The 192,610-nt window shown below is 50.7% G+C and carries 115 protein-coding genes; 88 read left to right on the top strand and 27 right to left on the bottom strand.

All coding sequences use genetic code 11. From position 1 onward, the window contains the following. Both GZZ87_RS19665 and GZZ87_RS19660 read right to left on the bottom strand, forming a co-directional pair. Positions 1 to 904 (bottom strand): CHAD domain-containing protein (locus tag GZZ87_RS19665; protein ID WP_162071491.1); only part of this gene is annotated, 904 nt, incomplete at its 3' end. Positions 905 to 1,459: 555 nt separating this feature from the next. After that, entirely contained in the window at positions 1,460 to 1,867 is a 408-nt protein-coding gene (locus GZZ87_RS19660) for a hypothetical protein (RefSeq protein WP_162028310.1), read from the bottom strand. Between the two features lie 206 nt (positions 1,868 to 2,073). On the opposite strand from GZZ87_RS19660, the gene GZZ87_RS19655 reads away from it, so the two are divergent. The 4 genes from GZZ87_RS19655 (at position 2,074) to GZZ87_RS19640 (ending at position 6,598) form a co-directional block, all read left to right on the top strand. Then, positions 2,074 to 2,952, top strand: coding sequence for a tyrosine-type recombinase/integrase (locus tag GZZ87_RS19655; RefSeq protein ID WP_162028309.1), 879 nt, complete (start codon positions 2,074 to 2,076; stop codon positions 2,950 to 2,952). A gap of 2 nt (positions 2,953 to 2,954) precedes the next feature. Further along, complete coding sequence (locus GZZ87_RS19650; RefSeq protein ID WP_162028308.1) at positions 2,955 to 4,106, top strand: transposase; 1,152 nt, start codon at positions 2,955 to 2,957, stop codon at positions 4,104 to 4,106. A gap of 459 nt (positions 4,107 to 4,565) precedes the next feature. Further along, positions 4,566 to 5,444, top strand: coding sequence for a tyrosine-type recombinase/integrase (locus GZZ87_RS19645; protein ID WP_162028309.1), 879 nt, complete (start codon positions 4,566 to 4,568; stop codon positions 5,442 to 5,444). Positions 5,445 to 5,446: 2 nt separating this feature from the next. Next, positions 5,447 to 6,598, top strand: coding sequence for a transposase (locus GZZ87_RS19640; RefSeq protein ID WP_162028308.1), 1,152 nt, complete (start codon positions 5,447 to 5,449; stop codon positions 6,596 to 6,598). A 1,382-nt stretch (positions 6,599 to 7,980) separates the two neighbouring features. Here GZZ87_RS19640 and GZZ87_RS19635 read toward each other — a convergent pair. From GZZ87_RS19635 to GZZ87_RS19620, 4 genes are all read right to left on the bottom strand, one after another. Continuing rightward, positions 7,981 to 8,430, bottom strand: a complete 450-nt coding sequence (locus GZZ87_RS19635) for a hypothetical protein (protein ID WP_162028307.1) — start codon at positions 8,428 to 8,430, stop codon at positions 7,981 to 7,983. 60 nt (positions 8,431 to 8,490) lie between these two features. Next, the gene (locus tag GZZ87_RS19630; protein ID WP_162028306.1) at positions 8,491 to 8,901 is read right to left on the bottom strand and encodes a hypothetical protein; all 411 of its coding nucleotides are present in this window, start codon (positions 8,899 to 8,901) and stop codon (positions 8,491 to 8,493) included. A gap of 59 nt (positions 8,902 to 8,960) precedes the next feature. Next, the gene (locus GZZ87_RS19625; protein WP_162051219.1) at positions 8,961 to 9,305 is read right to left on the bottom strand and encodes an energy transducer TonB; all 345 of its coding nucleotides are present in this window, start codon (positions 9,303 to 9,305) and stop codon (positions 8,961 to 8,963) included. A gap of 116 nt (positions 9,306 to 9,421) precedes the next feature. Then, complete coding sequence (locus GZZ87_RS19620) at positions 9,422 to 10,093, bottom strand: DUF2971 domain-containing protein (RefSeq protein WP_162028304.1); 672 nt, start codon at positions 10,091 to 10,093, stop codon at positions 9,422 to 9,424. Positions 10,094 to 11,424: 1,331 nt separating this feature from the next. Here GZZ87_RS19620 and GZZ87_RS19615 point away from each other — a divergent pair. From GZZ87_RS19615 to GZZ87_RS19440, 36 genes are all read left to right on the top strand, one after another. Next, positions 11,425 to 11,682, top strand: a complete 258-nt coding sequence (locus tag GZZ87_RS19615) for a hypothetical protein (protein WP_162025269.1) — start codon at positions 11,425 to 11,427, stop codon at positions 11,680 to 11,682. A gap of 565 nt (positions 11,683 to 12,247) precedes the next feature. After that, positions 12,248 to 13,156, top strand: a complete 909-nt coding sequence (locus GZZ87_RS19610; RefSeq protein ID WP_162025270.1) for a hypothetical protein — start codon at positions 12,248 to 12,250, stop codon at positions 13,154 to 13,156. Positions 13,157 to 13,520: 364 nt separating this feature from the next. Then, on the top strand, positions 13,521 to 14,810 hold the full coding sequence (locus tag GZZ87_RS19605; RefSeq protein WP_162025271.1) for a Gfo/Idh/MocA family oxidoreductase: 1,290 nt from the start codon (positions 13,521 to 13,523) through the stop codon (positions 14,808 to 14,810). Positions 14,811 to 15,004: 194 nt separating this feature from the next. Further along, entirely contained in the window at positions 15,005 to 17,674 is a 2,670-nt protein-coding gene (locus GZZ87_RS19600; RefSeq protein ID WP_162025272.1) for a glycoside hydrolase family 95 protein, read from the top strand. Positions 17,675 to 17,883: 209 nt separating this feature from the next. Continuing rightward, positions 17,884 to 19,548, top strand: coding sequence for an alpha-L-fucosidase (locus GZZ87_RS19595; protein WP_162025273.1), 1,665 nt, complete (start codon positions 17,884 to 17,886; stop codon positions 19,546 to 19,548). Then, entirely contained in the window at positions 19,545 to 21,083 is a 1,539-nt protein-coding gene (locus tag GZZ87_RS19590; protein WP_162025274.1) for an alpha-L-fucosidase, read from the top strand. The genes GZZ87_RS19595 and GZZ87_RS19590 overlap by 4 nt, the downstream gene beginning before the upstream one ends. A 906-nt stretch (positions 21,084 to 21,989) precedes the next feature. Continuing rightward, positions 21,990 to 23,993, top strand: coding sequence for a putative glycoside hydrolase (locus GZZ87_RS19585; RefSeq protein ID WP_162025275.1), 2,004 nt, complete (start codon positions 21,990 to 21,992; stop codon positions 23,991 to 23,993). Between the two features lie 39 nt (positions 23,994 to 24,032). Next, positions 24,033 to 25,268 carry a hypothetical protein gene (locus tag GZZ87_RS19580; RefSeq protein ID WP_162051173.1) on the top strand — a complete coding sequence of 412 codons (1,236 nt, stop codon included), beginning with the start codon at positions 24,033 to 24,035 and terminating at the stop codon, positions 25,266 to 25,268. 105 nt (positions 25,269 to 25,373) lie between these two features. Next, positions 25,374 to 27,563, top strand: coding sequence for an ATP-binding protein (locus GZZ87_RS19575; protein WP_162051272.1), 2,190 nt, complete (start codon positions 25,374 to 25,376; stop codon positions 27,561 to 27,563). Position 27,564: 1 nt separating this feature from the next. Beyond that, the gene (locus GZZ87_RS19570) at positions 27,565 to 28,203 is read left to right on the top strand and encodes a response regulator transcription factor (protein WP_162025278.1); all 639 of its coding nucleotides are present in this window, start codon (positions 27,565 to 27,567) and stop codon (positions 28,201 to 28,203) included. A 516-nt stretch (positions 28,204 to 28,719) separates the two neighbouring features. Beyond that, positions 28,720 to 29,454, top strand: coding sequence for a PEP-CTERM sorting domain-containing protein (locus GZZ87_RS19565; RefSeq protein ID WP_162025279.1), 735 nt, complete (start codon positions 28,720 to 28,722; stop codon positions 29,452 to 29,454). A gap of 183 nt (positions 29,455 to 29,637) precedes the next feature. After that, positions 29,638 to 30,441: a PEP-CTERM sorting domain-containing protein gene (locus tag GZZ87_RS19560; RefSeq protein WP_162025280.1), complete on the top strand. Its 804-nt coding sequence runs from the start codon at positions 29,638 to 29,640 to the stop codon at positions 30,439 to 30,441. 90 nt (positions 30,442 to 30,531) lie between these two features. Next, positions 30,532 to 33,375 carry a sulfatase-like hydrolase/transferase gene (locus tag GZZ87_RS19555; protein ID WP_162025281.1) on the top strand — a complete coding sequence of 948 codons (2,844 nt, stop codon included), beginning with the start codon at positions 30,532 to 30,534 and terminating at the stop codon, positions 33,373 to 33,375. 46 nt (positions 33,376 to 33,421) lie between these two features. Further along, positions 33,422 to 34,165 carry a PEP-CTERM sorting domain-containing protein gene (locus tag GZZ87_RS19550; protein ID WP_162025282.1) on the top strand — a complete coding sequence of 248 codons (744 nt, stop codon included), beginning with the start codon at positions 33,422 to 33,424 and terminating at the stop codon, positions 34,163 to 34,165. Positions 34,166 to 34,313: 148 nt separating this feature from the next. Further along, positions 34,314 to 37,865, top strand: coding sequence for a hypothetical protein (locus GZZ87_RS19545; protein ID WP_162025283.1), 3,552 nt, complete (start codon positions 34,314 to 34,316; stop codon positions 37,863 to 37,865). After that, on the top strand, positions 37,822 to 38,592 hold the full coding sequence (locus GZZ87_RS19540; RefSeq protein WP_162071490.1) for a hypothetical protein: 771 nt from the start codon (positions 37,822 to 37,824) through the stop codon (positions 38,590 to 38,592). Before GZZ87_RS19545 ends, GZZ87_RS19540 begins: the two co-directional genes overlap by 44 nt. A gap of 176 nt (positions 38,593 to 38,768) precedes the next feature. Beyond that, positions 38,769 to 40,178 carry a sulfatase gene (locus GZZ87_RS19535; protein ID WP_162025285.1) on the top strand — a complete coding sequence of 470 codons (1,410 nt, stop codon included), beginning with the start codon at positions 38,769 to 38,771 and terminating at the stop codon, positions 40,176 to 40,178. A gap of 176 nt (positions 40,179 to 40,354) precedes the next feature. After that, a complete protein-coding gene (locus GZZ87_RS19530; protein WP_162025286.1) occupies positions 40,355 to 42,424 on the top strand; it encodes a Sip1-related alpha-galactosidase in 2,070 nt (689 codons plus the stop codon). Between the two features lie 96 nt (positions 42,425 to 42,520). Further along, the gene (locus GZZ87_RS19525) at positions 42,521 to 44,707 is read left to right on the top strand and encodes an alpha-galactosidase (protein ID WP_162025287.1); all 2,187 of its coding nucleotides are present in this window, start codon (positions 42,521 to 42,523) and stop codon (positions 44,705 to 44,707) included. Positions 44,708 to 44,766: 59 nt separating this feature from the next. Then, entirely contained in the window at positions 44,767 to 46,809 is a 2,043-nt protein-coding gene (locus GZZ87_RS19520; RefSeq protein ID WP_162025288.1) for a Sip1-related alpha-galactosidase, read from the top strand. Between the two features lie 25 nt (positions 46,810 to 46,834). Next, positions 46,835 to 48,274 carry a sulfatase gene (locus tag GZZ87_RS19515; protein ID WP_162025289.1) on the top strand — a complete coding sequence of 480 codons (1,440 nt, stop codon included), beginning with the start codon at positions 46,835 to 46,837 and terminating at the stop codon, positions 48,272 to 48,274. 22 nt (positions 48,275 to 48,296) lie between these two features. Next, a complete protein-coding gene (locus GZZ87_RS19510; RefSeq protein ID WP_162025290.1) occupies positions 48,297 to 49,715 on the top strand; it encodes a sulfatase in 1,419 nt (472 codons plus the stop codon). A gap of 31 nt (positions 49,716 to 49,746) precedes the next feature. Further along, positions 49,747 to 51,138 (top strand): arylsulfatase, encoded by a 1,392-nt coding sequence (locus GZZ87_RS19505; RefSeq protein ID WP_162025291.1) that lies wholly within the window; start codon positions 49,747 to 49,749, stop codon positions 51,136 to 51,138. Positions 51,139 to 51,213: 75 nt separating this feature from the next. After that, positions 51,214 to 52,599 carry a sulfatase gene (locus tag GZZ87_RS19500; RefSeq protein WP_162025292.1) on the top strand — a complete coding sequence of 462 codons (1,386 nt, stop codon included), beginning with the start codon at positions 51,214 to 51,216 and terminating at the stop codon, positions 52,597 to 52,599. Between the two features lie 11 nt (positions 52,600 to 52,610). Then, positions 52,611 to 54,134, top strand: a complete 1,524-nt coding sequence (locus tag GZZ87_RS19495) for an arylsulfatase (protein WP_244648004.1) — start codon at positions 52,611 to 52,613, stop codon at positions 54,132 to 54,134. Between the two features lie 578 nt (positions 54,135 to 54,712). Beyond that, complete coding sequence (locus tag GZZ87_RS19490; protein WP_162025294.1) at positions 54,713 to 56,770, top strand: ATP-binding protein; 2,058 nt, start codon at positions 54,713 to 54,715, stop codon at positions 56,768 to 56,770. A gap of 10 nt (positions 56,771 to 56,780) precedes the next feature. Continuing rightward, positions 56,781 to 57,434, top strand: coding sequence for a response regulator transcription factor (locus GZZ87_RS19485; RefSeq protein ID WP_162025295.1), 654 nt, complete (start codon positions 56,781 to 56,783; stop codon positions 57,432 to 57,434). A 410-nt stretch (positions 57,435 to 57,844) separates the two neighbouring features. Next, entirely contained in the window at positions 57,845 to 58,600 is a 756-nt protein-coding gene (locus tag GZZ87_RS19480; protein WP_162025296.1) for a PEP-CTERM sorting domain-containing protein, read from the top strand. Positions 58,601 to 58,853: 253 nt separating this feature from the next. Further along, positions 58,854 to 59,627, top strand: a complete 774-nt coding sequence (locus tag GZZ87_RS19475; protein WP_162025297.1) for a hypothetical protein — start codon at positions 58,854 to 58,856, stop codon at positions 59,625 to 59,627. Positions 59,628 to 59,992: 365 nt separating this feature from the next. Further along, entirely contained in the window at positions 59,993 to 62,650 is a 2,658-nt protein-coding gene (locus GZZ87_RS19470; protein ID WP_162025298.1) for a sulfatase-like hydrolase/transferase, read from the top strand. 212 nt (positions 62,651 to 62,862) lie between these two features. Then, complete coding sequence (locus GZZ87_RS19465) at positions 62,863 to 63,786, top strand: PEP-CTERM sorting domain-containing protein (RefSeq protein WP_162025299.1); 924 nt, start codon at positions 62,863 to 62,865, stop codon at positions 63,784 to 63,786. 109 nt (positions 63,787 to 63,895) lie between these two features. Continuing rightward, positions 63,896 to 67,459 carry a sulfatase-like hydrolase/transferase gene (locus GZZ87_RS19460; protein ID WP_162025300.1) on the top strand — a complete coding sequence of 1,188 codons (3,564 nt, stop codon included), beginning with the start codon at positions 63,896 to 63,898 and terminating at the stop codon, positions 67,457 to 67,459. Between the two features lie 269 nt (positions 67,460 to 67,728). Next, positions 67,729 to 70,770: a sulfatase-like hydrolase/transferase gene (locus GZZ87_RS19455; RefSeq protein ID WP_162025301.1), complete on the top strand. Its 3,042-nt coding sequence runs from the start codon at positions 67,729 to 67,731 to the stop codon at positions 70,768 to 70,770. Between the two features lie 180 nt (positions 70,771 to 70,950). Beyond that, positions 70,951 to 72,825, top strand: coding sequence for a glycoside hydrolase family 97 protein (locus tag GZZ87_RS19450; RefSeq protein ID WP_162025302.1), 1,875 nt, complete (start codon positions 70,951 to 70,953; stop codon positions 72,823 to 72,825). Positions 72,826 to 72,834: 9 nt separating this feature from the next. Further along, a complete protein-coding gene (locus GZZ87_RS19445) occupies positions 72,835 to 74,385 on the top strand; it encodes an arylsulfatase (protein WP_162025303.1) in 1,551 nt (516 codons plus the stop codon). Between the two features lie 168 nt (positions 74,386 to 74,553). Next, positions 74,554 to 75,957 (top strand): sulfatase, encoded by a 1,404-nt coding sequence (locus tag GZZ87_RS19440; RefSeq protein WP_162025304.1) that lies wholly within the window; start codon positions 74,554 to 74,556, stop codon positions 75,955 to 75,957. Positions 75,958 to 76,623: 666 nt separating this feature from the next. Here GZZ87_RS19440 and GZZ87_RS19435 read toward each other — a convergent pair. Beyond that, complete coding sequence (locus GZZ87_RS19435) at positions 76,624 to 77,637, bottom strand: aldo/keto reductase (protein ID WP_162025305.1); 1,014 nt, start codon at positions 77,635 to 77,637, stop codon at positions 76,624 to 76,626. Between the two features lie 458 nt (positions 77,638 to 78,095). Between GZZ87_RS19435 and GZZ87_RS19430 the strand changes: the two genes are divergently transcribed. Further along, positions 78,096 to 78,698, top strand: a complete 603-nt coding sequence (locus GZZ87_RS19430) for a hypothetical protein (protein ID WP_162025306.1) — start codon at positions 78,096 to 78,098, stop codon at positions 78,696 to 78,698. A gap of 39 nt (positions 78,699 to 78,737) precedes the next feature. Here the strand turns inward: GZZ87_RS19430 and GZZ87_RS19425 are convergent, their stop codons facing one another. The 3 genes from GZZ87_RS19425 to GZZ87_RS19415 are packed head-to-tail and all read right to left on the bottom strand — an operon-like array spanning position 78,738 to position 83,063. Beyond that, positions 78,738 to 79,883: an exosortase/archaeosortase family protein gene (locus GZZ87_RS19425; RefSeq protein WP_162025307.1), complete on the bottom strand. Its 1,146-nt coding sequence runs from the start codon at positions 79,881 to 79,883 to the stop codon at positions 78,738 to 78,740. A gap of 3 nt (positions 79,884 to 79,886) precedes the next feature. Beyond that, entirely contained in the window at positions 79,887 to 80,795 is a 909-nt protein-coding gene (locus GZZ87_RS19420) for an exosortase/archaeosortase family protein (protein WP_162025308.1), read from the bottom strand. A gap of 9 nt (positions 80,796 to 80,804) precedes the next feature. Next, the gene (locus tag GZZ87_RS19415; RefSeq protein WP_162025309.1) at positions 80,805 to 83,063 is read right to left on the bottom strand and encodes a tetratricopeptide repeat protein; all 2,259 of its coding nucleotides are present in this window, start codon (positions 83,061 to 83,063) and stop codon (positions 80,805 to 80,807) included. Between the two features lie 359 nt (positions 83,064 to 83,422). On the opposite strand from GZZ87_RS19415, the gene GZZ87_RS19410 reads away from it, so the two are divergent. The 3 genes from GZZ87_RS19410 to GZZ87_RS19400 all read left to right on the top strand — a co-directional run bounded on the left by GZZ87_RS19410 (position 83,423) and on the right by GZZ87_RS19400 (position 90,291). Next, positions 83,423 to 86,836 (top strand): GH116 family glycosyl hydrolase, encoded by a 3,414-nt coding sequence (locus tag GZZ87_RS19410; protein ID WP_162025310.1) that lies wholly within the window; start codon positions 83,423 to 83,425, stop codon positions 86,834 to 86,836. A gap of 393 nt (positions 86,837 to 87,229) precedes the next feature. Then, positions 87,230 to 87,961, top strand: a complete 732-nt coding sequence (locus GZZ87_RS19405; protein ID WP_162025311.1) for a PEP-CTERM sorting domain-containing protein — start codon at positions 87,230 to 87,232, stop codon at positions 87,959 to 87,961. Positions 87,962 to 88,686: 725 nt separating this feature from the next. Beyond that, positions 88,687 to 90,291, top strand: coding sequence for an arylsulfatase (locus GZZ87_RS19400; protein WP_348534090.1), 1,605 nt, complete (start codon positions 88,687 to 88,689; stop codon positions 90,289 to 90,291). A gap of 24 nt (positions 90,292 to 90,315) precedes the next feature. On the opposite strand, the gene GZZ87_RS19395 is transcribed toward GZZ87_RS19400, so the two are convergent. The 3 genes from GZZ87_RS19395 to GZZ87_RS19385 form a co-directional block, all read right to left on the bottom strand. Next, positions 90,316 to 91,020 (bottom strand): hypothetical protein, encoded by a 705-nt coding sequence (locus GZZ87_RS19395; protein ID WP_162025312.1) that lies wholly within the window; start codon positions 91,018 to 91,020, stop codon positions 90,316 to 90,318. 169 nt (positions 91,021 to 91,189) lie between these two features. Then, positions 91,190 to 91,936, bottom strand: coding sequence for a hypothetical protein (locus GZZ87_RS19390; RefSeq protein ID WP_162025313.1), 747 nt, complete (start codon positions 91,934 to 91,936; stop codon positions 91,190 to 91,192). Between the two features lie 38 nt (positions 91,937 to 91,974). Continuing rightward, a complete protein-coding gene (locus GZZ87_RS19385) occupies positions 91,975 to 95,949 on the bottom strand; it encodes a hypothetical protein (protein WP_162025314.1) in 3,975 nt (1,324 codons plus the stop codon). A 647-nt stretch (positions 95,950 to 96,596) separates the two neighbouring features. Here GZZ87_RS19385 and GZZ87_RS19380 point away from each other — a divergent pair. Genes GZZ87_RS19380 through GZZ87_RS19350 form a run of 7 tightly spaced genes read left to right on the top strand, consistent with a single transcriptional unit; the run spans position 96,597 to position 107,267 of the window. After that, a complete protein-coding gene (locus GZZ87_RS19380; RefSeq protein WP_244648005.1) occupies positions 96,597 to 98,072 on the top strand; it encodes a sulfatase in 1,476 nt (491 codons plus the stop codon). Positions 98,073 to 98,085: 13 nt separating this feature from the next. Next, on the top strand, positions 98,086 to 99,075 hold the full coding sequence (locus GZZ87_RS19375) for a family 43 glycosylhydrolase (protein WP_162025316.1): 990 nt from the start codon (positions 98,086 to 98,088) through the stop codon (positions 99,073 to 99,075). Between the two features lie 28 nt (positions 99,076 to 99,103). Next, positions 99,104 to 100,939 (top strand): alpha-L-fucosidase, encoded by a 1,836-nt coding sequence (locus GZZ87_RS19370; RefSeq protein ID WP_162025317.1) that lies wholly within the window; start codon positions 99,104 to 99,106, stop codon positions 100,937 to 100,939. A 3-nt stretch (positions 100,940 to 100,942) separates the two neighbouring features. Then, positions 100,943 to 102,511, top strand: a complete 1,569-nt coding sequence (locus tag GZZ87_RS19365) for an arylsulfatase (protein ID WP_162025318.1) — start codon at positions 100,943 to 100,945, stop codon at positions 102,509 to 102,511. Between the two features lie 11 nt (positions 102,512 to 102,522). Next, positions 102,523 to 105,360 carry a GH116 family glycosyl-hydrolase gene (locus GZZ87_RS19360; RefSeq protein ID WP_162025319.1) on the top strand — a complete coding sequence of 946 codons (2,838 nt, stop codon included), beginning with the start codon at positions 102,523 to 102,525 and terminating at the stop codon, positions 105,358 to 105,360. A gap of 5 nt (positions 105,361 to 105,365) precedes the next feature. Beyond that, the gene (locus tag GZZ87_RS19355; protein ID WP_162025320.1) at positions 105,366 to 106,031 is read left to right on the top strand and encodes a GDSL-type esterase/lipase family protein; all 666 of its coding nucleotides are present in this window, start codon (positions 105,366 to 105,368) and stop codon (positions 106,029 to 106,031) included. A 6-nt stretch (positions 106,032 to 106,037) separates the two neighbouring features. Next, positions 106,038 to 107,267, top strand: coding sequence for a sulfatase-like hydrolase/transferase (locus GZZ87_RS19350; protein ID WP_162025321.1), 1,230 nt, complete (start codon positions 106,038 to 106,040; stop codon positions 107,265 to 107,267). A gap of 1,021 nt (positions 107,268 to 108,288) precedes the next feature. Here GZZ87_RS19350 and GZZ87_RS19345 read toward each other — a convergent pair. Beyond that, positions 108,289 to 108,540 carry a hypothetical protein gene (locus GZZ87_RS19345; RefSeq protein ID WP_162025322.1) on the bottom strand — a complete coding sequence of 84 codons (252 nt, stop codon included), beginning with the start codon at positions 108,538 to 108,540 and terminating at the stop codon, positions 108,289 to 108,291. Between the two features lie 689 nt (positions 108,541 to 109,229). On the opposite strand from GZZ87_RS19345, the gene GZZ87_RS19340 reads away from it, so the two are divergent. From GZZ87_RS19340 to GZZ87_RS19325, 4 genes are all read left to right on the top strand, one after another. Continuing rightward, entirely contained in the window at positions 109,230 to 110,666 is a 1,437-nt protein-coding gene (locus GZZ87_RS19340) for a sulfatase (RefSeq protein WP_162025323.1), read from the top strand. Positions 110,667 to 110,926: 260 nt separating this feature from the next. Then, a complete protein-coding gene (locus tag GZZ87_RS19335) occupies positions 110,927 to 112,471 on the top strand; it encodes an arylsulfatase (protein WP_244648006.1) in 1,545 nt (514 codons plus the stop codon). 112 nt (positions 112,472 to 112,583) lie between these two features. Then, the gene (locus tag GZZ87_RS19330; RefSeq protein ID WP_162025324.1) at positions 112,584 to 114,023 is read left to right on the top strand and encodes a sulfatase; all 1,440 of its coding nucleotides are present in this window, start codon (positions 112,584 to 112,586) and stop codon (positions 114,021 to 114,023) included. A 15-nt stretch (positions 114,024 to 114,038) separates the two neighbouring features. Continuing rightward, positions 114,039 to 115,103, top strand: coding sequence for a family 43 glycosylhydrolase (locus GZZ87_RS19325; RefSeq protein ID WP_162025325.1), 1,065 nt, complete (start codon positions 114,039 to 114,041; stop codon positions 115,101 to 115,103). A 343-nt stretch (positions 115,104 to 115,446) separates the two neighbouring features. On the opposite strand, the gene GZZ87_RS19320 is transcribed toward GZZ87_RS19325, so the two are convergent. Then, entirely contained in the window at positions 115,447 to 117,927 is a 2,481-nt protein-coding gene (locus GZZ87_RS19320) for a glycoside hydrolase N-terminal domain-containing protein (RefSeq protein WP_162025326.1), read from the bottom strand. Positions 117,928 to 118,128: 201 nt separating this feature from the next. Between GZZ87_RS19320 and GZZ87_RS19315 the strand changes: the two genes are divergently transcribed. From GZZ87_RS19315 to GZZ87_RS19295, 5 genes are all read left to right on the top strand, one after another. Next, the gene (locus tag GZZ87_RS19315) at positions 118,129 to 119,778 is read left to right on the top strand and encodes a hypothetical protein (protein ID WP_162025327.1); all 1,650 of its coding nucleotides are present in this window, start codon (positions 118,129 to 118,131) and stop codon (positions 119,776 to 119,778) included. A 950-nt stretch (positions 119,779 to 120,728) separates the two neighbouring features. Further along, on the top strand, positions 120,729 to 121,826 hold the full coding sequence (locus tag GZZ87_RS19310; RefSeq protein ID WP_244648007.1) for a family 43 glycosylhydrolase: 1,098 nt from the start codon (positions 120,729 to 120,731) through the stop codon (positions 121,824 to 121,826). Positions 121,827 to 121,850: 24 nt separating this feature from the next. Next, the gene (locus GZZ87_RS19305; protein ID WP_162025328.1) at positions 121,851 to 122,822 is read left to right on the top strand and encodes a family 43 glycosylhydrolase; all 972 of its coding nucleotides are present in this window, start codon (positions 121,851 to 121,853) and stop codon (positions 122,820 to 122,822) included. Between the two features lie 622 nt (positions 122,823 to 123,444). After that, positions 123,445 to 124,182: a hypothetical protein gene (locus tag GZZ87_RS19300; protein WP_162025329.1), complete on the top strand. Its 738-nt coding sequence runs from the start codon at positions 123,445 to 123,447 to the stop codon at positions 124,180 to 124,182. Positions 124,183 to 124,501: 319 nt separating this feature from the next. Next, positions 124,502 to 125,320, top strand: coding sequence for a PEP-CTERM sorting domain-containing protein (locus GZZ87_RS19295; protein ID WP_162025330.1), 819 nt, complete (start codon positions 124,502 to 124,504; stop codon positions 125,318 to 125,320). 340 nt (positions 125,321 to 125,660) lie between these two features. Here GZZ87_RS19295 and GZZ87_RS19290 read toward each other — a convergent pair whose 3' ends face one another. Continuing rightward, the gene (locus GZZ87_RS19290; protein ID WP_162025331.1) at positions 125,661 to 126,407 is read right to left on the bottom strand and encodes a helix-turn-helix domain-containing protein; all 747 of its coding nucleotides are present in this window, start codon (positions 126,405 to 126,407) and stop codon (positions 125,661 to 125,663) included. A gap of 150 nt (positions 126,408 to 126,557) precedes the next feature. Between GZZ87_RS19290 and GZZ87_RS19285 the strand changes: the two genes are divergently transcribed. Beyond that, entirely contained in the window at positions 126,558 to 128,213 is a 1,656-nt protein-coding gene (locus tag GZZ87_RS19285; RefSeq protein WP_162025332.1) for a ThuA domain-containing protein, read from the top strand. Between the two features lie 370 nt (positions 128,214 to 128,583). Here GZZ87_RS19285 and GZZ87_RS19280 read toward each other — a convergent pair whose 3' ends face one another. Together GZZ87_RS19280 and GZZ87_RS19275 are read right to left on the bottom strand one after the other, a co-directional pair. Beyond that, complete coding sequence (locus tag GZZ87_RS19280; protein ID WP_162025333.1) at positions 128,584 to 129,246, bottom strand: response regulator transcription factor; 663 nt, start codon at positions 129,244 to 129,246, stop codon at positions 128,584 to 128,586. A 72-nt stretch (positions 129,247 to 129,318) separates the two neighbouring features. Continuing rightward, a complete protein-coding gene (locus GZZ87_RS19275) occupies positions 129,319 to 131,415 on the bottom strand; it encodes an ATP-binding protein (RefSeq protein WP_162025334.1) in 2,097 nt (698 codons plus the stop codon). Positions 131,416 to 131,801: 386 nt separating this feature from the next. On the opposite strand from GZZ87_RS19275, the gene GZZ87_RS19270 reads away from it, so the two are divergent. The 7 genes from GZZ87_RS19270 (at position 131,802) to GZZ87_RS19855 (ending at position 150,369) form a co-directional block, all read left to right on the top strand. Further along, a complete protein-coding gene (locus tag GZZ87_RS19270) occupies positions 131,802 to 136,937 on the top strand; it encodes a LamG-like jellyroll fold domain-containing protein (protein WP_162025335.1) in 5,136 nt (1,711 codons plus the stop codon). Between the two features lie 338 nt (positions 136,938 to 137,275). Next, positions 137,276 to 137,977 (top strand): hypothetical protein, encoded by a 702-nt coding sequence (locus tag GZZ87_RS19265; protein WP_162025336.1) that lies wholly within the window; start codon positions 137,276 to 137,278, stop codon positions 137,975 to 137,977. A 202-nt stretch (positions 137,978 to 138,179) separates the two neighbouring features. Then, complete coding sequence (locus GZZ87_RS19260) at positions 138,180 to 139,931, top strand: alpha-L-fucosidase (RefSeq protein ID WP_162025337.1); 1,752 nt, start codon at positions 138,180 to 138,182, stop codon at positions 139,929 to 139,931. A gap of 243 nt (positions 139,932 to 140,174) precedes the next feature. Then, positions 140,175 to 141,659: an arylsulfatase gene (locus tag GZZ87_RS19255; protein ID WP_162025338.1), complete on the top strand. Its 1,485-nt coding sequence runs from the start codon at positions 140,175 to 140,177 to the stop codon at positions 141,657 to 141,659. Positions 141,660 to 141,836: 177 nt separating this feature from the next. Continuing rightward, entirely contained in the window at positions 141,837 to 144,050 is a 2,214-nt protein-coding gene (locus GZZ87_RS19250) for a right-handed parallel beta-helix repeat-containing protein (protein ID WP_162025339.1), read from the top strand. A gap of 360 nt (positions 144,051 to 144,410) precedes the next feature. Then, the gene (locus GZZ87_RS19245) at positions 144,411 to 147,074 is read left to right on the top strand and encodes a GH116 family glycosyl-hydrolase (RefSeq protein ID WP_162025340.1); all 2,664 of its coding nucleotides are present in this window, start codon (positions 144,411 to 144,413) and stop codon (positions 147,072 to 147,074) included. A 94-nt stretch (positions 147,075 to 147,168) separates the two neighbouring features. Further along, positions 147,169 to 150,369, top strand: a complete 3,201-nt coding sequence (locus GZZ87_RS19855) for a GH116 family glycosyl-hydrolase (protein ID WP_244648210.1) — start codon at positions 147,169 to 147,171, stop codon at positions 150,367 to 150,369. Positions 150,370 to 150,982: 613 nt separating this feature from the next. Here GZZ87_RS19855 and GZZ87_RS19230 read toward each other — a convergent pair. Beyond that, positions 150,983 to 151,717, bottom strand: a complete 735-nt coding sequence (locus GZZ87_RS19230; protein WP_162025341.1) for a PEP-CTERM sorting domain-containing protein — start codon at positions 151,715 to 151,717, stop codon at positions 150,983 to 150,985. Between the two features lie 702 nt (positions 151,718 to 152,419). Here GZZ87_RS19230 and GZZ87_RS19225 point away from each other — a divergent pair. Further along, positions 152,420 to 153,919, top strand: a complete 1,500-nt coding sequence (locus GZZ87_RS19225; protein ID WP_162025342.1) for a sulfatase — start codon at positions 152,420 to 152,422, stop codon at positions 153,917 to 153,919. A 901-nt stretch (positions 153,920 to 154,820) separates the two neighbouring features. Here the strand turns inward: GZZ87_RS19225 and GZZ87_RS19220 are convergent. From GZZ87_RS19220 to GZZ87_RS19205, 4 genes are all read right to left on the bottom strand, one after another. Further along, a complete protein-coding gene (locus GZZ87_RS19220) occupies positions 154,821 to 155,405 on the bottom strand; it encodes a hypothetical protein (protein ID WP_162025343.1) in 585 nt (194 codons plus the stop codon). 32 nt (positions 155,406 to 155,437) lie between these two features. Beyond that, positions 155,438 to 156,001: a hypothetical protein gene (locus tag GZZ87_RS19215; protein ID WP_162025344.1), complete on the bottom strand. Its 564-nt coding sequence runs from the start codon at positions 155,999 to 156,001 to the stop codon at positions 155,438 to 155,440. 62 nt (positions 156,002 to 156,063) lie between these two features. Then, positions 156,064 to 157,461: a DUF1501 domain-containing protein gene (locus tag GZZ87_RS19210; RefSeq protein WP_162025345.1), complete on the bottom strand. Its 1,398-nt coding sequence runs from the start codon at positions 157,459 to 157,461 to the stop codon at positions 156,064 to 156,066. A 31-nt stretch (positions 157,462 to 157,492) separates the two neighbouring features. After that, positions 157,493 to 161,203 (bottom strand): DUF1800 family protein, encoded by a 3,711-nt coding sequence (locus GZZ87_RS19205; protein WP_162025346.1) that lies wholly within the window; start codon positions 161,201 to 161,203, stop codon positions 157,493 to 157,495. A 458-nt stretch (positions 161,204 to 161,661) separates the two neighbouring features. On the opposite strand from GZZ87_RS19205, the gene GZZ87_RS19200 reads away from it, so the two are divergent. From GZZ87_RS19200 to GZZ87_RS19165, 8 genes are all read left to right on the top strand, one after another. Continuing rightward, on the top strand, positions 161,662 to 163,158 hold the full coding sequence (locus GZZ87_RS19200; RefSeq protein WP_244648201.1) for an arylsulfatase: 1,497 nt from the start codon (positions 161,662 to 161,664) through the stop codon (positions 163,156 to 163,158). Positions 163,159 to 163,169: 11 nt separating this feature from the next. Next, positions 163,170 to 164,645: a sulfatase gene (locus GZZ87_RS19195; protein ID WP_244648203.1), complete on the top strand. Its 1,476-nt coding sequence runs from the start codon at positions 163,170 to 163,172 to the stop codon at positions 164,643 to 164,645. Between the two features lie 551 nt (positions 164,646 to 165,196). Then, positions 165,197 to 166,702 carry a sulfatase gene (locus GZZ87_RS19190; RefSeq protein ID WP_244648205.1) on the top strand — a complete coding sequence of 502 codons (1,506 nt, stop codon included), beginning with the start codon at positions 165,197 to 165,199 and terminating at the stop codon, positions 166,700 to 166,702. Positions 166,703 to 166,714: 12 nt separating this feature from the next. Continuing rightward, the gene (locus GZZ87_RS19185) at positions 166,715 to 168,283 is read left to right on the top strand and encodes a sulfatase-like hydrolase/transferase (RefSeq protein WP_162025347.1); all 1,569 of its coding nucleotides are present in this window, start codon (positions 166,715 to 166,717) and stop codon (positions 168,281 to 168,283) included. A gap of 25 nt (positions 168,284 to 168,308) precedes the next feature. Next, positions 168,309 to 169,751, top strand: coding sequence for a sulfatase (locus GZZ87_RS19180; RefSeq protein WP_162025348.1), 1,443 nt, complete (start codon positions 168,309 to 168,311; stop codon positions 169,749 to 169,751). Between the two features lie 537 nt (positions 169,752 to 170,288). Beyond that, positions 170,289 to 170,942, top strand: coding sequence for a phosphatase PAP2 family protein (locus GZZ87_RS19175; RefSeq protein WP_162025349.1), 654 nt, complete (start codon positions 170,289 to 170,291; stop codon positions 170,940 to 170,942). 10 nt (positions 170,943 to 170,952) lie between these two features. After that, entirely contained in the window at positions 170,953 to 171,738 is a 786-nt protein-coding gene (locus tag GZZ87_RS19170) for a polysaccharide deacetylase family protein (RefSeq protein WP_162025350.1), read from the top strand. 82 nt (positions 171,739 to 171,820) lie between these two features. Beyond that, a complete protein-coding gene (locus GZZ87_RS19165; RefSeq protein WP_162025351.1) occupies positions 171,821 to 172,459 on the top strand; it encodes a DUF2959 domain-containing protein in 639 nt (212 codons plus the stop codon). A gap of 126 nt (positions 172,460 to 172,585) precedes the next feature. Here the strand turns inward: GZZ87_RS19165 and GZZ87_RS19160 are convergent, their stop codons facing one another. Continuing rightward, positions 172,586 to 172,945, bottom strand: coding sequence for a hypothetical protein (locus GZZ87_RS19160; RefSeq protein ID WP_162025352.1), 360 nt, complete (start codon positions 172,943 to 172,945; stop codon positions 172,586 to 172,588). Positions 172,946 to 175,040: 2,095 nt separating this feature from the next. Between GZZ87_RS19160 and GZZ87_RS19155 the strand changes: the two genes are divergently transcribed. From GZZ87_RS19155 to GZZ87_RS19140, 4 genes are all read left to right on the top strand, one after another. Then, positions 175,041 to 175,220 (top strand): hypothetical protein, encoded by a 180-nt coding sequence (locus GZZ87_RS19155; protein WP_162071488.1) that lies wholly within the window; start codon positions 175,041 to 175,043, stop codon positions 175,218 to 175,220. 423 nt (positions 175,221 to 175,643) lie between these two features. Further along, complete coding sequence (locus GZZ87_RS19150; RefSeq protein ID WP_162071487.1) at positions 175,644 to 176,033, top strand: hypothetical protein; 390 nt, start codon at positions 175,644 to 175,646, stop codon at positions 176,031 to 176,033. Then, complete coding sequence (locus GZZ87_RS19145) at positions 176,020 to 176,298, top strand: hypothetical protein (RefSeq protein ID WP_162071486.1); 279 nt, start codon at positions 176,020 to 176,022, stop codon at positions 176,296 to 176,298. Before GZZ87_RS19150 ends, GZZ87_RS19145 begins: the two co-directional genes overlap by 14 nt. Before the next feature lie 248 nt (positions 176,299 to 176,546). After that, a complete protein-coding gene (locus GZZ87_RS19140) occupies positions 176,547 to 176,903 on the top strand; it encodes a hypothetical protein (RefSeq protein ID WP_162071485.1) in 357 nt (118 codons plus the stop codon). Here the strand turns inward: GZZ87_RS19140 and GZZ87_RS19135 are convergent. Beyond that, on the bottom strand, positions 176,881 to 177,765 hold the full coding sequence (locus GZZ87_RS19135; protein WP_162024439.1) for an AraC family transcriptional regulator: 885 nt from the start codon (positions 177,763 to 177,765) through the stop codon (positions 176,881 to 176,883). The genes GZZ87_RS19140 and GZZ87_RS19135 overlap by 23 nt on opposite strands. Before the next feature lie 250 nt (positions 177,766 to 178,015). Between GZZ87_RS19135 and GZZ87_RS19130 the strand changes: the two genes are divergently transcribed. Genes GZZ87_RS19130 through GZZ87_RS19105 form a run of 6 tightly spaced genes read left to right on the top strand, consistent with a single transcriptional unit; the run spans position 178,016 to position 187,135 of the window. Further along, on the top strand, positions 178,016 to 181,303 hold the full coding sequence (locus tag GZZ87_RS19130) for a PSD1 and planctomycete cytochrome C domain-containing protein (RefSeq protein ID WP_162024440.1): 3,288 nt from the start codon (positions 178,016 to 178,018) through the stop codon (positions 181,301 to 181,303). 4 nt (positions 181,304 to 181,307) lie between these two features. After that, entirely contained in the window at positions 181,308 to 182,717 is a 1,410-nt protein-coding gene (locus GZZ87_RS19125) for a DUF1501 domain-containing protein (protein WP_162024441.1), read from the top strand. Between the two features lie 26 nt (positions 182,718 to 182,743). Continuing rightward, on the top strand, positions 182,744 to 184,237 hold the full coding sequence (locus GZZ87_RS19120; RefSeq protein WP_162024442.1) for a c-type cytochrome domain-containing protein: 1,494 nt from the start codon (positions 182,744 to 182,746) through the stop codon (positions 184,235 to 184,237). A gap of 1 nt (position 184,238) precedes the next feature. Next, positions 184,239 to 185,219: a hypothetical protein gene (locus tag GZZ87_RS19115; protein ID WP_162024443.1), complete on the top strand. Its 981-nt coding sequence runs from the start codon at positions 184,239 to 184,241 to the stop codon at positions 185,217 to 185,219. A gap of 5 nt (positions 185,220 to 185,224) precedes the next feature. After that, positions 185,225 to 185,998 carry an SDR family oxidoreductase gene (locus tag GZZ87_RS19110; protein WP_162024444.1) on the top strand — a complete coding sequence of 258 codons (774 nt, stop codon included), beginning with the start codon at positions 185,225 to 185,227 and terminating at the stop codon, positions 185,996 to 185,998. A gap of 12 nt (positions 185,999 to 186,010) precedes the next feature. Then, positions 186,011 to 187,135, top strand: coding sequence for an aldose epimerase family protein (locus GZZ87_RS19105; protein ID WP_244648166.1), 1,125 nt, complete (start codon positions 186,011 to 186,013; stop codon positions 187,133 to 187,135). Positions 187,136 to 187,147: 12 nt separating this feature from the next. Here the strand turns inward: GZZ87_RS19105 and GZZ87_RS19100 are convergent, their stop codons facing one another. Then, a complete protein-coding gene (locus tag GZZ87_RS19100; RefSeq protein WP_162024445.1) occupies positions 187,148 to 189,928 on the bottom strand; it encodes a histidine kinase in 2,781 nt (926 codons plus the stop codon). A gap of 16 nt (positions 189,929 to 189,944) precedes the next feature. Continuing rightward, on the bottom strand, positions 189,945 to 190,724 hold the full coding sequence (locus GZZ87_RS19095; protein ID WP_162024446.1) for a response regulator transcription factor: 780 nt from the start codon (positions 190,722 to 190,724) through the stop codon (positions 189,945 to 189,947). A gap of 221 nt (positions 190,725 to 190,945) precedes the next feature. Between GZZ87_RS19095 and GZZ87_RS19090 the strand changes: the two genes are divergently transcribed. Beyond that, positions 190,946 to 192,118, top strand: coding sequence for a DUF6786 family protein (locus GZZ87_RS19090; protein WP_244648171.1), 1,173 nt, complete (start codon positions 190,946 to 190,948; stop codon positions 192,116 to 192,118). Positions 192,119 to 192,610: the final 492 nt, after the last annotated feature.

Raw genomic sequence — 192,610 nt, 5'->3', positions numbered from 1 at the left:
AAACCGCTTCGTTGAGCAGGTAGACGTCAAGATCCCGTAAGCGATTGGTTGCGCGGGCGAGTTGACCGAACACATCTTTGAGTTGTTTGGTGTCCTCTTTGCTGTAAGCGCCTTTGACCAATGTCACTACGGAGCGCAGCTTACGCAGTGCGACGCGATAGTCATGTAGATACTCACTGTCGATATCGTCGATGATGCCTGCTTCGTTCTGCCGTGCCACTTGCACCATACCACTTGCGATCTGTGTGACCGCCGATTGCACGCTCTGCTCTGGTGAGAGGCGGATCATGTCTTTGGGCGAGAGTGGCACATCGGCTTGGCCTGAAAGCTCTAAGAGTCGCTCCGCGAATGAGATGTGCGGCACAATAAATTCCGGTGCTTGTGTCAGCTTCTTCGCAATGCTAGCCGCTTCAGCCTCGTAGCCGAGGAGGGGCGCTGCGGTGATTGAAGTGACCGCGTCGACCCCATTGATCTTTGCGGTTTCGGTGAGCAGTCGTAGCACAATCTTACCATCTACATTGCGCACGCAAAACTCGCGTATCTCTAGTTGAGTGAGTGCTAACTGCTGCGCGGCTCGGTATTTAAGATGTGAACGCAGCACTTGTCTGAAATGACCTTCTGCAAAATCCCATTCAAATACTGGACGGTGGTGACGCACAATCTCATCGCAGGAGATCGCATCCGTATATAGATCCTCGGCATTAACGATACTGAAGCGCCCTGCCACACGGATGAGTGCCCGCCCGTTTCTTGAAAAACTATGATCGAAACTGTCATAGAGCCAGACCTGCTTCGTGGCTTGCCGGCTAGACTCCATTGTTAAATCCAGAGGGAGCGTTTGTTTGAGTAGCAGTGGGTCAAATTCGACGCATTGCCATTTGTTATTTAGTAGAGGCTGACTCATCGACGATTCTTACTGCTGGTTCTACTGCTGGTTCTACTGCTGTGGCTGATTTTTGAGTTTTTGGCGGTTTTAAACGGAATTAAACAATATAATTAAATGGCAGCAAGGTCGGGTGCTGTCAAATTGAGTAATGTTACATTATCTTAGCAGGCTCGTTTTTCATTTTGTAAGCCTAGAATTAGTCCTTCGTGCGCATGACACTCAACCAAAGGGCGAAGCCAATGCATAGGATGGTTTCTGCTCTAATTGGGTTGCACCATATCGATCCGCGGAGTCTGCAATTATACCAAAAACGAACTAAACTGGTAAAAAGCTTAACCGCAGAGTTCGCCGAGTGCGCAGTGAGTTAGAGGAGGGTTCAGTGGCATGCTCAGGGGCATTTCTCAGTGTCCTCAGCGACGGAGGTCTGCCGTAGATGGCGTAGAACTCTAGCGCAAGCGGCGTTTTAAAATACGTCTGATAAGCGTTCATGAGTGCTTATAAAAATACGCTGAATCGGTTATCCGATTGATGCCTCCGAACGCCGCGCGAAGCGAGCCGATGTAACCTGACTTCTTAGCTTCGGTTGAATCGCTTGTCTAATTCCTTGAATATTTGCTTAGCCCAATTGGGCGCAAATACATTGGTTTTCATCGATTTCTTTGATATGACTTCAACGCTTGTTGTATCGCCTTCAGTTACGACCTCTACAAATATGGCAACGTTCTCGCCATAGCTTAAAGCTGTGATGCCTCTTTGGGCTAATATGGAATGATCGCTTGGATTTGCAGCGATGAACTCTAATCCCGCTTCAGTAACAACTTCGGGCATTACACCCCAAATCTTATCGAAAGACGCTTTATAAACTACTTTTTGACCAGTGCCTTTGGCATTCTTCGCGTCTGCCATAGTTGTGCAGCCGGTCGATGCGATGGAAGTCCCTAGCAGTAATGCCAGTGTAATGATTTTGATTATACTATTCATAACTTATTTAGCTAATTGTGGATCAGTGAGCTATGTCGCTGTCGCGTCATTGCTCACTGCGCTTGGTTGAACGAAGCCGCTTCGCGGCAATTGCTTAGGTTATAAAAAGTGGTGATTGCACAAGTGGGGCGCCAACGGTCACGCTGACGCCCCTATGTCTAGTAAAAAAAACATCACCAGTAGAGTATTCTCACGACTATAAGTCAATGCGCCGTTTTGCGGAGCATTTAGAGTTGCAGGACTTCCGTCTTCGCACGCAGCAGGGATACTATCGTCACATGGGTCTAATTGGGACTCATTTTAAGTCGGACCCTCGACTCGTAAACGAGGAGCAGTTGCGCGAATACTACGTGTATAAGCGCTCTAAGGGCGGTTGGGCTCCCAAAAGTTGTCGTCAGTCCTTAGCCGCAGCGAAGCATTTTTATCGCGGCATGCTGGGCAAGAAGTATGCCTCGTTGGATCTGATCAAGGCGCGCGATCGTGAGACTTTGCCCGAGGTCTTAACTGTGGATGAGTTGCGGCGACTCTTCGCGCATGTGAAGTTTAACCGCTATCGTGTGCCCTTGCTGTTGATCTATGCCTGTGGCCTTCGTGTGAATGAGTGCACTCATTTGACTGTGAACGATATTGATGGGCCGGGGAACCGTCTGTTCATTCGTGATGGCAAGGGCGGTAAGGATCGTTACACGATTTTAAGCACTGTGGTCTACCGGTTGCTACAAGACTACTGGAAGCAACACAGGAACCCAAAGTGGTTGTTTCCTTCGGTGGGTCGTGGTCGTTGTGTCAACGCAGGAGCTCGTATGGGTGCTTCTGCCGAGCCGATGCAGTCGCATGGGCTCGGGCTTCGGTTGCTGGAAGCCGCTCGCGCGGCAGGCATCACCAAGAAGGTAACCTGTCACGTCCTGCGCCATAGCTTTGCCACTCATTTAGCCTCGGCCGGTGTGCCGCTACACCAACTTCAGGCCTATCTGGGGCATGCTCATATCGAGACGACGACGGTTTATACGCACCTGATGCCGATCAATCATATCGAAGCCATCGGCCACATCGAAGGGCTGATTGAGCCGATCTTACGCCGCTGAGCGTGTCAGCGTGCGGGCAGACGATTTGCCTGCATCCTCCTGTTAAGCGCTCATTGAGCGTGATGGATGTGATCGAGCGCTTCATCGAGCTGTATTGGGCTCGGTATGGCGACTCGATCACCGTGGAGCAGCGCAAGGCCTTACAGGCGATCCTCCTATGCCGCACTGCGGCGATGGGCGGGCATCGCTATGCCTGCAGTTGCGGACAGAGCCACCATGCCTTCCATAGTTGTAATCATCGGCTGTGCCCGCAATGCGGGGCAGCCGATACTGCGCAGTGGGTGCGTAAGCAGATGGGCAAGCTACTGCCAGTGCCTTACTTCATGGTGACCTTCACGCTGCCTGAGCAGCTTCGCGCGGTAATGCTGGGCAACCGCTTGGCCATGGAGTTGTTCTTCAAGTGCAGCTCGCAGGCATTACGTGAGTTGCTGGCCGATCCGAAACGCACAGGCTTTGAGAGAAATGGTTTCTTTGGTGTGTTTCAGAGCTGGACGCAGGAGATGCATTACCATCCGCACATCCATTACATCGTGCCTGGCGTGGGCTTGACCGAGAATGATCGCCTCAAGCATCTGAAGCGGCCCGACTTCTTGATTTACGCTCAAGCTTTGGCAACACGCCTTCGCACTTTGTTCGTTAACGAGTTATTCGATCACGGCTTGATCAACCGGAGCCTGTTCTGGCAACTGTTGAAGATGGATTGGAACGCCTCCGTCGATCCTGCTGGATCGGGCGAGAACGCGGTCAAGTATCTCGGCCAATACGTCCAGCACAGTGTCATCAGTGACAATCGTGTGTTGGCAATCGAAGGCGACCAGGTCCGCATCCGTATCAAGAATCGTGATACAAATGAATATGAGCAACGCACGGTGAGCGGGGTGGAGTTTATTCGTCGCTTCTTGTTGCACGCGTTGCCGTCGCGTTTTCATCGCATCCGCTATCGAGGTTTCCTGCATGCACGGGGAAAACCTAAGCTGCAATGGTTGCAATTGCTGCTAGACGCACGCATCCCCAAGCCAGAGGAACCATCCGCACCTATGCATGGCGGCTACCTGTGTCCACGTTGTGGCAATACGATGCAGCGCACGAAGCGCCACGCACGCGCGCCGCCTCAAGAGCGCAACGAACGCTTCTTCAACGCTGTTGCCGCATGACGGAGCGTTGCCTCCAGTCGATCCAAAGGAATCCTTTTGCTCAATGCCAGAGCGAGCTGCATCCGCTTGTGCGACTGATCGAGATCCGACTCAAAACGCTCGTTCAGTCGACTAGCTTCGCGGCTCGATTGCGTCCGATTGACTTGAAATGCGTGAAACAATATCCGTTTCGATCAGTTCGAGGTCACTTGCAGTTTAGACCTCAACTAAAGCGAAAAAAAGAAATCGCATAAGGTCGATAGCAACAGGCGCGCAGCGGCTTGTTCAACCATGGTTCTAGTTCGAGGCTCGTTCCTCGCTTCGACAAGAACCTTTATTGATGAACGAAGCCGCTTCGCGGCAATTGCTTAGGTTATAAAAAGTGGTGATTGCACAAGTGGGGCGCCAACGGTCACGCTGACGCCCCTATGTCTAGTAAAAAAAACATCACCAGTAGAGTATTCTCACGACTATAAGTCAATGCGCCGTTTTGCGGAGCATTTAGAGTTGCAGGACTTCCGTCTTCGCACGCAGCAGGGATACTATCGTCACATGGGTCTAATTGGGACTCATTTTAAGTCGGACCCTCGACTCGTAAACGAGGAGCAGTTGCGCGAATACTACGTGTATAAGCGCTCTAAGGGCGGTTGGGCTCCCAAAAGTTGTCGTCAGTCCTTAGCCGCAGCGAAGCATTTTTATCGCGGCATGCTGGGCAAGAAGTATGCCTCGTTGGATCTGATCAAGGCGCGCGATCGTGAGACTTTGCCCGAGGTCTTAACTGTGGATGAGTTGCGGCGACTCTTCGCGCATGTGAAGTTTAACCGCTATCGTGTGCCCTTGCTGTTGATCTATGCCTGTGGCCTTCGTGTGAATGAGTGCACTCATTTGACTGTGAACGATATTGATGGGCCGGGGAACCGTCTGTTCATTCGTGATGGCAAGGGCGGTAAGGATCGTTACACGATTTTAAGCACTGTGGTCTACCGGTTGCTACAAGACTACTGGAAGCAACACAGGAACCCAAAGTGGTTGTTTCCTTCGGTGGGTCGTGGTCGTTGTGTCAACGCAGGAGCTCGTATGGGTGCTTCTGCCGAGCCGATGCAGTCGCATGGGCTCGGGCTTCGGTTGCTGGAAGCCGCTCGCGCGGCAGGCATCACCAAGAAGGTAACCTGTCACGTCCTGCGCCATAGCTTTGCCACTCATTTAGCCTCGGCCGGTGTGCCGCTACACCAACTTCAGGCCTATCTGGGGCATGCTCATATCGAGACGACGACGGTTTATACGCACCTGATGCCGATCAATCATATCGAAGCCATCGGCCACATCGAAGGGCTGATTGAGCCGATCTTACGCCGCTGAGCGTGTCAGCGTGCGGGCAGACGATTTGCCTGCATCCTCCTGTTAAGCGCTCATTGAGCGTGATGGATGTGATCGAGCGCTTCATCGAGCTGTATTGGGCTCGGTATGGCGACTCGATCACCGTGGAGCAGCGCAAGGCCTTACAGGCGATCCTCCTATGCCGCACTGCGGCGATGGGCGGGCATCGCTATGCCTGCAGTTGCGGACAGAGCCACCATGCCTTCCATAGTTGTAATCATCGGCTGTGCCCGCAATGCGGGGCAGCCGATACTGCGCAGTGGGTGCGTAAGCAGATGGGCAAGCTACTGCCAGTGCCTTACTTCATGGTGACCTTCACGCTGCCTGAGCAGCTTCGCGCGGTAATGCTGGGCAACCGCTTGGCCATGGAGTTGTTCTTCAAGTGCAGCTCGCAGGCATTACGTGAGTTGCTGGCCGATCCGAAACGCACAGGCTTTGAGAGAAATGGTTTCTTTGGTGTGTTTCAGAGCTGGACGCAGGAGATGCATTACCATCCGCACATCCATTACATCGTGCCTGGCGTGGGCTTGACCGAGAATGATCGCCTCAAGCATCTGAAGCGGCCCGACTTCTTGATTTACGCTCAAGCTTTGGCAACACGCCTTCGCACTTTGTTCGTTAACGAGTTATTCGATCACGGCTTGATCAACCGGAGCCTGTTCTGGCAACTGTTGAAGATGGATTGGAACGCCTCCGTCGATCCTGCTGGATCGGGCGAGAACGCGGTCAAGTATCTCGGCCAATACGTCCAGCACAGTGTCATCAGTGACAATCGTGTGTTGGCAATCGAAGGCGACCAGGTCCGCATCCGTATCAAGAATCGTGATACAAATGAATATGAGCAACGCACGGTGAGCGGGGTGGAGTTTATTCGTCGCTTCTTGTTGCACGCGTTGCCGTCGCGTTTTCATCGCATCCGCTATCGAGGTTTCCTGCATGCACGGGGAAAACCTAAGCTGCAATGGTTGCAATTGCTGCTAGACGCACGCATCCCCAAGCCAGAGGAACCATCCGCACCTATGCATGGCGGCTACCTGTGTCCACGTTGTGGCAATACGATGCAGCGCACGAAGCGCCACGCACGCGCGCCGCCTCAAGAGCGCAACGAACGCTTCTTCAACGCTGTTGCCGCATGACGGAGCGTTGCCTCCAGTCGATCCAAAGGAATCCTTTTGCTCAATGCCAGAGCGAGCTGCATCCGCTTGTGCGACTGATCGAGATCCGACTCAAAACGCTCGTTCAGTCGACTAGCTTCGCGGCTCGATTGCGTCCGATTGACTTGAAATGCGTGAAACAATATCCGTTTCGATCAGTTCGAGGTCACTTGCAGTTTAGACCTCAACTAAAGCGAAAAAAAGAAATCGCATAAGGTCGATAGCAACAGGCGCGCAGCGGCTTGTTCAACCATGGTTCTAGTTCGAGGCTCGTTCCTCGCTTCGACAAGAACCTTTATTGATCTACGCTTCAGTTTGTCGGATAGAACGAAAGGGTCAAACGCAAAGGATAGAACGAAGGGGGCAAACGCAAAATATAAAGATTCTATGCGTTTTGATTGTATGCACTCATCGATAGGGGGGGCGCTGGAAATTATAATAAATGGGTGAATCGGTTGCGGGTGAATTTTACTGGATCTTTATATTTTGCGTTTGATCCCTTTTTTTCTCGCAATCTAAAAAAACATGGAAAATTGGACTGGTGCTTTTCTGCATTATTATCTCACCGCGATTGGTTGGAGCACACGCGTATACTCTGACACGCCGTCTGTGAGGTGGTGAAAGCTGAATCCGTGTGTTCCTTCTCTCCCGAGGTATGAAGAAACTGGGATGTGAACATACAATCCAGTTTCAACCTCATCACTTCTTTTCAATGCAATTACCACGTTAGTGACATCAAGATAGACTTCAATCGGTGACATCGAGGAGATGTAGTCACCCCATATCTCATTCGGAATGATTTCTGTAAACTGATCAGGACTTCCTTTTCTGAGTTCCTGATAACGCGAAAAACATACACTGGAGGCGTCACGTAGCTTTACGCAATCGTCCTCCTTTAGTCGTAGGATAGCAGCAAATGAAACAATACCTGCTATGATGATTATCAAGGAGATGCTTCGTTTATTCATTTCTTTCCCATCGTAGAGGCCACTCGATAGATGAGCGGGAGCGAAATCTATTGAGTGCGCCGTCTGGATATACCAGTGGGCGGTGCAATCGGGTGCGAGGCTTCGGAGTGGTTGAGGTTCATTTTAGTGGGACTTTTAGATTCGTTCAGAGTGGTTAGAATGTGGATTCCTTCAATTCAATTATTCCCAGAGGCCAGCAGAGCTGGATCCGCTTAACTTCGCTTAATTTGCGCTTAAAATTAAACCTCACGTCGTGCTAGTTAAGCGTTCATTAAGCGTGATTAAGCGGTTAAAAAATCTGGGTTCTTTCTTTTGGATATCGTGGAGGCTATGCATAGATGAGCGCAGCGAAATCTATTGTCATATGCCGACTGGTTGGGCCATAGGTTTTTTGATTTATTGAATAGTTAAGATCGCACTTCCGCTAACTTTGATTCCTTCATCTGGTTCTGTCCCTGTTGGGTCACTAGGACTAATTCCTGAGAATGTAATAGGTATTGTGCCTTCTTTCAGTTCTCCAAAGCTGAGATTGCATTCGTCAAAATCTAAATGTTCAGAGAGGTAAAGAGTGGAAACGTGATCTTCAATTTCGGGGTCGTATGATTCTGGAATGAACACCTTCGTTTTAGAAAGCGCTTCAAAGCTATCAGAGCTGAATTTCCAAGTGGCATTAATCATAGGTGCTCCGTATGCGCTATCTATATTATTTCCGTCAAACTTGATATCTTCCCCTTCAATCTCAATGCATACGGAACTGTCACTATTTCTCCAGATGACTGCTGAAGAGATTTTAAAAGACGTTTCTCGGTTGCTATAGGTCAGCGTGATTTTGTGCTCTGAATCCATTTTTTATTTCTGCCCAACGTCGAGGATGAGCATAGATGAGCACCAGCGAAATCTATTGTCTCACTCCGTCTTGATCGATTTTTGATTTTCCAGATAGGCTGGTAGCATTTCGTTGAATTTCTGGATGTCCTTCCAATCTAAATGCCCAATGACGTGCTCAGGCATCCAGATTGTCTGATCGTCTCGCAATTGAAAGTCTTCCTTATTCTCCATTACGATTTCATATGCATCGACTTCAATCTGCCGTGCTCCTTTTTCTGTTATGTCCTTTATTTTGCAGCATGCAGGGCATCCACCAGGGACAACGCCTCCTGACTGATAAATGAGATCTACAATGCCAGTTCCTTTCGGTATTTCCTTCACACCAGGTTCGGCAACTCTTCCAAATAAACGAACAGTTATCATCTCTTCAGAAAATGAAAGCTGAGGTAGTAATGCGAAGAGCAATGAGGCTATGAGGAATTCTTTCATCGATCGTCGAGAGGACTCATGAGTGAGCGGTAGCGAAACTCATTGAGTCGCTCGAATGGTTAGATTTTGGGTGCAATACTGAATGGGATGCGGATTTGGGTCCTGACCTGCACTGCTTTCCCATTTTTGGTCCCTGGTTTGAATTTCCACTTTTTGATAGCATCCTGTGCAGCTTTCCCGAATTCAGGGTGAGTTGTTTTGATCACCGTTGTTGCGATTACATCACCATTTTTGCTTATGATTAATTCAATAGATGCTTCTCCTTCGATTCCTTTTTCTAATAGTTTTTTTGGGTATGCTAATTTAGATTGATATGTCTGGATCGGCATCTCATCCACTTGCTGAAGGCTAAATGCATCTTTAATCGCAGCTTTTGTTGATTTTGAGGTGTCAGATGCGCTCAAGCTGCATGTCAGGGATAGAAGCAGTAGGAATGTGATTAGTTTTCTCATCTATTTATCTAACGTAGAGTGTGAGCATAGATGAGCGCCAGCGAAATCTATTGTCTCACCACGACTTGTTAGCACTTTATTTTGTATGACAGTTGGTCTCTTTCTGCCCGAACGACTTCAACATCTTCATGTCCAGCACTGTCTAATGCTTTTCGAATATACTGGACGCTATATGGGCATCTGATGCCCAAAATCACTTTCTTCAGGAAATCGCTTTTGATTTTCGTAAAATACATGCCTTGAGAAGTATAACACTTGGCTAATTCAATAAATAATCTCCATTCAGATTCGTAGGACCAACTTGGTGATTTATGGATGATCGAGTCTTTGATCGCCTCAAGGATTTCATGTTTTCTTTCTGAATTTTGAAGTAAGGACCGATCAAATGTGGGTCTTTCTTCCTTATAGATTACTTTCTCCAATGAGCCATCGAGAAAGTAATCTACTTGAAGTGCCATGCCGCGATGCGAATCGGCATAGTGGCTCCAAAACAATGGATCGGACATTTTTTCTGTGAAACAGAGAAGCCCGTATTTGTCGTGTAGTTGGTTTGTATATCGCTCCAGGCACCATTCGTTGAATTCTTTCTCTTCGTTGGTTCCTGATTGGTTAACTATTGCTGGAAGCCATTCGAAAGGATCGTTCAATTCCTTCAGTCGACCGATCCGTAGGCTATTTCCTTCGATCGTCTTTAGGCCGCTTTCGGCGCCTAGAAATCGATATATTGTGATGAATTCCATTTAAATGCTAACAGTATTATAAGTCTTTGTAGCTAATCTTTTGCTACAGGTTTTGTGCGGTGGATAGGATGATGAATAACTCGTTGGTGCAAGATATTTTAAGAACTTTTTGGTGGGCGAATGCGTTGCCGCTTGGCATTGAACGTTTTGGGGGATGAATGGCTTAAAATAGGAGGTTTGAGCTGAATTCTAAAAACTCTGACTAACGGATATTTTGCAGGGGGTATAAATGGCACAGTCGATAGGGTCTAAGGCTCATTTCGGGGCTATGCGTTTTACGCATCGCTTATGTGGGATTCAAACCCCTTATTTCAATAGGGTGGCTGTCTGAAACCCCCTATTTTAATAGGGCTCAGAGGGTTGTTGTCAGCGCGCGTATAAGACTACGTCTAACGCGTCTACGCTCCACGCGGCTTTGAAGTGAGAGTGGGGAGTGTTAGTGCGAACGAAACGGTTGGTGAATCTTCACGCTACGGCTGGGGCTCGGCGGACAGACAGGACGGAGGTCTGCGGCACGACTGAGCTCGCCGAAGTCCGTAGATGGCGTCGCGTAAAAGACGATGTCTCACGCGATGGCAGCAATGTCTGTGTCACGGCGGTCTCGCGCGGATGGCTTATTGGGCTCTGTGCTGGGCATTCTTTTTGACTACTAAAGGCACGAAATATGCGAAACTCCTCTCTCTCTCTCTCTTCGTGCTCTGTTGCGTCGTTCAGGCTCCGTGCCTCTGTGCCCTCCAGTGACCATCGGGAACGGGTGGTTAAAAGATGCCTTGGAGGTGCACGGTTGGTGAATCTTCACGCTACGGCTGGGGCTCGGTGGACAGACAGGACGGAGGTCTGCCGTAGATGGCGTCGCGTAAAAGACGATGTCTCACGCGATGGCAGCAATGTCTGTGTCACGGCTTTGGGCAAAACGAATGAGGCCTCTCACGGAGTCACGAAGCGCGCAAAGCCAGAGGATTCGGATGGGCTTTTTACTTATTTATTTTTGGTTTGTTAGGGGCCCATAGCACGGTGCGGTCTTCCTCATTCGACAAGCTCATAATCTAGGACGAGGCAAGCCCCGACGGAGGGAGACTTGAGGGCTGAGAGTTGAGACTTGAGAATGAATCTTCACGCTACGATGTTGTCTGAGCTTGGCGTATACTTGGCGTGTCTTAGCGGGCAGATTCTTTGCTTGTGCAACAGGCCGAAACTGGTTCAGGCTTCGAAGAAGCTATGCCCAGACTAGTCTTGGTTCCGCTAGCTGGGACTCTGTTAGGTCGATTGATATGTTGTAATAATCTGCGTCCATCTGCGAAATCTGCGGTTAGACAATACAGATCCTGAGTTTGGAATACGTTGGTTCGGTTGAGATGTTCGATGAATCTTCGCGCTACGGCTTTGGCTCGGAGGCTTTGGCTCGGTGGACAGACAGGACGGAGGTCTGCCGTAGATGGCGTCGCGTAAAAGACGATGTCTCACGCGATGGCAGCAATGTCTGTGTCACGGCTTTGGGCAAAACGAATGAGGTCCCTCACGAAGGCTCGTGGCACGCGGAGTCTGATGCGTATTTCGTCTTGGTGTTCACTGCGGTTCAGCCTGCGTAGGATGGTCTTTGGGCCTGGGCAACTCTTCTTTATCAATATGTCGGAGATGACAGTGCTCAGCGATGTGAGGGACAAAAGCTAATCACCTGGCCACAAACGACCGAAATAATTGAACAGCCGAGAGAGGGGACAGAGAGTTACATGCTCAAGCTGGATTCATTTAATGGTGATCTCTCTACTCGACGAAAATGTGTTCAGCAAAGATGCCAGTATCGCCCCGACGAGCGCATTGGTATCCTTGGTTGTGCGACTACCGTCACCGCGTATGATAAAAGTCCATTCAGCATGGGTTCCAGCATCTTGATGGAGTGAGTGCGGAAGCTGCCGACTACAACATGTTGTAGCGTAAACTACAATTTACATAGTTTGCCAACGAGAGCGCTAATTTGATTATCTAAACGGTCATGAGGGCGCACTGGTTGAGCGGTTGTCAGTGTGAGTGCTATCATCAATTAGATTAATTTCCAGTTTTTCATAGAGACGCTATGTATAAACATCGGTCTAGTTTTTATTGCTAGTCGCTTTCTCCCTCGTAGCCTAATTACAAGGTGTTTGCTTAGTATCTATGATTAAAATATTTCAAAATAGTGTATTACTCGGAGTAGTCACGATCGGTTGCAGTGGTGGTCTTTTTGCAAATTCGATCAGTGTTAATTTTCACGTAGGGGATGACCAGCAGATGGACAGGCATCAGATTTCTGCAGGCGAGTTTGCCGGATCTGAAGCGTATGGTATCATTTCGAGTAAATGGAACAATATTGATATAGGAGCGGGAGGGCTACATCGCAAACCCGAGCAAATATTTCCACCAACGAAATTAATAGATCAAGCAGGCAAACGGACGGGCGTGGTGCTGAGCGCACCTGAAGATAGCACCTATTTTGTAGGCTACGCTGCCAGTGCGGAAACGGTCGGAGCGGAACTCGGACTTCCGGGGAATCAGGATAATTTGTATAATTCCTATCTCAGTTTAGGCACAGACGACTCGGCAGTGCTAAAGATTTCGAACTTGGGTCGTAATTTTACTGCAGGTGGCTACTCGGCGGTCATTTATTCGGATACAGATGAAGGGAAAAAGAAGAAGGGATCTGCTGGCCCCCGCCAAAGTCTATTTAAGCTCACTCCTAGCAATGGCGCTATGATTCAAAAATTCACAGAGGATGATCCGGACATCCCGAACCATGACTCGACCTTTGATGGCAGCTTTGTGCTTTCGGATGGCATTGAGAGTGGTTTGGACTATTCCAATGTGGTGGTTTTCAACGGCTTGACCGCCGATAGTTTTACACTCGAACTGACTTCTCCGGATAGTAAGCGTGGAGGTATCAGTGGCTTTCAAATCATTTCCAATGCAGCCCTGGCTGCAGGCAAAGGTAAGAAGGTCGATATTCCAGAGCCTGCGACCACAGTCGCGCTCACTGGACTGATCATGTTTCTTGCAGTGACACTGAGGCGGCGACCACGGGTCGCCTGATTGTCCTAGGCACCATCTCTGTTTCAGTGTAGTGAGGATGCCATTTACTTTGAAGGAACTTCAATTAAGTAAATGGCCAAAGCGTCCTTAAGCAGAAATTAGGACACAGTCGATCAGCGCGTTTAAACTGCCAATCCTCTCGGATAAGACCGAGCGATGCGTGTGAACCTAGATCAATGCTTTAAAAATACGGATAGGCAGCGATCGGCATAGATTGGTATTTTAGTAAATATGGAATTGTGGCTCTAAATCACGCATATTCGCGATTGTGCCAACTGTTCCTGCTTTGTATACTAGACAGTCATAATCCCCAGCCAGATGTGCTTGAATCGTCGTAAGCGCCAAAACAAAGGAAATACAAAATATGTCTAGTTACTCAAAAAATACCTCACGCAGAACTTTCATTAAAAACTCAGCTTTCGCAGCGGGTGCACTGATCGCCGCCCCTCAGATTATAAAGGCTCAGACGCTTGGAAACGCAGATAAAAATGCGGCCAACTCTCGCATTGGACTTGGGTTTATAGGCACTGGCCTGATTGCCAAAGGACACCTCGCATCCTTCCCGGGGATGAAGGAGATACAACCGATAGCGGTCTGTGATGTCCGCACCTCTCAGATGAGTAGAGCGCAGGGGCTCCTTCGTAAAAAGGGTTTCAAAGACGTCGCGACGCATGCGAATTATGAAGACGTTTTATCGAATCCTGACGTCGATATCGTTTGCATTGCGACACCGGATCACTGGCACGCTGCGCTCACGATCGCAGCGATGAAAGCAGGTAAGGATGTTTATGTTGAAAAGCCTATGACTTTAACCATCGAAGAAGGCAAAGCGGTGGTCAAAGCGCAGGAGAAATACCAGCGCGTGCTACAAGTCGGCTCTCAGCAGCGCTCAAGTGTGTATTTCCGTATCGCTGCAAACCTTGTGAGTAATGGTATGATTGGTGAAGTGCAAGAAGTGCACTGTCAGTTGGGGGGCTTTCCGCAACCGCCCGCTAATGAGAAAATTGTGCCCGTGCCGGACGGCTTCGACTATGACCGCTGGCTCGGAGCGACACCGTTTTACGAATATTCAAAGAACCGAGCCTTAGGTAGCTTCAGGGGAGGCTGGCGCTGCTATTGGGACTACGGCAATCGCAAATATGGAGATATTGGCGCGCACCATTACGACATCGTCCAGTGGGCACTTGGTCACGACAACGGCGGCCCTGTTGAGTTTACTCCGAAAGGCTTTAACGGTGCTACTCACGATCACTATAAGTATGCAGATGGTATTACTGTTTGGCGTGATAAGAACTCCAAAGGGCATAACATTCGCTTCATCGGCACAGAGGGAGAGGTGCTTGTCAGTCGAGGTAAGATCGAGACGACGCCTAAAGAACTGGTTCGTCACCGGTTTACGGATGCTGACACTCTAGTTTACGAGTCAAAGGACCATCGCCGTAACTTTATCGACTGTGTGCAATCGCGCGAGGCTACGGTCTGCCCAGCAACTGTGGGCAATCGCACTGGGGCTGTTTGTCAACTCTCTGCAATTGCGGAGCGTTTAGGACGAACCATCGAATGGGACCCTCAGGCCGAGCAAATCATAGGAGACAAGGAAGCACAATCGATGCAAGGCCGTCCACGCCGTGCTGGTTACGAATTGCCTGCCTAAGGTGGTGTCGGTCGCGATTGGCCATTACTTCAAATATTATTCAGCCAAAGCCTAGCAGACCAAAGAGTCTGCTAGGCTTTGTTGTTTGAAGGGGTGGACTCCTTCATTTTAGTGGAAAAACCACGTTTATACGTGGTGTTCAACCTGCCGAATCTGCGTTATAGTCCATAAAACTCTGAAAATTGAAAATTGATATGAAGATAGTAAAACATATTTTGTGCGCTGGTTTATGCCTCACAGGCTTGGCTGGTAATTTGGCTGCGGAGCAGAACTCTGAACTGATTGCGGAGCAGCCGGGTAAGGCGCTCCGGCTTTGGTATGACGCACCAGCCCCAGACAGCGACTTGGGCTGGGCCAACGCTTCGATCCCAATGGGCAATGGCTACATGGGCGTCAACATTTTCGGCGGCACTGCGACCGATCGTATCCAAATCACTGAAAATAGTCTCTATGATTGGGCGGACAAAAATAGTGGATTGAAACGGCGTGGTGTGAACAACTTTGCCGAGGTTTACATTGATTTCGAGCATGATCAGGCCAGCAATTACGTCCGGGACTTGAACTTAAATGAAGGTGTCTCTTCGGTGCAGTATGAGCACGGTGGTGTGTCTTATTCACGGGAATATTTCACTAGCTACCCCGACAAGGTCATGGTGGTTCGCTTGAAAGCTTCGGAGCCGGGCAAACTTTCCTTCACATTGCGTCCGACGATTCCATTCATCGGCGATGGCAAGACTGGCTCCGTTTCGGCAGAGGGGGATACAGTTACGCTCTCTGGTGTGATGACTTACTACGACATCAAGTTTGAGGGGCAGTTTAAGGTCATTCCGCAGGGCGGAACGGTTGAAGCATCCAAAGCAACTGTCACAGTATCGGATGCTGACAGTGCGGTGATAGTCATCGCAGTAGGAACGAATTATGAAGTGGACCCTAAGGTTTTTCTGACCGCGCAGCCGACTGAGAAACTTGCTGGATTTCCACATCCACATGAAAAGGTCAGCCAATATATTGCGGACGCAGCAGCGTTATCTTATGAAGAGTTACTGGCGAATCACCAGGCCGATTACAAAGAACTCTATGACCGTGTGAGTCTCGACCTAGGAGCGACTCAGCCGTCGATTCCTACCGACGAAATGGTCGATGCCTATCCAAATGGTGCTTCAGATCTCTATCTCGAGGAGCTCGCGTTCCAATTCGGACGCTACATGTTGATTTGTTCCTCGAGGGCAGGCACACTTCCACCGCACCTTCAGGGAATCTGGAATGTCTATGCGAGACCACCGTGGTCTTCTCAGTATCTGCACGACACGAATGTGCAGATGGCCTATGCGCCAGTCTTCAGTGCGAACTTGCCTGAGCTTTTTGAGTCCTACGCGGGATATTTCAATGCCTTCGTGCATCGTCAGCGCGAGTATGCCGATCAATACATCAAGCAATATAATCCCTCCCAACTCGACCCTGATGGGGATAACGGCTGGTCGGGCCCGTTTTGGTCCAATCCGTATAATGTTCCTGGCAAGACTCCGATCGCTGGCTTCGGCACTGGGGGCTGGATTTGTCATATGTTCTGGGACTACTACGACTTCACTCGCGACGAGGCTCTGCTAGACGAAACCGTCTATCCCGTGTTGTATGAACAGTCCAATTTCATTTCCCGCTTTGTTCAGGAAATCGATGGTAAGCTACTGGCCAAGCCGTCCTCATCCCCAGAGCAATACTTGGAAGGAAAAAAGAAGCGCGAGACAATCGGCACGACCTTCGACCAGCAGATGTTCTATGAAACCCATTATCATACACTGAAGGCTGCCAAAATACTCGGTAACACTGATGAGCGTTTAGCGCTTTACGAAGAACAACTCCCTCTGCTGGATCCGATTCAAATTGGAAAGTCTGGACAAATTAAGGAGTTCCGCGAAGAAGAATTCTACGCCGACGCAGGCAAATCGATCGACCCTCACCATCGACACACGTCCATGCTGCTGGGATCGTATCCGGGGCAGTTAATCAACGGCTCAACTCCAGCATGGCTCGATGCCGTTAAGGAAACCCTAACGCTACGCACCCGAAAATCAAACATTGGGTGGGCACGCGCTGAGCGTGTTGCATTCTGGGCTCGCGTGTATGATGGCGATGAGGCGTATCTTTTCTATCGGGATTTACTGGAAGGGAACTTCATGCACAATTTGTTCAACGATCACCGGGGCGGCCCGCTGTTCCAGGCTGACGGCAACTACGGTGCCACCGCCGGAGTTGCGGAGTTACTCCTCCAGAGCCAAGACTATGTGCTATCACCCTTGGCAGCATTACCGAGTGCTTGGCCGGACGGTAGCTACCGTGGTCTCTTAGCGCGCGGCAACTTCGAGGTCTCCGCACAATGGTCGAACGGTCAGGCCAGCCAGTTGGAAGTATTGTCCAACGCCGGCGGAACGCTTAAGTTGAGGTATCCAAATATCGCGAAGGCTGCCATCAAGACTAGTGAAGGTCAGGCAGTGACGTTCGCAGCCAAGGGCACGGATCAAGTCAGTATCGAGTCTACCAAAGGTGAGACCTATGTGGTGAGTGAAATTCCGGCTTACGTTCCAGTGGCTGCGCCTTCGAACCTAAAGATCGAGCAAGGAAATAGGTTCAACCGCATCAAGCTCTCTTGGGCTGAAAGCGCCGACGCGGCGTCCTACAACCTCTACCGAGCTGTTGGCAACGCACCGGACTATGAGCTCATCGCTTCAGACATCAAAGGCACGGTCTTTAACTACAAAGTGACTGATATAAAAGAGATTGAGCAGATGACTCTCAAGGTCGCTGCAGTAGGTGCAAATGGACGCGAGAGCGTTCACGGTGCTACCGTGATCTGGTTGGCGGAGTAGGATACTGCCACACACCAAGAACTGCGATTTTTGATTCAACACATTTGGGAGGGACGAACTCCGCCTCGTCCGCCGAGCCTTAGAACAGGGCTCACACGCTGCGGACGGCGCGTCGTTTCGACAAGCTCAAGACCCTGAGCCTGTCGAAGGGGAGGCCGTCCCTCCCGAAACACCCAATAAAGATACCCCTCAAAAGATACCCCCACATCATGATTTCTGAAAAGAATCTTCGAAGTCGTTTGCGACTCCTACGTAGGGGCTTTGCTTGCGAAGACCGCGCAAAGGCCACAAGCACACATAGTGGTGTAACGCCTCCTGCCCACGCGGGTGCCGCAACTGTCCGCCGTAACAGTCGATGGATCGCCTTAGCGGCGATTGTATCGATGGTGAGCGCGGTTGCGCCTGTGTGCGCTCAATCGAAGGACTCACCTCCGGTTGTCGCCTTTGAATTGAGCCCAGATGACGTCACCGCAATGGTCGCTTCGCGCGGTGTAATCGGTGGAAATGCGGAGCCGCATTTCCGGAGTGGTAATGTCGTCTATAAGTTTGAGTCGCCTGAGGATACGGTGACTTGGAAAGTCGTCGTGCCCGAGGATGGTCACTATGACGTGAATGTGCTGTTCAGCACTCAGAATCCTACACAAATCGAAGTGAGCTCGGGCGACTCAGTGCTCAACGCGCCTGCGATGCTTCGGACTTGGAAAGGGAAGCCATATTTCTGGCGTCAGGCGATGCCCGGAACATTGGCTCTGAAAGCGGGTGAGAATGAAGTGACGTTTCGTCTCCCCGAGGCAAAGCCGATACCAGGCAGAAATGATGACGCTCCACGCTTCGGGCAGGGGGTGACCGAGAATTTTCATCTATTCTCAATCGAGCTGGGGACGGCCGAGGCGCGTGCAGGAGAGGTCGAACGGGCGAAGGAGATCCGAGGTGACGCTTCTTGGATGGTGGATGAAAAATACGGAATCTTCGTTCATTGGTCGGCGCGGAGTCGGTCTTTCCACGGCGACAAACAACGAGCGGATTGGTTTCAGGAATCTGTAAAGCTGTTTGATGTCGATGTTTTCGCGGATGCAGTTGAGCGCACGGGAGCCGCATGGGTGACGTTTACCGCGACGCACCAAGGATTCTATTGGCCAGCGCCGAATGAGGCGGTTGATCAGGTCGCGCCTGGACGCACTTCCGAGCGTGACCTGTTGGGCGAGATTATTGATGCGCTTGATCAGCGGGGCATCCGCACACTGTTTTACCTGCATACCGGTTACAACGGCTACGATCCAGAAGTGTGGCGTGAGGCTTTAGGAGCCAATGAGCTGGGCTCGACAGCTTTCAGTGATCATATTGAGGCGATCCTACGTGAGTGTAGCCTGCGCTATGGGGACAAGCTAATGGGCTTTGGATACATGGATGGCGCACTGGCTTGGGACTATCCGCTGAATCCCGACTGGGAAGCGTGGGCACGTGCGATCAAGGCTGGTAACCCCAAGGCGGTGGTCGGACTGAGCACCAATCGTGGGCCGATGGTCAGTCCCTTCAGTGAACTAGGTGTGACTGATAGCGCGTCGACTATTTCCCGCCATGATCCTCAGCTATTCGGTCCCGGGAAGCAGTATGGCGATGTGCTTCCAGCTTGGTGGTGTTTGATGGATAAGAACGGCTGGTATCCGGCCAAGCCTTTGAATGGCAAAATCAGTGACGGGCCGACCCATTCCACCGAAGAGTATGTCGCATTTTTCAAAAGCATGGCGGAGGAAGGTATCCCTGTGACGATGAATCTGATCATGCCAGCGGATGTGACTGCAGAGCATCCGGTGTTCGATCCGGAGATCATGGCAGTGATGGAGGCAGTCAGGAAGGCGATTCGGGGGGAATGAAACGATACGTTCTCCTTTGTATTCTCTGGCTGATTCCAATAACGACTTGGAGCCAAGAGGCAGAGATGCATCCCTACTGGGCACCGAGGACGTGGGAACTCCGGCCGGATGACATTACCACGATCATGGGATTTCGGGCAGAGCTGTCTGGGAATCTAAACGTTGCAGATCGTCCCACGCCGACGGTGGTGAATAATGCGTTTATTCGCGGCTTTGAAAGTGAAGAGGATGTCATGACGTGGGAAGTGGATGCGCCATATGAAGCGGTATATAGCGTCGCACTGGTATATACAGGACTGGATGAAATTCTGGCTCAATCCACCTTGGAGCTTAGTTCAGGAACGTCCAGCATCACCGAGACAGCCAATGTGCCGAATTGGGATACGCGGCCACTAGTGCAACGCCACTGGCTGAAAGAGAACCTGCTGTTGCAGAAAGGGATCAACCAAATCTGTTTACGGTTAGTCAATTTTAAAGGGACGCAGGCAGAGCGCGATGCGTTGAATGCGATGAAGAACGCTAAAGGAAAGAGCACACCGTTTGCCCTGTGGTCGATTGAACTGGTGCGTCCAGAAGCGCTGGTTGCCATCAACGAGCGTGCACAAGCGATGAAAGCTGATGTGCAATGGATGGTGGATGGCAAGTATGGTTGGTTTGTGCATTTTTCATCGACGGGGCAGTCGAGCAATGGGGAATACCAGAAGCGGGTGGACCGTTTTGATGTGGATGCCTTTGTCGCAACGGCTGTAGAAATCGGCGCATCGTGGGTCTGTTTTACCTGTGCCCACGGCGACCATTATTGGCCTGGCCCCAGCGAGACCATTGATGCAATCAAACCTGGGTTTACTTGCGAACGTGATTTGATTCGGGAGCTCATCGATGCGTTGGCCAAACATGATATTCGCCTCATGCTTTACTATAACCCCAACAGCGGCATTGAGCAGTTGTATGGCAACACCTATGGCAGTGGTGACGAACCGGATCCGACGGGTTACTTCAATTTCCTGGAATCCCATTTCCGTGAAGTGAGCCTTCGCTATGGCGAGGATCTGGCAACGACCGCTGGTTATGTCGATGACTGTGGCTGGAAACTGTATCAGGTGGATCCTCCGTGGGAGAAATTTGCGAATGCGATTAAAGCAGGCAATCCGAATGCGCCGGTTGGATTTAGTCAGAATCTGTTTCCGAATTTATCGCCGTTCAGTGATCTCGTGGTTTCAGACGGCAGCGGTCGAGCGCCAGAGCATCAGCCTGCCTTTTTGTTTGAAGACGGGGGCCAACTTGAGGGGCAAACTTCGGCTGCTTGGTTTTATATGGATGCGTGGTCGGCCCGCTTGCGCAACGGAGCGTTTGTCGCGAAACCTAAGTTTTCCGCAGAGAAATACATCGAAATTTTCAAACAGGCCGATGCTGCGAATCTACCCATCACCATTAACCTATCAACGACTCCATATATTACGGCGGATGCCCCGTTTGTGAATCCCGAGTGCATTGAGATCATGCAGCAAGTGCGCAAAGCAGTGAAGGGAGATTGATTGTAAATCATCAGTTGATCTGAGGCTAACCACTGACTACTAGCGTTTTCGTAAACGCCCCTTCATTCGTAGCGGACTGGCAAAGCCATTTCGGCCACATCAACCTCAGTCACTGCAAAGATCGAAACCGCTTCGCGGATCCGCGACACTAAAACTAGAAAACAGGATCTAAGCACAACACGTCCTCTTCATTCGTAGCGGATTGGCGAAGCCATTTCGGCCACATTAACCTCAGTCACTGCTCAGATCGAAACCGCTTCGCGGATCCGCGACACTAAAGCTAGAAAACAGACTCAAAGCACAACACGCCCCCTTCATTCGTAGCGGATTGGCGAAGCCATTTCGGCCACATTAACCTCAGTCACAGCTCAGATCGAAACCGCTTCGCGGATCCGCGACACTAAAGCTAGAAAACAGGATCTAAGCACATCACGCCCCCTTCATTCGTAGCGGACTGGCGAAGCCATTTCGGCCACATCAACCTCAGTCACTGCAAAGATCGAAACCGCTTCGCGGATCCGCTACACTAAAGCGAGAAAACAGACTCAAAGATTTTAACGACTCTTTTAGTATAACACAAAGAACCAGCATCGGTGAGGATGCTAGTTCTGGTGGAACAAATGGCGTTACGCGCCGATACGTCGTTTGATCACTATCAGTAGCAGCTTTGGGGATCAATTATCCCCAATTCACGTGATAGACAGTATGATGCATTTTAGGTAGTATTAAAAACTAGCAGATAGCAGCTGCATTTCAGCTGCTAATTGATCAACGCCATCTCCCTATTTTAAAGTGTATTCTACGTGTCACTACATTATTCTATTGTTCTGCCTGCTTTCTCTTAGCGCACAATCTGTAGTTGCCGCCGATTCGTCCGGTCGGAACAGTCATTTTTGGATAACCTTATTGCCAACTGCTGGAACTGTGACTGGAGCCGATACGGATTTGGTGTTGGCAAATGGCTACCGCAGTGTGGACCTGAGCTCGCCCTTGCTTTCCTGTGAACGAATTGAGGATGGGGAGCGGTGGGTGTATACAATCACTTGGAACGGAAATAATCTGCTAGGTAGTGCAGATGCGGATACATTGCAGTTTGCTATCGCGCTGGAAGCGAAAGCGTTTGCGGAACCAGCGCTTCAAACCGTTCAGGTGAATGGTGTTGATACGACTGTGAAGGGCTTCGTGCTCGAAAGTGACTTCGAGCGATTCGTTCCGCGACGACTGAATGGGCGTCGACCACCGAAGGGGTATGCGGAAATGCATGCTTCAATCGTCTTGAGAAACCCCGCCTTGCAGCATGAAGATCCCAAATATCCCTTCTCCGATTTAAAGAACGGACATACGATGGAGGCGACCCCGTATGCGCCCACGACCCCTGAGAAACTGAAGTCCTTTCCGAAGTTTTCATGGGATAAAATCCCGCGCTGTATGCTTATCCGCAAACGGACTGCTTATACCGATGAGGACATTCGAGCGATCGCAGAGAACTATGATTTGGTGGTGCTCGAAAAGGCCAATGGAGCAGGGATGGCAAATACCAGCTTAGGGATGTTAGATACCGGCGCACGACTGAAAGCGATCAATCCAGATATCAAAGTGCTGTTCTACTGGAATTCCCGAATCTACTTCGGGCACTACGGTATCGATACGACAATTGATCAGCATAAGGATGAATGGATCGCAAAAGACTTTATAATTCGCGGCCGACTGCCGACCTACGTGCGGGAGAATCCTGATTTTCTGAAGTGGTGGGTGGGTTGCTGCGAAAAAATGATGGGTGACGACGCGATTGACGGCACCTTTGTAGATAAGTCAGGCGTGCCGATCTATATGCTCGATGCCCTTTATAAAGCGACGCCGGTGAATCAGCTGCTGATGAATAATAATGCATCCGCGCGACAGCGCATCGGCTATGTGGATGGCACTTACCGTGAGGGGTGGAGCGGCGGTGGCAATGATGACACCATTGCGGAGACGATCGCGATCGCTTATGAAACCGGACAGAATCAGAAGATGCAAATTCTTCGCAACCCGATCAAAGGTGTCAGCAATGAGCGCGAGCTGGAAGACGCAGCTGATGTCGTCCTAGCGATTTATTTGCTCTATGTTCAGGAGTATTCCTATTTCTATGTGCAGGCTTCCGTGGATGGCACACAGCCGCGCTGGCAATGGGAAGCTAGTTATATGGACCAGCTAAACCGCCCGCTGGGCAAGCCATTGGGGCCTTACGTTCGTGATAATAAGGTCTATACACGCAGTTTTGAGCATTGCGATGTCTTTATGGATTTGAGGCCAGCGAGAGGTGAGCATGCGGCTCAGATCCTATGGAAAAATAACATCGGAAATCCAACCCTAACAGGCCGCGGGATGTCTAGCACCGCAGGTATCTATCAGCTTTTTGGCAGTGGTGCGATCTCTGGCAATTCGGATCAGTTTTTCTATCTCTCGGACGCTCATTATGGAGATGGAGGCGTGAAGGCTGCAGTGGACATTCAGGCGGGAGCATTGCCCAATGCCAAAGCGGGCGTCATGTTTCGTGAGTCTTTGGCGGCCGATGCGGCGATGGTTGCCGTGCTACGCGATCCGTCTGGGCGCATGCAGATGGTTTATAGGCCAGAGCAGGGTGCTGCTCTAGTCAGCGCCGGTTCATTGGCTGCTGCTAAGAGTCCCTATGCGATGCTGGTTCGAAAGGGAGATGACTTTGTCGGATACTGTTCCTCGGACCAGAAGAACTGGAAGCAAATCGCGCAAGTAACGGTGCCGATGCCTGAGAAAATTGAAACGGGCATGGCTGTGTCTTCGGACGATCCAAATGCACTGGCCGAGGCACGCTGCAGTGGGTTTGCTCGCATTGAAACGTCGAAGAAGGTCAATAACGAGATGGATTCTGAGGAAGACTACGAGGACTAACCTTTAGCGCCAAAATACAATAGTGCAGGGAGAAATAAAATGAATATGAAAAAGTATAGTTTATGGGGATGGATACTCGCTGCGCTCTTGTTAGGGCATACTGCGATCGCTGCAGGGAGTAGCTATGTGCTCTCAGGTAAGGTGATGGACACCGATGATAATTGGCTCAATGACGCCAAGTTGACTTTGTCTCCGCTGAGAGTGGATGCGTATACCGATGCCAATGGCGAGTTTTCGTTGGAATTCGAAATTAACGAACCACTCAAGCCAAACAAGCGTAAGAATATCGCAACGTTGGTGGTGGCGCGCAGCGGTCACATCACGAAGAAAATACCAATCAAATCAATGGACTTCTTCACCGCGTCCAAATCGATCGAGGTCAAACTGAGCCCCGAACCAGTGGATAGCAGCCTAACTGGCTTCACCGTGCAGATGGATCCCAAGAATTCGATTATAGGAAGGAGCAGTGGCACGGACGCTAGCTTCTATGTCTATATACCTGAGTCCGTTAAAACGGTAAAAGCTGCCTTTTATATCTCCATGCACGGGATCGGAAATATCAAGACGCCGATTCTTCAAAAGTTTGCCGAAGACGAGCAATTGGCTCTAGTCGGCATGAATGGCGATCCGATTAAACGCGGAATTAGCTCGGTCGCTCTGATTGAAGAACATATCCAAAAGCTAGCGGAGCTGTCTGGTCATCCAGAACTCGCGGATGTGCCCATTATGACTTTTGGGCATTCGAATGGAACTGGGTTTTCCGCTAGTTTCCCTCGTGACTGGCCAGAGCGAACCATCGCATGGGTCGCATTCCACCCGGGATTCAGTGGCTACATACAATTTCCAAACACGGAAAAAGTTCCAGCGATGGTGATGTGTGGATCCATCGACAAATATTTCCTTAACGCGCGTCAGGATGAAGTGGTTGCCACCATGCGCAAAGATCGCAATGCGGCGATGAACGTTATGGTCGAAGGTGGTGTTGGGCACGGGCCAGCGGATGCGGAATCCACATGGGCCTTTATCATCGACTTCCTTAAAGCCTCGATGCGCATCCGACTGAATGAAGACGGCAGCTTGAAGCCCGTTGAAATCGAAAAAGGCTGGCTGGGGGCCCACTATAATTTGGAAGCCGGCGGACGACAACTCATCGAGGTCGCACCTTATCATGACTTTAAGGGCGATCAATCGACCGCCAACTGGTTGCCTGATGCTAAGTTTGCGGAAATATGGCAGAGCTACGGTCAGACGCAGCCTGCTAAAAAAGGGCGCTAATTGTAGTTAAGGTGCATGAGGCATCCGTAACACGCATGATTTATTCGCGATGCTTTCGGTGCCGCTGGTGTGTAAGCTTGCGCGCCATGCTACCACAGGATACGGATGGTTGATTTCTGGATCTTAATGAAGTTCGCAGCTCAGTTTAGTCATTTTATATTAATGGATGCGCAGCACTATCACTTGGTTCGGTTATATAGGTTGTGTGGTGTGCTGCGTGTTGCTGCCGTGCTTGTATTTCTGAGCAATAGTGTGCAAGCCTTTGAGGGCTATTCTGATCCCTTGCAGCCTGCTGACATAGATGTGGTTCCAGTGCTTCCGGATGTTTCGATCTTTCAAATTGCGTCACGCTTGCAACAGGTTGAAGCGTTGATCGATCAGGAAACTCAGACACTGAAGGCGTTGGCACCGCATGAACCTGCCAAGCAGTTTAATGCCTTCGGCTACCACAGCGATTACATCCCAACGGTGACTGGTGTGCCGGAGGAGCCATTATGGACACTGGATTTTGATCGCAACATGCACAATCGTAGGATTCTCGGAGTGGTGATGGTGCCTGCAATCGATCAGCGCTCATCTAAATTAGAGGGCTATGCCTTTCCAAAGCGTTTTCGTATTACTTCGGTGAATCCAGGCGGAAAGTCTGGCGAGGTCTATGTGGATTGGACGACGCAGGATTTCCCTAACCCCGGCATGCGTCCAGTTGTGTTCAAGTTTCCCTCCCAATACGCTCAAGGTGTCTCACAGGTTTCAAAGAAAGGCCTGCGCTTAGAAGTGTTTGCTGGGAACGAGGAGGAAGGGTTGGAGTTTTTTTCCTTAGCTCGGGTGCATTTAATTCGAACTTATGAGTTGCATTGGCCGAGGCTTGTCTCGGTTTCCTCCAGTTTTGAGTCTGCGCCCTATTGGGGGGCAGCGTATTTAGCCACGTCGCAACATACATTGGGCATGCCGCTTTCTGCCAAGAACGGGAGTTGGGGGGATTTGGTCATGGAGGTGCCTGCTTCGAAGCTAGAGAAGCCTTTGGTGATACGGATTGATTTGGAGGAGGCGGATCAGTTGGGTAAGTTGAACCTTTTTCCTGGGCATAATCCTGATGGAATTGATGTCCCTGGATATGGGTTTCCAAGGACGATCCGCATGTATCGAATCGCGATGGATGCTAAGTCCGGAAAGCTTCAGCGTTATCCCCTCGAGACAGAAGGGATACTCCAGAACCCTGGCAATAACATGCTACGTATCAATGGCCTAGGGCTCGACCTGTCTGCTCTGGAGATCGAGTGTAATGATTTTCCAGTGTATCAAGGCCAGGCGATATTTGCCCTTGGAGAAATTGAATTATTCATGCGTGGCCGGAACTTTTCGTTGGGTCAATCCGTGGAGATACGCGGCGTCGATTTTGAGACACCGCCTGATTTAAGTCTGCTAGTCGATGGGCGAGTGGACGGACGCACAATTTTGCCGCTATTTCAATGGGTGGAGCAGATGGCAGCGGGCAAGCCGTATGAGGCACGACTTCAGCAGCTTGAAGCCGAGCATGCGCACTTGGCCAAACGTTGGCAGCTCATCCGCCAGTGGGGTTTGATCATCTTGGGAGTTGTGGTGACGCTAGGCATGTTGGCCTTCGTCATATTTATGCTACGCAGCCGAAAGCACGCGCAGGCTCGATTGCGGCGGCAGATCAATTCCGATTTACACGACGATGTCGGCAGTAGTCTTGGTAGTATTTCGCTGATCGCCGAACAGTTACAGCACGCTGATGTGGATGAGACGGTCCGGGAAGATCTGTGCGATCTCACCCTGATTGCTCGCGAGGCCTGGGCATCCCTACGCGAAGTGGTATGGGTGATCGATGAGGACTCGATTCGCCTGCCACTGCTGATTCAAAAACTGACGGATCGCGCGAACCGCGTGTTGGCGGGTGTGGAAATATCAGTCGAAGTGCCGGAGAATTGCCCGGATCAAGTGGTGTCGCTGCCCTTTAAGCGGCACATGATCATGTATTTTAAGGAAGTGGTGCATAACTGCGCGCGCCATGCACACGCCACGAAGGTCTGTTTGGAATTCCGAGTTGCTGAGCAAGGCCTTGAGGTGTCCGTTCGCGATAATGGCTGCGGTTTTGATGTGACTCAGGCTTCGACGGGCTTAGGCTTGGAGAGCCTGCAGAATCGTGCCCATGAGATGGGGGGCGAACTGGAGCTTGGGTCGCGGATCGGGGAGGGCACTTGGGTGATTCTTCGTGTTCCACTAAAAGCATTGTTGAATAAATCCGATCACGCCTACAAAACATCGAACTGATATGATGACAATCAATGTATGGGTAGTCGAAGACGACGCAGGCTATCGCCGCACGTTGCAGCGTTTATTAAATCGCGATGAGGGCATTACCTGTGCTCAGGTCTTTGCATCCTGTGACAAGCTCTTTGAGGCACTTGGCTCAGAACCACACCCCGACTTGATCCTAATGGATCTCGGACTGCCAGGGATGGGCGGGGTCGAAGGCATTCAAAAACTGGCCGAATATGCGCCGGATGTCGCCGTCGTGGTGTTGACTGTTTTTTCTGGCAAGGAAAAGGTGCTCGAAGCACTGGATGCCGGCGCGGCGGGTTATCTATTGAAGTCGGCCACGCCAGAACAAATCATCCGCGGCTTGAAACAGGTCTTTGACGGAGGCGCAGTCCTCAGTCCCGCGGTTGCCAAGACGGTGCTCGGTGAGTTGCAGAAATCCAAGCCGACGGAGCGCTTTGGCTTGTCGGATCGAGAGATGGATGTGCTAAAGCTTTTGGCCGACGGACTGGCAACCAAACAAATCGCAGATGAGCTAGGTGTGAGTTATTTTACCGTCAATTTCCACGTAAAGAATCTGTATAAAAAATTAGAAGTGCAGTCCCAGTCAGGCGCGGTGGCAAAGGCCTTCCGTTCGGGCTTGCTGGAGTGAGGTTTTATTTAACTGGGATGGGCTGCTTTAGCTGCCCGCAGGTTAGGTCTTAATATATCTGTGTGACTCCGCGTGCATCTGCGGTTAATGTTTTACTAGGTTTAGTCGCGGGATGGTATGATACTGACATGCATCATGATTATTGATTCTGAATACAGCACAATTAGAACCACCCGCTTTGCTAGAGAACACGAAGACACGGAGCTAGCACGCTGTATTTGAGCGAATGTCCTGCTCTGATTCACACGATTCTAAGGCTCCGTGTCTCTGTGACCTCCGTGGTGAAAATACTAGTCTAATAGTAAATATTCATTCTGCCAAAAATAGTTAAAGAATGATGCTGACTCGGGGCGCAGACCAAATGCCGCAAGTTCGCTTCGCCGGATGGCATCCTACGCGAACCTACTAGATTTAGTAGGTAGACGAAAATGCGAGTTCGTTATATGATGCAAACGATTCCCAGCAGTTCCATTGCTGGAGTTGGCTCTATTCGAATCGAACACCCTAACGGAAAATATGAAAAAAATCATCTCTACATTATTTATCAGCTCGCTGGTCGCTGGGTCGGCTTCGGCCAGCGTGATTTTGAACAACAGCTTTGAGTCCAGCTTTGATGACTGGACAGTTGTTGATACTTCCGCGAATTTGAGCAGAAACGCGACTGACCTTGGTGGCGCGACTTACCATGGAGACGCGACTGCGGGTGGTGGTAGCGCTTTGGGAGCCAACCGTGCGTTTGCCAATTTGAATGGGGCTGGTCAATCTTCCTCTCTAACGGCATTTGTTTATGTTGATGGCACTCTCGATAACACGGGAACCAAGGAGACAATTGCTGCGGGGCAGTATGCGTTTACAATGGCGATCGGCAACAAGGATGGGGGCAATTCTTATGACGACAATGGCGACATCGAGTTGACACTTGGCTATCTTACGACTGCGGATGACATCTCTAGTTTCACAAGCTTTGAGTCTCTGAGTATGACAGCTGTCGCAGTCAAGACGGCGATTACTGAAAATACATGGGCGGATATCACTGTGATTGGAACGGTCCTAGACACGGATGTTGCCATTATTGGGAGTCAACTGGCTGTTCAGTTTACTACGACTCGCACAACTGTTGGTGTGAATAACAACAACCAGACCAGCTTCGACTACGCACGCGTAGCATCCGTTCCTGAGCCATCCACCTACGCACTGCTTGCAGGCTTGTTTGGGCTTGGTCACGTGATGGTTCGTCGCCGTCGTAGCTAGTTGCATAAATTTTCATAATAAGTGACCACTTCTGGCTCACTTTTTATAGGTTAAATAGGGGGAGGGGCGCATTCTTAGGAGTGCGCCTCTTTTCCTACAGCCGCATAGTGGGCTCGCATGACATGCTGACCTACTAGTTTTAGCAGGTAGACGATACCGCTGCTCAATGCTATTTTACATGCCATGTCCCTTAACTCAAAATCCCTCATCGGAGGCTCGTGCCTTCTCGTATCGTTCTTAGCAACCCTCGGCAGTGCCCATGCCAATGTAATTGAGTGGGGCTTTGAAGGGCCTGATGTTTTGACAAACCAAAATACGCTGGCTACTGGGCAAGCTGTCTCAGGTTTAGGAGCAACGTCTGTGGACTTTGCTACATATGGTGGTAGCAATACATTTAGCGGTGTCACGGTTGGTGATTTTATATTAAGCGCGACACCACGCGGCACTGATATTTCCGGAGGTTCCCACTCAAATGCGGTTTCTCCGAATGTTGTCGATTATGGCAGTCAAATGGCAACGATCGGACAGGACAATTCGGCGGTCACCTCTGCATCTTTTACTGTAACGATTGATGATACCGTGTTGGTCGACTTCACCTCTCTCGAATTTGATTACGGCTTCGCTGATTTCTCAGGTTCCGCCAATGCCCTGACACCTGACTATACCCTTACTGTTACTGGCGGAGGTAGTTTCACCAGCAACGGAAGTAACTCGCTTCCTACAGTCGCTGCAGCTGATAACGATGATTATTTGGATATAGATCCATTTGTTGCATTGATGGCTGATTTGATCGGCGTGACCGATACCACGCTGACCTTTACGTGGACATTTTCGGACGCAGACGGACGAAGCCACGGCGAGCGCCGCCACCTACTGGACAATATTGCATTGAATGGCACATTTACAGCGGTCCCCGAGCCAGGGAGCTATGCATTGCTCGCCGGCCTGACTGGGATTGCTTTCGTCGCACTACGCCGCCGTATGTAGTTGATGTTTCTTTAGGTCGTCAGATCAATTCAATCACCTTCTTTAGAGTCCGGCGTTTGTTATGAACGTCGGACTTTTGTCCTTAATCATATGAAGACATTATTACATTCTGGCTTAGTCGCTACAGCCTGCTTGCTTAGCGCCTTAGGAGGGCTCTCTGCCGCACCACTGAGTGTTATCGTGGGGAGCGAGGACTTAGTAACCGATACCACGGGAACCAGCACTGCGAACATCACAGCAGCCAATGCTGGAAGTCTAAGCGCACTGATTCTGGCTGCAGGTTCTGCGGGTGGCACAGACCCGTATGCGGCGGTTCGCTATAATCCGCAATATAAGGGTCAAGGGGACGGGGGCAGCTTCACTAGCAATGGAGTCACTGTAGAGTTTGCCTCGTCAGGCACCTCAGACAGTGCGTCCACCTTGGATTTTACTTTCACCTACCCGGCTTTTACGCAGGACATTTACTCGGCGACTTTTTATATCGACCTGTCGGATGATGATGGCAACACGCTGTCTTTTGTTACAGATAGTGGGCAAAGTCTCGGGCCGACTGCGACACTGAATGATTCCGGAAATCCATCCACTTTCTGGGCCGCAATCGACGCTCAAGCCAATGGCAATGTCGATAGTGCGCTGGCGATTGTGCTGGATGCAGCCGAAATCGCGGATTTGCAGGACGGGAGTTACACACTGTCCGGCACATGGGATGCCTCTGCCTCACCCAATGGTCTATTTGCCAGTAACCGTGCAAAGCTGGTCATTGAGTTCGATCCTCCTGCGTCGGTCGATGCGTTTACAATCGATGATTTTTACGCGCAGCCGGGACAGAGTGTGACTTTGAGTTGGACGACTTCGGCGGCCGACTCCGTGCAGATCGAGCCTGGGATTGGCGATGTGACAGGTCTGACGCTCGATGGCGCTGGTTCGACGAGCGTCATCGTTTCTACGGACACGACCTTTACTTTGACGGCGTCCAATGCCGAGAGCGAAGCGAGTGCCGAAGTGACGATTCAAGTCGGGGCAGATCGTCCCAATGTGGTTCTCTTTCTTGTCGATGATATGGGGCCGATGGACACTTCGGTGCCTTTCGTCTTCGACGGCAATGGTGATCCGGTGACGTATCAGTTTAACCAGCTGTATGTGACTCCCAATATGGAAAGTCTGGCTGCCAATGGGATGCGCTTTACCGATTTTTATGCGCAGCCGACTTGTAGCCCGACTCGCTCCAGCCTGATGACTGGCCTCAATACGACTGGGCATGCGGTAACCTCATGGATCAAATCGACTGGTGCTCGCCAAGGACAGTATGCTCCATTGAACTATCGAAACCGTGGGTTCGAAGACGAAGACGAGCCCACGCTGCCGAAATGGTTGGGCGCCGCAGGGTATCGCACCATCCATTGCGGTAAGGGACACTTTACCGATCAGCATGATTCAAGCGAATATGAGTGGGTCGAAGATCCACGTTTTATCGGTTTTGACATCAACATCGGAGGCAGTTGGATGGGGCAGCCCGGCAGTTATTTTGGCGCCGCAGATTACGCCAGCGGAGGACGACCCTCTTGGCTCATCCCAGGGTTGGAAGATTTTCACGGCACGGATGTTTTCCTGACGGATGCTTTAACCCGTAAAGCGAGCGAGGCGATCACGGAGTCAATCGACCGTGGGCAACCGTTCTTTCTCTATATGTCACACTACGCGGTGCATGCGCCGTTTCAGCCAGACCCGAGAGCAACGGGTAACTATGACGCCTTGAGTGGAGATAACCAAGACTTTGCCACGATGATTGAAGGCATGGATCTATCGCTAGGAGATTTGATTAATTATTTAAAGGACCCCAATGGTGACGAGGATCAGTCGGATTCGATTGCCGAGAATACATTGATTTTGTTCATGGGAGACAACGGATCGGATAACCGATTACTCAATGATAATGCGCTTCCCGATTCACCCTATCATGATTATCCGCTTCGTGGTATGAAGGGGAACCGGTCCGAAGGCGGCATTCGCACACCCTTTATCGCCGCTTGGGCACAGCCAGATGCGTCGAATGCCTTTCAGCAGCAACTCTCAATTCCTGCGAATACAGTCGAACATACGATTGCTGCTTGCTGGGATATTCCAATGACCATCATGAGTGTGGCTGGTGTGAATGTGCCGGAGGGCGTCCATACGCACGGCACTGACTTAAGCCCCTATTTGAGAGGCGAGCAGGGCGAGCATCGTGCGCAGGAAGTCTTGATTTACTATCCACATGGTCGCGACGGCAACGATCACTTCGCAAATTTCCGTCGAGACAATTGGAAGTTGATTTATCTGTGGGAAGAAGACCGCTTTGCGCTCTATGACCTTGCAACTGATCCGACGGAGAGCACGGACCTGTCATCCACCAATCCCGACAAGCTTCTGGAGCTGGCACGCGGCATGGCTCAACAGTTTGATGAGGAGTGGGGCGGCCGCTTCGGCACGATCTGGCCACAGGATACTACGAATGCTGCCGGAGTGCTTTCGATCATTGATACTATGGAAGCCAGCCTCGATCTAGACAATGATGGGCTACCTGATCTAAATGAGGATCTCGACGGCAATGGCCTAGTGGGCGATGGCGAGACTGATCCCGATTCTTCGGATACGGACAATGATCGCACAGACGACTACACGGAAATACGCTTGGGACTGGATCCTTTAGATGCAAATTCGAGCTTTGTATTGCAGGCATCTGCTGCGAACGCAAACAGTCTGAACCTAACGTGGCCATCGGCTCCTGGCTTATCGTTTAACATTTTGTCGAGTGATGATCTCTCTACTCCAACCGAAAACTGGGACGTGCTATTTCCTGGGGTAAGTGCCGACGACACGTTGCCTGAAACCGTTCAAACGGTTCCGGTGGACACAGGCACGCAGTTCTTCTCAGTGGAACTACTGCCAGAGTGATTTACTGATTGAATCGACCAGCAATAGAAATTTTCGATATATTTTTATGAAACAGATAACCTTGATCTTGATTACCAGTTTGTTAGCCAGTGCAAATGCTTTCGGAGCACTTGTTTTGAACCCTGGATTTGAACGCAGTGCGACTGCTGACTGGGATGTCGTGACGAGTGGCGCTGGCGCTCCGAATAAAACGGGGGTGCATCGAGTTGCAGGCCTTAACAACTATTTAAGCGGTGATTATTCTGAGCTTGGTAAAAAGCGTTTGTTACTAAATACAACACCTGGCCGTAGTCATATTTATACTGCACAAGTTTACGAGGACAATAAGGTAACCCCTCAGCGTGCGACCGCAGCAACCTGGACCTTTATTGCTGCCTTAGGGCAACGCATCGATGAAGGGAACCCCAGTTTTGATGATACTAGTAGCGTGGATCTACGGATTGGTTATCTTGCAGTCGATGGCGACATCAGCTCGTTTGTCCTGATCGAAGAAGGAAAATTTCCGGTAACAGAAATCGCCAAGATCGGAAAGGGAAACTATCAAGACTTCTTCGTCAGCACGACGCTGACGAAGTCTGCTCCTGCCTATGGTAAACAACTAGCGATCCAATTGGTCGCGTATTCGCCTGAGGAGGGCTTCGATGGCCAGAATGAGCTACAAGCCAGTGTGGATCATATCCGAATTGAATCGGGGGCCAAGTATGTCTCGATCCCTGAGCCGTCCAGTATGCCTGAACTACTGGGATTGGTGGCACTGGGATATGTGCTACAACGTCGTCAGCGTTTATGAGAATTAAACCGCATCCTCTTGCAGTCGTCACTTCCCGAACAATCAACTGCCCGCCAAACCCTGTCTATACCTGATTCCAGCGATAGACGATGCATCGTATTTAAGGTAAAATCAGAACGATTAGTCTACCATCAACCCCTAAATTCTAATGCCTCAGCCCTATCGGCTTCACCCTAAAGTTGGAACCCTATCCGCTTATTCTAGATCAAATGGCTTTGCGCTCGCCATCGCGTTAAGCTTGATGGCCTTTGTGTTGCTGTTGCTTCTGTCGATTACGACGCTGGTTCACGTCGAACAACAGAGCGCAGAAACTAGTAAACACAAATTAGAATCCAAACAAGCAGCACTGCTCTCACTTAATCTGGCGATCGGCAGTTTGCAGGAGACTGCTGGTCTCGATCAGCGGGTGACCGCGCCCGCGCAATCCGTAGCAGGTATACCTGATGCCGAAAGGTCAAAGAAGCTTACTGGTGTATGGAGGGCATGGGAAGGGCTGGATCATGACAAAACGACGGGGTTACCGGAAGCGCCAGTTTATGACCTAAAGTTGGATAACGGTAAATTGGACATCGGCAGTGCAGATCAAGGCCGCTTTTTGTCTTGGTTGACGTCCTCTTTTCAAGAATCGAAAAACTCTGGCACTGCGCTTACAGTCACAGATGTGCCACCGGTTGCTGAGAGCGCAGGCACCGTTCAACTCTTGGCCAAAGGGACTCTAGGGAGCACTGCGGTGGCGAATGACGAGGTGCATATTCGGCCAACTGAGATGCCCGATGGTAGCGGAGCCTATGCGTGGTGGGTGCAGGGGGAGAATATCAAAGTGCGGCTTAAAGTCGCCGAGGATCCTGGCTCCAGTAAACTTTCGGTTTCCGAGCAAATGTTGGTTTCTCCAGCGCCAAGCGGAATCGATTTCAATATTGATGATACCACCGGCGTTGACCGTGCGGGATCTTTGGAATCTTTAGATCTCCTCGTTAGCTCCGCTCCTTTAAGTAGTGATTTACCTTCAGAATTTTTTCATGATTTGACAATCTATTCTAAGGGCTTGTTGACCAATACTTCTAATGGTGGTTGGCGAAGAGATCTGTCTCTATTATCCGAGAGTTGGGCTAGTATCGATGAGGGATTCTCTTCTTTTACGCTAAGTCCTGGAAAGGTAGTTTTGTCGGGTAAGTCTAGTAGTTCCGCATCATCTTCAGCGCACCCGGTTATCTATCCTTGGACGAATTGGGATGAGACTATAACTGCGAATCAGAATTCTTCGAATTGGGCGGCACTCGCTGATTTTGCAACGCAATATAAGCAGCTCACAAGCTCAGGCAATGAGATTGCTGAAATCTTTGAGGCGACGAATCGTCAACATGCGACATGGTCCGATACCGTGCAGCGTATGCCGGTCATCGCGCGAGTGCATTATGTCTTTTCACTTAGTTCGAGATTGGATGGCACAGATTACCTTCCCTGCATCGTGGTGAATCCAGTGTTTACTCTATGGAATCCATATAATGTCGCTTTGGATATGGGCTCAGGCAATTACACCGTGGAGCTGCGGCAGATTAGTCCGTTTAATTTCACCTTTGAGGCTGGCACCGACACACGAACAACGAACCTAGGCACGATTGTCGCTAGTCGCTCTACAAGTTCTTTCAAAGCGACTATCCCCGTCGCCTCTCCATCGCTTTGGCTGCCCGGTGAAGTGCGGGTATACTCGGCAAGTGGTGAAGCTGTTGTCGACCGAAATAGAAGCTCGGCATCTTCCAACATTCCGACTTCAGCAGGTTATCGACCTGGCAGTGGGCTTCGCTATCCAGTGCATGGAATGACTGCACAAGCTGGAGACACTCCTTTTTCTGTGACGGCCGCAACGGTTACGGATGGGTTTAAAGGGGGAAGTGCTGGTGTTCAAGGACTAGGGCTCTACTTTACAGTCGTTCGAAATGGAGCGCCTGGTAGTAATGCCACGAATAATATTCAGTCTCTTTTGACAGATCCCATTGCGGTAGACAGTAGTTTAGGAACCGAATTAGTTCTACCGGTATCCGCGACACTCAGCACTCTTTCCGCTCTAGAAGGCTCTCCTCTGCCGTTTTCAACAGTTGTCATGGGCTTACGCTATGGTCGCGATATCAATCCAGATGATCCAGCTCAACCCGCTTCTCAAAACATATTAGTGAACGGTATTCACCATGCAAATCCGGTGGTTGGGTATATGTCTGAAGCGACAGGTTCAGTATTAGGAGGTCGGCTGGATTCATTTACTTATGACCTTCAATATTTTGCAGTGAATTCTACTGCCGACCCTGGTATGCCCAGTGGCCTTGAGGATGAAATGGAAGGCTACATTGGCAGTGGCTTGGGCTCTGGAGATGGCCTCTCCAACATGATCGCACTGGAGATCCCTACAAGGCCTTTGCGTTCGATCGGTGATCTGCAGCACTTTAATGTGAACGCGCCCAATCGTTTTGGTCCATATACACTGAATGCCTTGGGTAATAGCCGTGCGAGCCCATTCATTAAAAGTGATAAGGTTCAAGTGGATTGGCTAGATGGGACAACTTCTGACACCGTTGGACATGACCACAGTTACGCGATGAATCATCTGTTTTTTGATGATTGGTTTGTTTCCACGATTTCGAATCAACCGGATGATTGGTCGGCTTCAGGGGGAAGCTCATTTGACGACGTTTATCTGAAGCATCTGAGTGGGGATGAGCTGTTGTCGAATCACTATTATAAGCCTTCTGCGGCCGCAACAGATGGAACCAGCGCATTCGATGTCAATGACGACGATGCTTGGCAAAAGGTCGCGGCCGAGCTTGAGGTAGAGGGAATGTTCAATATTAACTCAAGCTCTGAGCGTGCTTGGGCGATGCTGTTAAAGCGCCACTTTAATTCGGGGGATGGAGCTGTGCTAGCGTTAGAAGATACGGCGCGTGCTCCTATCTCCGGAGACGTGTCTCCATCCGTGGTATTAGAGGACGATACCGGCAGCCCATTTTCGAGAAGTATTCTGGTTTCAGACCAAAATGCGGCAGGTCTCGGAGGAGGGGATTTGCTCTCCAGGTATACGCGCTTTTCCGAGTCGCAGATTAATGCCCTAGCACGTGAAATCGTTGCTGAGATTGAGAAGCGTGGCCCCTTTCTTTCGTTGTCAGAGTTTTTTAATCGGCAACTCTTAGAGAATGCGGATGCAACTGCGGCTGATTCCGAACTCGCGCGAGCGGGGGCAGTGGAAACGGCACTTCTGCGTCTAGCGACACTAGCTGACGAAGAGAATCCATACGCGGATCTTCAGGATGATTTCTCTGACACAGCTTCGACTTATGACATGGTAGATGACCCACTAACATGGCCATTCGAAGCGGCCGCTGAAGGGAACCCCGCCTATGGCTTTCCAGGTTGGACGCGCCAAGCAGATGTGCTTCGTTCTGTGAGCGGCATTCTCTCGGCACGCGATGATACTTTTACGATCCGCGCTTACGGCGATGTTCGTAATCCGGCCACGAACGAGGTCGTGAGTCAATCCTGGTGTGAAGCTGTCGTTCAGCGAAAGGCAGAATACATCGATAACTCGATTGCTACTGGCGATAAAAAATACACACTTCCTTCGGAGAGCACTCTGAACTCGGAAGTTAATAAACGCTTTGGCCGTCGCTTTGAAATCATTCATTTTCGTTGGCTGGATGCTGATGAGGTTTAACTCAGCACTTTATATCACTCGGGTAGTTCAAAAAAATATGTCTATTTACCACACTGTAAAAAATGGGCTGATTTTCAGCATGTTCAGCCTGCTCTCGATGCTTTGTTATGGGCAGCGTCCGGTTCAAGTGCTCTACTTTCAATCGGATGCTGATGCACCGACTGAGGCTTATGTTTACGACAATGAACGTATGGTTGCCAAAACCGATCTGCCGCGCTCAAACTTCTCCAAGACTTTTAAAATCCCTAGGGGCAAACGACGATTGCATTTCCTCGACAAGCAATTGGCCGAAGGGGAGCAGGCCCCCGAGGAAATGCCTTTTGTAGATATACCCAAAAAATGGAAAAGAGTGCTCCTTATGGTCTTTGAAGATGAGACGAATTCCGTGATGCCGATTCAGGTGAAAGCTATCGACGCGAGTGATAATGTTTTTGGTCCTGGTAGTATTTGCGCAATTAATTTTTCAGAAATAGGCGTCATTGGAACGATAGGTGACAAGGAACTAAAATTGAAACCAAAGTCGTTTAAAATCATAGAAGATCCGATTGCTGAAAACGGCTATTATCCAGCGAAGCTTTACGGTGTAATTAAGGAAGGTGCAAAACCACGACGTTTTATCAAGCAGATGTGGCAACATGACAAGGATACCAGGGAAGTTCTATTTATTCTTCCGAAGCCAGCGCCACGCTACGCGACGTATTACTGCGCACCGATACGAGACTTTTAGTCGTTAAGAGAGTGCTTGTTTGTAAACCACGGATGGACGAGCTGCATAGATCAAAGATACTCGCCATGCTGACAATCACTAACCATTCTTTCGATGATATACAAAACTACTAATATTGGTAGGTAGACAATAGCGCGAGGAAGGTGTATGATTGTTGTTTTCTATTGTTAGATCTTATGTATCGACCTCTTAAAAACCTACTCACGCTCAGCGCCTTCGTGTTGTCCACTATTGTATCTGCGCAAACGACGCGCCCAAACGTGCTCATCTTCTTCATTGATGACCTTGGTTGGACGGATCTTGGAGTCAACGGTTCTACCTTTCATGAAACGCCACATATCGACGCGCTCGCAGCGAGTGGTGTAAATTTCAAGCGTTCCTATTCGGCCAATCCAGTGTGTTCGCCGACGCGCGCAGCGTTGATGACGGGCAAAGCTCCACAACGCGTGGGCATCACTCAGTGGATTCCAACAAGAAGCAAGATCGCGCTACCGCTATCTGAAGTGACGATTGGCGAAGCCTTCCAGGAAGCAGGCTACCGCACTGGCTATATCGGCAAGTGGCACTTGGGCAAAGAAGACTCGAAGCAACCGCAGTATCAGGGCTTCGAATACACCAAAGCGGTGAATCGAGCGGGGCAACCCGCTTCGTTCTTTTACCCTTTCGGGAAGCGCAAGGGCGGCAGCAGTGTGCCGGATTTACAGAACTACAAGCCTGGGGACTATTTGACGGATGCGCTCACAGATTTAGCGATCGAGTTTATCGATCAAGGCAGCCCTGCGACAGACTCAGGGCAGGCGAACGAACCTTTCTTTCTTTGCCTCGCTCACTACGCGGTGCACACGCCGATCCAGGCACCGAAGCCTTTGATTCAGAAATATGAAGCCAAGAAGCGCGAGCTTCTGGGTGAGGGGAAGCTCAAGTTGACCGAGGAGAAATACAATACGCGCTCCACCGCAGTGCAGGGCGATCCAGCCTATGCTGCCATGATGGAGAATTTGGACAACAACATCGGCCGCGTGATGGATCACTTGAAGGCAAAGGGACTGTTGGAAGATACGATTATCGTCTTTAGCTCTGACAACGGAGGCCTCGCGCACCGCAAGCAAACAGGCGGCCCGACCAGTAATGCACCGCTACGTTCAGGCAAGGCCTTTACCTATGAAGGCGGTGTTCGTATTCCGACCATGATCAGCTGGGTCGGCAACATTCAGCCAGCAACCACGGAGGCTCCGATCATTACTATGGATCTGTATCCGACGCTACTGGACTTGGCGGGTTTGCCGCTCAAGCCAGAGCAGCACCTAGATGGGCAATCTTTGAAGCCGATACTCGGTGGCACTGACAGCAACACCAGCCGTGTGCTCGCCTGGACTTATCCGCACGAGCATGGCAACGGCCATAAACCATCGGATTCGATTCTAAACAAGGACTGGAAGCTGATCCGCTTTGAGGGTAATGAGCCATCGGAACTCTACAATCTCTCCACCGATATCGGTGAGCAGACAAACTTAGCCAAGCAGAACCCTGAAAAAGTTAAAGATCTAGAGAAACAGCTAGATGCTTGGTTAGAGACTACGAAGTAACTTAAATAAGGTATCCACTCGCGCATGGATGCTTAAAATATACACAAATATGCTTAGATTTTGCAAGCGCGATAGGCATATAATGTAGTATATTATTGGCCCTTAATGGAGAGGTCTCGCAGTCGAAGATGCGAAAGATCCATACACAGATACAATTTAACGGAAATAGAATCATTATGAAGTATATCCCAATCGCATTAATGCTCTCGATTGCATGTCTGAGTTCGACTCTGACAGCAGAACCGATTGTCGTCTCAGGCAACCCGACTGGCTTGATCGTCGAAAATCTAAACGCGGCCAAGTCGGATAACGCGGGCATCGTGCTCAGCCGTGAGGTGACGTTGCCAGCGTTTAAGCATGGAGTGTATTACCGTCCATATTCGGGTGGTGTTGCGCGTGGTAATCGTGTGGAAGGTGTCGCCTTTGACTCCATTGCCGACCTCCAAGCGTATAAGCCTTCTAAGACCCGCAAGGGACACAACAGCGTGCAGCAGGGGCAGTATGTGTTACTGGAATTAACAGATGGGCGCTACTTAGGTCTGTTGCCAATGACTTCGCCAAAAGTGTATGGTCAGTTCTATGTCGAGGGCGGAAAGCTCTTACTAAAAACTGGAAATTACGGAACCGATACGATCGACGGAGAGATTCCGCTCGTGATTTGGGCTTACGGCAACTCGCCTTATGAAGCGACTGATAAGGTCTGGGATCAAGTGTTTGAATCTGGTTATGTTTCTGCCCATCCACGTGCCGATAAGACCTTCCCAGAAGAACCTTACGGTTATCTGGGATGGTGCTCTTGGGAGCACTATAAGCGGAATATTTCCGAGAAAATCATAAAGGATGCCATTGGAATTTTGGAGGATTCAGAAGCACCTTTCCGCTGGGCGATGGTGGACGATGGATATTTCACAGAGTCAGGTCGTAAACTCGTCAGCATGGAGCCTAATGCTAAGAAATTTCCGAATGGTTGGGGGCCAGTGACCTCTTTGAAGAATGAGGACGGCATCAAGTGGATTGGCATCTGGCGTAACATGCTAGGCTATATGGAAGGCATCCATCCCGATAATACGCTGCCGGAAATGAAGGGGCAGTTGGTAAAGGGCAAAGTGACCAAGCCGAGAAGTCTGGTTAAGGGCGCTTACATGGTGCCAGCGGAAACACCGGAAGGTGCCAAGGCGCTGCATGATATGATGGCGCGCGATGCCGTCGAGAGTGGTTTTGATTTTACCAAGGTTGATTTCCAGACCAAGTGCTTCGACCTGTATGGTGGTTTGGGTAATGCCGTTCGTTCTTCGCAATATAACAATGCGGCTCTGGAAGCTGCCTGCCATGAGAATGGCCTGCCACTGCTGAATTGTATTTCGCAACCGAATATCAATTCGCTGCAATTCAGCTATAGTGCAGTATCCCGCTCCAGCCCGGACTACAATCAGAAGGATAAGGACAAGAACAAGTGCAACACCTACCAGAGCTTCGCCAATCACCTCTGGATGGGGCAGGCCGTCTGGGGCGACCTCGACATGTTCCACTCACATGATGAGCGTGATGTGAAGCCAATGATCATTGCCCGCGCGATTTCTGGTGGACCCGTCTACATCTCTGATGAGCCCTCGAAGATTAATCCAGACGTGTTGATTCCTTTTGCTTACGAAGATGGTAAGCTCCTGCGCACGTCGGCACCAGCAACACTGCTACCTGAGAGTTTCTTCATCCATCCTTTCCGTGATGATCACGTTTTCCGTGTCGTTGCACCGATGGAAGAGGGCGTCGCAGCAATCGCGCTGTTCAATTTCACCGAAAGTGGTAAAACGCTGAAGAGTGGATTCACCGCAGCGGACTACGGTTATGCTGGCGAATTACTACCGGACGGCTCTAATTGGACGGCTCCAGCTGAAGGGCTTGTTGTGTATGATCGTGAGACAAAGAGTGCGGTTGAGCTTGGTAATGGTTTCTCGACTGAAGTTTCGAAGTTCGACGCGAAATTGTTCCTGATCTATCCGAAAACGAAGGGTTGGGTAGTGATCGGACGTGCGGATAAATATCTGCCTGCAGCTGCCGTGGATGTGAAGTCTGCTTCTCAGAGTCAGATCAGCTTTACACTTGAAGAATCTGGCCCGCTGCTCATCTGGAGCGAACAGGGCACACCGAAAATGAACGGTGCTTCCTTCAAGTCTGTCGGTGACAATCTGTATCTTGCGGACCTGCCGATCGAAGCAGGTGCCCGCGACATAACCGTGACTCGATAGTGTTCATTTTTCTGACCCAGCGGCTCCACTAGCCGTTGGGTCTTTTTTTAGGTATGCGGGAAAATTTACCCCTCAAAAAAACAGGAAGTGATTGTAATGAAAAAACACTTATTATTAGGAGTTTGGACCTTGGGTTTAGCAGTGGCATCCGCATGGGGTGCGGGTGAGTCAATTAAATTGGAGACTGCGAATCTGCAGGTTGAATATGCAGTGGCGAAGGGGGATGTCCTAGAGCTGAAAAAACTCGCTTCGCGCGATGGTTCGTGGAGTGCTCCGCTCGGCGGACGACTGTTTCCTTTTGAGCCACCAGCTGAGCCAGCAGGTAATAATAATGGACCGCGCTATGCGGGGCCGATTGAATGGCTGCTTCCAAACGGCGACCGCGCGATCGAGCTGCGCTATCAGTCCCACGAGATCAAAGAGGAGGAGCCTGGTGTTCAGCATCTAGTGATCCGTTTGAAGGAGCGTGTGTATCCTCTGGGCGTTGAGCTGCACCTGCGAGCCTACGCTGATGTGGATGTGTTTGAGCAGTGGCTAGTAGTTGAGAATGGTATGGAAACACCCATCTATTTGCCGCGCCTTGATTCCATGTATTGGCACGCCAATGCGAAGCAGCCGATTTTTCTGGAGTGGTATGCGAGCGAACAATGGAACACGGCAGGAATTCCTTTTCGAGAGCAACTGAGCCGAGGCACACGCCTCCTTGAAAGTCGTGATGGCAATCGACACAAGCATGGGCCAGTGCCCGCGTTTATTTTGGGCTTTGGTGAACAGCCGAGCGAAAGCGAGGGGGTTTGCATGATTGCCTCGTTGGATTGGACAGGTAGCAGTCGCCTCAGTTTTGAAATCAACTCGGATCAGGTGCTAGAAACCAGTGTCGGGGTCAACCAACCAGGATTACCAGTAGTCGAAGCCGGAGACACTGCAACGTCGCCCATGTGTGTGTTTACGTTGAGCGGTGAGGGCAAAGGCCCTGCCAGTCGTCAATTACATGACTGGGCGCGCAATCACTTTCTTCAGAATGGCACACGACTTCGCCTCGTAGATAATAATTCCTGGGAAGGGTGTAAGTTAAAAGTGTCTGAGAAGGCCATTATCGAGATGATGGAAGACAGCGCAGAACTTGGCATCGAGCTCTATGTGCTGGACGACGGCTGGTTTGGAAATGGCAAAGAAGCCCGTGTGAATACCCGTGCTGGATTGGGTGATTGGCAGTTTAATACCAAGCGCTTTCCCAATGAGCTGGATAAGGTGATGCAGGCGGCCGATGAATTGGATATCGAATTCGGCATTTGGTTCGAGCCGGAGATGATCAACGAAAACAGCAAGCTGTTTCAACAGCACCCAGAGTGGGTGATGCGCTATCCTGACCGTTCATTCTCAAAGCAACGCACGCAGATGGCACTCGATGTCGCCAACCCTGATGTGCAACGCCACATGTTCGAATCAGTCAATCGCGTGTTGACCAAATATCCGCGCATCCGATTTGTGAAATGGGACGCTAACTCGAATATCAATAATGGCTATTCGCCATATTTAGGTGAGGGCCGTCAGGGTGACCTTCTGAATGCGTATATGGATGGCTACTTGAAGGTGATGAAGGAGCTGACAAAGCGTCATCCCAATGTCGACTTCCAAGCCTGTGCGGCGGGAGGCGGTCGCGCTGATCTCGGTGCGATGCGTTACAGCCACACCTTTTGGCCGAGTGACGACACCGATCCACTCTATCGGCTTGGCGCACAGTGGAACTTCTCTGGATTTATGCCAGTGAACACGATTACGTCGCACGTGACGCACAAAGGAAAGGGCTTCAGCCCCAAGTTTCGCGTGGATGTATCCATGATGACGCAATTCGGCATGGAGGTGGATACGCGCAAATGCACGCCAGACTATTTGACCGCGTGCCGAGTCGGCATTGCTGCCTACAAGCAGGTGCGCGAGATCGTGCAACTCGGCGATCAATACCGCCATGCACATCCTTACGATTCGCCGACACCGTCGATGAACTATGTGTCGAAAGACCAACAGCGCTCGTTGGTATTGGCTTATCAAACAGGGGAAGCGCAGCAGCCTGTCGCGTTTTCCGCGCCAGTTTCTGGGTTGGATCCGGCACGCACCTACCAGTTGACAGAAATGAACCTGCCAGACGGTGATGAACAGCCACGTTTAGATGCGAGTGTTCAAAGCAGTCAAAGTGGGCAAGCATGGATGGAGCGCGGTATTCCCTTACAGTTTACCCACCAATATGATAGTGCTGCGTTGCTCCTAGAGGTAATTGATTAACCAACACATCCACCGGCTGATGGTGCAGCCATATGAAATTTTAAATAGGAATATATCGAATGAAAATACAAAGCGTAGTGTGCCTGTGTCTCGCAGGTGTTTTATCTGCAGGAAGTTTGCTTGCAGAAGAAATCGTAGTGACTGCTGAAACGCAGAAGTTGATTGTTGCCGAAGGGGTGAATGTCACACCCGGCAAGTCGGGCGTCGTCCTCACGCGCGAGGTGCAGTTGCCCGAATTCAGGCAAGGTGCCTATTATCGCCCTTGGGGAGGTGGCCCAGCAGTGGGTAACCGAGTCGAAGCAGTCGCGTTTACATCTTTGGCTGACTTAGAGGCCTACAAGCCTTCCAAAACTCGAAACGAACATAGCTATCTCGCAGAAGGTCAGTTCATACTTCTGGAACTCGTGGATGGCCGCTACCTGTCGTTGTTGCCAATGACCTCAGATCTCGTAAACGGTCAATTCTTCCTCGAAAACGGTAAGTTACTCATTAAGAGCCGTAGCCTAGGAACTGAAGCGATTGTCGGCGATATACCACTCTTGATCTGGGCGTATGGTAGTTCTCCTTACGCAGCGACTGAAGCGGTGTGGGCGCAGGTCTTCGAGTCCGGTTATGTCGCCGCTAGGCCACGCGCAGAAAAAGCATTTCCCGAAGAGCCATACGGCTATCTCGGTTGGTGCTCATGGGAGTTTTATAAGACGAAGATCTCGGAAAAAATCCTGACCGATGCGGTCCATACCATCGAAAACTGTGGTGCACCGATCCGCTGGTTCATGGTGGACAATGGCTATTTGAATCAAAAGAAGAGTATGCTCATCGACTTTACCCCAGACGTGAAAAAATTCCCCAACGGTTGGGAGGCGATCACATCGTTAAAGCGTCCCGATAAGATCAAGTGGATGGGTGTATGGCGTAACATGGCGGGCTTTATGCAAGGCATCTCACCGCAGCACCAGATGACAGACATCAAAGATCAGTTGATGGTGCGTGGTCGACGAGCGCTACCGAAAGACACCCCTGAAGGGGCGCAGGCGTTTTACGAAAAGATGGTGCTCGATTCCAAGGATGCCGGTTTTGATTTTACCAAGGTCGATTTTCAGTCGCGCTTGCCTGATTTCTATAAAGGAACAGCCAATGCCGTGCGAGCCACACGCAACAATAATGAAGCGCTGGAAGCTGCCACGAAGAAATATGACATTCCACTGCTCAACTGCATTGCACAGCCCAACATCAATTCGCTGCAGACCAAATACAGTGCATTGACCCGTTCCAGTCCGGATTACAATCAAGCCGATAAAGACAAGAATAAGTGCAATACCTACCAGAGCTTTGCGAACCACCTGTGGATGACACAAACCGTCTGGGGCGACCTCGATATGTTCCATTCGCATGACGAGCGTGATGTCCACCCGATGGCGATCGCCCGTGCGATTTCTGGAGGCCCTGTCTATATCTCTGACGAGCCCTCCAAAATCGTGGCAGAGGTGCTCATTCCGTTCGCATACGAAGATGGCAAGCTGCTGCGCACAGCAGCGCCTGCGACATTGCTGCCAGAGAGTTTCTTCATCCATCCGTTCCGTGATGACAACGTCTTCCGCGTGCTATCACCAATGGAGGATGGCGTCGCCGCGATCGCACTATTCAATTTCACCGAGAGCGGTAAGACACTGAAGAGTGGGTTCACTGCGAAGGATTACAGCTATGCAGGTGAACTGCTGTCGAACGGCGCTGCATGGACGACACCAACTGAAGGTCTGCTGGTGTATGATCGCGAGGCAAAGTCGGTCGTCGAACTCGGGCAGGGCTTCTCCACGGAAGTGTCCAACTTCGACGCAAAACTATTCTTACTCTATCCGAAGACTAAAGGTTGGGTCGTCATCGGTCGCAGCGACAAATATTTACCAGCCGCTGCGGTAGAGGTGACATCCGTTTCGGACAGTCAGATTACTTTCACTCTGCAAGAATCCGGCCCGCTATTGATCTGGAGTGAACAAGGTGCGCCGAAAATGAAGGGCGCTTCGTTTCAATCAGTTGGTGCGAATCTCTACCTCGCTGATTTGCCAGTGAAGTCCGGCGCTCTGGATATCACTGCAAGTCGCTAATATAATTTTTTTTTAAGGATACGATATGAAATCACTATTTAAGTGCCTGTTGATTCTGGGGCTAGCTTCGCCGTTTTTTGCAACGGCCAAGCAGCCGAATGTTGTCTTTTTTCTAGTGGATGACCTCGGTTGGAAGGACCTCGGTTGCTTCGGTGCCGAGCTGTATGAAACGCCGAATATCGACAAACTATGCGCGCAGGGCATGCGTTTTCCGCAGGCCTATAGCTCCGCTGCCATCTGCTCGCCTGCGCGTGCCACGGCGTTGACTGGGCGTCATTGCCTGAATCTAAAAATGTGGAGTCACCTGCACTATCTTCCCAAAGGTCAGAAGATTTTGCCAAGCTATTTGAAAGACGCAGGCTATCAGACCTGGCACATCGGCAAATGGCATATTGGGAATAAGCAGAAGAAGACTCTCCCCGAAAATCTTGGCTTCGATGTGAATGTTGGCGGCTGGACGGCATGGGGACCTGGTTCCTATTTTTGGCCCTACAATTGGAAGCCCAATGGTAAAAGCGATAAGCGCACCAGTGTGCCAATGTTGAAAGAAGGCGGCGAAGCAGGGGAGCAACTAACCGATCGTTTGACAGATGAGGCCTTGAAGCTCATCGACCAACGCGATCCAGACAGCCCGTTTTATTTGAACTTTTGGTATTATTCCGTGCACAACAAAAAGGAAGCTAAGCCGGAGTTGATCAAGAAATACGAGCAGAAGATCGCAGCGCTAGGGCTGGAGCGCACGGTGCGCCACGACCCGAAAACGGGTTCGGATTTATTGACGAGCGAAACCAACGCGACCTATGCCGCGATGTTGGAGACACTCGATGATTCTGTAGGCCGTGTCGTTGAAAAGCTCAAAGCCATCGGCGAATACGATAACACGCTCATCGTATTCTTTTCCGACAACGGATCGACGACCGATGATGTGCCTTGTGCGCCACTCAATGGCGGCAAGAATTCCACCTACGAAGCAGGAGTGCGCGTGCCAGCCTTCATGGTTTGGAATGGGGAAATTCAACCAGGTTCTGAATACGATCATGCGATCTTTATCGGTGATGTGTTCAACACCATCATGGCAGCCACAGGGCAGCCAATTCCGAGCGATCACCCGACCGATAGCGAATCGCTGCTCCCTGTCTTTGCAGGCGAAACACTCGCACCACGACGCTTCCACTGGTATTTCCCAGAAAGTCGACCGCACTGGGGACAACGCTCCAATGCTGCCGTGTTCGACGAAACGAGTGGCATGAAATATATCATGTTTTTCAATGGTGATGAGGATGAACTCTACAACATTGATACGGATATTGGCGAAACGACGAATTTGCTAGACCAACAACCCGAAGTTGCGCAACGCCTGCAAAAGGAGCTCTCAAGCTTTATGCGAGAGGTGTATCCTACCTTGCCGCCTCCCAAAAAGAATATGCGCTCGGTCGTCACGAACCGGATACAGCTTTCCAATTAATCCGTAAAAAAGTCACTTAGATATGAATCAAAAAAGAATAGTCGCGTGCCTTGCGGGCTTGCTGACTGTGATGGTCACAGTCTCGGCTAGCGTTTCGTCACGACCGAACATTCTTTGGATTTATGCCGAAGACCAAAGCCCGTTGATGAGTTGTTATGGGGTTCAAAATAATCCGACGCCTGTGATCGATCAATTGGCCACAGATGGAGTCATGTTCTCTCAGGCATTCATGCCTGCACCGGTTTGCTCCGCGACACGTTCGGCACTCATCACTGGTGCGATGCCGACCACGTTTGGCTTGCACAACCACCGCAGCTCGCGCACCCCAGACTCCATGATCGCCTTGCCTGTGGGCGTGAAGACCGTTCCGGAGATTTTTAAAGAGGCTGGTTACTTCACCTTCAACGTCGGTAAAGATGACTATAATTTTCAATACGACCGGAAGAATCTATATGACGGAGGTTCTTCTGGTGGATTTGCCAATGGACTAAAGGGTCAGAAGGTCGACTGGAAAGCTCGCAAGGGAGATCAACCTTTTTTCGGTCAAATTCAGATACAGGGCGGGAAGAGTAAGGCGAAGATCGCCCCGATCAATCGTGCTCTGGTTACAATCCCACCGTATTATCCTGACCACCCAGAGATCCGAAAAATTTGGGCACGGCACCACGATACCGCACGCATCATGGATCGCGAGACCGGCTCAATTATTAAACGCCTGAAGGCGGATGGCTTATTGGAAAATACCATCGTCTTTGTCTTTTCTGATCATGGATGGAACAACGGCCTCAGAGATAAGCAGTTTTGCTATGACGGTGGCTTGCATGTGCCCTTAGTCATTACTTGGTATGGGAATCCTGATGCGATTCAGGCAGGCAAGCCACGCACGGATATGGTGAACGGGATAGATATCCCAGTCACTTCGTTGGCGTTGGCAGGTCTGCCAATTCCAGATTATATGGAAGGGCTGAACCTATTCGCGCCGGAATACAAACGTGACTATATTATTGGTGTGCGTGACCGTTGTGATTTCACGATCGACCGTATTCGCACGGTGCGGACAGAGGACTTTCGCTATGTCCGTAACTTCATGACGGATCGTCCCTACATGCAGTCGCAATACCGCGATGGTAGACCTTATACCAAATTGCTGAAGCAATTGTATGCCGATGGAGCCATGAACGAGCAACAGGCATGGTTCTTTGCAGATACGCGTCCTGCTGAAGAGTTATACGATCTGCAGACTGATCCACATCAAACGATCAATGTCGCAGCACGCCCGGAATATGCAGACGCGTTGAAAGCACATCGCACGATTCTGAAGGATTGGATTGAAGCCACGGACGATCAAGGGCAATACCCCGAAAGTATTGCAGGACTTACGGCGACGAAAGCGCGCTGGAAAGACAAATGTGTAAACCCCGAGTATCGCGCGATTCCTTAGCCTGTTCACTCTAAGCAGAAATAATACCTCTATGAACTTTATCTTTCAAAAAATAATAATTGCTAGTGCCGTATGCTTGAGCGCGGTTTCGTATGCTGCCGCCCCCCATCAGCCGAACATCATCTTCGTCATTTCAGATGATCTCGGCTATGGTGACATCTCCTGCTACGGGCAGGAGAACTTTACGACACCACATATCGACAAGCTCGCCGAGACGGGCCTGCGGTTTACGCGTCACTATTCGGGTGCGACAGTATGTTCGCCTTCGCGTTGCTCGTTGATGACCGGCCGTGATGGTGGGCATGCCACGGTGCGTGGCAATGGCGCCCATACGATTGGCGACGACGAAACGACTGTGGCTGAAGTTGCGAAAGCCGCGGGCTACAACACTGCGATGATCGGAAAGTCCTGTGTGACGGGTAATACGCAGACGCCAGAAACGGTGCTCAGTAGTGGCTTTGATTATTTCTATGGCACGACCGACCACCGCGATGGTCATTATCGTTATCCTAAGTTTGTTTACAGAAATACCGAGCGTATCGAATTTCCTGACAACGACCTGCACTCCGGCACACACTATGATGGGAATCTTTATACAGAGGAAGCACTCGGCTATATCGCTCAGCAAACCGAAGACACACCGTTCTTCATGATTCTGTCCTATCCGATACCACATGCCTCAGTGATTGCCCCAGAAGCAGATCGAGCCGCCGCTCGCCAGTTTGTGAAGCAGGAAGTGGCTTACACCAGAAAGGGGCACTACAGTTCGACACCCGAGGTGCTCGCTAACTACATTGCGATGATCACAATTATGGATAATGCCGTCGGTTCGATCGTGAGCCAGTTGGAAGCACAGAATTTACTCGAAGATACGTTGATCATTTTCACCAGTGATAACGGCGCTGCATTCGAAGGCGGTAAGAAGCCTGAGATGTTAAACTCGTGCGGGCCATTGCGCGGCGGGAAACGCGATCTCTATGAAGGTGGCATTCGTATTCCGTTTGTTGCTTCGTGGCCGGCAGTCATGACGCCGGGTCAAGTCACTGATCATGCGTCGGCCTTCTGGGATTTCTTGCCGACTGTGTGCGAGCTCACGGGGCAACCCGTGCCAACGGATATTCAAGGCGTCTCCTATGCCGCAACGCTCACTGGGCAAGGGGAGCAAGTGAAACATAATACGCTTTACTGGGAATTTCATGGAAATGGCGGTCGTCGAGCGCTGCAGCAGGGCGATTGGAAACTCGTGCAATACAATATTAAAACGCCCAAGAAACTTCAGACGCAGCTTTTCAATCTCGCGGATGACATCGGAGAAACCAACGATCTTTCAAAGTCACACCCCGAGAAGCTTTCTGAGCTTCTCAAGCTGATCGATGAGGCTCGCGTTCCGAGTCAGAAGTTCCCGATGCCTGCACTCGACTGATGGTCGCTTTCTAAATCCAGTCCTTACGTAGATACGTGATTTCCAAAGGTGTATTGATCGCTTATACTCATCTCAATGAAACCCCCATTGCTCTCACTGTTAGTTCTGACTACCCTTGCGCTTCGCGCCGCGCCGCAAGCGCCGAACATCATTTATATCAATGCCGATGATTTGGGTGTGATGGATGTCGGGTTTAATAACCCGATCTTTGAGACGCCGAACATTGATCGACTGCGCTCGGAAGGTATGTTGTTTACCGACGCCTATGCGCCCGCCGCGAACTGTGCGCCGAGTCGTGCCTGTGTGCTGAGCGGTCAGACCGGACCACGACACGGTGTCTATACGGTCAACAGTTCCGAACGCGGGAAGGCGAGTCAGCGCAAGCTGGTTCCGACCAAGAATACGCTGGATTTGGAGCCCGACAACCTGACCATGGCGAGTGCCTTACAGGCGGGAGGCTACAAAACGATTCACCTCGGCAAATGGCATGTTGGCAAAGATCCTTTGAAGCAAGGGATCGATATCAATATCGGTGGGGATCAAACAGGTAGCCCTGCGGGTGGGTATTTTGCTCCGTTTAAGAACGGTTCGATGAAACGCTTCAGCCGCGAGTATCCCAAAGGCACGCATCGCGTCGATATCTATGCGGATCAGGCAATCCGGTTTATGCGCGGACACAAGGATCAGCCGTTCTTCATGCATATGGCCTTTTATTCGGTCCACACCCCCTTGCAGCCAGTGCCGGAACTGGTTGATAAGTATAAAGGAAAAGGAATCAATGCGACCTATGCCTCCATGGTCGAGAAAATGGATCAGGGCATTGGCAAAATATGCGACGAAGTGGATGCGCTCGGATTGAAGGAGCGCACGCTGATCGTCTTTAGCTCGGACAATGGCGGGATTCGTAAGTTCTCAAAGCAAGATCCCTATCGTTCTGGAAAGGGCTCGTATTTCGAAGGTGGCCTGCGTGTGCCTTTAGTGGTCGCTTGGAAAGGTCAGATTGAGGCGGGATCTATTTGCGCGACGCCTGTCAGCGGGATCGATTTTTACCCGACCTTTCTGCAGGTCGCTGGGTTGCCAGCGCCAGAGGGCAAAGAACTCGATGGCCAAAGTTTGATGCCCTTAGTTGAGCAGAAAGATGGGTTTACTGAGCGTGCACTCTTTTGGCACTTTCCGATCTACCTACAATCTTATGCCAAAGAGATAGATGACGCGCATGATACGCACTTCCGCACACGACCAGGCTCGGTGGTTCGCGTGGGAAAGTGGAAGCTACATGAATATTTCGAAGATGGCCGTCTGGAGCTTTACAATCTGGATGCCGATATCGGCGAACGCACGAACGTGGCAGCGAGTCAGCCTGAAAAAGCGGCCGAGCTCCATCGTTTGTTAAAACAGTGGCGAGCCAATATGAATGCGCCAGTGCCGACGGAGCTGAACCCTAAATTTGTTTCAGAATAGGGAATATGATAATGAAGAATCTCTTAGTTATATGTATATCCATGGTGGTGTCTGTGGCCTACGCCGCTGACCGACCGAATGTGGTCATTATTTACGGTGATGATGTGGGGCTCGGTGATGTGGGTGTCTATGGCTCCGAAATGATTCCAACGCCGAACATTGATCAACTTGCCAATGGTGGCTTGGTATTTACAGACGGACATTGCGCAGCGTCCACCTGCACGCCATCGCGCTATTCGATGCTAACGGGCGTCCACGGCTTTCGTGACGGCGTGCGTATCCTTCCTCCGAATGCGCCGTTGAGTATATCAACGAACATTCTGACGCTGCCTAAGCTCTTTCAACAGGCCGGGTATACGACAGGCGTCATTGGAAAATGGCATTTAGGTATCGGTGCTAAAGACCAACCAGTCGATTGGAATGGCGAGGTAAAACCAGGGCCGCTTGAGATCGGGTTTGATTCTTCTTTTCTACTGCCTTCAACCAACGACCGTGTGCCGTGCGTTTATCTGGATGGTCACCGAGTTGCCAATCTGGATCCTTCTGACCCGATTTATGTCAGTGCGAAAAAACCAATCGTGCGCCCAGGCAGCACGGAATATCCCGATGCGAGAAAGAACCCGAAGGCGATGACGTATTACAAAAGCACGCACGGCCATAACAACAGCGTCATCAATGGCATCGGGCGCATTGGCTATATGGCTGGAGGGAAATCCGCTCTGTGGGACGATGAAACCATGGCCGATGTCTTTGTAGAACAGGCGAAGCAGTATATCGCTGAGCATAAGGATCAGCCATTCTTTCTCTACTTTGCCTCTCAGGATATCCATGTGCCCCGTGCACCGCATCCACGTTTTCAAGGCGCTACAAAACTGGGCTATCGCGGTGACGCGATGGTGCAGTTCGACTGGTCAACTGGTCAAATCTTACAGGCCTTGGAAGCACATGGGTTAACGGAAAATACCATTGTAATTTTCTCCAGCGACAATGGCCCCGTGTATGACGACGGCTATGCTGATGGCACTAAAGTGAAGCGCTCTAACGGCGAGGTCGATCGCGGCCATGACGGATCTGGAATCTACCGAGGGGGCAAATATCAGATTTACGAGGGTGGCACGCGCGTGCCATTCATTGTGCGCTGGCCCGCCAAGATAGAGCCCGGCACCTCGGCCGCATTGGTCAATCAGATCGACTTTATCGCCTCATTTGCAGCGCTGCTCGGACTAGATCTGCCTGCAGATGAAGCGCGCGACAGCCGCGATACGCTGGCCGCCTTCATGGGCACAGATCCCAAGGGGCAGGAATCTATGATTGAGGAGTCCGCAAACTTGGCGCTCCGACAGGGCGATTGGAAATTTATTGAATATTCAAAGCCGGGCTTTGGAAAACGTGCTCCGATTCCTAAGTCCTTGTATAATTTGAAAGAGGATCCCAGCGAAACGACCAACATCATTGCGGACTATCCTGAAAAGGCAGCGGCGATGGAGCAGCAGTTGGAAGCCATGAAGCAGTCCGCTGGGATTCGGAATCTTTAGGCCAGAGGAGCCTGGGAATGATTCGTCTAGTGTAGCGGATCCGCGAAGCGGTTTCGATCTGTGCAGTGACTGAGGTTAATGTGCCGAAATGGCTTCGCCAGTCCGCTACGGATGAAGAGGCGTATTGTGCTTTGATTCCGTTTTCTAGCATTGGTGTCGCGGATCCGCGAAGCGGTTTCGATCTGTGCAGTGACTGAGGTTGATGTGCCGAAATGGCTTCGCCAGTCCGCTACGGATGAAGAGGGCGTGTTGTGCTATGATTCCGTTTTCTAGCATTGGTGTCGCGGATCCGCGAAGCGGTTTCGATCTGTGAAGTGACTGAGGTTAATGTGGCCGAAATGGCTTCGCCAGTCCGCTACGGATGAAGAGGGCGTGTTGTGCTTTGATTCTGTTTTCTAGCATTGGTGTCGCGGATCCGCGAAGCGGTTTCGATCTGTGTAGTGACTTTATCCTAATAATCGGCAGTTGACGCTGTAGGATATTTCCAAGCACGGATGTTCAGCTCCTAACTGCTGCCTTCTAGCTTCTAACTACTCTTTTAAGGTTTATTCGCTCTGCATTTCTGTTAGCGATACACTGTGAGTCGTAGAATCCGTATTAGATGGCGTATTTCTGTAGGCGTTTTAGGCGCTATCGCTTTGTTGGCGGTGCTGATATGGGTCGTGTTTTTAGACCGGCAGCCGATCCTGCCAAATATTGATCAAAGTATCAGTCTCTACCAAATCCCGAATGAAATAGATTTGTTGGAGGCAGAAGCGCAGAGGATTCGCGAAGAGATGGCTCTATTACCAGAGCTGAAGGAGACCCTTCAAAATGATCGGTATGGCTATCACGGCGGCTATTTACCCGCGTTGGAAGAGTTGCCCGAGGAACCGCGTTGGACGGTTGATGTGCGATTTATTGTTGGTGCGAAAATGAAGCAGGTGATTCTGGTGCCAGCGATGGATCGCCGCTTTGATCAACGCAACAGCTATGGGTTTCCTCGTCGTTTTCGAATCTCGAAGCTATCGCCGGGGCGGACGCCTGAGGTAATTCAGGAGTGGATCGACGAGGATTGTCCGAATCCTGGGCGTATACCGCTGATCATTGATGTGGATCCCGACTATCCGCGCGGCTTTCGCATTGAAGTCTTTCGTGGCGCACTGGAAAGCAATCGCGAGCTATTTGCCTTGGATGAAGTCTACGGAATTACGATCAATAATGAAATTATCTATGCCCGCACAGGCGTGAAAGTCAGCTCAAGTTTCGAATCATCGCCATACTGGCATGAGGATTTCTTAATTGATCACCAGACGAGCTTAGGCTTGCCGCTTGAAGCGCAGCAGACATCGACCGTCGAATCGACAGACGTTTTTCTCGAATTTGACTCGGACGAGGCCTCCTACGTCACAGTCGAGTTTGATTTGGGTGAGGTGTATGATTTGTCGGGAATACTGTTTTATCCGGCATCGAATCGAACTGGTAACTGGATACCTGCCTTTGGCTTTCCCGGTAATATCGAACTTTTCTATGGAGCACCGGGGAGCCGTAGGACGGCAAAAATTAAGAGGCCTAGCAGTGTTGAGTCAGATGTCTCGATGCAGCCGGGGCACAATGTGCTCCGGTTGCCGCTGTGGGGAGTGGATGTGAATCGACTACGGGTCAAGTTTAGTGATTTTCCGACTTCAGCAGGTAAGAGTTATTTTGCAATGGGAGAAGTGGTCCTTTTGGCAAACAAGGAGCGGCATAAGCTTGAAGCAATCCGTCTTGTAAATGGCTACGAGCTTTCTCAGGAAGATCAGCACCGTCTCATTGACGGGAAGGCCGACGGTCGTGTCGCGATGGGGCACTTAGAGTGGATTCGCCAGGTTCAGGAACGAGATGCATTGTCACTTCGACTCACTCAGGTGGAGGAGTTGATCGGTTTATTGCGAGAGCGCTTGCATCGTTTTTATTGGATCTTCGGAGTGCTGTTGATCGCAGTCACCTTGGTGTGTGCGATCAGTCTGTCCTTGTATCTATTTCTCAATCGCCGTGAGAGTAGTCGCCAACTACGGGAGCAGATTACTTTAGACCTGCACGATGATATTGGCAGTTCCTTGAGCGCAATTTCTTTAGGCCTCAGGCGCTTGAGGCGCTACTCATCGAGTGGGGTGATGAACGCGAGCTGTGACCGTTTAGATTCGATCATACAGCGGGTGCAGGCATCGTTTCAGGATGTCCTATGGTTTACTAATAGCGATACGGACACGCTCAGTGAGTTGATTGCGAAACTGGTGCAGACCGCTGAACTGCGCGTGCCCAAGGAAAAGTTGTTCATTGATTTGCCAGTGGCCGAGAAAGACATGGATCGAAAGTTGAAAGTGATGTTTAAGCGGGATCTCTTATTGATCTTTAGCGAAGCGGTGAATAATGCGGTGAAGCACTCTAATGCCACTGAAATTCACGTTGCGTTTCAGTGGCAGAAGCCCCATTTTACGATGACGATCTATGACAATGGAGAGGGATTCGACCTGTCTGCTGTCCAGGAGCAGGGCGGACGCCCACAGATAGGCTTGCTGAGCTTGCAGCGTCGGGCAAAAAGACTTGGTGGTAATTATGAATTGCAGTCTCAGCACGGACAAGGCACCCATGTCTCTATTACCCTGAAATTATAGCCGAAAGACGATGACTGACTTAAAAAAAATAGATGTTTGGATTGTTGAAGATAATGCGGATTATCGGGAACAATTGGCCGAGGAATTGAATCTGGATGATTCAGTTTATTGCTCCAATGCGCTCGGCAGTTTTGAAGAGACGCGGGAGTTGCTGAAGCGTCTGCCTCCCCCCGATGCGCTACTGATCGACTTGAATTTACCAGGCACGCATGGCTTGGAAGCGATCGCCGAACTCAAGAAAGATTACCCCTTGGTGCTCACCATGGTGCTCACGATCTCAGGTCAGCGTAAGACAGTCTTCGATGCCTTACGTGCCGGCGCTTCGGGGTATTTGCTGAAGAGCGAGCCCCCTGAGACGATCATCAAAGACATAAGCGAACTCTGCGAGGGGGGGGCACCGTTGAGTAGTTCGCTGGTGCCCTATGTGCTCGATTCGATCCGAAAGACTACCCAAAACACCGATTCGTCTGCAAATCTGAGCGGGCGTGAGTTCGAAATTTTAAAGCTACTGGCCGACGGCTGCAGCCGTAGTGAGATTGGAGTGAAATTATCAGTCGCGACCGTGACGGTGGACTACCATCTACGTGGCTTATACGGCAAACTGGGCGTCCGCTCCACCACGGCCGCCGTGGCCAAAGCGTTCCGCTCGGGGATCTTGAGTTAAGTGATACCTACACGCATCATGATTCGTGAAAAGTGACACACTTCATACGAACCTGTTGCATGTGTGGGTTACTCGGGGAGGGACGGCCTCCGCGCCGTCCGCCGAGCCTCAGCACAGAACCACAGCACCAGCACACCGCAAGACGAGGCGGAGCTCGTCCCTCCCCAATGCGTTGAGCTAGAAATCACAATTCTTGATGCGCGGCAGTATCGCGGGTGACGCCGGCGGTTGGCTACAAGATGTTGTAGTGAAAACTACAACTTACATAGTTTGCGTGGGCGGGTGACTTCTGCAAAAGTTCTTAACTTTAAATACCAGAGACTATTCATTCTAGGCGATTGGCTGATTCTAGTATTTGAATAGAGTTGGACTCAGTTAACAGAACCCCCAAAAACACCCATATATAATATATGAAAATCCCCACACTTATTCTACTTTCGTCAATGACGGCATTAATTGCTTCGGCTCAAACGCTTCTTGTTGATTTCACCTCTGCGGGTGATGAAAGCGCTGTTAATAATAGCGGCTTTACTTTCTCATCTCAAGATCTAGGCACGACAGGCGTTTCATTTGATATCACCGCTTCAGCGGTTATCCCTGTAGGGGGAGGCGCAAATGGCGGAGACATCGTTCGGTTAAACGGAGGTTTAGGTTCTTTGGTTGAAAACACTGGATCCTTCCTCAATACTGAAGCAGGTGTCTCAGAGGTGCTTCGATTTACAATCAGCAATGTGAGCGGACTAACAGCAGGCCAGTCGATCGAGCTATCTGCTTTACTGTCCCAAAACACCAGATCTACCTCATTAAACCAGACTGGTGGATTCGGGGGAACATTTGGAAATCAAGCTGATGACAGTGTCACACTCACTTCAGATACCTCTACAGTAGCTGTTATCAATCAATCAGACGCTGGAAGTTTAGGTTCAATTCTTCTACTTGGAAATGACAGTAATGATACTAACACTGGAAACACTTTCAGTCACACCTCGGCTATTGGTAATGTAGATTTCACTACTTATTTCGATCTGGCACTGACTGACCTTGGGGCTAACGAAGCTGTTGTGATTCAAGGTTTTGATTTTGTTGTTGTTCCAGAGCCTAGCACCTATGCATTACTCGCAGGTCTCCTTGGCCTTGGTTCAGTCATGCTCCGTCGCCGCCGATAACGCACCGACTCATCGATCTTTGATCGGTCACAGTTTTATCATTTACACTCAGTCCGGCGTTCCTTCGCGAGCGCCGGACTTTTTTAGGTTCAGTGCCAATCAGGACAAGAGAAGTAGTGAACTCTTGCGACTTTGACTACAATAGGTCATAGTGAGAACTACAACTTACATAGTTTGCGGGGGAAGGACCCTTTATCCTATATTTTGGTTTTTCTAACTCAATGAAAACCCAAAAATCGTATAGTTCATACTGATGAAATCAATCCTCCTAAAACAAACAATCTGCCGTAGTGCACTCCTTGGTGCACTAGTCTTAGCATCTACTAGTTTTGCCACTGCGCAATCCACAAATATTGTTATCGACGGCGATACTGATACTGACGGTGCTCCTGCTGGTTGGATCCAGCAAGGCGGGGGTGCAGGTAACTTCTCCAAGGATAATCTGGATGCGGAAGCGAATAAACTTTGGGGAGTCAGCAACTCAGGTGATGCTTCTGGTTTACTATATAATAGCTATTCGTCAATTGCAGGTAGCCTGCCGTCGACCATTCAAGCAGGCACTTATACGCTTGATCTTCGGATTGGTAATGGCAATTCATACGACTTCAGTGGTTTGAACGACATTTCATCGGGCACAAATACAGACCAAGGTGCTGTTGCGGGATTTTTCAAAACTGTCGGTGGTAGCGCAGAGACCACCAAGAACAATATGTATTCTGAGTTCAATGGCATTGCAGGTGTGACTTATTCAGTTTCAAATCCAACTTCTCCTGCGAATGGACTTTCAAATGCTCTTGCCGCTGACAATTGGGTGACCTGGAGCTTCACTTGGGAGGTCGCAATCGGAAGTGCTGTAATCGGTGAAGATTTTAACTTCGGCGTGTATGAAAAAACTGGAGCGCCTGGCGCGGCTTTCTTCGATGACTCAGTATTGACCTTCACCGCAGTCCCAGAAGCTAGCACTTACGCGCTACTTGGCGGTTTGTTTGCGCTTTCCGCTGTGATGGTTCGTCGCCGCCGCGCGTAGTCAACCGAGCCTGAACAGGCATACATTTACAAAGCCCGACTCGCTGCTTGCAGTGCGTCGGGCTTTTTAGTTTCTCATTGATGCACCCTAAGAGCGTCTCCTAGTTTTTAACGATTCCTCTGGTATCAAATTAACTGTAGCGATGCGACGCGAGTCGCGTCTGTTTTCGACGAGAGGCCAAGTAGCGATCGACCTCGCTAGCGCGAGTTCGCTACGATTTCTCCGATTCATTGCACTACCTTCCCCTCTCTTCGACGATGCCCCAAAACAATAGGGCCGATACAGCCCGCGCGGTTGGCCGTTCCCTTTAGAGTCGCACCGCTTCGACACCTCTATAAAAGTAAATCCCCCGCAATAAAAACAAAATGAACCCCATTCAAATCGTCCTCTGCCTGCTGTGCTCGGTGGTAGCCTCGCAGGCGCAGATCAAGGTGGCTATCCATGACAGCGCCACGACAGCGGCTGGCATGGCCTCGCGATCGGATGGAGTGGCAGTGACGACTTCGTCGGAGACCTGGAACAACGCAGTCGGTCAGACGGTTTCAGGCATGGCGCTCGCCGATATGTCCGGAGCTGCGACCACTGCGACACTGTCCTATGCGGCTGGTTTTTTGAAGGGAAATGAGATTGGCTGGGAGTCGCAATCTCAGGATTGGGTCATGATGGAGGCTTGGATCGGATTCAAGACCACTGAATCTTTGACTGTGAGTGATCTGCCTGCAAGCTACGCGGCAGGGTATTCCGTAGTGATCTATGGCGATTCGAACGATGGCGGCACCCGCACGATGGAGTATCTCGTAGATGATGGCTCTGGTGTGACGAGCGAGACGATCCTCGATGCGGGGTATTTCAGCGGTAGTTTCTCCAGTGACAAGACGGTCGTCATCACGGGGTTGACTGGCACTTCGTTCACACTCACTGGCAATGCGAGTAGTTCGGACTCACGCTCGGCGCTGAGTGGGTTTGAAATCATCCCTGGAGTGGTTCCCGCAATTGACTCGTTCACGGCCGATGATCACTATGTGGCGCTGGGCGAGGGGGTCACGCTTTCTTGGTCTACTAGCAATGTGACCACGCTCACCCTCGATCCGGGGAATATCGATGTCACAGGCACGACGTCTCGGCTGGTCACTCCTAACACTAGCACGAGCTACACTCTGACCGCAACTGGCGACGATCAAAGCACCACGGCTCAAGTCGAGGTGACAGTCGGTCCCGAGCGCCCGAATATCTTGCTCATCCTAGTGGATGATTTTGGATCAATGGATACTTCCGTTCCGTTTGCCTATGATTCGTATGACGATTCCGGGGCAGAACTGGACACCGCGTTCAACAATTTTTACCACACCCTCAATATGGAAACGCTGGCGGCCAATGGGATGAAATTCTCCCAGGCCTACGCCATGCCGATGTGTAGCCCGACGCGGGTCAGTCTGATGACCGGCCAGAACAGCCCGCGGCACGGTGTGACCGTGCATCTCAATGTCTATGAAACCGTCGACAACGCCTCCTTTGCCGTCAAAACACACCGCGGCCCGAACAACTGGCGCTGGATGGGAATGGACGGCACGGACATCGCGTTGCCACAGCTCTTGAAGGACATCGGCTACCACACCTTCTTCGTGGGCAAGGACCACATGAGCCACACACAAGATCCGAGCTCCATCGGGTTCGATGTGGTCGACGACGGATTATACAAGGCGACAGCCCTAACCCCCAAGGCGACCACCATGCTCGAAGATGCGGTGGCAGCGGGAAATCCTTTCTTCGGCTACATCTCTTACCGGGATGTGCATACCTCGTTCTACTACGCCTCGGACGTGGACGCCGATGATTACACCGAGTCATACAACGACGAACACCAAAAATTCGCGACCATGGTGGAAAGTGTTGATAATTCGCTCGGAGCGGTTCTGGCCAAACTCACCGAACTGGGAGTCGAGGACGACACCCTGATCATCTTCTTGGGCGATAACGGCAGCGATTCGCCCGCGTTGTCGGATGAGGATTGGGCCAAGGGCACTGCGTTTGACGACTTCCCGATGCGCGGCAAGAAGGGCTCCACCTATGAAGGCGGCATCCGTGTGCCTCTGATCGTCGCATGGGCGTCGCCCAACGGCAGCAACTCCTTCCAGCAAACCCTGCCGATTCCTGCAGCCAGCGTAGAGCACGACATGGTCACGGTCGAGGACATCGCACCGACGATTCTGGCGATGGTCGATCGATCATCCCCCACGATGGACGGTTACGACCTAACTCCCTACCTGCGTGCCGAATCCGGGACGCACCGCCCACAGAAGATTCTGCGCCACATGCCACATGAGCACCGCAGTGATTACTTTACCTGCTTCCGTGAGGGCGATTGGAAAATTATTTACCGTTACCACACCAACCTGTTCGAACTCTACAATCTGGCGACCGATCCGGATGAATCCGAAAACCTCGCCTCTGCCCAACAGGGAAAGCTGTTGACCATGGCGCGCGCCATGGCCCGCGAACTCGACACATCATGGGGAGCGTATGGCACGCTGTGGCCCACCCATAACCCGACCGAGTTGGCGAAGCCCGCCCGTCCGCTTGAAGACGATCCGTTTTTCATCGATTTTTCCATCGATAGCCGCGACGTCGTTGACAGCGATAGTGACGGACTGGCCGATGCGCTGGAAGATGCCGATGGAGATGGCTTGCTCGGCGCGACCGAGACGGATTCAGACAATTCGGACACGGATGGTGATCGCACCGATGACTACAGCGAGGTGCGCTTGGGCTTAGATCCTTTAGACGCGAATTCGGCCTTTGCATTGCAGGCCAGAGCGGTGGACTCGGAAAGCCTGACCTTAACTTGGCCATCGACTGCTGGGGCATTCTTTAACGTGCGCTCCAGCGATGACCTATCGACGCCAGTTGAAGGTTGGGATGTTTTGATCCCCGATGTTGAGGCCACCGCGGGTGTGTCCGAAACGGTGCAGGATGTGCCAATCAATGGAGATAAAGCGTTTTTCTCGGTGGAGTTGCTTCCTTAGGAAAGCCTTGAGGCGTAACTTATACCTGAAAAGGAAACTACAAGATGCTGTAGTGCAAACTACAACTTACATAGTTTGTAAGAGTGAGGCACTCCTGCTGATCTACTTAACTTTAAATACCAGAGACTATTCAATCTAAGCGATTGGCTGATTCTGGTGTTTGAAATAGTTAAACTCAGTTAACAGAAATCCCCAACTCCTATAGATAATATATGAAATCAACCAATTACACTCGATTCGCTGCTGTGGCGATTTCGTTACTCGCTTCCTCTGCGGTCTCCCAAGCCGTGAATAGAACTTGGGATTACGGAGCTAGCACCACAGACTGGCATACTGCTATTAATTGGAACGCTAATGTAGTGCCGGACTCTGGCAACGGTTTCATCATGGATGGTGCTGGCACCGGCGTGACCGTTCTTGCTGACGCCGCGGGCTTTGCAAGTGCGGCTAATGTTCGAGGTGGCCACCAGTTCACAATTAGCACCGACTTAACAGTGGGATCTAACCTCAATTTGGGTCGAGGTAACGATGCGAACGGGTCTGCGGTTTTCCAAACTGCTGGCACTGTGAGTCTCGGCGGCATGGATATGAGCGGTAATGCCACCGCCGGTGGTGATTCAGCTTACACCATCTCGGGAGGTTCACTGACTATTGGTAGTGCTGATACTTTTGATGTTGGTGGAGATGGTGGCACTGGAACCCTCGGCGGAGGTAGCGACGTGGCGACTTTTTCGATCGTAGGGAATTCTGCTACAGTGAGTGCCACATCGAACATTTTGGCACGCGCAAGTTCGGTTTTTAACTTCACGCTCGGCGCGACGGGGATCGATGCGATCGATACGACGGGTAGCTTGAACATTTCTACGGGGGCTAGTCTGAATATTTTTGGGGCGGCCTACACTGGCGGCTCAGGCGACATCACTATATTTGAAGCAGCGACCATGACAGGCGCATTTGATGTTGCTGATATCACCGTTACCGGGTTCGGCACTGAAGGGGTCGATTGGACTTTGACTCAGAATGCATTGGGATCGGGCGATGTTGTGCTCACTATCGTGCCAGAGCCTAGCACCTTCGCGCTGCTTGGCGGTCTATTTGCGCTTACCGCTGTGATGGTGCGCCGTCGCCATTCTTAATTCGGCAGTAATCGCCTGATTGGGCATACGTTTTACAAAGCCCGACTCGCGAATGATAGCGTGTCGGGCTTTTTGTTTCTGCATTGTTACACCCACATTTTTACCCCAAATGAAAAAATACTTCCCCTTCTTAGTTGTTCTCGGCCTGCTGGCTAATCCTGTCTTCGGGCAAATCAAAGTGGCCCTCCATGGCGCTCCCGAGACGGAGGCCGATCCTGATTCGATCGCTGGCATGAGCTCGCAGCCCAGCGGAAGCGTTGTCGTGACTTCGATCGAGGTGTGGAATAATTTCGTCGGCACGCCAGCGACCACAACCGCTAGCTTAGTCGATGTGAATGGAGCTGCGACGAGCGCGACGTTTACCAGCACTGCCGGTTTTGTCTGGGCATCGAACGGTGACGGGTGGGAGTCAAACACGCAGGATTGGGTGATGATGGATGGATGGGTCGGACTGGTTGGGACTGAATCGATCATCGTTGCCGATTTGCCAGCGGAGTATGCTGCTGGCTATACGGTCATTCTTTATGGTGACTCGAATCGCATCCGGCAGATGGACTACAGCATTAACGACGGCACTGTGGATCATAGCTCGACGATACAAGACGCAGGCACGTTCAGTGGCACTTTTGAGGATGGCGTTAACACCGTCGTGCTTGAGGGCTTAACTGGCACGGGATTTACTTTAACCGGGAATGACAGTGGGGGGCGTTCTGCGGTGAATGGCTTCGAGATTATTCCAGCAGCAGTGGCCATCAATTCGATCAGCGTGAATTTTCATGTGGGCAATGATGCGGATAATCAGGCCGAGCATGAGTTGGCGTCCGGAGAGATCGCTGGGCTGTCTGCCTTTGCCACAGATCAGTGGAACAATATCAATATCGGAGATGGCGGCATGAGCACGGGCGCGATCTTCCCTTCGACGGCGTTGGCAGATGCTTCTGGTAACAGCAACGTCGCTACGATCGCACCATCCGAGAGTAGTTCTCGATTTGGCGGTTACGCAGCAAGCGCTGCCGCGACTGCCAATGAACTGGGCCTCTCAGTTGATGACGATAACCTATTCAATTCGTATCTCGGACTGGGAAGCGATGATACCGCCGTGCTGAACATCAGCGGGCTGGGCTCGGCCTATACGGATGACGGCTACACCTTAATACTCTACTCTGATTCTGACCGTAGGGGCTCCAGCAGCTCTGCTCGGACCAGTCAGTTTGTCATCACGCCAGAGGGTGGCTCGGCCATCACTGTATTCGTGGAAGATGATGACATCAGTGACAGCAGCTACAACGTCTTCGACGGCACTTATATCGAGAGCGACGGTGTTAATGATGGCACGGAGCACTCTAACTATGTCGTCGTTCCAAATTTGACAGCGGCGAGCTTTGAGATCGCTATCAGCTCTCCCGATGGAGGCCGTGGCGCGATCAGTGGGTTTCAAATCATTCCCGGTGGCATCGAAGTTCCGATTCTACCTGAAGTGAATAGTTTTGCGATCGATGATGGTTATGTCGCGACTGGTGAAGTCGCGACCTTGAGCTGGTCTAGCACCGGCGCCACCACTTTGACGCTGGACCCTGGTGGCCATGATGTCACTGGAGTGACCTCATGGGCGATTACACCCGCAACCACGACCACCTATACGCTGACTGCCACAAATGAAGATGGTCATGTGAGCTCTGATCTGGAAGTGGTCGCCGGCCCCGCCCGCCCCAATATTCTGCTGTGCTTGGTCGACGATTGGGGAGTGATGGATACCTCCGAGCCTTTCTCTTACGACAGCTATACCGATGGTGCCGAACCCGTGCGCCGCGCGTTCAACGATTTCTATCAGACTCCCAATATGGAGCAACTTGCGGACGACGGCATGAAGTTCACTCAGGCCTATGCGCTGCCTGTCTGTAGCCCGACACGCACCTCTTTGATGACTGGCTTCAACGGGCCACGTCATGCGGTGACGGTGCACATCAGCCTATACGGGAATTACGAAAGGCCGAGCGGTTCGAATGTGAGCACCCACCGCAGCGCGAACGGCTGGCGTCACCGTGGTATGGAAGTGACGGACATCACTTTACCCAAACTGCTGTCCGCACAAGGCTATCGATCGATTCACGCAGGGAAGGGGCACTTTGGAGCCCGTGGCGATGCGACTGAAGATCCACGTGAGATCGGATTTGATATTAACCTGGGCGGGAGTGGCGCAGGTTCCCCTGGCAATTACGTCGGCAATCCTGATTTCTCGAGTAACGATAACCCCGTGCCCTATATTGAGGACTACCACGGAAACGGGGTATGGTTAACCGACGCGCTGACAGAAGCCATGACGGATGCTATTGATGATGCCGTGGACGATGGCGTGCCGTTTTTCGCTTACATGTCTTATTACGCAGTGCATGCGACATTTACCACCAATCCGAACGCCACGGGGGACTATAGTGATGCTGCCAACACCAAACATGAGAAGTTCGCTACGATGGTGGAAGGTGTGGATACCTCACTGGGACGACTCAGAACGCACCTAGAAGCAATGGATCCTAGCGTGGCAGAGAATACACTGATCATCCTCCTTGGAGACAACGGCAGCGACTCCCCGGCCTTGAACAGTGGCGGGCAAATCGCGAGCGCGACTTTCAGCGACTACCCGATCCGCGGGAAGAAAGCGAACTGCTACGAAGGCGGCTACCACGTGCCACTCTTCGTGGCTTGGGCGAAGGCGGACCCGGATAACGTATTCCAGCAACAACTGCCGATTACTCCCAATACCGTGGAGCACGACATTGTTTCGGCGCCCGATATTACCACAACGATTCTCTCCGTAGCTGGCGTGGATCATCCTTACATGGATGGAGTCGACCTGAGCCCTTATCTGACTTCGACACCTGGAACGCACCGCAAGCAAACATTGCTTCGCCACCAACCGAACTCCCAGAACTCCAGCTTTTTCACCGCCTATCGTCGAGATGACTACAAGTTGATCTACTTCTATTACAAGAATGGAGGGGCCGAATTCGAACTCTACGACCTCGCCGCGGATCGGAGTGAATTCTACAACCTCGCCGACACGCGTCCGGAACTAGTTCTGGAACTGGCGCGTGAAATGGCGGCTGCCTTGGATAATGGATGGGGGGAATACGGTGCGCTCTGGCCAACTTTGGCAATCAACCCGAACACTGGAGAGTCGTTAGCAAGTAATGATGCTGGGGATGACTACCGACCTTTGAATGATGATCCCTTCCTGATCGATTTCACCGTGAATGGTTATGGCGAGGTCGACAGCGATGCAGATGGTCTAGTCGATGCGCTCGAAGATGCGGATGGTAACGGCTTGGTGAGCACGGGCGAAACGAGTGCGGATAATGCGGACACGGATGGTGATCGCACGGATGACTACTCTGAAATTCGTCTAGGCTTAGATCCTTTGGACGCGAATTCACACTTTACGGTGGAGGCTGCAGCGCTCAGTTCGACCAGTTTGAGGTTGGCATGGCCATCGCAGTCGGGGTTGACTTTTAACATCCTTAGGAGCGATGATTTATCGAGCCCGCTCTCGCAGTGGGAACCGTGGGGCGATGTGGTTGACGCCGGTGCGGGGGATCTGACAGAGACGATTAAGGATATTGCGATCGATGCGGACAAAGCCTTCTTCTCGGTTGAGCTCATTCCAGAGGCAGACTAGAGCGATCTCTAGACACGAGGAGCTACAAGCAGTTGTAGCGCAAACTACAAATTATATAGTTTGTGAGCCTGAAGGATTCCGCCAATTTTTAAATGTTAGCCTGCGGGCCGCGAACTAAGCAGATATCTTTTCATCAAAGTCCGGCGCACTCAGTGTGTCGGACTTTTGTTTTTCCAATATTTTTCCACGTGCTTCCTCTTAATAGACACTTTATATTTTCCATTACGTTTCTCGCGCTTCTCTCAGTGCAAGCGTCTGATACGATCAGCGTGAATTTTCACGTTGGCGATGATGCGAATAATCAGGCCGAGCACGTCTTGACCTCGGGGGAGATGGCTGGGCTGGCCTCCTATGCGACGGATCAATGGAATAACATTGATATCGGTGATGGGGGCTTGAATGACTCCGCTCAGATTTTCGCGGCCACGAACTTATCAGACGCTTCCGGAAATGTCTCGGTGGCCACGCTATCGACCTCCGCGGACAGCACGTGGTTTACGGGCTATGCTGCGGGGGCTGCGGCATCTGAGGTAGAGCTAGGTTTAGCGGGAAATGACGATGATCTGTTTAACTCATATTTAGCGCTGAACGGGCCGAGTGGTGATGGCGAGCCAGACGATGACGCGATTTTAAATGTCACTGGTCTCGGGACTGACTACACCAGTGGTGGGTATACCGTGATTGTTTATTCAGATTCAGATAAAACCTCATCGAATAGCACGCGCACCAGCACTTTTACGCTGACGCCGATGGGGGAGAGCTCGATCGCTTTATCGACTGAAGATAATGCGACTTTCAGCGGGAGTTATGATGCGGACGGTGGCGACGGTTATTCGAATTATGTGGTCTTTGAAAACTTAAGTGCTGCAAGTTTTAGTCTGGAATTGACTTCGCCCGGAGGTGGCGGACGTGCGGCTCTCAGTGGCTTTCAAATTATTCCGGAGCCGACGATCTCAACCTTGGACATCGTATCGTTCACCACGGATGATGAGTCCATCGTTGTGGGTGAGTCCACGACGCTTTCATGGCAGACGGTTTCGGCCACGAGTCTCACTTTAAACCCAGGCAGCCTCGACGTGACGGGAACGACCTCGCGGGTCGTCTCGCCGCTGGCAACAACCGAATATACGCTCATCGCGAGTGATGGGGCAGGCATCGTGGATGCAAGTATCGAGGTTGCGGTGGGGGAACCCGTGCCCGAGGTTATCAGTTTCACCGCTGATAGCCCCTTCTTGCTATTGGGGGAGAGTGTTGTGCTTAGCTGGGAGACCGCGTATGCCACGACACTCACGTTGGATCCTGGGGGGATTGATGTGACGGGGACGACTTCCCTAGAACTCACTCCGACAGTTGAGACCACTTATACCTTGACGGCTAGTGATGGGGCGCTGAATGACGACGCGTCGACCACTATTAAGTTCATGCCTGCGGTGCCTAATATCCTGATTTTCTTGGTCGATGACATGGGCATCACCGATACTTCGGTGCCGTTCGTTTACGACGAAGGCGTAGCGCAGTATTATAATTTCAATTACTACAATCACACTCCCAACATGGAGACCTTGGCTTCTCAGGGGATGAAGTTTACGCAAGCCTACGCGACACCAGTTTGTAGTTCTACGCGCGTGTCGTTGATGTCTGGGTTTAATACGACGCGTCATGGTGTGATCTCGCAGGTGCCGCCGAGTGGCACTGAGCCGGCCACGATCAGCCCCGTGACGAGCTTGCTCGATCCGCCAAATAACTGGAAGCGCACCGGACTATTGGAAAGCGATAAGGAAAGTATGATGCCCTGGATTCTTCGAGAGGCAGGCTATCGAACGATCCATGCCGGCAAGGCGCACTTTAGCTCAACCAATGGTTTTGCAAAATATCCTACCGCCATTGGTTTTGATGTGAACCTAGGTGGCACTCAAGCAGGCAGCTCAAACTACACCAACTACGGAGGCCTGCCGAATATGAGCAGTTATGCCGCTGCGGGTGATTTTCTCACCGCTGCACTGACGACGGCGATGAATAGTGAAATCGGCAACTCACTGGAAGCGGGGCTGCCATTCTTTGCCTACATGTCGCACTATGGCGTGCATTCGCCGTTTACAAATGATCCAAATGCGACGGCTGATTACACGAAAATCGTGCTGCCTGATGAGTCTGAGGTCTCAGTCAGTAATTCAAATCAGCGTAAATTCGGATCCATGCTCGAAGGTATGGATCAATCGCTTGGTTCGATCCTGGAACAATTAGATGCGCTCGGCGTTGCTGAGGAAACATTGGTGATCTTCATGGGCGACAATGGCAGTGATGCGCCTCAGGCGACCTATAATGACTTCGCTGGTAGTCCGTTTAGTGATTTTCCTCTGCGCGGCAAGAAGGGCTCTTCGTGGGAAGGCGGCATCCGCGTGCCGATGATCGTGGCGTGGGCCAAGGTCGATCCGACGAATCCGGTGCAAGCTGCGTTCCCGATTCCTCAAGGGACTGTTGAGGACGACCTCGTCGTCGTTTGGGATATCTTGCCCACAGTGCTCAATATCACTGAAGTGGAAGCTCCACATGTATTTGATGGCTACGATTTGACGCCATACTTGCTAGGCCACGCTGGCACGCATCGCCCGCAAGAGATGCTGATGTATCTACCGATCGATCACCGGAACGATTATTTCAGTATCTATCGCGACGAGGAATGGAAGCTGATCTACTTCTTTGCCACGGATAGCTATACGCTCTACAATTTGGATACGGATCCGACGGAGTCGAACGATGTGGCGGGCGACCACTCGGATCGAGTGATGGCCATGGCACGCTCGATGGCACAGGAGTTTGAGCGCACTTGGGGTGACCAAGGGCAACTGTGGCCGACCTTTGATTCGGATAGCTCTGATGACCCTTTTTCGATGCCGAATCTGCCAGCTGTCGACCTTGATATGGACGGTCTTGGTGATAATAGCGAAGATGCCAATTTGAATGGTCTGATTGATGCGGGTGAAACCGATCCGGACGATTGGGACACGGATGGTGATCGGACCGATGACTACACCGAGAGGCGGTTGAACTTAGATCCTCTGGACGCCAATTCATTCTTTGCAGCTCGGGTCGTTTCGACGGGAACTGGGAATCTGGATCTGGCTTGGCCATCGGCTCCGGGGCTGTCCTTTGATATTCTCTCCAGCGATGACCTATCGACACCTTTTGAGGATTGGACTCGCTTGATTTCAGGAGTTGAGTCGGATGATACGCTTACCGAGACGATTCAGCCTTTAACCATTGATCCAGAAAAAGATAAGGAGTTTTACTCGGTTGAATTGTTACCGTAGTTTTCGTAATGGCATTCAGCCTTTGTGTTCAAACCAAAGAAGCGTAAGGTTCCTGCTGATAAATCGTCATATTCTTTTCACATACCTTATTCACGCGATAGACACACACACAGAAATTTAGTAGTATCGAATCATTGTCGAACGATCCCAATCCACACTTTTATTATTAGTTAAATACATATGAAAAAACAAACAGGTATTTTGTTGAGCAGCCTTCTATTGGCTCTTTCGAATTTGAGCGCCGCGCCTATCGTGGTAGACTCCCCAGACGGTCAATTGTCAGCTTCCTTAGATGTTCGGGATGGGGCACTGTTTTACTCCGTCTCGAAAGCGGATGCGCCAGTGGTTGGTGAATCGACCTTAGCGATTATAAAGAACGCTAAGATGACGCTCGTCAGTCAATCATCGAGCGAGAGCGACACCACTTGGGAGCCGACCTGGGGGCAGTTCAGCACGATTCGTGACCACCACAATCAACTGACGCTTGAACTAATGGCCGGCGATATGCCTGTCACTTTGCTGTGCCGCGCCTTCGATACGGGTGTCGGCTTTCGCTTCGTCCTGCCCGAAGCATCACAGGGGATGCCGCTGGCTTTTGATACGACCTATCGTCTGATTGGAGACGGGGGCGAATATTATTATCCGAAAGGAGAATCGGGCGTCATGGGGCCGTTACAGAGCGATGCGCTCCAGGCGGTCAGAGTGCCGCTGGTTCTAGATCGCAAGGATGGCCTAGCAGTTGCAGTGCTCGAATCCGACATCTATTCAGCGGTTGGATTTACGGCAGCGAGGATGCAGTATAATCAGCAGCAACAATTGCTAGTTTCTACGAATAAGGCTAAAGCGACTGGAGCGGGGCAACTGACTCCTTGGAGTGTGATCTTAGTGGGTGAGACCATCGGTGACCTCACAGTGAATACCGTGGCCTTGAATCTAGCAGCTCCTTGTAAATTGGCGGACACCAGTTGGATCAAGCCAGGCAAGGGTCTTTGGGACTGGCGTGTGCACGGGTATCAAGCCGGTGATTTCACCTATGGAATTAATACCGCCAGCTGCATGCGTTTTATCGATTTCTGCTCTGAGCAGGGAATTGAATATTTCACACTCGATGACCACTGGTTCAAGAGTGCAAAAGACGGCAAAATCGTGGTCTCACCGGAGGTTGATATTGAAAAAGTGATGACCTATGCGAAAGAGAAGGGCGTCATGGTCAAGCTCTACTACGACCGTAAAAAAGGGAATTTCGGAGATGAGATGCTCTTCAGCCACTATTCGGCATTGGGTGCCTCAGGCATGAAATATGGATTTATGGGCGGCAGGGCGGATTTCACCCGAAGTGCGATCGAAGCGGCAGCGGATCACAAGATGGTGATTAATTTCCACGACGGCCCAGTGCCTATGGCTGGCGTCGAACGGACGATGCCTAACTTAATTACACGTGAATACTGCCACGCGCAGCAGGACAGTCGTCGTGCCTTCACGCCCGAAACGTTCCTCAAGATGACGATGGTCAATGCGTTGGTAGGACCACTCGACATGGCCAATGGTAACTTCGGCATCAACAGCATCAATGCCGGCGAGCGCCAAAAGGGACCGAGAAAAAAGAATACCTATATTTCAACTGTGACGAGTGAGGTGGCGCGCTGCCTGGTGGTCTACACTGGACTCATCACACTGCCTGACGCACCGGAGGAGTATCTGAAGAAGCCTGACTTGTTCGAATATCTGAAGGTGATGCCTTCGACATGGGATGAGTCTCTGGTCTTGAATTCGAAGATTCCAGAATACATTACCGTCGCCCGTCGTAGTGGTGATACATGGTTTGTTGGCTCAGTGAATGATCAAACTGCGCGGACGCTGGACGTGTCGCTTGACTTCCTCGAAGCGGGCAAGCGCTACGAGGCGACGCTCTACAAAGATGCGCCCGATTCGCATGGCGTGACGAATCCAGAGGTCTACGAAATCACAAAGCAAACTGTGAAACGGGGCGATGTGATCGCTGCCAATATGGCAGTCGGCGGCGGCCATGCCATGATCCTGAAACCAATTCAATAATTCTCATCCATGAAGCGTTACCTGATCCCCACACTTGCAGCTTGCTTAGGGCTAATCGCTCACGCGGTCGAACGGCCGAACATTGTCTACATTCTTGCTGACGATCTGGGCTATGGCGATGTGCAGTGTTTGAATCCGGAGCGTGGGAAGATCCCTACGCCCCACATGGATCAAGTGGCGGCGCAGGGCATGACTTTCACAGATGCACATACCAGTTCGTCTGTCTGCACGCCGACGCGCTACAGCATCCTGACTGGGCGCTATAATTGGCGCACCACGCGTCAAGCGAGTGTGCTCAACGGCTATGGCCCGCCAATGATCGCAATCGACCGTATGACAGTGCCTAGCTTGCTGAAGGAAAACGGCTATACCACTGCCATGATTGGCAAGTGGCATTTGGGGCTCGGTATCGCCACGATCGACGGCAAAAAAGCCAATGCCAAAGGCGGCCTGAAGCAGAAGAAGGGGAAGGGTGCTTTTCCTCCTGAAGAATTATCCAACATCGATTGGAAGGGCACGATTGAAGGTGGCCCGGTGGACCTCGGCTTTGACTCTTGGTATGGCATTTCAGCGTCGCTTGATTTCCCTCCCTATGTGTGGATTCGTGACCGAAACTGGATTGCCGAAGGCACACATGCCAAAGCCTTCCATCGAGATGGGCCTGCAAGTGGTGATTTTGAAGCGGTCGATGTGTTAGATAAGCTAACCGCAGAAGCCGTCACATTCATTACTGAGTATGACAGCACAAAGCCTTTCTTCATCTACATGCCGCTACCTTCTCCGCATACACCGATCGTTCCGACTTCAAAATGGCAGGGCAAAAGTGGACTCGGGAAATACGGCGATTTTGTCATGCAGACCGACGACGTCGTCGGTCAAGTCGTCAAGGCACTCGACGCCAAGGGACTCTCTGAAAATACCATTCTCATCATGACTAGTGACAATGGTTGCTCTCCGCGCGCTGATTTCAAGAACTTGGAGAGTCAGGGGCATTTCGCGAGCGCCCAATACCGTGGTGCGAAGGCAGATATTTGGGAGGGAGGCCACCGTGTGCCATTCTTTGTCAAATGGCCTAAGGTCATTCAGCCTGGCAGCGTCTCGAATGAGCTTACCTGCCAAATCGATTTAATGGGGACTTGCGCTGAACTCCTTGGTGCGGAGATTCCTAAGAATGCGGGTGAAGATAGTGAGAGCATTCTGCCGCTCTTTACTGGTAAGCCTACGGACTTTACTCGAAAAGGAATTATTAATCACAGTATTTCTGGGCATTTCGCATATCGTGAGGCGAAGTATAAGCTCATTCTTGGTTATGGCTCTGGAGGGTGGACCGCTCCGAACGAAGCCGCTGCGAAGAAACAAGGGGCACCGGAGGCTCAGCTCTACGACCTCTCGGTTGACCCAGGTGAACAAAACAATATCTACAAATCACATCCTGAACTGGCTGAACAGATGCTCGCTCAATTGACTGACTACGTCACCGGCGGCTCCAGTGTCGCAGGTAAGGATTCCCAAAACGATGTGGATCACATCAAGCTCTGGAAAAGCTCGAAGAGGAACTAATGAACTAGGCCTTAGAGCTATCATACCTTGACGTTGATTCTCGGCTCTATTGCTGAATATACCCTATATCAGTGATAGACGGCTGAGAGCCATTTCTTCTAGTATGCTTAATGGTCTAGCCAAGACACTCACAGTCGCCAGTCACTTTACTGGACAACCCATTTTATTTTGAAAACAAAGAAAATTTTACAAGGACTCGTATGCCTCGGACTCGCATGCAACCCACTCGTCGCGACCTCCCAGCATGCTGCACAGCAACCGCTTCAACAGGCTCAGGAGAAGCCAAACATCGTCTTCATCATGGTGGACGACCTCGGACCAGGTTGGGTCGATTTTGATGGCAGTCAGCCGAAGATCAATACGCCGAATCTAGAGCGACTCGCAGATACGGGGATGGTCTTCAACCAGGCCTACGCTGCAGCCACCGTTTGCTCGCCGACACGCGCGGCATGTATCACAGGTATGTCGCCCGGCCAAATCGGCCTGACCACGCACATCCCAGGCAAGGCAGGCAACGAGCGCAAGGGGCCGAAGGGTGGACCACGTGATGCGCCGTCGCTAAAGCACTTGCCGTTGGACTTGCCCAGCTATGCGCGTGAGTTAAAGAAGCAGGGCTATGCGACCGCATTTATCGGAAAATGGCATTTGGCCGGAGAAGGATCCATTCGCACCAAGGATGGTATCGTGGATAGCCGCTACCACCCAGAGCATTACGGTTTTGATAGCAACATCGGTGGTTGTGCTTACGGCCAGCCGAAGTCGTGGTTTGATCCATACAGGAATGGAACCATTGAGAATGGCGTGAAGGGCACCTATTTGACGGACCGCCTCGGTGATGAGGCGGTGAAGTTCATCCGAGCGAATAAGGATCAACCATTTCACCTCTCACTCTGGCCATACAATGTCCACACACCGATTCAGGCGCCGAAGGAACTCGTGCAGAAAAATGGCGGGGACAAGTATCTAGCAATGCTCGAAAGCATGGATGCTGCCGTGGGTAAAGTGCTCGACGTGTTGGAGGAAACTGGCACTCGGGACAATACGATGGTGATTTTCTATTCCGACAACGGCGGCTGGAAACCAATCAATTGGTTGGCGGATAAAAAGGGATCCTTGCGTGAAGGTGGCGTGCGTGTGCCGATGGCAGTTAGCTGGCCAGGTGTGATCGAGCCGGGCACCAGCACCGACACACCGATTAACTCGATGGACTTTTTCCCAACCTTCGTGCACGCGGCAGGTGGCTCAACTGCTGAAATTCCGCAACTCGAGGGCGTTGATTTGAAGCCACTCTTCCAAGGGGCTGACAAGCTAGATCGTGATGCGCTCTACTGGCACTTCCCGCACAATCGTCCAGACGTGAAATACTACATGGGTAGCACGATTTTAATGGGCGACTGGAAACTCTATCAAGGCTACAGCACGATTCCTGATGCATTGTTTAACCTGAAGGACGACCCGATGGAGAAAAATAATGTGCTGTCGAGCAACCCAGAGTTAGCCGAGCGTCTGCGTGCAAAGCTCAACGCCTATCTGGTCAGTATCGATGCGAAAATGCCACCCCCGGTGAAATAATGCCCAATTGAAAAATTGAGCTTTATAGTTTAATTGTAGCGATGGCACGCGAGTGCCGTCGATTGATCTAGAGGTGTGTTTTGTCGTAGCGGATTGGCGAAGCCATTTCGGCCACATGAACCTCAGTCACTGCAAAGATCGAAACCGCTTCGCGGATCCGCTACACCAAGGCTAGAAAACGGAATCAAAGCACAACACGCCCACTTCATTCGTAGCGGATTGGCGAAGCCATTTCGGCCACATCAACCCCAGTCACTGCAAAGATGGATACCGCTTCGCGGGCTCCGCTACACTAGAAGGATTGTTCATCCTAAAAAGAGGAGTTAGGAGGCAGTAGTTAGAAGTTAGAAGCTGATGGTCAGTGCCTTATGTAGATGTTGTAGTTCGCCAAATTGGCGACGGTATTCTTGATCCTAAGCGACTCATTAACAAAGACTAACTTGCTACGCCATCTACGGCAGACCTCCGTCTTACTCCTTACTTCTAACTCCTGAATATAGGTTCATTCGTAGCGGATTGGCGAAGCCATTTCGGCCACATCAACCTCAGTCACTGCGAAGATCAAAACCGCTTCGCGGGCTCCGCTACACTAGAAGGATTGCTCATCCTAAAAAGAGGAGTTAGGAGGCAGTAGTTAGAAGTTAGACTGAAGCCATTTCGGTCACATCAAGCTCGGCTGTGGCTGCAGTCCTGATGGCATCCAGCATGATAGACTGTTTCGCCATACATGAGCTCTGCATAATTCTGTTCAGTCGGCTCATTCACGGAAGCATAGGCGCCACGCTCTTTTGCTGACATCGGCTGAATCGTGGAGCCCGCCACGATGGCTTTATCGAGAAACTCCAAGCGATCAATACCGATCAATTGCGTGCAAACAGGCTCGTAACTCAAAGAGTAGCGTAGGACTTCTTCGACGGTAGTCTTTTTATGTAGGTTCGTTCGACGACTGCCGCCAAAGCCCTTCATACCGAAGACTGCGATGCCCTTTTCTCCACAAAGTGGAATGACCTTCTCAAATGCTCTAGAATTCATCGCATTTTGAGCGGAGATCGGAATCAGCATAGCATCCCATTCGTAGCCTTGCTCGATCATTTCAATGTGTATCTTTGGGTCGGAATGCCCCGTGAATCCTGCGTAACGGATTTTGCCTTGTTGCTTCGCGAGTTCCAGGGCTTCAATCGCGCCTTCATTGCGATAGGCATCCTTGACGTCGTCATGGGAGACCTGATGCATCATTAACAGATCCAAATGGTCGGTTTTCAGGCGGCGCAATGAATCTTCAATACCCTTCATCGAACCTGCCAGGGTTGGCACCAAATCGCGTTTCCCGATGTGGTAAGGGCAGAGCTTCGTCATTAGAAAGGCCTTGTCCCGCTTGCCCTTGAGCGCGTTGCCCATGTAGACCTCTGCCTCGTTGTCGTGGTAGCACCAAGCGTTGTCAAAAAAGTTGATGCCGTGGTCGATTGCCTTAGCGCAGATCTCGTTGGCGTCGTCTTGCGAGCCAGATAAATAGAGGGTATGTCCACCAATGCCGACCACACTCACCAAATCGTCATGGCGTCCGAATTTTCGCTTTTGCACCTTACTGCCTGCAACAACTTGCGCCATTGCTGCGGGGGAGGATGCCAGCGCTGCCGAACCGACAGAGGCCTTCAAAAAATGTCGACGTGAAATGCTCATGTAGCATTTTATAAAATGAATTTGGTATAGGTCAAATTAGAAGCCTCCTTTTCTCATACAATCGTAGTCGAGCGACTTACCTGACATGAGCCTGTCGAATGTAGTCGCTCAACCAACGTGGCTCTCGACATCGGTTCTTCCTCATTGATAATACTGGTGACTGAGCATTTGTATAAAATACATGATTCGGTAATAATTACTGTAAACAATGCAGGATAATGCGTGTGCCGCCACATCCGCAAAGACAGCGACGCTACATTTAAATTAATTAATAATAATCAACCTCAGAATTCAGCGCGTAAAAGCATTACATTAAGCGACTTGCGTATTTGATCGATTTAGGTTTCTTTGCGTAGATTAGTCACAAATCGCATTTGGTATCTTTGTTGCTTATATTATCTGTGAATAAACACATTTTACGCTCATTCTATCCAAATTACTTTTTAGAAAATAATCTCATGAAAAAAGCACTTACACTCTCTGTTTTCGGCCTCGCAATGGGGGCCTCCTCGCTCATGGCCGCATACCAGTATGGTGACTACGTTGACTACAAGTATGGGGAAAATCTAAGCGATAGCACCTTAACTGTGGTCCAAGATAGTAGCCTGACGCTTAACTTTTTAACGAATCCCTATTATTCGCCTCAAGGCTATACCATCACCGACTGGTCAACACTGAGTGTGCAAATCACTGATAGCACAGGGCAACAGACATACAGGGATGTCGCGATTAGCGGCAGTTCGGTGGACATTGGAGACTTTATGGCGGGAGATAGCTTATTTTTCTATGTCTCCGGTGATCAAGGAAGCACTTCAACAACAGTGCAGTCGCATATTGGGCATGAAGGGTGGGATACTACGACGTCGACGCCCGATTCTCTATTCTTTGACGGTAACTACGGAAATTGGAATAGCCAGTATGCTCAACTGTCGTTTCGTGTGGACGGTAGCGCTCAATCGCCAACCGGCCAACCGCTCCCGGGTGCTGCGGTATCCATACTTTTAGGCAGTGCTGGATTGTATTGGATCAAACGCAAAAAGACTGTGCCGGTTGCTTGCTAAAATTTCGGTCATCTAAACCGACGGCCGAAACGCCGCAGATCAATCAATTAAAGGTATTTGATGGCACTCCTCCGTTTTGGAGGAGTGTTTTTTTGTGTCTTGCAGTAATGCCAGTATTTCCTTGCGTGCTTTAATTAAGCTCTGACTCTCTTCGCTCTCAAGGGGGATCATCAGCTGATAAGTGTGCCATGTCTCATCCCGATTCCATTCCTTTCGGAAATGCACGAAACTACCAGTTGAAAATTCTGAGTTGGAATACAATACCCAGAAAAGATACGTCTGATTCTGAGACTCAGCGACGATCTCAGTGAGATAAAGCGCGTCCTCGTCGATACTCGTTTTAAGGATCTCTTCGGAGAGGATCGTCCACCCCGAGGATCGCAAGCAGTGGCTCGCAGGGTGGATGGAGTTGATCTTCCTGCCGCACGTCAGTGCCAAGATGTAGATGCCGCTAGCGTCTCCGATGTAATAAAACTTTTCAATGACACTGTCTTCTCCAAAGAATCGAATATCGTCTGCCGTGACTTCTTGAGTCTGCCCAAGGTAAGGACCAGTTTTACCTTCGGATAGTTGAAGTATGACTGGCGCACCTTTTTGCGATGAGGTTTCTTCGCTTTGCCAAATATAGAGAATCGCTAAGCAAACTGCACCAGAATATAATAAACTGCGGGTCTGCACTTTTGTTTCCCACCGCAAGTTAACTGCCAACCACAAGAGTAGAATGCCTGCGGTCGTAAACTTAATGAGATAGCCAGATGTCATTCCAGGATCGCCCACGTAGTAATTGATCCAATACGTGGTGCTGGTAATTCCAAGTGTGAGCAGAGCAAATACCGGTAACATTCGATAGGCATTTTGGCCACCGTAGATAAGCCAGAAGACTGAATATGCGATCGCAATTCCACAGAGGATCTGGAGTGCGTTGATAGTGGCATACACCGCAGCGCCATAGCCCAACAGCGCGGGAAGCAATACAATCAAGACGGCATAGTCGACGGCAGCGACTTGCATCCGCTTTCGCGTCTTCAGCCATGCGAGCGGAAACAATAGCGCAAACATCGAGACGAATATCCAGTCAAAGCGATCTTGAGGCGAATCGCTCCATGCCCGAAGCATATAGGGCACTTTGGCCGCGTAGGGGATGAAGCCGATCAGTAGTAAAATGAATCTTAAGTAGCGCGGCATTACCTAATATGTTTGTGGCCCCGATTCGTTTGTATCAGGAGATTGACTCGAATCTGGTGTCTGGGGGAATAGCGCTCCGATCACATAGAATAACGCCGTCGCCAATAAGACGAAGCAATATCCCAGTGCAGCATGATACGTATTTTCGAAGGCCTTTTCACCAATCGCGTAGAATAATAAGATGGTGATGATGAGGCGAACCGCATTTGCAAAAATGACGACTGGCAATAATGCGAGGTAGTGTAATGCCGCGAGACCGAAACTGCGATGCTGCTTCATGATCACCACGATGTAACCGAGCAGGAATAGCACTGCCAACTGGGAAATGCCACTACATGCATCCGTAATCGCTAGGTGGAATCCTCCCACTCGAATCGTGGTCAGTTGGTAGGCGATGTCGCATCCGAAGAGTTGAAGTGTTTCCACCGTAAGCATCGTTGAAATCAATCTGAGTGGGTAACTCACTGCTAGAAAGAGCTGCTCTTGCACGGGAATAATGACCAGGGTCAGAAACAAGATCGGCATTAAGCGCAGTGTGCCGACTAGCCCATTGCGATAAGTAACCGCGGACATTGCCAAAAGCATCATGGCACAACGGGACCCCAGATGCAGTTCGCTGCCACCCGGCAGTTGTAATGCAAATGGCACCAGCGCAATCAATACCCATGCGACCACTTGGGATCGCAAATCAATCACAACACCTGGTTGCAGTTGTTCCATGGCACGCCATGCGAGCACAGTCGCTAGCAGCCACAAGGGAATTGCATTCTCTCGTGCTGTGGTGAACCACACCATTTGCACTCCAGCATAGAGTAAAACGAGAAGCAGTAGTAGACTGGTGAGGGGAGATTCCCGTAGCCATTGCCGTAAGCGACACCGATACTCATTTAGACTCTTTAAAACGCTGAGCATACTTCCCAATTATTTGGATTCCTCCCTTTGGCTTTGAGATTCTACGGCTCGTCGTGCCCGATTCTCTTGGATGCTCTTTAAGTTTTGTAATGCAATTTCGTTATTCGGAAACTCGTTTAACACTAAATTGCAAAGATTCGACCGATTGTAGATCTCCTCTCTTGCCGCCAAATTCTGTATTAAATGCTCCATGCTACCTTTCCACGCGGTGCGAATTCGAGCAGAGGCGCTGCCTGTTTGGATGAAGTTGAAGAGGAGTTTTTGTGCTGCATCGTAAGACCCATTATCATAAAGTCTGAGAGCGTAACATTCACGGGCAATCGGTGATTTCGGATCAGCCTCGTAGGCCTGCTGCGCGAAGTCCAAGGCTGCTTGACGTGCCGTGTCGTTCGGAGCCTCTAGCGCTTGTGCGGCGTAAAGCTCAGAGAGATTGGCGAGTATCGGCACTGCATTTGGTGAGAGCGTCAGAAGCTTGCGGTATACCGTAATTGCGGGCACTTCATAATTGTAGGTCGCAAGTAGATTTGCGACACGATAAAGCATCGCTGCGTTCTCTGGGGTAGCGATCAATCGCGGATCATTCACGACTTGCATGAGTAGCGTATGCACCGTCTCGGCTTCTGCGTTTAGATTCGCAAGTTCAGCCTGTGCGAGTAAGAGGGCAGCGGCTGGCGTCGTTGCTGAATTCTGTTGAAGCAATAACACTAAGGCGTTCAAGTTTTCGCTGAGTTGATTGCGCGAGCAGAATGCGAGATACTGCATCAGGACTCTTAGGTTCGACGGATTCTCCGCGTAGAGTGACTCAAACGCGATGGCCGCCTCAGCGGTTCGTTTCATTGATTCCAATGCGCCAATTCGTTGTAACTGTGCAGATACATTTCCGGGTAACAGTTCTAAGAGTGTCTCAGCCGCAGTCTGAGCCGCGGCGAAATCGTTATTCCTCAGGTGAAAGTCCGCCGCGATTGACCAGAGTTTAGGTTCTTCTGGATACGATTGCAGCGCTTGTTCTAAATCAATTTTCGATAGCAGTTGCTTTTGTGCCGCATTGCCGATCACGGCTAATGTAAAGACGGCATCGTTAAAGTTACGCAACTGGAGCAATTCCGAAATTCGAGCCGCCTCAATAAAGTTATCCTCTGCCATTAACTCGACCACCAAAGGTTTTAGTAAGCTGCTATATGTGACGAGTCGTTCATTGGCATCATAAGGGAAAGCCGTCAGTAAATTCACGATTTCCTTCGTGTCTTTACGGTGGATTGCATCGTAAAAAGTCAACAATTGAGCCACGAGTGTATTTGGCATTTCATTTCCCATGGCCTCCACCTTTTCGGATACACTGCTTGCATTGCCTGCCTCATATGCGAGCAATGCATCCATGTAGTATCCAGCTATAATGTCTGCACGGCTGCCGACTCGATAACGTTTCGCTAGATTTTGTAGCTCGTCAGTCGATTTGAGTGCTATTAATACTTCCGCAAAACGAATGGATTCCATGGGGGTTAAGTTATCTATCAATGTGCGATACAGTTCTGCAGCCTCGGCTGATTTCCCCTGGATATAGTAAAGGTTTGCTAGGCTCATCATGCCTGATTTTTCATTGAGAGGAATTCGGCGTTTTAAGTAACTCTCCGCGCGCACCATCTCTCCCTGTTGGATCGCACGATCGGCCAGTATGTAAAGTGCATAGTTTGCCACAGACGCATCCGTCGACTCCGCCAATTCTTCCAATTTATTAATTTTTAGAGGCGTCATCTCTGGAGCCTCGTCGACGAGTAAAACCACGAGCTCACCCAGAGGGGTGGTCAGCGCGTTTGGATCAACCACCTCTTCAACGAGCACTCTAGCCTCGTTCATTTGTCCTGTCTGTGCATTGACAAATGCCATTAGTAAACGAGGTCGGTCTGCCTGAAATGGTTGGATTGAGGTCAGTTTGATACGAAGGTATTCAATTCTTCCAGCTCGCAGGAATGCATTCAGTGAATTGTCCACATAATCGGCGTTAAAGGCGTTTAATTCAGCCGCGCGCGACCATAGAATGCCGGCTTCAGTCCAATTCCCTAACTGCTGGTTGACAGTTGCTAATTTGGCCACGATCTCTTCATTATTAGGATCTTCCGAGATCGCTTGCGTCAGTCTCTTTTCTGCCAGTTCCCAATCCTCGCTGTTAAAGGCAGCGATCGCGCCATTGATATGCTCCAATTGTCGGTAATTCTTCGAAACGAAATAAATCACTGCGCCTAATGACCCTGCGACGATTATTAACAACATCGACAATAGTAGTAACTTTGCGCTGCTTTTTTTAGGATTCGATCTCTCCGACATAAATAGTCCCGTCTGGGTGTTAGAAAATGTAATATACAGCGATGCCTCAGCTTTGCTTATGCAATCAACATGGCACATGTTATCATGCTTTAGAAATTTGTCAGTTATTATGGCACTATAAATCAACTTCAGCGACTCAAATTTTCACGATATGGCGTTCTGACGATTTGCGAAATACCCAATACCAGTGATATACACATACTAGTGGATCTTGTAGTATGATGTGGATATAATCCTATTAAACGTGTTGTGAGCCATGAACGAGTGGTTCCATTTATTTCGGTCTATTTAAATTCAGCGCTATTATGAAATCCCACTCTAAATTGTCATCTGCCTCCTCTCCTTTATCGCTCGCCCCAGGTATTTCCCGTCGCCGCTTTTTGGTAGCCGCTGGAACCTTCGCCGCAGGACTCGCAGCTGGTCCGCTCATGGCCGCTAGCAGTCGTGAGTCGTATGCCGCTGCATTGAAAGCAGAGTCAGCATTACGTGGTCATTGGCGTTTTGATGGCGACCTCGTGGATGTGCTGGGTAAGTCTCAAGCGAAAGCCAGTGGGACGACTTCTTTTGTTAGTGGAGCGATCGAGGGCAAAGCCATTAGCCTAGAACCGAATGCACCCATTCTCGTGCCGAATGCCGACAAGCTGAAAGGCCGGTCCACCACACTAGAGCTTTTCTTTAAGATCGATTCGAAGCCAACAGGCGATGGCAACCCAGTGATCATCGCACAAAGCAATGGCAAATCGGCACTCTTTGTGATCGGAGTGAAGAACGATCTATCAGCACTGCTCTATCAGAATAATAATGGGGCGGTGGTTACTGAGATCAACCTACCGACCGATCAGCCGATTGAAGTCGGACGTTGGTATCACTTCGCACTCACAAGTTTCGACCTAGACGTGCGTGCTTACATCGATGGCTATGAATGTAGCCTCGTCGGTGGTGCGTATGAATATACGCGTAGGGGACCTAAGAAAACCACGATGACGCTCGGCGCTACACCTGTAAACAATGGCTGGAGCTCAACCAATATTTCGCTCGATGAAGTGGCCTGTTATGCACGCGGCCTGACGCAGTCGGAGATTCAAGCGCATATCAAAGCGGCAGGGCCAGAGTGGCAGAAAACTCTCAAGCAAGCGGGTGCCTTAGCAGCGGCTGTCCTAGCGGAGCGTAATGCGGTTCGCGATTCTAAAGCTGAAGCGATGCTGAATGACCCTGCCCTTACGGGGCACGGTGAAACGACTGTCTATGAGGGCGAGCGTCTTGAGGCGATTAACTTTATGGTAGGTGGTATCGGTGCGGGTGCGATCCAGTTCAATGGTAAAGCCGAACCAGCGATTTGGCAGATCGCTTGTAATTACGAAGAGCGTCGCGTGGACGATAGTTTTCTAGGCATTCGCGCACAAGCAGAGGGCGGCAAGTCTGTCGTTCGAGCCTTGCAGACTGAATCAGTCGGTCCATTTGAAGCAATGTCCTCGTTGAAGTTCGAAGGTGAATACCCTTTTGCAAAGTATATCTTTGAAGAACCTGCACTACCAGTTGAGGTCGAGCTAGAAGTCTTTAATCCATTCATTCCAATGGACCTGAATGCCTGTGCGATTCCATGTGCGATTTACACCGTCACAGCGAAAAACACATCGAGCTCTAAAGTCGTGGTCGACGTTCTATCCGCGCAGAAAAATGCGCTCGGCTATAACGAGGGCAGGGGGGGGAACAGCTTTGGTAAAAATCAGAATGAGTTTTTGAAGAGTGGCGATACGTCGATCATTCACATGACGCGCGAGGGCAACGACAGTGCGGACATGGTCTTGATGACGGATGCCGCAGGAGCGACTGCGGCGACCGACTGGGGCACCACGAATGTCTTACATCGCGCCGTCGATATTGCTCGCAAGCTACAAGGTCCCACCAAGACAGATGCTTCGCTAACTGGGAAGTCGGTGAACGGAGCACTCTTAGCGCCTCTTGAATTGGCTCCGGGCGAGTCGAAATCGGTGACCTTTGTTTTGGCTTGGTATTTTAAGCCGGGCAAGCACGGCTCCGGAAAAAACGTCGCCTTGGAGGGCGAAGGTAAGTCGCTCGGTAAGGCTTGGGGCGGTCAGGGGCAGAATTATACGAACTGGTGGCCAAATGCGATGAGCCTTGCGGCGTATCTAAAGGACAATATCGCCGATCTAACCGCGCGCACACGCCTGTTTCATAAAACATTGTATGAATCGACACTGCCAGTCTGGTTGCTGGATCGTATGAGCTCGCAGCTTGCGGTCTTGCGTAGCCAAACCTTCTGGTGGGCATCCAGTGGCTACATGGGCATGTGGGAAGGTTGTAATGAAACCGGTGGTTGCTGCGGTGGTAACTGCACCCACGTCTATCACTATGCTCAAGCACACGCACGTTTATTGCCTGAGATGGGGCGTCTCCTACGTGAGCAAGATTATGACCGTCAAACCTCCAAGGGCCTAACACCGTATCGTCATACCAACCAGAGCGGAGCGGCCGATGGATTCTACGGCACCATTCTCAATACTTACCGCGAGCATCTTTGTTCCACCGATGATAGTTGGCTAAAGTCGGAATGGCCAAAGGTGAAGAAGGGTATGGACTGGAGTATCGGCTACTGGAACCCGAGTCGTGATGGCTTCATGGAAACCACGCAGCACAATACTTTGGACGGCGACTTCCAGGGCTGTTCGTCATGGATCGGTAGCATGTATTTGGCCGCGCTCGAAGCAGCTGCACGGATGGCCGATATAATGGGCGACACCACCAAGGCAGCGGAATGGCGTAAGATTCGCGAGTCCGGGAAAAAGCTGCAAAACGATCGTCTCTGGAATGGCGAATATTACATTCAAGAGCAGGGCAAGAAGCGCAGTCAGGACTATCTCGATGGCTGCCATATCGATCAGATTTTGGGTGAATGGTGGGCCGATCAGGTCGATGTCGATCGTTGCTATCCGAAGGAGCGCTCACGCAAGGCGATGGAGTCCTTGCTGAAATACAACTTCCTGACTGACTTTAACGGTCACTCGCTCAAGCCACGCCAATATTGTGAAATCACCGATGGTGGCATGAAAATGATCACTTGGCCCAATGACCCACAGCCGATCCCTGGCATGAAATACGGCGATGAGGTCATGACCGGTTTCGAATACGGCGCTGCGGTCTCCATGATGCAAAATGGTATGGTGGAAGAAGGTTTGATGGTCATTAAGATCATCTTTGACCGTTACAACGGTCGCTTGCGCACCGAGGGAGTGTCTGCAGTGAGAAACGGCCCATGGGGCTATTCTGGCAATCCATTTGGCGACGACGAGTGTGGTAAATTCTATGGTCGTTCGCTCAGTGTCTGGTCGGCATTGCTCGCACTCCAAGGCTTCCACTACGATGGGCCGAAAGGTGAGATTGCGTTCCGCCCCGTGCTGACTCCAGAGAACCACGCAAGCTTTTATACAGTAGCGGAAGGCTACGGGCTCTTCTCACAACAGCGCAGCGCGAGTCAACTAACGGCCGCGTTAAACCTTGCTGAAGGAGACGTTGTCCTGAACCAAGTGATGCTTCAAGTGGCTGAAGGCAAGCAAGCGAAGACCGCACAGGTCAAACTCGCGGGACGAAGTGTTACGGCAAAGCTCGACACCAACGGCAGCGATCTGCGTCTGTCCTTCCAAAGCCCAGTTACAATTAAGGCAGGCCAGCAACTCGACATTCAAGTGCAGTGCGCATAAGTGCTGTTTTCGGTCACCTTACAATGCTTCGACAGTTTGTTAGTAGCAAGCTGTCGAAGTGATGTGCCTAACATGATAGTCGCACTATCTCTTGATACTCATCCTGCTAGTGAAGCGCCATGTCACAGCATCATCACATAGCGGAGCGGGGAACCCGTTACGACCACAGAGCCAAAACAGCCGAATCCCCTCAACCTTTAGCTAAGAATCTGCGTTCATCTAGTCTGCCGTATTCTACGCGCTGAAATTCTTGACTTAAAAAATGTAAATATGCCTGCCTCACGGATCTACCTATTTTCAGTGATAGGCATATGCAGGTTTCTTTGCTAATATAATTCACGTCTCACCTTTATAGGTCAGTCGCTGTTTTAGATTACCCACCCCTTATAATAAATGAAAAAACTCATTACTCTATCTCTCCTTCCAATGGCACTGCTTTCAGCGGCTGATGCTGCGATTGTAGCCAATCAAACTATTGGCATTGATTTCGGCACGGCTGCTCCTGCCGGAGCAACGACTTTCAATCAATTTGATGCGCATAACAATGTCATCGCGGATGCTGGAACTCTGGCTTTTTCCGCGTTGGGAATCAATTCGGGTGCTCTGAAAGACACCGCCAACGCAGACGTAACTGGCGTGGGTTTCGTAGTGACGAACAACACGGGGTGGGCCACAGGTAACGCCAACGTGACTACCGGAGCTGAGGGCGCTGGTTTGATGACTGACTCTTCGGTTTATAGCGACACCATCATTTCGAATAATGCGTCGGGACATGTGATCGCTGCAGGTGCCCATTTCCTGTTCACCTTTACTGGCCTAGACGACTCCCTAACTTACGACCTCACGGGCGGTTTTGACAATAATAACAACAATTTCGACGCGACTTGGTCGGTGGGTGCTCAGGGCAGTTTCACCACGGATTTGACTGCCAGCGTTGGATATGGAACCATTACAGGCCTCACCACAGATGGATTTGGCAATATAGAAATCAAGGTTCAAGAAAACTCACTTCATGTTGTTGCCGGTGCACTAACTCTGACAGCAGTCCCAGAGCCAAGCAGCTACGCGCTGATCGCAGGTGCGTTTGCGCTGACTTCCATCATGGTTCGTCGCCGTCGCAGCTAGCGAGTCGGGGAAGGCGTTTGATTACGTCACTCCTCATTATGAAGTTCAAACACTCAAAGCCTAGCGAACCGAAAGGTCGCTAGGCTTTGTTGTTTCTACAGACATCGTTTTGTTGAATCAGTGACGCGGATTGAGCCTTCATCATATACTGGCGCGCATCATAATTTGTGAAAAGTGTCTTCATTATATTTCTCTGTCTGAGGTAGGGGCTTTGCTTTGCGAAGACCGCGTAAAGGACTGAAGGTGATGGAGTTTTGAAACGCACCCGGCCTACGCGGTTCGCGCGAGCACGACCCCTACGAAGATTTCTAAACCATTAAGAATCACAATACGTGATGCGCGGCAGTATATCAGCCAGAAGGCCTTCAAGATCTGCGAAGCTCGGCGATGACTCAGAATTGTCATAACCGCTCCGCTAGAGCATATCCTTCTACATATCTTTGCCTGTTTTATTTGACGATATGAATGCACTATTTAAAGCTCCTCCCCCTTGGCACGGCGTAGCTCGCTTAGAGCGAAGACGGCTGCGAAGGGAAGGAGTTAGTTAATAGCATCTTTGAGGCGAATAGCAGTTCGTTAATACCTGTTATACGTTATATACAGAACCGTGGGTTTCTGGCAGTATAATGACTAAAATTCCGACTACCCCTGTTCGTTGATTCTTTAGCCTCTTCTTTGTGTTGTTTCTGTCCCGAAGTGGTGAGTTCACCGCACATCTGTAAACTATGCTACTATCTGATAAAATCCCTGGTCTCCGAGCATGTCTCGCTGCCAGCATCTTGATGCTCTCGTCACTACATGCGGCGCAGCCACCTGTGGTGAGCTCGTCGAATCCAAATATCATCCTCATTTTTGCCGATGATCTCGGTTACGGGGACCTCAGTTGCTACGGAGCCACTAAGATACAAACACCGAATATCGACGCGCTCGCCGCAGAAGGGAAGACGTTTACCGATGCGCACTCCTCGTCGGCAGTATGCACGCCATCTCGCTACGGTCTATTGACGGGGCAGTATCCCTTTCGTGCCAATGGTGGTAAAGGCGTCTGGAAACCTACAGGGCTCGACACCGCGTTGATCATCAATACCGAAACGCTGACGCTTGCGGATGTGCTGAACCGCCAAGGCTACGCCACCGCCGCTTTTGGCAAATGGCATCTAGGCTTCAAAACGGGAAAGAACGACTGGCAGGAGCCACTGCGCCCCGGGCCGCAGGATTTGGGCTTCGACTATTACTTTGGTATGCCTGTCGTGAACAGCGCTCCACCTTATGCCTATGTGGAAAATGACCATTTTTATGGCAGCGATCCCAGTGACCCACTGATCAATGTAGGTCGAAGTGGTAAGGGCGCACATCCGCTCTCAAAGCTCCCCAAAGAAGCAGGGCACCGGACTCCGAATTATTATAAAGGCCAAACCAAAGCCTATGAATTGTTTGACGACTATGAAGTCGGCACCACGTTGGCCGAAAAAGCCGTCGATTGGATGGAAAGCAGGGAATCCGACCAGCCCTTTTTCGTCTACTTTGCAGCGACTCAAGTGCATCACCCCTTTACTCCGGCCAAGCGCTTTCAAGGCACCAGCCAGGCTGGCCTCTATGGTGACTTTGCCCACGAGCTCGATTGGATCGTCGGAGAGCTCAGAAGCAGTCTCGAAAAAATGGGGGTAGCTGACAACACCCTCATCATCTTCACCAGTGACAATGGCGGCATGTTCAACACCGGAGGCATCGCCGCAGCCAAGTTGGGCCACAAGATCAATGGCGACCTGCTCGGGTCCAAGTTTGGCGTATGGGAAGGCGGGCACCGTGTGCCATTTATCGCATGGTGGCCTCGTCAAATCGAAGCAGGCACTACATCGGATCAAATGCTAAGTAATGTCGATCTGCTGGCGACCTTCGCTGCGGTCGGCGGTAGCGAACTGAGTGAAGCCGAGCAGCAGGACAGTATCAATATGCTGCCTGCCCTGACTGGTAATCCGGATAAGCCACTGCGCACGGAGATGATCGTCACGCCCAATAAGCCAAGTAACATGGCGCTGCGTAAGGGTAAATGGATGTATATCCCGGCCAAAAGTGATGGCGGGTTCGCTGGCAATGTCGCTGCGACCAAACTCGTCAATACGCCCAACAGCGACATTGAAAACGGCAAGATCAAGAAGGACGCACCACGCGCCCAGCTCTACGATCTGGAAGCCGACGTGAATCAAACCCAGAATGTGTTTAACCAAAACCCAGAGGTAGCACAGCAGATGGCGGCCGACCTGAAAGGTTACAGGGCAACGGCTTCTATTGATAATGCTAAGTCAAAATCGAAGAAGAAATTCAAGTAAACTTGTCCGCGCATAACCCTATATTCAGGAGTCAGACAGAGGTCTAACTCCTAGCTTCTCACGACTTAAGTCTTTGACCACACGAACCCTGATTCTTTCGTTTTTGATATCGGAATAAATAAAAATGGTATAGCGAATGTCCTCTTGGTAACGAATCCGAGTTTGGTAGGCCATATTTGCCGTGCCATCCTGAATGTAAGACACTTCAACCTGCGCCATACTGACACCAGAGGTTTCCTGTATTTTTGCGAATGTAGATCGATTCCACGCTGTCACGGTCGTGTTCTGTTCTCCCACGCTCACGTTTGTCTCCCATGGGGTGAGGTTGATGATTCGGGTATGTCCGAATTGAAACGAGCTCAGACTCATATCCATTAATTGGATTATGTATTCTGTCGTGCTTTGCTGCTCATCGGCCATCAAAGATTTGGGCAGGAAGAGTAGGCATGTTTCCTTGTCGAATTCCGCCCGCTTGAATGAAGCGACTAACTTAAACTTAGGGTTCCCATCTTCATCAATTCCGTCTGGGATGCCGAAGAGTAATTCTCCCTCTACGATGGGACTAGTAAATCCTTTAGAATAGCCGAACTGACGAAGCGAAAGCTGGCCGACTGATTGCAGCTTAGCGTCTAAGATTTCTAAGTCTGTTAAACCTTTTTCCAGACCGACTGCGATGGCTCGCATCGTCGGCGTTTCTAAGACCTCTATTGCCGGGATCTCTGTGGCCATAGTTGTCGGAGTTACTACGGCGATCACATTCGATCTCATCCATAAGCTTAAAACTATCGTCAATGCGTAGTGGCTATATCGTTTTATCATATTTAAGCGTGAACCAGGAGCCGAGAGAGCGTTCTGTTGTCTTTGTTTCTAGTCGAAGTAGTGCACTATTTACAACCGTCTAGTAGAGGCGTCCAAAGTCTTTAATGGTTCTAACTTCGATGCGTTTGTTTTGTATGTCTGGGTAGATCACTGTGATATAACGGGTATCTTCCATATACCGAAACCGAGTTTGTTTGGCATTATGAATCGTGTCGTCGTAGAGATAATACACTCCGATTTGAGCCATCTTCACACCCGTGAGTTCTTTGATCTTAGAGACATCAGAGTTGGACCAAGGTTTAAGCTTTGATTGATGCTCACCAATACGAACCATCGTATCAAAAGGGGTGAGGTTCATTAACTTAGTATGTCCAAATTCAAATCCCCTCGGGCTCATGTCTAGCACCTGAATGGCATATTCTTTGGTGCTTTCGGATTTGCCGACGAGGCTCTTGGGGATGAAGAGTAAACACGCTTGCTTATAAGAACTTTTCCATTTGACCGAAGCCACTGGTTTGAACAGCGGTTTCCCATCTTCATCCATTCCGTTGGGAACACCGAAGACCAAATTGCCATCAACAATTGGGCAGGAAAACGGTTGGGAGAAGCCAAAGGAGCGGAGCGATAACTTACCTACTGATTGCAGGCTGGCATCTAAAATCACCATCTCTTTTAAATCATTTTCAAGGCCGACCGAGATGGCTCTTAATTGGTTGGCACCAGTCACTGCTGATTCTGTGGAACTGCCTTGGCTATGTGCTTTGGCTGGCAGGATGAAAAGGCTGAAAAGTGCCGTCAAGGTGCAGGTGATATATTGCTTAATCATGCAGTGGAATTGTAAACTGAGGTAGGGGGTAGAGGGCTTTAAACGTCACTAGGGTCCAGCCAATTGAGCTGGATGATCTTGAATCTACGGCCGAAGCGCTCGTTCGTATCGCTCAGACCGTCTGGCGCTTGGGTGGCTATGTTTGTATCAAAGTAAGGCTCTTGGGAGTTGTCGACGTATTCAGGGATACGCTGCACCACCGCTTCACAGAGACTGCTGGCGGATACATCGCCAGAGGTTGGATTGATCACTTCGCCATAAGCGCGGATGACAAATGTGTCTGAGCGGGCAGATAACCGTGAGCCGATTTGTTGCAAGATATCTGCTTGGGTGAGAAAGCTAGGCACTCCACGTGCCGTGTTGCCAGATCTGGCTGTTGTGTTCTCGATCATACCGAGGTCGTTGCTCGTGATTTGGGTGTCAATCTCGCCTGAAATGTCTTCGCCTGCTGCAGTGTTTAAATCATCATTGATTGAAGGATTCGCGGCAATCGCGGCATCAATGGTGCCCATCTGTGTTCTAGGGTCACTTTCTGAGTCGAGTCTGCGGTTGATGAAATCAGCGAGCGAAAGGAATGGTCCACGATAGCGTATTTGGTCGACAATATCATTGGCCAATTGATCGAGGATGACTTCATCGAGTTGTCGGTAGCCTTGCCAGATGGCGAAATCTTCCTCTGTGGGCAAGGAGCCTCCGGAAGTGGTGCTTCCTAATGAATCTTCAAGTGATTGATCGTAGTTTGGGATCCGGAAGCGGGAGTAAACTGCCGCCAAGCTGCCTGTCGTGGGAGTGAATTCTATTCCTGTCGCATTGCTCTGAGGGTTATAGTAAACAGGATGCTGGACGACCGAATTCGCGATATTTGTTGTCGCTAAGAGCGCTTTCCATGCTTCGACAGACGTTGAGTTGATGTTAAAACTGCCTTCCTGTCGCTGATAGGCGGCAGCTTTACGGTAAGCATCTGCCTGGACTGTTGATCCATCACTCAATTCAGCGCTGACAGTTGCGATATCCACTCCCTCGGGGAGGTTGAATTTGAGCGTCGAATTTGGCAGGGGATCGCCCGCGAGGAAGTTTGTGACAGTATCGTTGTAATCATTGCCGGAGGCATCCAATGCGGAGCGTTGATCTGCGATGGTTGAAAAATAGTAGGTGTCCCAAAGGCGAGTATTTGCGATATAGGAATGGTCGAAGAAATCGTAAGTTGCCGTTCCCGCCGTGAGAGCCTCGCTGCTGTTGATGAGTGGATGTGCCCATGAGTTGCCCACGACATAACTGACTTGTGGTAGATAGCCGCTGGCCGCGAGGTTTGCATGCTGGAGGCTGGCGATTGATTGTAGTGGGGTGACTGGCACTTCAAGTTGAGTCCCGTATTGCGTGCCATCTGTTGTATTGTAACCGCTGAAAAAATATCCTTCCTCGTTTGCACCGATCGCAGGTGCCACTTCTCCGATTCCGTCTAGCGGGCGATTTAGGTAAAGGTTGTAGCTCGTGAATGTGGGTGATTCTTCTCCGATGTTTACGTGACCTGAGAATACACTCGTGTTGGTAAACGCGGACGCAACTGCAGGTTGAAAGGGCTCGCCGGAGGTTTGCTTGGTTACCTTGCCGCCGACTTTGAAGACCCCAAAAACCTGAGGGTTGATGTCAGCGACAGTGCCGGCGGAGTATCCAGAGGGGTTCTTCCTGTGAGTTTCTCTGTATACGTCTGAAGGGTAGAAATCGGTGAATGGCAACCTTGTCTGCGCGATCACTTGGTTTTCGGATTCGCTGCTATAGTCGATAGGGAGCCCCGAAGCCAGAAGTTCTTCTCGATCCTCAACAGTGGTAGTGGTTCCCAATCCGTCATTGTAATCAAAGGTGTATCTTCCAATTAGATTTTTCGATTCCGAATTATCTGTTTGGCCTGAATAACCGATTTCCGGGTCTTCACTATAGAGTTCGACGGAAAATGTTCCGTCACGTGTCAGTGTTTCCGCCGTTTCCTGCCCTAATACATTCGGTGGGTTTTGCGATCCATCTGTGAGCTTTACTTCGATCCTGAGCTCATCGAAGGAATTGATGAACATTTGGCTGGCACCGAAGTGTGCCGCCGACGCTGAGTAATTCCCGAGCGTGCCCTCTGTATCGTATCCTTGTAGTGTGACTGGATTATTAGAAGTTGACCGGAAAGATTGGGGGGTGAGTGCGTCCCAAAAAAGGCCGACACCTTTGGAGTAACCAGGTTGGGCTACTAGTTGAGTTTGTTCTAGGTTGGCCCAATTACTAAGTTCCGCTAAGGGTTTGGTATCAGGGTATAGTGGCGAAAATACAATACTTTGGCCTGGTGCTAGAGTGGTGGTCGAATTGCCGTCGGTCGGCTTCAGTTGCATGACGAAGCGCTGTTCCTTATTATCGTTCCCTCCGTAGGCTCTATTCAAGGAATACATTGTTGAGAGCGGCACAAATTCATTGGTCATTGCGACTGGCTCTCCGGTCAGAACATCATAGCGGGAAAATCGAAAGCCCACAGGGATGTCTCTAAAGGCGACCCAAATATCTCCAAATTCGATGGGAACATTGTATGGATTGTAGAGCGTGATGACTGGTGTGACGCAAAGGTTGAGCATTCGAGTGTCATTCACATTGGGGCCAGTTCTGATGTCGTAGTATGGTTCTACATTAGAATAAGAAATTTCGTTAACAGGGAAATCCGTGGTAAACGGTATGAGCGCAAAGAGCGAAAAATACGTCTCAAATTGTGCGACGGCTGGGGCTAGGCGATAGGTATCAGGAGCGGGTAAAGGTTCGTCAATGCTTGCGCGAGTCTCCGGATCGCCAGCCCATTCTATGGTGCTCATCTGTGCGACTGGTAGGCCGCCGGAGGGGGCGGTGGTCAGTCTGGTGCTGTCTTTGTAGAGCCCAATATAGTCCAATATGGCAGACCAGCGTGGGTCGGCATTTGCGTTGCCACTGTGTCCGCTTGCAGAATCTGAATAGAGGTAGCGATTCATGTAGTCGGTGGGCTGTTCTTCCGCCAATGTCGAAAGGTCGCGTTTCAAGCCACCGTTGACGACGTCTGCCATGACACCTGAAGAGTATAAGGATAGGTCGTGAAAATAAGGGCCGAACGTGTCGCCCGCCAATGAACCATTGTCTGCTCCACTCATGTAGAGCCTTGCACTCTCTAAGCTAGTCACTTTTTCGCAGTCCGAACTGCCTCTGTTGACGCCTGCAAATTCGTTATTTGCACCCATGGCTTCAATGCCGAGATTGCTTGGGTTGTCCCATGCGCTGACCTTTTCCATATCTGTTGGGGTGGCATTGTTTGCCAATTGATGTGATTGGTTCATGCGAGCTTTGACGCTTTCGTCTAGAACCACCCAACCGATACGAGCCCTTGCCGTGTCAGTTGTGCCTGAGGTGATTTCCTTCAATGGAACCCAGATTTCCAAATCCTCTAAACCCGGATCTAGGGTGCCCGTCGTATCAGGTTGTAAGGTGCCTTTGCCTAGTGCTTTGAAAGTATTTACACTGCCTCCTTCATCAAAAGAGGTATTTGCCGCCAAGGCGATCGAACTGGTGTCTAGGGTTCCGTCATCGGAAATAAGCCACCGTCTGAAGCCAGCGCTGACACGGCCTTGATAGTCGATGTCATCGCCGATGTTCCATGTTAGCGCTGAGCGATCCGCAATCGTTTCTGCCTCATTATTACCAGAGGTATCCCACGCTCCAACTAAGTAGGGGTGCGCGACTGTCATCGCATTATCATTGCTAGCGTTGTTGAAAATATCTGCATTGGCAGAGATCCGTTGGTCGGGGCCCATTTCAGCTTGTAAGGCACCAATGGCCTCGTTGAGCGCGAGCAATGCGTTTTGTTTTGCTTCTAGCTGCACTTTGCCGAGGGCAGAAGATCTTTGTTCGACTTGGACAAGCGTAGAAATCGATAGCAATAATAGCAGAACAAATGCCATTAAAGACAATGCGATGATTAGTGCGAAACCTGAGTTTTTAGAATGGGGGAGTGAATTCATTCAGTTTGAGAGGGGATGATACTGAAATATTAGATGAATGCCTCGCGATAGTAGCGAACAGTTGCAGAACTGGCCGCTTATAGCTAGAAACTGGGGAGTTTCTAGCTGTAGTTATTGCGTGTCATTTTTGCAGAAGAGTATAGGGCGTTTCTCTGCTGCGTTCATCTGGATCTGAGTAATTGTATTTGGGGAGGGGAGGTCGAATCGTTTTAGGGAGTCATCTTTTTGAATTAACATATAGTAATACATGATAATTCAGATACGAACTAGTGTAGCTCAGGCAGTGCCGTTTGTATATCGCGAGTATGCGCGACATGTGCGTTTTTAACCTGAAAAAGAGTCGTTAGAGCCGGTTCTGGGTTCCTCTTGGGCAATATTGTTCAATTTTAGACACAATCTGGCGTGTTATTGAGTGGATTCACCAATGGGTGAGTCTCTCGGCGCTCTCGACGAACCCTGTGGTTTAGACAACATCGGATGGGTGACAGATCGTGGTATTCATCTGTAATACCTTTTATTGGTGATATACAGAAAGGGGGCTTTCTGGCAGTATAGCTGACTTCGTCCTCAGTGAAGCCCAACGCCCCTTTTGGGTCTTTTTTCTGTCCCTAAAGTGCTAGCTCGATGCACATTTGATAGTTATGATATTGTCTGCTAAAATACCCAGTCTACGAGCATGCATCGCATGCTGCATCCTGACACTCTCGTCGTTACATGCAGCACAGCCATCTGTGGTGAGCCTGTCTGCCCAGAGCGTAGCCGAAGGGTCGAAACCACCTGCGGTGAGCCTGTCGAAACCAAACATCATCTTAATCTTAGCCGACGACCTCGGTTACGGCGACCTCGGCTGTTACGGCGCGAACTATCCGACCCCCGCACTCGATCAAATGGCAGCAGAGGGCTTTCGATCCACCGATATGATTTCTGCAGCCAACGTCTGCAGCCCTTCGCGTTCAGCGTTGCTGACAGGGCGCTACCCAATGCGCAATGGGCATCCCTATTACCGCTCGGATTACCATACCAAGAGTGGCGGTGTTTACGGCTTACATCCCGACGAGATTACACTCGCCGAGCTGCTCAAGCCTGCAGGCTATCGTTCGTTCGCAGTCGGCAAGTGGCACCTAGGCTTTGAAATGGAAGGCGCCCATCCGATGGATGCCGGATTCGATACCTATTACGGATTGCCGCATAATTATGGCGGTAAAGTGCATGCCACCGCGCGGGCGCTCATTCGCGACCACGAGGTGTTGTCTATGAAAGTGCCGTTTCAGAAAATAACCCCGAGTTACAATGAGGAAGTCGTAAAGTTTATCAATGAGCACCCGAAAGACCCTTCGACAGGCTCAGGACAAGGCCAGCCGTTCTTCATTTATATGGCGCATCAAATCGCGCACTCACCAATTCTGCCGAATAAGGCTTTCTTGAAGAAATCAAAAAAGGGGAAGTATGCAGCGTTCGTGTCAGAGCTGGACGATAGCGTCGGCCAAATGCTGCAAGCGCTGCGCGACAATGATTTGGAAGAAAATACTTTGGTCATCTTTCTCGCTGACAATGGGCAAGCGGGGTCAGGCACCGCCGGGCCATTGTCGGGCAGCAAATATACGACCATGGAAGGCGGGCACCGCGTCGCTGGTATCTTTCGATGGACGGGGACCATTCCCGCTGGTCAGGTCTCAGACACCACGCTTAGCAGCATGGATATCTTTCCACTCTTGGCTGATTTAGCCGGAGTCGATTTACCGACGGATCGTAAAATCGATGGCGCAAATATCCGCGATATCCTGATGGGGGAGTCCGACGAGTCGCCGCACGAGTATCTCTACTACTACAACGGTCTCAACCTGCAAGCAGTGCGCAAAGGCAAGTGGAAGTTGCACCTGCCACGAACTTTAGAAGATCTGCCATATTGGGGCAAAGCCGGCAAAGCGCGTCGGTTTATCACGCTGGATGAACCGTTTCTGGTCAATCTGGAGACGGACATCGCAGAGATGCACAACGTCGCTGCAAACAATCCAGAAGTCGTTACGACGCTGCTCAAAGAAGCGACACGCATTCGTGCGGAGCTCGGTGAAGTCGGGCAACTGGGAGCCGATCAACGGCCCGGCTGGCCCGCGGTTAACTAAAAGAAAACATATTATGAAAAAAACAATAATCAGAACTCTCAGCGTAGCGACGCTGCTAGCACTTACCTCAATCCCTGCTCAAGCAGAGGCAAAGCCAATCGGCACAGTCAAAGTGACCTACACAGAGTTAGCTAATATTGGCTGGGAAGAAGGCGTCATGCGTCGTGATCCGAGCGACATTATTAAGGTCGGTGACCTTTATTACGTCTGGTATTCAAAAGGCACTATCAATCCAGGCTATGACGCCACACTTTGGTATGCGACTTCGCCGGATGGTCTCGAATGGACCGAGCAAGGGATGGCGCTCGATCAAGGCGTCCCAGGAACATGGGAAGGCGCCAGCGTGTTCACACCCAACATTCTTGTAGCTGAGGGGCGTTACTGGTTGTTCTACACTGGCACCTCGAACGAAATTCACAAAAAACCATTTTCCCCAGATTCGAAAATCGGCATAGCCGTGTCAGACTCTCCTGACGGCCCTTGGGAGCGCCTCGCTACGAATCCAGCGCTCATCAACAGTTCTAATCCAGCGGACTTTGATAGTCATTTGATTGATGATGCCTGCTTGGTTGTTCGCGATGGCAAATACTGGTTCTACTACAAAGGTCGCCAACAAGGTAAGAGGCCTTCGCAAACTAAGATGGGTGTTGCGATTGCGGATAAGCCTGAAGGGCCTTATGTGAAGTATGAGGGCAACCCGATTATTCAAGGTAATCACGAGGTAGTTGTTTGGGCGCAAGGCGAGGGAGTGGCTGCGATGATCGGCACGACCGGACCAAAAAGTATCACTAGATCTATTCTTTACGCCGAAGACGGATTGAATTTCGTGAAGACGCACAATGTAGTCAACGGTCCTGTCGGTGCAGGTGCATATCGACCCGGTTCCTTCACAGATAAGGGAGAAGGCACACCCGTTCAGTGGGGAGTCGAACTACAATACCCCACCAAGAAACAAGGAGGGCTCGTTTACATCCAACGCTGGGATGCTGAGTGGTCCGATTAAACCCAAAGTCTTTAATCAGCCCATTTAAATGAAACATTTATTACTAGTTACTTTTGTGATCACCCTGCAGGCGCTAAGCGCTGTCGAACTCGATCCGATGGAAGCGTCCGTTCGCGCTAAAACGAATCAACCCTGGTTCGCTCAATATATGGTCGGTGAACCCATCGTCGCGGGTTTTCCTGGTGAATCTGAAGTGGATCGATTGGAGCGCATTCGACCATGGGAGGATGCGCGTTTCGGTCTCTTCTTGCATTGGGGCCCACAGAAAGCTGGAGGCGAGGCGGTTATCTCCGACAAAGTATTGTCGAAGTTTAATCCGGTAAAGTTCGATGCTGAAGAGTGGGTCTTAACTGCAAAGGAATTAGGCTTTCGTTATATTGTGATTACCTCCAAGCATCACTCGGGGTTTTGCATCTTTGATTCGGCTTACACCGATCACGATATTATCGATGCGACACCGTTTAAGCGCGACCCCTTGAAGGAGTTGGCTGATGCGTGTGCGAAGCACGATATGCTGCTAGGATTTTATTATTCTGTCTGGGATCTTAAACACCCCGACTATACGGGTGAGATTGGCAGTCCAAACTACGCGCGTTACCACCAATACATGCTCGACCAAACCGAGGAACTACTGACGAAGTATGGCTCCGTCGTTACCTTGTGGTTAGACGGCGAATGGGTGAACAGTTGGACGGTGGAACGGGCAATGGAATACCGTGATCATATCCGTGCATTGCAACCGGAGATCATGCTAGTTGACCGCGTCGGACAGCGTCGCGTCGGTGACGGTGATTACGGCTCATCTGAGAACTTTGTGCCCTATATCGGCGAGAACTGGTCACGTCCATGGGAGAGCTGCCAGAAATTTGATGGGGGATGGTTCTGGAAAGGACGTGATACTTCTCAGTCTCTAAATTGGGCACTGCGCAATCTGTTTGATACCGTCTCACGCGGCGGCAATTTTCTTATGAATATGGGGCCGACGCCTGAGGGGCTATTGCCGCCTGTCAGCGTGAAGAAGCTCAAGCCATTAGGGCAGTGGTTGGAGGCCAATGGAGAATGTGTGTATGGCACCCAACGTGGCCCGCATTATTTATTGGATTGGGGCACCAGCACCCGGCGTGGCAACACGCTCTACTACCAGGTGTTCGATTGGCCAAAGGATGGCACATTGATCATTCCTAGTCTGAATGCAGGGAAGCCGAATGCCGGTATTCAGGCGATTTCATATCTCAATCACGAAGCGTCAGTTTCCTTTGAACAAGTCGGACAAGACGTGCACGTGCAGTTACCATCCAAACCGGTGGACCCGCTTTTGACTGTTTTGAAAGTAGAGCTGACTGACGAACCCATCGTGAACAATGCCATCCGTCCGTTGGGCAAGCCACTGCGTCCACAAACAGGCAATTCAAAGCTTCGTGTGGGAGACTATTTCCTATCCGCTGCTTTTGCTAAAATCCACGGGGATACCCTGCATTTCTCACTGGGCAGTGGGGCCGGTGCACAGCGTGAAAACCTCAAGGGCTGGACGAATCCGTCCGACTGGGCCGAGTGGACTTTACAAGTAGATGAGCCCGGTCGCTACAATGTGAAGGTCAACTACTATAGCTGGATGCAGAGCGGTCGCTTTGCCGTTGAAGTCGCGGGCCATTCCTTTGAGCACACCGTGCAGGCGGGGAAACTGAAAGGCAAGCAGTCGCCACTCAAAGCGGGCCCTCAGAGCGTCACGCTTGGTCAGGTAGAATTCGAGGCTCCAGGGACTTATCAATTATCGGTCAAAGCACTTGAGATCACTCCGGAGGCCATCAAATACGGACAGGGTCTGATGGGACTTAAAGATGTGATACTGGAGAGAGTGCAATAATTTATGAACACACGAAATCTATTAACCGTCGTGCTGTTTGGAGCGCTGACGAATTTACACGCGGCTCCCTCCGTCGCCGCAGTTATAGAGGGCAGGGATCTGCCCAACGTGGTTCTTATCTTCGCCGATGACCTCGGATACGGAGATCTCAGTTGCTACGGCGCTGAGAAAATTAAAACCACACACCTCGATCAACTCGCTGCTGAGGGAATGCGTTTCACTGATGCGCATTCCAGTTCAGCGGTGTGCTCGCCCTCACGGTATGGCCTGTTAACGGGGGAGTATCCTTTTCGTGTCAACTACTGGGGCCCGGTCGGACACGATGGTAAGCTAACACTGGATGCATCACGCGATACGATTGCCGATGTGTTCAAACATGCGGGCTATGCCACCGCCTATTTTGGCAAGTGGCACCTCGGCTTCGGCAATGATGCGCCCGACTGGAATGAAGCCTTGAAACCTGGACCGCTTGAGTTGGGCTTCGACTATTTCTATGGCATCCCATGTGCGAACAGCGTGCCGCCCTATGTGTATGTGGAAAACCACTACATCGTCGGCTTGGATCCAGCCGATCCGATTGCTCCCAATCGTAAGCCGGTTTACGCTAAGAAGCTTCCTGAAAAAGGTGCTGGGCGCATCGGTGGTGGCAAGGCAGCACACCAACTCTACGTCGATGAAAGGATCGGCACCAATCTCACGGAACGTTCAATTCAGTGGATGGATTCAGTCAAGGATGCTCAGCCGTTCTTCTTGGCGCTCTCGACGACGAACATTCACCATCCCTTTACTCCAGCACCTCAGTTTAAAGGCAGCAGTGAGGCGGGTCTGTATGGTGACTTCACCGTCGAACTCGATTGGATCACGGGGCAAGTCATGGATTTCCTCGAGCAACAGGGGATTGCCGACAACACGCTGGTGATCTTCAGTAGCGATAATGGTGGCATGCTCAACAACGGCGGACAGACCGCGATTCGGATGGGGCATGATATCAACGGTGACTTGCTAGGCTCAAAGTTCGGTGCGTGGGAAGGCGGACATCGTGTGCCGATGATTGTGCGTTGGCCTAATAAAGTGCCTGCAGGCACTACCTCGGATGCGCTGATTAGCCACGTGGACTTACTGGCCACATTCGCTGCAATCACCGGGCAAAAACTCGAGGAGGAGCGTGATAGCTTGAATCAACTTGCAACACTTACGGGCACACCGGGTCAACCGATCCGCACCGATCTCATAATTTGCCCCAACAATCCGGCACACTTGTCCATCCGGCAGGGCGACTGGGTTTATATTCCTACAACAGGAGATGGTGGTTTTACCGGTAGTAAGGGCGGCCCTGCGTCCGTTGCGGTGATGGGGCGAACTAATAGCGACATCGTTAAAGGTAAGCTGCGCCGCGCTGCGCCGAATGCTCAGCTCTACAATCTCGAACAGGATCCTGCACAGACTAGCAACGTGATCGCCGATTATCCGGAAGTCGCCCAGAAGCTTGCTGCGCAATTAGCGAACGAACGTGCCACGATTCCAAATACAAAACCCATTGGCTGGATAGCAATGAAGGCCAAGAAAAAGTAATAGTTTACCCCATGAAAAAAGAAACCAAACAAGATTTAGACCATGCCTTAGAAGCGGGTGTGTCACGTAGGCACTTTCTCAAGGCAGGGGCACTGTCGGCTGCCGGCCTTACCTTTTCAGGCTTCCCGGTGATGGCGGGGCCGTTCTCGAAAGAGGATATTACGAATCACTTGATTCCAGCCGACAAGAAGCTATCCGCACAATGGTTGGCCTCGTTGACGCAGCGCGGTGCGCCCGAGTTATTCAAAGGCGAGGAGCTCAAATATATCGGTATGCCAATTGGTGGCATGGGTTGTGGTCAGCTCTACCTCGGCGGCGATGGTAAACTATGGCTCTGGGATATTTTTAAGAGCAACTATTTCCGTGTGCCGAATCCCGGCAATATGATTGCAGCGTTCCCGATGGGCGGCAACTACGCCAACCCAGTTGCGCAAGGTGAGCCATACAGTGTGCAAAATGGTGCAGACGTAAACCAAGGCTTCCTTATCCGCACGAAGGCTGGCACCAAGACGCTGGATCGTCAGGGCTTCTCCAATATTCAATTTCGCGGAGAGTATCCCATCGGTAAGGTCAGCTACACTGATGGTGATATACCGGTGACCGTGCAATTAAGCAGTTTCAGTCCATTCATCCCACTCAATGCCAAGGACTCGTCGATCCCAGCCACGGTGATGAGTTACACTGTGACCAATACCTCGAATGACAGCGTAGAGGTCGATCTCGGCGGATGGCTGCAAAACGCCACATGCCCTTACTTAGATGCCAAAGCACAGGGTAAGCGTCGCAACCACTTTGTTCAGTCTACGACTCAATCCAGTATCTTAAGCACCATCGAAGGCAAGGGACTGGAGGAGAAGCATGGCTACGGTTCCATGACCTTGTCACTGCTGCATGAGTCGAATGCAAAGGATCTCAAGGTCACTGCCGCCACCACGCTTGACGGTGCCAACGGGCCTGCAGGCTTTGTCGATCAAGCATCGGCGGATGAAGCGCAAGCCCCTGCTGAGAAAGCGTTGGACGAGCCGCTGGTTGGTGGTCTATTTGCCAGTTTTACATTGGCGCCTGGAGAAACCAAAACAGTCGATTTTGCGATCACTTGGTTCTTCCCCGAATATGCAGAGATTGATGCGAAGCCACTCAAGGGGGCCAAGCAAGGATCACAGCATATCTTCCGTGGTAGAAAACGTTTGTATAGCAATCACTTCAATTCCGCCGAAGAGGTCGCGGAATACCTCGCGAGTGATAACAAGCGTTTGCTCACCAGCACGCAGGCATGGAACCAGACATGGTATGATAGCACGCTGCCATATTGGTTCCTCGACCGCACCTTCATCGGCTTGGATTGTATCGCAACGCAGACCTTCCATTATTTCGATGATGGCCGTCCTTATGGCTGGGAAGGTGTCGAGTGTTGTCCGGGCACTTGCACGCACGTGTGGTATTACGCTCAAGCGCTTGGCCGCATCTTTCCAGAAGTCGAACGCGCCTTCCGCGAGAAGGTTGATTTTGTCGATGGCATCGGCATGGAAGCAAAGAGCGGCATGATCAAAGACCGCGCCGAATACCATAAGAAGGGCGGCAAAGAGGCGGTCGACGGTCACGCCGGTTCGATCATGCGCGCCTATCGTGAGCACCAGATGTCGCCGGATGATGCATTCCTTAAACGCTTATGGCCGCAGGTAAAGAAGGCGACCGAGTTCCTAATCGCTAAAGACCCTGACGAAAACGGCATGTGGGAAGGTAAGCAACCGCACACGCTCGATGCTGCGTGGTATGGCCCGATGGGCTGGTTGAGCAGTCTCTACCTAGGCGCCTTGGCGGCGGCCGAAGAGATGGCAACGGAAGTCGGCGACGATGCCTTTGCAGAACGTTGTCGTATGCTTCTGGATCGCGGCTACAAGAACATCGTCGCTGAAGTCTATAATGGCGAATATTTCATTCACAAGCCAGCGAAGGGGGGCAAAGGTCTCAACACCAACAAAGGTTGTCATATTGACCAAGTGATTGGTCAGGCTTGGGCCTATCAAGTCGGCTTGGATCGAATCATTCCAAAGGAAGAAACGGTCTCTGCGCTCAACAGTATTTGGAAATACAATTTTGCGCCGGATGCGGGGCAATATGCGCTCGATCATATTCAAATCGAATCGGCTTTCCGTTGGTATGCGATGCCTGGTGAGGCAGGTCTACTCATGACGACTTGGCCAAAGGGTGGAGCCAAGGAAGCCATACCCGGAGATAAGCTGCGCTCAAAGAAAAACCCTGACAGGTTCACAAGTGTCGGCGGCTACTTTAACGAATGTATGAACGGCTTCGAATATCAGGTGGCCGCTCATATGCTCTACGAAGGTCAGCCTGACTCAGACCTTGTCGAAAAGGGCCTCGCGATTACCAAAGCGATCCATGAGCGCTATGGCGCAGCAAAACGTAACCCCTACAACGAGATCGAATGCGGCGATCACTACGCGCGCTCGATGGCCAGCTACGGCATCTTCCTCGCAGCCTGCGGCTATGAGTATCATGGGCCGAAGGGATATCTCGCCTTCGCACCACGCATCCACCCCGAAGACTTCAAGGCTCCGTTCACGACGGCTGAAGGATGGGGCAGCTTCTCGCAGAAGGTTGCTCAAGGCACACAGGTCGAACGGATTGAATTACGCCATGGTCAGTTAGTCTTGAACGATCTTGCATTTGCCAAAGTGAAAGGTTTCAGCGGAAGTCAGGCCAAGGTCGAGGTCGACGGCAAGTGGCTCAAGGTCCGATTTAAACAAGAATCTGGACGTTATGTTGTCAGCTTTGAGGACGGACTGAAGCTGGAAGTCGGGCAGACCTTAAGCGTGAGTATTAGTTAAATAGGATGACTTGTCATTTTAAACGGTTTTTCTCTTTCTGTCTGCTGCTGTTGGTCTTTGGCATGGTTGTCCATGCTGAAGGTCTGAGGCGCGTCGCCTGTGTGGGCGACAGCATCACCTATGGTTTCGGAATCAAGGACCGGGCAGGACAGAGCTATCCAGCTCAGCTGCAGGATTTACTGGGCGAGCATTGGGGCGTCGGAAACTTTGGTAAGAACGGTGCCACAGTCTTGAAGCAGGGGCATGCACCTTACTGGAAAACCTCACAGTTTAAGGCTGCTATGCAATTCATGCCGGATCTGGTAGTGATCCAGTTAGGCACGAATGATACGCGGCCACAGAACATCGGAAAACATAAGTCGGAATTTGTCGCGGACTATGTCGAGCTGATCCGCACGTTTCAGAACTTAGAGAGTAAGCCTACGGTGTGGATCTGCATTCCGGTTCCGATCTATACTGAACACAAGGGGATGACCGATGACGTCCTGACAAATGAAATTATTCCTTTGATCTCTGAGGTGGGGGTTCAGGCGGGGGTCAATATCATCAATCTCAATACGGCATTGAGCGACAAAAAGGCGTTGTTTCCAGATGGCGTGCACCCCAACGCCCAGGGCGCAGGCCAAATTGCAAAAACGATCGCTACAACAATCACAAAACTAGTTGATTAATATTTCATGAAGACGTTCCACTTTACTTTGGCTCTCGGCCTCGCTCTCGCGGCTCTATGGCTGCAGCCTGCAGCGGCGGAATCTGTTAAGCCAAATTTCATCATCATCTTCACGGATGACCAAGGCTACGGTGACCTCGGTTGTTTTGGTGGCGATCATGTGAAGACACCCAATATTGACCAGATGGCTGCCGAAGGTGCGCGTTTGACTAACTTCTATGTGTCCACTCCGATTTGCACTCCATCGCGTGCTTCTCTGATGACAGGCACACATGCTGAAAGAATCGGGATGAACAGTGGTGTCTGTCTCGCGGGTGATTCGTATGGATTGCATCCTGATGAAATCACAATTGCGGAAGTGGCTCGTTCAGCAGGTTATCAAACCGCGATGTTTTGGAAGTGGCACCTCGGCGACCAACCCGGGCTGTTGCCGATGGATCAAGGCTTCGATGTCTTCTTTGGTCTGCCTTACAGTCATGACATCAATCCACGTCATGGTAACAAAAAGTATAATTTCCCGCCACTTCCTGTGCTTGAGGGAAATACAGTCGTCGAAGTGAATCCTGACCCTGCGTATTTAACCAAACGATTCACTGAAAAGGCGGTCGACTACATCGCTAAGAATCATGACGAGCCTTTCTTTATCTACCTTGCACATCCGATGCCGCACCGTCCGCTCGCGGTCTCGGAGGACTTCATGAAAGATGTTCCCGAGAAGCTCCGCGCCGCGGTTGCACGAGAAGATGCCTCGCCGAGTATGGGCAAAGTGAGAGACGGGATTTATCCTTATGCGATTAATGAAATTGATTGGTCGGTAGGCGAAATCCTTAAGGCACTCAAGGAACACGGCATTGACGATAATACCTTTGTTATCTTCTCAAGCGACAACGGCCCTATGGTCGGTTCACCGAAACCATTGTCGGGCGGTAAGGGTAAGATACTTGAGGGTGGAGTGCGAGTGCCCACCGTAGTGCGCTGGCCTGCCCAGATACCAGCTGGTAAGGACAATTCGGAAATTATGAGCACGATGGACCTGCTCCCCACATTTGCTAAGCTTATGAAGAGGCTGATGGGGTCATGTCATTACCTTTGTGGTCAGTTCTCTGAAAGCCTCCTCTTTGTGGCCTCGGTCTTTTTTGAATTCGGACATGTATCGGTAAACTGCGTCTGGGTTGTCCATGTTGAACTGCCACACCTTTTTGATGAAACTATGCCAACCACAAAGGTAATTACATGACCCTTTTTCCGTTTAAGTGAAATTCAGCGGTTAAAAAATCTGGGTTCCTTTCTTCTGCAACGTAGAAGATAGTTAATGGAACATTAGCGAAATTGAGTGCTCTGACTGGTCCGCTATTATTTTAGTTTGATCGATTTAATGCTTTCTCGAAGCGAATTTTCGTATTTTGGAAAATCGCTTTTAGTTGAATTAAAGTTAAAGGCGAGCATCTGACCGTTCAGCCCAGTGATTAGCATGATATTGTAGATGTCTGCATCCACGGCATTTGACGTCATTTCGAGGAAGATCCATTTCTGTCCATCGATCTCAATAATTTCCTTTTTCTTCCATTCAGGAATCCAGAAGGGGTCATTCCGTATATTTACATATAGACACCTACGTAATGACCCCTTTTTAAGTCTCCTTTTTAAGTCTTATGTCACGGCTTGGGGATTAAAACGAATTGGGCTCTCACGAAGGCACGAAGCTCACGAAGTGTAAGGATGCGTAGGGTGTTGTTACTTCGTGAGTCTTGGTGTGGTTGGAGCTTCTTGCACGGTGCGGTCTTCCTCATTCGACAAGCTCATGATCTAGGGCGAGGAAAGCCCCGACGGAGGGAGACTTGAGGGCTGAGAGTTGAGACTTGAGGATGAATCTTCACGCTACGATGTTGTCTGAGCTTGGTGTATACTTGGCGTATACTTGGCGTGTCTTAGCGGGCAGATTCTTTGGTTGTGCAACAGGCCGAAACTGGTTCAGGCTTCGAAGAAGCTATGCCCAGACTAGTCTTGGTTCCGCTTACTGAGACTCTGTTAGGTCGATTGATATGTTGTAATAATCTGCGTCCATCTGCGAAATCTGCGGTTAGACAATACAGAGCCTGAGTTTGGAATACGTTGGTTCGGTTGAGACGTTCGATGAATCTTCGCGCTACGGCTTTGGCTCGGAGGATTGTGCTCGGTGGCTTTGGCTCGGTGGCTTGTGCTCGGTGGACAGACAGGAATGTCTGTGTCACGGCTTGAGGCAAAAGGAATGAGGTGTCTCACTGTGTCACGAAGCGCACAAAGGCAGAGGGTGCGTAGCCTTTCAGTGGCAGTTGTCTGGGCTTTGTGCCTTGAGCGTAGCGGGCGTGAGACTTCGCAAATGCAACGGGCCGAAACCAGTTACTGGCTCCGCTACACTTAAGCTCGGTGCTTGGGTCTGTGGCCGAAACCAGTTCCTGGGACCGCGACACTTGGGCTCGGTGCTTCGGGTCTGTTAGGTCGATCGCCACGTTGTAAGAATCTGTGTCCATCTGCGCAATCTGCGGTTAGACAATGCCGAGCTTTAGTTTGGAATTAGTTGGTTGGGCGGGGACGTTCGATGAATCTTAAAAGAGTAGTTCGAAGGCAGAATCTAGGAGCTGATGATCAGTGTCTTATGTGGATTTTCCCGGCTGCCAAATAGCTTCGCCTGCGCTTGCACCCAAGGACATAATAAAGTGTCGCTGTGCTCGGTAGGCCACGGTTTCTTGATGCCTAACAAAGTCCGTAGATGGCGTCGCGTAAATTTTCGTCGTGCTCTTTGGCGTCGTTCAGGCTCCGTGGCTCTGTGCCCTCCAGTGACTATCGGGAGCGGGTGGTTAACAATGCGTTGGAGATGAACGTTCGATGAATCTTTACGCTACGGCTTTCACGTTGAGGTCATCGTGTGGACGGTCGAAGCGGCGTTTCTTTTTGTGCTTTTTTGCGCCTTTTCGTGGCTAAATTCATTCTACGGTTAAGCGCTTAAGTTCTGATTCAAAAAGGCGCTAAGCGCACGAAGTCAGAGGCTACGTGAAAGGCGCTGACTCCAATTGGACAGATAAAATGCCTGTGTCACGTTGTGGAACATATCACCCATTTCAGTGATAGTGATCTCAGTTTGATTCTGTTATACTGACAAGAGTTGAAGTCAGGACTATAGCAATCTTGCGCGACCAATATCCCATTTATCCCAAACAGAATGAAACGAAAACTCACTTACTCGTTAGCCGGAATGCTTGCGATGGTCGCGTCGGCCCTGCTCGCGAATGCTGAAACCGCGGATTCAACAACGGCCGCGCAGGGCAAACCGAATTTGATCATCATCTTCACCGACGATCAGGGCTACGCCGATCTGAGCTGTTTTGGTGGAAAGCATGTTACCACGCCAAACATCGATCAGATGGCAGAAGAGGGTGCGCGGCTGACTAGTTTCTATGTGGCCGCACCGCTCTGCACGCCGTCGCGCGCTGCGCTGATGACGGGTTGCTACCCTGCACGCATTGATATGGATGTGCCGTCTTCGCTAGAGATTGATATGCCGCATCTTCCCAAGGGTAGAAAGTTTCCCGTCTGTTTGGCTGGCGATGGACGTGGACTCAGTCCGGACGAGCTAACGATCGCCGAAGTCGCGCAATCTGCTGGCTACAAAACCGGGATGTTCGGCAAATGGCACCTGGGGGACCAGCCTGAGTTTTTGCCGACCCGCCAGGGCTTTGAGGAATATTTTGGCATTCCCTACAGTCACGACATTCACCCAAAGCACCCGAGGCAGAAATTCTTTAATTTTCCACCGCTACCACTGCTGGAAGGTGAAACCGTCATTGAGCTGGAGCCAAATGCCAACTACCTAACGCGCCGCATCACTGAGCGCGCAGTCGATTTTATCCAACGCAACAAGGACGACCACTTCTTCCTTTATGTCGCGCATCCCTTACCACACGGGCCGCTCGCGGCTTCGCCTGAAATTAAGAAGGCGTATGCGCAAGAACGCAAAACCAATGGCAAAGGGAAGCCAGGTATTTTTTCAGAGGCCATGTTTGAGATCGATTGGTCGGTTGGAGAGATTCTGAATACACTCAAAGAGGAGGGGATTGATGAGAATACCATCGTGCTGTATACGTCTGATAACGGACCCAGCAAAGGTTCTGCCAAGCCTTTGAGTGGCAAAAAGGGGAGCACTTTGGAGGGCGGTCAACGCGTGCCGACTGTAATCCGCTGGCCAGCCGGAATTCCTGCAGGCAGTGATAACGATGAACTACTCACTGCAATGGACGTGCTTCCTACGTTCGCAAAACTCAGCGGAGCTCAATTGCCAGCGGATCTCGTAATTGATGGCAAAGACATGATGCCCACCCTAACTGAGGGCGCAGAGAGTCCACACGAGTATTTCTTCTATGCGCATTGGGGCGTGCTTGAGGCCGTGCGCTGGAAGTCTTGGAAGTTACGCATCGTCGATGGCAAAGAAGCGCTCTACAATTTGGACGATGATATTCGTGAGAAGAGAAATGTCGCGACCAAGCACCCTGAAATTGTTCAGCAACTTAAGGTTGCGATGGCAGGGTTTGAGACAGAAATGACCGCTGGAGTCCGCCCAACAATCACAGTTGAAAATCCGGTGCCGCTGAGCCTTAAGTAATCGTCATTTCATTCCCTGTGACGATCTTTGCTGGCACACTTAGGTTCGTTTTATTTTTAACCACCCGCTGCGCTAGAGGACACTGAGAGCACAGAGCTTACATCGCTAAAATTTCGAGCTACAAGCTGATATTTGAAAAACGTCTGATTGGCTCAGTGCTCTCTGTGTCCTCTAGTGACCGTAGGGAACGGGTGGTTAAAAATCCTGGGGTCCTTTTCCCCTGAAATGATTCATATGCCAGCAGCAAAAGCGAACAACTCATGAATTTTAAAATACTAAGCTGTTTGTCTCTCATGGCCTCGGCGCTCTTTTTGAATGCCGAGACAACGCCTCCGAATGTCGTCCTAATCGTGGCGGAGGATCTTGGGTATGGCGATTTGGGGTGCTATGGTGCCACCAAAGTAAGCACACCCAACATCGACGACTTAGCCGCGAATGGCCGTATGTTCGTGGATGCTCATTCGGCTTCCGCTGCGAGCTCTCCGTCGCGCTACGCGCTGTTGACCGGGGAGTATCCTATTCGTGCATTGAATGGAAAAGGTCTGTGGGCTCCGGCTCGAAATAATTCGCCGCTGCTGATCGCTGTGGAGCAAGCAACGATCGCGGACCTGTTTAAAACAATGGGCTATGCGACTGCGATGATCGGCAACTGGCAATTAGGGTTTGGCGAAGGTGGCAACGATTGGCCGAAGCTGCTGCAGTTTGGGCCGTTGCAACTCGGCTTTGATTACTTCTTTGGACTGCCTGTGGGCAATAGTGTGAGTCCGTTTGTCTATGTGGAAAATGACCAGATCGTTGGGTATGATCCAGCAGATCCGTTGGTCTATATTGGGCCCAAAGCGTCGAAGCAAGCGACACCACTCACACCGATTTCGCCAGAAGCGGGTCAGCGCTCTGACAACGTCTTTAGTGGGGCAGTGCAGGCGCATGCGATTTACAAGGACGATGCGGTTGGCACCCAGCTCACCGAGAAGGCGATCGACTGGATGGAGTCGCAAGAGGCACAGCCCTTTTTTCTCTATTACTCGACGGTTCAAATTCACCACCCCTACACACCTGCGCCGCAATTTCGCGGCACTAGCGAGGCTGGTCTGTATGGCGATGTGATCCATGAGTTAGATTGGATTGTCGGGCAGATTGTGAAAAGCCTAGAGGCGCAAGGTGTGTTAGATAACACGCTGATTATTCTAACGAGTGATAATGGCGCGATGTTTAGTAATGCAGGGCAGGAGGCCTTCAAGTTGGGGCATCATAGCAGCGGCGAGTTATTGGGGTATAAGTTTAGTGCATGGGAAGGGGGGCACCGTGTGCCGTTTATCGCTACATGGGCTGGCAACATTGAGCCGGGAACGGTGTCGTCGCAATTGATCAGCACGGTTGATTTGTTTGCCACGTTTGCTGCACTGACTGGCCAAGTGGTAACGGGCACTGACAGTATCAATGCGCTGCCAGCTCTATTGGAAGAACCTACGCAGGCACTTCGCGAGCACCTTGTCATTGCCGCGCGACAGGAGCAGCACCTGGCACTGCGCAAGGGAAAATGGGTGTATCTTCCTTTTCAAGGCGGTGCCGGCTTTAAGGGAAAGAAGCCCGGCCAAAACGGATTCGCAGGCCCACCAGCAGTCACTTACACGGGGCGTAGCAACAGCGATATCCAGAAAGGTAGAATCAAAAAGGGTGCGCCGCCGGCACAATTATACGACCTTGAAACGGACTTAGGTCAAACGGTCAACTTGTATGAATCGCACCCAGACGTGGTTGAAGCAATGGAGGCATTGCTATCAGAGTATCACGTAAACCAGTGATAGCGCTCTGGGTTTGATTGAGCTATACTCTTTGATCTTATAGTTAGAAAGAAATGTCAGTGTGCCCCGTGCGCTCGGCAATCAGTCGTATCGATCCATTATCCCCAACAGAATGAAAAAACAGCTCACCTATTTATTGCTCGGATTACTCTCGATCTCCGCATGGACGCATGCGGAGTCTACCAGGCCAAATTTCATCATCATCTTTACCGATGATCAGGGCTATCAGGATTTGGGCTGCTACGGATCGCCAGATATTAAGACGCCGCGCATTGACCGTATGGCGGACGAGGGCATGCGCTTTACCAGCTTCTATGCGCAGACCGTTTGCGGACCCTCACGCGCTGCGTTGATGACCGGGTGCTACCCACTGCGACTAGCGCGTCAAGACGACCCGAATTCGATTCACCCTGAGTTACACACGGACGAGATTACGATTGCTGAAGTGTTGAAAGGGCAGGGCTATGCCACAGCTGCCTTTGGCAAATGGGATTTGGCGGGGCACAATCCGGCACATGCCAAAACGGAGCTACTCCCGCCGTATCAAGGATTTGATACCTATTTTGGAACACCTGGGAGCAATGACAGTTCGGTTAATCTGATCCGTGGCACCGAAACGATTGAGCGCAAGGCGGATATGGCGATGCTGACTGAACGCTATACTGACGAGGCGTTGACATTTATTGAGGCGCACCGAGATGCCCCGTTTTTTGTCTATTTGGCGCATACGATGCCACATACCAAGTTGGCGGCTTCTAAAGACTTTAAAGGCAAGTCAGCTGGCGGGCTTTATGGTGATGTTATCGAAGAGTTGGATTTCAATGTCGGTCGGGTGCTCGATAAGGTCAGCGCACTCGGGCTCGATGAGACGACCTATATTATCTTTACCAGTGACAACGGGCCATGGCTGATTCGAAAGAATCACGGAGGTCATGCGGAGCCGCTGCGCAGTGGCAAGACTTCCTTCTGGGAAGGCGGCTTGCGGGTGCCATGTATCATACGCGCACCGGGCAAGGTTCCTGCGGGCACCGAGTCGGATGCCATCGCGGCCACGATCGACCTGATGCCGACACTCGCCACGCTGGCGGGGACTATGGCTCCCACTGACCGTGTGATCGATGGTGTTGATCTCTCTGAGCTTATTCACGGTGAAGTGGTCGATATCGACCGCAGTTATTTTTATTATCAACACGACTGCCTGAGAGCGGTTCGTTCAGGTAAATGGAAACTGATCTTGCCACACACTGAGCCAGTGAAGGGGAGTATTGCGACGAATTGGAAGCGACACATTGATAAATCCGATGCGATACGTATTACAGAGGCGCGATTGTATAACTTGGAGGCAGACATCAGCGAGACCACAGATGTGGCTGCCCAATATCCGGAGCTTGTCGCACAGTTAACAAAACTCGCAGACTCGGCTCGCGCTGATCTCGGAGACCATGGTGTCTTCGGTGCAAATGCCCGCACGTTTGGTGCGGATCGACGAACGCTTTCTACCGAGCCAAACTATGGTCCCGCCACAGCAAGCTCGAAGAAGAAAAAGAAGTGAAGTAATTATTCGAAAATGAAAAACAACATGAAATGCATGGTCTTAGTTTCAGCACTTGTCGCTCTATCGACAGTGACTACTGCATCTGAAGACTTAGACCCCAAGAACCATAAGGAGATCTACGCCGAAGCTTTTAAGTTCTGGAAACAAGAAGTGAAGGTGGATCCGACACCAGCCAGTGATGCGCAGGTGGTGATTACAGTTTCGGATACACCCACTCTGCAGACACCGGAGTGGAAGCGCCGAGATCCCAGTGATATCATTCGTGTGGGGGATACCTATTATGTGTGGTATGCAAAAATCCATCAGAGTGAGCAAGGCTTCCCCGGTGGCTGGAGTGCGAATACTTGGTATGCGACAAGTAAAGATGGTGTCGATTGGCAAGAGCAAGGAATCGCCATAGATAAGGGTGGGGCCGGAGCTTGGGATGAAGGTGGAGTCTATACGCCGAATATTTTGGCCTATAAGGGTATATATTACCTCGCTTACACTGGTGTGAAAGCACCTTTCAATATTCCTCATAATTTAGCTTCGATCGGTATGGCTGTTTCGGAGTCGCCAGATGGCCCCTGGACAAAATTGGGGGACAATCCGATGGTCACGCCGACTGATTCTTACGATGCTCCGGATGGATTCCTTTGCGATGATACTGTATTTGTCGTTAGAGAGGATAAGATATGGCTCTATTACAAAGGTTACCCGAAGACCATCGATGCGGAGGGTAAAGACATACGTGTAAGGCAGAGAACGTTTCTCTTGGTTGCGGTCGCGGATAAACCCGAGGGCCCCTATGTGAAGCACGGGGAAATCTTGCATGAAGGGCATGAGGCGGTGCTTTGGAAGAATCCTGATGGTAGTGTCGGTTCCCTTTGCACCTCCCATGGTCCATCGCTCTACTATGAGTCTACGGACGGTATCAACTTTAAGAGCATGAATCCGATTACCTCGCAAAAAGCCCTTGGAATGTATCGGGCTGATTTTGAAGAAGGCAATATAGGGGCACGACCCACCTGGGGGATTTCTGCAGAAAAGAACAAAGACGGCCTCGGCTTGCGTCGCATTGAGATCAAATGGCCATAATGAATCTATTTTAACTTAATCTCATCTAGCCAAGAGAATAGAAGCCTCTACAGTAGGCTTAGGTTCAATTTTAGAAACCCCGACGTAGGTCTGCCGGAGATGGCGTAGCAATGCACACGAATTTACACGACGGAGGTCTGTCGGAGATGGCGTAGCAATCTGATAAGTTGCCTACCGAGCGCAGCGACACTTTATTATGCGCTTGGGTGCAACCGAAGGGCGAAGCCATTTGGCGAATCGAAGATGCTTCATAAAACACTGATGTTCAGATTCTAACCACTGTCTTCTGACTTGCTTCGCCATCTACGGAAGACCTCCGCCTAACTCATCTTTTAAGGATAAACTACTTTGCGTAGCTGTAGCTTTCTCCAGCTTTTAGGCTGATGTTATTCGAGAGCTGCTCGTCGTGGTAAAGGCGGAAGGTGCCGTCTTTACTGGCGGTGATTTTAGCAGTCTTGAGTTGTCCGCCTTCCCACGCGATGTCTACTAGAAAACCACCTCTAGCTTTCATACCTGAGATGCTGCCTTTTCTCCACTCAGATGGTAGTGCGGGTAGTAAGTGCAGAATGAAGGGTGCATCTACGAGTGAGTTTGGAGGCACTGTGGCGACGAATACTTTTTCGTTGTCTGCGGTGGGCTCGTAAGCGACGTAGGTTGCTTCCGCAATTTCTGTTGCGCTAGAGTCTATGCTGCGCAGATGGCTCTGGAGGAGCATTTCACAGACGCCGGCAGCGGCACCAAAGTTGCCATCAATCTGAAACGGTGGGTGGAAGTCGAAGAGATTTGGATGAACTTTCTTGGCGAGGAGCAGCTTGTAGATGCTGTGTGCACGGTCGCCATTGTGTAGGCGCGCCCAGAAGCAGGTCTTCCAGCCGACGCTCCATCCAGTCGCGTCATCGCCGCGGTGTTTCATGGTTACGAGCGCTGCGTCGTAGAGCTCTGGCGTGCTAAGGGGGGAGAAGTCGCGGCCTGGGTGCAGAGCGATGAGATGTGAGATGTGTCGATGTCTGTTCTTAGGATCATCCCAGTCTTCAGGCCATTCTTGAATCTGGCCATGGCGTCCAATCTTTTGTGGCGCGAGCTTGGGCAAGAGTTCTCTAAGTGAGGCGCGAAGCTCGGGGTCTCGGTCAAGGATGAGCGATGCTTCGATGAAGTCGGTAAACAGGTTCACGAGGAGTTGCTGATCCCAGTTCGCGCCCATGACTTGCTTGTTGTGTTTCATTCTCGCTGATTGATCCGGGTTCGTTGGATTGTAATGACACTCAGGAGACCATGTGGGGAATACCGCGAGCGAGCCATCACCGATGGGGGCTAGGAATTCGACGAAGAACTCGACGGCACCCTTCATGATTGGAAAGATTTCCTCTAGGTATTTACGGTCTTGGTTGAACGCATAGTGTTCGTAGAGGTTTTGGCAGAGCCAGTGGCCTGCTTGCTGATTGCGGCGGCCATGCACGTTCTGCGCGGTGAAGCCATAGACGTTGCCATTAAGCCCCATGCTCCAGCCTTTATTGATGCCGAAGACTTCTCGCGCATTATGCTTACCGGACTCTGCGACGACTTTCATGAATTCGACATAGGGGCGGAAAGACTCGGAGAGGTTGGATGGATCTGGCATCCAGTAGTTCATGGCGAGGTTGATGTCCGTGTGGTAGTCGCCGTTCCACATAGCAGTTTTATCAGCATTCCACAGTCCTTGGAGGTTGGATGGGACTGGGGCAGTGCGGGAGCAACCGAGTTGGAGGTAGCGGGCGAACTGAAAGTGGAGCACTTCAAGTTCGGCTCCGACCTTCTCTTTGATCATGAGATCGGTTGTTTTACCAGACGGCTCGAAATCGAGCTCGAACTGGCAGCGAGCCATTAGTGCCGAAAAGTCTGCGATGTGGCTTTCCTTAACAGCGTCGTAGCCGACCTTCTTCAGAGTAGCGATGCTTGCCTCTAGGTCTTTGACGTAGTCACGGCCTTTAAAAGCAGGAAAGATCGGGAGGTAGTCGCTGTAGGCTGTGGAGAAAAGGCGAACCTCGTTTGTGCCTGTGATTTTGACGGTTCCATTTTGATCTGCACTGACGGTGCCTCCATCTGCATCAATGTAGATGGCCTGCATCAGGAAGACAGGGTCCTCGACCATGTCCACTTTGACGGTCACCCAAAGAGTGTCGTCACGGAACTCAGTCGATTCGATGCTGTGGACGGTGTGAACCTTAATCGTGAGATCGAGAGGTTCATTGGTTGATGTGAAACGTGCTCCAGTTGCGTCATGCGGGTGGCTGCAGAAAAATTCGCGCTGGTAGGAGGAATCGTCCAGATCGTATTTAACCAAGCCCATACCAGTCATGAGATCGAGGGACCGCTCGTAGTTTTTGACCTCTGCCAGAGTATGCCCTGTCTCAATCGAGACGTTGGTCATGGTGGTGTAGCTTCCGAGTGGCTCCTGAGTGGAGAGATACTTGGTCGACATTGACTCCATAGAGTCTGGGCCTGAGCCGATGTTTCCGCTGCGGTAGACGTCTCTGACTTTTTCGAGGTTTTTGTAGGCTCCCTCGCGTGCGCCAGATTGGGTGACCACGTCGGTGCCACGCTTACCATTCCACCAGAGGGTGATGTCATTGAACATGAGGCGCTCTAGCTCGACGCCACCGGAAAACATGGTTCCAAGGCGGCCGTTCCCGAGAGGAAGCGCTTCCTTTATATAGTTCGATCTCCCTTTGCCGAATCGTTCGCCAAGATCGTCCGCCGCGGGCTCATCGTAGCGGAGTGTCAATTCGCTCCCGGTCGCGAAGGAGCATAGAGAAAAACTGAGACAGAGGAGTTTGAGAAGTTTCATAGTTTTTATGCAAAAATAAGAATAGGATACTACACCTATATCAAGTATATGTATATCACTGGATACAGGGATTCCGCCATCGTCCATTGCCTCAACTGCATGGTTGTTTCAGAAAATAGGCGACGCAGCCTTATAATATGCATACGAAAAAGTCTGATAAAGATTTTGTCTAAAAATCAAATACCGTTCTTATTCAAGACTATGTATCATTTACCCCGAATTTTATTTATACGACTGTTAATCCTCGCGACTGCACTTTTCAGTGCCGCCTTCAATACGCATGCCATGCATCATGAAACGAAGGGCATTGTGGATATTGAACTCGAAGATACCGATTCGCCGCTCGGGCTGTGGGAGTTGAAGCGCACGAAGCTGAAGAACGACTTCAGTGGAAATGGGTATTTAGAATTTACTGGCAACTCGCCGATTAGCGGCAAACCGAATTCTCCCTTGGAGTATGAGTTTACAATCAACAAAGGCGGGCTTTATTACCTTCACCTGCGATGTGCAAAAGAAGTCTTAGAGATCAAAGGGAAACAGCGCTCTGATATTGCCAATGATTGCTACGTGCGAGTCGAAGGCGATTTTTCCGCTGGCCCGAATGCGGGGGATGCGCACAGGAAAGATGCGCCGCTCGCACTGCTTCAAGCAGACACCAAATTTTTTGGCGGAGCCGATAAGCAATTCGAGTGGGTCTCTGGTAATCGTCTAGATCCCGGTGGCCATAATAACAAACGGGTGGCGGTCTATGATTTCAAGGCTGGCGAAACCTACAAGCTCGTGGTCTCAGGGCGCTCGCAATTCTTCAAAGTGGATCGTCTGGTGTTTCGTCATAAAGATGTCCCAGCTTCAGCGGTTGAAGGGCTCACTCAGCATTCCAACGCTGCGCCAACTTCCAAGTCTAATGATTTCAACAAAGCGAAGGATCTCTTCATCGCTCAGTTTGATAGCCTTCCCGATTCCGATGATATCCACGCGCAAGCGGCTGTCGGTTGCCTATTAGCGCATCCTAACTTTGAGGGTGTGAATTACTTTGCCGTGGCTGGAGCGTATGGGGTGCAGGTGAAGAACAGCCGCTTCAAGTATATCGACTCACGCCGTCTGTTTGACCTCGCGTTTGGCTTCGAAGCGCTGCCCACAGATACAGCTGAGCAGCGTGCGCAGGCTCGTTGGGTGAATGCGCATGCGCGCATCATCTACGGAACCAATGAAGACGGCTATGTGGTGCGCTCTCCAGAGCGGATTGCACAGATGGACTTTGCATCGGATGTAGTGAAAGCCAAAGCCAAGCCGATCTTAGAGGCAGGCGGGCGCGTGTTTGTAATGGATGCCGGCCAATCCGATTTCACAGCGGACTGGGTCGCGAAACTCATAGCGGATGGAGTCACAAATACTGCGACGAACGTCATCCTCGTCCAGCATAGCATTTGGAATGAGCGGCATACTGCAGGTCACCCAGACCGAGGTGCGCTCTTCACTGATGGTAAGAATGATTGGTCATACATCAACGACCCATCGATCTTGACTTATGTGCAGCTGGATGACGGCAATAATCCTTATGGAGCAAAGCCCAGTCGTGGCCCGAAAACTCCCAACTACAAGAATGCAGACACCCACTATTTGCCGGAAGCGATTGATCCGCAGAATCCAAACATCCATGCAAGAGAGCTATGGCTCTTGGCCAAGGAGATCGTCGATGGCTCTTCCTACTGGGGGAAAGTATTGACGAATGGTGGGGTCGACTTCTCGGACACCGTGGAAGCCATGTGGATCTTTGACTTGTCGGATGAGTCCGCTGGTCGGACGACCGTTCGAGGGTTCTGGGATGCGTATGTGGTGAATGGGGAGTGATTTAGATTTCAAGTAAAGGTAGCCGCAAAAAGGCGTAGGAGGTGTTTTTTAAACAGCGATACTCGCGCGCACCATAATTAGTGAAACGTGCCGCAGCTTATGCGGCTCTGCCGAATGTATTGGTTGTTTGGGGAGGGACGGCCTCCGCGCCGTCAGCCGAGCCAAAGCACAGAGCCAAAGCACCAGCACACCGCAAGACGAGGCGGAGCCTGAGCTTTACCCATATTTTTGAGTGTTCTAGTTGCCGCGATGAACGCGGTTCTTTGAGCACCTCTCCTTCGATTCAGAAAATCGGTCGGCCCTTACCCTGCAGCAGAAAACCGCTCGGTCACAGACCCAGCAGAGCTGGGAACCGCTTATTTACGCTTATGCAACGCTTATCCAGCACGACGTATATGAGAAAAAAGCATATCGATTGCAGGGAAAGGCGGCACTGATAAATGGCGGTGAACATTCATCATCTTTGAAGGGCTTGACTATCAATTCGTTGCTTCAAGTGCCTTGAGTGCTCAATATATAAGCCAACTGCGAAGCACTTTAATTGAGCAAAAAGCCATTTCCCTCATAAGCGTAAAATAAGCGCACATAAGCGGTCTGTTCTTCACCTGCCCCAAGGGCACCCGTTCGACAAGCTCACGACTGGCCGGTTCATCACATTCTCAACCAAAGCACCAGCACACCGCAAGACGAGGCGTAGCTCGTCCCTCCCGAATACGTTGAGCATAAATCACAATTCTTGATGCGCGGCAGTATTCTCCGCGCCTTTGTGTTCTCCAGCAACGCGGGCGGTTCAAATTTACCTGTTTTCAGCGATTGTTCTCAACGCTCCAATCTTATAGAATAGTCACTATCTGTTAAGTGGTTTTGAAGCATATAGCGACCAGTCTGCGATCACTGACCCCTCCATTTAAATACGCCCTTAAGTTACCGCTCATCACAATCATCATCTCATGAAAACGAATAAACTCACCCTTCTCGCACTGCTACCCGCGTGCTTCCTTGTCAGTGCTTGTCAAACAACCGAAACGAAGAGTGCTTCGCCCGAGCATAAGTCAATGACTTCGGACTTAGCTAAAACGGACTCCAATGACCTGATTCCAGCGACTCGAACGGGTGATGTCGCAAAGAAGACGGTTGGAGAAGTGGGAACCGTCAAGGTAACGCGCACTGCGCTGACCGGCATCGGCGAGGAGAAAGGTGTCATGCGTCGTGATCCGAGTGATGTGATCAAAGTCGGTGATCTCTATTATGTCTGGTATTCTAAAGGCACAATTGCTCCGGGTTACGATGCGACGGTGTGGTATGCCACCTCGCCGGATGGCTTAGATTGGACAGAGCAAGGTATGGCTGTCGATAAGGGTGAAGCAGGCACTTGGGAGGGAGGGAGTGCCTTCACTCCAAATATCCTCGTGGCCGAAGATCGCTACTGGCTCTTCTACACTGGCACATCTGGGGATTATCACAAGAAGCCATTCAACCCCGATTCAAAGATCGGCATCGCGGTATCTGACTCTCCGAACGGCCCATGGGAGAAACTGGCGACGAACCCTGCGTTAACAAACAGCGATGTTAAGTCTGACTTTGACAGTCACTTGGTCGATGACGCCTGCTTGGTCACTCGTGGCGGAAAATATTATTTTTACTACAAGGGACGTGAGCAAGGTAAGAGCCCCGCTCATACTAAAATGGGTCTCGCGATTGCCGATAAGCCAGAGGGGCCTTACGTGAAATACGAGAGCAACCCTGTGATCCCAGGAAACCACGAGGTCGTCGTATGGACCGAAGGCACTGGCGTCGCCGCGATGATTGGACCGCGCGCACCAAAGGACATTAAGCATTCGGTGATGTATTCTGAAGATGGTATTAATTTCACTAAGACATACAACGTCACTAGCGGTCACCCATGGGCGGCAGGTAGCTATCGTCCCGAAGCATTTACCGACAGTAACACCGGCGAGCCGATTCAATGGGGCATCGAAATGGCGGTCACTAAAGGCAAGGGCAAGTTGCCTTACTTACGCCGCTATGATGTTGAGTGGTCGAAATAATTCAGCAGCGAATATATAATTTACATGAAATCATACAAACGTCTCTTCCTCGCGCTCCTACCGGCATGCTTCCTTTGCGCGCCTACAGTCAACGCAGAGCCACAGGATCTTGGCACTGTCGAATTCAGTCGCACGAAGCTGACTGGTATCGGCGAAGAAGCCGGGGTCTCACGCCGTGATCCCAGTGATGTGATCAAAGTGGGTGACCTCTACTACATCTGGTATTCGCGCGGCCCCGTGAGAACGGGCTATGATGCGACCGTATGGTATGCCACTTCTGAGGATGGTATCAACTGGACTGAAAAAGGTCAGGCGGTTGGCAAGAGCACCGAGCCAGGTGCGTGGGATGAAGCGAGTGTATTCACGCCGAACATTCTAGTGGCTGAAGATAAATATTGGCTGTTCTTCACTGGGATCTCCAAGAATATGAAAGTGAGGCCGGATTCGAAAATCGGCATCGCGGTATCCGACTCGCCGGATGGCCCTTGGGAACGTTTGCCGAATAATCCAGTGTTATCAAATAGTCCGAACAAGGAGGACTTTGATAGTCACTTGGTGGACGATTCTTGCCTGATTGTGCGCGATGGGAAATACTGGTTTTACTACAAAGGTCGTCAGCTCGGCAAAAAGGCCTCTCAAACTCAGATGGGGCTAGCGATCGCAGAGAAGCCAGGCGGCCCGTATGTGCGTCATGAAGCGAACCCAGTCATTCCTGGAAATCACGAAGTGGTTGTGTGGCCCCAGGGCACAGGAGTCGGTGCGATGATCGGTAAAGTTGGACCTAAGGATCTGGTGCGCACCATTCAGTATTCAGAGGATGGTGTGAACTTCACCACCACGCACAAGATGAGCGAGGAAGCCTTTGCAGGCGGCACGTATCGCCCCGAAGCATTTACTGACAGCAATACAGGCGAGGGGCCGACTTGGGGTGTTGAAATCGGCAAGGGCAAGAAGCTCCTATGCATTCAACGCTTCGACCTTGAGTGGTCGGAGTAATGTCATGCTGCACCCTTAATCCTAAATTCGGCAGTTGGCATGAGCTCTGATTCTTAAACCGTTAATGGACGTTAATTAACGTGAATCCGAGCCACTGCCAACATGGCGAATGAGCGAACACTCGATTCCTAGTTAGAGACGTCACTCAAGTGTTTAAACAGTATGTATTTAGGGTCTCTGATTAACGTGCATTCACGTTTATTAACGGTTCAACTGATCTTTTAGGTTAATCCTGCTCTTAATCGACGCGTTGTTATATAGGGACGTATGGATGAAAATGCAGGATTAAGATTATGAGTAAGATTACGATTATGACGTTGAATATCCTTATATCTCTATTTGTGAGACAGTCTCTTACGGACTTATTTGCTGCCGCCTGCCGAGCGCAGCGACACTTGATTAGGCCCTTGGGTGCAACCAAAGGGCGAAGCCATTTGGCGAGACAAAGATTTTTCATTAAACACTGATATTCAGCTCCTAACTACTCTTTTAAGGATTATGCAAAATACCTCATTCCAGTGATAGGCGAATCACTTCTTTTTTAGTAAGATGCAGATCAATATTTTTTTAGATACACCGTTGTCTGAAAAAAATACCTCCAACGAACACAACCCCCTATACGATGATGAATAAAAGGACCCTAGCATTTTCTGGAGTTGCGATTCTCGCGGCTTCTTTAACCTCTCAAGCCGCGATTATTGTAGGCTATGATTTTACGGCTGGATCCACGACTGCTTCATCCATAGACGCCAATGTGACCAGCTCCATCAATTTGAATGCGGGGGCGACTGGTTTTGCAGTAAATGCAACTGTTGGTGATAGCACAGGAACAACTGAGGGCATTCCATTTTCCTCCGACGCGGGCAACTTTCGTGCAACTAATGGCTTAATCAAGGCAGGCAGTCGCGACTTAGCTATTGGTGCGGGCGATTACTATTCATTTACAATTGCTCCAAACTCAGGCTTTGAGTTGGATTTAGATAAGATCATCTTTAGTGCATCTCGGGCTGCTGATAACACCAGAAGTGCAGAGTCATGGGCTCTCATGTCTTCGATCACTGGGTTTACCACCGCCGATGCTTCGATAGATGCTGGGGCAATCACTACGGTCGCCGGAGGCGTTACTCCATATGAACAAATTTCCGTTGACGTGTCCGGAAATAGCGCTTTCCAAAATATTACAACTTCCACTGAATTTCGCGTTTATGTTTGGGGCGGGGCTTCTTCTAGTAGCAGTTCGGCAATCAATTACGACAATATTGGTGTGACTGGCACCGTGATCCCCGAGCCTGGCACCTACGCATTACTCGCAGGTTGCCTGGCGTTGACTTCCGTCATGATTCGTCGCCGCCGCGCTTAGTTCGCCTAAACGAAAGTTTTTCAATCAAGCCTCCAAGTGCCTGACGGCCTTGGAGGCTTTTTTGTGCGCAATTTGCTCGAGAGGCTCCGCCCGGCACCGCGCGAGCGACGAATCCTACAGGTTCGCATATCCGGCCGCAGGTTCATCGCAGGGGCGATTGCCTCTTTTTACGTTTTTTGACCTTAACCGTTGGACACTATTATTCAAAAATACCTGATTCCAGTGATAGGCGAATGCTTCTTTTGTTAGTAGTATACAGTTCATTACTTTTCAGGAGAACCGTCGTCTGAAAAATACCTCCAACGAACCCCACACATTGATGAATAAAAAGACCCTAGCATTTTCTGGAGTTGCGATTCTCGCGGCTTCTTTAACCTCTCAAGCCGCGATTGATATCTATGGTGCCACCACAGGTTATCAAAGCACTAGCAAGGACTGGCTCTCTAACACTTCCGACGATATCGACGGCAACGGTCTCGGCAGTGATGGTTATATCTTCTTTGGAAATTTCCCCGCTAGCGCACAGGGAAACAATACCAATCCTGGGAATGATGAAAACGAGAATATCTTCGGAGATAATTTATTGAGCTCCGCGTTAATAACAACTTCTCAGCCGACTTATGTCTCGACTGCTGCAACTGGGGCCGGCTCCTCTAACATCGGCCGCTTCAATGGCTACGAACATATTGACAGCCCACTCCTAGGCGACGGGACGGATCGCGTTGCGGGTAACCTGCTTTTTAGTAGCACCAGCCCAGTTGAGGTAATCGAATTTACAGTCAGTGGTCTCGCTGCAAATACAACTATTCGTGTCGGCGTCCTTGGGGCAGTTTTGAACGATGACAATCGTGCACGCTTTGGTTTGGCTAGCATCGGCTTGACCGATGGACTCACCACTAAAACCATCACAGGCTTGCCAAACTTGTCGGACGGCACCGCGGGCGCCAGCCTTGGCTGGGTGTTCTTTGATATCGATAGCGATGGCGATTACTCGGTCCTAGCTACTGCCAGCACTACAACCTCTGGATTGGGCGGTCTGACATTTGACTCGGTGATCGTCCCCGAGCCAAGCAGCTACGCACTGCTTGCAGGTTGCCTAGCATTGACTTCGGTGATGATCCGTCGCCGCCGCGCTTAGTTCGCCTAAACATAAGTTTTTCAATCAAGTCTCCAAGTGCCTGACGGCCTTGGGGACTTTTTTGTGATCCGTATGCTCTCGTGCGCATCATCATTTGTGAAAAGTGGCGCGGTGCATGCGGGTATTGAATATCTGAGTTGCTTGGGGAGGGCCGCCTCTGCGCTTGCCTCGTTCTACGCTGCCGTCCGCCGAACCTCAGAACTCAACCAAAGCACCAGCACACCGCAAGACGAGGTAAGCTAGCAATCACAATTCTTGATGCGCGTCAGTATTAGCAGGATGGCACTATAGCCACGTCGGTATTTCCTGAGTCTAAGGCTCAAACCACCTTCACCTGTATTCAGTGGATTTGAGAATTCGCGCGGTAGCTACGTGGCGTTTTATTCATATACTTCTTAAAATGCCGTGTGAAACTACTGTGATCGTAGAATCCAGTCTCATGTGCGATTTGAGTGATACTGTGGTCTGATTGGATCAATTGATCTGCAGCCTTAAGTAGGCGAAATTTCAGCAGGTATTCTTGTGGGGTCGTTTGCAAGATCTGTTGGAATTTTCGCTGGAACTGTCGAATGGATAGCTTTGATGCATCGGCTAGCTGCTGAATGCTAATTTTTTGCGCATAGTTGAGGCTGATGTGTTGAACGGATTTCACCAGATCTGAGTGAGTCGCATCGGTGTAACTATGGTCGTTGTATTTACGAATGATCCCGCAGATCCCACAGGGGCGGTTGTTGAGGTCAAACAGCGGGTATTTGCTAGTCACATACAGTTGAGGTAAGTTATTCTCAGCAGGGAATAGTTCGATGAGGTTGATCAAAGGTGACTGCGTTCTAAGTATTGTGTGATCATCCACCTTATATTTCTCCGCCATGAAATGCGGTAAGAATTCAGTGTCATGCTTGCCGTAAAGTTGCTCTTTTGTCTGCAAGCCCAAGTGGTTCAGCATCGCTTGGTTGCAGTCTCGGTTGCGTGCTTCAAGGTCTTTGGCAAAGAATAGTAGATCCGGTAGATCCTCGAATATACGCTCAAACTGCCCGGCGCTTGCTAATTGATTCAGCCATGTTTCTCTTGATGATAGTTCACTCATATACGGGGTGGGGGTCTTTGGCTGTCGTGTTCTAAATTTTGCAGATGTCGCATTTATACAAATTTAATGTATATGGATGCTAGCCTAATCATACACGAAAATGATAGGGTTGAATGACGATCCCGCCTCAGATACCTTTAAATTTATAATATGAATACGTCTACTTTGATCACCTGTCTTGGACTGGCAGTCGCGAGCCTCTCGAGTGCCTTATTTGCCGCTGAGCCAGAGCCGCTTCGTGTGTTGAACTTTCAGGCAGACAACGGCTTTAAGCACAAGTCCATGTCAGACGCAAAAGCCCTAGTGGAGCGCCTCGGCAAACAGAACGGATGGGAAGTCATCTCGACTGCGGATTCGTCGAGCCTGCTTAAACACGATCTGAGCACTTTCGATACGATTGTATTCAATAACAATTGTGGCAACAAGGGGGCGATTATGACGCCAGATGAACAGGCAGCCTTTCGCACGTATGTTCAGAATGGAGGAGGTTTTCTCGCGGTGCATGGGGCGGGCGCTATCTGGAAGGAAGGTGATCCCTTCCAGGCCTGGTATGAAGGCTTGGTCGGCACTAAGTTGATCGATCACCCAAAGGTCCAAAAGGCGCGACTAGTGGTCGAAGACCGAAGCCACCCCGCGACCAGTCATCTGCCAGAAGAATGGATGGTCGTGGATGAGTTTCACCGCTTTGACTCGAACCCTCGCGAGAAAGTGAACGTGTTGATTTCAGTCGATGAAGACTCATATAAAGGCAAACAGAAGATGGGCGGAGATCATCCCTTTGTTTGGTATCATGAATATGATGGCGGGCGTTCTTTCTTTACGTCGCTGGGGCATACTAAAGAGATTTATAGTGATCCGGATTTTGAGAAGCTAGTTGAGGGGGCGATTCTTTGGACGAGTGGGGCAGAGGATACTAAGGCCACCGCCAAGCAACCCGTTTCGAAGTCTTCGATGAACGTATCGACGCTACCCGTAAATGACGGACTGTTTCTCGATTTGGACGCAAATTTGGCGGTTGATTTTGAAGACGAAAATCGCGTCAAAGCATGGCATAATCAAGTGCAGGGCACTGCCGCTGATGTTTTTGTGAAGCGCGACAAGGGGCGTAAGATCGCTGGCTCAGGCCGACCTACGTTGAAAACGGATGTCGCGGAAATCGGCGGCAACAACACCCTGATCTTTGAAGAGCAGGAACTGATCAACATGGATGAAGATGCATTTGACCATCTGGTAACTGGTAGTGGCTATACTTGGTTTTCGGTGATGTCTGTTTACAAGCAAAACGTCGGGAAGAAAGACGTAAACTCCTTCTTTGGTAATCTGCGCAATGGCAATCCCTACGATGGATTCTGGGGGAATGTGATGGATGATAATATCGTCTGGATGGGCACTCGAAATGGCTTTCCAAGTAAGGGTAAAAAGAAAAAGGGGAAGAAGAATAGCAACGGTCGAGGCACACCTGGCCTGTGGGACGATCAGCTCAACCCGTGTGTGCAGACACAGGAACCGCTTGAAGAAAATCGCTACTATCTCGTCATGGGACGCATGGGAGCAGGGACTGAAGTTGTCGACTTAGAGCTCTTCATTAACTCAGCAGAAGCGGTGGATCGCAAAACAGTGCCCGTAAATCCGAACGCGAACGCCTCGATGATGGCAGTCGGGCAGGAGCGCGATGCCACAAATCACCCAGGCTTCGAGTCCTTTCATGGTGAGATTGCGCGTTTCCTCATTTTTGAGCGCCCGCTCAGTGATGCGGAGCTAACGGAGATGGTTCGGTATTTAACCGAGCTCTATGAAATCCAATAATCCCCGGTCTTCTTCCAGTCGTATTCGTCGGTTTGGTTCTCATACGTCTGGGAACGATGGAGAAGGTTAAATTCTACTATTTGTTTTACCCTGAAAGCACTCGGCTCGGGTTCGAGATAAAACACCTGATGGCGAAACCGAATTGAAGTCTTATACCATCCTTTGACATTTTCTGGTAGTATGTAGCCATCGAAGGGAAGACCACTGTGAATACTTTTCAGCTGTATTTGTTAACCGCCCGCTACGCTAGAGATCGCAGAGCACGCTGAGAGCTGACGCAGAGCATTTCACGCAGCCCTCCCCATCTCCTCGGCGCACTCAGCGATCTCTGCGGTTAAACCTTTTTACCAGTTTTAGTCGCATGTTGGTATTATATCAACCCTTTGCGCAAGGCTTTACCAACTGCTCCAGCTTGAGAGTTCACGTGGAGTTTCTCGTAAACATTTCTGAGGTGAAAATCGACCGTATGTGGAGCGATGGCAAGTTCTGCGACGATCTCTTTTTTCGAGTTCCCTTGAGACAGCATCCTCAGAATCTGCGTCTGACGTTCAGTCAGCTGGTATGCTTCATCCGGATGCTGGCCTCCTTGAAAAACGCTCAGCACCATCGACGCAATACTGCCACTCAGAGGAGATCCACCTAGGGAGACCATACGGATGCTTTCGGCGATTTTTTGCAGCGAGTCGTTTTTCACTAAATAGCCGGATGCACCGACACAGATTGCGTTAAATACAGTCGGTCGATCATCCGAAATGGTCAGCACAACCAGATGCACTTCAGGCCGTGTCGCTTTTAGCTCTTTGATGACTTCAATTCCATTTGCTCCGGGCAATTGGAGATCCACCAAGACAACATCTGGTAAATCCTGATCCGTAAAAGCAGACAATGCTGCTTCAGCTGAGCCAAATGTCTGATCGCAACACATCCCCTCGGCGCCGTTGAGCACTTCGCTAAGCATCTCGCGAAAGCCGGGTTCGTCTTCGACAATCCAGATGCGGATCGTTTCGTCAGTCTTTGAGAGTAGGTTCGTCAAGGCAGTTTGGTTTCCAGAATATGGGAGTATTAGGGGCGGGCGTTCACCATGGGGTCTAGGTATACCAGCGACTCACAGCTTCACTGTCAACTCGACTGAGGTGCCCTCCCCAGGCGCGGAACTCAACTGATACACTCCACCGACTCGATTCGCTCGCTCCCTCAGTGTTCGCAAGCCGATGTGATTTACATTTTGGTTTACCTCTTCGTCTGTAGGCACATCAAAGCCTTTACCGTTATCGGTAATGCTCAGAGAAAGCCTATTTTGCTTTACTGTCACCAGCACTTTTACCTGTGTCGCGTCGGCGTGGCTCGTGGCATTGTGAAGTGCTTCTTTGGCAAAAAAGAGGATGTCACGTTTCGTTTGCAAGGCGATGGAGCGTCCTGAGAGTTGGCTAATATCGCTGATGCGTAACATCAAATTGGATTCTGGCACGGATTGACGAGCGGTCTCTCCTAGTTTTTGCACCAACATGGCAAGCGTGTCGGTCTGGTCATTTGTGAGCCACAACACATCGCGGAGTCCCTGATGCATCGTGCTGGTAACCGATTCGATCCAGCGCCCCCGCTTGCGGATATGTGCTTCACTGGCATGGAGTGCGACATCCTGAGAAGCCAACGAGATGGCTGCGATTTTACTGCCGATATCATCGTGTAAGTCCGAGTTAATCTGCTGGCGTAAGCGAAGTGTCGCTAACCTCCTGCCTCGCATCAGTAGAACCACAAAGAGGCCTACCGCGATCACTACAAAAATAAGAAGGCCGAGCATCCCTTGTTTACGTAGCCGTTGCCAACGCTCTGATAGCTGCTGGTATTCGGCTTCCAGAATCGAGAGACGACTCTCATATATTTTCCCCGCAGCCAGTTGCTCCATCCAATCAATCATAGGGATGATCTGCTGACCGCCAACTCGTCCATCAACCAATGCACTTAAGTCAATATCCTCTCCGAAGTCACCGCCTCGTATCGTCACACGACTCTGCGTCGAGTGATTATGCCCTCGGTAGATCATATCGATTTCACCGAGGGCAAAGGTCGCCTGCCCTTGATAGATAGGGAAGTCATTCAATTCTATATCTAAACCGAAAAACTCATATCCACGGCAGTATAAGCGAACCATATTATTGCCGGGATTCCCGGAGGAGACCTGATCCTCGACTGGGATTCGAATATAGCCTTTCTTTCGAGGGCCTTTCATCAAGCGATACATTTGGATTGATTGCGGAAAGCCATAGCCAGGCACATCAATCCCCCCCGAACTTTTCCCGGGAAACAAATGCACCCAGCCAAGCCGCTCTTTATCTCCCACCTCTAGGCGTATCACAAGAGGCTCCTCCAGTTTCGATGCGGGGAGCTCCAAGGTGAAATCGCCACCAGTGTCTACCTGACTCAGTGACGATATACCAAGTGTATGACGTGGTGAATATAAATACGATGCACTCCAAAACGGCGCAGACTCAAAACTTGAAGAGACCTGTATATTCCGAACCCATTGTAGTTCGGCCGTGCGGATCATATGCACACGCCCCAATGAAAAAAATTCAAGCCCATCGTCTTCGTGCCCTGCAAACACTTCTAAGCGTAAGCCTCTTCTTGAAACAGTCGCTGGATTCTTTGTTTCCTGGGAAGGAAACCTAAATAAAACCGGACGCATACCAGGGTCGGGGAAGTCTTCGCTTGTCCAATCGACCAACACTTCCTCGGGATCGTGTCGGGCATTGATCAATGTAATCCGAAAGCGCTTCGGGAAGGCATAGCCTTTCAGATTTCGAGAACGCTCGTCGATCGTCGGCACCATGACAAAGCCCAGCATTCGACGATTCTTTATTCCAATATCAAAATCCATTGTCCACAACGGCTTCTCGGGAAGGCCGTCAACCGCAGGGATATAATCACTGTGATATCCAAACTGATCAAATTGCTTCGCGGGCTGTAAAGGTGCCAGCTGGCTTAATGCGTGGGACTCCAGTTCAATTTGCTCTTCAAGCCATTCCAGTCGGGAAATGATTTTGAATATAGGTGTTGCTGGAGTGGATACTTGTTCGCGGATTTCCGAAGGATTCAGAGGGTCGGAATAGCCGTCGAAGGACTGTTCACTCTCGGCTTGAACCAAATTGATTCCAAGTAATAGCGCCATCCAGATCGAAGAAACTAACAGGGAACATCGCATTGATTGAAAGTAGATCATCTATTCTAAAAAGAATATTACATGTTAGCTCATGGTATTCTTAAGGGGTAGCCAGATCGCGTGTATGTGAGTTTTCATGCGAAAGGCAACTTCGATCATTTAGTTGCGAAATTGTGATTAACAAAAAAAGGGGCATGAGACTTAAAGCCTTGAGCTTCGATTAAGGCCTATACCTCAAGTCCGGACTACGTTAAAAAACTTAATTAGGGGCAATTGGCTACCCCCTACATGTTTCTGTGGGTTGTGCGTTTTTGTCTAACTTGATATGATGCCATACTAGCTGAATAGTCCGATGCAGATTAAAGTCTGCATCGGTTCTTTCGGTTAGCGATAAACCATTAAACCCCACCCCCAACCAAAGGAACCCTATGAAAGGCATCCATTACCTGTCTGGTGCTTGTATATCTGTGCTGTGCACAGTATCTCAGGCTGACATTCTAGTCGGCTATGATTTCGACGATGGCACTGGTGTCGGCACGCAAGCGGCCAACATGACTGCTCCAAACTTAACCGCAACGGATTACGATACAGGCGCTGGCCTTATCAGTAACGTTTATACGACATTCGCACCGACCGATGGTCTGGATGCTGAGGGCAATGCATTTGGCACTGCGAACTCATTTTCCTTTGGAGGTCCACAAAGCAATTTCGGTTTTGTGGACATGAATAATAACGACTATCTGGCGTCTGCGCTCTCCGCGAACGACTATATGACTTTTAGCGTCACACCGGATTCGGCGCATCGGTTAAATCTGGCAAGCTTGACGTTCCGCACATACGCAAAAGAACTCAATAATGCACCCGAGCGATGGGCACTCTTTTCTTCTGTCAATGGGTTCGCAGAAGGCGACGAAATCGCCACAGGCCAGACCACTGATATCCTGACATGGGACAGTGCTACGAACAACATCGTGGTCGATTTATCGGAATCGAAGTTTCAAGATCTCGCCGATTCGGTCGAATTTCGCATCTATGTATACGGTGGCAACTCCAGTTCGAATTCTGCAGTCGCCTTTGACAAAGTCGTGTTGAACGGCACAGCCGAAAACACCATCCTAGTGGGCTATGACTTTGATGCTGATGCAGCCGATTCGAGTGAGGCGACAGTGCTGGCATCTAATGTTAGTGCGAGTCAGCTCACTTCTCCAATGGATATCGCATATGTCGATACCGCTTCCGACAATACGGGCGTGGATGCCTACGGTGTGGAACTGGGCGATAGCTCATCGGTTGGGGCTGTGGGAATACAGGTAATCGATGCAACGACCCAAACATTCGAACTCGCGGTCGCGGGTAATGATTATCTCTCCTTTACCGTCACACCTGACACTGGTTCGGCGCTTCACCTTAGCGGGATTTCGTTCAAAGCCACGAAGAAAGCCGAGACATCGGTTGATGAATACGCTCTGACGGATTCTGCGGGCAACCTGATTGGTAGTCCTGCAGTCATTACAAACGTGGTCGGTCTGACCGGTGCGTATGACGGTGTAACAATCGATCTAGCTGGCACTGAATTTGAATACGTATCAGATGCGACCGAATTCAGAATTTACGCATGGGGGAGAGGAACCAACAAGACTGCCAATACCCTAGCAGCAATTGATAAGCTGACTGTCCATGGATCAACCTTTGATCTAGGCTCGGACTATTACGTCTCCACCAGCGGTAGCGATTCAAACGCGGGCTCTCGCACAAAACCTTTTGCTACTATTCAACACGCTGTCAGTCTCGCTGGCCCAGGAAGCACGATCTACATCCGTGGCGGTGACTATTACGAGCAAGTAGATCTCTCGGGCATCGCTGGCACTCCAGGGATGCCGATCACGCTGACTCCTTACAATGGAGAAACAGTCACCTTTGATGGAACCGCTTCGATTGCTAGTGACTGGACACTGGATTCAGGAAACGTTTACAAAACAACGCTGACTGAGGACATTACACAACTCTTCGTCGACGATCAGATTATGACTTTGGCTCGTTTCCCGAATGCGCTGGTCTGGTCAGATGAAATGTGGGACGCACGCACGAAAAAGCAGAACAATTCAGGAAGATACGTCGACGGTGCTGATATTGTTGGCGAAGCGGGTGTGTCCTTTGAGGGATGTGTTGGCTTGTTCAATTTCGGAGCTTATGCGACCAATATTGCCCTGGTTTCGTCACACGAGGCAGGTTCCAACTACTTTGAATACGCTCCCACCTCGGGCATTTACAGAACGACTGACGACTATTTCTTAGAAGGCGGCGTCGATGGTGCCGAGCGTGCGCTATTGGATATCGCCCAGGAATGGGCGTATGATGAATCGACCAAAACACTCTATCTTTGGGCGGATGATGGCCAAAATCCAAATGGCCGCGAAATCGCTGGAAAAGTGCAGAGCGTGGCCATTACCGGAGATGCCTCGACCCAAAACATTGTCTTGGATGGCTTGGACTTCTTTGCGACTACGTTCCAGTTTACCAGTTCAGATGGAATTACCATTCAGAATTGTGATTCGAGTTATTATGCCTCTTCCGAAAGAGCGTTGGGCTCATTGGGTTCTGGAGACACGGCGCAAATCGTTGGCTCTGTAGACGACTTCTGCGACGACTTGGTATTGTATAATAATACCTTCCGTTACTCAGAGGTCATCGGCCTACTATGCGCTTACACACAAGACGCTCGGATTGAAAATAATCTCTTCGAAAATATAAACTACACATGTTCGCAAAATGCCTCGGTGCAGACCTCTCAAGCCCAGAACTTGATACACCGTAACAATTCGCTCATTAATTCAGGACCATACGCTGGTTTCCGATTTGGGCTCTATGATGATGGCAATGAAGTGCAGCCCTTTATCTTAGAAATGAATTACACGGAAAGATGCTCATTACATCAGGAAGACGGCACCTCATTCTACAGCGCTGGAGGCTCGGTCGTTGAATCCGTTTGGCGTTATAACTGGGGGCATAGTAGTAAAGAGAAGGATTACCGCTTTGATGGTGCGAACAATCCACTCACCGGGGTCGACGCGAATTTCTATCGAAATGTTGCGCTCTCCGGAACCTATAAAAAGGTGAATGACTCAGGTGCTGCCTATAAACTCAAAGGCGACTTCCATGAGATCGCTCATAATCTCTCAGTGCACCCACGGGGAGATTTTGAAATATCGGTTGAAAAGGGCGGCAACGCCAATAGCCAGATTTTCAATAATATAGCCGATCATATCGCTGGCAATGATGATGATTTGGACATTCCAGGAATTGCCTCCAATAACTTCATCGGGCAAAGAGACCCACGGAGAACTCAAGACATCCTAAGGGATCCCTATGGATTGGATTTCCGTCCTCGAGCGGATGCGTTGGAAATTATTGATCAGGGAATTCCTGTCACAATGAGCTGGATTCATGGAGACATTGACGTGAATAGTGACTTCAACGGCACTGCGCCTGACCTAGGCGCGTATGAATATGGGGATGAGAACTATTGGATTCCTGGATATCAATATACATATGCGAGTCATCCTTATCCCGCAGACGAACGCACGGATGCGTTGATTACTTCTGATCTGATGTGGCGCGGTGGGCTGAATGCAGTTTCGTATGATCTCTATCTTGGTAACAGTGCGAATAGCCTCAGCTTCATGGGCAACCAGGAGAATAATATTTTCACTCCGACCTCATGGACAAATGATCAAAGCTACTTCTGGAGAGTTGATTGTATCTTAGCAGATGGTTCGACCGTTGAGGGTGAAGTCTGGACCTTCACGATCAATGACCATGCAGGCAACCCGCTTTCAACTCGTGTGGAGTTACTTGAAGACAGCGCAACTGCCTTCGAGCTTCAAGGGTCCGATCCAGATGGCGGCACTTTAAGCTTCGCAATTATTCAGCAGCCAGCAAATGGAACTTTAAGTGGGACAGCACCCGATTTAGTCTACACGCCAGATGAGAACTTCTACGGCGAAGATTCCCTCCGGTTTACCGTGAATGATGCTGAAAAAAGGGGGATCGTGATCTTCAACGTCGCTGCAGTCTATGATGCTCCAAGCTTCAGTTCAGATTCTATCAGTGTCGCCGGGGGATTTGCAGGAGAGTCCTACGCTGCATCGATCGTCGGAACTGTCACCAACCTAGAGGGCAGCGATTTGAGCTTCTCCAAGGTGAGTGGCCCATCTTGGCTGAGCCTGAATACTGATGGCACTCTCAGTGGAACACCCAGCACGATCGGGCTCTATAGCGCTGAGATTAAAGTTTCTGACGGCCTCGGCAATACTGCTACGGCAACCATTCAAATCAGAATCGTCTCTGACATCCTGGTTGGATATGATTTTTCTGCAGACGCAGCGGATCCAAGTGCCGTCACGTATGTCGCACCGACGCTCAGTGCTGGTTCCATCGTGTCACCAATGGTGATCGACTATGTCACTGTTTTTGGAGACGACAGCGGAACAGACGGTCATGGTATTGCGTTTGGTGATAGCAGCACGCTTGGAGCGATTGGCATTCAAGTCACGGACGCCACAACCGGCACCTTCGCAAAGGCAGTGACAGGAGATGACTACCTCTCATTCACCTTAACGCCCGATATGGGGACAGGGCTTCAACTGGAGACCATCGCATTTAAGGTCGCTCTTAAGTCGAGTAACTCAGTCGATGAATTTGCTCTCACGGATGCCGCAGGAAATGTAATCGGTAGCGCGTCAGCTATTTCCTATGTCGATAGTGATGCCATTGGAGATTATGAAAGAGTCGTGGTTGATCTCGCCGGAACGGAATATGAATTCATCACTCAGGCGACTGAATTCCGACTCTATGCGTGGGGACGTGGCACGACAAATACCTCTGCCACGATCACTTCGATTGATAAGCTGACTGTCAGCGGTGGAGCGAGCTTCATTGCTCCGATTGCAAACTGGGATATGGATGATGGAAGCTCATCCACTGCGGAGGATATCTCTGGGAATGACTTCGATGGCACGATTTCGAATGCGTCTTCAGTGACTGGTGTCGACGGCACTGCCTTAGCCTTCGATGGCACAAGCACCGAGGTGGCGTTACCTGCTGCGGCGTTTGCTTCGCTCGATCAAGAGGTGACAATCTCATTCTGGGCTTACGGCGCGAGCAATCAGCCGAAGAGCAATAGCATCCTCCATGCCGTGGATGCGTCTGGTAACCGAGTCCTGAATATTCACCTACCTTGGGGCAATTCAAATGTCTACTGGGATGCCGGTTGGAATTCTGGCTATGACCGTATTCAAAAAGCAGCGACAGCCGCCGAGTTCTCAGGCAGTTGGAGCCATTGGGTGTTTGTCAAAAATGCGACCACAGGCACCATGGAGATCTATCATAATGGCAGCCTCTTCCAAAGTGGCACAGGGAAGACTCGAAGCATGGCGGGCGTCAGCACCAGCACACTCGGCTCTCAAGGAGGTAGTTACTACTATTCAGGATCGATCGACGATGTTCTGTTGTTTGATGCCGCTCTGACAGCCCAAGAAGTCGCGGACCTCTATAACAGCTATTGATCGACCGAAAGGTCGTTTTGTAAGGTCCGACATTTCTACCAGAACCAGCATCCTAGCGGATGCTGGTTCTTTCTTTTGGAACTGTTAGAGGCGGGGGTTGGGATCTGTGTGTGTGAATTGATTCTACCCTTCATCCAGCATTTCACATCGCGTGGTCCTCACGTTTTTCAACGTAGAGCTGAGAGACTCCCAAGTGATGCAACTCTATCTCAGTTACTGATGAGTTGTCGGGCTGGGGACCCATTCTCTGATTTGAATGACTAAATAGAATTGCCTTCCTATAAGAACCAGCATCCTTCGAGATGCTGGCTCTTTTATTTTGAACGGTTGATATATCTATGCGAGGCACTCACAAATCATTCATCGTCGTTGCTGCATTGGTGGTTGCCATCAGTGCACTCTGGTTTGTGCGGTCGCAGCGCGATACCGATGCTCCAAAAGTTGAACAGTATTCAACCAATCCTGATGGCTTCCGGAGTCGCGTATCCACTGTGGATTTGTTAAAGCACAGGCCAGAACTGATCGAAGCGCCTGAGGCCAAGGTTGAGACGACTGACCCTGTTAACTCGCCAGCGTTGACTGAGGCTGAGAGTGTCAGTGCCGCGACTGAGGGCCTCAACGATTTATTGCCGGCTTGGCTCTCTGAAGAAGGCAGCCTCCTTCACGATCGCCGTGAGATACAGGGGCAGACCGTTCTACGGAGTCGGGGCCGTTATCAATGGGAGGACGGGAGTTCCTTAGAAATTGAAATTACGGATGTCGGCCTTGAAGCCAATGAGTCATTGATCAAAGCATTGGGTTTCGATCTAGAACTCGCGGATGTGGATGAGCCCGATGGTTACAAATCCACTCAAGACGAGGAGGGTATGTTGGTGAACCAAGAATACGATTACGCTGACAAATCTGGCAGTCTTCAAATTCTGATGTCGGATCGCTATTTAGTCGAAATCCAAATCGAACAGATGGAGGAGGAGGCTTTTCAGGAAATACTGGATACCCAGATCCCATTTGATGAATTATTCAAACGCGTAGAGCCCTAATCGCCTGAATTCGGCGGTATGTATGGAGGAGTCTCTTTCTTTAACCCCAATTTTAAACATAGTGCCTATTTGAGGTTCATGCGAACACGTGATAGGCATTAGACCATTAATTCGGTAACATAGTAATTACATTGCTAGCTATATCTTAGCATTCACCGCTAAGTCATAAAAACTACCCTCCATGAACCAACGCTTCAAATTTATGAACATCAAACACACCTTTTTGTCCCTCGCGGTTGCTGTCGCGACACTCAGCTCTAGCCACGCGGTGGAAGTTACGCCCGAAAGCGACGAAGCATTTGAGGCGCGTATGCAGTGGTTCAACGATGCGCAGTTTGGGCTATTTATTCACTACGGTGTCTATTCCACACTTGGAGGTGAGTGGCAGGGCGAGTCGATTCGTGGGTATGCCGAATGGATTCAACGCTGGGGTAAAATCACTCCTGAAGAATACATCCCATTCGCAGCAACGTTTAACCCGGAAAAGCTAGACGCCGATCTGTGGGTCAAGACCGCTAAAGAAGCGGGCATGAAGTATATGGTGATTACCACCAAGCACCATGAAGGCTTCTGCCTCTGGGATAGTGCTTACACTGAATACGACTTAGGTGAAGCGACTGCGTTTGATCGCGACATTCTCGCCGAGCTCAAGGCGGCCTGCGATAAATACGGCCTCAAGTTTGGCACCTATTATTCGATTATCGACTGGCACCATCCTTCGCAGATTACCGAGAAGGCTCACAACCAAACGCCAATGAACGATAAAGAGGGCTACGTGACTTACATGAAAGCGCAGCTCAAAGAGCTGATTGATAATTACGATCCAGCAATCATGTGGTTTGATGGCGATTGGGTCAAATGGTGGACGATGGATGACGGCGTCGATCTCTACAACTATCTCCGCGAATTGAGCCCTGACATGATTATCAACAATCGTGTGGCGAAACGTAAGACGTTTAAGAAGGACTACGGCACGCCCGAGAACTCCACGCCTGGTGCTGCGCTCGATCACTTCTGGGAAGCGTGCTGGACGGTGAACCACTCGTGGGGCTACAAAGAGAGTGATACCAAATGGAAGGACATCGACACACTCGTGCAGAAGCAGATTGATATCAATACGAAGGGCGGCAATTTACTGCTCAATATCGGCCCGTATGCCGATGGCTCATGGCCACAAGGTTCAACCGATCTGCTCCTCCAAATGGGAGCGTGGAATGCGGCGCACCAAGATGCAGTCTGGGGCACAAAGTATATCGACCTACCGCAGCAAAACTGGGGTAAAGTCTCACAATCCGAGGCGTCGACTCCCGAACAAGGCGAGATCTTCGCATATATATTTAACTGGCCCAAAGGTGGCGCGCTTGAGGTCAATGGCTTGCAGGCCGAGTCCATTGAGGCTTTCAGCTATGCTGGCGCACCTTTACCATCAAGCGCAGGGAAGGGTGCTTTGAAAATCGATCTTTCCAAGGCAACACAGACGCCACAAGCCACGGTGCTACGCATTAAATACAGCGGCCTTCAGCAGGTGGAAGCCGCACCTTCGGTCGACCTTGGATTGAAGGGTGATGAGCTCATGCTTCAAGCCTCCGGTGCCAAACTAAAAGGTGGCACGCTTCAGCTTCAGGATAACAGCTACATCGGTTTCTGGACAGATCCAAAGGACTCTGCCTCATGGACGCTCAATGTCCCAGCTCCAGGCACGTATGCAGTCAAGTATCTCTATTCCTGTGCTAAAGGCTACGACGGCAGCGATGTGTTGCTCAAGGTGGGCAAGCAGTCGCTATCGGCTAAAGTGCCAGCTACTAAAAAATGGGAAGACTTTCAATTACTGGAGGCAGGCACCATTAACCTGAATCAAGTGGGCACCGTTGAAGCGATCGTCGGGTTCGGAGAGAACAAAGGCAAAGCCCTCTTCAACCTAAAGGCTATCATCTTCGAGCCGATCTCGGAATAGTTCTTTTTAATATGCCATCTTCATACTCATGCAGCTCTACCGAATGTGCTGGTTTCTTTGGGGAGGGATGGCCTCCGCGCCGTCCGCCGAGCCAAAGCACTCAACCTCAGCACTCAACCTCAGCACCAGCACACCGCAAGACGAGGCGGAGCTCGTCCCTCCCCAATGTGTTGAGGGATGAATCACAATTCTTAATGCGCGTCAGCATCGCACGAACTTTACAGCAGTAACCAGTCGAACATCATGATACCTAAATCACTATCTCTTCTTTGTGTTTCACTTACAGTATGGGCTGGTGCTTCCGTTTCCGCAGAGGCAACAGTGACTGAGAGCTTCAAAGGCTCGCGTCCAAACATCGTATTGATCATGCCGGACGATATCAGCTTTGCGTCCATCGCTGCGTATGACAATCCCAACGCGAAGAGCCCGAATATCGATGCGCTCTATCATAAGGGCGTTCGGTTCGATAATTTCCACGTGTCGCCGACTTGCTCGCCGACGCGCGCTGCGATGCTGACTGGGCGTCACGAAGTGTATAGTGGTGTGACGCACACGATCTTTTTGCGCGACCAGATGAACCCTGCGCTACGCACGATGCCGCAAATGTTACAAGACAGTGGCTACGCGACAGGCATCTTCGGCAAATGGCACTTGGGGGACTCTGCGGAACTACGTCCTGATCGCCGTGGATTTGACGAAGTCTATATTCACGGGGCAGGGGGCATTGGCCAAAACTATACGCACAGCGCAGACTTCCCGAACAACGATTATAATAACCCCGTGCTGTATCATAACGGCAAGGTGATCGAAACCAAAGGCTATTGCACCGATCTGTTCTTCGATCAATCAATTCGCTGGATTGAAGAACAAGCGAAAGCCGAGAAGCCGTTCTTTGCTTTTGTCGCATTAAATGTCGCGCACCGTCCTCACATTCCACCGATTCTTGCGGATGGTAGCGAAGGTGACATGATGGAGAATCTCGACGACAACGTCGGCAAGATGATGGCGTATCTCGACGAGAGCGGGCTGAGCGAGAATACTTTGCTGATTTATATGACTGATAACGGCGCGGCGTCTGGTTCGCTAAAGTTAAAGGGGCGAAAGACCTTTGCGACTGAGGGCGGCATTCGTGTGCCCTGTATCATGTATTGGAAGGGCAAGCTGGAAGGCGGGATCTCCAATAACAACCTAGCTGGGCATATTGATTATTATGCTACCTTCGCTGAATTGGCCGGTTCGGATGATCCAGTGCCCGGCGGCGAAATCTGGGATGGACGCAGCATGCTTCCTTTGTTCGAAAATCCGACGGATGCAGACTGGGGGCAACGTTATTGGATGGCGCACCGCACACGCTGGGATAAGGCCGCAGATTCCCAGTATGCGCATGCTTCGATTCAAGATACCAAATTCAAACTATTCATGCCCAAAGCAGGGGTGTTTGAGCTCTACAACCTCTCAGAGGATCGCAGTGAGACGACCAACTTAGCGAGCCAGTATCCCGAAAAAGTGGGGCAACTGAAGGCGATTTACGATTCATGGTGGGTCGATGCGCAACCTTACATGATTAATGATCATTTAGAAAATGTGCCTGACGAGCATAAGCCGTATCACGAACTCTATCGCGAAGCCTTCGGCGAAGAGCGCTATCAAGAAGCGATGCGCCTGATGACCTGGGAGGGCGGCAAGCCCTATGGCGACCAAAGCAAGAGGAGGCAGAAAAAGAAATAGACTCCAGATGGCACGAACTTCGGGTCACTTTATTGAATATACTACCACGCATCACGAATTGTGATTTTCACTCAACACATTCGGGAGGGATGAGCTCCGCCTCGTCCGCCGAGCCTCAGTCCAGCACTCGCACGCTGCGGACGAGGCGGAGCTCGTCCCTACCCAATCCCAAACACCATGAAATTTAAAACGCCCCCCCTCGTCATATTCTCCACTCTAATTGCTTCGGCCTTATTCGCCGCAGATATTAATGTATCGGTAGGAGGTGAGATTCACTCACTTCCTGCAGCCCGCGATGCAGTCCGCGAACTACGCGCTGCCGGCGAGCAAGGCGATATCGATGTGATCATTGCCGACGGCACTTACTACCTCGACGAAACACTGATCTTAGGCCTCGACGACTCCGCACCTGAGGGCGCCGTGACGCGTTACCGTGCTGCAGCCGATGCACGCCCCGTGATTAGTGGAGGTCGTGTGATTCAGGGCTGGAAGCAGTCAGGCTTAGCTGGTGGTAAGATTTGGGTCGCCGAGGTGCCTTGGGCAAAGGGTGATGCCTTTTTTCACTGTCTTTACGATGGGAGTGAGCTGCTGCAACGTGCGCAGTCAGCGCCGGTCACCATTACCAATGAGACGAAGGCAAAAATGTATACGGGCGAGACTGCCATACGTGTGAATTTCGGTTACACCGGGGATATTTTAAAGAACTGGGAGAACCTCGAGGACATCGAACTCTATGGCAGCCCGACTCGAAAATGGATGGTAAACTTCTTACCAATCGAATCGATCGACACCCAAGCGAAGACTGGCAAGCTAGCGATCCCAGCGTCCTACCGAATGGCAGGCAGTTTTGTGGTGGAGAACTGTATGGAACACCTCGATACACCGGGCGAGTGGGTGCTGAACTCACAATCCGGCATGCTCTATTACTGGCCAAAGTCTGGCACTCCGAGCGACCAGATCATCGCCCCTGGCTTGAACGAATTAATCCGAGTCGCGGGCCATTCAGATGCGTCACTGGCAGGAAAAAATGAAAAACCAGTGCAGGGCATTGTCTTTCAAGGACTACAGTTTTCACATGCAGACCGCCAGCAATGGTTACCCGAGGATAAAGGGTTACAGCATGACTGGAATATGTGGGATAAGGCCAACGGCTTGATCCGATTCCGTGGTGCTCAGAACTGCGTCGTAACAGACTGCCTCTTTACTGACAGCGGCAGCGATGGCGTCCGCCTCGATCTCTTTGCTCAAGGCATCACCGTCGAAAATTCGACCTTTACGAATCTCGGCGGCACGGGAGTCTTACTCGCAGGCTATGGCCCAGGGAAGAAGGACGTTAACAAGGGGAACACAATCCGTAATAACGAGGTCACCGAAGTCGGTTTACTCTTTCTACATTCTCCAGGGATTTTTGTCTGGCAGAGCGGGCACAATCAAATCGCTCATAATCACATTCACGATCTCGCTTATACCGGGCTAGTGATCTCTGGCGTGCGCCGTCGTTTCTTTGAACCGATTTTTGATCAAATGGGGAAGCCGAACCCTTACCGTAACAAGTGGATATTTGATAAAGAGACGCGCGAGCATTCCAGCACGATTCGTTGGGATGAGATTACGCTGGGAGACGACATCCAAGATTGGAATTTCTACGAGCCCTACATGCATGCACGTGGGAACGTCATTGAGTTCAACGAAATTCATGACTGCTTAAAACTGTTGCACGATGGTAACTGCATCTACCTTTCAGGCGATGGCGACGGGAATGTAGTGCGCAATAATGTGACCTACAACCACCCACAAGGTGCGATGATTCGCACAGACGACGATAGCCACGGCAACATCGTCAAGGGGAATTTGCTGTTTGGCACAATGGGCAATCAGGGGATTACGATTAAGGGGCTCAACGTCGCCACGGGCAATGTGTTCGTGAATTGTCAGTTGTTGACTGGCGGCGCCGGCAATACGGTGGACCCTGATTCGACCTTGTCGCGCAATGTCTTTTACCACACCAGCACACCTTTCACGGATGGCTTCCACTACGGTCTGCCCAACGTAAAAGAGGGGCTCGATTATAACCTCTACTATCACGAGGGCGGACGTGCAGAAGCACTTCTGGCCGCGCAAAAAGCCGCGAGTCGAACAAAGGTGATTGATCGCAACAGCGTCGCTGCTGATCCGATGTTTATCGATCATATCCACGGCGACTTTGGTTTCAAAGCAGAGTCTCCTGCGTTTGATTTAGGCATTGAGCCGCTGACCTTAGACATCGTTGGGCAAATGGGCACTTTAGAGGATCCGTTTTTAGCGCGTTTTGCCGACGGCATGCCCATGCATTTCAAGCATACACCCAAGAAGAAGGGCAAGAAGCAGAAGAACGCCGAGTTGCATCTGTAGTGGTCAATTCCTAAGAATATACTGCCGCGCATCACGATTTGTGATTGCTAGATTAATCCATTCGGGAGGGACGAGTCCGCCTCGTCTTGCGGTGTGCTGGTGCTTTGGTTCCGTGCTGAGGCTTTGGTTCCGTGCTGAGGCTCGGCGGACGGCCGCGTAGAACGCGGCAAGCGCAGAGGCCGTCCCTCCCCAAGTAACACACATTCAGCAGATCCGCATGAGCCGCGGCACTTTTCACAAATCATGATGCGCGTTAGTATATCATTCGACTATCACTTAAACCAGCGATGGCGCTTTGGGGGATTTTCAGTTATAATAGAGGAATCTAGATTATCTGTAATGAACAAACCAAAGAACTGAATGACGACTCCAAGCCACCCCGATTTACCCTCCGAATCCCCAGCATCAGCCAACGCCCTCGTCGGGCGTCGTGACTTTTTGAAAGCCAGCGGACTCACCGCAGCGATGTTAATGGCAAGCCGCATCAATGTGATGGCAGGCCCATTCAATGCGGCAGACTTTGATAAAATCATCCCTGCCGACAAAAAACTGAGCGCCGATTGGATCAAAAGCCTGTATGCGCGCGGCAAACCGATGACGGTTCAGGTCGGAAAGGTCGATTATATCGGCATGCCGATCAACGGTATCGGCACCGGGCAAGTGTATTTGAGCGGCGATGGGCAGCTCTGGTATTGGAATTTAACAGCGGGCAAAGATAAGAAGCATAATCCCAAAGGTGACCGCTACATGAAGCCAGATGCCGTAAAGGCTCCTGAGGGGCAGGGCTTTGCACTACAGGTAAACGGTAAAACTTATCCCTTGAATTCTAAGGGCTTTAGCGACGTCACATTTACCAACCAATATCCGATGGCGCTCGTCGATTACGCCGATGCGGCTTGCCCGGTAAACGTGCAGCTCGAAGCATACACGCCTTTCATTCCATTGAATCGTGACGAGTCGAGCTACCCCGTGACCGTGATGCGCTATACGGTGACTAACCACTCATCTGAAAATCAAACGCTTTCCTTAGCTGGCTGGATTCAAAACCGATGGGCCGGCAAAAATGAGCCAAACATCAGTGCGTATCAGCAGCAAGCAGACATTGCCACCGTCGAGTGCTCGGGTGGCACCGCGCAGAGCAACGGCATCGCCCTAGGAGTGTTGGGTAAGGAAGCTCCGGAACTCGTGAATGTCGAAAAAGCAACACCTGGCATCGGTGGAGTATTTGAAGCAAGTAATGGAGCGAAGACGGGCAAGGCGAACTCCGCTTCAATCGGCCGCAAATTCACGCTCAAAGCTGGCGAGTCCAAGACGGTGTCGTTTGCAGTTTCCTGGCGTATTCCAGCCGTGAATTATGGCACTCGATTTGGCCGTAAGGGTGTTTCGCCAGGTCGCTATCACTACGCCACGCTATGGCCCACTGCCGCCGCAGCTGCGGGGCAGGTCGCCAGTCGCGAGACTGAATTGTATGACACCTCCAAAAAATGGGTCGATACGTGGTATGACTCCAGCCTGCCGTATTGGTTCTTAGAGCGTGCCTTTATACCCATCGACTGCATGCAAACGCAGATGGTGCAACGCGTCATCCCGAAAGGTTCTACAGAAGAAGTTTATAATATGGAGGAGGGCGTGCGTTGCTGCCCTGGGAATTGCACCCACGTGTGGAATTATGCACAAGGCGTGGCGCGAATCTTTCCTGAAATCGAACGCGAGTGCCGCGACAAGATCGAATACGGTCTAGGCTTTGACCATAAGAATGGCATGGTGTTCTTCCGTTATACGATGAAGGACGGCGCGAAGGGGCGCGACGATGCACTCGACGGCACCTGTGGCACGATTGTTCGTGTGTTGCGCGAGAGCCAGATGACGACCGACTACACCTTTCTTGCCAGTCTTTGGGATCGTGTGAAGCTGTCGATGGACTTTGTTATTAAAGAATGGGACTCCGATGAAGATGGCATTCTCTCCGGGGCTCAGCATAACACCTTAGACGAACCGTGGTATGGCCGTGTGCCTTGGTTGATCAATACCTATCACGCTGCACTCCGTTCAGCGGCAGTCATGGCTCGCCAGATGAAGCAACCTGCAGTGGCCGATCGCTACGAGGGGATCATTGCGAAGGGTGCGCCCGCCATGGTGGATCAATTGTGGAATGAGGACTTCGGTTACTATGTTCACATCCCGCCACAGGATGAAACCCAAATGCATGGGTCCACGAATGGTTGCCACATTGACCAAGTGCTTGGAGATAGTTGGCTGTATGAAGTCGGCCTCGATCCGATCTTGCCACGTGACAAGACCCGTAAGGCGCTTCAAGCCTTATGGAAATATAACTTTACCCCAGATGTCGGAGCCTTCCGCAAGGCGATGACGGACGGGCGTTGGTATGCAGGTCCAGGCGATGCTGGGCTGGTCATGACTAGCTTTCCAAACGGTAAAGTGGAGCCCAAGAGCGGCAACAAGAACTACGCCGGATATCTCAACGAATGCATGACGGGCTTCGAGTGGCAGGTCGCCGCGCACATGTTGCGCGAAGGCATGGTTGAAGAGCCCATGGCGATTGGTAAAGCAATCTATGATCGTTACTCGCCCGACAAACGCAACCCGTATAACGAGATCGAATGTTCGGATCACTACTCGCGGGCGATGGCGAGTTACGGAACTTACCTCGCAGCTTGTGGTTACCACTACGATGGCCCCGAAGCCAAGCTTGGCTTCGGACCAAAGTTGAACCCTGAGGACTTTAAGGCTGCCTTTACGACAGCTGAAGGTTGGGGACATTTCACTCAGAAGATCGCTTCCGGTCAACAAGTCGCCGGTGTCGAGCTCGGCTACGGACGCTTGCAGCTTAAGGAATTCACACTGGATAAAGTTCCTAGTGTGACTGCGAACAGTGCGAAAGTCATGCTCCATGGCAAATCGGTCAACGCGGCCTTCAGTTCAAATGCAGATCGTTATGTCCTGAAATTTGCTTCGGGCATCACTGTCAACAAAGATCAGCGCTTAGTCGTGACGCTGAGCTAATACATGCGCCTACTGTTATCCCGCAAACCAGAGTATGCGATCTGTGGAAGTTTCCGGTTCCACTAGAAATATTTAAAACAGATACCTAATAGTCATGAGTCACAAAACAGCTAAGTCCGCGAAGAATGAAAATATGGAACCGTCTACCGGTTCGCACACCGGAGTGGTCGCAGTTGGTCGGCGTGATTTCATCAAAGCGTCTGGATTGACGGCTGTCATGCTGATGGCGAGTCGCATCAATGTGATGGCGGGGCCATTCTCCGCCGCAGACTTCGACAAGATAATCCCTGCGGATAAGAAGCTCAACGCGGAGTGGATTAAGGGACTTTACGCACGCGGGCAGGCAATGAGTGCCACAGGCAATGATCTCAAATACATTGGCATGCCGATCAATGGCATCTGCACGGGGCAGGTGTATCTCGGTGGTGACGGGCAGCTATGGCATTGGAATCTGGATGGAGCATTGGACTCGAAGAACACCGGCAAGGGGCCACGCTATCTCGAACCCGATGTCGCGCATTCGCCCATGAGCCAAGGCTTCGCACTGCAGGCCGGCGGAAAAACCTACACACTCGATTCGAAAGGTTTTTCAAATGTCACTTTCACGAATCAATACCCAATGGCGACCGTTGACTACGCGGATCCTGCCTGTCCAGTAGACGTCCAGCTCCAAGCCTATACGCCTTTCATTCCTCTGAATCGTGATGATTCCAGTTACCCAGTAATCGTCATGCGTTATACGGTGACGAATACGAGTTCGAGTGATCAAGAAATCGACATCGCTGGTTGGATCGAAAACATCTCCAATGCGAAATCGGGTAAAAGGGCGAACGGGAAGAAGCTTGCTGTTTATCGAGCACTAGAAGGCATTTCATCGGTCGAATGCTCTACAAACTTTGGGAATAGTCACACGGATGCTGACGTTGAAGTCTTTGCAGACTTTGAAGGCAAGAATTACAAGGGCTGGAAAGTCGAGGGCACTGCTTTCGGCAAACGCCCCTCCGGTAAAAGCGGCGGTCAGAAACTGAGTGGTGTCCGCGGTAAGAGCGTCGCCAATTCGTATGCCAGAAGTGACAAGCCGACTGGTAAATTAACTTCACCGACCTTTAAGATCACTAAGCCTTACATCAATTTTTTGATTGGCGGTGGTGATGATAAGGAAAAGCTCACAGTCAGCCTATGGGTTGATGGCAAGCAGGTGCATTCGACTACCGGCAAGAACTCCGATGATATGGAATGGGCGACTTGGGACGTGAAGTCGCTTGCAGGCAAACAAGCGCATATCGAGATCAGCGATCAAGCTTCCAATGGTTGGGGACATATCGAGGTCGATCAAATTGAATTTTCAAGCCATCCGGGCGGATCAAATGAATCTGGAAAACTAGCGCTTGCCGCCGATTACGGGGCGATTGCGCTCGGTCTCTTGGGTGAGGAAAGACCGCAGATCGTTGATATCGCTCGAAGCGTTTCTGGGGACGCAGACATCTTTAACTCGGGAGCTGCTCTGAAGAGTGGGGCGTCTCATTCGGGCGCGATGAATGCGCCCGCTTATGCCTCACTGGGAAGCAAGTTGGCCTTAAAGCCGGGAGAATCCAAGACGGTATCATTTTCACTGTCATGGCGTTTTCCAAACGTCGTATATAATAAACGCTTTGCTCGCGTGAAGGGAGCACATGCGCTCAATCATTACGCCACACTATGGCCGACCGCGACGGCAGCCGCGGAGACTGTGGCTCAACGAGAAACTGAGCTACACACGACGACACAAACATGGGTCGACACATGGTATGATTCCACGCTGCCGTATTGGTTTCTAGAGCGCACCTTTATACCTATTGACTGTGTGCAGACGCAGATAGGGCAGCGTTTGGCAGTGGGAGAGGGGCAGGAGTTTTATGATTTCGATGAGGGCGTAAAATGCTGCCCAGGCAACTGCACCCACGTTTGGCACTATGCCCAAGGCTTAGCGCGAATCTTTCCAACGATTGAGCGCGAGTGTCGCGACAAGGTCGAATATAAGCGTGGTTTTGACCCCAAGAGCGGAAGCATTCGCCACCGCCACAATGCAGCACGTTTTGGTGATGCGATTGATGGTAATTGCGGGACGATTTTACGCGTGCTGCGCGAGAGCCAAATGACGCCAGACTACAGCTTTCTCGAAAGCATGTGGGAGCGCGTGAAGCTTTCCATGGATCACGTGATCCAAAAATGGGATCCAGATGAAGACGGCATGTTGGTCGGCGCACAGCACAATACGCTGGATGAGCCATGGTTCGGTCAGGTGCATTGGTTAATCAACCTCTATCATGCCTCGCTCAAAGCCTCCGCAGTGATGGCTCGCCAGATGAATGAGCCTGCCGTGGCAGCGCGCTATGAGGGCATCGTGACTAAAGGCGCGCCAGCCATGGTCGATCTCTTATGGAACGAAGAGTTCGGTTACTTTATTCACAAGCCGCCGGCTAACGAGAAGCAAATGCACGGCTCGACCAACGGCTGCCACATTGACCAAATCCTAGGCGATTCCTGGTTACCCAATCTGGGGATTGATCCGATTTTACCGAACGATAAGATCAAGCAGACGCTGCAAGCCCTGTGGAAATACAACTTCACGCCTGACGTGGGCGCCTTCCGTAAAGCCATGACCAACGGTCGCTGGTATGCAACCGAGGGCGATGCCGGGCTAGTGATGTGTAGCTTCCCCAATGGTAAGATACTGCCAAAGAGTGGTAAGGAGAGTTACGCTGGCTACCTAAATGAGTGTATGACCGGTTTTGAATGGCAGGTCGCCGCCCACATGATTTGGGAAGGTATGTTGGAAGAGGGCTTGGCAATCGGTAAAGCAATCAATGACCGTTATACACCGGACAAACGCAACCCGTATAATGAGATCGAATGTTCGGATCACTACTCACGGGCCATGGCCAGTTATGGTGCATTCATGGCTGCCTGCGGCTATCGCTACGATGGCCCCGAAGGCAAGCTTGGCTTTGGTCCGCGCCTGAGTCCTGAGGACTTCCGCGCTGGCTTCACCGTGGCAGAGGGTTGGGGAAGCTTTGTGCAGAAGGTTACATCTGGTCAACAAGTCGTCGTATTGGAAATCAATTATGGCCGCTTAGAGCTCAAGGAATTTAACCTGGATAAAGTCAACGGTTTAGCTGCGACCAGCGCTAAGGTCGAACTCGACGGCAAGTCGGTGGATGTGGCCTTTAGCTCTGAAGCAGAACGCTATGTGTTGACGTTTAATGCCGGGGTTACAGTGAACAAAGACCAGCGCTTGATCGTGACACTGGGCTAGACCTGGTATCTCGTCAAAAATTCGTAGCGTGAAGCGAACGTCCATTGCATATTAAAAATGATATAACCGTTAAGCAGAAAACTAGAGTGTCATATTTGCAATTTGGATGATTGCTCGCCCCAAAGGGGCAACCTCTGTCAGCCCGGGGCAACGCCCCGGGAATTTAAGCCCAGACAGCTAGCCCTGAAAGGGCGTTCTATTCGAAAATCCAAGCCTTTGCGCGATTAAGACGCCCTTTCAGGGCTCAGGAGGTGGTTGATTCAAATCCTAGGGCGTTGCCCTAGGCTGATATAGGACGCACCTTTGGTGCTACTTGATATGCATTGGCATTGAGCTTTAGCGAGCGTGCATAGTGCCAGCAGCTTTTCCAGCTGAGGTTCTGAACGTTTGCTAAAGCTGCACGCTACTAAAAAAACTCAATTCACTTAGATGTGAGCGGGGCTCAATTAATCTATATGTAGGCCTCCGTCTAACTACTTAATTGCCAGTGGATTCACTGGTGATGTTGACTGCCTTGATGCAGGTGACAGACCTGCGCGCAAAAAAAATGCGAGTGGAGCTGGTTGGCTCCACTCGCATGTGATGTGAATGATAATGTGTCGCTGTTATTTCTTTACGAGCGACGGCGACGAACCATGACTGAGCAGAGAGCGAGCGAACCTGCAAGCAAAGCGTAAGTGCCAGGCTCGGGGATAGCGGCAAGCGTGATGCCGCCAATGGCAATATTGTCTGCAGTTCCTAAACCATCTGAGTTTTGACTAAAAAGGACGGTTAGAGTTTGACCTGCTGTTACTGTAAAATCGGTTGTGAAGGTCGCGCTGAAACTCCCAGTCCCAGCTTGAGTGACAGTATCACTGGCCCCGCCACCATCTAGGGATGCACCAAATGTCCAATTCGAACGATACCCGTTTGCGTATACGTTTAACTGGTAATCTCCGGCATCAAGTCCAGTGATGTCAAAGGTGAGTGAGGCCGGTAGCGTTTCATCAGTAGATGGGCCCTTAGCTTCCATTGAGCCAGTTACACTTGAACCTACTGTATTTAGCGCTGTCCCATCGGTCCAACTCATCGCCGAAGGGAATCCGTTAAAGTCGTCTTGGACAAAATCATTAGGTCCTCCAGTGACTGTGCCGATGAAATCGGCGCTGGCTTTCTCAAATACCACAAATGAGCCAGTAGTATCGTCACCATCGCCTAGCTTCATCCAGTCTGTGGTTCCAATTGTGGTGAGGTCAACTGTTGCTGGTAGGGCGTTCTGGCTGATCGTGACTTGGCCTATCGCTTGAGAGGTAATAGCGGTGCTAGTCGCTGCCAATAGCATTAAACTTCTTATCTTTGATTTTGTCATATTACGTCTTTATTACTTGAGGGTTGGAGTATCGTTCAGTTTACAACTGACGATTACATCATGGCTGATTCTAGTTTTTATTACTATAGCGTATACACGCGATATTAATAACGAGAATGCGTCATACATCTGAGTTTTAATACCAAATTATAGCGTTTAGAACTCTACGTATAAAGCTATAAGATACTGCCTATCAGCATTTTAAGTTTTTTAGTTTTTATTATTTTTGGTTAATATTAACAGTCTTAGCGTGAGATCTCATCTTGATGCTATTTCGAGTATGCATACGCTATAAATTCACTAAAACTTGTTATTTACTGGCGCTTATTTTTATACAATAATCGTCAAAATATTCGAATATAAGAACTGGAGCACTATCCTTTCTAGCGTTATCGATCCGACCTACAGACTTCTGCTCTATATTGTAATGTAAATTTTGCAGTCGGACTTCAGCTAAGGTTCAAGTGACCATCGTCAACCAATGCGCAACGAATATTCCTTTCCACTCTGGGGTGCTTAGCTCGCCCTTCGGCTTCTTATCCCTTATTTGAGTGATAGCCGAAAGAGCAGAATGAGTGTATATTCTAAGGCTTTCAAACTGATCGTTCATTGCCTGATCTACTTCACTCTTTAATTGAACTGATGATATCGGCAGACCTGCACGATGATCCAGTGGGCTTACTTTATTGTTTTTAATTTCCTATGAGACGCATTACCCCGACTTTAATCCTTGGACTCCTAGTCTTGCTGTGTCCTTCCACACGGTTGCTGTCCAAACCATCTATGGTGAGCCAGCCGGCCCTAAGCAAAGCCGAAGGATCGAAACCATCTGTGGTGAGCCCGTCGAAACCAAACTTTGTGATCATTTTCACGGATGACCAAGGGTATGCGGATCTCGGTTGCTTTGGAGGCGATCATGTAAAGACACCGCGCATCGATCAAATGGCGGCCGAGGGTGCAAAGCTGACCAGCTTTTATGTGGCGGGCTCCGTCTGCACGCCGTCGCGCTCAGCACTGATGACTGGGTGCTATCCGAAGCGTATCGGTTTGGCGGGTGGGGTTTTTCTCGCTGGCGACAAGAATGGGCTCAACCTTGATGAAATCACCATCGCCGAGCTGCTGAAAGCAGAGGGCTATGCGACAGGTATGTTTGGCAAATGGCATCTGGGGGATCAGCCCGAGTTTCTCCCGACACGTCAGGGCTTTGATGAATTCTTTGGGCTGCCATACAGTCACGACATTCACCCCTTTCATACCAATAACAAAAAACACAAGTTTCCGCCGCTGCCGCTGTTGGAAATGGAGACAGTGATCGAGGAAGAACCGGATGCGGATTATTTAACGCAACGGATCACCGAGCGCGCGGTCGATTTTATCGAACGTCATCGAGACGAATCCTTCTTTCTCTATGTGCCGCATCCAATTCCGCACCGGCCGATTCATATGTCACCGTCATTCATGGAAGCGGTTCCTGATGACATCAAAGCGAAGTTAAAAAATGAGAAGGGCATCGACTACTTCACCCGCGACAAGATTTACAATCAATCGATTAGCGAAATCGATTGGTCGGTCGGACAAATTATCGATGCGCTCAAAGCCAACGGAATCGATGAAAACACCGTGGTGATTTTCACCTCGGACAACGGCCCATCCGTTGGCCATGCCGATCCGCTCACCGGCAAGAAGGGTAGCTCCTATGAAGGTGGTCAACGTGTGCCAGCAGTCATTCGCTGGCCCGGACATATACCCGCAGGGCAGGTGAATGATGAGTTGATAACTGCGATGGATCTGCTGCCGACCTTTGCACAGCTCGCGGGGGCTGAACTACCGACGGATCGTGTGATCGATGGCTGTGATATTTTACCCGTGTTGATCGACGGAGCTGGAACACCGCATCAGGCCTTTTTCTATTATAAGGGCAATGCACTCAAAGCGGTGCGCTCCGGGCCGTGGAAGTTGCATTTCGGTAAAGCCAATGGCAAAGACAAGAGCCGCCGCGGCAAAGGCGCGAGTTCGTCGATCATGGCGCTGTATCATTTAGATGAAGACATGGCGGAGCAGAATAATCTGTTGCAGCAGCACCCAGAAATAGTTGAGCAGCTCAAGGCGCTTGCGAAAGCCTTTGAGACTGAATTGAAGCAAAACAGTCGCCCCGCAGGATTGGTGAATGAGCCTGAAGTATTAAGGATACGTGCGGATTAATGGGGGCTGGTTGGGAAGCTGTCTCACAAATGCCACAGACCTAGTAAATTTATTGAGTGGCTGTTACTCTCTTAATCTTACTCTTCATCGTAATCATAATCGAAGCGTTCTGATTGAAGACCTTACGAATCAGCCCAGAGGAGTAAGATTACGATTATGACGTCGATAATCCTTATATCTCTATTTGTGAGACAGTCCCCTGGGCGAGACGCTGGTTAAATTAGGTTGCCGATTCATGTGGCATTTAATCGGGAGGGACGAGCTCCGCCTCGTCTTACGGTGTGCACGTGCGTCTGATCAGTGCTGAGGTTCGGCAGACGGCAGCGTAGAACGCAGCAAGCGCGGAGGCCATCCCTCCCGTGCTGCTATGACTTACTATTTAATCGGGAGGGACGAGCTCCGCCTCGTCTTACAGTGTGCACGTGCGTATGATCAGTGCTGAGGTTCGGCAGACGGCAGCGTAGAACGCAGCAAGCGCGGAGGCCATCCCTCCCGTGCTGCTATGACTTACTATTTAATCGGGAGGGACGAGCTCCGCCTCGTCTTGCAGTGTGCACGTGCGTCTGATCGGTGCTGAGGTTCGGCAGACGGCGCGGAGGCCATCCCTCCCGTGCTGCTATGACTTACTATTTAACCGGGAGGGACGAGCTCCGCCTCGTCTTACAGTGTGCACGTGCGTCTAATCAGTGCTGAGGTTCGGCAGACGGCAGCGTAGAACGCAGCAAGCGCGGAGGCCATCCCTCCCGTGCTGCTATGACTTACTATTTAATCGGGAGGGACGAGCTCCGCCTCGTCTTACGGTGTGCACGTGCGTCTGATCAGTGCTGAGGTTCGGCAGACGGCAGCGTAGAACGCAGACGACAGCGTAGAACGCACTCCTAGCGGGAGGCCATCCCTCCCGCTAGGAGTGCCGTGGTCTTCTGAAGAGTAACATCACGCAGGTGATACACGAGAGCAGCAGGGTGCTATTGGCGGGTTCTGGGATGACTTCAGTGGCGAAGGTGAAGGTGTAATTAATCGGAGCATTGCTCGTTTCCTGAAACCAGAGGCTGTAGTTGCCTGAGCTTAGTGGTAAACTGTAGCCTGCGCCGGATTGGTTGCCGCCATCGGATTCGGTTGCTAGGATATTTGTTCCGTTCTGAGCGTTTGTGACGAGTGAGGCAAATAGGAGATACTCAGGGACTGCCTCTAAGGTGCTTTCATCAGACATCGCCAGAAAGTGATTCTCTGTGTTGCTGTCGAAGATGAATTCGAGCGAAGCGAGTCGGTGGTTGGCGGCAACGGAGAAGGTGAACACATCTGGGTTGAAGGAACCACCTTCATTGATGGTGCCGATGATACTGTTCGGCCCTGCATTCAATTCTCCGATCGAGGTCGGCGCATTGATGAGGTGGCTGAGGTCTCCTGAAATGGCTTCTGAATAGATCGTGAAGCCATGTGCCTGCGAGACCATGAGCAGTAGGAATGTCAGCTGCGCGAATTTCATTTTAAGCAATTTGAGCGGATCGTTTTTTTGAGCTAGTCCGTGGGGTATCTGATATCATCTGCTGTGTGTAAGCGCTTGTCTGGACCTGCGGATGTGATGGTGAGGTCATTCGAAGCCTTGCTGTGAAACCAGTAAGCGGTGCCGTATTCATCGACTAGCTCGCCATATTCGTTTATTCTGGGAGAATCCATGGGGAGGTAAGCGACTTTTCTGGGATTGTCGCCTAGGAGCGCGTTGGTGATTTCGACGTTTAAGCCTGCTGGGTAGTCGCCGCGGTAGACGGTCGTCCGCATCGAGCTCAGTAGCGAATGAATCGCGATCTTTGCGTCGGATTCTTCAATCGTTGGATTGTCTAATTCGAGCGCCATTTCCGAGAAGTTTGAACGATCGCGGGGATCGTTCTGCAGTTTGGCATCCCACTGGTTGAAGCGCAGCGAGCGGCTGATCTCCGCATTGACGTGCTCCATGCGGGCAATTGCTTCCTCCCGTGTTTCCGCCTGCGGTTCTTCGCGCTGCTTGGAGTTGGTATAAAGAATGACGCTGGCACTCCCTAGCAGGACTAAGCCGATCAGCGACGCGATGCTACGTTTATTCATACGATATTCAGCTTCTAACTCCTGTCTTCTAACTTCTAACTACTCTTTAAGGTTCATTTCGATTAAGCGAACAGACCCGCGATCGGAGTCTCGGTGGAACCACTGGTCCAAAAATTTCGAATGTTGGGGACGACGGTTTCCATTTCGCTGTTATTTTCGACGCCGAACCAGTAGGCGAGTGAGGCGTGTAGTTCATCGACTGAGGTCGTGGGCAGTTGTCGGCCGCGCCCGACATCGGTGGTCGTGTTTAAGGCGATGTCTGGATAGGTGCCGAAGACTTTGCCGCCTTGCACGGGGCCGCCCATCACGAGTTGATTGCCACCCCATCCGTGATCAGAGCCGACGCTATTGGGTGTCAACGAACGGCCAAAGTCAGACGCCGTGTAAGTAACGACGCGATCATGGTAACCGATCTCTTTGAGTGCCGCGTTAAAGGCGACGAGTGCGTCGTTCAGCGTGGTCATTAAACTGTTATGTGTATCGATCCCGCCGCCATGGGTATCAAAGCCTGTTTGACCGGCAAAGAAGGTTTGGCGGTTTGCGTTGAGAGCATCGATGCCTTGGGATTTTATATACTTCGCGATTTGGAGGAGTTGTTGTCCGAGACTGCTATCGGGGAAGACGGTGTTGATGACGGTATTTTGCTCAATCTGCTCTAAGAGTTCGCTCTGCGCCAAGGCATCTTCCCGGATATAGTTATGATGTGCCTGCAATACGGAGGCATACTGTGTTTCTAAAGTCGCGTCCATGCCGAGCTTCACCAAGCTATCTGTCTTGTAAAGATCGAGTGAGTTGACGCCGCCTCTGGTATTGAACGGGCTGGAGGAATTGCCGACTTGATACGTATTCGCTCCATAAGGAGCTAGGCTCACGCTGGTGGTGGCGTTGTTATTCGCGGCATCATTTAGTATGTCGATCATTCGGCCGCCCCAACCGGTGCCTGCGAAGGGGCCGGTTTTACTGGTGGAGATGGAGGTTTGCCACTGCTCTAGTTGATCATTGTGCGAAAAGCGTCCATACGGCAATGGCACGCTGCCTGAACTGTATTCACTGAGTGTGGTGGGTTGGATCAGTGTGCCCACATTGGTGATAAAGCTTAAGTCCTCATTATCGAAGAGTGTTTTGAGGTCTGCGAGGCTAGTGTTTAAGTGGTAGTCTTGCGAGCTTTCGATGATCTGATGCGTGTCCGCTAGCGGGATGCCGAGCACGCCACGTGTCGCGAGATAATCGGCATAGCCGCTGACACCCGGTGCGAGCATATTGTAGGAATCATTGCCACCAAAGAGAAAGATACAGACGAGCCCTTTGTAGTCGGTGACCGAGCCGGGAGTTCGCGCTGCAAACAGTTTGTTGACCATCGACAGTGACAGCATGGAGGACATGGCTCCAATTCCAGTCATTTTGCCACAGTCAGCGAGGAAGCGGCGGCGCGTCATGAAGTTTCGTGATGATTTTTTCATTGTCGAATTTGAGAGTGGTTGGGCCGGTCTATTAGTAGGCAACGCTGAAGTCGGAGGAATTAAAGAGGATGGATAAAATTTTAGTGAAGTTCTCTCGAGAGCCTGCGCCATTGGCATTCGCGATGGTCACGAGCTTGCCTTTGAGCTCGGGGGAGATTTGGCCGTTACAGAGCCATAAGTTGACGTCATCAATGAAGCCCGCGACCTCTTGGTTTTTACGATAGAGATAGCCGAGGTAACTATAATCGATACTGAAGACATAACTATTGTAGCTGGAAAAGCTGACGGGCTCATCTGCATTCACAATCTCGTAGAAACTCTCAAATTGATTAATGATGTATGGCGTCAAAATCTCTGATTCCGGTGAAGTTAAGTGCAGGCCGTAGGTGATTTCGGCTTCGGCTAGATCTCCAACGGAAGGGGAGTGGTCCGAGTCATAGTAGTTAAAGACGGACGGCGCCCGCATGGGGATCTGTCCGAAATCGGGAGTCTGATCATTCGCTGCCTGTTTTGTTTTTGCTTGGACACGGATCAGGCCGTCCTCGTCACCAGAGAGGGCTTGAGCGAAGCGGTAGAATTGCGTCCATTTTAGGATCGGCTCCTTGATTCTTCCAGCGGTCGCGAGGGTGGGGGTGGCTGTGATCGCGCCAGTCGTTTCGTCGACTGCATAATCCACTCCGAGTCGCGCTTCGGGGTCGAGTAAGATCGCCTTGATGACGCTGACAAAGTTGCCGATCTCGCCATTGCCATACGTGCCTTCGCCGCGCCATGCTTCGGTCACGCGACCGATATATGCGCTGGTTGGGTTGGAGTTGGTGAATCGTTTGATGAGTAGACGAGACAAATGTGGTGCGGTGCTCGGGTGCACCGCTAGACGGTCTAATACATCTGAAATGTCTTGTTCCCCTGATTGTCCTGCTGCGAGCACGGTGCCGTCCAAGAGCACTTTCGAGGAGGTGTCGTGGTAGCTGTCGACCATGATCATGGGGAATTGGTATCTGGATCCCAGGTTGCTTCTCGGTGAATCAAAGTCGGCGCCGACGCCCTCCGATGACGTCAAACTTAAGCCGGTGAACACTTGGGCCAGCTCTTTGATGTCGTCATTGTCATAGTTTTCGATGCGATCGTCGTTTGCATCCAAGAGGTATTCGCCGTATTGATCTTGTGAATACACACCGCATGAAAAGAGCTGCATGACCTCGCGGGCGTAGTTCTCGTCGGGATAGGTTCCTAAGGATACATCTTCTTTACGGTTCTGAGCGGAGGATAAATAAACGCCCATGAATGGGTCGTAGCTGATGGATTCAAGCAAATCGCGGTGTGTCGAATAGGCTAGGTCCATCAGGCTGTCGTAATAGGAAGTATAGGACTCCCAGACGTTGTTACGTTCTTGATTGGCCCAAAAGGCAGATGAAGTCACAAATACCTGGCTGAGGGAAAACGCGACACGGTGCCGCAGCTGTTCGTTGGTCTGAATCATTTTGCCCCACCAAACGAATTCAAAGTTTTGAATGTTGATGGAGGGAACCGAGTTTCCTTCCAAGAAGGTTAGCTGGTGGTCGTAGCAATCCTGGGTAATGGTGGATTCTCTCGGCAGGGTGAGTTGGTCATCGATCCACGCTTCACAGGCGGTCAGGTAGCCATTGTCTCTGATTTCATTGGCGAGCGCAGAGATGATTTCGGGTGTGCCGCCCATGGAGGCTTGTGATAGGAAATGGCCTGCTTGGGAAATGGCGATGTAATCGGCTGATGGCATTGTTTCCGCATCTGAAATCCATAGATTCAGGTTCGCATCTCCGACGGTGAGTGTTAGCTGCTCGTCGGACTCAATGACGCCGTCAGCGATGGGGTGTATGGATATTTGCACCGAGGCCACTCCAGCAGGCATTGTCAGCAGGCCGTTCGTTAATGGGCTGCCGTTGGTATCGGTGAGGAAGTAATCGCTCGCAGATGCCGCATTTGAAGCCACCTTGGTGGTATCAGTGATCTGAAAGGTTTCTGCTCGCTCTAGGTTCAGCAAGTCATCGGATCGAGTGCTGTAGCGGGTGAAGGTGACAGTCGCAGGTATATTTTCGAGCTCATAGAGCACGTGCTGATCGGTGGAGATCGTGAGGGAGGATTGTAATGCCGCCTGGGCGATACTCTTGAGCCGATCGAAATCTGTGATGTTCTCATCATCGCCAGAAGTGGCGTCATCATCTGTAAATCCAGCAAGTTGTAGTTCTTCCCAGCGTGAGACTCGATCTTCGTCAGTATCGATGTCATCCACAACCGCTTGAAAGAAGTAAGTGTCGTCATTGGAGGTGATCGAGAAATCCATTTCGTTACCGCTTCCTTCAAATTGCAGATTCTCTGGATCCCAGTCTTCGGGACTTAGGCGATTCCCTCCGAAGATGGTGTAGCCTTTCCCGCGCTGTGTTGGAAGGGATAGCATTAAGCCCTCTGTCTCATCATGCTTAATCTTGAGATCTAGACGTGAAAGGGCGTCGAAAGGATCGGTTCCGGCAATGGATTCATCGATGTTTGAAATCCCATCTCCATCATAATCCTGAGCCTTCGTTGCAGCATCACTCACTAACTCAGTCGCATTGAAGCGATATTCCCAGATGTCGCCGACACCATTATTATTCAGGTCCACTCTGTCGGTTCCTGAATCGAGGTCATAGCTGCCGTAGAGGATTAGATTGTCTATGAAATGTGTGCGATTCGTTCCTCCGCGCACATCTCCAAACGAAAATCCAAAGGTGGCGGACTCTCCATTCGTTAAAGTAATAGTGGTATTTAAGGAGACTAGATCTGTTTGATCAGTCAGTGTGGTCGAATTGGTAAAGACATAAATCGGATCTCCATAGCCATCGCCTGTATTAAGGTAGATATTCATCTGAGGATTGGATGAATTCAGCTGTAATCTGGTAAAATCAAAACGTAGCGCAGTTAGATCAATCGATTCTTCGCCAGTTAACCCAGTCGCCGTGAAGGTGAAGGCATTGTGAATATCCGTATTGGATGGATCACTCGAAGTCGCATCCGAACTCGTCCAGTAAGCGACAAAGTCTGAGCCTCTCGCGTCTGCGTTGTAGCCGGTGTTGCCAGTAATACTGACATCTAACAGTTCATCGACATAATCTGGGGTCGCCTCTCCGGAGAGTTCGGCAAAGCGTATGCCCAGATTCTCCGCGGTGGAGTAGGTCGTGCCACTGAGAGTGAAATTATCAATGAGGTGCGTCCGACTCTCGAGCCCATGGGCATCGGCAAACGAGAATCCGAATGTAATCGAGTCCCCGTTCTGAAGTGTGAGGTGCGTGGGGAAGGAAATCGCATCTGTTTGGTTGGCGCTAGTCGGATCATCGTTGACGGTTAAAATGGAGTCACCGTATCCATCTCCTCTATCGATATATAGATCTAGAATCGGTGTCGAACCGTTCAATGTCAGCCGGACATAGTCGAAAGCGATGTGTGTCAGCGCAATCACCTCTGTATCTGCGAGGCCAGACACGGTTAAGGTGATCGCATTGTGAATGCTTTCGGTCGAAGTCGAGTTGGTCGTCGCCGATGCGCTGGTCCAATAGCCAGTGGTGGTGGACGTATTCGCTGAGTTCGATCCCGTATTGCCAGCAATACTGACTGCAAGGTTCGTGGAACTAGCCTCTGGCGTCATGTCGCCAGAAAGTTGCACCAAGGGGGCAGCGTGAGAAACAAATGAAACCGAGATAAAGCACACGATAGCGATGATGGTTTTCATTATGTTTTCTTTAATTCGGGCTTTATGAAACTGATAGTTCATCGGGTAGTTTCGAGTGTTTGCGTATTAGAGTTTCTACAGAAAGTATTTGGCCAGCTAATCGGGCCAGAAAAAGTGCGTTGTCCATTTACAGTCAATGATTTATAGTCATTTCATCGTAAATGCGTGATTCATCTCCCTGCTTTTGAGCTATAGTGCTCACTGAGCTTTGGGGTATCTTCTTGTTGTGTTACAACGAAACCTAAAGAGGGAGCGCTGGTTTATTCTGATGCCCCATTCTATCATTTGTGAGTCTCTTTTGGCATCATTCAACAAGTAACTTGAACCAGTTATAGACGAAATGAGGAGGATTTATTATGATGCGACATGGATTCGTAGCCAAATGCCCCCACTTTTGTGCTGTATAATTTGATGGTAAGAACACAAAGTGAAAATATGCTAAAAGGATGAGGTATTTTATGAAGTCTAATCCACATTTAGCAGTCCTGGTTGCAATATGGGCGATGCTGTCGTCCCCGATCATTAGTTTCGGAGCGGGTTCACCTGACGAAAAGCCCAATATTGTCTTCATTTTCATGGATGACATGGGCTATGGTGATGTGCAGGTGCTCAACCCAGAGCGTTGTAAAATCCCCACGCCACATATGGATCAAATGGCGAAAGAGGGCATGATCTTTACCGATGCGCATACGAGTTCCTCTGTTTGCACGCCATCTCGCTATAGTTTAATGACGGGGCGCTATAATTGGCGCACCACAAAACAGGGCGGGGTGCTCAATGGTTTCGGCAAGCCTCTGATCCCTACGGATCGTATGACGGTTGCTAGCTTGCTCAAAGGGCAGGGCTACAACACCGCCATGATCGGTAAATGGCACATCGGGATGAATTTCCCAAAAGGTAAAGGGTTGAGAAATATCGATTGGAAGAACGGGACACTTACTTCCGGCCCCTATGATCTAGGCTTCGACTATTTCTTCGGGATTTCGGGTTCGCTCGATATGGCGCCTTATATCTATATCGAGAACAACAAGTTTGTTGGCGAAGCCACGGTGATGAAAGAGCCACACCCGAAGCGCAGGGGACCGGCCGAACCTGATTTCGAAGTGATGAATGTGCTAGATGAGTTGACGGAGAAATCGGTTGAATTCATTCAACGTCAAAACAGTGAGCAACCGTTCTTCGCCTATTTGTCACTGCCATCGCCGCATACACCGATCGTGCCCACTCCTAAGTGGCAGGGAAAAAGCGGATTGGGCGCCTATGGTGATTTCATGATGCAGACCGATGACTTTGTCGGAACGATTGTGCAGGCCTTAGACGATGCTGGTTTTTCGAAGAACACTTTACTCATTGTTTCCAGCGATAACGGCTGCTCATATACACAGGCAGGTGTCGCAGAGATGGAAGCTGAGGGGCATTTCCCCAGCGCACACTATCGTGGCTACAAGTCCGACATTTGGGAGGGGGGGCACCGTGTGCCGTTCATTGTGAAATGGCCTGCCGAAGTGAAAGCTGGCACCACCAGCGATGCAACTATTTGCCTAACAGATTTCATGGCAACCTGCGCCGCACTGACAGACGCGAAATTGCCTGCCAATGCCGCCGAGGATAGTGTCAGTTTTCTACCTGCCCTAGAGGGCAAAGAGATTGAAACCAGCCGGAAAGGGATCGTTCATCACACGATCAAAGGGCACTTCGCTTACCGCGAGGGCAAGTGGAAGCTCGTGCTCTCTAAGGGCTCGGGCGGTTTTAAGCATAAAGCAATCAAAGGCTCTCCAAAGGGGCAACTCTACGACTTAGAAGCAGACCCCGCAGAGACGACCAACTTGTTTGATTCAAACCCAGAAGTCGTCGAGCATTTAGTGGCACAGCTACAGGCGTATGTCGACCAAGGCCGCAGCACGGACGGGCCGAAGGTGCCAAATGATACCAACAAGATCCAAATTTGGAAATAGAGAGAAAATCAATGCATCCACTCAAACTCACTCAGGCACTGGTTGTCGCGATCGCTAGTCTAGTCTCGGCCGTTGCGATGGCTGATGCCGGAAAGCCACCTGTGGTGAGCCTGTCTGCCCAGAGCGAAGCCGAAGGGTCGAAACCACCTGTGGTGAGCCTGTCGAAACCAAACATCATTCTCATTTTTGCCGATGACCTTGGTTATGGCGATGTAGGCTGCTATGGCTCGAAGTTAAAGACCCCCGAACTCGACCGATTGGCTGCAGCAGGCTTGCGGTCGACGGACTGTCTGGTCGGCGCGAATGTCTGCGGCCCCTCGCGTGCGGCGCTGATGACGGGTCGCTATCCCATGCGTGCAGGCCATCCAATCTCGAGGCACCCGACAGAGAAATATGCTCAGTATGGCATCGCGCCGGAAGAGGTCACGATGCCCGAATTGCTGCAGTCGGCAGGCTACACCACCAAGATGGTGGGGAAGTGGCACCTCGGGTTTCATGTCGAGGGTTCGCATCCGCTCGATGCAGGATTCGATGATTATCTCGGATTACACAGCAACTATAGCACCGTGAAAGAACGCGTAGACGAACGCACCATCTACCGGAACAGAGAAGCGGTTGATGTAGATGTCCCATTTACTGCAGTCACGAAGCTCTATACCGACGAGATCGTCGACTTCATCAAAGCAGAGCACGAGCAACCGTTTTTCATCTATTTCGCACATCACATTGCGCATGATCCGATTTTGCCGAGTAAGCCTTTCAAAGGCACTGCGGGGAAGAAGGCAGGCAAGTTTGGCGATTTTGTGTTGGAGCTCGATGACAGTGTTGGACAGGTGGTTGATGCCGTGGAGGCCGCAGGCCTCAGTGACAATACATTGATCGTCTTCCTATCGGACAACGGCCCCGCACGACACGGTTCAGCAAAGCCTTTTACAGGCGGGAAATATGTCACAATGGAAGGAGGGCACCGCGTGCCGGCGATCTTCTCTTGGCCGACACATATCCCTGCGGGCCAAGTCTCGGACGCCATGATTACCAGCATGGATCTACTGCCGCTATTCTGTGATGTTGCAGGAGCCGAACTACCGAAGGGAGTCACACTGGACGGTAAAGACATCCTCGACCTGCTGACAGGTAAAACGGATGAAAGCCCGCACGAGTATTTCTACTATTATAATGGTGTAAATCTACAGGGGGTGCGGAACGAGCAATGGAAGCTGCACCTGCCGCGCACGATCAACGATCAGCCCTATTGGGCAAAAAAAGGAACCGCACCGCGCAAGCCGTATCTGAGCCTAAAAAAGCCGCTGTTGTTTGATGTCGATGCCGACCCAGCCGAGAAGAACAACGTCATTGCGCAACATCCTGAAGTGACCGCCGAGTTAATGAAGCAAGCGGAACGGGCACGTCTCGAGATAGGCGATGTTAATGTTGTTGGGTCCGATCAACGTCCGCATGGTTTACCCAACCCTCAAAATAAGGACTGAGTTTATACTCACATCATCCTACGAAGAAAATTTATTCTTAAGCTTTAACGCGTATGCCACTAACTTAAGGAGAGTTGTCGAAAGTAGAAGCGTGCTTCCAGCCGCTTGAATACTGGGGAAGCCGCTTCTACTTTATACTAGCACGCATCATGATTTGTGATTCTGGGTGCAGTATCATTTGAACCACCCGCTTTGCTGGAGAACACCAAGACACGGAGCCATCACGCTGTATTGGAGCGCGTGCTCTGCTCTGACACTCAGTCCTCTAAGCCTCTGTGCCTCTGTGATCTCCGTGGTAAAATACTTTCCAGAATGCCTTGATCAAGTGATATACGCTAGGGCGTTTCTTTGGTATACTTTGCTATCCAAATACTCATATTCAGCTATAACCCCAACCCCCTCACTCCTGTCTAATCACAGATCGACCTTGTGTAAGCAGTTGTTGGATTTCTTAATAAAATACACTAGGATTGGCTTACTTAGACAAAATTGATGCGTAAACATGGCTGAACTGTCCCAAAATGCAACCGAGACCGCACAACACTGTATCTATGATGAAACGTAGAATTTATTCTGTTGTATCCGGCTTGCTTGTAATGCTCTCGACTTCTGCATTTGCCGAGACAACAACACCTCCTCGACCGAACGTCATCTTCATCCTAATGGATGATATGGGCTACAGTGATGTGAGCTGCTATGGTGCGACGAAAGTCAGCACGCCGAACATCGACCGCATGGCGGCCGAGGGCATGCAATTCACCGATTTCCATACGGGTGCTTCGATTTGCTCGCCCTCACGGGCAGCTTTTCTGACGGGTGCCTATCCACAGCGAGCAGGCCTCTACATGGGGATCAACCCGAAACGTGAAGCACACTGGTTTCTTGGCCTGCACCCAGACGAGATCACCATTCCTGAGCAATTTAAGAAGCAAGGCTACACCACCGCAATGGTCGGCAAGTGGCACCTCGGCATGCAAGAGCCCTTTCTCTACTGGCATCAGGGCTTCGACTATTACTACGGTGCGCCAGAGAACATGGGGCACGATAAGCGCTTTTATGATGGCAAAGAGGTGATCTATCAAAACACACCGCTTGATCAGCTAACGACCCTCTACACCGAGCGTATGGTGAAACATATTGAAGATTTTACCCATTCGGCTCGCTCAGGACAGGAGGATCAGCCCTTCTTCATCTACTACGCGCACAATTATCCGCACACACCTTTTAAGGCTGGCTCCAAATTTAGAAAATCCTCCAAGGATGGAGCACGAGGGGATATCATCCAAGAAGTGGATTGGGGCATCGGTGAAATTCTCAACGCACTCGAGGCCAACGGCATTCTTGAGAACACCTTGGTCATTTTTAGCTCTGACAATGGCCCGACCTCTGCGAAATACTCGAAGCCTTATAGTGGCACGAAGTATGTCTCGCTCGAAGGCGGGCACCGTGTGCCGTTCATCCTGTATTGGAAGGGGCAGATTCAGCCAGTGGTTTCAGACATTCCAGTGATTGCGATGGATCTATTTCCGACGCTGAGTGAGTTGATCGGCGAACCACTGCCAAGTGACCGCATCTTTGATGGCGTCAGCCTCGCTCCATTATTTGAGGGTGGGGAGATCGCCCGTCCAGAAGGCGAGGCCTTCTATTACTATAACTGCGAAAACCTACAAGCGGTGCGCGTCGGCGATTGGAAACTGCACCTACCACGCACTAAAGCGCAGATGCCGTGGTGGAGCACCGCAGCTGGCAAAGCGAAACCGACCGCATCGCCAGAGCTCTACAATCTGTCCACTGATCCCGCGGAAAAGAGCAATGTCGCCGCTCAACATCCCGAACGTGCTTCTGAGATGATGGCATTAGCGGAACAGACTCGCGAGAAGTTGGGCGAATACATGGAGCGCGGTTCCGAGCAACGTCCCACAGGCACGCTCTTTCCTGAGGTGCCGATCCTCAGTAATCACAATACCGAATGGGCGAAACTATCTGATGCAGAGAAAGGCGCTGCTAAAACCGAATTTAAAGGTGCGCATGCCCCAAAGAAAAAAAAGAAAAAGTAACTCTATCCACACATGAAAAAAACAACTTTATTCAAACTCAGCCTGCTCTGCCTCTCCGTCCTTTCGGGGCAGGCGGTTCGCGCCGAATCGCTCCCGAATGTAATCTTAGTCTATGCCGATGACGTCGGCTACGGTGACCTTGGCTGTTACGGTGCCACTCATGTGCAGACGCCAAATATTGACAAGCTCGCCGCCGAAGGGCGTCGCTTCACCGATGCACACTCGCCGTCTGCTGTTTGCTCGCCGTCGCGCTACGGTGTATTAACTGGAAACTATCCGTTTCGTGGGAACGGCGGCAAAGGCTATTGGGGGCCGTGCGGGCACTTCCAGTCGTTGATGATTGATACAAACAAATTGACGCTCGGTGAACTGTTTAAAAACAAAGGCTATGCCACGGCCGCGATTGGCAAATGGCACCTCGGCTTCGGCACAGGCAAGACCGACTGGAACAAGCCGCTACGTCCGGGACCACTGGAGCTCGGTTTCGATTACTACTTCGGCGTGCCAAAAGTGAACAGCGGTTTTCCTTATGTCTATGTCGAGAACGACAGCATCGTCGGCTACGACCCAGCTGATCCGATCACTTTCAAAAAGCCGTATTCGGTAACGACCACCTATCCACCGGAAGCAGGCAAGAAAACCGAAAACAAGGTGGGCGGAGCGAAGGCAGCACATGCGATTTACGACGATGAAAAGACCGGCACTCTGCTCACTGAGAAAGCCGTGACTTGGATTGAGGACAATAAGGATGAGCCCTTCTTCCTCTATTTCCCAACGCCCAACATCCACCATCCATTCACTCCAGCAGCACACTTAAAAGGCACTAGCCAAGCTGGGCTCTATGGTGACTTTATTCACGAACTCGATTGGATGGTCGGGCAGCTGGTGGACTGTTTAGAAAAGAATGGGTTGGCTGATAATACCTTGATCATTGTGACGAGTGATAATGGCGGCATGTTTAATCACAACGGACAAGATGCCTTTAAAAAAGGGCACCGAATCAACGCGGATCTACTTGGCTTCAAGTTTGGTGTATGGGAAGGCGGCCACCGTGTGCCGTTCATCGCTAAATGGGCAGGTAAGATCCAACCTGACACAGTTTCCGATCAATTGATTAGTAGTATCGATCTTCTCGCGACCTTTGCCGCGATCACAGGGCAAACCATCGAAAAGAAACAACTCGCAGATAGTATCAATATACTACCCGCGCTGGTCAGTGATCCGACAACGCCTCTGCGTGAGGAGCTAGTGCTCTGCCCGAATAAATCCACTCACGTATCACTACGTAAAGGTAAGTGGGTTTATATTCCCGCAAAGGGGAGCGGAGGCTTTACGGGCAAACCCGGCACGCATGGTGCAGGTGGCCCTGCTTGTATCTCATTTGTCGGCAACGAGAACAGTGATATCGAAAACGGAAAAATCAAAAAGAGTGCACCACCCGCACAGCTCTACGATCTCGAAGCCGACGTGAACCAAACGAAAAACCTCTACAACGAGTATCCCGAAGTCGTGCAAGAGATGCAGGCTCGCTTAACTGAGTATCGCCCAGCATCTGGCAAGAAAGTGAAAAAGAAAAAGTAGTTCAATCCGACTCTAGCTTTACCTTATGTATCATACTATAAAGAAACTTCTGTGCGCATCCTTCGCTGCAGCTTGTATAGCCGCAACCGCGAACGCGGCGAAACAACCGAACATCATTGTTTTCCTAACAGATGACCAAGGCTACAACGATGTCGGCTGTTACGGATCGCCGGATATTAAAACGCCGAACTTCGATCGAATGGCTGCCGAAGGGATGCGCTTCACCAATGCCTATGTGGGCTCGCCAGTCTGTGGCCCGAGCCGCTCGGCACTCATGACGGGCTCGTATCCGATTCGTATTGCCGAACCTCGCAACACGAAGTCGCTACATACGGTTCCACATACTAAGGAACTGATGATCCCCGAAGTCCTAAAGGAGGGCGGCTATGCGACCGCGATCTTGGGTAAATGGCATGCCGGCGATGCGAAAACCAAAGGCCATCCATTGGATCAAGGTTTTGATTATTTCTTCGGCACGCCGAAATACAATGGCGTCACCAAGCTCATCGAGCAGACGAAATTGCGCGCACCGTTGATTCGCAACCGTGAGGTCGTCGTTAAAGCAATCGAGCAGCCAGAGATGGATCAGCTCACGACCTGGTATACCGAAGAGGCGATCAAGTTCATCACAGACAATAAGGAACAGCCATTCTTCCTCTACCTCGCACATAACATGCCGCACGTCCCACTAGGTGTTTCCGATAAATTCCGCGGCAAATCGGCAGGCGGATTCTATGGTGATGTGATCGAGGAGCTGGATTGGAGTATGGGCGAAATCCTGAAAACACTCAAAGCACTCGATCTAGATGGCAACACGCTCATCGTCTTTGTATCTGATAACGGCCCATGGATCGAAGATTCCATCGGCGACCATGCCGGGCATGCAGACCCACTGCGCGGCGCTAAAATGAAGTCGTGGGAAGGCGGGCCACGTGTGCCGTTTATTGTGCGCTGGCCAGAGCACATCCCAGCAGGGGAAACGTCCGACGCGCTAGTCACGACGATGGATCTGTTGCCAACATTCACCGGACTCGCAGGACAGACGCTGCCGTCCAATCTAGTGATCGACGGCAAAGACCTGACACCGCTCTTGACCGGCGCGACCGACGATTCACCGCACGAGTATTACTATTATTATTGCTACACCGGATTGCAGGCCATTCGCGATGCGCGCTGGAAGCTTGTCCTGCCACGCGCTAGTAAGCCCAAATGGATGGGCTGGTGGGCACGTATGATCGATGAGGTAAAAACCATCGAGCTCTACGATCTGAACACGGATCTCGGTGAAACCACCAATGTCGCCGCCCAGCACCCCGAGGTGGTCGAGCGTCTAATGCAACAAGTCGAGCTTGCCCGAGCGGAGCTAGGCGATGCCGGAGTCATCGGCTCTGGCGCACGCTTCTTCGATAAAGGCAAAAAGCGCCCAGATATCGCCAAATATAAGAAGTGGGCCGCTAGTAAAAAGTAAGGTCAAGAATGCCTCGATCGTGGTCGCTGGTTGAGTCCTTGTTATACCACTTAGAAACAGTATTGATCTAATTGCGGGGTAGAGTCGTCGCGGAAGAGGGATTCCTCTCGAGTCTTCGCTTGTTTGGCTGAGGCCAGAGCCAGTAAATCAATCCAAGCATGCAATCGCGGTCGTCGCATTCTAGGTTCGCAGAGCATCGCGAACAGAAGGCCGTCCATGAAACATTTGACTGTTCCCGGTTTATACCCTTGTGATTCCATGACATCAATTGTGATGCTATCTCCGCGCAGGTTTCGCTTGCTTGATATATTATAGGCGCGCATTTAATAGCAAAGGCAGTTGGTTCTGCGAAAAGATTTAACATGCGAACTTCAAATTCAATAGGCGACCAAGTGGGTCAACAGTTAAGCACTTCTGCCCCGAACGATTTTGTTTGGGCGAAGCTGAAAGGTGATGAGAACGTCGAACTGTGCTGCTCGATGGCCACTCTTATTGAACGGTGGAGTAAACGCCTCGGCTTCCGAGCAGCCTAATCCAATGAGTCTGCTTCCACGCATTGGTTCCTTGTTTTGGTTGAAGTTGATCGGGTCGACCGTGGCGATTTCTACCTTCTTTATCGCCTATTTTTATGTGCAGCAGCAGCCACTGTTCGCGGTGTATGAAATGCCCCTGTTCGCGCCCGACCATTGGGCACCTCTATTGCCCTGGTCCGCTTGGATTTATTTCTCGCTTTGGGTGTATATCTGCTTGCCCACTTCCATGATGTGTCGGCCCAATGAACTGGGGTATTATTTAATGGGGGCCTGTTTGCTTAGCGTGGTTGGCCTCTCGGTCTTTTACTTTTTGCCGACTGCGGTGCCGAATTGGGAGATCGATTGGAGTGCTTATCCGACGCTGCAGTTTTTGAAAGAGTCTGATGCCGCGGGCAACGCTTGTCCCTCTTTGCACGTAGCTTTTGCGCTTTACGCGGGCTTGTGGATCGGGCGTCTCTTCAGCTTCCTTAAAATAAGGGGTGTTTGGCATCTGCTGAACTGGCTCTGGTGCCTGTCGATCGTGATTTCGACGATGACGACGAAGCAGCACGTATTTGCGGATGTGCTATGTGGTGGTTTGCTTGGAGTGGTGGTCTTTTGGTTGAACAATCAAATTGCCCGAAAAGCAAAGTTTGCTGCGTTCCGTAAGAACGATTGAGTGGTTTGCTATGAATGCTTGGCTAACTCTGCAGTGCACGTTATTGAAAGTTCTCGGACTTTTAGTAGTAATTGGCACTGAATACACTCTGCTGGGCTGGTTGATATTCTTTGGCGGAGGCGGCGTGGTGTTGGCACATATATTCTTACCGCGCGCGCAAGGACTGTGCGATGTGGTGACAGGCTTCCATCCCGAGGGACGCGAAGTTTGGCTGACCATAGATGACGGCCCCGACCCCGAGGATACACCTGCACTTTTAGAAGCCTTGGCTGAGCATGGAGCGAAGGCGACCTTTTTCATGATTGGCGAACGGGCGGCGAAGCATCCCGAACTGGTGAAGGCCGTGCTCGCGGGTGGACATACAGTTGGCAGCCATACGCATACGCACCCATTGAGGGACTTTTGGATGGCGGGCCCTCGGCGGGTGGCTCGCGAGTTAGATGATTCGTGCGCAGTGCTCAATGCGAAGGGGGCTGACGTGCAACTGTATCGTTCCCCTGTGGGGTTTAAGAATTTATTTCTGCGCCGCGCACTCAGAGAGCGGCAGTTGCGGTGTGTTGCATGGACGATACGCAGCGGAGACTGTCTCGGTAAAGATTCCTCAGCTATTGTGGCCCGTGTGGAGAGAGAGTTGCGCCCTGGTGCAATTTTGCTGATGCACGAAGGCGTTTCTGTAGCACCCAAAGTAAGGGTAGAGGCGATTCGTGGGGTGCTCGCGTTGCTGAAGCGCGAGGGCTATCGCTGTAGGTTACCGGACGTGTCGACTTATACCCCATCCCAAAAGGTTAGAGCCTAGTAAATTCCTGCCCCTCATTTTCTCTTTATTTCCCTGAAGCCTTTCATTGCCAAACTTAGTAGGACGATGCACGCTAGTGTGTATGAGAACATCACTTTCCTTACTTATGCTGAGCGCGGCGATCTTCATTGCTGGCTGCCAATCTGCCTATTACGCCTCGATGGAAAAACTGGGGATCGAGAAGCGCGATATCATGGTTGACCGCGTAGAAGGTGCGCGCGATGAGCAAGAAGACGCAAAAGAAACCTTCGCAGACGCCCTAGAAGCCTTTACGGCGATGACCTCGTATGATGGCGGCGATCTTGAAAAAGCATACAAAAAGGTAAAAGACGCCTATGAGGACAGCGTCTCTGCCGCTGAGGACGTCTCCAATCAAATCGATAAAGTGGAGTCCGTCGCCGAGGCGCTATTCGCGGAGTGGACACAAGAGCTCGATTCCTATCAAAGCGCGAGCCTCCGTCGCTCCAGTGAGCAATCCTTGCGTGAGACACGCAGCAAATATAACGAAATGATTCGAAAAATGCGTGCTGCTGAAGCAAGCATGCTACCTGTCCTAGAACTCTTTGAAGATCAAGTGCTCTATCTGAAGCACAATCTAAATGCCCGTGCCATTGCAGCCCTGGATGTCGAAGTCCAACAAATCCAGCAACGTGTCGGGGTTTTGGTAAAACAAATGGAAGCTTCGATTACGGAAGCTAACACATTTATCAGTCAGTTGTAGGTGTTTAAACTTCAGACTTAGCTATCTCTCGTAAAAATCCCGCATCAGTTGGACTGATGCGCGGCAGTATCACCCTTAAAAGGAGATAAAAAGGGGTCATGTAGTATGATCCGGGGATCGATCTAGTCAACCACAAAGGTAATGACATGACCCCTTTTTTCTCCCTTTTCGATTGATCATCCAGGTGTATAGGGTTCCATCATTGAGTGTTATTACGCCATTGAAACGCGCCATACTTGAGTCGTATGGATAATCCTTATTTCTATATGCAATGCTAGGGTTACTGCTGTCGAATGTTCCTTGTATCAACGCTGCGGTGAATTTTTCTTTAGTTAAGAGTTCTTTCGGAAATGCATGCCCGTTGTCGTAGACCTCTTGGACGAAATCAGCTGCTCGTGTGAAGTCTGGCTTCTCAGGCATGGGAGTGAAAGCTAACATCGCCATTAGCAGTGATGGCAGGAAGAAGATGAGGATTAGTTTTTTCATTTTTTCGATGTCCAACGTAGAGGACACTAATTAGTGAGCTTCAGCGAAACTCATTGAGTGCTCTGACTGGTTCTCAGCTCTATTTCGTTGGGATGGATAGTGAGATGGAGGCTGTGATTAGACCAGAGAGAAATAATGCCATGGATGCGCAATCTTTCATCCCATCCAACTGATTGGCAGTTGAGGTCAAAGGATTCAACCATGACTCAAATAGTCTTTGCTGCACTTCTTTATCTGCCAAGTCTGGAGTGTCTGTTGATTTTTCTATTTGTTCGTAGTTGTGTGTTTTTAAGCCCTCAGCGAAGGAAGTTATATTTTCCGTCGATCTTATGTAAGAGAAATAACAAAAGAATCCGAATGCGCATTGCATTAGTCCAAGTATGATTAGAATTCGTTTTCGAATTTTCATTTTTGAGAACGTAGAGCACTATCGCGACTGAAGCGCGGAGCGCGAAAGGAGTTGATAGCTGCGTCTGGATCTCATTTTCATACGCGAACCCCGAGGCCGAAAACTGAGATAATCGCTATAATTATCATTAGGACCGGAGCTGATAGGATTAGTATATTAGGAGTGTTTGTCAGTAATGAGATTCTTTTCTTAAATTGAGTTAAATTACTTTTTTCTCTCCACCCTAAGTATGAAATCCAAGAGATGACGCTTACTGCCGAAAGGGCAGCTGAGATTAACCATAGTTTCGGCACATCTAGGTTCACTTCTGTTAATTTATTATTTGGAGTAAACGCCATGATCGAGAATACGATAATGCTAAGGCTTTGGGTTACACCGAAAAAGGGTAAGCTTAGATTATTCATTTCTGAGATCAGTGTTATATCATTCACTGAGTGAATGATAACAAGGGTTGGTGTTTTGTTTTATTTTGAGGCACTTTCAAGGGAACCGTTTGATGGTTGTGGCTGTTCGTCATTGTAGGAGTGGGGTAAGTGGCAATGATGTGTGCGTATGCTAAGTCAATATCGTTTCAATATCAAGGTTTAGTTTCCGCCGATTCGTGCACTCAGCAGTGGTTTTTGAAGCTGAGTGAATGATATCACTTTTTTTAAACCTCCGATTATGCATTCCGAAAGTCAGCAAGTAGCTCATAGGCAATAGGATGTAGCTGTATGGTGTGTTTTTCTTGATTTTTATATTCCGGCTAATCGTGCACTCAATTAACTCATCGGCTTGATTTAAGTATATTTTTGATCACTATTACAGGTGTTATGAAGATTATACAGTTTCCCCGTTGGGCGGAGGTGTTGGGGGCCTCGGATTTACCGCAGAAAGATCGCGAAAGTTACCGCGTAAAAGGCTTCGCCTCACGTGGTTTAATAATATGAACCGCGTGTGCCGAAGACTTTTTACGCGGGATGATGGGATGGATATCCGCACGGTGCAGGATTTATTAGGCCGCGTAAAACGCTACGCGCACGCGGTCTAATCGAAACCGCGTGAGGCGCAGCCTTTTTACGCGGGAGACGACGCAGATCTATACACATGTCATGAAGAAGCCTGGGATGGGGGTGCGTAGTCCGTTGGATTCGCTGTGACACTCGGCTGACTCGGCGGTGCCGAGAGTGAGCGCCTTTGGCGAGTGACCGCGTAAAGAGCTTCGTGCGCGTATCAGACTTCGTCTAACGCGTCTACGCTCCACGCGGCTTTGAAGTGCGAGTGGGAAGTGTTAGTGAGAGTGGGAAGTGTTAGTGCCTCTGTGCCCTCCAGTGACCATCGGGAACGGGTGGTTAAAAGATGCCTTGGAGGTGCACGGTTGGTGAATCTTCACGCTACGGCTGGGGCTCGGTGGACAGACAGGACGGAGGTCTGCCGTAGATGGCGTAGCAATGTCTGTGTCACGGCTTTGGGCAAAAGGAATGAGGTCTCTCACTGAGTCACGAAGCGCACAAAGCCAGAGGATTCGGAGGGGCTTTTTACTTATTTATTTTTGGTGTGTTTGGAGCCCATTGCACGGTGCGGTCTTCCTCATTCGACAAGCTCATAATCTAGGACGAGGAAAGCCCCTACGAAGGGAATCCTGAAAGCAGTTGTCTGGGCTTTGTGCCTTTGTGCCTTGAGCGTAGCGGGCGTGAGACTTCGCAGATGCAACGGGCCGAAACCAGTTCCTGGGTCCGCTACACTTGGGTTCGGCGCTGGGGTTCTGTGCTGCAGTCTAAAGATCCGCGCTACGGATTTGGTTCGGTGCTTGGGCTCGGTGGCCGAAACCAGTTCCTGGATCCGCTACACTTAGGCTCGGCGCTTGGGTTATGTGCTGCGGTCTAAAGACTCGCGCTACGCTTTGGTGCTTTGGCTCGGTGGTCGAAACCAGTTCCTGGATCCGCTACGCTTGGGCTCGGTGCTTTGGGTCTGTGCTGCGGTCTAAAGACTCGCGCTACGCTTTGGTGCTATGGCTCGGTGGTCGAAACCAGTTCCTGGATCCGCTAGCTGGGACTCTGTTAGGTCGATTGATATGTTGTAATAATCTGCGTCCATCTGCGAAATCTGCGGTTAGACAATGCCGAGCTTGAGTTTGGAATACGTTGGTTCGGTTGAGACGTTCGATGAATCTTCGCGCCACGGCTTTGGCTCGGAGGATTGTGCTCGGTGGCTTGTGCTCGGTGGACAGACAGGACGGAGGTCTGCCGTAGATGGCGTAGCAATGTCTGTGTCACGGCTTTGTGCCTTTGTGCCTTGAGCGTAGCGGGCGTGAGACTTCGCAGATGCAACGGGCCGAAACCTGTTCCTGGATCCGCTACACTTGGGCTCGGTGCTGGGGTTCTGTGCTGCGGTCTAAAGACTCGCGCTACGCTTTGGTGCTATGGCTCGGTGGTCGAAACCAGTTCCTGGCTCCGCTACGCTTGGGCTCGGTGCTGGGGTTGTGTGCTGCGGTCTAAAGACTCGCGCTACGGCTTTGGTGCTTTGGCTCGGTGGCCGAAACCAGTTCCTGGATCCGCTACGCTTGGGCTCGGTGCTGGGGTTGTGTGCTGCGGTCTAAAGACTCGCGCTACGGCTTTGGTGCTTTGGCTCGGTGGTCGAAACCAGTTCCTGGATCCGCTACGCTTGGGCTCGGTGCTGGGGTTGTGTGCTGCGGTCTAAAGACTCGCGCTACGGCTTTGGTGCTTTGGCTCGGTGGCCGAAACCAGTTCCTGGATCCGCTACGCTTGGGCTCGGTGCTGGGGTTGTGTGCTGCGGTCTAAAGACTCGCGCTACGGCTTTGGTGCTTTGGCTCGGTGGTCGAAACCAGTTCCTGGATCCGCTACACTTGGGTTCGGTGCTGGGGTTCTGCTACTGCGGTCTAAAGACTCGCGCTACGCTTTGGTGCTATGGCTCGGTGGTCGAAACCAGTTCCTGGATCCGCTAGCTGGGACTCTGTTAGGTCGATTGATATGTTGTAATAATCTGCGTCCATCTGCGAAATCTGCGGTTAGACAATGCCGAGTTTGAGTTTGGAATACGTTGGTTCGGTTGAGACGTTCGATGAATCTTCGCGCCACGGCTTTGGCTCGGAGGATTGTGCTCGGTGGCTTGTGCTCGGTGGACAGACAGGAATGTCTGTGTCACGGCTTTTTGCCTTTGTGCCTTGAGCGTAGCGGGCCTGAGACTTCGCAAATGCAACGGGCCGAAACCAGTTCCTGGATCCGCTACGCTTGGGTTCGGCGCTGGGGTTCTGTGCTGCGGTCTAAAGACTCGCGCTACGGCTTTGGTGCTTTGGCTCTGTGGCCGAAACCAGTTCCTGGATCCGCTACGCTTGGGCTCGGCGCTGGGGTTCTGTGCTGCGGTCTAAAGACTCGCGCTACGCTTTGGTGCTATGGCTCGGTGGTCGAAACCAGTTCCTGGCTCCGCTACACTTGGGCTCGGCGCTGGGGTTCTGTGCTGCGGTCTAAAGACTCGCGCTACGGCTTTGGTGCTTTGGCTCTGTGGCCGAAACCATGGGGCTCTGGTGTTATTGTTTCGTCAGGTCTTTAAATTGTTTCCGATAATGTGTGGGGGTCATCTTTTTGACATCGAGAAATTGCCGGTTGAAGTTGGAAAGATTGTTGTAGCCGCAGGCGTAACAGATTTCCAGCACACTAAGGTCTGTCTGCAGCAGCTTCTGGCTGGCGAGCCCGATACGTAGCTCTTTGACGTATTGGACGAAGGCTTTTCCAGTATTCTTTTTGAAGAAATAGGAAAATGCTTTGGCTGGCATTTGTATCTGCGAAGCGGCTGCCTCTAGAGTGATTTTTTGATTCAGATTTTCCTGCACCCAGCGGCGCACCAATTCGATGCGATTGACGTTCTCATCATTCAGCACTGGCGAATAAAAGTTGCTGACGAGTCGCTTCTTATCCTGCTCCGGCGCGAGGGCAAAGGTCTCAAGCAAATTGAGGAACTGACCAAAGCGTCGCATCTCTTGGCGGTTCTCCATCGCCTGTATGATCGCAGCGGCTTTTGCACGTGTTTCACCCAGATATTCGAACGAGCGAGCGGTGGAATCAATGAACTCACGAATACGCTTCATTTCTGGTTTGGAGAGAAATTCGGCGCCAATTGATTTTTCTGAAAATTGAATGACGGCGATCACGGGGCGAGATGCATCCGTAGCGGGCGCATCCGTGCTGGTAAAGCAGTGGGGGACATTGGGGCCATTGACGAGCACGGTGCCGGGCTTGAACTCGCCAATGAAATCGCCGGTGATATGCTGTCCGCTGCTGCCGAGAAATAGCAGGATGTCGATTTCTTCATGATAGTGCCAGACTGGCCAAATTGAGGTTTCCTGTTTATAGACATAGGTCGTGCCTGCCTCATTGGGGATCAGTTCACGGACTAAATTCTGGCGACTTTCCATAGGTTTTTAGGGTCACCCAATTTCCGAATTACACAAGAATGATATTAATAATGCGTAAAATTAGTCCTATTCGTTGTGTATATTAGGAAAAAGTATCAGTTTTAAGCGTGAAGAGTGGAGGCTGTGCGCGGAATTAGGTGTATTATTAAAACTGAAATCTAGCACGAAAACTCGCCTCTTAAGGAACCTGTGCTCTGTTTCGCACTCCTACCATAGTCACTCATCCACGCTTACCCTCTCCCTCTGTATCATGCCTCTTAGATCTGTCGTTTTATCATTTTTGTCATTTGCACTCTGCGCGAATGCGGCGACTGAGCTGGACTCGGAGCAGTTGACTTTTTTCGAGACGAAGATTCGTCCCGTGTTGATCGAGAGTTGCTACGAGTGCCATGCGGAAGATTCGGAGAAATTAAAGGGTGGCTTACTATTGGACTCGAAAGCGGGTTGGATGCGCGGAGGCGACACAGGTCAAGCGATCGTGCCAGGTGATGCGCAGAACAGTTTATTCATGCACATGATTCGTCATGACCCTGACTACGATGCAATGCCCCCGAAGTCGAAGTTGAGTGATGCACAAATTGCCGACTTTGCGAAGTGGATCAATGAGGGCGCATTCGATCCCCGTGATCAGGCAATTGGTGAGTTGAAAAATGTCGATCAGTTCGACCTCGAAGAACGCAAGCAGTGGTGGTCTTTTCAGCCAATTATGGACTATGCCGTGCCAACGGTGAGCGATCCCAATTGGCCGAGTAATGCCTACGACCATTTCATTTTAGCGGCACTCGACACGAAAGGCTGGACGCCTGCACCGGAGGCCTCAAAGCGCAGCATTTTACGGCGCCTCAGCTTCGATCTGATTGGCCTAGCGCCGACCCCAGAAGAGATGGATGCGTATCTCGCAGATGAGTCCCCGAATGCTTACGAAAAGCAAGTTGATCGTCTATTAGCTTCGCCGCATTTTGGAGAGAAGTGGGCGCGCCACTGGATGGATGCGGTGCGCTACGGAGAATCCAAGTCCTTCGAGTTCGATTATGTAATGCCGCATGCGTATCAGTATCGAAACTATCTGATTCGTGCGTTCAACGAAGATTTACCGTATGATGATTTCATTCGTGAGTCGTTCGCTGGTGATTTGCTTGAAAATCCGCGCTATGATGAGACCGAGACGGTGAATGAGTCGCTGAAAGGCCCGGGCTTTCTGTATCTGACTGATGGCCAGCATGGCCCACCTGATTTGCATGAGGATGAGGCCCGTATTTTCAGCGGTATGATCGATGCATCGAGTAAAGCCTACCTCGGCATGACGATTGCCTGCGCGCGTTGTCACGATCATAAATTTGATGCGATCACCACGGGCGATTACTATTCATGGTATGGCATGCTACGCAGTTCGCGCTTAGATATTACCAATGCGGTGGCCGAAACCAAGCAACTGGTGCCTGAGTCGAAGCTGCGCAACGGTAAGCCGGCGGTATATGATGCGGCGATCGAGGATGCGGGGCAGGACGCGACTCGAGTAGAACACTATCTGAGCGCAACACAGCGAATTACTGGGCATGCAGATTACATCGCGTATACGAAATCGGGTGCGCACAAGAAGCAACATAAGAAGCCCGAGCCGAAGCTGAATGAAGCGGTCTTGGCCTTAATTCAATTTGAATCCGAGAACGCGAAGCTGGACGAAACCGTCTTGCAGGCATGGGTGGAGTATTATGCCTTTTCACACATCCACCGCAAATGGCCGCAGTTAGAGCCCATTCGTAAGAGTATCGCTGGTGCAAAAACAACGCCGAAAGGTGCGGGCAAGCATCATGCATCGATTACACCGGTGTATCCGACCGAAATCGAGGACTGGATTCAAACGGGACTGGGCTTCCGTGACGCACCGACAGAGTCCGCTCAGGACATCGTTCTATCAGTTAAAGATAACAAGCATGTCGTGCAGACACTGGTGGACACAACCCAACCTGTAGCAGGGCTGTATTCCGGGCGTATTTCGGGGAGTATTCGTAGTCCGGATTTCGTGCTCGATGGTAAGCCCGTTGAGATCTACGCACGTGGTAAAAATGCCCGTCTCAACGTGATCGTGCGTAACTACGAACAAGTCGGCTTTGGCCCTACCACTAAAGTTCTTAGCGTCGCGGTCACTGACGGCAGTTGGCAACGTATCCAAATACCGACTACGCTCTGGGTTGGATTGTCAGCTTACATCGAAGTCTTACAGGACGGGGAGTCGCGGAGACTAAGGTCCTCGTTAAAGAATCGAGCGGACGATAGCTACATCGCATTTTCTACCAATGCGAACTTGCCCGATACCGCAGCACTTTGGGCTGACAAACCGATCACTACAGTGGTGGCTGAAGCATGGGAAAATGCGCGTAGTCGCTCAATGTCGCCGGCTGAAGCTGAAGTGCTAGGTGCGCTGTTTGAAGCAGGATTGATCCGTGCAGGGGCCGATCGCAGCGAGACGCTCAAGTCACTGATCGCACGCTACCGAGAGATTCAGAATGAAATCCCAGCGCCAGTGTATGCACGTAGTTTAACTGAGGGCACTCCACAGGATGAGCCGATTTATATCCGTGGTAGCCATAAGAATCTAAGCAAAGATCCGAATCCTCGCCGCTTCATGGATGCACTGGGTGGCGAATTGCTGCCGAAGGATAGCAGTGGGCGTTTGGAGTTTGTCGAGTATATGGTGGACGAATCCAACCCGCTCGTCTCACGCACCATGGTCAACCGTATTTGGCACCATGTGTTTGGTCGTGGCATCGTTTCGTCAATCGATGATCTAGGCGAGCTGGGCACGCTACCGTCACACCCGGAATTATTGGATTACTTGGCGAAAGATTTTATGGCGAAGGACTGGTCCATCAAAGCGATGATTCGTGAGATGGTGACTACCTCTACGTATCGAATGTCCACTGTGCCTGATGAATCAGCACTCAGCATGGACCCTAATAACATCTACCTGCAGCATATGGCGCCGAAGCGATTGGAGGCAGAACAAATTCGCGACCATGTGCTCTATGTCAGCCAACAGTTGAACCCTGAGCTCTATGGGCCGAGTGTGACCGCATATACTGGTGATTTACCTTCGGCACGAGGCAAGGGCAAGAGTGGTCCAGTCGATGGCAATGCCAGACGCTCTATCTATACGCAACTGCGCCGCAATTTCATGCCGTCCTTCCTCCGAATTTTGGGCATGCCCAATGCCATCGAGCCGATTGGCGCGCGTAATATTACGAATGTGCCGGCGCAGTCATTGGCATTGATGAATTCGCAATTCACGCGTGAGCAGGCATTGGCATGGGCGAAATATTTACTTGAAGCTGAAGCTGATGAAGTGGCACGCATCAATTACATGCACCAAGTCGCACTCAGCCGCCCTGCGGACGAGGCTGAAATCGCGTGGGCTCAAGATCTTGTTCGTGACGTAACTGAGATGTATCAGGAAAATGGCGACGTCAACGAAGTCGCCGTGTGGCAGGAGCTCTGCCACGTCATGATGAACCGCAAAGAATTTATCTACCTATTTTAACACCATGAAACCATACAACACCAGTCGAAGAGATTTTCTAAAGAACAGTTCTATGGGATTTGGTATGCTGGCCGCGTCCAGTCTTTTTCAGCGCGACTTGTTTGGAGCCAGTTTATCGTCGCCACTTGCCCCGAAGGTGCCGCATTTTGCGTCGAAGGCGAAGAGTGTGATCTTTCTCTATATGGATGGAGGCGTCTCGCAGGTCGACTCCTTTGACCCCAAGCCACAGCTCGCGAAGGAGAACGGTCAGAAGCCGAAATTCAAGGTCGATGCCACTGTCTTCAATAACAACGGCGGCCTATTGAAAAGCCCATGGGAGTTTAAACGCTATGGTGAAAGTGGTATTCCGGTCAGTGACCTGTTCCCACATATTGGTTCCTGCGCAGATGACTTGTGCGTGATTCGTTCGATGACGGCCTTGTCGCCGAATCACCCGAATGCGAATTATGCATTGCACTGCGGCCACGTGCTCGCGGGTCGTCCAAGTATGGGGGCATGGTGCTCGTATGGTCTAGGCACGATGAATCAGAATTTGCCGAGTTATGTGGTCGTCAATGGAGGGCTCATACCACCGGGCGGCATGCAGACCTTTGGCAATGGCTTCCTGCCGGCGAACCACCAGGCTTCGATCGTGGTGCCAAAACATCCGGTGATGAATAATATCGCGCCGCGTGAATCACTTTCAAAGCTACAGCGCAAGAAGCTCGATTATCTCAACAGTATTGATACGGCATTCTTCAAAAAATACCACCATGCGGATCAGGTGGAGACTGCGATCGAGAACTATGAGCTCGCCTATCGTATGCAAATGGAGGTGCCTGAGGTCACTGATATTTCGAAAGAGACCGACGCAACGAAACGACTGTATGGCATGGACTCGCCATTCGATCAAACACGTCAATATGGCTCACAGTGCTTGATCGCCCGCCGCTTGGTCGAGCAGGGGGTGCGCTTTGTCGAGTTGACGGTATCTGGCATTGGTGGGGCGGATCGCTGGGATCAGCACGGCAATTTGAAGGAAGGGCATGAGATGAATGCGTTTGCCGTGGATCAACCGATTGCAGGATTGATTAAAGATTTAAAGTCACGCGGTTTGCTGGATTCCACGCTGCTTGTTTTCAGTGGTGAGTTTGGACGCACGCCGTTTGCTCAAGGCACGAATGGGCGCGATCACAATCCACAAGGCTTCAGCATGTGGATGGCCGGCGGCGGTATCAAAGGCGGCACGATTTATGGTGCGACTGATGAATACGGCTATCGCGCAGTCGAGAATAAGATGGATGTGCATGACCTCCACGCCAACATGATGCACCTCATGGGGATAAATCACAAGGAGTTGACCTATCGTTTTAGCGGTCGCGATGTCCGCCTCACCGATGTGCATGGTCATATCATTCCCGACATCCTTGCTTAAGCGATACGCTCGATTTTTCCTATTCTATGAAAAAGTTTTTCTTTCTGCTGAGCACCACGCTATTGCTGGGCTTGGGACTCTTACTCGGTTGGCTCGTAATTTTCACAGAGGGACAAGTGACTGCCGAATCAACCTTACAATGGACGCAGTTTTTGGGGCGCTTTCACCCCGTCATTTTACACCTGCCGATCGGTCTCTTTGTTGGGCTCGTCATCATCGAACTCGCCGCACTCTGTAAATGTAACGAAGGGCTGAAGCGTGCGGCACATATTCTAGTGTGGCTGATGGCGATTACCTCAGTGGTCACTGCCTACCTAGGGCTCCTGCTTGCTGCAAACGGCGACTATTCGGGTGATACACTGTGGCTGCATAAATGGTTGGGGATTGTCTTTGCCGCGACCGCGCTCGTCGTCGCATTTTTCAAAGTGCGTTCGGTTTATTATGGAGGAAGAGGCACGCGGGTTTACCAGTTGTTGATGCTTGGTCTGCTTCTGCTACTCCCCGTGGTAGGTCATTATGGCGGTAATCTCACGCACGGTTCAGGCTACCTGACCGAATACGCTCCGGATTGGCTGAAGGCGCTGATTGATGAGCCTGTAGAGCGCGCCGAATTATCTAGCGCTGAGACGGGAATGATCGAAGACAATCGCTACACCCAGCAAATCCAGCCCTTGCTCGATCAATACTGTGTGCAGTGTCATGGTATTGAGAAGCAGAAGAGTAAGTATCGCCTAGATACCTATGACACTTTGATGACGCCTGGTAAGTTGGGCGATACGCCGATCGAGCCTTATGAGATCAGTGAGAGTATGCTCCTCGAGTATATGTTGTTGCCTGAGGCAGACGACATGGCCATGCCGCCAGAAGGCAAGCCACGCCCAAGCGCTGAGGAGATCATGATGTTTGCGCACTGGGTGGCAGATGGTGCCGAAGGCCCACCAATCGACGAAGCAGCACTTGCTGAAGAACGGGCGGCGAAAGAAGCCGAACAAGCACAGCTCGACCAATTGATCTCAAGCGGGATCATGGTGTTGCCGTTAAGCCTCGAATCAGAGTTCTTTATTGTCGATTTCCAAAATGCAAAAGGAAGTATTGCTGCTGAAGACTTCGCGTTATTAGCAAACTTCAAGGATCGTATTTGGGAATTGAAATTGACGGGGGTGCCTGTGACGGCCCAACAACTGGAATACCTCCGAGGCGCTGCAGAGCTTCGCAGCTTGAACCTCTCTGGTTTGGCTGACGCCGATGCCGCGGTGGATGTGCTCAACTCGTTCAAATCCTTAGAAACGCTCAATTTATTTGGGAGCGACCTAAGTGACACCGGCCTTGCGGCGCTAGCCGTGCCGACTGTGGGCTCATTGTATATCGGCTCCACCCAAGTATCGCCGGAGCAGTTCAGTGCCTTTCAGCAAGCGCGCACTGACATTCAAGTCTATGGCGACGTCGATATGGATGCGATTACGAAGATCCAAGCGATGGACTTAGAGAACTCTGCCAAATTTGACCCTAATAAGAAGTAAGATGAAACGACCTAAACTGATCCCCTTAGCTATCTTACCGATAGTCTCACTATTGTTCTCAACTGCTGCCACCGCGGCACACCACAAGGCCGATGAAGGCTCGGCTCTGCCGAAAGTGCGCCAGGTGAGTGAGAGTGGCATTCGTCATTCCTTTCTGGTAACTGGCAGTAAGATGACTGCGATCATCGGCGAGGATAATCAAGTCCTCTGGAGCGTGAAGGGCGGCTCACGCGATGGCACTGTTTTAGCGAATGGCAATATACTGATCTGCGAAGGAAAGCGCGTGGTCGAATATCAGCAGGGGACTCAGGACATTGTTTGGTCCTACAAGCTCAGTCCGAAGAATAAGGAAGTCGCCGCGGCTTGGCGTCTCGATGATGGCAATACACTAGTCGTCGAGAATGGGGTCGCTCCACGCTTAATCGAAGTAACGCCTGCGGGGGACCTCGCTGTCAATTTCCCGCTGCAACCAGAGACAGACAACATCCACATGCAATCTCGTATGGCACGTAAGCTTCCCAATGGAAACTACCTCGTGCCGCATCTTTTAGCATTCGCGGTCAAGGAGTATACACCGACCGGCGAAGTCGTGAATGTAATCCGAACAGACCTCGAAGCGCTAGGTGGCCGCGAGGACAGGAACTGGCCCTTCACTGCGATCCGTAAAGCAGACGGCAGCACGGTGGTGAATTTAACCAATGGTAACAAGACTGTGGTCTTTGGCAGTCAGGGCGAAGTGCTCTGGAAGTGCGACAACAGCGATGTCGATGGCCGCTACGCGGATCCATGTGGCGCACATTTACTGCCGAATGGAAATATCGTGATCGGCAGCTACGGTCAAAAAGATCGCAGCAAGCCAATCTACTTTGAAGTGACGCCTGAGAAGGAAGTCGTCTGGGAGTTTTTTCACCCCAAGGCAAAGTCCCACGAAATACATGTGCTCACGACCAACGGTGCCACATTGAACTCTTATACAAAATAATTAGTATGAACAATTTGGATACAACACCTAAGGACTTAGTCGGCAAAGTTGCTTTAGTCACTGGCAGTTCAACTGGGCTCGGTCTCGCGATTGCCAAAGAGCTCAGCAATCGAGGCGCGAAAGTCGCCTTGAATTATGCGCACAATCAAGCACGTGCGGAAGCCGCATTTGAGTCCTTTGCAAAAGAGGGTGGAGTGGGGGCACTGTTTAAGGCCGACGTGACTGAGCAGGCATCGATTCAGCGACTGGTAGCAGAGATTAAAGCCGAACTCGGCGCGGTCGATATACTTGTCCCCAATGCGACGCTCGATCAACCCATCAAGCCGATCGAGGACTACCGGTGGGAAGACTACGAAACAATGGTGCGCTTCTTTATCAAGAGTCCGTTCCTACTCACGCAGGCGGTGATTCGTGAAATGAAGGCGAATCAGTGGGGCCGCATCGTGAATTTATCGAGTGAAGTCGTCGAACTCGGCGTGCCGAACTTCAGCGCTTATGTCGCCGCTAAAGGTGGGCAGAAAGCATGGACGCATAGTATGTCCAACGAGCTCGCTCCGTTTGGGATTACTGTGAATTCCGTCTCTCCTGGTTGGATTCCAACGGAGCGACACGCCGACGCCTGCGAATCGGAATTGGATGCTTATCTAGAAGCCATTCCAGCCGGCCGTTGGGGCACCCCAGAAGACATCGCCGTGGCGGTCGCCAATTTCTGTTCGCCTGCGGCATCCTTTGTTACTGGGCAAACACTCTGCGTGAATGGCGGACGCAGCGTATCTTAACTCTCAATGACCATGAAAACCATTACCCCATGCCTGCTCGCTATGTGCTCAATTCTAACTTCCAATCTGTTGGCTGACCGAGCCTCCATCACGCTCAATGAATTCGGCGAATTTGAGGAGCAAGCGGTGACACTCTATACGCTCACGAATGAACAAGGCATGGTGGCTAAAATCACTGACTATGGTGGAGTCGTCGTCAGCCTACTCGTGCCAGACCGCGATGGAAAACTTGAAGATGTCGTGCTCGGCTTTGAGGACTTCTCCGCATATGAGGCAGACGGAGGATGGTATGGTGCCATCACCGGACGCACCGCGAATCGTATTAAACATGGCAAGTTTACCATTGATGATAACGACTACCAGCTCGCCACCAACAACGGCCCCAATCATATGCACGGTGGGGTAAAGGGCTTTAACAAAAAACTCTGGAAAGGGATCGCTTCGGTAACCAACGGCGAGCCGCAACTAAAGCTGGAATATGTCTCTCCCGATGGTGAAGAAGGATTCCCTGGTCAGTTGAGCATATCGACGACTTACACACTCACGGCAGACAACGGTCTCAAGATCGAATATCACGCAACAACGGACAAGCCCACGATCTGCAATATCACACATCACAGCTACTGGAACATCGGAGGCCCGAGTCGGGATAGTATTCTGGAGCAAGAGCTGCAGATGTTTGCTGATGCCTATAATCCGACCGACGAGAACTACATCCCGACCGGTGAGATTCGCTCGGTTGCTGGCACACCTTTTGACTTCAGCCAGCCAAAGCCAATTGGCCGCGATATCGATGCGGAGGATCCGCAATTAAAAATAGGGAAGGGGTATGACCATAATTTCGTGATCAACGGCGAGCCAGGCACACTACGGCCCGTCGCACGCTTGCATGACCCCGAGAGCGGTCGGGTCATGGAAATGCTCTCCACCGATCACGGTGTCCAAGTCTATTCCGGCAATTGGTTCGACGGATCTGTGGTCGGCCGAGGTGATATTCCTTACACGCATCGCATCGCGATCTGTTTCGAGTGTCAGCACTTCCCTGACGCGATCAATCAGCCGAACTTCACATCGCCAATTTTAAGGCCGGGCGAAGTGTATGAAAAGACGACGGTGTATCGCTTCTCGGTTCGATAGGCTAAGACATCCTCAGTTGATGTTTATCAGCGGGATATGTAGCTCCAATCGCGTGCCTTGATCCACTTTGGATTTGATCTTCAAGGCGGCATTCATCTCTTTCGCTCTTAGCTTTAAAGTGCGCAACGTGCTTTGCTGCGACAGCTTCTGAGCAGTCATGCCGACGCCGTCATCCTCAATGATCAATTCGAGGTGATTTTTGACTCTATGCAGCGACACGGAAACACGATTGCACTGAGCGTGTGAGCGAATGTTGGTGATCGCTTCCTTGTAGTAGAGTAGAAGTCCCTTTCTTCGCTCGGGGGTTTTGAGGGTTTTATTGACTGCAGGGTCCAAGTCGAGCGCCACGTGCATGTCAGGGAATACCAACCGACTTAACTCTTCCATATATTTTAGGATGTCCTGCGCTCGACCAATACGCGGAGCGGAGGTGTGCAGCACTTCACGAAGCCCGTAAACACTCTCATGAGAGAGTTGAGCAATTGCTTGTAAATGCTCAACGAGGGAAGGCGCTTCGACTTGATCCATTAGCATCTCGGTGTGTAGCGTAATCGAACCCAAATTACTGCCCACGTCGTCGTGCAAATCGCTTGCAATTCGCTCTCTGGCCATACGCAAGTCACGACGGTTTTTTACTTTGGATTGAATAATCTGGTATAGCGATGTAAGCACCACGAATGCACTCAGCAGACAGACTGACCACAAGGTTTTCGTGCGAATGCTATGGGTGGTGTCTTGTTGGATTCCAGCTAAGTCGAGTTTCTCTTCTAGCAGCTGTTTCCGATCATATAGCCCTTGCACCCATTCACGCAGCGGCAACGCACGTCCTGCTTGAGTTTGTCCATCATATACGAATGCATCCTGCCAGTAGAGGCGCCTTCCGGTGGGACCAAAGAGGTTACCTGTGCTTTTTGACCGCTGACTCATGCCCAAGACGCTGACTGTCGCAAGCTGATCAATGTGCGCTCCTTTCAGCATGGGTGTGATTTCACTGATCTGCACCCATGGACGCGATTTGTCAGTCGGCTTCGATATTTCGAAGATTCGAACGCGAATCGACTTAGCCGTAGTGTCCGGAAAATGAGAGATGTAGGGGTTGAGGCCTTGATTCCTCAGCGGTGTATTCCGATAGCTTCGATCACTCTGCAGCACCTCGCCGCTAGCATTGAGTAAATCGACACTGAAACGGATCGGAAACGCTTGCCCGGGCCTATAGATGACGGCTGGATCGAGTCGAACCGCATCAATAGTAACTGGTTCCTTAAAATTCAGGACGATATCGACTGGTTTCTTGGGATGTCGATTGTCGGGGCGGACGGATAGGCCTAGACTACCTGAGATTCTCGGCCCGATTTCAGGCAAGCCGAGCGGGGTTTGTTCATCAGTGAGGTATCCTTTCGAAAAGACTCGGAAACCCTCGCGACTGTTGCTTGCCGCAATTTTTGCTAGAGGTGCGACATTGTCTTCTTGAGAGAAAATGTAAATTTCGGAAAACCCGCCTGCAAATTGGTAACCGCCTATTTTTTTGGCAAGGTCGCTGAGTGTAATCCTTAAGTGCTGTGTGGTGTGGGGTTGGAAGGTGACGAGCTCGGGCAGTGACTCTCGTATTCTTTGATTTTTCTCAAGGATGGTTGTTAATCGGGTGCTCTGCTCTCCGTTGATCGCGTGAATCTGGATCTCGCCTGGCCAGTAGGCATTATCGGTTAAGCCATTTTCATCTGCGAGAAAGAGCCGAAGTGGCAGAAGGGCTATGGCATCGATGGAGACAGGCTCACTCCAACGGAAGTTAATTTCGACTCTGTTTCTATTGGAGCCAGTCCAATGGCATAGGTAGCCTCCAGTTCCTGTCGGCTCGCCAGTGTAGGGGGTCGGCAATTTACCTAGTTCATCGTTAATGGCCTGGATGCGCGCCTCATTTTTTCGGTAATCACCAGACAGCTTCATCGCTAAATAGTGTTCCCAAGTGTCATCGATCGTTGCTTCCACTGGCGCTCCCAATATGGCATTCCAAATGGCGCTTCCATCGTGTGAAACCGCTTTGTCCGAGATCACATTCAAGGGGTGCTCAGGCGGCTCCACGATCAGGTCGTCGAACACTAGGCCACCAATGGCGGCAGGGTGTTTGTCGCGGCATTTGACGGATAAGGTCAAAGTATCATTGGAGTGCTTTGCCGATACATTGAAAAACACCCACATGCCGTCCTTAATCTTAGGCAAGTTGATGATGCTTCGGCTCCAATTCGTATCTCTCTCGCTGCTGAGAACGATCTCCGCAGGGGAGATCTCCTTACGATCCGCGTTCGCCAAGAGTATGCCGACCCGAAAGCCGTAGATGTTCTCGATTTTCCCCAGTTGAATCGTCAGCAATTCGACGTGAGCACCGGGCTCATGCGGCATTTTGGCGAGCAGGCCCGATTCCGCTTTATCGCCTTTGGACCCACCGGGGGCATCGATTTTCAGATAGCCAAAGGAATTTGTGGTATAAGTTTTTTCGGCTGCCGTGATCGATTTGATGTAGGAGGGTAGAGCGGATTTTAGATTCTCATCAACAGGTCGGTTGGCCTGCTTTTTTCCGCCAAGTGGAGTGACATTATAGAAATGATACCCTGCGGTGCCGTAGCGGTTTTGCCCATCATAGGACCAAGGCTTTAGCGTGGTGGGTGTATTCCAGTCGCCCTCCGTCCGATAGTCGATGCCCTCGATTGCTGACAAGTTTAGCGTCAGCATGCAGAAGAGCAGGCCGCAAGCAATGGAGCGGATCATTCGAAAGCGGTTGAGAAGAACCATGTGCATGGTGCTCTGACTTGCCTTAGTTGAAGATGCCGAGCTCTGCGGCCTTCTTGATCGCACCTGAGACATTGTGCACTTGAAGCTTACGGTAGATATTACGTATGTGACTATCCACAGTGTGCCGACTCACATTCAACTCGTCGGCGATCATGATCCGAGTCCCTCCATCAGACAGTTTTTGCAGCACTTCAGCTTCGCGCTCAGTGATTTCAGTGTCTGGGTTGGTTGGCTTAAATGCTTTGAAAGTGGCAAATACCATGTGCGCGATTTCAGAGCTCAAGGGCGCGATTCCATTATAGGCATCCTCAATTCCCTGAGTGATCGACTTCAAGCCGCCGGACTTGATCAAATAACCTGTGGCGCCGGCACCTAAGGCCTGGAAAACTCGGGTTTTATTCTCAAATACAGTGAGCACTAGAATTTTGGTGTCTGGGCATAGTTCGCAGAACTTCGGAATCGCGTCGATCCCATCAATGCCTGGGAGCCCTAGGTCGAGCACCAACACGTCTGGCTTACTGTTGCCCTCGAAATGGAGCAGGGCATCTTCCGCGTTCGAGAACGATTCGTCACAAGTCAGCTTGGCTGTCGAGTTAATCGCTTTGAGCAGTGTTCTACGGTAATCCGAATGATCTTCGATGATACAAACACTAATACGTGAGGGGGACGGGTCTGAAGCGGAATTCATGGCGTTCACCTTGTCAGCAGAGGAGAGGGGGACAAGTAAATTGCGCGGGTTAAACCCGCGGCATATACTCTCGATCGCTTCTAGAGTGGCATTACCTAAGGGAAGCTGATACATCTCTACCTAATACCAGTGATAGACCGCTCGAACGGTTTTTGATAACATCAACTTTTATGTCTTGCATGCTGTCGCACTAATGCTGCTTCATATCGACATATACCCCTGTCACTTTTTACCTCAAACGTATCAATCAGACGATTATGACAACCCTGCAAAAACTACTTACCGGAGCGCTTGGAGCGGCTTCGCTTCTAACAGTTGGCTGTAACAGCACCTCAATGACGGATGCTGGCGACTATTCCAATGATGTCGCTTTCATGAAGCAGCATACCCCAATCGTGCTTTTGACGCAGGGTGATGCGAGCGTTGCGGTGGCACCAGACTACCAAGGCCGCGTGATGACGAGCACCTACGACCAGCAATCAGGCCCCAGCTTTGGTTGGATCAACCGTCCTGTAATTGAGACAGGACTGATGTCTGAAGAGGACGCAGCTGGCAAGCTGGAGGAACATATCTATATCTTTGGTGGCGAAGAACGTTTCTGGCTAGGACCTGAAGGAGGGCAGTATGCTCTGTATTTTAAGCCAGGCGACAAATTCGAATTTTCAGACTGGAAGACGCCCGCAGTCATCGACACCGAACCATTTGAATTGGTAAAGCAGACAAACACGAGCGCCAGCTTCCGTAAGGAGACTGAACTCATGAATTTCAGTGGCACGGTCTTTAACATGGAGATCGAACGAACCGTCAGCTTGCTCGATGCAAAAGCAACCGCAGAACTCCTCGGAGTCGAACTTCCAGAAGGTGTGCGTCTTGTCGGCTATGAGACAGACAACCGCATTACCAACACAGGAGACAAAGCATGGAAACCTGAGACGGGCCTGCCATCAATCTGGATTCTCGGCATGTATAACCCATCACCCGAAACCACAGTCGTGATTCCTTTTGAGAAGGGTGGCGACGAAGCGCTCGGCCCGAGAGTCAACGACACTTACTTCGGCAAAGTTCCAGCGGAATACTTGCGTGTAGAGAAACAGAAGCTCTTCTTCAAAGGCGACGGCACACGTCGTGGCAAGATCGGCATCAGCCCACAACGCTCAAAGGGCATTGCAGGCAGTTACGATGCGGCAGGCCAGGTGCTTAACATTGTGACTTATAATGTGCAGGATGCACCCAACGGCTATGTGAACTCAATGTGGGAGCTTCAAGACGAGCCCTATGCTGGTGACGTCATCAACTCCTATAACGATGGTTCTCCCGAGCCAGGTGTGGATCCACTCGGACCATTCTATGAGCTAGAAACGTCATCGCCCGCAGCCGCTCTAAAGCCAGGCGAAACCATGCGCCACGTGCAGCGCACTTTTCACATCCAAGGATCAGAAGAGGCGCTCAACCCATTGGCAAGACGCTTACTCGGAGCGCCGCTGGAAACGATCAAAACAGCGTTTTAGAGGGCAGCCTGATAGATCAGAGACGCTACTAGAAACCGCCAAACTAGGTTTCTACAATCAGTTTTGGTGTCTGCTTAGTCTGTTTACAGGCTAAGCAGATCATCTAAAACTTCAGCCATTTCAACGATTCCTGAGCCGAATTGGTAGTTTAGGAAATGACGCGACCACCGGGAGCGAGATGCTATAAGCTCTGAAGAGCTGTAGCGATCGCTCGGGGAAACTGTCTCAAAAGAGATAATCCTAAAAAGGTGAGTTAAAACTACGACGGAGGTCTGCCGTAGTTTATAAAATTGAACCTAAGCCTACTGCCGAATCTAGGATAATGCCGTAAGTGGTGCTCAAAAGCCGCGATGCGGATCTGCTTAACTACGCTTAAATTGGAATCCACCACAATTTTGAATCAGAGGTTCCCCAGTGTGCTGTGCGCCTCAACAGCTATCCCGCTTAACGACGATGGGCCTTAAAAAAGCAGGAGCCAGCAGACGGAAGAAT

Source organism: Lentimonas sp. CC4 (assembly GCF_902728235.1).
Taxonomy (GTDB): Bacteria; Verrucomicrobiota; Verrucomicrobiia; order Opitutales; family Coraliomargaritaceae; genus Lentimonas.
The sequence above is the reverse complement of the archived record's forward strand: the minus strand, read 5'-3'. Positions and strand labels throughout refer to the sequence as shown.

Bases quoted from the DNA above. Each gene is read 5' to 3' on its own strand.
- GZZ87_RS19660 (WP_162028310.1), bottom strand. From the start codon at position 1,867: ATGAATAGTATAATCAAAATCATTACACTGGCATTACTGCTAGGGACT.
- GZZ87_RS19655 (WP_162028309.1), top strand. From the start codon at position 2,074: ATGCGCCGTTTTGCGGAGCATTTAGAGTTGCAGGACTTCCGTCTTCGC.
- GZZ87_RS19645 (WP_162028309.1), top strand. From the start codon at position 4,566: ATGCGCCGTTTTGCGGAGCATTTAGAGTTGCAGGACTTCCGTCTTCGC.
- GZZ87_RS19635 (WP_162028307.1), bottom strand. From the start codon at position 8,430: ATGGATTCAGAGCACAAAATCACGCTGACCTATAGCAACCGAGAAACG.
- GZZ87_RS19630 (WP_162028306.1), bottom strand. From the start codon at position 8,901: ATGAAAGAATTCCTCATAGCCTCATTGCTCTTCGCATTACTACCTCAG.
- GZZ87_RS19620 (WP_162028304.1), bottom strand. From the start codon at position 10,093: ATGGAATTCATCACAATATATCGATTTCTAGGCGCCGAAAGCGGCCTA.
- GZZ87_RS19610 (WP_162025270.1), top strand. From the start codon at position 12,248: ATGATTAAAATATTTCAAAATAGTGTATTACTCGGAGTAGTCACGATC.
- GZZ87_RS19605 (WP_162025271.1), top strand. From the start codon at position 13,521: ATGTCTAGTTACTCAAAAAATACCTCACGCAGAACTTTCATTAAAAAC.
- GZZ87_RS19600 (WP_162025272.1), top strand. From the start codon at position 15,005: ATGAAGATAGTAAAACATATTTTGTGCGCTGGTTTATGCCTCACAGGC.
- GZZ87_RS19595 (WP_162025273.1), top strand. From the start codon at position 17,884: ATGATTTCTGAAAAGAATCTTCGAAGTCGTTTGCGACTCCTACGTAGG.
- GZZ87_RS19590 (WP_162025274.1), top strand. From the start codon at position 19,545: ATGAAACGATACGTTCTCCTTTGTATTCTCTGGCTGATTCCAATAACG.
- GZZ87_RS19580 (WP_162051173.1), top strand. From the start codon at position 24,033: ATGAATATGAAAAAGTATAGTTTATGGGGATGGATACTCGCTGCGCTC.
- GZZ87_RS19575 (WP_162051272.1), top strand. From the start codon at position 25,374: ATGGTTGATTTCTGGATCTTAATGAAGTTCGCAGCTCAGTTTAGTCAT.
- GZZ87_RS19570 (WP_162025278.1), top strand. From the start codon at position 27,565: ATGATGACAATCAATGTATGGGTAGTCGAAGACGACGCAGGCTATCGC.
- GZZ87_RS19565 (WP_162025279.1), top strand. From the start codon at position 28,720: ATGAAAAAAATCATCTCTACATTATTTATCAGCTCGCTGGTCGCTGGG.
- GZZ87_RS19560 (WP_162025280.1), top strand. From the start codon at position 29,638: ATGTCCCTTAACTCAAAATCCCTCATCGGAGGCTCGTGCCTTCTCGTA.
- GZZ87_RS19555 (WP_162025281.1), top strand. From the start codon at position 30,532: ATGAAGACATTATTACATTCTGGCTTAGTCGCTACAGCCTGCTTGCTT.
- GZZ87_RS19550 (WP_162025282.1), top strand. From the start codon at position 33,422: ATGAAACAGATAACCTTGATCTTGATTACCAGTTTGTTAGCCAGTGCA.
- GZZ87_RS19545 (WP_162025283.1), top strand. From the start codon at position 34,314: ATGCCTCAGCCCTATCGGCTTCACCCTAAAGTTGGAACCCTATCCGCT.
- GZZ87_RS19535 (WP_162025285.1), top strand. From the start codon at position 38,769: ATGTATCGACCTCTTAAAAACCTACTCACGCTCAGCGCCTTCGTGTTG.
- GZZ87_RS19530 (WP_162025286.1), top strand. From the start codon at position 40,355: ATGAAGTATATCCCAATCGCATTAATGCTCTCGATTGCATGTCTGAGT.
- GZZ87_RS19525 (WP_162025287.1), top strand. From the start codon at position 42,521: ATGAAAAAACACTTATTATTAGGAGTTTGGACCTTGGGTTTAGCAGTG.
- GZZ87_RS19520 (WP_162025288.1), top strand. From the start codon at position 44,767: ATGAAAATACAAAGCGTAGTGTGCCTGTGTCTCGCAGGTGTTTTATCT.
- GZZ87_RS19515 (WP_162025289.1), top strand. From the start codon at position 46,835: ATGAAATCACTATTTAAGTGCCTGTTGATTCTGGGGCTAGCTTCGCCG.
- GZZ87_RS19510 (WP_162025290.1), top strand. From the start codon at position 48,297: ATGAATCAAAAAAGAATAGTCGCGTGCCTTGCGGGCTTGCTGACTGTG.
- GZZ87_RS19505 (WP_162025291.1), top strand. From the start codon at position 49,747: ATGAACTTTATCTTTCAAAAAATAATAATTGCTAGTGCCGTATGCTTG.
- GZZ87_RS19500 (WP_162025292.1), top strand. From the start codon at position 51,214: ATGAAACCCCCATTGCTCTCACTGTTAGTTCTGACTACCCTTGCGCTT.
- GZZ87_RS19495 (WP_244648004.1), top strand. From the start codon at position 52,611: ATGAAGAATCTCTTAGTTATATGTATATCCATGGTGGTGTCTGTGGCC.
- GZZ87_RS19485 (WP_162025295.1), top strand. From the start codon at position 56,781: ATGACTGACTTAAAAAAAATAGATGTTTGGATTGTTGAAGATAATGCG.
- GZZ87_RS19480 (WP_162025296.1), top strand. From the start codon at position 57,845: ATGAAAATCCCCACACTTATTCTACTTTCGTCAATGACGGCATTAATT.
- GZZ87_RS19475 (WP_162025297.1), top strand. From the start codon at position 58,854: ATGAAATCAATCCTCCTAAAACAAACAATCTGCCGTAGTGCACTCCTT.
- GZZ87_RS19470 (WP_162025298.1), top strand. From the start codon at position 59,993: ATGAACCCCATTCAAATCGTCCTCTGCCTGCTGTGCTCGGTGGTAGCC.
- GZZ87_RS19465 (WP_162025299.1), top strand. From the start codon at position 62,863: ATGAAATCAACCAATTACACTCGATTCGCTGCTGTGGCGATTTCGTTA.
- GZZ87_RS19460 (WP_162025300.1), top strand. From the start codon at position 63,896: ATGAAAAAATACTTCCCCTTCTTAGTTGTTCTCGGCCTGCTGGCTAAT.
- GZZ87_RS19450 (WP_162025302.1), top strand. From the start codon at position 70,951: ATGAAAAAACAAACAGGTATTTTGTTGAGCAGCCTTCTATTGGCTCTT.
- GZZ87_RS19445 (WP_162025303.1), top strand. From the start codon at position 72,835: ATGAAGCGTTACCTGATCCCCACACTTGCAGCTTGCTTAGGGCTAATC.
- GZZ87_RS19435 (WP_162025305.1), bottom strand. From the start codon at position 77,637: ATGAGCATTTCACGTCGACATTTTTTGAAGGCCTCTGTCGGTTCGGCA.
- GZZ87_RS19430 (WP_162025306.1), top strand. From the start codon at position 78,096: ATGAAAAAAGCACTTACACTCTCTGTTTTCGGCCTCGCAATGGGGGCC.
- GZZ87_RS19425 (WP_162025307.1), bottom strand. From the start codon at position 79,883: ATGCCGCGCTACTTAAGATTCATTTTACTACTGATCGGCTTCATCCCC.
- GZZ87_RS19420 (WP_162025308.1), bottom strand. From the start codon at position 80,795: ATGCTCAGCGTTTTAAAGAGTCTAAATGAGTATCGGTGTCGCTTACGG.
- GZZ87_RS19415 (WP_162025309.1), bottom strand. From the start codon at position 83,063: ATGTTGTTAATAATCGTCGCAGGGTCATTAGGCGCAGTGATTTATTTC.
- GZZ87_RS19410 (WP_162025310.1), top strand. From the start codon at position 83,423: ATGAAATCCCACTCTAAATTGTCATCTGCCTCCTCTCCTTTATCGCTC.
- GZZ87_RS19405 (WP_162025311.1), top strand. From the start codon at position 87,230: ATGAAAAAACTCATTACTCTATCTCTCCTTCCAATGGCACTGCTTTCA.
- GZZ87_RS19400 (WP_348534090.1), top strand. From the start codon at position 88,687: ATGCTACTATCTGATAAAATCCCTGGTCTCCGAGCATGTCTCGCTGCC.
- GZZ87_RS19395 (WP_162025312.1), bottom strand. From the start codon at position 91,020: ATGGCCACAGAGATCCCGGCAATAGAGGTCTTAGAAACGCCGACGATG.
- GZZ87_RS19390 (WP_162025313.1), bottom strand. From the start codon at position 91,936: ATGATTAAGCAATATATCACCTGCACCTTGACGGCACTTTTCAGCCTT.
- GZZ87_RS19385 (WP_162025314.1), bottom strand. From the start codon at position 95,949: ATGAATTCACTCCCCCATTCTAAAAACTCAGGTTTCGCACTAATCATC.
- GZZ87_RS19375 (WP_162025316.1), top strand. From the start codon at position 98,086: ATGAAAAAAACAATAATCAGAACTCTCAGCGTAGCGACGCTGCTAGCA.
- GZZ87_RS19370 (WP_162025317.1), top strand. From the start codon at position 99,104: ATGAAACATTTATTACTAGTTACTTTTGTGATCACCCTGCAGGCGCTA.
- GZZ87_RS19365 (WP_162025318.1), top strand. From the start codon at position 100,943: ATGAACACACGAAATCTATTAACCGTCGTGCTGTTTGGAGCGCTGACG.
- GZZ87_RS19360 (WP_162025319.1), top strand. From the start codon at position 102,523: ATGAAAAAAGAAACCAAACAAGATTTAGACCATGCCTTAGAAGCGGGT.
- GZZ87_RS19355 (WP_162025320.1), top strand. From the start codon at position 105,366: ATGACTTGTCATTTTAAACGGTTTTTCTCTTTCTGTCTGCTGCTGTTG.
- GZZ87_RS19350 (WP_162025321.1), top strand. From the start codon at position 106,038: ATGAAGACGTTCCACTTTACTTTGGCTCTCGGCCTCGCTCTCGCGGCT.
- GZZ87_RS19345 (WP_162025322.1), bottom strand. From the start codon at position 108,540: ATGGACACAGATTCTTACAACGTGGCGATCGACCTAACAGACCCGAAG.
- GZZ87_RS19340 (WP_162025323.1), top strand. From the start codon at position 109,230: ATGAAACGAAAACTCACTTACTCGTTAGCCGGAATGCTTGCGATGGTC.
- GZZ87_RS19335 (WP_244648006.1), top strand. From the start codon at position 110,927: ATGAATTTTAAAATACTAAGCTGTTTGTCTCTCATGGCCTCGGCGCTC.
- GZZ87_RS19330 (WP_162025324.1), top strand. From the start codon at position 112,584: ATGAAAAAACAGCTCACCTATTTATTGCTCGGATTACTCTCGATCTCC.
- GZZ87_RS19325 (WP_162025325.1), top strand. From the start codon at position 114,039: ATGAAAAACAACATGAAATGCATGGTCTTAGTTTCAGCACTTGTCGCT.
- GZZ87_RS19320 (WP_162025326.1), bottom strand. From the start codon at position 117,927: ATGAAACTTCTCAAACTCCTCTGTCTCAGTTTTTCTCTATGCTCCTTC.
- GZZ87_RS19315 (WP_162025327.1), top strand. From the start codon at position 118,129: ATGTATCATTTACCCCGAATTTTATTTATACGACTGTTAATCCTCGCG.
- GZZ87_RS19310 (WP_244648007.1), top strand. From the start codon at position 120,729: ATGAAAACGAATAAACTCACCCTTCTCGCACTGCTACCCGCGTGCTTC.
- GZZ87_RS19305 (WP_162025328.1), top strand. From the start codon at position 121,851: ATGAAATCATACAAACGTCTCTTCCTCGCGCTCCTACCGGCATGCTTC.
- GZZ87_RS19300 (WP_162025329.1), top strand. From the start codon at position 123,445: ATGATGAATAAAAGGACCCTAGCATTTTCTGGAGTTGCGATTCTCGCG.
- GZZ87_RS19295 (WP_162025330.1), top strand. From the start codon at position 124,502: ATGAATAAAAAGACCCTAGCATTTTCTGGAGTTGCGATTCTCGCGGCT.
- GZZ87_RS19290 (WP_162025331.1), bottom strand. From the start codon at position 126,407: ATGAGTGAACTATCATCAAGAGAAACATGGCTGAATCAATTAGCAAGC.
- GZZ87_RS19285 (WP_162025332.1), top strand. From the start codon at position 126,558: ATGAATACGTCTACTTTGATCACCTGTCTTGGACTGGCAGTCGCGAGC.
- GZZ87_RS19275 (WP_162025334.1), bottom strand. From the start codon at position 131,415: ATGCGATGTTCCCTGTTAGTTTCTTCGATCTGGATGGCGCTATTACTT.
- GZZ87_RS19270 (WP_162025335.1), top strand. From the start codon at position 131,802: ATGAAAGGCATCCATTACCTGTCTGGTGCTTGTATATCTGTGCTGTGC.
- GZZ87_RS19265 (WP_162025336.1), top strand. From the start codon at position 137,276: ATGCGAGGCACTCACAAATCATTCATCGTCGTTGCTGCATTGGTGGTT.
- GZZ87_RS19260 (WP_162025337.1), top strand. From the start codon at position 138,180: ATGAACATCAAACACACCTTTTTGTCCCTCGCGGTTGCTGTCGCGACA.
- GZZ87_RS19255 (WP_162025338.1), top strand. From the start codon at position 140,175: ATGATACCTAAATCACTATCTCTTCTTTGTGTTTCACTTACAGTATGG.
- GZZ87_RS19250 (WP_162025339.1), top strand. From the start codon at position 141,837: ATGAAATTTAAAACGCCCCCCCTCGTCATATTCTCCACTCTAATTGCT.
- GZZ87_RS19245 (WP_162025340.1), top strand. From the start codon at position 144,411: ATGACGACTCCAAGCCACCCCGATTTACCCTCCGAATCCCCAGCATCA.
- GZZ87_RS19855 (WP_244648210.1), top strand. From the start codon at position 147,169: ATGAGTCACAAAACAGCTAAGTCCGCGAAGAATGAAAATATGGAACCG.
- GZZ87_RS19230 (WP_162025341.1), bottom strand. From the start codon at position 151,717: ATGACAAAATCAAAGATAAGAAGTTTAATGCTATTGGCAGCGACTAGC.
- GZZ87_RS19225 (WP_162025342.1), top strand. From the start codon at position 152,420: ATGAGACGCATTACCCCGACTTTAATCCTTGGACTCCTAGTCTTGCTG.
- GZZ87_RS19220 (WP_162025343.1), bottom strand. From the start codon at position 155,405: ATGAAATTCGCGCAGCTGACATTCCTACTGCTCATGGTCTCGCAGGCA.
- GZZ87_RS19215 (WP_162025344.1), bottom strand. From the start codon at position 156,001: ATGAATAAACGTAGCATCGCGTCGCTGATCGGCTTAGTCCTGCTAGGG.
- GZZ87_RS19210 (WP_162025345.1), bottom strand. From the start codon at position 157,461: ATGAAAAAATCATCACGAAACTTCATGACGCGCCGCCGCTTCCTCGCT.
- GZZ87_RS19205 (WP_162025346.1), bottom strand. From the start codon at position 161,203: ATGAAAACCATCATCGCTATCGTGTGCTTTATCTCGGTTTCATTTGTT.
- GZZ87_RS19200 (WP_244648201.1), top strand. From the start codon at position 161,662: ATGAAGTCTAATCCACATTTAGCAGTCCTGGTTGCAATATGGGCGATG.
- GZZ87_RS19195 (WP_244648203.1), top strand. From the start codon at position 163,170: ATGCATCCACTCAAACTCACTCAGGCACTGGTTGTCGCGATCGCTAGT.
- GZZ87_RS19190 (WP_244648205.1), top strand. From the start codon at position 165,197: ATGATGAAACGTAGAATTTATTCTGTTGTATCCGGCTTGCTTGTAATG.
- GZZ87_RS19185 (WP_162025347.1), top strand. From the start codon at position 166,715: ATGAAAAAAACAACTTTATTCAAACTCAGCCTGCTCTGCCTCTCCGTC.
- GZZ87_RS19180 (WP_162025348.1), top strand. From the start codon at position 168,309: ATGTATCATACTATAAAGAAACTTCTGTGCGCATCCTTCGCTGCAGCT.
- GZZ87_RS19175 (WP_162025349.1), top strand. From the start codon at position 170,289: ATGAGTCTGCTTCCACGCATTGGTTCCTTGTTTTGGTTGAAGTTGATC.
- GZZ87_RS19170 (WP_162025350.1), top strand. From the start codon at position 170,953: ATGAATGCTTGGCTAACTCTGCAGTGCACGTTATTGAAAGTTCTCGGA.
- GZZ87_RS19165 (WP_162025351.1), top strand. From the start codon at position 171,821: ATGAGAACATCACTTTCCTTACTTATGCTGAGCGCGGCGATCTTCATT.
- GZZ87_RS19160 (WP_162025352.1), bottom strand. From the start codon at position 172,945: ATGAAAAAACTAATCCTCATCTTCTTCCTGCCATCACTGCTAATGGCG.
- GZZ87_RS19155 (WP_162071488.1), top strand. From the start codon at position 175,041: ATGCAACGGGCCGAAACCAGTTCCTGGGTCCGCTACACTTGGGTTCGG.
- GZZ87_RS19140 (WP_162071485.1), top strand. From the start codon at position 176,547: ATGCAACGGGCCGAAACCAGTTCCTGGATCCGCTACGCTTGGGTTCGG.
- GZZ87_RS19135 (WP_162024439.1), bottom strand. From the start codon at position 177,765: ATGGAAAGTCGCCAGAATTTAGTCCGTGAACTGATCCCCAATGAGGCA.
- GZZ87_RS19130 (WP_162024440.1), top strand. From the start codon at position 178,016: ATGCCTCTTAGATCTGTCGTTTTATCATTTTTGTCATTTGCACTCTGC.
- GZZ87_RS19125 (WP_162024441.1), top strand. From the start codon at position 181,308: ATGAAACCATACAACACCAGTCGAAGAGATTTTCTAAAGAACAGTTCT.
- GZZ87_RS19120 (WP_162024442.1), top strand. From the start codon at position 182,744: ATGAAAAAGTTTTTCTTTCTGCTGAGCACCACGCTATTGCTGGGCTTG.
- GZZ87_RS19115 (WP_162024443.1), top strand. From the start codon at position 184,239: ATGAAACGACCTAAACTGATCCCCTTAGCTATCTTACCGATAGTCTCA.
- GZZ87_RS19110 (WP_162024444.1), top strand. From the start codon at position 185,225: ATGAACAATTTGGATACAACACCTAAGGACTTAGTCGGCAAAGTTGCT.
- GZZ87_RS19105 (WP_244648166.1), top strand. From the start codon at position 186,011: ATGAAAACCATTACCCCATGCCTGCTCGCTATGTGCTCAATTCTAACT.
- GZZ87_RS19100 (WP_162024445.1), bottom strand. From the start codon at position 189,928: ATGCACATGGTTCTTCTCAACCGCTTTCGAATGATCCGCTCCATTGCT.
- GZZ87_RS19095 (WP_162024446.1), bottom strand. From the start codon at position 190,724: ATGTATCAGCTTCCCTTAGGTAATGCCACTCTAGAAGCGATCGAGAGT.
- GZZ87_RS19090 (WP_244648171.1), top strand. From the start codon at position 190,946: ATGACGGATGCTGGCGACTATTCCAATGATGTCGCTTTCATGAAGCAG.